213 protein-coding genes and 2 pseudogenes (2 of these 215 only partly in view) are annotated in these 224,905 nt (G+C 67.0%); 137 read left to right on the forward strand and 78 right to left on the reverse strand.

Features of this window, described 5'->3' with window-relative positions:
- Window positions 1-581 carry the final stretch of a D-2-hydroxyglutarate dehydrogenase YdiJ gene (gene ydiJ / locus ACWMMN_RS32435; RefSeq protein ID WP_174994568.1) on the forward strand. The gene continues 2,479 nt to the left of window position 1, outside the view, so 581 of the gene's 3,060 nt are visible here — the last part of the coding sequence; the start codon falls outside the window, past its left edge; the stop codon is at window positions 579-581.
- 93 nt (window positions 582-674) lie between these two features.
- Here ydiJ and ACWMMN_RS32440 read toward each other — a convergent pair whose 3' ends face one another.
- The 3 genes from ACWMMN_RS32440 to ACWMMN_RS32450 all read right to left on the reverse strand — a co-directional run bounded on the left by ACWMMN_RS32440 (window position 675) and on the right by ACWMMN_RS32450 (window position 3,761).
- Window positions 675-977: an XRE family transcriptional regulator gene (locus ACWMMN_RS32440; protein ID WP_124456688.1), complete on the reverse strand. Its 303-nt coding sequence runs from the start codon at window positions 975-977 to the stop codon at window positions 675-677.
- 87 nt (window positions 978-1,064) lie between these two features.
- A complete protein-coding gene (locus tag ACWMMN_RS32445) occupies window positions 1,065-2,219 on the reverse strand; it encodes a branched-chain amino acid ABC transporter substrate-binding protein (RefSeq protein ID WP_059241128.1) in 1,155 nt (384 codons plus the stop codon).
- 642 nt (window positions 2,220-2,861) lie between these two features.
- Window positions 2,862-3,761 carry a DMT family transporter gene (locus tag ACWMMN_RS32450; protein ID WP_059241129.1) on the reverse strand — a complete coding sequence of 300 codons (900 nt, stop codon included), beginning with the start codon at window positions 3,759-3,761 and terminating at the stop codon, window positions 2,862-2,864.
- Between the two features lie 57 nt (window positions 3,762-3,818).
- On the opposite strand from ACWMMN_RS32450, the gene ACWMMN_RS32455 reads away from it, so the two are divergent.
- The 5 genes from ACWMMN_RS32455 to ACWMMN_RS32475 all read left to right on the forward strand — a co-directional run bounded on the left by ACWMMN_RS32455 (window position 3,819) and on the right by ACWMMN_RS32475 (window position 6,904).
- Window positions 3,819-4,796 carry a LysR substrate-binding domain-containing protein gene (locus ACWMMN_RS32455; RefSeq protein ID WP_486424312.1) on the forward strand — a complete coding sequence of 326 codons (978 nt, stop codon included), beginning with the start codon at window positions 3,819-3,821 and terminating at the stop codon, window positions 4,794-4,796.
- A gap of 14 nt (window positions 4,797-4,810) precedes the next feature.
- Window positions 4,811-4,999, forward strand: a complete 189-nt coding sequence (locus ACWMMN_RS32460) for a hypothetical protein (RefSeq protein ID WP_155627318.1) — start codon at window positions 4,811-4,813, stop codon at window positions 4,997-4,999.
- The gene (locus ACWMMN_RS32465; protein ID WP_059241131.1) at window positions 4,992-5,663 is read left to right on the forward strand and encodes a hypothetical protein; all 672 of its coding nucleotides are present in this window, start codon (window positions 4,992-4,994) and stop codon (window positions 5,661-5,663) included. The genes ACWMMN_RS32460 and ACWMMN_RS32465 overlap by 8 nt, the downstream gene beginning before the upstream one ends.
- A gap of 52 nt (window positions 5,664-5,715) precedes the next feature.
- Window positions 5,716-6,183 (forward strand): sodium:proline symporter, encoded by a 468-nt coding sequence (locus ACWMMN_RS32470; protein WP_486424313.1) that lies wholly within the window; start codon window positions 5,716-5,718, stop codon window positions 6,181-6,183.
- Window positions 6,184-6,403: 220 nt separating this feature from the next.
- Window positions 6,404-6,904, forward strand: a complete 501-nt coding sequence (locus tag ACWMMN_RS32475; RefSeq protein WP_059242386.1) for a hypothetical protein — start codon at window positions 6,404-6,406, stop codon at window positions 6,902-6,904.
- Window positions 6,905-7,111: 207 nt separating this feature from the next.
- Here ACWMMN_RS32475 and ACWMMN_RS32480 read toward each other — a convergent pair whose 3' ends face one another.
- From ACWMMN_RS32480 to ACWMMN_RS32490, 3 genes are all read right to left on the reverse strand, one after another.
- On the reverse strand, window positions 7,112-7,756 hold the full coding sequence (locus tag ACWMMN_RS32480; RefSeq protein WP_256087641.1) for a glutathione S-transferase family protein: 645 nt from the start codon (window positions 7,754-7,756) through the stop codon (window positions 7,112-7,114).
- Window positions 7,757-7,860: 104 nt separating this feature from the next.
- Window positions 7,861-9,033 carry a porin gene (locus ACWMMN_RS32485; RefSeq protein ID WP_059241134.1) on the reverse strand — a complete coding sequence of 391 codons (1,173 nt, stop codon included), beginning with the start codon at window positions 9,031-9,033 and terminating at the stop codon, window positions 7,861-7,863.
- 149 nt (window positions 9,034-9,182) lie between these two features.
- The gene (locus ACWMMN_RS32490) at window positions 9,183-10,013 is read right to left on the reverse strand and encodes a helix-turn-helix transcriptional regulator (RefSeq protein ID WP_059241135.1); all 831 of its coding nucleotides are present in this window, start codon (window positions 10,011-10,013) and stop codon (window positions 9,183-9,185) included.
- A gap of 245 nt (window positions 10,014-10,258) precedes the next feature.
- Between ACWMMN_RS32490 and ACWMMN_RS32495 the strand changes: the two genes are divergently transcribed.
- The 9 genes from ACWMMN_RS32495 (at window position 10,259) to ACWMMN_RS32535 (ending at window position 20,801) form a co-directional block, all read left to right on the forward strand.
- Window positions 10,259-11,380 carry a polyamine ABC transporter substrate-binding protein gene (locus tag ACWMMN_RS32495; protein ID WP_486424314.1) on the forward strand — a complete coding sequence of 374 codons (1,122 nt, stop codon included), beginning with the start codon at window positions 10,259-10,261 and terminating at the stop codon, window positions 11,378-11,380.
- 11 nt (window positions 11,381-11,391) lie between these two features.
- Window positions 11,392-12,531: an ABC transporter ATP-binding protein gene (locus ACWMMN_RS32500; protein ID WP_226196089.1), complete on the forward strand. Its 1,140-nt coding sequence runs from the start codon at window positions 11,392-11,394 to the stop codon at window positions 12,529-12,531.
- A 10-nt stretch (window positions 12,532-12,541) separates the two neighbouring features.
- Window positions 12,542-13,525 (forward strand): ABC transporter permease subunit, encoded by a 984-nt coding sequence (locus ACWMMN_RS32505; protein WP_340625802.1) that lies wholly within the window; start codon window positions 12,542-12,544, stop codon window positions 13,523-13,525.
- Entirely contained in the window at window positions 13,522-14,466 is a 945-nt protein-coding gene (locus tag ACWMMN_RS32510) for an ABC transporter permease subunit (RefSeq protein WP_340625803.1), read from the forward strand. The genes ACWMMN_RS32505 and ACWMMN_RS32510 overlap by 4 nt, the downstream gene beginning before the upstream one ends.
- Window positions 14,467-14,487: 21 nt before the next feature.
- Window positions 14,488-16,053, forward strand: a complete 1,566-nt coding sequence (locus ACWMMN_RS32515) for a DUF3138 family protein (RefSeq protein WP_342706186.1) — start codon at window positions 14,488-14,490, stop codon at window positions 16,051-16,053.
- Window positions 16,054-16,079: 26 nt separating this feature from the next.
- Window positions 16,080-17,372 carry an NAD(P)/FAD-dependent oxidoreductase gene (locus ACWMMN_RS32520; protein WP_486424315.1) on the forward strand — a complete coding sequence of 431 codons (1,293 nt, stop codon included), beginning with the start codon at window positions 16,080-16,082 and terminating at the stop codon, window positions 17,370-17,372.
- Window positions 17,373-17,443: 71 nt separating this feature from the next.
- Window positions 17,444-17,824: a cupin domain-containing protein gene (locus ACWMMN_RS32525; protein ID WP_342706188.1), complete on the forward strand. Its 381-nt coding sequence runs from the start codon at window positions 17,444-17,446 to the stop codon at window positions 17,822-17,824.
- A 45-nt stretch (window positions 17,825-17,869) separates the two neighbouring features.
- Window positions 17,870-19,285 carry an amidase family protein gene (locus ACWMMN_RS32530; RefSeq protein ID WP_342706189.1) on the forward strand — a complete coding sequence of 472 codons (1,416 nt, stop codon included), beginning with the start codon at window positions 17,870-17,872 and terminating at the stop codon, window positions 19,283-19,285.
- A 25-nt stretch (window positions 19,286-19,310) separates the two neighbouring features.
- The gene (locus ACWMMN_RS32535) at window positions 19,311-20,801 is read left to right on the forward strand and encodes an aldehyde dehydrogenase (protein WP_340625807.1); all 1,491 of its coding nucleotides are present in this window, start codon (window positions 19,311-19,313) and stop codon (window positions 20,799-20,801) included.
- A gap of 23 nt (window positions 20,802-20,824) precedes the next feature.
- Here ACWMMN_RS32535 and ACWMMN_RS32540 read toward each other — a convergent pair whose 3' ends face one another.
- From ACWMMN_RS32540 to ACWMMN_RS32550, 3 genes are all read right to left on the reverse strand, one after another.
- Window positions 20,825-21,337, reverse strand: a complete 513-nt coding sequence (locus ACWMMN_RS32540) for a DUF4262 domain-containing protein (protein WP_486424316.1) — start codon at window positions 21,335-21,337, stop codon at window positions 20,825-20,827.
- 124 nt (window positions 21,338-21,461) lie between these two features.
- Window positions 21,462-23,315: an ABC transporter ATP-binding protein gene (locus ACWMMN_RS32545; protein WP_486424317.1), complete on the reverse strand. Its 1,854-nt coding sequence runs from the start codon at window positions 23,313-23,315 to the stop codon at window positions 21,462-21,464.
- Window positions 23,316-23,420: 105 nt separating this feature from the next.
- A complete protein-coding gene (locus ACWMMN_RS32550) occupies window positions 23,421-24,440 on the reverse strand; it encodes an alpha/beta hydrolase family protein (RefSeq protein WP_174993601.1) in 1,020 nt (339 codons plus the stop codon).
- A 147-nt stretch (window positions 24,441-24,587) separates the two neighbouring features.
- Between ACWMMN_RS32550 and ACWMMN_RS32555 the strand changes: the two genes are divergently transcribed.
- Window positions 24,588-25,184 carry a TetR/AcrR family transcriptional regulator gene (locus tag ACWMMN_RS32555; protein ID WP_486424318.1) on the forward strand — a complete coding sequence of 199 codons (597 nt, stop codon included), beginning with the start codon at window positions 24,588-24,590 and terminating at the stop codon, window positions 25,182-25,184.
- Between the two features lie 33 nt (window positions 25,185-25,217).
- Here the strand turns inward: ACWMMN_RS32555 and ACWMMN_RS32560 are convergent, their stop codons facing one another.
- Window positions 25,218-26,030 carry a DNA-binding transcriptional regulator gene (locus tag ACWMMN_RS32560; RefSeq protein WP_486424480.1) on the reverse strand — a complete coding sequence of 271 codons (813 nt, stop codon included), beginning with the start codon at window positions 26,028-26,030 and terminating at the stop codon, window positions 25,218-25,220.
- A gap of 164 nt (window positions 26,031-26,194) precedes the next feature.
- Between ACWMMN_RS32560 and ACWMMN_RS32565 the strand changes: the two genes are divergently transcribed.
- The 8 genes from ACWMMN_RS32565 (at window position 26,195) to ACWMMN_RS32600 (ending at window position 35,618) form a co-directional block, all read left to right on the forward strand.
- The gene (locus ACWMMN_RS32565) at window positions 26,195-28,042 is read left to right on the forward strand and encodes a bifunctional 3-(3-hydroxy-phenyl)propionate/3-hydroxycinnamic acid hydroxylase (RefSeq protein ID WP_486424319.1); all 1,848 of its coding nucleotides are present in this window, start codon (window positions 26,195-26,197) and stop codon (window positions 28,040-28,042) included.
- Window position 28,043: 1 nt separating this feature from the next.
- Window positions 28,044-28,997, forward strand: a complete 954-nt coding sequence (locus ACWMMN_RS32570; RefSeq protein ID WP_059241151.1) for a 3-carboxyethylcatechol 2,3-dioxygenase — start codon at window positions 28,044-28,046, stop codon at window positions 28,995-28,997.
- 4 nt (window positions 28,998-29,001) lie between these two features.
- Complete coding sequence (mhpD, locus tag ACWMMN_RS32575) at window positions 29,002-29,790, forward strand: 2-keto-4-pentenoate hydratase (RefSeq protein WP_486424320.1); 789 nt, start codon at window positions 29,002-29,004, stop codon at window positions 29,788-29,790.
- A gap of 17 nt (window positions 29,791-29,807) precedes the next feature.
- Window positions 29,808-30,755 carry an acetaldehyde dehydrogenase (acetylating) gene (locus ACWMMN_RS32580; RefSeq protein ID WP_486424481.1) on the forward strand — a complete coding sequence of 316 codons (948 nt, stop codon included), beginning with the start codon at window positions 29,808-29,810 and terminating at the stop codon, window positions 30,753-30,755.
- 15 nt (window positions 30,756-30,770) lie between these two features.
- Window positions 30,771-31,793, forward strand: a complete 1,023-nt coding sequence (gene dmpG, locus ACWMMN_RS32585) for a 4-hydroxy-2-oxovalerate aldolase (RefSeq protein ID WP_320205743.1) — start codon at window positions 30,771-30,773, stop codon at window positions 31,791-31,793.
- A gap of 58 nt (window positions 31,794-31,851) precedes the next feature.
- Entirely contained in the window at window positions 31,852-33,105 is a 1,254-nt protein-coding gene (gene mhpT, locus ACWMMN_RS32590) for a 3-(3-hydroxy-phenyl)propionate transporter MhpT (protein ID WP_486424321.1), read from the forward strand.
- A gap of 14 nt (window positions 33,106-33,119) precedes the next feature.
- Window positions 33,120-33,986, forward strand: a complete 867-nt coding sequence (locus ACWMMN_RS32595; RefSeq protein ID WP_486424322.1) for an alpha/beta fold hydrolase — start codon at window positions 33,120-33,122, stop codon at window positions 33,984-33,986.
- A 216-nt stretch (window positions 33,987-34,202) separates the two neighbouring features.
- The gene (locus ACWMMN_RS32600; protein ID WP_486424323.1) at window positions 34,203-35,618 is read left to right on the forward strand and encodes an MFS transporter; all 1,416 of its coding nucleotides are present in this window, start codon (window positions 34,203-34,205) and stop codon (window positions 35,616-35,618) included.
- A gap of 99 nt (window positions 35,619-35,717) precedes the next feature.
- Here ACWMMN_RS32600 and ACWMMN_RS32605 read toward each other — a convergent pair whose 3' ends face one another.
- Both ACWMMN_RS32605 and ACWMMN_RS32610 read right to left on the reverse strand, forming a co-directional pair.
- Complete coding sequence (locus ACWMMN_RS32605) at window positions 35,718-36,644, reverse strand: amidohydrolase family protein (protein ID WP_059241157.1); 927 nt, start codon at window positions 36,642-36,644, stop codon at window positions 35,718-35,720.
- Window positions 36,645-37,269: 625 nt separating this feature from the next.
- A complete protein-coding gene (locus ACWMMN_RS32610) occupies window positions 37,270-37,974 on the reverse strand; it encodes a TetR/AcrR family transcriptional regulator (RefSeq protein ID WP_059241158.1) in 705 nt (234 codons plus the stop codon).
- Window positions 37,975-38,101: 127 nt separating this feature from the next.
- On the opposite strand from ACWMMN_RS32610, the gene ACWMMN_RS32615 reads away from it, so the two are divergent.
- The 9 genes and pseudogenes from ACWMMN_RS32615 to ACWMMN_RS32655 all read left to right on the forward strand — a co-directional run.
- Entirely contained in the window at window positions 38,102-38,992 is an 891-nt protein-coding gene (locus ACWMMN_RS32615; protein ID WP_059241159.1) for an alpha/beta fold hydrolase, read from the forward strand.
- A gap of 71 nt (window positions 38,993-39,063) precedes the next feature.
- On the forward strand, window positions 39,064-40,017 hold the full coding sequence (locus ACWMMN_RS32620; RefSeq protein WP_486424324.1) for a VOC family protein: 954 nt from the start codon (window positions 39,064-39,066) through the stop codon (window positions 40,015-40,017).
- The gene (gene mhpA, locus ACWMMN_RS32625) at window positions 40,014-41,777 is read left to right on the forward strand and encodes a bifunctional 3-(3-hydroxy-phenyl)propionate/3-hydroxycinnamic acid hydroxylase MhpA (protein WP_486424482.1); all 1,764 of its coding nucleotides are present in this window, start codon (window positions 40,014-40,016) and stop codon (window positions 41,775-41,777) included. The genes ACWMMN_RS32620 and mhpA overlap by 4 nt, the downstream gene beginning before the upstream one ends.
- Before the next feature lie 24 nt (window positions 41,778-41,801).
- A complete protein-coding gene (locus ACWMMN_RS32630; RefSeq protein ID WP_059241162.1) occupies window positions 41,802-42,596 on the forward strand; it encodes a 2-keto-4-pentenoate hydratase in 795 nt (264 codons plus the stop codon).
- Window positions 42,597-42,607: 11 nt separating this feature from the next.
- Window positions 42,608-43,555 carry an acetaldehyde dehydrogenase (acetylating) gene (locus tag ACWMMN_RS32635; RefSeq protein WP_340625813.1) on the forward strand — a complete coding sequence of 316 codons (948 nt, stop codon included), beginning with the start codon at window positions 42,608-42,610 and terminating at the stop codon, window positions 43,553-43,555.
- Between the two features lie 11 nt (window positions 43,556-43,566).
- Window positions 43,567-44,610 carry a 4-hydroxy-2-oxovalerate aldolase gene (gene dmpG / locus ACWMMN_RS32640; protein WP_059241164.1) on the forward strand — a complete coding sequence of 348 codons (1,044 nt, stop codon included), beginning with the start codon at window positions 43,567-43,569 and terminating at the stop codon, window positions 44,608-44,610.
- Window positions 44,611-44,702: 92 nt separating this feature from the next.
- On the forward strand, window positions 44,703-45,749 hold the full coding sequence (locus ACWMMN_RS32645; protein WP_059241165.1) for an amidohydrolase family protein: 1,047 nt from the start codon (window positions 44,703-44,705) through the stop codon (window positions 45,747-45,749).
- A 118-nt stretch (window positions 45,750-45,867) separates the two neighbouring features.
- Window positions 45,868-46,593: an OmpW/AlkL family protein gene (locus tag ACWMMN_RS32650; RefSeq protein WP_059241166.1), complete on the forward strand. Its 726-nt coding sequence runs from the start codon at window positions 45,868-45,870 to the stop codon at window positions 46,591-46,593.
- A 21-nt stretch (window positions 46,594-46,614) separates the two neighbouring features.
- Window positions 46,615-47,232: pseudogene (locus ACWMMN_RS32655) on the forward strand (alpha/beta hydrolase); the annotation flags it as partial.
- Between the two features lie 145 nt (window positions 47,233-47,377).
- Here ACWMMN_RS32655 and ACWMMN_RS32660 read toward each other — a convergent pair.
- The 6 genes from ACWMMN_RS32660 to ACWMMN_RS32685 form a co-directional block, all read right to left on the reverse strand.
- On the reverse strand, window positions 47,378-47,704 hold the full coding sequence (locus ACWMMN_RS32660) for a c-type cytochrome (protein ID WP_256087659.1): 327 nt from the start codon (window positions 47,702-47,704) through the stop codon (window positions 47,378-47,380).
- A 149-nt stretch (window positions 47,705-47,853) separates the two neighbouring features.
- Window positions 47,854-49,662, reverse strand: a complete 1,809-nt coding sequence (locus ACWMMN_RS32665; RefSeq protein WP_340625815.1) for an LVIVD repeat-containing protein — start codon at window positions 49,660-49,662, stop codon at window positions 47,854-47,856.
- A 77-nt stretch (window positions 49,663-49,739) separates the two neighbouring features.
- Window positions 49,740-50,780 (reverse strand): porin, encoded by a 1,041-nt coding sequence (locus ACWMMN_RS32670; RefSeq protein ID WP_059241169.1) that lies wholly within the window; start codon window positions 50,778-50,780, stop codon window positions 49,740-49,742.
- 264 nt (window positions 50,781-51,044) lie between these two features.
- Window positions 51,045-52,067 carry a porin gene (locus ACWMMN_RS32675; RefSeq protein WP_174993593.1) on the reverse strand — a complete coding sequence of 341 codons (1,023 nt, stop codon included), beginning with the start codon at window positions 52,065-52,067 and terminating at the stop codon, window positions 51,045-51,047.
- Window positions 52,068-52,137: 70 nt separating this feature from the next.
- A complete protein-coding gene (locus tag ACWMMN_RS32680; protein WP_486424325.1) occupies window positions 52,138-53,076 on the reverse strand; it encodes a 2-hydroxyacid dehydrogenase in 939 nt (312 codons plus the stop codon).
- Complete coding sequence (locus ACWMMN_RS32685; protein WP_174993591.1) at window positions 53,073-53,498, reverse strand: VOC family protein; 426 nt, start codon at window positions 53,496-53,498, stop codon at window positions 53,073-53,075. Before ACWMMN_RS32685 ends, ACWMMN_RS32680 begins: the two co-directional genes overlap by 4 nt.
- 207 nt (window positions 53,499-53,705) lie before the next feature.
- Here ACWMMN_RS32685 and ACWMMN_RS32690 point away from each other — a divergent pair, with 207 nt between their 5' ends.
- Both ACWMMN_RS32690 and ACWMMN_RS32695 read left to right on the forward strand, forming a co-directional pair.
- On the forward strand, window positions 53,706-54,656 hold the full coding sequence (locus tag ACWMMN_RS32690) for an alpha/beta hydrolase (RefSeq protein ID WP_059241173.1): 951 nt from the start codon (window positions 53,706-53,708) through the stop codon (window positions 54,654-54,656).
- 38 nt (window positions 54,657-54,694) lie between these two features.
- On the forward strand, window positions 54,695-55,618 hold the full coding sequence (locus ACWMMN_RS32695; protein ID WP_486424326.1) for a dihydrodipicolinate synthase family protein: 924 nt from the start codon (window positions 54,695-54,697) through the stop codon (window positions 55,616-55,618).
- Window positions 55,619-55,656: 38 nt separating this feature from the next.
- Here ACWMMN_RS32695 and ACWMMN_RS32700 read toward each other — a convergent pair whose 3' ends face one another.
- Window positions 55,657-56,316 carry a GntR family transcriptional regulator gene (locus ACWMMN_RS32700; RefSeq protein WP_059242390.1) on the reverse strand — a complete coding sequence of 220 codons (660 nt, stop codon included), beginning with the start codon at window positions 56,314-56,316 and terminating at the stop codon, window positions 55,657-55,659.
- Between the two features lie 272 nt (window positions 56,317-56,588).
- Here ACWMMN_RS32700 and ACWMMN_RS32705 point away from each other — a divergent pair, with 272 nt between their 5' ends.
- The 16 genes from ACWMMN_RS32705 to ACWMMN_RS32780 all read left to right on the forward strand — a co-directional run bounded on the left by ACWMMN_RS32705 (window position 56,589) and on the right by ACWMMN_RS32780 (window position 72,268).
- On the forward strand, window positions 56,589-57,509 hold the full coding sequence (locus ACWMMN_RS32705) for a fumarylacetoacetate hydrolase family protein (RefSeq protein ID WP_174993589.1): 921 nt from the start codon (window positions 56,589-56,591) through the stop codon (window positions 57,507-57,509).
- A 53-nt stretch (window positions 57,510-57,562) separates the two neighbouring features.
- Window positions 57,563-58,561, forward strand: a complete 999-nt coding sequence (locus tag ACWMMN_RS32710) for an ABC transporter substrate-binding protein (RefSeq protein ID WP_174993588.1) — start codon at window positions 57,563-57,565, stop codon at window positions 58,559-58,561.
- A gap of 87 nt (window positions 58,562-58,648) precedes the next feature.
- Window positions 58,649-59,266, forward strand: a complete 618-nt coding sequence (locus tag ACWMMN_RS32715; protein ID WP_059241177.1) for a VOC family protein — start codon at window positions 58,649-58,651, stop codon at window positions 59,264-59,266.
- Window positions 59,263-60,006, forward strand: coding sequence for an ABC transporter permease (locus tag ACWMMN_RS32720; protein WP_256087664.1), 744 nt, complete (start codon window positions 59,263-59,265; stop codon window positions 60,004-60,006). The genes ACWMMN_RS32715 and ACWMMN_RS32720 overlap by 4 nt, the downstream gene beginning before the upstream one ends.
- Entirely contained in the window at window positions 60,006-60,860 is an 855-nt protein-coding gene (locus tag ACWMMN_RS32725) for an ABC transporter ATP-binding protein (RefSeq protein ID WP_059241179.1), read from the forward strand. Before ACWMMN_RS32720 ends, ACWMMN_RS32725 begins: the two co-directional genes overlap by 1 nt.
- A 406-nt stretch (window positions 60,861-61,266) precedes the next feature.
- Window positions 61,267-62,232, forward strand: a complete 966-nt coding sequence (locus ACWMMN_RS32730) for a LysR substrate-binding domain-containing protein (protein ID WP_059241180.1) — start codon at window positions 61,267-61,269, stop codon at window positions 62,230-62,232.
- A gap of 138 nt (window positions 62,233-62,370) precedes the next feature.
- Entirely contained in the window at window positions 62,371-63,861 is a 1,491-nt protein-coding gene (locus ACWMMN_RS32735; protein WP_340625820.1) for a 2-hydroxymuconic semialdehyde dehydrogenase, read from the forward strand.
- Window positions 63,858-64,676 (forward strand): 2-keto-4-pentenoate hydratase, encoded by an 819-nt coding sequence (locus tag ACWMMN_RS32740; protein ID WP_059241182.1) that lies wholly within the window; start codon window positions 63,858-63,860, stop codon window positions 64,674-64,676. Before ACWMMN_RS32735 ends, ACWMMN_RS32740 begins: the two co-directional genes overlap by 4 nt.
- Complete coding sequence (locus ACWMMN_RS32745; protein ID WP_059241183.1) at window positions 64,673-65,617, forward strand: acetaldehyde dehydrogenase (acetylating); 945 nt, start codon at window positions 64,673-64,675, stop codon at window positions 65,615-65,617. The genes ACWMMN_RS32740 and ACWMMN_RS32745 overlap by 4 nt, the downstream gene beginning before the upstream one ends.
- Window positions 65,618-65,630: 13 nt before the next feature.
- Complete coding sequence (dmpG, locus tag ACWMMN_RS32750; protein WP_486424327.1) at window positions 65,631-66,659, forward strand: 4-hydroxy-2-oxovalerate aldolase; 1,029 nt, start codon at window positions 65,631-65,633, stop codon at window positions 66,657-66,659.
- Window positions 66,656-67,429, forward strand: coding sequence for a 2-keto-4-pentenoate hydratase (locus ACWMMN_RS32755; RefSeq protein WP_174993582.1), 774 nt, complete (start codon window positions 66,656-66,658; stop codon window positions 67,427-67,429). Before dmpG (ACWMMN_RS32750) ends, ACWMMN_RS32755 begins: the two co-directional genes overlap by 4 nt.
- A complete protein-coding gene (locus ACWMMN_RS32760) occupies window positions 67,426-67,857 on the forward strand; it encodes a RidA family protein (protein ID WP_486424328.1) in 432 nt (143 codons plus the stop codon). The genes ACWMMN_RS32755 and ACWMMN_RS32760 overlap by 4 nt, the downstream gene beginning before the upstream one ends.
- A 49-nt stretch (window positions 67,858-67,906) precedes the next feature.
- Entirely contained in the window at window positions 67,907-68,431 is a 525-nt protein-coding gene (locus ACWMMN_RS32765) for a 3-hydroxyanthranilate 3,4-dioxygenase (protein ID WP_059241187.1), read from the forward strand.
- A gap of 32 nt (window positions 68,432-68,463) precedes the next feature.
- Window positions 68,464-69,489, forward strand: a complete 1,026-nt coding sequence (locus ACWMMN_RS32770) for an amidohydrolase family protein (protein WP_059241188.1) — start codon at window positions 68,464-68,466, stop codon at window positions 69,487-69,489.
- Window positions 69,490-69,532: 43 nt separating this feature from the next.
- Window positions 69,533-70,762, forward strand: a complete 1,230-nt coding sequence (gene kynU / locus ACWMMN_RS32775) for a kynureninase (protein WP_486424329.1) — start codon at window positions 69,533-69,535, stop codon at window positions 70,760-70,762.
- Window positions 70,763-70,852: 90 nt separating this feature from the next.
- Window positions 70,853-72,268, forward strand: a complete 1,416-nt coding sequence (locus tag ACWMMN_RS32780; protein WP_059241189.1) for an amino acid permease — start codon at window positions 70,853-70,855, stop codon at window positions 72,266-72,268.
- Between the two features lie 9 nt (window positions 72,269-72,277).
- On the opposite strand, the gene ACWMMN_RS32785 is transcribed toward ACWMMN_RS32780, so the two are convergent.
- Entirely contained in the window at window positions 72,278-72,664 is a 387-nt protein-coding gene (locus ACWMMN_RS32785; protein ID WP_486424330.1) for a cupin domain-containing protein, read from the reverse strand.
- 209 nt (window positions 72,665-72,873) lie between these two features.
- On the opposite strand from ACWMMN_RS32785, the gene ACWMMN_RS32790 reads away from it, so the two are divergent.
- From ACWMMN_RS32790 to ACWMMN_RS32800, 3 genes are all read left to right on the forward strand, one after another.
- Window positions 72,874-73,245 carry a CidA/LrgA family protein gene (locus tag ACWMMN_RS32790; RefSeq protein ID WP_059241191.1) on the forward strand — a complete coding sequence of 124 codons (372 nt, stop codon included), beginning with the start codon at window positions 72,874-72,876 and terminating at the stop codon, window positions 73,243-73,245.
- Window positions 73,242-73,976, forward strand: a complete 735-nt coding sequence (locus ACWMMN_RS32795) for an LrgB family protein (RefSeq protein WP_059241192.1) — start codon at window positions 73,242-73,244, stop codon at window positions 73,974-73,976. Before ACWMMN_RS32790 ends, ACWMMN_RS32795 begins: the two co-directional genes overlap by 4 nt.
- A gap of 230 nt (window positions 73,977-74,206) precedes the next feature.
- Window positions 74,207-74,512 carry a hypothetical protein gene (locus ACWMMN_RS32800; protein WP_059241193.1) on the forward strand — a complete coding sequence of 102 codons (306 nt, stop codon included), beginning with the start codon at window positions 74,207-74,209 and terminating at the stop codon, window positions 74,510-74,512.
- Between the two features lie 89 nt (window positions 74,513-74,601).
- On the opposite strand, the gene wrbA is transcribed toward ACWMMN_RS32800, so the two are convergent.
- Entirely contained in the window at window positions 74,602-75,204 is a 603-nt protein-coding gene (gene wrbA, locus ACWMMN_RS32805) for an NAD(P)H:quinone oxidoreductase (RefSeq protein WP_059241194.1), read from the reverse strand.
- A gap of 61 nt (window positions 75,205-75,265) precedes the next feature.
- Window positions 75,266-75,991, reverse strand: coding sequence for a pirin family protein (locus ACWMMN_RS32810; RefSeq protein ID WP_059241195.1), 726 nt, complete (start codon window positions 75,989-75,991; stop codon window positions 75,266-75,268).
- Between the two features lie 128 nt (window positions 75,992-76,119).
- Between ACWMMN_RS32810 and ACWMMN_RS32815 the strand changes: the two genes are divergently transcribed.
- The 7 genes from ACWMMN_RS32815 (at window position 76,120) to ACWMMN_RS32845 (ending at window position 84,094) form a co-directional block, all read left to right on the forward strand.
- Window positions 76,120-77,037 (forward strand): LysR family transcriptional regulator, encoded by a 918-nt coding sequence (locus ACWMMN_RS32815; protein ID WP_059241196.1) that lies wholly within the window; start codon window positions 76,120-76,122, stop codon window positions 77,035-77,037.
- 94 nt (window positions 77,038-77,131) lie between these two features.
- Window positions 77,132-78,253: a Fic family protein gene (locus ACWMMN_RS32820; RefSeq protein WP_340625826.1), complete on the forward strand. Its 1,122-nt coding sequence runs from the start codon at window positions 77,132-77,134 to the stop codon at window positions 78,251-78,253.
- Window positions 78,254-78,494: 241 nt separating this feature from the next.
- Window positions 78,495-78,692, forward strand: a complete 198-nt coding sequence (locus tag ACWMMN_RS32825) for a DUF3311 domain-containing protein (protein WP_059241197.1) — start codon at window positions 78,495-78,497, stop codon at window positions 78,690-78,692.
- Window positions 78,693-78,775: 83 nt separating this feature from the next.
- On the forward strand, window positions 78,776-80,170 hold the full coding sequence (locus tag ACWMMN_RS32830; RefSeq protein WP_059241198.1) for a sodium:solute symporter family protein: 1,395 nt from the start codon (window positions 78,776-78,778) through the stop codon (window positions 80,168-80,170).
- Between the two features lie 21 nt (window positions 80,171-80,191).
- A complete protein-coding gene (locus ACWMMN_RS32835) occupies window positions 80,192-81,859 on the forward strand; it encodes an amidohydrolase (protein WP_486424331.1) in 1,668 nt (555 codons plus the stop codon).
- Window positions 81,856-82,884: a CobW family GTP-binding protein gene (locus ACWMMN_RS32840; RefSeq protein ID WP_404823524.1), complete on the forward strand. Its 1,029-nt coding sequence runs from the start codon at window positions 81,856-81,858 to the stop codon at window positions 82,882-82,884. Before ACWMMN_RS32835 ends, ACWMMN_RS32840 begins: the two co-directional genes overlap by 4 nt.
- 130 nt (window positions 82,885-83,014) lie before the next feature.
- Window positions 83,015-84,094, forward strand: a complete 1,080-nt coding sequence (locus ACWMMN_RS32845) for a lysozyme inhibitor LprI family protein (RefSeq protein WP_256087671.1) — start codon at window positions 83,015-83,017, stop codon at window positions 84,092-84,094.
- 25 nt (window positions 84,095-84,119) lie between these two features.
- Here the strand turns inward: ACWMMN_RS32845 and ACWMMN_RS32850 are convergent, their stop codons facing one another.
- Window positions 84,120-85,205: a LacI family DNA-binding transcriptional regulator gene (locus ACWMMN_RS32850; RefSeq protein ID WP_486424332.1), complete on the reverse strand. Its 1,086-nt coding sequence runs from the start codon at window positions 85,203-85,205 to the stop codon at window positions 84,120-84,122.
- Between the two features lie 241 nt (window positions 85,206-85,446).
- Between ACWMMN_RS32850 and rbsK the strand changes: the two genes are divergently transcribed.
- From rbsK to ACWMMN_RS32870, 4 genes are all read left to right on the forward strand, one after another.
- Window positions 85,447-86,373 (forward strand): ribokinase, encoded by a 927-nt coding sequence (gene rbsK, locus ACWMMN_RS32855; protein ID WP_256087672.1) that lies wholly within the window; start codon window positions 85,447-85,449, stop codon window positions 86,371-86,373.
- 60 nt (window positions 86,374-86,433) lie between these two features.
- Entirely contained in the window at window positions 86,434-87,753 is a 1,320-nt protein-coding gene (locus ACWMMN_RS32860; RefSeq protein WP_174993577.1) for an MFS transporter, read from the forward strand.
- 43 nt (window positions 87,754-87,796) lie between these two features.
- Entirely contained in the window at window positions 87,797-88,744 is a 948-nt protein-coding gene (locus tag ACWMMN_RS32865; protein WP_059241203.1) for a dihydrodipicolinate synthase family protein, read from the forward strand.
- Window positions 88,745-89,145: 401 nt separating this feature from the next.
- Window positions 89,146-89,790, forward strand: coding sequence for a hypothetical protein (locus ACWMMN_RS32870; protein ID WP_256087673.1), 645 nt, complete (start codon window positions 89,146-89,148; stop codon window positions 89,788-89,790).
- Between the two features lie 158 nt (window positions 89,791-89,948).
- Here the strand turns inward: ACWMMN_RS32870 and fliD are convergent, their stop codons facing one another.
- Window positions 89,949-91,463: a flagellar filament capping protein FliD gene (gene fliD / locus ACWMMN_RS32875; protein ID WP_256087674.1), complete on the reverse strand. Its 1,515-nt coding sequence runs from the start codon at window positions 91,461-91,463 to the stop codon at window positions 89,949-89,951.
- A 1,054-nt stretch (window positions 91,464-92,517) separates the two neighbouring features.
- Between fliD and ACWMMN_RS32880 the strand changes: the two genes are divergently transcribed.
- From ACWMMN_RS32880 to ACWMMN_RS32925, 10 genes are all read left to right on the forward strand, one after another.
- Window positions 92,518-92,931, forward strand: a complete 414-nt coding sequence (locus ACWMMN_RS32880; RefSeq protein WP_059241206.1) for a DoxX family protein — start codon at window positions 92,518-92,520, stop codon at window positions 92,929-92,931.
- Between the two features lie 521 nt (window positions 92,932-93,452).
- Window positions 93,453-94,418, forward strand: coding sequence for a dTDP-4-dehydrorhamnose reductase family protein (locus ACWMMN_RS32885; protein ID WP_486424333.1), 966 nt, complete (start codon window positions 93,453-93,455; stop codon window positions 94,416-94,418).
- Between the two features lie 113 nt (window positions 94,419-94,531).
- A complete protein-coding gene (locus ACWMMN_RS32890) occupies window positions 94,532-95,449 on the forward strand; it encodes a LysR family transcriptional regulator (protein ID WP_059241207.1) in 918 nt (305 codons plus the stop codon).
- 184 nt (window positions 95,450-95,633) lie between these two features.
- Window positions 95,634-96,962, forward strand: a complete 1,329-nt coding sequence (locus ACWMMN_RS32895; protein WP_256087676.1) for an MFS transporter — start codon at window positions 95,634-95,636, stop codon at window positions 96,960-96,962.
- Between the two features lie 81 nt (window positions 96,963-97,043).
- Window positions 97,044-98,027 (forward strand): M14 family metallopeptidase, encoded by a 984-nt coding sequence (locus ACWMMN_RS32900; protein WP_059241209.1) that lies wholly within the window; start codon window positions 97,044-97,046, stop codon window positions 98,025-98,027.
- A 238-nt stretch (window positions 98,028-98,265) separates the two neighbouring features.
- Window positions 98,266-98,838, forward strand: a complete 573-nt coding sequence (locus ACWMMN_RS32905) for a plasmid fertility inhibition factor family protein (protein WP_486424334.1) — start codon at window positions 98,266-98,268, stop codon at window positions 98,836-98,838.
- A 232-nt stretch (window positions 98,839-99,070) separates the two neighbouring features.
- Entirely contained in the window at window positions 99,071-100,420 is a 1,350-nt protein-coding gene (locus ACWMMN_RS32910) for a reverse transcriptase family protein (RefSeq protein ID WP_174993572.1), read from the forward strand.
- A gap of 326 nt (window positions 100,421-100,746) precedes the next feature.
- A complete protein-coding gene (locus ACWMMN_RS32915; RefSeq protein ID WP_059241212.1) occupies window positions 100,747-101,076 on the forward strand; it encodes an H-NS histone family protein in 330 nt (109 codons plus the stop codon).
- Window positions 101,077-101,350: 274 nt separating this feature from the next.
- On the forward strand, window positions 101,351-102,598 hold the full coding sequence (locus tag ACWMMN_RS32920; RefSeq protein ID WP_486424335.1) for an MFS transporter: 1,248 nt from the start codon (window positions 101,351-101,353) through the stop codon (window positions 102,596-102,598).
- Window positions 102,599-102,642: 44 nt separating this feature from the next.
- The gene (locus ACWMMN_RS32925) at window positions 102,643-103,200 is read left to right on the forward strand and encodes an SLOG cluster 4 domain-containing protein (RefSeq protein WP_420874429.1); all 558 of its coding nucleotides are present in this window, start codon (window positions 102,643-102,645) and stop codon (window positions 103,198-103,200) included.
- A gap of 87 nt (window positions 103,201-103,287) precedes the next feature.
- On the opposite strand, the gene ACWMMN_RS32930 is transcribed toward ACWMMN_RS32925, so the two are convergent.
- From ACWMMN_RS32930 to ACWMMN_RS32945, 4 genes are all read right to left on the reverse strand, one after another.
- Window positions 103,288-104,394 carry a polyamine ABC transporter substrate-binding protein gene (locus ACWMMN_RS32930; protein ID WP_059242401.1) on the reverse strand — a complete coding sequence of 369 codons (1,107 nt, stop codon included), beginning with the start codon at window positions 104,392-104,394 and terminating at the stop codon, window positions 103,288-103,290.
- Window positions 104,395-104,636: 242 nt separating this feature from the next.
- Entirely contained in the window at window positions 104,637-104,858 is a 222-nt protein-coding gene (locus ACWMMN_RS32935) for a hypothetical protein (protein ID WP_486424336.1), read from the reverse strand.
- Window positions 104,859-105,216: 358 nt separating this feature from the next.
- Window positions 105,217-105,906, reverse strand: a complete 690-nt coding sequence (locus ACWMMN_RS32940; RefSeq protein ID WP_059242403.1) for a pentapeptide repeat-containing protein — start codon at window positions 105,904-105,906, stop codon at window positions 105,217-105,219.
- A gap of 76 nt (window positions 105,907-105,982) precedes the next feature.
- Window positions 105,983-106,621 (reverse strand): TetR/AcrR family transcriptional regulator, encoded by a 639-nt coding sequence (locus ACWMMN_RS32945; RefSeq protein ID WP_081052083.1) that lies wholly within the window; start codon window positions 106,619-106,621, stop codon window positions 105,983-105,985.
- 233 nt (window positions 106,622-106,854) lie between these two features.
- On the opposite strand from ACWMMN_RS32945, the gene ACWMMN_RS32950 reads away from it, so the two are divergent.
- The 3 genes from ACWMMN_RS32950 to ACWMMN_RS32960 all read left to right on the forward strand — a co-directional run bounded on the left by ACWMMN_RS32950 (window position 106,855) and on the right by ACWMMN_RS32960 (window position 110,818).
- A complete protein-coding gene (locus tag ACWMMN_RS32950) occupies window positions 106,855-107,979 on the forward strand; it encodes a 3-ketosteroid-9-alpha-monooxygenase, oxygenase component (protein WP_059241217.1) in 1,125 nt (374 codons plus the stop codon).
- 16 nt (window positions 107,980-107,995) lie between these two features.
- A complete protein-coding gene (locus tag ACWMMN_RS32955; RefSeq protein WP_174993568.1) occupies window positions 107,996-109,735 on the forward strand; it encodes an FAD-dependent oxidoreductase in 1,740 nt (579 codons plus the stop codon).
- A 204-nt stretch (window positions 109,736-109,939) separates the two neighbouring features.
- Window positions 109,940-110,818 (forward strand): hypothetical protein, encoded by an 879-nt coding sequence (locus ACWMMN_RS32960; RefSeq protein ID WP_059241219.1) that lies wholly within the window; start codon window positions 109,940-109,942, stop codon window positions 110,816-110,818.
- Window positions 110,819-110,867: 49 nt separating this feature from the next.
- Here ACWMMN_RS32960 and ACWMMN_RS32965 read toward each other — a convergent pair whose 3' ends face one another.
- Window positions 110,868-111,713 (reverse strand): lysozyme inhibitor LprI family protein, encoded by an 846-nt coding sequence (locus ACWMMN_RS32965; RefSeq protein WP_059241220.1) that lies wholly within the window; start codon window positions 111,711-111,713, stop codon window positions 110,868-110,870.
- 72 nt (window positions 111,714-111,785) lie between these two features.
- Window positions 111,786-112,766 (reverse strand): bifunctional helix-turn-helix transcriptional regulator/GNAT family N-acetyltransferase, encoded by a 981-nt coding sequence (locus tag ACWMMN_RS32970; RefSeq protein ID WP_342706208.1) that lies wholly within the window; start codon window positions 112,764-112,766, stop codon window positions 111,786-111,788.
- 258 nt (window positions 112,767-113,024) lie between these two features.
- On the opposite strand from ACWMMN_RS32970, the gene ACWMMN_RS32975 reads away from it, so the two are divergent.
- Window positions 113,025-113,402 (forward strand): S26 family signal peptidase, encoded by a 378-nt coding sequence (locus ACWMMN_RS32975; protein ID WP_059241222.1) that lies wholly within the window; start codon window positions 113,025-113,027, stop codon window positions 113,400-113,402.
- An 87-nt stretch (window positions 113,403-113,489) separates the two neighbouring features.
- Here ACWMMN_RS32975 and ACWMMN_RS32980 read toward each other — a convergent pair whose 3' ends face one another.
- On the reverse strand, window positions 113,490-115,925 hold the full coding sequence (locus ACWMMN_RS32980; protein WP_342706209.1) for a PEP-utilizing enzyme: 2,436 nt from the start codon (window positions 115,923-115,925) through the stop codon (window positions 113,490-113,492).
- Between ACWMMN_RS32980 and ACWMMN_RS32985 the strand changes: the two genes are divergently transcribed.
- A complete protein-coding gene (locus tag ACWMMN_RS32985; protein ID WP_256087687.1) occupies window positions 115,924-116,058 on the forward strand; it encodes a hypothetical protein in 135 nt (44 codons plus the stop codon). The genes ACWMMN_RS32980 and ACWMMN_RS32985 overlap by 2 nt on opposite strands.
- A gap of 215 nt (window positions 116,059-116,273) precedes the next feature.
- Window positions 116,274-116,666, forward strand: a complete 393-nt coding sequence (locus ACWMMN_RS32990) for a surface-adhesin E family protein (protein ID WP_486424337.1) — start codon at window positions 116,274-116,276, stop codon at window positions 116,664-116,666.
- Window positions 116,667-116,829: 163 nt separating this feature from the next.
- Here the strand turns inward: ACWMMN_RS32990 and ACWMMN_RS32995 are convergent, their stop codons facing one another.
- Genes ACWMMN_RS32995 through ACWMMN_RS33010 form a run of 4 tightly spaced genes read right to left on the reverse strand, consistent with a single transcriptional unit; the run spans window position 116,830 to window position 120,290 of the window.
- Entirely contained in the window at window positions 116,830-118,005 is a 1,176-nt protein-coding gene (locus ACWMMN_RS32995) for an osmoprotectant ABC transporter ATP-binding protein OsmV (protein ID WP_059241225.1), read from the reverse strand.
- Complete coding sequence (locus ACWMMN_RS33000) at window positions 118,002-118,655, reverse strand: ABC transporter permease (protein ID WP_059241226.1); 654 nt, start codon at window positions 118,653-118,655, stop codon at window positions 118,002-118,004. The genes ACWMMN_RS32995 and ACWMMN_RS33000 overlap by 4 nt, the downstream gene beginning before the upstream one ends.
- Before the next feature lie 10 nt (window positions 118,656-118,665).
- Entirely contained in the window at window positions 118,666-119,577 is a 912-nt protein-coding gene (locus ACWMMN_RS33005) for a glycine betaine ABC transporter substrate-binding protein (protein WP_059241227.1), read from the reverse strand.
- On the reverse strand, window positions 119,574-120,290 hold the full coding sequence (locus ACWMMN_RS33010; protein ID WP_256087690.1) for an ABC transporter permease: 717 nt from the start codon (window positions 120,288-120,290) through the stop codon (window positions 119,574-119,576). Before ACWMMN_RS33010 ends, ACWMMN_RS33005 begins: the two co-directional genes overlap by 4 nt.
- Before the next feature lie 51 nt (window positions 120,291-120,341).
- On the opposite strand from ACWMMN_RS33010, the gene ACWMMN_RS33015 reads away from it, so the two are divergent.
- Complete coding sequence (locus ACWMMN_RS33015) at window positions 120,342-120,473, forward strand: hypothetical protein (RefSeq protein WP_256087691.1); 132 nt, start codon at window positions 120,342-120,344, stop codon at window positions 120,471-120,473.
- Between the two features lie 436 nt (window positions 120,474-120,909).
- Here the strand turns inward: ACWMMN_RS33015 and ACWMMN_RS33020 are convergent, their stop codons facing one another.
- The gene (locus tag ACWMMN_RS33020) at window positions 120,910-121,839 is read right to left on the reverse strand and encodes an agmatinase (protein ID WP_340625839.1); all 930 of its coding nucleotides are present in this window, start codon (window positions 121,837-121,839) and stop codon (window positions 120,910-120,912) included.
- 52 nt (window positions 121,840-121,891) lie between these two features.
- Window positions 121,892-123,193 (reverse strand): MFS transporter, encoded by a 1,302-nt coding sequence (locus tag ACWMMN_RS33025; protein ID WP_486424338.1) that lies wholly within the window; start codon window positions 123,191-123,193, stop codon window positions 121,892-121,894.
- Window positions 123,194-123,356: 163 nt separating this feature from the next.
- On the opposite strand from ACWMMN_RS33025, the gene ACWMMN_RS33030 reads away from it, so the two are divergent.
- Window positions 123,357-124,307: a LysR family transcriptional regulator gene (locus tag ACWMMN_RS33030; protein ID WP_174993561.1), complete on the forward strand. Its 951-nt coding sequence runs from the start codon at window positions 123,357-123,359 to the stop codon at window positions 124,305-124,307.
- A gap of 10 nt (window positions 124,308-124,317) precedes the next feature.
- On the opposite strand, the gene ACWMMN_RS33035 is transcribed toward ACWMMN_RS33030, so the two are convergent.
- Entirely contained in the window at window positions 124,318-125,412 is a 1,095-nt protein-coding gene (locus ACWMMN_RS33035; RefSeq protein WP_486424339.1) for an AraC family transcriptional regulator, read from the reverse strand.
- A gap of 252 nt (window positions 125,413-125,664) precedes the next feature.
- On the opposite strand from ACWMMN_RS33035, the gene ACWMMN_RS33040 reads away from it, so the two are divergent.
- The 9 genes from ACWMMN_RS33040 to ACWMMN_RS33080 all read left to right on the forward strand — a co-directional run bounded on the left by ACWMMN_RS33040 (window position 125,665) and on the right by ACWMMN_RS33080 (window position 141,684).
- Window positions 125,665-127,056: an APC family permease gene (locus tag ACWMMN_RS33040; protein ID WP_059241233.1), complete on the forward strand. Its 1,392-nt coding sequence runs from the start codon at window positions 125,665-125,667 to the stop codon at window positions 127,054-127,056.
- Window positions 127,057-127,103: 47 nt separating this feature from the next.
- Window positions 127,104-128,501 (forward strand): aspartate aminotransferase family protein, encoded by a 1,398-nt coding sequence (locus ACWMMN_RS33045; protein WP_486424340.1) that lies wholly within the window; start codon window positions 127,104-127,106, stop codon window positions 128,499-128,501.
- 30 nt (window positions 128,502-128,531) lie between these two features.
- Entirely contained in the window at window positions 128,532-129,956 is a 1,425-nt protein-coding gene (locus ACWMMN_RS33050) for an aldehyde dehydrogenase family protein (RefSeq protein WP_174993559.1), read from the forward strand.
- A gap of 127 nt (window positions 129,957-130,083) precedes the next feature.
- On the forward strand, window positions 130,084-131,586 hold the full coding sequence (locus ACWMMN_RS33055; protein ID WP_486424341.1) for a M81 family metallopeptidase: 1,503 nt from the start codon (window positions 130,084-130,086) through the stop codon (window positions 131,584-131,586).
- A gap of 122 nt (window positions 131,587-131,708) precedes the next feature.
- Window positions 131,709-132,896 carry a beta-propeller fold lactonase family protein gene (locus tag ACWMMN_RS33060; protein WP_174993557.1) on the forward strand — a complete coding sequence of 396 codons (1,188 nt, stop codon included), beginning with the start codon at window positions 131,709-131,711 and terminating at the stop codon, window positions 132,894-132,896.
- A 261-nt stretch (window positions 132,897-133,157) separates the two neighbouring features.
- Window positions 133,158-135,527, forward strand: a complete 2,370-nt coding sequence (locus ACWMMN_RS33065; RefSeq protein WP_486424342.1) for a GH92 family glycosyl hydrolase — start codon at window positions 133,158-133,160, stop codon at window positions 135,525-135,527.
- A 195-nt stretch (window positions 135,528-135,722) separates the two neighbouring features.
- A complete protein-coding gene (locus ACWMMN_RS33070) occupies window positions 135,723-138,416 on the forward strand; it encodes a GH92 family glycosyl hydrolase (protein ID WP_486424343.1) in 2,694 nt (897 codons plus the stop codon).
- A 73-nt stretch (window positions 138,417-138,489) separates the two neighbouring features.
- Window positions 138,490-141,369 carry a glycoside hydrolase family 2 protein gene (locus ACWMMN_RS33075; protein ID WP_486424344.1) on the forward strand — a complete coding sequence of 960 codons (2,880 nt, stop codon included), beginning with the start codon at window positions 138,490-138,492 and terminating at the stop codon, window positions 141,367-141,369.
- Window positions 141,370-141,483: 114 nt separating this feature from the next.
- On the forward strand, window positions 141,484-141,684 hold the full coding sequence (locus ACWMMN_RS33080) for a hypothetical protein (protein ID WP_059241241.1): 201 nt from the start codon (window positions 141,484-141,486) through the stop codon (window positions 141,682-141,684).
- 46 nt (window positions 141,685-141,730) lie between these two features.
- Here the strand turns inward: ACWMMN_RS33080 and ACWMMN_RS33085 are convergent, their stop codons facing one another.
- A complete protein-coding gene (locus ACWMMN_RS33085) occupies window positions 141,731-141,865 on the reverse strand; it encodes a hypothetical protein (protein WP_006767081.1) in 135 nt (44 codons plus the stop codon).
- 403 nt (window positions 141,866-142,268) lie between these two features.
- Here ACWMMN_RS33085 and ACWMMN_RS33090 point away from each other — a divergent pair, with 403 nt between their 5' ends.
- Both ACWMMN_RS33090 and ACWMMN_RS33095 read left to right on the forward strand, forming a co-directional pair.
- Window positions 142,269-142,757 carry a hypothetical protein gene (locus ACWMMN_RS33090; RefSeq protein ID WP_059241242.1) on the forward strand — a complete coding sequence of 163 codons (489 nt, stop codon included), beginning with the start codon at window positions 142,269-142,271 and terminating at the stop codon, window positions 142,755-142,757.
- 70 nt (window positions 142,758-142,827) lie between these two features.
- On the forward strand, window positions 142,828-143,637 hold the full coding sequence (locus ACWMMN_RS33095) for an alpha/beta fold hydrolase (protein ID WP_486424345.1): 810 nt from the start codon (window positions 142,828-142,830) through the stop codon (window positions 143,635-143,637).
- A 42-nt stretch (window positions 143,638-143,679) separates the two neighbouring features.
- Here the strand turns inward: ACWMMN_RS33095 and ACWMMN_RS33100 are convergent, their stop codons facing one another.
- From ACWMMN_RS33100 to ACWMMN_RS33110, 3 genes are read right to left on the reverse strand one after another with little or no spacing between them, the layout of a single operon-like run.
- Window positions 143,680-145,668, reverse strand: coding sequence for a DUF4034 domain-containing protein (locus ACWMMN_RS33100; protein WP_486424346.1), 1,989 nt, complete (start codon window positions 145,666-145,668; stop codon window positions 143,680-143,682).
- Window positions 145,669-145,682: 14 nt separating this feature from the next.
- On the reverse strand, window positions 145,683-146,465 hold the full coding sequence (locus tag ACWMMN_RS33105) for a DUF1266 domain-containing protein (RefSeq protein ID WP_486424347.1): 783 nt from the start codon (window positions 146,463-146,465) through the stop codon (window positions 145,683-145,685).
- The gene (locus tag ACWMMN_RS33110; protein WP_256087703.1) at window positions 146,459-147,748 is read right to left on the reverse strand and encodes a hypothetical protein; all 1,290 of its coding nucleotides are present in this window, start codon (window positions 147,746-147,748) and stop codon (window positions 146,459-146,461) included. Before ACWMMN_RS33110 ends, ACWMMN_RS33105 begins: the two co-directional genes overlap by 7 nt.
- Before the next feature lie 612 nt (window positions 147,749-148,360).
- Here ACWMMN_RS33110 and ampC point away from each other — a divergent pair.
- The 5 genes from ampC to ACWMMN_RS33135 all read left to right on the forward strand — a co-directional run bounded on the left by ampC (window position 148,361) and on the right by ACWMMN_RS33135 (window position 155,082).
- A complete protein-coding gene (gene ampC, locus ACWMMN_RS33115; protein WP_340625850.1) occupies window positions 148,361-149,530 on the forward strand; it encodes a class C beta-lactamase in 1,170 nt (389 codons plus the stop codon).
- Window positions 149,531-149,694: 164 nt separating this feature from the next.
- On the forward strand, window positions 149,695-151,806 hold the full coding sequence (locus ACWMMN_RS33120) for a hypothetical protein (RefSeq protein ID WP_486424348.1): 2,112 nt from the start codon (window positions 149,695-149,697) through the stop codon (window positions 151,804-151,806).
- 12 nt (window positions 151,807-151,818) lie between these two features.
- Complete coding sequence (locus ACWMMN_RS33125; protein WP_059241249.1) at window positions 151,819-152,079, forward strand: hypothetical protein; 261 nt, start codon at window positions 151,819-151,821, stop codon at window positions 152,077-152,079.
- Window positions 152,080-152,116: 37 nt separating this feature from the next.
- Window positions 152,117-154,255, forward strand: coding sequence for a phosphocholine-specific phospholipase C (locus tag ACWMMN_RS33130; RefSeq protein ID WP_486424349.1), 2,139 nt, complete (start codon window positions 152,117-152,119; stop codon window positions 154,253-154,255).
- Window positions 154,256-154,395: 140 nt separating this feature from the next.
- Window positions 154,396-155,082, forward strand: a complete 687-nt coding sequence (locus ACWMMN_RS33135; protein WP_486424350.1) for a histidinol-phosphatase — start codon at window positions 154,396-154,398, stop codon at window positions 155,080-155,082.
- A 15-nt stretch (window positions 155,083-155,097) separates the two neighbouring features.
- Here the strand turns inward: ACWMMN_RS33135 and ACWMMN_RS33140 are convergent, their stop codons facing one another.
- The 3 genes from ACWMMN_RS33140 to ACWMMN_RS33150 all read right to left on the reverse strand — a co-directional run bounded on the left by ACWMMN_RS33140 (window position 155,098) and on the right by ACWMMN_RS33150 (window position 157,674).
- Window positions 155,098-155,985, reverse strand: a complete 888-nt coding sequence (locus ACWMMN_RS33140) for a LysR substrate-binding domain-containing protein (RefSeq protein ID WP_486424351.1) — start codon at window positions 155,983-155,985, stop codon at window positions 155,098-155,100.
- A gap of 121 nt (window positions 155,986-156,106) precedes the next feature.
- Complete coding sequence (locus ACWMMN_RS33145; protein ID WP_081052149.1) at window positions 156,107-156,478, reverse strand: cupin domain-containing protein; 372 nt, start codon at window positions 156,476-156,478, stop codon at window positions 156,107-156,109.
- Between the two features lie 77 nt (window positions 156,479-156,555).
- Window positions 156,556-157,674 carry a polyamine ABC transporter substrate-binding protein gene (locus ACWMMN_RS33150; RefSeq protein ID WP_059241253.1) on the reverse strand — a complete coding sequence of 373 codons (1,119 nt, stop codon included), beginning with the start codon at window positions 157,672-157,674 and terminating at the stop codon, window positions 156,556-156,558.
- A gap of 271 nt (window positions 157,675-157,945) precedes the next feature.
- On the opposite strand from ACWMMN_RS33150, the gene ACWMMN_RS33155 reads away from it, so the two are divergent.
- From ACWMMN_RS33155 to ACWMMN_RS33175, 5 genes are all read left to right on the forward strand, one after another.
- Entirely contained in the window at window positions 157,946-158,803 is an 858-nt protein-coding gene (locus tag ACWMMN_RS33155) for a helix-turn-helix transcriptional regulator (protein ID WP_486424352.1), read from the forward strand.
- Window positions 158,804-158,845: 42 nt separating this feature from the next.
- Entirely contained in the window at window positions 158,846-159,031 is a 186-nt protein-coding gene (locus ACWMMN_RS33160; RefSeq protein WP_486424353.1) for a hypothetical protein, read from the forward strand.
- Between the two features lie 7 nt (window positions 159,032-159,038).
- Window positions 159,039-159,419 (forward strand): hypothetical protein, encoded by a 381-nt coding sequence (locus ACWMMN_RS33165; RefSeq protein ID WP_256087710.1) that lies wholly within the window; start codon window positions 159,039-159,041, stop codon window positions 159,417-159,419.
- 220 nt (window positions 159,420-159,639) lie between these two features.
- On the forward strand, window positions 159,640-160,551 hold the full coding sequence (locus ACWMMN_RS33170; protein WP_081052085.1) for an NAD-dependent epimerase/dehydratase family protein: 912 nt from the start codon (window positions 159,640-159,642) through the stop codon (window positions 160,549-160,551).
- A 186-nt stretch (window positions 160,552-160,737) separates the two neighbouring features.
- A complete protein-coding gene (locus ACWMMN_RS33175; protein ID WP_059241255.1) occupies window positions 160,738-161,640 on the forward strand; it encodes a LysR substrate-binding domain-containing protein in 903 nt (300 codons plus the stop codon).
- 287 nt (window positions 161,641-161,927) lie between these two features.
- Here ACWMMN_RS33175 and ACWMMN_RS33180 read toward each other — a convergent pair whose 3' ends face one another.
- Window positions 161,928-162,188 carry a hypothetical protein gene (locus ACWMMN_RS33180; RefSeq protein ID WP_486424354.1) on the reverse strand — a complete coding sequence of 87 codons (261 nt, stop codon included), beginning with the start codon at window positions 162,186-162,188 and terminating at the stop codon, window positions 161,928-161,930.
- A gap of 370 nt (window positions 162,189-162,558) precedes the next feature.
- The gene (locus tag ACWMMN_RS33185; RefSeq protein ID WP_342706228.1) at window positions 162,559-162,900 is read right to left on the reverse strand and encodes a DUF4148 domain-containing protein; all 342 of its coding nucleotides are present in this window, start codon (window positions 162,898-162,900) and stop codon (window positions 162,559-162,561) included.
- A 323-nt stretch (window positions 162,901-163,223) separates the two neighbouring features.
- Here ACWMMN_RS33185 and ACWMMN_RS33190 point away from each other — a divergent pair, with 323 nt between their 5' ends.
- Together ACWMMN_RS33190 and ACWMMN_RS33195 are read left to right on the forward strand one after the other, a co-directional pair.
- Window positions 163,224-164,243 carry an aldo/keto reductase gene (locus ACWMMN_RS33190; protein WP_486424355.1) on the forward strand — a complete coding sequence of 340 codons (1,020 nt, stop codon included), beginning with the start codon at window positions 163,224-163,226 and terminating at the stop codon, window positions 164,241-164,243.
- Between the two features lie 17 nt (window positions 164,244-164,260).
- A complete protein-coding gene (locus ACWMMN_RS33195) occupies window positions 164,261-164,677 on the forward strand; it encodes an SRPBCC family protein (RefSeq protein WP_486424356.1) in 417 nt (138 codons plus the stop codon).
- A 153-nt stretch (window positions 164,678-164,830) separates the two neighbouring features.
- On the opposite strand, the gene ACWMMN_RS33200 is transcribed toward ACWMMN_RS33195, so the two are convergent.
- Window positions 164,831-165,742, reverse strand: coding sequence for a LysR family transcriptional regulator (locus tag ACWMMN_RS33200; RefSeq protein WP_059241259.1), 912 nt, complete (start codon window positions 165,740-165,742; stop codon window positions 164,831-164,833).
- A 101-nt stretch (window positions 165,743-165,843) separates the two neighbouring features.
- Between ACWMMN_RS33200 and ACWMMN_RS33205 the strand changes: the two genes are divergently transcribed.
- Entirely contained in the window at window positions 165,844-166,863 is a 1,020-nt protein-coding gene (locus ACWMMN_RS33205; RefSeq protein ID WP_059241260.1) for an aldo/keto reductase, read from the forward strand.
- Between the two features lie 132 nt (window positions 166,864-166,995).
- Here ACWMMN_RS33205 and ACWMMN_RS33210 read toward each other — a convergent pair whose 3' ends face one another.
- Genes ACWMMN_RS33210 through ACWMMN_RS33225 form a run of 4 tightly spaced genes read right to left on the reverse strand, consistent with a single transcriptional unit; the run spans window position 166,996 to window position 170,671 of the window.
- Complete coding sequence (locus ACWMMN_RS33210; RefSeq protein WP_340625860.1) at window positions 166,996-167,778, reverse strand: ABC transporter substrate-binding protein; 783 nt, start codon at window positions 167,776-167,778, stop codon at window positions 166,996-166,998.
- A 43-nt stretch (window positions 167,779-167,821) separates the two neighbouring features.
- Window positions 167,822-169,258, reverse strand: coding sequence for an FAD/NAD(P)-dependent oxidoreductase (locus ACWMMN_RS33215; protein WP_486424357.1), 1,437 nt, complete (start codon window positions 169,256-169,258; stop codon window positions 167,822-167,824).
- A complete protein-coding gene (locus ACWMMN_RS33220; protein ID WP_486424358.1) occupies window positions 169,255-169,554 on the reverse strand; it encodes a (2Fe-2S)-binding protein in 300 nt (99 codons plus the stop codon). Before ACWMMN_RS33220 ends, ACWMMN_RS33215 begins: the two co-directional genes overlap by 4 nt.
- Window positions 169,547-170,671, reverse strand: coding sequence for an NAD(P)/FAD-dependent oxidoreductase (locus ACWMMN_RS33225; RefSeq protein ID WP_486424359.1), 1,125 nt, complete (start codon window positions 170,669-170,671; stop codon window positions 169,547-169,549). Before ACWMMN_RS33225 ends, ACWMMN_RS33220 begins: the two co-directional genes overlap by 8 nt.
- 149 nt (window positions 170,672-170,820) lie before the next feature.
- Here ACWMMN_RS33225 and ACWMMN_RS33230 point away from each other — a divergent pair, with 149 nt between their 5' ends.
- Window positions 170,821-171,735, forward strand: coding sequence for a LysR substrate-binding domain-containing protein (locus tag ACWMMN_RS33230; protein WP_486424360.1), 915 nt, complete (start codon window positions 170,821-170,823; stop codon window positions 171,733-171,735).
- 69 nt (window positions 171,736-171,804) lie between these two features.
- Here ACWMMN_RS33230 and shc read toward each other — a convergent pair whose 3' ends face one another.
- A complete protein-coding gene (shc, locus tag ACWMMN_RS33235) occupies window positions 171,805-173,844 on the reverse strand; it encodes a squalene--hopene cyclase (RefSeq protein WP_340625862.1) in 2,040 nt (679 codons plus the stop codon).
- A 52-nt stretch (window positions 173,845-173,896) separates the two neighbouring features.
- On the opposite strand from shc, the gene ACWMMN_RS33240 reads away from it, so the two are divergent.
- The 5 genes from ACWMMN_RS33240 (at window position 173,897) to ACWMMN_RS33260 (ending at window position 178,165) form a co-directional block, all read left to right on the forward strand.
- On the forward strand, window positions 173,897-174,580 hold the full coding sequence (locus ACWMMN_RS33240) for a TetR/AcrR family transcriptional regulator (protein ID WP_059241267.1): 684 nt from the start codon (window positions 173,897-173,899) through the stop codon (window positions 174,578-174,580).
- A 122-nt stretch (window positions 174,581-174,702) separates the two neighbouring features.
- On the forward strand, window positions 174,703-175,731 hold the full coding sequence (locus tag ACWMMN_RS33245; protein WP_486424361.1) for a leucine-rich repeat domain-containing protein: 1,029 nt from the start codon (window positions 174,703-174,705) through the stop codon (window positions 175,729-175,731).
- A 248-nt stretch (window positions 175,732-175,979) separates the two neighbouring features.
- Window positions 175,980-176,519 (forward strand): P-loop nucleotide/nucleoside kinase family protein, encoded by a 540-nt coding sequence (locus ACWMMN_RS33250; protein WP_174992282.1) that lies wholly within the window; start codon window positions 175,980-175,982, stop codon window positions 176,517-176,519.
- 349 nt (window positions 176,520-176,868) lie between these two features.
- Window positions 176,869-177,102 (forward strand): hypothetical protein, encoded by a 234-nt coding sequence (locus ACWMMN_RS33255; protein WP_011549124.1) that lies wholly within the window; start codon window positions 176,869-176,871, stop codon window positions 177,100-177,102.
- 244 nt (window positions 177,103-177,346) lie between these two features.
- The gene (locus ACWMMN_RS33260; RefSeq protein WP_342706236.1) at window positions 177,347-178,165 is read left to right on the forward strand and encodes an alpha/beta fold hydrolase; all 819 of its coding nucleotides are present in this window, start codon (window positions 177,347-177,349) and stop codon (window positions 178,163-178,165) included.
- Window positions 178,166-178,391: 226 nt separating this feature from the next.
- Here ACWMMN_RS33260 and ACWMMN_RS33265 read toward each other — a convergent pair whose 3' ends face one another.
- The 6 genes from ACWMMN_RS33265 to ACWMMN_RS33290 form a co-directional block, all read right to left on the reverse strand.
- On the reverse strand, window positions 178,392-178,793 hold the full coding sequence (locus tag ACWMMN_RS33265) for a hypothetical protein (protein ID WP_059241272.1): 402 nt from the start codon (window positions 178,791-178,793) through the stop codon (window positions 178,392-178,394).
- A 468-nt stretch (window positions 178,794-179,261) separates the two neighbouring features.
- Window positions 179,262-179,594 carry a hypothetical protein gene (locus ACWMMN_RS33270; RefSeq protein WP_486424362.1) on the reverse strand — a complete coding sequence of 111 codons (333 nt, stop codon included), beginning with the start codon at window positions 179,592-179,594 and terminating at the stop codon, window positions 179,262-179,264.
- Window positions 179,595-179,670: 76 nt separating this feature from the next.
- Window positions 179,671-180,468: an IS21-like element helper ATPase IstB gene (gene istB, locus ACWMMN_RS33275; protein ID WP_175223704.1), complete on the reverse strand. Its 798-nt coding sequence runs from the start codon at window positions 180,466-180,468 to the stop codon at window positions 179,671-179,673.
- Complete coding sequence (gene istA / locus ACWMMN_RS33280) at window positions 180,461-181,939, reverse strand: IS21 family transposase (protein ID WP_233621336.1); 1,479 nt, start codon at window positions 181,937-181,939, stop codon at window positions 180,461-180,463. Before istA ends, istB begins: the two co-directional genes overlap by 8 nt.
- A 173-nt stretch (window positions 181,940-182,112) precedes the next feature.
- Window positions 182,113-183,060 carry an alpha/beta hydrolase gene (locus ACWMMN_RS33285; RefSeq protein ID WP_486424483.1) on the reverse strand — a complete coding sequence of 316 codons (948 nt, stop codon included), beginning with the start codon at window positions 183,058-183,060 and terminating at the stop codon, window positions 182,113-182,115.
- Between the two features lie 111 nt (window positions 183,061-183,171).
- A complete protein-coding gene (locus ACWMMN_RS33290) occupies window positions 183,172-184,065 on the reverse strand; it encodes a LysR substrate-binding domain-containing protein (protein ID WP_486424363.1) in 894 nt (297 codons plus the stop codon).
- 168 nt (window positions 184,066-184,233) lie between these two features.
- Here ACWMMN_RS33290 and ACWMMN_RS33295 point away from each other — a divergent pair, with 168 nt between their 5' ends.
- The 5 genes from ACWMMN_RS33295 (at window position 184,234) to ACWMMN_RS33315 (ending at window position 188,188) form a co-directional block, all read left to right on the forward strand.
- Window positions 184,234-184,782: a hypothetical protein gene (locus tag ACWMMN_RS33295; protein ID WP_059241274.1), complete on the forward strand. Its 549-nt coding sequence runs from the start codon at window positions 184,234-184,236 to the stop codon at window positions 184,780-184,782.
- Complete coding sequence (locus ACWMMN_RS33300) at window positions 184,757-185,083, forward strand: hypothetical protein (protein ID WP_340625869.1); 327 nt, start codon at window positions 184,757-184,759, stop codon at window positions 185,081-185,083. Before ACWMMN_RS33295 ends, ACWMMN_RS33300 begins: the two co-directional genes overlap by 26 nt.
- An 18-nt stretch (window positions 185,084-185,101) precedes the next feature.
- Window positions 185,102-185,947: an MBL fold metallo-hydrolase gene (locus ACWMMN_RS33305; protein ID WP_059241276.1), complete on the forward strand. Its 846-nt coding sequence runs from the start codon at window positions 185,102-185,104 to the stop codon at window positions 185,945-185,947.
- Window positions 185,944-186,432, forward strand: a complete 489-nt coding sequence (locus ACWMMN_RS33310) for a VOC family protein (protein WP_226196065.1) — start codon at window positions 185,944-185,946, stop codon at window positions 186,430-186,432. The genes ACWMMN_RS33305 and ACWMMN_RS33310 overlap by 4 nt, the downstream gene beginning before the upstream one ends.
- A gap of 190 nt (window positions 186,433-186,622) precedes the next feature.
- Window positions 186,623-188,188 carry a methyl-accepting chemotaxis protein gene (locus tag ACWMMN_RS33315; RefSeq protein ID WP_486424364.1) on the forward strand — a complete coding sequence of 522 codons (1,566 nt, stop codon included), beginning with the start codon at window positions 186,623-186,625 and terminating at the stop codon, window positions 188,186-188,188.
- A 49-nt stretch (window positions 188,189-188,237) separates the two neighbouring features.
- Here ACWMMN_RS33315 and ACWMMN_RS33320 read toward each other — a convergent pair whose 3' ends face one another.
- Window positions 188,238-188,645, reverse strand: coding sequence for a DUF3224 domain-containing protein (locus tag ACWMMN_RS33320; RefSeq protein WP_486424365.1), 408 nt, complete (start codon window positions 188,643-188,645; stop codon window positions 188,238-188,240).
- Window positions 188,646-188,790: 145 nt separating this feature from the next.
- On the opposite strand from ACWMMN_RS33320, the gene ACWMMN_RS33325 reads away from it, so the two are divergent.
- Window positions 188,791-189,435: an HD domain-containing protein gene (locus ACWMMN_RS33325; protein ID WP_059241280.1), complete on the forward strand. Its 645-nt coding sequence runs from the start codon at window positions 188,791-188,793 to the stop codon at window positions 189,433-189,435.
- 565 nt (window positions 189,436-190,000) lie between these two features.
- Window positions 190,001-191,854 (forward strand): Kelch repeat-containing protein, encoded by a 1,854-nt coding sequence (locus tag ACWMMN_RS33330; RefSeq protein WP_486424366.1) that lies wholly within the window; start codon window positions 190,001-190,003, stop codon window positions 191,852-191,854.
- Window positions 191,855-192,093: 239 nt separating this feature from the next.
- On the opposite strand, the gene ACWMMN_RS33335 is transcribed toward ACWMMN_RS33330, so the two are convergent.
- Window positions 192,094-193,020, reverse strand: a complete 927-nt coding sequence (locus ACWMMN_RS33335; protein ID WP_233464179.1) for a helix-turn-helix transcriptional regulator — start codon at window positions 193,018-193,020, stop codon at window positions 192,094-192,096.
- 154 nt (window positions 193,021-193,174) lie between these two features.
- On the opposite strand from ACWMMN_RS33335, the gene ACWMMN_RS33340 reads away from it, so the two are divergent.
- Complete coding sequence (locus tag ACWMMN_RS33340) at window positions 193,175-193,837, forward strand: glutathione S-transferase family protein (RefSeq protein ID WP_486424484.1); 663 nt, start codon at window positions 193,175-193,177, stop codon at window positions 193,835-193,837.
- Between the two features lie 74 nt (window positions 193,838-193,911).
- Here the strand turns inward: ACWMMN_RS33340 and ACWMMN_RS33345 are convergent.
- Window positions 193,912-194,234, reverse strand: a pseudogene (locus ACWMMN_RS33345) (alpha/beta fold hydrolase); the annotation flags it as partial.
- A gap of 216 nt (window positions 194,235-194,450) precedes the next feature.
- Between ACWMMN_RS33345 and ACWMMN_RS33350 the strand changes: the two are divergent.
- The 3 genes from ACWMMN_RS33350 (at window position 194,451) to ACWMMN_RS33360 (ending at window position 197,260) form a co-directional block, all read left to right on the forward strand.
- Window positions 194,451-195,368, forward strand: a complete 918-nt coding sequence (locus ACWMMN_RS33350) for an acetoacetate decarboxylase family protein (RefSeq protein WP_486424367.1) — start codon at window positions 194,451-194,453, stop codon at window positions 195,366-195,368.
- Between the two features lie 43 nt (window positions 195,369-195,411).
- Window positions 195,412-196,656, forward strand: a complete 1,245-nt coding sequence (locus ACWMMN_RS33355; protein WP_174992294.1) for a saccharopine dehydrogenase family protein — start codon at window positions 195,412-195,414, stop codon at window positions 196,654-196,656.
- A 124-nt stretch (window positions 196,657-196,780) separates the two neighbouring features.
- Window positions 196,781-197,260 carry a MerR family transcriptional regulator gene (locus ACWMMN_RS33360; protein ID WP_486424368.1) on the forward strand — a complete coding sequence of 160 codons (480 nt, stop codon included), beginning with the start codon at window positions 196,781-196,783 and terminating at the stop codon, window positions 197,258-197,260.
- Here ACWMMN_RS33360 and ACWMMN_RS33365 read toward each other — a convergent pair.
- Both ACWMMN_RS33365 and ACWMMN_RS33370 read right to left on the reverse strand, forming a co-directional pair.
- Window positions 197,257-197,964, reverse strand: a complete 708-nt coding sequence (locus tag ACWMMN_RS33365; protein WP_486424369.1) for a type 1 glutamine amidotransferase domain-containing protein — start codon at window positions 197,962-197,964, stop codon at window positions 197,257-197,259. The two genes, ACWMMN_RS33360 and ACWMMN_RS33365, sit on opposite strands and share 4 nt — an antisense overlap.
- A 132-nt stretch (window positions 197,965-198,096) precedes the next feature.
- Window positions 198,097-198,750: a TetR/AcrR family transcriptional regulator gene (locus tag ACWMMN_RS33370; protein ID WP_486424370.1), complete on the reverse strand. Its 654-nt coding sequence runs from the start codon at window positions 198,748-198,750 to the stop codon at window positions 198,097-198,099.
- 99 nt (window positions 198,751-198,849) lie between these two features.
- On the opposite strand from ACWMMN_RS33370, the gene ACWMMN_RS33375 reads away from it, so the two are divergent.
- On the forward strand, window positions 198,850-200,325 hold the full coding sequence (locus ACWMMN_RS33375; protein ID WP_486424371.1) for a coniferyl aldehyde dehydrogenase: 1,476 nt from the start codon (window positions 198,850-198,852) through the stop codon (window positions 200,323-200,325).
- A gap of 46 nt (window positions 200,326-200,371) precedes the next feature.
- Here the strand turns inward: ACWMMN_RS33375 and ACWMMN_RS33380 are convergent, their stop codons facing one another.
- Window positions 200,372-201,061 carry a hypothetical protein gene (locus ACWMMN_RS33380; protein WP_486424372.1) on the reverse strand — a complete coding sequence of 230 codons (690 nt, stop codon included), beginning with the start codon at window positions 201,059-201,061 and terminating at the stop codon, window positions 200,372-200,374.
- Window positions 201,062-201,212: 151 nt separating this feature from the next.
- Complete coding sequence (locus ACWMMN_RS33385) at window positions 201,213-202,091, reverse strand: LysR substrate-binding domain-containing protein (protein ID WP_486424373.1); 879 nt, start codon at window positions 202,089-202,091, stop codon at window positions 201,213-201,215.
- A 132-nt stretch (window positions 202,092-202,223) separates the two neighbouring features.
- Here ACWMMN_RS33385 and ACWMMN_RS33390 point away from each other — a divergent pair, with 132 nt between their 5' ends.
- The gene (locus ACWMMN_RS33390; RefSeq protein WP_340625878.1) at window positions 202,224-202,856 is read left to right on the forward strand and encodes an FMN-dependent NADH-azoreductase; all 633 of its coding nucleotides are present in this window, start codon (window positions 202,224-202,226) and stop codon (window positions 202,854-202,856) included.
- A gap of 49 nt (window positions 202,857-202,905) precedes the next feature.
- On the opposite strand, the gene ACWMMN_RS33395 is transcribed toward ACWMMN_RS33390, so the two are convergent.
- On the reverse strand, window positions 202,906-203,523 hold the full coding sequence (locus tag ACWMMN_RS33395; RefSeq protein WP_256087728.1) for a LysE family translocator: 618 nt from the start codon (window positions 203,521-203,523) through the stop codon (window positions 202,906-202,908).
- A gap of 67 nt (window positions 203,524-203,590) precedes the next feature.
- Here ACWMMN_RS33395 and ACWMMN_RS33400 point away from each other — a divergent pair, with 67 nt between their 5' ends.
- On the forward strand, window positions 203,591-204,514 hold the full coding sequence (locus tag ACWMMN_RS33400; RefSeq protein ID WP_486424374.1) for a LysR family transcriptional regulator: 924 nt from the start codon (window positions 203,591-203,593) through the stop codon (window positions 204,512-204,514).
- A 22-nt stretch (window positions 204,515-204,536) separates the two neighbouring features.
- On the opposite strand, the gene ACWMMN_RS33405 is transcribed toward ACWMMN_RS33400, so the two are convergent.
- Entirely contained in the window at window positions 204,537-204,767 is a 231-nt protein-coding gene (locus ACWMMN_RS33405) for a hypothetical protein (protein WP_486424375.1), read from the reverse strand.
- 155 nt (window positions 204,768-204,922) lie between these two features.
- Here ACWMMN_RS33405 and ACWMMN_RS33410 point away from each other — a divergent pair, with 155 nt between their 5' ends.
- Window positions 204,923-206,137, forward strand: coding sequence for an MFS transporter (locus ACWMMN_RS33410; protein ID WP_486424376.1), 1,215 nt, complete (start codon window positions 204,923-204,925; stop codon window positions 206,135-206,137).
- Window positions 206,138-206,166: 29 nt separating this feature from the next.
- On the opposite strand, the gene ACWMMN_RS33415 is transcribed toward ACWMMN_RS33410, so the two are convergent.
- Window positions 206,167-206,976, reverse strand: a complete 810-nt coding sequence (locus tag ACWMMN_RS33415; protein ID WP_486424377.1) for a glutathione S-transferase family protein — start codon at window positions 206,974-206,976, stop codon at window positions 206,167-206,169.
- A 206-nt stretch (window positions 206,977-207,182) separates the two neighbouring features.
- Here ACWMMN_RS33415 and ACWMMN_RS33420 point away from each other — a divergent pair, with 206 nt between their 5' ends.
- Both ACWMMN_RS33420 and ACWMMN_RS33425 read left to right on the forward strand, forming a co-directional pair.
- Window positions 207,183-207,560, forward strand: a complete 378-nt coding sequence (locus ACWMMN_RS33420; RefSeq protein WP_486424378.1) for a RidA family protein — start codon at window positions 207,183-207,185, stop codon at window positions 207,558-207,560.
- Window positions 207,561-207,877: 317 nt separating this feature from the next.
- Entirely contained in the window at window positions 207,878-208,210 is a 333-nt protein-coding gene (locus ACWMMN_RS33425; protein WP_486424379.1) for a cupin domain-containing protein, read from the forward strand.
- Window positions 208,211-208,373: 163 nt separating this feature from the next.
- Here ACWMMN_RS33425 and ACWMMN_RS33430 read toward each other — a convergent pair whose 3' ends face one another.
- A complete protein-coding gene (locus tag ACWMMN_RS33430; RefSeq protein WP_059241298.1) occupies window positions 208,374-208,673 on the reverse strand; it encodes an H-NS histone family protein in 300 nt (99 codons plus the stop codon).
- Between the two features lie 227 nt (window positions 208,674-208,900).
- Between ACWMMN_RS33430 and ACWMMN_RS33435 the strand changes: the two genes are divergently transcribed.
- Window positions 208,901-209,389: a RidA family protein gene (locus ACWMMN_RS33435; RefSeq protein ID WP_340626297.1), complete on the forward strand. Its 489-nt coding sequence runs from the start codon at window positions 208,901-208,903 to the stop codon at window positions 209,387-209,389.
- A 41-nt stretch (window positions 209,390-209,430) separates the two neighbouring features.
- On the opposite strand, the gene ACWMMN_RS33440 is transcribed toward ACWMMN_RS33435, so the two are convergent.
- Window positions 209,431-210,420 (reverse strand): AraC family transcriptional regulator, encoded by a 990-nt coding sequence (locus ACWMMN_RS33440; protein ID WP_486424380.1) that lies wholly within the window; start codon window positions 210,418-210,420, stop codon window positions 209,431-209,433.
- The gene (locus tag ACWMMN_RS33445) at window positions 210,417-211,475 is read right to left on the reverse strand and encodes an NAD-dependent epimerase/dehydratase family protein (RefSeq protein WP_196486679.1); all 1,059 of its coding nucleotides are present in this window, start codon (window positions 211,473-211,475) and stop codon (window positions 210,417-210,419) included. The genes ACWMMN_RS33440 and ACWMMN_RS33445 overlap by 4 nt, the downstream gene beginning before the upstream one ends.
- Window positions 211,476-211,918: 443 nt before the next feature.
- On the opposite strand from ACWMMN_RS33445, the gene ACWMMN_RS33450 reads away from it, so the two are divergent.
- A complete protein-coding gene (locus tag ACWMMN_RS33450) occupies window positions 211,919-212,170 on the forward strand; it encodes a hypothetical protein (RefSeq protein ID WP_059241301.1) in 252 nt (83 codons plus the stop codon).
- A gap of 69 nt (window positions 212,171-212,239) precedes the next feature.
- Here the strand turns inward: ACWMMN_RS33450 and ACWMMN_RS33455 are convergent, their stop codons facing one another.
- Window positions 212,240-213,775, reverse strand: a complete 1,536-nt coding sequence (locus ACWMMN_RS33455; protein WP_486424381.1) for a histidinol-phosphate transaminase — start codon at window positions 213,773-213,775, stop codon at window positions 212,240-212,242.
- Between ACWMMN_RS33455 and ACWMMN_RS33460 the strand changes: the two genes are divergently transcribed.
- Window positions 213,776-214,861: a helix-turn-helix transcriptional regulator gene (locus tag ACWMMN_RS33460; protein ID WP_340625885.1), complete on the forward strand. Its 1,086-nt coding sequence runs from the start codon at window positions 213,776-213,778 to the stop codon at window positions 214,859-214,861.
- Between the two features lie 70 nt (window positions 214,862-214,931).
- Here ACWMMN_RS33460 and ACWMMN_RS33465 read toward each other — a convergent pair whose 3' ends face one another.
- A complete protein-coding gene (locus ACWMMN_RS33465) occupies window positions 214,932-217,082 on the reverse strand; it encodes a glycoside hydrolase family 28 protein (protein ID WP_486424382.1) in 2,151 nt (716 codons plus the stop codon).
- Between the two features lie 575 nt (window positions 217,083-217,657).
- Between ACWMMN_RS33465 and ACWMMN_RS33470 the strand changes: the two genes are divergently transcribed.
- From ACWMMN_RS33470 to ACWMMN_RS33485, 4 genes are all read left to right on the forward strand, one after another.
- Window positions 217,658-218,644 carry a TRAP transporter substrate-binding protein gene (locus ACWMMN_RS33470; RefSeq protein ID WP_059241304.1) on the forward strand — a complete coding sequence of 329 codons (987 nt, stop codon included), beginning with the start codon at window positions 217,658-217,660 and terminating at the stop codon, window positions 218,642-218,644.
- Window positions 218,641-219,213, forward strand: coding sequence for a TRAP transporter small permease (locus ACWMMN_RS33475; protein ID WP_059241305.1), 573 nt, complete (start codon window positions 218,641-218,643; stop codon window positions 219,211-219,213). Before ACWMMN_RS33470 ends, ACWMMN_RS33475 begins: the two co-directional genes overlap by 4 nt.
- A gap of 4 nt (window positions 219,214-219,217) precedes the next feature.
- Complete coding sequence (locus ACWMMN_RS33480; RefSeq protein WP_059241306.1) at window positions 219,218-220,570, forward strand: TRAP transporter large permease; 1,353 nt, start codon at window positions 219,218-219,220, stop codon at window positions 220,568-220,570.
- A 92-nt stretch (window positions 220,571-220,662) separates the two neighbouring features.
- Window positions 220,663-221,754, forward strand: coding sequence for a lactonase family protein (locus ACWMMN_RS33485; RefSeq protein ID WP_256087735.1), 1,092 nt, complete (start codon window positions 220,663-220,665; stop codon window positions 221,752-221,754).
- A 22-nt stretch (window positions 221,755-221,776) separates the two neighbouring features.
- Here ACWMMN_RS33485 and ACWMMN_RS33490 read toward each other — a convergent pair whose 3' ends face one another.
- The 4 genes in view from ACWMMN_RS33490 to ACWMMN_RS33505 are tightly spaced (at most 37 nt apart) and all read right to left on the reverse strand, a layout consistent with a single transcriptional unit that may run on beyond the window.
- Window positions 221,777-222,019 carry a hypothetical protein gene (locus ACWMMN_RS33490; protein WP_486424383.1) on the reverse strand — a complete coding sequence of 81 codons (243 nt, stop codon included), beginning with the start codon at window positions 222,017-222,019 and terminating at the stop codon, window positions 221,777-221,779.
- A gap of 33 nt (window positions 222,020-222,052) precedes the next feature.
- Window positions 222,053-223,462 (reverse strand): FAD-binding oxidoreductase, encoded by a 1,410-nt coding sequence (locus ACWMMN_RS33495; protein WP_486424384.1) that lies wholly within the window; start codon window positions 223,460-223,462, stop codon window positions 222,053-222,055.
- A gap of 2 nt (window positions 223,463-223,464) precedes the next feature.
- Complete coding sequence (locus ACWMMN_RS33500; RefSeq protein WP_059241310.1) at window positions 223,465-224,007, reverse strand: hypothetical protein; 543 nt, start codon at window positions 224,005-224,007, stop codon at window positions 223,465-223,467.
- A gap of 37 nt (window positions 224,008-224,044) precedes the next feature.
- Window positions 224,045-224,905, reverse strand: the 3' portion of a protein-coding gene (locus ACWMMN_RS33505; RefSeq protein ID WP_486424385.1) for an ABC transporter permease. The gene runs 219 nt beyond the window's last position; 861 of the gene's 1,080 nt are visible here — the last part of the coding sequence; its start codon lies beyond the right edge, outside the window; it ends in the stop codon at window positions 224,045-224,047.

Below are 224,905 nucleotides of genomic sequence, written 5' to 3' on the forward strand. Positions count from 1 at the left end.
ACGTTCAGGGTTTTCTGCGGGCGTTCGAGAGAGCCGCGATCCGCAACGCGACGCAACTGGCCGCGCTTGCGCGCTCAGGCGTCGCGCTGGTCGGCCTCGATCCGGCGATGACGCTCACGTACCGGCAGGAATACCTGAAGGTGACGGGGCTTGCCGACGTACCGAAGGTTGCGTTGCCGCAGGAGTGGCTGCTGCAGGCGCTGCCGGAAGCCGGCACGAGCACGGGCACGGGCGGGCCGGCCGGTGCGTACCGGCTGCTGCCGCACTGTACCGAAAAGACCAATGCGCCGGACAGCGGCAAGCAGTGGGCGCAGGTATTCGCGCGCCGCGGGCTGCGTTTGCAGGTTCAGGCGGCCGGGTGCTGCGGGATGTCGGGCACTTACGGGCACGAGGCGCGCAATCTCGCGACGTCGAAGACGATCTATGCGCAGTCGTGGGCGGCGCACGTCGACGGGCCTGAGGCGGAAGGCGAGGCGCTGGCGACCGGGTATTCATGTCGCAGCCAGGTCAAGCGGATGTCGTCGAAGCAGCTGCGCCATCCGTTGCAGGCGCTGCTCGATCACGTCCGTACGGCGGGGTGACGATCGGGCGGTGCGTGCCGCGTGGCCCGTGACGGCGATTTCGATCGCGCGTCGCGCGGCCATCGCCGTGCCGCCGTCGACGCATGCCGGGGCTCAGGCGTCGGCTTTCGCCGCTTTCCGCGTGCGCGGTTTTTCCGCCGCGGGAAACACGCCGACGCCGCGCGGCCGTTTCGGCTCGATCCGCATTTGCCGGATCACGCGCCGGAAGTCGATCTCGTGCGCGGCCAGCGTGCCGATCAGTTTCGCGATGACCGCGAGGTGGGACGGGACGGTGCCCTTGCTCGAATAGTTCGTGATCGAGCTTTCGTTCATCCGGATCAGGCGGGCGAACTCGCGCGCCGTCAACTGCGCTTTCTTCAGCTCCTGTTGGAATTCCGCATACGCCATTGCGCACATGATGCTTCGTCTCCGTGAATCAGAAATCGGCCCGCGCGGCGCCGGCGCGGACGGGTGGCGTTCCCGTCGTGCCGGCGCCGCGGCGGGTTACATCTTCACCTGGTCGAGGAACGTCTTCTTGCCGCTCTTGTAGCCGTAGATCGAGATGATCCCGTGCGTCAGGTCGCCCTTCGCGTCGAACGTCGTCGTGCCGATCACGCCGTCGTACTTCGTCGCCGGCATCGCCGCGAGGATCTTCGCCGGGTCGGTCGAGTTCGCGCGCTTCATCGCGTCGACCGCGATGTAGACCGCGTCGTACGCGAACGGCGCATCGAACTTGATGCCCTGGTTGAAGCGCTTCTCGTACTTCGCGACGAACGCCGCGCCGCCCGGCATCTTCTCGAGCGCCGCGCCGGCCTGCGAGCACAGCACGTTGTCGGCCGCCGGGCCGGCCAGCTCGGCCAGCGAATCGGTACACACGCCGTCGCCGGACAGGATCTTCGCGCGCAGGCCGAGCTGCTTCGCCTGCTTCGCGAGCGGGCCGCCGGTGGCGTCCATGCCGCCGTACATGATCGCGTCGGGGTTCTCGCCCTTGACCTTCGTCAGAATCGCGCGGAAGTCGACGGCCTTGTCGTTGGTCGCGTCGTGCGACAGCACCTTCAGGCCGAGCGCCTTCGCCTTCTTCTCGAACTCGTTCGCGAGGCCCTGGCCGTACGCCGTCGAATCGTCGATCACCGCGACGCTCTTCACGCCCTTCGACTGCGCGTAGCTCGCGAGCGCCGGGCCTTGCTGCGCGTCGGTCGCGACGACGCGGTAGGTCGTCTTGAAGCCTTGCTGCGTGTAGGTCGGGTTCGTGGCCGACGGCGAGATCTGCACGATGCCCGCGTCGCTGTAGATCTTCGAGGCCGGGATCGACGTGCCCGAGTTCAGGTGGCCGATGACGGCGACGACCTTGTCGTCGACGAGCTTCTGCGCAACCTGCGTGGCCTGGCGCGGGTCGGCCGCGTCATCCTGCGCGTCGAGTTGCAGCGTGATCTTCTTGCCGCCGATCGTCAGGCCCTTGGCGTTGATTTCCTCGACCGCGAGGCGCGCGCCGTTCTCGTTGTCCTTGCCGAGGTGCGAGATGCCGCCCGTCGTCGGTTCGACGCTGCCGATCTTCACGACCTGGTCGGCCATCGCGCTCGACGCGGCCGCGAACGCGGCGGCAGCCAGTGCAACGGTGATCAGGGGTTTGCAGCGCATGCCGACAGTGCTTCGTTCCATCTGCCATCTCCGAATTGAATGTCTTTCTATTGACGTCGCGACCGGCCGGCTGGGGCGCCGGGGCGATCGGACGAGTCTCCATACCCATCACGGGCGTCACTTGCATGGCGTCCGGCCTTACGACCTGCCGCCCGGGCGAGCGGGCGGACCGGCGCCCGACACCGTGCAATTCATATGAATATATATGAACCCGATTTTGCGCGCTGCGGCGAATCGCGTAGCAGGCCGGTGCGACGCGGGCCGGCGCCCGGATATCGACGGTTCCGGAGGCCGGAAATCGTGCGCTGCGGCGGGCCAGAAGGCTGCGATTCGCTGTCGCCGGCCTTACGGCCGCATCCATTATTCGGCCGGTCGCCGGGGCGAAGCCATGGACACTGACGCACGGTCAATCGGGAACTGTTCGGTCGATTTGTCTGCACAGTTTGGACACCTGCGATCGCTGCTCCGGGTTCGTCGTCATGCTTCATCAACGACGGCGTTCGTCTTAATGCAACTAACGGTCAAGCTCGACAACATCGCCGGATGGGTGCCGGTTGCACGGCCCCGATCATCCATGCGGTTTTGCAGATACCGGGGTGCTGTTCGTCCCGGCCGCGTCCCGATCGTCGCGCCGGCACGGCGATTCCCGCGGCCGTCGCGAGCTTACGAACGCCCGCGCAGGGCGACGAAGATCACGCCGGCAATGGCCAGCAGGCCGCCGCAAGCCGTTGCGATGCCGGGCCGCTCGCCTGTCAGCACCATCGACAGCAGCGTCGCGACCGCCGGCGTCAGGTAGAGGAAATTGGCCGCGCGCGCCGCGCCGAAATAGCCGAGTGCGAAGGTCCAGGTCGCGTAGCCCAGCGCGGCGGGAAAGACGCCGAGCACCACGACGGCGAGCGCCGTGTCGCGCGACCCGCTGCCGAGCGACACGAGTGCGCCGGGCAGCCAGGGCGCGAGCAGCACGGCGCCGGCCAGCAGGGTGTACGCTGTGCAGGGTAGTGCGCCGTACACGGGAATCAGTCGCCGCTGCAACACGAAATAGCTGGCGGAGCACCACGCGGCGCCGAGGATCAGCGTGCTTCCCGAGCCGAGCACGAGGCCGCCCGGTTGTCCGTGCGCGATTACCGCGATGCCCGCGAGGCTGACCAGCGAACCGAGCCATCCCCAGCGATTGAAGCGCTCGCGCAGGAACACGGCGGCCAGCAGTGCGGTGAAGATCGGCAGCGTATTCACGATGAAACTCGCCGCGCCGGCCGACACGGTCTGCTCGCCGGTATTGAGCAGCGCGTTGTACAGCGCGATGCCGAGAAAACCGCACGCGACGAAGCGCAACGCGTCGCCCTTCGCCGGCAGCGGCGGCCTTCGCCATGCGAGCCACGCGATCACGAGCAGCGCCGCGGTTGCAAAGCGCGCCGCCGCGAGCTGCAGCGGTGCGAGGCCGTGCAGGCCGATCCGGATGAACGGGAAGGCGGACGCCCACGAGACGATCGTGAACGCGATCGCGCCTGCGGCGACGAGCGGTTGTCGCGCGTTGCGCGACGCCGGTGACGAAAGGGTATTCATGCGGGCATGGTGCGGTGTGGCGAGATGCTAAGCTAGCGCACAGATCAACACCCGGATATGAATATGGCTCACAGCTCGGGTTCGCGGCGGGCCGGCGGTCCGGCGCGTGCGCGCCAGCTGGCGGACGCGCTGTCGGCCGCCGCGCCGGCGCCCGGCCCGCGGCCGCCGCTCGCGAGCCTGGAGACTGTCTGCGCGGTGGCGCGCGAGGGTTCGTTTCTCGCGGCCGCAGAAGTTTCCGGCGTCACGCATGGCGCGATCAGCCGGCGGGTGGCCGCGGTGGAAAACTGGCTGGGGATGGCGCTGTTCGAACGGCATGCGCGCGGCGTGCGCCTGACGCCGGACGGGCAGCGTTTCGTCGGCCGGATCGAGCAGGCGTTCGCGATCATCGACAGCGCGGCCGATCAGTGGCGCTCGCCGCGTACGCCGCGGCTGGTCCGGATGAGCGTGGTGCCCGCGTTCGCGCAGCTCTGGCTGTTCGAGCGGCAGCATGTGCTCGAGGGCGAAGCGCCTGCGCTGCGCATCGAGCTCGGCATCGAATTGCTCAACGTGGATATCGCCGGCGGCGAAGCCGATCTGTCGATCCGGTACGGGCGCGGCAACTGGCGTCAGCTCGAAACCCGTGCGTTCATGCCGGAGCGGCTGTATCCGGTTGCGCATCCGCGGCTGGCCGAGCCACTGGCAAAGGCGCGCCGCCGGGCGGGCGATGCCGCGCTGCTCGACCTGCCGTTGCTGCACGATTCCGACGTGACGGGCTGGCGCACCTGGTTCGACGGGCTCGGCATTCCGTTCAAGCCGCGTGCGCAGGATCGCCGGTTCGAGGATTACAACCTCGTCCTCGCGGCGGCCGAAGCAGGGCTGGGCGTGGCGCTCGCGCGGACGCCGCTCGCCGATGCGTACCTGAAGCGCAGCGCGCTCGTGCGCGTCAGCCGTCATGAGGTCGATTCGCTGCTCAGGTATCACTTCGTGCATGCGAAGGGCGAGAATCGGCCGGAGGTGCTCGCGCTGATGGAGCGGATGGTGAAGGCGTTGGGGTAGGCGCGCAGCCCGCCGTGGATGCGACCGACCGTGCCGCGCCCATGCTGTTTGCTCGACCGGCGGCGCCAGATCGCTACAATGCAGCCGCGGAATATGGCGAGATCGCCGCAATGAGGCAAAATCGCGCCTTTGGCCGGCGGCGAGCCAATCACCAACAATGGCAGTACGGGTTCAAATTTGCAGAAAAGGGAACCGATGAATAGACCAGACAAGTCGTCGAAAGCGCGTGCCGCGCTGGATCAACTGTTTTCGGGCATGGCGCCTGCGGACGCGACGCGCTCATCGCCGCGTGCCGGCAATCCGTTCGAAGCGGCGGACGACGAGGTGTCCAGTGCATCCGGCGGCCGCGGCCGTGTCGAAGTCACGCTGTCGACCCGCATCCAGCTGCGCGGCTATCCGAGCGCCGATGCGTTCATGAAGCGCATGGCCGAAGCGTGGGGGCTGGAATGGGGGACGTACGACAGCATCCGGGCCGTGGCGACGCTGCCGGCCGGCTGGCGCTCGCGCCGGCTTCCGGAAGTCACGCAGATCGTCGACGAACACGACGTGCTGCGCGCCGAGAGCAGCCTGCAGGGCGGCGAGATGTCGTATCTGAAGGTGCACCCGCGCTACTTCATCGATGCACGCAAGCGCTTCGGCTGGAGCAAGTCGTCGAAGGCATCCGACGATCCGGATCTCGACGGTCCCGACTGGAACTGCTTCGTGATCGATCGCGAAAAGTCCATCGAAGTGCACGAACTCACGACGTCGTCGCTGAAAGCCGACATGGACAATGCCCGTGCGACGCTGCTGAAATGGCTCGACGAGCGCTATCCGAAACACCGCGATCCGTTTGCGTACTGGACGGACTGCGAAGGGGCGTCGTAAGTCGGTTGGTGCGGCGGGCCGATGCGTCGGCCGGTTGCCTTGAGGACGACACTTGAAGCCAGCAAGTCCGGTCCCGATTCTCTGGGCCGCGTTCGGCGCGGCGGTCGGATCGACCGTCATCGAGCTGCTGCTCTGGCCGCTCGTCGGCGACGACGCGGTCCGGAACCTGCTGCGCGACGCGCGCCTCACGGCGGCCATCGTGATGGGGCGCCGCGTGCTCGCTTCGGCCGGCGGCTTCGATCCGCTGGTCATGGGCGTGGCGACGCTCGTGCATGCCGCGCTTTCGCTGGTCTATGCGGCCGCGCTGGCGCGGCTGGTTCACGGATTGTCGCTCCGCGCCGCGCTGCTCGCCGGCGGCGCGTTCGGCCTCGTCCTCTACGGCGTCAACCTGTACGCCTTCACGGCACGCTTCCCGTGGTTCATCCCGGTTCGCGGCGCGATCACGCTGGTGGCCCATCTGGTATTCGGGATCACGGCAGCGGCTGTCTACTGCGTCGCCCGGCGCCCGCTCGAACGCTGACCCCGGCAACGCGTGCCGGACGCTCCGGCTGCGGTCATTCGTATCCAGACCCCTGGAATAACCCGCCGCGCCGCACCGTTTAGCCGTCAGGAGACCCTGTACGAAGCGGCGGCGCGTCGCGACCGCCGTGCGATGAATCGTGCGCAAGCAATCCGGTGTGCCCGGTGTCGTCAGCGACGCCGGGGATCGAATGGTCGGGGGCAACACGCGGGAGCCGATCATGAGCAACCTGTTTCGAGCCGCGGCAGGCATCGTCTGTCTCGGTCTTTCCACGTCCGTCGTCGCGCAAATGGCGGACGATCCGTCGGGCGACGGCACGAACTGCCGTGCTGTCGTCGCGCAGGCGGACATCGACGGCACGGCGCAGCAGATCGTCGGGCGCGCGTGCCTGCAAAGCGACGGCACCTGGCAGATCGTGCAAAGTGCCGACGGTAGCGTGGTGTGGTATCCGGTGGCAGCCTATCCGTATGACGACCCGTGGTACTGGGGGCCGCCGCTGTTCATCGGCGCGGGCGTGAGCTTCATCTTCGTCGATCGATTCCATCGCTTCCATCACTTCGATCACGTCGACCATTTCAACCCGATCGATCATCGCCGCTTCGGCGTCCCGGTGGGTGCGGGCTTTCGCCATGGCACGTTCCCGGTCGGTGCGAGTCACGAATTCGGCGGCATGCACCGGTTCGGCGGCATGGGCGGGGCCGGTGGCATGCGGCGACACTAGGTCGAGGCGTCCAGCCTGAACGTACGCGCTCGCACGCATGTATCGGGAATGCCACGTCCGCGGGAACGACGAGCGGCCTGGCGCGCGAAGCGGGAGGCGGCGTCGCGACGGCGGCTCCCCGACACGCGTCGACCCTCTCGAGCACACGGCCGCGCCGTTCGGGCGTGTGTGGTGCGAAAGCCGTTCCGCTGCCGGGGCGGCAACCGGTCAGTCGAGCTTGCCGCGCAGGTCGTCGAACGGAATCATCACGTGCGTGCGATACGCGGGCCGCGCCTTCAGCCGTTCGTACCACGCCTCCACGTTCGGCACGTCGGGCCGTGCGATATCGAGTTCGAAATACCGGTAGAGATGCGTGCCGGCCGCGATGTCGGCGAGCGTGATCGCGTCGCCTGCGAGAAACGGGTGTCCGGCGAGCGCCGCATCGAGCAGCCGGAAATACTGCGCGCATTGCGCGATGCTCTGCTCGACGCGCGCGGTGTCGCGCTGCCCGGGCGGCGTCCGGTAGTAGCCGCGGAACACGCCGTTGAGGAACGCCGGTTGCAGTGTCGTCTGCGCCCAGTCCATCCAGCGGTCGGCGCGCGACTGCTCGGCGGGGTCGTCGTGCCAGAAGCCGGGCCGCCCGTAGCGCGCGGCGAGGTAGCGCAGGATGCTGTGCGACTCCCATACGACGGTACCGTTGTCGTCGATCACGGGCACGCGACCGTGCGGGTTCATCGCGAGAAAGTCGGGCGTATCGAGCACGCCGAACCGGCCGCCGGCCGGCACGTGCCGATGCGCGAGCGCGAGTTCGTCGACGAGCCACATCACCTTCTGGACATTGAACGCGTTGCGTCGTCCCCATACCGTCAGCATGCCGGTCTCCTTGCGTTGTACGGAACCTGAAGCCGGACAGTGTAAACGCCGCAGGCGCGCACCGCGGTGCGCGCCTGCCCGGCAGTCGTCGTGCGACGACGCGATCAGAACTTGTGGCGAATGCCGACGATCGCGAGTTCCTGCGTATCGGTGCCGGAGTTCACGCCGTACGAGCCGACCGACGCGGCCGCTTTCACGGTCGCACCGCTCGCATTGAGCGTGTTGCCGCTCGCCTTCTGGTAGCCGAACAGCGCATACAGGTCGGTACGCTTCGACAGCGCGTAGTCCGCGCCGAGGTTGACCTGGTTGTAGTGCGCGGAAGCCGGGCCCGTCAGCGACGTGTAGTTGTAGCCGACGCCCGCGCGCAGCGCCGGCGAGAACTGCCAGTTGAAGAACGCCGAGCCGTTGTTGAACTTCGCGTTCTGGCTGAACGCCGACAGCGTGTCCGCGCCGTACTGCGTATTCGAATACGCGAGGCCGAAGGTTGCCGGCCCGGCCACGTACTGGCCGGCCACGCGCACGATCTGGATCGACTTCGCGCTCGAAAAGCCCTGGTTGATCACGGTGTTGAACAGCGTGTCCGAGCTGCTCGACCACGTGCGCACGCCATTCGCGACCGTCGTGCCGCCGTTCGCATAGAAGAAGCCGGCGCCGAGCGACAGCGGGCCGTTCGCGTAGCTCGCGCCGAAGCTGTACGTGCGGCCGTTGCCGGTCGAGCCTGCGACGCCGCCGAAGCCGTACAGGGCCGCGAACTGGAAGCCCGAGATCAGCGGGCTCGTGTACTTCACCGAGTTGCTGACGCGCAGGCTGTTGTCGTAGTTGTCGAGGTCGCCCGGCGTCGCGAACACGCCGCCGAAATAGTTGTCCTGCGTGAGGCCCTGCACGAGATCGACGACCGGATCGTACTGGCGGCCGAGCGTGACGGTGCCGTACGTGCTGCTCGCGAGGCCGACGACGGCCTTGCGGCCGAATTCGCGCTGACCCTGGCCGAGCGCGCCGGTGCCGATGTTGAAGCCGTTCTCGAGCTGGAACAGCGCGGACAGGCCGCTGCCGAGATCCTCGATGCCGCGCAGCCCCCAGCGGCTGCCCGACAGGTTGCCGCTGCTGAACTTGACGAGGCTCGATGCGTTGCCGCCGCTCGCATTCTGCGCGTTGTGCACGTAGGCGATGCCCGCGTCGGCGATGCCGTACAGCGTGACGCTGCTTTGCGCGTGCGCGCCGGCGGCGTAGAGCGCTGCCGGCAGCGCGAGCAGTGCGAATGACCGGATCTGTTTCATTGTTGGATTCCCCCGTTGGTCGATTGGTCTGACGAGTCGGTGAACGATACGGACGGCGCATCGTCAAGGGAACCAATAAATTGTCGGATCGTTATGAGGCGGCGCGGCGATGGATGCGCGCGCAACGGCAGGGGCGCGGCACGCGGGGCCTATGCGTCGTGCCGCCGCGACGCGTTCCGCAGCACGAGCGTCATCAGTTGCCGGCGCGATTCGACGCCGAGCTTCGCGAATGCGCGCTTCGCGTACGTGTCGATGGTCGACGTCTTGAGCCCCATCGACTGCGCGATCGCGGCCGACGTCATGCCCTGGATGAACGACGCGCACACGTGCATCTCGCGTGCGGTCAGCCGTTCCTGCCATTCCGGCAGCCATTGCGCGACGAGGTCGAGATCGAGTTCGTCGCGCGGCGTGTCGTCGGCACACGCGCCGAGCAGGCGCTTGTGCGCGGACGCCATCGGCAGCACGACCTGCGACAGCTGTTTCAGCAGGCTCAGCTCCTTCAGCGAGAACGGCGGCAGCCGCCGCGAGCGCGCGATCGAGATCGAGTAGCGCGTGCCCCCCGTCACGCCGGTGATCACGCATTCGTCGTGAATGTCGCCGGCGTCGAAGAACAGGTGCCGGAGCTCGCTCGCGACGCGCTGCGCGGACACCTGCACCAGCTGCACGTCGCTTTCGGATTCGATCGCCGCATAGGTCGCGTCGTCGCTCGCATAGCTGCGGTAGTAGTGACGCATCACCTGCGCGATCAGCTCGGGCTCGCGGCCGAAGCTGCCGATCCAGCCGACGTTGCGCCTGCCCGGCTCCGCGGCGCGTTCGTAGTCGAGATGCACGGCGTCGAAGTCGACGTAGCGCACGAGCGTGTCGTAGACGGCGCGCATGAACTGCGGCGTCCCGACAGCTTGTGCGATGTCGCCCAGCGTTTCGGTCACGAACGCGACGTGGCTCAGCGGGAGATCGGGGGCGGGCAGCGCAGCGCTCATGACGTCGGGTGTCGAAGGATTTTTCAGGTGGCGCTACAGGTATCACGAATATTTTCGACTGCCTACGCGGGAATCTACCCAAACGGCCCGAAACGACGGCGCCGTTTGTCCCGGTTTTCGGGACTGACGCTGCGGGCCGCGATCTCTACATTGCCCCTTGTGCTGAACACCGCCCGACGGCGTTGACGCGAGTCCGGATCCGGACCCGGGCGCAACGGCCGATCCCCATCACAAGGAGAATCCCCATGCGTATCCGTATCCGTCGTCAACCGGCCCTGCGTGCCACGCTCGTCGCGTCCGCGGCGCTGGCCTTTGCGGCGAGCCTGTCCGCCCGCGCCGGCGACACCAACCTGAACGTGTACAACTGGTCGGAGTACGTCGCGAAGGACACGGTGCCCAATTTCGAGAAGCAGTCGGGCATCAAGGTGCGCTACGACAGCTACGACAGCGACGATACGCTGCAGACCAAGCTGCTCGCGGGCAGCTCGGGCTACGACATCGTCGTGCCGACGTCCAACTATCTCGCACAGCAGATCCAGGCCGGCGTGTACCAGAAGCTCGACAAATCGAAGCTGCCGAACCTTGCGAATCTCGATCCGGTGCTGATGAAGATGATCGCGAAGGCCGACCCGGGCAACCAGTACGGCGTGCCGTGGGCGTGGGGCACGACGGGGATCGGCTACAACGTCGAGGCCGTGCGTAAGCGGCTCGGCGACAGCGCGCCGACCGACAGCTGGGCGCTGCTGTTCGACCCGGCGAACGCGGCGAAGCTGAAAGGCTGCGGGATCTCGCTGCTCGACGCGCCGGACGCCGCGTTCGCGGCGGCGCTGCAATACATGGGCAAGGATCCGGAGAGCAAGAACCCGGCCGACTACCAGGCCGCCTACGAGGTGCTGAAGAAGATCCGTCCGTACGTGACGCAGTTCAGCTCGGCCGGCTATGCGGACGATCTCGCGAACAACGACGTGTGCGTCGTGCTCGGCTGGTCGGGCGACGTCAGCATCGCGCGGCGGCGCACGCTGGACGCGAAGCGCTCGTACGAGATCCGCTACATGAATCCGAAGGAAGGCGGCCTGCTGTGGTTCGACGTGATGGCGATTCCGAAGGACGCGCCGCATCCGGAAGCCGCGTTGAAGTGGATCAACTACATCGAAGACCCGAAGACCAACGCGGCGATCACGAACGAGATCTTCTATCCGAGCGCGAACAAGGCTGCGCGCGCGTTCGTGACGCCGGCGATCGTGCAGGACCCGAGCGTCTACCTGTCCGACGCGACGATCGCGAAGACGTCGCTCGCGATGCCGAGAAGCGCCGACATCGCACGGATGCAGAACCGTCTGTGGCTGCAGTTGAAGTCCGGCGGTTGAGGGCGACCGCGATGATCCATACGCTCCCTGCCGCACCGGCCACGGCCGGTGCACGCCACGACGCGGGCGCCTTCGTGCGCATCGAAAACGTCGTGAAGAAGTTCGGCGACAGCACGGCCGTCGACAACGTGAACCTGACGATCGCGAAGAACGAACTGTTCGCGCTGCTCGGCAGCTCCGGCTGCGGCAAGTCCACGCTGCTGCGCATGCTCGCCGGGCTCGAAACGGCCACCTCCGGCAAGATCTTCGTCGACGGCGAGGACCTCGCGTCGCTGCCGCCGTACCGCCGCCCGGTGAACATGATGTTCCAGTCGTACGCGCTGTTCCCGCACATGACGGTCGAATCGAACGTCGCGTTCGGCCTGAAGCAGGAAGGCACGCCGAAGCATGAGATCAAGGAGCGCGTGGCCGATGCGCTCGCGCTCGTGCAGATGAGCAAGTACGCGCAGCGCAAGCCGCATCAGCTGTCCGGCGGCCAGCAGCAGCGCGTCGCGCTGGCCCGCTCGCTGGTCAAGCGCCCGAAGCTGCTGCTGCTCGACGAGCCGATGTCCGCGCTCGACAAGAAGATCCGCCAGAAGACCCAGCTCGAACTCGTGAACATCATCGAGAAAGTCGACGTGACCTGCGTGATGGTCACGCACGACCAGGAAGAGGCGATGACGATGGCCAGCCGCCTCGCGGTGATGAGCGAAGGCAAGATCGTGCAGATCGGCGCGCCGGGCGAGGTGTACGAGTTTCCGAACAGCCGCTTCTCGGCCGAATTCATCGGCTCGACCAACCTGTTCGAAGGCCGCGTCGTCGAGGACGAGCCCGACCACATCTTCGTCGAGAGCGACGACCTCGAAGCGCGCATGGTCGTGAGCCACGGCGTCACCGGCCCGCTCGGGATGCCGGTCGGCATCTCGGTGCGCCCGGAGCGCGTGCACGTGTCGCGCGAGAAGCCGGGTTCGAAGCACAACTGGGCGCGCGGCGTCGTGACCGACATCGCGTACATGGGCAGCTACTCGCTGTACCACGTGCGGCTGCCGAGCGGCAAGACGGTCGTGTCGAACCTGTCGAGCTCGCACCTGATGAGCGACAACGCGCCGGCGTGGAACGACGACGTGTTCGTGTCGTGGTCGCCGGCCAGCGGCGTCGTGCTGACGCAGTGAGGACGACACGATGAGAACCTCTGCTTCCACGCCTTCCGCGCCGGTGTCGACCGGCGCCGCGAGTACGGGCGCCGGCCGCGCCCGCCCGGGCCGCTTCGCCGCGCTGTCGCGCTTCCTGCCGTCGGGCCGCAGCGTCGCGATCGGCGTGCCGTTCCTGTGGCTTGCCGTGTTCTTCGCGCTGCCGTTCGTGCTGGTGCTGAAGATCAGCTTCGCCGACCCGATGCTCGGCATCCCGCCGTACACCGCGCTCGCCAGGCTGGAGGCCGGCACGGTGCAGTTGGTGCTGTCGCTGAAGCATTACGCGCTGCTGCTGCAGGACGACCTGTACCTGAACACGTACGTCAGCTCGCTGAAGATGGCCGCCGCATCGACGCTGATGTGCCTGCTGGCCGGCTACCCGATCGCGTACTGCATCGCGCGTGCGGCACCGGCGCGCCGCAACCTGCTGATGATGGCCGTGATGCTGCCGTTCTGGACGTCGTTCCTGATCCGCGTCTATGCGTGGGTCGGGATCATGAAGGACGACGGGTTGCTGAATCACGCACTGGCGGCGCTCGGCGTGATCGCGATGCCGCTGCGCCTGTACCACACCGACGCGGGCGTCTACATCGGGATGGTCTATTCGTACCTGCCGTTCATGGTGATGCCGCTGTACGCGCACCTCGTGAAGATGGACGTCACGCTGCTCGAGGCCGCGCACGATCTCGGCGCGACACCGTGGTCCGCGTTCTGGCGCATCACGTTGCCGCTGTCGAAGAACGGCATCGTCGCGGGCAGCCTGCTCGTGTTCATCCCGGCCGTCGGCGAATACGTGATCCCCGAGCTGCTCGGCGGTGCGAACACGCTGATGCTCGGCCGCGTGATGTGGGACGAGTTCTTCAACAACATGGACTGGCCGATGGCGTCCGCCGTCACGGTGACGATGGTGCTGGTGCTGCTCGTGCCGATGGCGCTGCTCCATTACAGCCAGACCGAAGCGGAGGCACAACCATGACGCGCACGAATCGCATCCTGTCGGCGTGCGTGCTGGGCGCGGGCCTCCTGTTCCTGTACGTGCCGATCGCCAGTCTCGTCGTCTATTCGTTCAACGCGTCGAAGCTCGTGACGGTGTGGACGGGATTTTCGCTGAAATGGTACGGCGCGCTGTTGCACGACGACGAGCTGCTGACGGCTGCGTGGCTGTCGCTGAAGATCGCGCTGCTGACGGCCACCGCGTCGGTCGCGATCGGCACGTGGGCCGGCTTCGTGCTGGCCCGCATGGGGCGCTTTCGCGGCTTCACGCTGTATGCCGCGATGATCAACGCGCCGCTGGTGATTCCCGAAGTGATCCAGGGCATCTCGCTGCTGCTGCTGTTCGTCGCGATGCAGCAGACCTTCGGCTGGCCGGCCGGGCGCGGCTGGCTGACGATCTGGATCGGTCACGTGATGCTGTGCCTGTCGTTCGTCGCAGTGATCGTGCAGTCGCGCGTGAAGGAACTCGACCGCTCGATCGAGGAAGCCGCGCTCGATCTCGGCGCGCGTCCGGTGAAGGTGTTCTTCGTGATCACGCTGCCGCTGATCGCACAGGCGCTGGTGTCCGGCTGGTTGCTCGCGTTCACGGTGTCGATCGACGACGTGATCCTGTCCGCGTTCCTGTCGGGCCCCGGCTCGACGACCTTGCCGCTCGTCGTGTTCTCGCGCGTGCGGATGGGGCTGAATCCCGAGATGAATGCGCTCGCGACGGTGTTCATCACGGCCGTGACGATCGGCGTCGTCGTCGTGAACCGCGCGATGCAGGCCCGCGAACGGAAGCAGGCACGCGACGCGCGTGCGTGGCATGCGGTGTCCACGCTCGAAGCCATGCTCGATGCACCGGCGCCGTCTCCCGCGATGCCGCCCGCGCGCCCGCCGGCTGCGCAGCTTCGGCCCGCGCCCGCACCGCATCCCGTGAAGTGAACAACGACAAGGAGACTTTCCGTGAAAAAGAAACTGCTTTGCGCGCTGATCGCCGGCGCGCTGCCGGGGCTCGCCGCCGCGAATTCGAGCGCCGACCAGATCAGGGCGCTGCAACAGCAGCTCGCCGTGTTGCAGCGGCAGATGAGCGCGCTGCAGTCGCAACTCGCCGCGAAGCCGGTGGCGGTACCGGCCGCGTCGAATGCGACATCCGCCGCAGCGGCAGCCGACCCGTCGGCGCCCGGCTACGGGCAGGCGCCGGCCGCGCTGACCCGCGACGACGTGGCGGAAATCCGCCAGCAGGTCGCGAACCAGCAGCTGAAGGTCGATTCGCTGACCGATGCCGCGCGCACGGGCCCGATCGCGGGGCTGTCGGTGACCGGCTATCTCGACCCGACCTACGTGTACAACCGGGGCGGCGGCACGTCGTCGTTCCAGTTCGCCAATCATGAGAACGCGTACGCCTATTACAACAGTACGTTCGGCGACGTGTTCCTCGACATCAAGAAGACCTTCGGGGTCGGCCCGACCGCACCATCCGCTGAAATCACGCTGATGCCGAACCGCGGCGCAGGCCTGTCGATGATGACGGGCAGCGGTGCGAGCGGGCTCGACATCGTGAACACGGCGGTCGTCACGGTGCCGCTGTCGGGCACGACGTCGTTCGTCGGCGGGCTCGTGCTCGGCTTCGGCGGCTACGAGTACCAGCAGTCGAGCCAGATGCTCACGCTCACGCACAACCTGCTGTACGACTTCTCCGATCCGGGCTCGTCGATCGGCGCCGGCATCAACTACCAGAGCGCGGACGGCCACTGGGCGTGGAAATTCTTCGTCGGCAACGAGCAGTTCCGCAGCGCGGGCGCGGTCACGCAGACGGGCGTCAACGCGCTCGGCGACCCGATTACGACGAGCAACAAGGTGCCGACCTTCACCGCGCGGGTCGACTACATGCACGGCAGCGCACTCGATCTCGGCGGTTCGATCAACATCGGCCGGCAGACGCTGGTGAGCGCGGTCGATCCGGCGACCGGCAACGTGCGCTACGGCGTGGGCGGCAACGCGCCGAGCGCGTACGGCGCGTTCTTCTTCGGGGAGGCCGACGCGACCTATACGGTGGCCGATGCGCAGTACAACGCGGAACTCGACTACGGCCAGCAGCAGCACGGTGCGTTCAACGGCGGGCTCGCGCAGTGGTTCGGATTGTCGCTGCTCGCGCACCGCAAGTTCAACATGCCGGTGGTCGGGCGCATGGGCGCGACGCTGCGCTACGACCTGCTCGTGAACCGGAAGAACGGCGGGGGCGGCTCGTCGATCGGCCTGAACGGCAACGGGATGGACCCGAACAACGGCTTCGGCATCGACGCGGATTGCCTCGCGCAGTCGAAGGCGAACGGCGGCGTCGGCTTCGAGTGCAAGGGCGCGACGCGGCAGGCTGCCGCGTTCGACCTGCTGTTCTATCCGACCCAGCAGGTGACGGTGAAGGTCGAATACCGGCACGACTGGGCGAGCAACCGGGTCTTCCTGCGTCACGACGGGTCGTATGCGAAGTCGAACGACCTGCTCGCAACCCAACTCATCTACGCGTTCTGACGCGACGCCGTTCGCGAGTCTTACCTATGCTCAAGTTCGAAAAGCAGCAGCATGTTCAGTCCTACTACGCAGCGACGGCCAACAACCGTATCCGCCATCCGTCGCTCGATGGCGCCGTGACCGCCGACGTGTGCGTGATCGGCGGCGGGCTCACGGGCCTGTCCACGGCGCTCGATCTCGCGGAGCGCGGCCATTCGGTCGTGGTCGTCGAGGCGTCGAGGATCGGCTGGGGCGCGAGCGGCCGCAACGGCGGCCAGCTGATCGCCGGGTACTCGTGCGACATCGATACGTTTTCCGCCTTTCTGCCGGAAGACGACGTGCGGCGCGTATGGGCGATGGGGCTGGAATCGGTCGACATCGTCAGGCAGCGGGTCGAGCGGCACGGCATCGATTGCGACCTGAGCGGCGGCTACCTGACCGCCGCGAACAAGCCGCGCCATCTCGATGCGCTGCGCCGATGGCGCGATGCCGCGGCGGCCCGGTTCGGTTATCGCGGCTATGACATCGTCGAACGTGCCGACATGCCGCGCTTCGTCGCATCTGGCCGTTATGTCGGCGGCCTGCGTGACGAAGGCAGCGGCCACCTGCATCCGCTGAACTACACGCTCGGTCTCGCGCGAGCGGCGCGCGCGGCCGGCGTGACGATCCACGAGGACTCGCCCGCGCTCGCGCTCGATCGTGCGGCGCCGTACCACCGTGTCCGGTGCGAGCGCGGACACGTGGATGCCCGTTACGTGGTGCTGGCCTGCAATGCGTATCTCGGGCAGCTGGCGCCGTCGCTTGCACGCAAGATCATTCCGGTGGCGACCTACCTGATCGCGACGGAGCCGCTCGGCGACTCACGCGCAGCGCAGACGCTGCCGGCGAATGCCGCGATCAGCGACTGCAATGCGGCGCTCGACTATTTCCGGCTCACGCGCGACGGCCGGCTGTTGTGGGGCGGCAAGGCGAGCAGCTCGACGAAGGCGCCGCGCGACCTGGCAGCCGCAATGCGGCGCGACATGCTGAAGACGTTCCCGCAGCTGGCCGACGTGCGGATCGATTACGCGTGGGGCGGCCTGATCGACGCGACGATGAATCGTGCGCCGCATTTCGGCCGGCTGGAGCCGACCGTGTATTTCGCGCAGGGCTTTTCCGGGCACGGCGTCAACGTGACGGGCCTCGCGGGGCGGCTGATCGCGGAAGCGATCGATGCGCAGGCCGCGCGCTTCGACCTGTTCGGCCGGATTCGCCATCGCGACTTTCCGGGCGGGCGGCTGTTGCGCACGCCGATGCTGGCGCTCGCGATGGCGTGGCACCGGACGATGGACCTGCTTTGACCCGCGCCGGCCGACCTCCCCCGGCCGGGCGGCACCGCAACGTTTCGAAACACTCAGCCCAGGAGGCACACATGACCAACATCACGAATCTCGTCGACCTGATGCGGGCGCCCGCGAAGCTCACGCAAAGCCGCGTGCCGAGCGGTCTGCTGCTCGACGGCAACCCGATGCAGACGCTGTCGCATCACTACATCAGCCCGTGTGGCCAGTTCAGTTGCGGGATCTGGGCATGCACGCCCGGCCGCTGGACGATCGAGTACGACGAGTCGGAGTATTGCGAGATGCTGAGCGGCGTCGCGATCGTACGCGATGCGGAAGGCCGCGAACGCGTGCTGCACGCGGGCGACCGCTTCGTGATTCCGCCGGGTTTTCGCGGCACGTGGGAAGTCGTCGAGGCATGCCGCAAGATCTATGCGTCGCACGCGCCGCAAGCCGGGCAGCCGGGCGCTTGACGCGGCCGGGTCCATCCAATCATCGAGATCAACGAGGAGCAACTCATGACCCAGGAATTGTGGCGTCTCAGCGCGGCGGAGATGGCTGCGCATGTCGCACGGCGCGACGTGTCGGCAACCGAACTCACGCGCAGCTGCCTGCAGCGGCTCGAGCAGGTGAACCCCGTCATCAACGCGATCGTCGACGTGATGGCCGACAGCGCAATGCAGGCCGCGTCCGATGCCGACGCCGCAATCGCGCGCGGCGCGCCGGTCGGCCCGCTGCACGGCGTGCCGGTGACCGTGAAGATCAACGTCGACACGGCCGGACACGCGACGACCAACGGCGTGCGCGCGTTCTCCGACCTGATCGCGCACGAAGACAGCCCGGTGACCGCGAACCTGCGCAAGGCCGGCGCGATCGTGATCGGGCGCAGCAATGCGCCGGCGTTTTCGTACCGCTGGTTCACCGACAACGAACTGCACGGCCGCACGTCGAATCCGTGGGATGCGTCGCTGACGCCGGGCGGCTCCAGCGGCGGTGCGGCCGCGGCGGTGGCCGCCGGCATCGGTGCGATCGCGCACGGCAACGACCTCGGCGGGTCGATCCGCTATCCGGCCTACGCATGCGGTGTCGCGGGGCTGCGGCCGAGTACCGGGCGTGTGCCTGCCTACAACCCGACGCAGCCGAAGGATCGCACGCTCGCGGTGCAGCTCGCGTCCGTGCAGGGGCCGCTCGCGCGCACGGTCGGCGACTTGCGTCTTGCGCTCGACGCGATGTCGGCCGGCGACGCGCGCGACGCATGGTGGATGCCGGTGGCACCGGGCGCGCGCGAGGCCGCGTTCCCGGCGCGCGTCGCCGTGTGCGCCGAATTGCCTGGCGTGCCGACCGATCCTGCCGTGGCCGACGCGATCCGGCAGGCGGCGCGCTGGCTCGAAGAGGCCGGCTGCATCGTCGAGGAAGCGGCGCCGCCGCGGTTCGCCGAAGCGTGCGAACTGTGGCTCGACCTTGTGACCAACGAGGCGCGCAGCGGGCTCGGCGACGTGATCATGCAGCACGGCGACGCGGCGATCCGCACCGCGTTCGCGAGCCAGCGCAACCTGGCCGCGCCGCTGGATCTCGCCGGTTACATGAACGGCCTCGCGCGGCGCACCGCGCTGCTGCGCGACTGGCAGCAGTTCTTCGCACGCCATCCGCTGCTGCTGATGCCCGTGTCGTGCGCGCGGCCGTTCGCGATCGACGCCGACCTGCAGGGCGACGCCGCGATGCGCGAGATCGTCGACCGTCAGGGGCCGCTGCTTGCGACCGCGCTGCTCGGGCTGCCGGGGCTGTCGGTGCCGACCGGTATCCGCGACGGCGTGCCGACCGGCGTGCAGCTCGTCGCCGGACGCTTCCAGGAAGCGCTGTGTCTCGCCGCGGGCGAAGCGATCGAGGCGCGCGCGGGGATCTTTACGCCGATCGATCCGGTTCGCGGATCGTGATACGCGACACGTCACGAGGAAACCCATGAATCAAACGACATTCGAAGACTGGCAGGCCCGTGCGGCCGTGCTGCGGATCGACGGACGCGCGTTCATCGACGGCGAAGCGCGCCACGCGCAGGCCGGTGCGACCTTCGCGTGCGCGAGCCCGATCGACGGTTGCGTGCTCGCGCACGTGGCCGATTGCGCGGCCGACGACGTCGACCACGCGGTCGCGGCGGCGCGCCGCGCATTCGATGCGCAAACCTGGGCCGGCACGAATCCGCGCGGCCGCAAGGCCGTGCTGCAACGCTGGGCCGCGCTGATGCGCGTGCACGCGGACGAACTCGCGCTGCTCGAGACGCTCGACACCGGCAAGCCGATCGCCGATACCACGGCGATCGACATCCCGGCCGCCGCGCATTGCGTCGACTGGTATGCGGAAGCGATCGACAAGGTCGGCGGCGAAGTCGCGCCGGCCGACCACCACCTGATCGGGCTCGTCACGCGCGAGCCGATTGGCGTCGTCGCAGCGGTCGTGCCGTGGAATTTCCCGCTGCTGATGGCCGCGTGGAAGTTCGCACCGGCGCTCGCGGCCGGCAACAGCGTGGTGCTCAAACCGTCGGAGAAATCGCCGCTGACCGCGATCCGCGTCGCGCAGCTCGCATTCGACGCCGGTATCCCGGCCGGCGTATTCAACGTCGTGCCGGGCGGCGCGGAGCCGGGCAGGGCGCTGGCGCTGCATCGCGATGTCGACTGCATCGCGTTTACGGGGTCGACCCGCACCGGGCAGCAGATCATGGCGTGCGCCGCGCAATCGAACCTGAAGCGCGTCTGGCTCGAACTCGGCGGCAAGTCGCCGAACCTCGTGCTGCCCGACTGCCCCGATCTCGACCGCGCCGCGCAGGCGGCCGCCGATGCGATCTTCTTCAACATGGGGGAAGTGTGCACGGCCGGCTCGCGCCTGCTCGTGCATCGCGACATCAAGGACGCATTCGTCGCGAAGCTGGTCGACGCATCGCGCCGCTTCGCGCCCGGGCATCCGCTCGATCCGGCGGTGACGATGGGTGCGATCGTCGATCGTGCGCAACTCGATCGCGTGATGGGGTATATCGGTCTCGGGCGTGACGAAGGCCGTCTGGTGACGGGCGGCAGGCGGGTGCGCGAAGAGACGGGCGGGTTCTATGTCGAACCGACGGTATTCGAGGTGAAGCCCGATGCGGCGATTGCGCGGGAGGAGATCTTCGGGCCGGTGCTGTCGGTGATCGTGTTCGACGACGTGGACGAAGCCGTACGCATCGCCAACGACACCGAGTACGGGCTCGCGGCGGCGGTATGGTCGGCGAACCTCTCGACCGCGCATGCGGTTGCGCGGCGCTTGCGGGCGGGCACCGTGTGGGTCAACTGCTACGGCGACGGCAGCGACGACCTGAACTTCCCGTTCGGCGGTTACAAGCTGTCGGGCAACGGCCGCGACAAGTCGCTGCATGCGCTCGACAAGTACACCGAGCTGAAATCGACGATCGTGCGGTTGTAGGCCGCGCGACGCCGCTGCGCCGGTCAGCGGCGATCGTCGGCCGGGACGAACAGGCGCGGCTGCGCGGCATTCAACGCGCCGTCCGCTTCCGGCCGCCACGGGAAAACCCCGTTGCGGTCGGGCCACAGCAGCTGGACGCACGGAAAGTCGTCGTTGCCGTAGAACCAGCGGTTCCAGCCGAGATGGGCTTCGTAGTGGGCTTGCTCGACCGGCATCAGCAGCGCGTTCGCGTTGCCGAAGACCGCGCCCGTGACTTCGCCGACCGGAGGCGGCGTGCCGGCCGCGACCATCCGGTAGACGTCCCACAGCACGTCATGGACGATGCGCGCCGGCATCGAGAACACGATGATTTCCGGAAAGCCGTGGTTGACCCACAGCCCGGTCGTGAACGAAAAGCCCGGGGCGTCTCCTTCCGAGAACACCTCCGTGCGGAACCACCCGTGCTGGCGAATCTGATGCACGAATCGCTGCTCGTCTTCCTCGAGCACCGAATCGGGCGCGTCGAGCGCAGTGGCGATATCCGGTCGTGTGGTCATGGGGGCTCCTGGATCGGCGTCGGACAACGGTGAGCCGGACGATCGCGCCCGGCCGGCGGGCCGGCGATCGCGGTCGAATCCGCCGGGCGAGCGCCGTGCCGCCATGGTGCCACAGCAGTCGCGCTTACTGTTCCGCGCCTTCCGCGTCCGCCGTTTCGCCGAGGAACCCGCCGCTCTGGTGCGCCCACAGCGCCGCATAAATGCCGCCCGCCTGCAGCAACTGCTGGTGCGTGCCTTCCTCGACGATGCGCCCTTCGTCGAGCACGATCAGCCGGTCCATCGCGGCGATCGTCGACAGCCGGTGTGCGATCGCGATCACCGTCTTGCCGCTCATCAGCGTGTCGAGGCTGCGCTGGATCGCGACTTCGACTTCGGAATCGAGTGCGCTGGTCGCTTCGTCGAGCACGAGGATCGGCGCGTCCTTGAGCATCACGCGTGCGATCGCGACGCGCTGCCGCTGGCCGCCCGACAGCTTCACGCCGCGCTCGCCGACCTCGACGTCGTAGCCGCTGCGCCCGTGACGGTCGCGCAGCCGGTCGATGAACTCGGACGCTTCGGCGCGCACGGCCGCGTCCTGCATCTCGTGCTCGGTCGCATCGGGCCGCCCGTACAGCAGGTTCTCGCGCATCGTGCGGTGCAGCAGCGACGTGTCCTGCGTGACCATCCCGATCGCGCTGCGCAGGCTGTCCTGCGTCACGTGCGCGATGTCCTGCCCGTCGATCCGGATCGTGCCGCCGCCGACGTCGTAAAAACGCAGCAGCAGGTTCACGAGCGTCGACTTGCCGGCGCCCGAGCGGCCGATCAGGCCGATCCGCTCGCCCGGCCGGATCGTCAGGTTCAGCCCGTCGAACACCGCGCGGTCGTTGTCCTCGTGTGCGAACTGCACGTTGTCGAACACGATCCCGCCGCGCTGCACCGCGAGCGCCTTCGCGTCGGGCGCGTCGACCACGCTGCGCACCTTCGTCAGCGTGTTGATGCCGTCCTGGATCGTGCCGACGTTCTCGAACAGCTCGGTCATCTCCCACATGATCCAGTGCGAGTAGCTCGACAGGCGCAGCGCCATGGCGATCACGGCCGCGACGACGCCCGCGCTCGCCTCGCCGTGCATCCACAAATACAGCGCGAGCCCGGCCGAGCCGATCAGCAGCAGCGTCGACAGCAGGTGATTGACGATCTCGAACGCGCTGACGAGGCGCATCTGCGCGTCGCCGGTGGCCTTGAACGCTTCCATCGCGCTCCGTGCATGGTCGGCTTCCCGCCGCGTGTGCGAGAACAGCTTCACGGTCGTGATGTTCGAATACGCATCGGTGATGCGGCCCGTCATCATCGCGCGTGCGTCGGCCTGCCGGCTGCCGACTGCGCCCAGGCGCGGCACGAAGTACGCGCACGCCGCGCCGTAGCCGAGCGCCCACAGCACGAGCGGAATCATCAGCCGCCAGTCGAAGCTGGCCGCCAGCACGAGAATGCCGATCAGGTAGGCGGTGACGCCGATCACGACGTCGACCGACATGAACAGCGCGTCGCGGACCGCGAGCGCGGTCTGCATGATCTTGGTCGTCACGCGGCCCGCGAACTCGTTCGCATAGAACGACAGGCTCTGGTCGAGCATCAGCCGGTGAAACAGCCAGCGCAGCCGCATCGGGAAGTTGATCGCGAGCACCTGGTGCTTGACCATCGTGTGCAGCGCGATCAGCAGTGCGCTGCCCGCGAGAATCGCCGCGAAGCCGGCGAGCGTGCCGAAGTGGCGGCCGCCGAATTCCGCCGGTGTCGACGTCGACAGCCAGTCGACCACGTGCCCCATCATCGCAAACAGCGCGGCTTCGTAGGCGGCCAGTGCGGCCAACGTCAGCGCGATCAGCAGGATCCAGCTGCGCGCGCCTCTCGTGCACGCCCAGACGAACGAGAAGAATCCCTTCGGCGGCGTGACGGGATCTTCGAGCGGGAAAGTCGGCAGGCGCCGTTCAAACCACGAATACATTGAGACCTCTCCTTGATGCGGCCACGCGGGTTGGCGCGACCGGTATTGCCTGATGCCTGTTTCATGCGCGGCGCCAGCCGAGGCGGCGCCGGGTTGCGCACGTGTTCACTGCGACCGGATCCACGCTTCGATCGGGCCGAGCGTACCCGGTGCATACGCGTGGCGCCCGAGCGCCATGTACAGCCAGGTCTTCCACTTCGGCCAGTCGGACTCGAGCTGGTAGTCGAACCAGCCGGCGCGCAGCAACGCATGCGTCGCCGCAGGCACCACGACGACGCGCCGGTCGGGCCGGTTCGCGAATGCGTGCGCATAGGTGTGCGCTTCGTCGACCGGGTCGACGTTGCGGTCCAGCGCACCCCACACGGCCAGCACGGGCCCCTGCATGGTTGCAAGCGCCTGTGACGCGTCTTCCGGGTAGTTGCGCGCGATGAAGCCGAAGCGGCGCGGCTCGATGTCCGGGCGCCGGGCCGGATCGGCCGGCACGTCCGCCCGGTCGAAGATTGCGTCGTTCTCGCGCCGCTCGGCGGCCAGTGTCGCATCGATTCGATCCGGCTGCAGGCCGGTTGCCAGGAGTCGCTGCCGGGTCAGGTAGGTGCCTTGCCGGCGCCAGCTGGCGGCGCCGCCGACGATCACCGAGAACGCCGGCCGGACTGCGTTCGCCACGCGCGGGACGACCCAGCCGCCCTGCGAGAAGCCGAGCAGGCCGATCTTGTGTGCGGGGCCGGCGACGGCGCGCACGCGCGCCATCGCGGCGATCGTTTCGTTCGCGCGGTCCTGCATCGATTGCGCAAGCCAGTCGCCGCCGCTGCGGCCGGTGCCCTGCTTGTCCCACGCGAATACACCGATGCCGGCGTCGAGCAGGCTGTTGACGAGCGGCAGCATCGCGTCGTCCGAGAAGCGCGTGCGCGGCCCGTCGCCATGCACGAGCAGCACGATCGGCGCATCGGGCGCGTGCGCCGGCAGCGCGAGCGTGCCGACGAGGTCGGCGCCGCCCGCGTGGAATGCGAGCGTCGACACGTTCGCACCCCTCAGTTCGAAATCGGACAGGCCGCGCAGCACGAGCGCGCCGGCCGCGACGCATGCGAACAGGACGAGTGCGATGCCGGCAACGGCGATGCGTTTCATTGGCCCTCTCTCTGGTGGTGTAAGCGCATGCCGCAGGCGGCCCATGCATGAGCACGATGCCTTGACGCCTGTGGTGCATCGCAATGATAATAGATCGACTAATCAGTCTAATAAATATTTGAGCCTTCGTCGAGCCCGGAGTTCCCGTTGAGAAAGATCGATCCTGAAAGAGTGGAAGCGAAGCGGCGCCAGATCCTGGACGCCGTGATCGACTGTTTTGCGCGCGACGGCTTCCATGCGACGTCCACGGCCGCGATCTGCAAGGCGGCCGGCATGAGCCCCGGCAACCTGTTTCACTACTTCCCGACCAAGGCGGCGATCATCGAGGCGATCGCGCAGGACGACCAGCGCGAGATGGCCGAGTTGTTCGCGCGGCATGCGGACGCCGACGATGCGCTGGCGGCAATCGAGGAGATTGCGCTGGCGTTGATGGAACTGTCGAGCGATCCCGTCTATGCGCGCATCAGCATCGAGACTGCGGCCGAGGCGACGCGCAATCCGGACGTTGCCGCGCTGTTCGCGGTCAACGAGGCGCAGGTGAAGGGGCGGATGGCCGCGCTGATCAAGCGCGGCGTGGCGCAGGGGAAGATCGACGGAAGCCTGAAGCCGGATCTCGTCGCGACGTGGGTGCTCGCGCTGGCGGAAGGAGCGGTCTGTCGCGTCGTGTTCGAGCCGGGATTCAAGCCGCGCACGCATCGCGCGATGCTGCGGACGATCATTCAGCGGATGTTGCGGCCCCAGTGAGGGTGGCTGCCGGGGATTCGCTTACGGATTCGCCTACGCCGATTGATGAGGGGGAGTCCCTGGTTCCTGCTTCAACGCCGCAGCAATTTCCATCGCCGTTTTCTGTAACTCGGGCACGTAGCGGCGCGTGGCGTCCGCGAGACTGACCGCGCGCGACAGGAAGACGATATTGAGACTCGCGATCACGCGTTCGTCTGCACTGATCGCGACAGCCACCGCACCGATTTTCGCCTGGGCGGCCCAGTCGCCGTGATTCGATCCGAAACCATCCTCGTGCACACGCCGGATCAGCTTGCGCACGAGCGCATCGTTTCTCGCGAACGCCTGTTGCTCTTCGCCGCCCGCGCCGGAGCGCAACAGTTCCAGAATGTCCTCGCGCTCCTCGTCGGGGCACATCGCGAAGTAGGCGCGGCCCGCCGCCGTCAGCAAGATCGGCAAACGCCGCCCGACCATCGCGCGATGAAACGACAGCCGGCTGAAGCGATGCGTCGTCTCGCGGATGATCATCGCGTCGCCATCGGGCGTGGTCAGATCGGATGGCCACGCAACGCGCTGCAGTAGCTGCCCCATGATCGGCGGCGCCACGGTCGCGATGCGCTCGGTATCGGTGAATCCCTCGCTCAACGAACGCACGGCGAGCGTCAGGCGGAAGCTGTCGTCCGATGTGCTGCGGCGCACGAACCCTTCCTCCATCAACGTTTCGAGCAGACGGCGCACCGTGGTGCGATGCAGGCCGGTCAGATCGGCGATCTGTTGACTCGTTGCGCGTCCGTCTTCCATCGCGTTCAGCGCGCGCAGCACCTGAAGGCCGCGCGCCAGTCCGCGCACGTTGGTGTAGGTTGTCACGTCAAAAATCCCATTGAAATCAATCATGTGCATTCTATGCACATTCTGGAGATTTTGTTGAGGGTGTTTTCGGCGGTCCATAAACTGCATTCATAAGCTGAACGACCGGGAGCCAGGCGCTTCGCCGGTTCAGCACATCGGACAAGCCCAGTCAGGAGACAAGCATGCGCCCCGCCTTTGAACCGGCGGCCGGCAACGGCCGCGCTCATCCTCGCGAAACGACACACCGTTCGATCGACGCCGATGTCGCCATCATTGGCGCAGGCCCGGTCGGCCTGATGATCGCGAACATTCTCGGCCTGCAGGGCGTGCGCGTCGCCGTGATCGAGAAGCTCGCGCAGATCATCGACTATCCGCGCGCCATCGGCCTCGACGACGAAGCACTGCGTGTATTCCAGTCGGTCGGCCTTGTCGACGCGCTGCTTCCGCACACCACGCCGAATCACTGGATGCGCTTCACGCTGAAAGGAAAGTGCTTCGCGTCGATCGAGCCGCGCACCGACGAGTTCGGCTGGCCGCGCCGCAATGCCTTCATCCAGCCGCTCGCCGATCGGATTCTGTATCGCGGTCTCGAGCGTTTCGATAATGTGTCGACGCTGCTTGGCCACGGCGTCGACAGCTTCGCGCAGGACGCGTGCGGGGTGACCATCGACGCGACCGACGCGCACGGCGTGAAGACGACGATCCGCGCCGCGTACATGGTCGGCGCGGACGGTGGCAACAGCCTGGTGCGCCGCACGCTCGACGTGCCGTTCGAAGGCCGCACGAAGCCGAATCAATGGATCGTGATCGACGTGCGCAACGATCCGATCGGCTCTCCGCATGTCTATCTGCATTGCGACGCGCGGCGTCCCTACGTGTCGGCGGCGCTGCCGCACGGCATCCGGCGCTTCGAATTCATGGTGATGCCCGGGGAGACGGAGGCGGAGCTGTCGAAGCCGGAGAACATGGCGGCGTTGGTGCGCGGGGTTGTCGACGATCCTGACAAGGTCGACTACATTCGTCAGCGGGTCTATACGCACAACGCGCGGCTCGCGAGCACGTTCCGCGTGAAGCGCATCCTGCTCGCGGGGGACGCCGCGCACATCATGCCGGTGTGGCAGGGGCAGGGTTACAACAGCGGCATTCGCGACGCGAGCAATCTCGGCTGGAAGCTCGCGATGGTCGTGAAAGGCACGGCGCACGACGCGCTGCTCGATACCTACACGATGGAGCGGCGCGCCCACGCGCGCTCGATGATCCACCTCTCGGAAGTCGCGGGCGACATCTTCGCGCCGACGAGCTTCTTCGGATCGAAAGTGCGCGACGCGTTCGTGCGCTGTTTCGACATGCTGCCTTCCCTGAAACGCTACTTCGTCGAAATGCGCTTCAAGCCGATGCCGCGCTATGAAGAGGGCGTCGTGCTTCTGGCGCGACGCGAGCGGTCCGAAGGCCTGCTCGCGCGCCTGATCGCGAAGCGGGGGCACGGCGCGTTCGGGCGGCTGGTCGGCCTGATGAGCGAGAAGCGCGAATCGCTGATCGGGCGGATGGTGCATGGCCGTGATGCGCAGGCGGGCACCCCCGTAGGCCGCATGTTCATCCAGCCGCGCGTGCGTCTCGCTGATGGCAGCATCGTCCGGCTCGACGATGCGATCGGCAATCGCTTCGCGATCGTGGGCTGGGGCACGGACCCGACCTTCGGCCTGACGCCCGAGGCGCGCCGCATCTGGAGCGCGCTTGGGGGATGCTTCGTGCTCGCGAAGCCCGACCCGCAGCTCGCCTTCCACGATGACGTGCCCGAAGACGTGATCGCCATAGGCGATGTCGACTCGCGCCTGCGCGACTGGTTCGCGCGCGTGCCGGAATCGGTCGTGCTGTTGCGGCCGGACCGCTTCGTGGCGGGCATGTGCTCGCCGCAATGCGTATCGGATTGCGTGTCGCAGCTCGCACAAAGGCTGTCGCTTCCGACGACAACGGGCGCGACGGCCAGCGACGCGACGTTCGCGCAAGCCGCCGACCTGGCAGGAGCCTGAGATGCCGATCCATCTCGAATGCATGTCGCACACGCCGCTGCACGGTTATTTCGATCCCGCGCCGGCAGTTGTCGCGGAAGTCGAGCGGGTGCAGCGCGCGGCGCGCGAGCGGGTCGACGCGTTCGATCCGGAGTTGGTGATCGTGTTCGCGCCGGATCACTACAACGGATTTTTCTACGACGTGATGCCGCAGTTCTGCATCGGCGTAGGGGCGACGGCTGTCGGCGATTTCGGCAGCGCGGCCGGCCCGTTGCCCGTCGCGCGCGATGTGGCGCTCGCGCTCGCCGATGCCACGCTCGCCAGCGATATCGACGTCGCCGTGTCGTATCGCATGCAGGTCGATCACGGCTGCGCGCAGGCGCTCGAGGTGCTCACGGGCGGCATCGACCGCTATCCGGTGGTACCCGTCTTCATCAACTCGGTTGCGCCGCCGATGGCGTCGTGCCGCCGCGCACGACTGCTCGGCGATGCGATTGGCCGTGCCGTCGCGCGCACGAACCGGCGCGTGTTGCTGATCGGCTCGGGCGGTATCTCGCATGAGCCGCCGGTGCCGGAAATCGCGGGCGCGGACGATGTCGTCGCGGAGCGGTTGATTGCGGGCCGCAACCCGTCGCCGGAATCGCGCGATGCGCGGCAATCCCGCACCGTCGCGGCGGCCAAGGCATTCGCGGCGGGTGACAGCCGCCTGCATCCGCTCAATCCCGCATGGGACCGCATGTTTCTCGGGCTGCTCGAACGCGGTGACATCACCGCCGCCGATGGCCTCACGAACGAAGCGATCACGCGTGATGCGGGCAAGTCCGCGCACGAGATCCGCACGTGGGTCGCCGCATTCGGTGCGCTTGCGGCGAGCGGCCCATACGCGGCATCGATCGATTACTACCGCGCGATTCCAGAATGGATCGCGGGCTTTGGCGCGATGCATGCGCGAGAACGGGCCCTTTCCAGGAGATAGAGCCATGTCGGATGACAACAGCATTGTTTCGATGGCCGCGCGCCTGCGTGAAGCGCAGGCCTCGCGCCGGCCGATCGCGCCGTTGCGCGATACGTGTCCAGAAGGCGACGCGACGCGCGCCTACGCGATCCAGCAGATCAACAACGACTTGCGCATGGCGAACGGCGAGCGGATCGTCGGCAGGAAGATCGGCCTGACTTCGCCCGCGGTGCAGAAGCAACTCGGCGTCGATCAGCCGGACTTCGGCGCGTTGTTCGCGTCGATGGCTTACGGCGACAGCCAGCCGATGCCGCTTGCCTCGTTGATCCAGCCGAAGGTCGAAGCGGAGATCGCGCTCGTGCTCGAACGCGACCTGACCGCCGAAAAACACACGTTCCCGGATCTGATCTCCGCGACCGCGTATGCGGTGGCCGCGATCGAGGTCGTCGACAGTCGCATCCGCGACTGGGACATCCGGTTTTTCGACACCGTGGCGGACAACGCGTCGAGCGCGCTGTTCGTGCTCGGTAGCCGGCCGGTCCTGCTGCGCGATATCGAGCTGACCGCGTGCGCGATGACGCTCACGCAGGACGGCGAAGTGCTTTCACGTGGCAATGGCGGCGCGTGCCTCGGCAATCCACTGAATGCGGCTGCGTGGCTCGCGGACCGGATGGTTCGCCTCGGCACGCCGCTGCGCGCGGGCGACATCGTGCTGACGGGCGCGCTTGGCCCGATGGTCGCGGTGAAGGCGGCCGGCACTTATACGGCGCATATCGAAGGGCTCGGCAGTGTGCGCGCCAGTTTCAGCGAATGACGGACGGAGACATTCCCATGGCAACAGACAACACCCGGTGCAAAGCGGCGATCATCGGATCCGGCAACATCGGCACCGACCTGATGATCAAGATCATGCGTCGCAGCAAGCATCTCGACGTCGCGGCGATGGTCGGCATCGATCCGGCCTCGGACGGCCTCGCGCGCGCCGCGAGGCTCGGCGTGGCGACGACGCATGAAGGCGTGGAAGGACTGACGCGCCTGCCCGTATTCGACGAGCTCGACTTCGTGTTCGATGCGACGTCCGCCGGTGCGCATGTGAAGAACGACGCGTTCCTGCGCACGCTCAAGCCCGGCATTCGCGTGATCGACCTGACGCCTGCTGCCATCGGCCCGTATTGTGTGCCGGTGGTGAACCTCGACGCGCATCTCGATGCGCCGAACGTGAACATGGTCACGTGCGGCGGACAGGCGACGATCCCGATGGTCGCCGCCGTGTCGCGGGTCGCAAAGGTGCATTACGCGGAGATCGTTGCATCGATCAGCAGCAAGTCGGCAGGGCCCGGCACGCGCGCCAACATCGACGAGTTCACGGAGACGACGTCGAAGGCGATTGAAGCGGTCGGCGGCGCCGGCAAGGGCAAGGCGATCATCGTGCTCAATCCGGCCGAGCCGCCGCTCATGATGCGCGACACGGTCTATGTGCTGTCCGAAGCGGCAGACCGGGCGCTGATCGAAACGTCGGTCAGCCAGATGGCCGCGGCGGTCCAGGCCTATGTGCCCGGCTATCGCCTGAAGCAATCCGTGCAGTTCGACGACATCCCCGCCGCTGCGCCGTTGCATATCCCCGGACTCGGCCATTTCAGCGGACTCAAGACCTCGATCTTCATCGAGGTGGAGGGCGCGGCCCATTATCTGCCGGCCTACGCGGGCAATCTCGACATCATGACTTCCGCCGCGCTGGCAACGGCCGAGCGCATGGCCGCGTCGCTTGTGAACGCCTGAAGCAAGGAGCACTCGATCATGGACAAGAAACTCTATATTTCCGACGTGACGCTGCGCGACGGCATGCACGCGATCCGTCATCAGTATTCGATTCAGAACGTGCAGGACATCGCCCGTGCGCTGGACGACGCGAAGGTCGACAGCATCGAGGTCGCGCATGGCGATGGCCTGCAGGGTTCGAGCTTCAACTATGGCTTCGGCGCGCACAGCGACCTGGAGTGGATCGAGGCAGTCGCCGACGTGGTGAAGCACGCGACGATCGCGACGCTGCTGCTGCCCGGCATCGGCACGATTCACGATCTGAAGGCCGCGTACGACGCGGGCGCGCGTGTCGTCCGTGTCGCGACCCATTGCACGGAAGCGGACATTTCGAAGCAGCACATCGAGTATGCGCGCAGCCTCGGCATGGACACCGTCGGCTTTCTGATGATGAGCCACATGACCACGCCCGACAACCTCGCGGCCGAAGCGAAGAAGATGGAAAGCTACGGCGCGACCTGCGTATACGTGGTCGATTCCGGCGGCGCGATGAACATGAACGACATCCGGGCGCGCTTCAGGGCGCTCAAGGCGGTGCTTCGTCCGGAGACCCGGACGGGCATGCATGCCCATCACAACCTGAGCCTCGGCGTCGCCAACTCGATCGTTGCGGTCGAGGAGGGGTGCGACCGCATCGATGCGAGTCTGGCGGGCATGGGGGCGGGAGCGGGCAATGCCCCTCTCGAAGTGTTCGTCGCGGCGGCCGAGCGCCTTGGCTGGCATCACGGCACCGATCTCCATCGCCTGCTCGATGCGGCCGACGATATCGTGCGCCCGTTGCAGGACCGGCCGGTGCGCGTGGACCGCGAAACGCTCGCGCTGGGCTATGCGGGCGTGTATTCGAGCTTCCTGCGGCATTCCGAAGTCGCGGCGAAGAAGTACGGCCTGAAAGCCGTCGACATTCTCGTCGAACTGGGCAAGCGACGCATGGTGGGCGGTCAGGAAGACATGATCGTCGACGTTGCGCTCGATCTGAAGAAGCGCGAAGCACGCGCCTGAACCATCCGTCATGCCACGCGCCATGAAGAGCGCTGCATCGTTCAACCTGGAGACATCATTGAAAACGTCAACGGCTTTCCCGCCGCGCGCCGGCGGCGCCATCACCATCGGCCTGTGCCTCGCGGTCGCGCTCCTCGAGGGGCTCGACCTGCAATCCACCGGCATCGCCGCGCCGCGCATGGCACGCGAGTTTCATCTCGCGGTCGCGCAGCTCGGCTGGGCATTCGGCATCGGCGCGCTCGGCCTGCTGCCGGGCGCGGCGATTGGCGGCAGGCTCGCGGATCGCATCGGCCGCAAGCGCGTGCTGATGATGTCGGTCGCGCTGTTCGGGATATTTTCGATTGCAACGACCCAGGTGTGGGATCTGCAGAGCCTGCTCGTCGCGCGCTTTCTCACGGGCCTCGGTCTCGGTGCTGCGATGCCGAACCTGATCGCGCTGTGCGCGGAAGCGGCGGCGCCCGGACAACGCAGCACGGCAGCCGGCGCGATGTACTGCGGCATGCCGTTCGGCGCGGCGCTCGCGGCCGTGATCGGCATCGTCAGCCCGGGCGCCGAGGGCTGGCGGCACATTTTCTATGTCGGCGGGATCGGGCCGCTGCTGACCTTGCCGCTGCTGGCGCTCTTCCTGAAGGAGTCGACGCACTTCGTCGCGGCGAGCCAGGCTGCGACCCGCGAGTCGAAGGACGGCATCGTGCGCGCGCTCTTCAGCGACGGGCGCGCGGTGACGACCATCGCGCTGTGGATCAGCTACCTGGGAACGCTGATCGTGCTGTATTTCCTGATGAACTGGTTGCCGTCGATGGTGCTCTCGCGCGGCCTCACACCGGTACAGGCAAGCATCGTGCAGATGATGTTCAACATCGGCGGCGGCGTCGGCGCGATCGTGATCGCAGGGCTGATGGATCGCATGGGCAAGCGGCCGGTCGTGGTCGGCATGTATGCGGGCATCGCGATTGCGTTGCTGGCGCTCGCCAGCGCGACGGGCAGCGTGTCGATGGCATGGGGCGGCCTGCTGGCGGGGCTGTTTCTCGTTGGCACGCAATCGGTGCTGTATGCGCTTGCCGGTGCAACGTATCCGACGCGGGTGCGCGGCACGGGCGTCGGCGCAGCGGTGGCCGTCGGCCGTGTGGGTTCGATGGTCGGCCCGCTGATCGCCGGGCAACTGCTGGCGTTGGGCCAGAGCGCGTCGATGCTGGTGATCTCGAGCATTCCGCTCATCGTGATCGCGGCGCTCGGTGCGCTCGCCGTGGTCGCGAAATCTCCGCGCGAGCCGGCCAACGGCTCGCACACACTTGGAACCGAATCGATCTGACGAAGGACATCGACATGACTGACACCGTGATACATACAGAGGCCGCGACCAGCAGGTTCGTGAACGTGATGGAAGGCGGCACGGAACTGCGCGTGCATTACAACGACACCGGCGCAGGGGCGGAAACGCTGGTGCTGCTGCACGGTTCCGGCCCGGGTGCGAGCGGCTGGGCCAACTTTTATCGCAACGTCGACGTATTCGCTCGCGCGGGCTACCGTGTGATCCTCGTCGACTGTCCCGGTTGGGGCAAGAGCGATTCGATCGTCTGCACCGGCTCGCGCTCCGACCTCAACGCGCGTGTGCTGAAGGGCGTACTGGATACGCTCGGCATCGAACGCGCACATCTCGTCGGCAACTCGATGGGCGGGCATAGCGCGGTGGCATTCGCGCTGTCGTATCCGGAGCGCGTCGGCAAGCTGGTGCTGATGGGCGGCGGCACGGGCGGCCCGAGCCAGTTCGTGCCGATGCCGACCGAAGGGATCAAGCTGCTGCAGGGACTGTATCGCGAGCCGACGCTCGAGAATCTGGAGAAGATGCTCAACGTCTTCGTCTACGACGCGAGCACGATGACGGAAGAGCTGATGCAGACGCGGCTCGAGAACATGCTTGCGCGGCGCGATCATCTCGAGAACTTCGTGAAAAGTCTGGCGGCCAATCCGAAGCAGTTTCCGGACTATGGTTACCGGTTGAACGAGATCAAGTCGCCCGCGCTCGTGATCTGGGGGCGCGACGATCGTTTCGTGCCGATGGATGTGGGCCTGCGGCTCGTGTGGGGCATGCCGAATGCTCGACTGCATGTATTCGGGCGATGCGGGCACTGGGCGCAGTGGGAGCATGCGGACGCATTCAATCGCATGGTGCTCGACTTTCTGCAAAACTAGGCGGGCCGGCACTCGCGATTGTCGCGGGTGCCGCGCCTCTTTCTTGCGGGCCGGTGATGGCCGCGGCACGTTCCGGGAAGCCGGGTTCATCGAGTTGCCCGGGTCGCGGAGTGCGTGCGTTCCGTTCGGTCTCTGACGGCTTGCGCTCAATGGAACCGGCAGGGCACGGACGTCCAGTCCGGTGCGTATGAGCACACGTCGAGAGATCGCGCGGTCTTGTGGCTGACGATTGCTCATGGTGTTGCCGCGATCGTTTGCGCAATCGAACGCCCGCTGTTTGTCTTCGCATTCGCCTGTTATCCGGCGCATCCGGCCAAATGGCCGCGCGCCGGCAACCCCATCGAGCGTCACAAGGAGTCGGACATGAGCGCAGCACCCAGAGAGGGCACAGGTGCCAGTGGGCCCAGCAAGCTGCAACTCGCCACCATCGTCGCAGGGGCAGCAATCGGCATGGCTTTGGGTTATGCCCCGGTATTCAATGCGACAGCCGGCGTATTCGCGCCCGTCGTGCTGCGTGAATTTCATTGGACGCGGGAACAGGCGGCCATGTCCTACGCGGCGTCAATGGGCGGGCTCGCTGCGGCGAGTCCGTTCATCGGCATGCTGATGGATCGTTTTGGCGTGCGCCGCGTGATTCTCGTCTCGGCAATCGCGTTCAGTCTTGCGGTGGCATGCATGGGGCTGCAGAGCGGCGCCATCGGCGCCTGGATTGCGCTGTCGCTGGTGATCGGTGTGTCGGGCGCCGCAACGTCGGTGCTCGGCTACCTTGCGATCCTGCCGCAGTGGTTCGACCGGCGCCTCGGGCTCGCGACGGGTTGCGCGATGGTCGGACTCGGTGTGGGCACGGCAGCCGCGCCAACGGTCACCCAGCACCTCATCGCGGCGTTCCACTGGCGCCACGCCTACCAGATCAGCGCGTGCGTGTCGCTCGCGGGCTCGCTCCTTGCCTATGCGCTGATCCGGGAACGAAAGGTGGCGCCGCGGCCACGAAGGGACGATCGCCCTGCCGACCTCGCCGGCGCGGAGCCGCCATTCTCGGCGGTCAAGCTCGGCACGATCGTCGTGGTCGCTTTTCTCGCTTCGAGTGCGACGCTGTCGCTCAATCCGCATTTGCCGGTGCTGTTGGCGGATCGCGGGTTGTCGCCCGGGGCGGCGGCGAACTGCGCGTCGCTGATCGGCGTCGGAATACTCATCGGGCGCCTGATTTCCGGTGCGCTGATCGATTACCTTCATGCGCCGCTGGTCGGCGCGGGTTTCCTGCTCGCCGGCGCGTTGGGGTACCTGCTGCTCATGAACGCAGCGTCCCTGCCATCCGTGCTGCTCGCGTGCGCCTGCATCGGCCTCGCGATAGGGGCAGAGGGGGACTTGCTGTCCTATCTGGTCCGCGCCTATCTGGGGCTGAGACGTTTCGGCCTTCACTATGGCATCGCGTTCGCGGGCTACGGTTTCGGCGCAGTCGTCGGCCCGCTCGTGGCTGGCCGCTACTTCGACCTGTATCGCAACTACGCGTTACCGCTCCGGCTCGCCCCGATCGTGCTGGTGATCGCAAGCGCGCTGCTCATCTCGCTCGGCAAATATCGCACGTTGCGATCAGGTCAACCGAAGGGCAGGCTCGCGAGCGCCGACACCTGAATGGAAGCGGCGGCAGCGGATAAGAATCCGTTGCCGACCGAGAGTCGACGCACACGAGAAAGCGGGGGGCCCCGGCATCCGGCGCCCCCAGCATTTTTCTTACGCCACCGCCAGTCGCGGGAACAGATGTTCCGCGTTACCGCGATAAATCGCGTGTCGCTGCGCTTCCGTCAGCGGAAACGCTTCGAGCATCCGGGTGAAATCGACCGACCGGTCCTTGTTGGCATACGGCCAGTCGCTCCCGAACGTAATCCGGGATGGATCGGCGAATGCAAGCAACGCCGGTAGCGCGTAGGGGCTGCTCGAGAGCGCCGTGTCGAAGTAGTAGCGCCTGAGTCGCGCCAGGCCGCCCTCGGTGCTGTTGTCGGGCGACACAACACGCGCAATTCGCTGTGCTGCGTAGGGGACAAACCCGCCTGCGTGCGACAGGATGAATTTCACGTCAGGAAAGCGTTCGAGCCAACCGGCTTTCGCAATGTTGATCGCCGCCCGAGTCGTGTCGAGAAGAAAGTCTGCCGCATACGGGGGAATCCCGGGCACCGGCTCGCAGGGTAGATCGCCAGGGTGGATGAAGACAACTGCCTGACGCCGGTTCAGCTCTTCGAACAGCGGCGCCCAGGATTCATCACCGAGGTACGTGCCTCGTACGCTGCTGATCAGCACCACGCCGTCCGCACGGAGCGTATCCATCGCATAGGCTGCCTCCGCGATCGCGCCTTCGACATCCGGTAGCGTCAGGGTCGCGAAGAACCCGAAGCGGCCGGGGTGTCGCGAGACAACGGAGGCGGTGAATTCGTTGACCTCACGTGCTTTCTCGCGCGCCTCGATGTCATCGCCAAGATGAACCCCCGGCGTCGATACCGAGAAAATGCCCGTCGCCGTACCTTCCGCTTCCATCAGATCGAGCGCCCCTTCTTCGCTCCAGTGCGGGATCGGAAGACCTCCCGCCGTGATGCCGCGACTTTCCAGCCATGCTGCGTAGGCGGGCGGCACGATGTGATGGTGTGTATCGATTTTCGTGAGCATGTCGCATCTCCTGCTTGTGTGGCGCGACGCGAGGTTGTCGCGCGCTCTGTGGATCCTCCGCACCAGTCTAAGGACGCCATCGGGACCGTCAAATTATTCTCCGGCGTGTGCAAGGAATGCACCGACAAACCGCTTTCGGTGTCGGTCGGCGACCGCGACGGAGGGGGACGATGGGGGGGCGATGCGGGGAAAATCGACGTGACGACGGCATGAGAGCGGTGGAGCGATGCCGATCGCTTGCCCGTTCTTGCTGTCCGATGTTTTGCCGGTGTACGCGATGGCAGGCCGTTCCGGTTCGCGGGCCCACGCTGCGATCGATGATTGCGGCAGTTCATCGGGGTGGCCTGCCGTCGTTTGCGTCAGGTCCAGCCGCTCTCGGTTCGATTCAGGCTGCGTACGACGGGCTGGTGGATCCGTCAGGACGAACGGGGAATGCCACGGATGCGCGAAGCAATGGGCGCCCGCGAATGGTGGCGCATGGATGGCAGGGTTGGTGACGCTGTCTGGTGCGAACAATCCATCTGCACGAAACGTTCGCGTCGAATTCGGGCAACGCGTTCTTTCTCACCGGCCTGTGTCGCCCCGATCGGCTGCTCCGCCCGATGGCGTGCCGTGAGGCGGTCGATCACGGCCGGGCGTCGGGCTGCTTCGCCGCACGCACACGCCCTCGCTCCAGCAGGGACGTTTCAGGCGGCATGACCAGCGTCAGTTCGTCAAGCACGAGCCGCCGCGCTTCCTCTCCATCGACACCCAGGCCGCGCAGAATCGCGGCAACGATCTGTTCGGGCGATTCGGCCACCTCACCGTTTTCGGTGAATCGATGAATCGTCGTGAGCGCAGTTCCGGCAATCATGTCGAGCGCCAGCTCGACCGTCACGCCCTGAAATCGGCCGGTCGCCAGGCCTTGCTGGATGTGGACCGGCAGGTACACGTAGATCAGGCTGCTCGGGCCGACGGCATGGACGCCAGCTGCCGAAATGAAGCGTGCAAGCAGCGGATAGGCACGTGCGGCATACAGAAACATCCGGACGCCGCACGCAATTCTCCGGGCCGGATCTTCGTAGGCGCCCACGACCGTTTCGATCAGGCGGAGCAACTCATCGTTGAGCTCCTGCGTCACCGCTTCGAGCAGTTCCTCATTGGTACGGAAGTAGTTGTAGAAGGTGCCTTGCGACACATCGGCGGCCGCAATGACGTCCTGGATGACACTGGCGCCAATCCCTTTCTCGGCAAAAACGAGCATCGCGCTTTCGATCAGCCGCGCGCGCATCCGTTCGCGGCGCTGCGCAGCAACACGGGTCCGATGATCAATGGTCGTGGATTCACTCATGTGCCGATTATACGGTGCGGCTTACGGACGCCCGACCGGGAGCTAGGTAAAAACGAGAGTATTGTCATAATGACATTAATCTCATTACAATGAATCACACCTAGCGAAATCAGGAGCAGTCGACGCCATGGACACCCCCTCCATCACGCACGCAATGCGCCAACGCACCGTCAAGGTCGGCGCACGGCACGTTTTTCTATCGGAAGCTGGCGAAGGGCCCGCCGTACTGATGCTGCATGGCGGTGGCCCGGGCGCATCGGGCCTCTCGAACTACGCGCGGAACATCGACGCGCTCGCGCGCCATTTTCGGGTGCTGGTGCCCGACATGCCCGGGTTCGGCCAGTCCACGAAAGGCGTCGACCGCAACGATCCATTCGGAGATCTCGCGGAAGGCATGCTCGGCATGCTGGACGCGCTCGGGATCCCGAATGCGCACGCCATCGGGAATTCGCTCGGCGGAGCCTGTGCGCTTCGCATGGCGCTGGAGCGCCCTCAAGCGGTGGGCCGGCTCGTGTTGATGGGCCCCGGCGGCGTCAATACGACGCGTCAGGTTCCCACGCCCGGCCTCAAACGGTTGCTGAACTATTACAAGGACGATGGCCCGAGCCTCGAGAAGCTCACGACGTTCATTCGCGGCGATCTCGTGTTCGACGGCAGTCTCGTGCCGCAGTCGATGATCGAGGAACGCTTTCGGGCCAGCATCGACCCGGCCGTCGTCGCGAGCCCGCCTTTGCTGGGCCCCAAGGGCATCCCGAAGTTCAGCAATCTCGACTTCACGCGGGATGCGCGACTGGCGTCCGTGCGCAACCCGACGCTCGTTTTGTGGGGCGTGGATGACAAGGTCAACCGGGCCAGCGGCGCGTACGCGCTCCAGAAGCGCATGCCGAATTGCGATGTCTACCTGTTCAGCAATACCGGACACTGGGTGCAATGGGAGCGGTCGAACGAATTCAACGCCGCCGTGCTGGCATTCCTTGCGCAGGGCGATGCGACCGCACGCGTCGTCGCTGCCCGCTGATCGAGGGTGATGTCATGCCGACAATCGTTAGTGCGCGGTCACCCACGAGCAGCTTGTTCGGTCGTGTTCGGATGGGCTATCTGCTGGCCGAATCGGCCCGGCTTCGCGAATGGACGAAATTCGCGTCGGAAGGCCTGGGGCTGCACGTCGATACGCCCGATCCACGCGTGGTCGCATGCCGCATCGACTCGCACGACCGGCGTTTGATCATCCGTGCCGGCACGGCCGAAGATGTCATTGCCATCGGATGGCAGCTCGACGACCGCGAGGCGCTTGAGGTTGCCGTCGCACGAATCTCCGCTCGCGGGGTGCGTGTAGAGGAAGGGAGCAAGGAAGAAGCGGCCTTGCGCGGCGTGAAGCGATTCTGGTTCTTCGCCGGGCCGAAGAAACTGCGCACGGAACTGTTCACGGAACCGGTCATCAGCGAACTTCCGCTGCGCATGAGTGCGACGGGCTTTGTGACGGGCGCGTCGGGGATGGGGCATGTCGCCGTCACGACCCGACAACCGGAGGTGATGCAGCAGTTCTGGAAAGACGTGTTCGATGCGCGCCTTTCCGACGAAATCGAAGACAGGATGCAAGGCCTGAATCTTGACTTCGCGTTTCTCCGATTCAACGAACGACATCATTCGTTCGCGACTGCATCGACACGTGGGATCCGCCTGAATCCGCTGCGCACGCAGATTCACCACATGAATCTTCAATGCGCATCCCTCGACGATGTGACGCAAGCCTACCTCAGGTGTCGTGCGATGGGCTATCCGATCGCGAATGCAATCGGCCAGCATCCCAATGACCGTGAACTCTCGTTCTACGTTCAGACGCCATCGGGCTTCGAGATCGAGCTCGGCTGGAACCCGATCGTGGTCGATGAGCAAACGTGGCGTCCGGCGATTTATCAAGGCATCAGTCTATGGGGCCATCGTCCGGAAAACCTGAGCCTTGGCGTGCGGTTGGGGCGCGTGCGTCGCGCGCTTGCATCGCTGACGCGTCCGGAATTTTCTGTACAAGGAGAACGTTCATGAACGGAGCGCATCCGAATGATGCGTGCGATGTCGCGATCGTCGGATTGGGGCCGACCGGCCTCGTTCTCGCGCACATGCTCGGCCAGGCCGGCCACCACGTCGTCGTGCTGGAGCGCGAACCCGTGTTCTACGGTAACGCGCGAGCGGTATACACCGACGACGAGTGCATGCGGATTTTCCAGCATCTCGACGTGGCCGACGAGATCCAGTCGCGGATGATGATGGAGACGCCCGTCCAGCTCGTGCGGCGCGACGGCACGCCGATCACACAATACATGCCGCGCAAGCGTCCGTTCGGCTGGCCCGTGATCAACTTCTTTTACCAGCCGTACCTGGAAACGACGCTGGCCGAGACGCTCGCACGTTATCCGAACGTCGACGTGCGACGGGGCCGCGAAGTCGTTGACTTCGCTCAGGATGCCGACGGCGTGAGCGTCACGCATCAGGCGACGCGCGAAGCGCGGTTCAGCGACAGTCACGATGCGCGCGCGCGCGTGGCAGGCGATCCCGATATCGGAACCCTGCGGGCGCGCTATCTGGTCGGCGCCGACGGCGGCCGGAGCGTCGTTCGCACGAAGCTCGGGATCGAGATGTCGGGCAAGAGCTTCCCCGAGCCGTGGCTCGTCGTGGACCTCGAACGCAAGCCCGGAACGGACGCGTTGCGACATCTGCCGTACTTCAACTTCGTCGTCGACCCGAAGCTGCCGGTCGTGAGCTGCGTTCAACCCGGAAAATTCCACCGGTTCGAATTCATGTTGATGCCGGGCGAAACGAAGGAAAACATGGAGCGGCCGGAGACGGTCCGGAAGTATCTGTCGCTGTTCGTCGACCCCGATCAGTTCGTGATCAAGCGCAAGCTCGTCTATACGTTCAACGCGCTGATTGCGTCGAAGTGGCGGGTCGGACGCGTGCTGCTCGGCGGCGATGCCGCTCACATGACGCCGCAGTTCATGGGGCAGGGTGCGAGTTCCGGCGTGCGCGACGCGTACAACCTCGGCTGGAAGCTCGATCTCGTCTTGCGCGGCCTCGCGGCCGACACGCTGCTGGACACGTACCAGTCGGAACGGCATGCGCACGCGAAGGCGATGATCGACACGTCCGTCCTGCTCAAGAACGTCGTATCGGCACGCAGTCTGTCCGCCACGCTGGTGCGGGACACGTCCCTCGGCATCATCCGGGCCATACCGCCGCTCAGGCGCTGGCTCGAGGGGGGCGGCTTCAAGCCGATGCCCGTCTATCGAAAGAACGCATACCTGGGTTTGCCGCGCCGTCGCCGACGTGGCCCGGAGGGCGCGTTGATTCCGCAACCCGAGGTGCGTCTTTTCAACGGTGACCGGAAGAAACTGGACGACCTGCTCGGACACGGCTTTTCGCTGATCGGATTGAACGTCGATCCCTCCCGCTGCGTGGACGATGTGTCGCGGGCAACGCTCGGCGCACTGTCGGTACGCAGCGTGACGATGTACGCGTATGGCGGCCGCCCGCAAGGGCTCGAAGGCGTCAATCGGGACAACGTGATCGAGGTCGCAGAAGTCGAGGATATCGGTGGCGAGATGATCGCGTGGTTCAACAAGGCGGGATTCAAGACGCAGGCGGTTGCGGTACTGAGACCCGACCGCTTCGCCTTCGCCGTCGTTCCCGTCGGCGAGCTCGACAGGACCATTCGCCAACTGCGGGAGCGGCTCGGATTCGGAGCCGGCGCAGGCGATGGATTCACCCGCATGTCAAAGACGGCACCGGCCGTCGCGCAAGCGGCCTGACCCACGATTTCACATTCTTCCGCCATGTCTCATTCATTCGACCCGGCAGCCGTTCAGGCGGCTGCGAAAGCATTACGCGATGCACGTGAATCACGCACGCCGATCGACCCGATTGCCACGCGGTTCGGCATTGCAGGTCTCGACGCGGCATATGCCGTCTCGGAACTCAACACCGCGGCCCGGATCGCGGACGGCCGACGCATCGTCGGCAAGAAGATCGGCCTGACGTCGGTTGCCGTCCAGCAGCAGCTGCGCGTCGACCAGCCCGATTTCGGCGTGCTGTTCGACGACATGGAATATCTCGATGGCGACGAGGTGCCCCTGAGCCGCCTGATGCAGCCGAAGATCGAGGCGGAAGTGGCGTTCGTCGTCGGACGCGACATGGCCGATGAAGCGCCGAGCTATGGACAGGTCCTGTCGGCGCTGGCCTGTGCGCTGCCGGCGCTCGAGATCGTCGACAGCGCGATTTCGGACTGGCGCATCGCGCTCGAGGATACGGTGGCCGACAACGCATCCTGCGGCCTCTACGTTCTCGGCAATCAACCGGTGTCGCTCGGTGGCATTTCCATCGGGGAACTGGGTATGTCGATGACGCGCGACGGCAAGACCGTATCGACCGGAACGGGTACCGCGTGCCTCGGCCATCCGTTGCGGGCCGTGTACTGGCTGGCCCGCATGATGGCGCGGCGCGGACAGATGTTGCGTGAGGGCGACGTGATCCTGTCGGGTGCGCTGGGTCCGATGGTGCCGGTTGGCGCCGGAGACACGATTCACGCGCAGATCGGTGCGCTCGGCAGCGTCAGTTGCCGTATCGGATGAGGGCGAGCCCGATGAGCACCAAACGGAAAGTCGCCATTATCGGCAGCGGGAATATCGGTACCGACCTGATGATCAAGATCCTGCGCCACGGCGAACATCTCGAGATGGGCGCCATGGTGGGAATCGATGCGGCGTCGGACGGGTTGCAGCGCGCGGCGCGCCTGGGCGTCGCGACGACCCATGAAGGCGTCGAGGGGCTGGCCCGCATGCCCGTGTTCGACGAGATCGACATCGTGTTCGATGCGACGTCTGCCGCGGCGCATACGCAGAACGATGCGTTCCTGCGCACCGTCAAGCCCGGTATTCGCGTCGTGGACCTGACGCCGGCCGCGATCGGACCGTATTGCATTCCGGTGGTGAACGGGGAGCGTCATCTCGACGCGTTGAATGTCAACATGGTGACGTGCGGCGGCCAGGCAACGATTCCGATGATCGCGGCGGTATCGCGGGTCGCGAAAGTGCACTACGGGGAGATCGTCGCGTCCATCGCGAGCAGGAGTGCCGGACCCGGCACCCGCGCCAGCATCGACGAATTCACCGAGACGACATCACGGGCGATCGAAGCGGTCGGCGGTGCAGCGAAGGGGAAGGCGATCATTGTGCTCAATCCCGCCGAGCCACCGCTGATGATGCGCGATACGGTGTACACGCTGAGCGACTTCGCCGATGAACGCGAGATCGAGGCATCGGTCGCCGGGATGGTCGAAGCCGTCCAGTCGTATGTGCCCGGGTATCGACTGAAACAACGTGTCCAGTTCGATCGTATCGAGGCCGAGCGACCGATCCGGATCCCCGGCGTCGGCGAGCGGATGGCCGGCCTCAAGACCTCGATCCTGCTCGTAGTCGAAGGCGCCGCGCACTACCTGCCGTCTTATGCGGGCAATCTCGACATCATGACGAGTGCTGCCAAGGCCGCGGCAGAACGGATCGCGGCCCGTCTCGGGGCCAATCAACAATGAGTGCCTGCCCGATGGACAAGAAGCTCTATATCTCCGACGTGACGTTGCGCGACGGCAGTCATGCCATCCGTCACCAGTACAGCCTCGCGCACGTGACAGAGATCGCCGCCGCACTCGACGCAGCCGGGGTCGATTCGATCGAGGTCGCGCATGGCGACGGACTGCAAGGCAGCAGCTTCAACTACGGATTCGGCGCGCATACGGACGTCGAGTGGATCGAGGCCGTGGCGAGTGTCGTCACGCGCGCGAAGGTCGCGACGCTGCTGCTGCCCGGGATCGGCACCATCCATGATCTGAGGGCCGCATACGACGCGGGTGCGCGGATCGTACGCGTCGCGACCCACTGTAGCGAAGCCGATATTGCCCGCCAGCACATCGAGTACGCACGGGAACTGGGGATGGACGCAGTGGGCTTCCTGATGATGAGCCACATGCAGACGCCTCGAGGATTGGCGGAGCAGGCAAGGTTGATGGAGGGTTACGGTGCCACCTGCTGCTACGTGGTGGATTCGGGCGGCGCGATGAACATGAACGACGTCCGCGACCGGATGCGGGCATTCAAGGACACGCTGAAGCCCGAAACACAGACGGGGATCCATGCGCATCACAACCTGAGCCTGGGTGTTGCGAATTCGATCGTCGCGGTTGAAGAGGGCTGCGACCGGATCGACGCCAGTCTTGCCGGCATGGGAGCAGGCGCCGGCAACGCGCCGCTCGAAGTGTTCGTCGCGGCGGCCGATCGCCTCGGCTGGCGGCATGGTACCGATCTCTACCGCCTGATGGACGCCGCCGACGACATCGTGCGCCCGCTCCAGGATCGCCCGGTGCGGGTCGACCGCGAGACACTCGCGTTGGGTTACGCCGGCGTGTATTCGAGCTTCCTGCGTCACGCGGAACAGGCCGCAGCGAAGTATGGGCTCAAGACCATGGACATTCTCGTGGAGCTGGGACGGCGCGGCATGGTTGGCGGACAGGAGGACATGATCGTCGACGTCGCCCTCGACCTCCTGAGCGCACCTGGAACGGTACACCGCGCGTCAGCGGCCTCGATCTAGGGACGCGGTGTTCATTCGGCCTGACGAAACGATCTGGATACTCAAATTTAGTTCGGACTATATATTATTTTCAATTCAAACTGGAGAATAGGGTGAGCCGTATCGACGTTCATCATCACTTTGTTCCACCCGTATATCGAGCCGCCATGTCCCGGCGCGGCCTGACAAAGGTTGCGGGTGCCGATCTTCCCGTCTGGACCGAAAATGAATCGCTCGCGGTGATGGATGCTCATGCCATTCGAGTCGCGTTGCTGTCAATCTCGGCGCCAGGCGTGTATTTCGGCAATCTCGATGAAGCGTGTGCGCTGGCGCGAGGATGCAACGAGTACGCCGCTGAACTGCGTCAGCGATACCCCGATCGTTTCGGATCGTTCGCGGTATTGCCCATGCCGTTTACCGATCACGCGTGCAAGGAGGCGATTCATGCACTGGATGTGCTTGGCGCAGACGGTATCGTCCTGTTAGGAAGTACCGAGGGGCGCTTTCTGGGCTCGCCGGAATTCGACGAACTGATGGCCGAGCTGAACAGGCGCCAGGCGGTTGTATTCGTGCATCCGAACCTGCATCGGTCAAGCGAGGAGCTCGGGTTGATCGCGCCGGGCTTTCTGATCGAGTTCCTGTGCGACACGACGCGTGCCGCGCTGAACCTCGTCCTGACCGGCACGATGGAGCGCTACCCCAATATCCGCTGGATTCTGGCGCATGCGGGCGGCTTCGTTCCGTATGTCGCGTGGCGCCTGTCGCTCGCCAATCTTCTTCCCGAGTTCGTATCCAGCATGCCGGCCGGCATGCTGACCTATATCCGGAGATTCCACTTTGACACTGCGCTCTCTCCGGCCGACTTTCCTCAAGCGGCGCTGCGCGAATTGGTCGATCCGTCCCAGGTGCTGTTCGGCAGCGATTTCCCGTTCGCGCCTGCACCGGTGACGGCGATGCAATGCAACACGCTGGAGCATTCGAATGTTTGGGATGCCAACGCGCGCGCGGCGATCGAATCCGGTAATGCTCAGCGGCTGTTTCCCCGCCTGGGGGGCTTACCCGTGGGCGCGCCCTCGAATCGTGCCGATCCGCTGACGTCCCTGAAGCGGGCTGCCGCTGTCACGAGCGTGCGCTTGATCAACAAACTCAGAAATCGTTGACCGACGTTCCGATTTGTTGCGCGGTGGAATGTTCGGGAACGGGCGGGCTCCCCGCCGGTTCCCGAATGACGAATCCTGCACCGCTGGAAAACCCTTTATAACAACCTCTGGAGGCCATATGAAGCATACGAGCGCGGCAATTCTGTTGTCGATATCCGTCATTTCTTCCGTGCACGCGCAATCTGCAGGACAACTCATGATCAATGCGGGCTGGTTGCACATGGCGCCTCAGGATTCCAGCGAGCCGCTGACGGTCAATGCCCTCGGCCGATCGAACACGATGGCCGGAAGCGGAGCGACCATCTCGGATGCCGATACGGTTGCGCTCACGGCGACCTACTTCGTGACCGACCATATTGCCGTGGAGACGATCGCGGGCGTGCCACCGAAACTCCATCTCACCGGCACGGGGACGCTTGCGGGACTCGGGGAGTTGGGAACGGCGCGAGCCTGGAGCCCCGCGATAATCGCGCAGTACCATTTCGGCGCGCCGTCGGCACGTTTGCGGCCGTATGTCGGTGCGGGGATCTCGTATGTCTGGTTCAACAGCATTGACCTGAGCAATCCGGTTGCGTCCGGCAAGTTCCTCTACTCGCCATCCGTTGGCGCGCGCCTCGAAGGGCCTACTTCGGTCTCGCTGAGCAAGTCCTTTGCCCCGATTCTCAACGCAGGCCTCACCTACAATATGGATACTCACTGGTCCATCGGCGCTTCGTTTGCGTACGCGTGGTTGTCCACGAAGGCGACCCTCACGACGCGCGCGCCGGTCGGGACCGTCACGAGCACGACACGGCTGAAGATCAATCCGATCATGACCTTTGTGTCGCTGGGCTATCGCTTCTGATCGGACGCGGCACAAGCGCCGGGTATCCGCGTCCCGTTCACGCCGTCGCCGGAAGCGCATTACCCGGTCGCGATCAACCAGGCCTATGCGGCGACGAAATGGGTGGCTGCGCACGGCGCCGAGATCGGTGTCGACGGCAGCCGCCTCGCGGTGGTCGGCAACAGTGTCGGCGGGAACATGACGGCCGTGGTCGCGCTGATGGCGAAGGACAAGGGCGGCCCCGCGATCCGCTTCCAGGGCCTGATGTGGCCGGTCACGGACCACAACTTCAACACGGGCTCGTACAACGCGTACCCGCAGGGCCACTTCCTGACGCGGCCGATGATGAAGTGGTTCTGGGACGCCTATACGAAGAACGAAGCGCAACGCAACGAGATCTACGCGTCGCCGCTGCGCGCGAGCATCGCGCAGTTGAAGGGCCTGCCGCCCGCGCTGATCCAGGTCGCGCAGTTCGATGTGTTGCGTGACGAAGGCGAAGCGTACGGCCGCAAGCTCGACGCGGCCGGCGTGGACGCGACGACCACGCGCTACGACGGCACGATCCACGATTTCGGCTTGCTGAACGACCTGGCCGACGATGCGCCGACGAAGGCCGCGACGAAGGCGATGGCGAATGAAATCGCGACGCGGCTGAAGTAACGCGACGGGTTCGCATGCGTGCCGCAAGTGTGGCGGTGCGCGCGCGAACGATGCGGAGGCGGGCGTGCGCCCGCCTTTTTTCACATGCAGCCGGCACGCGGGATCGAACGTTTCGACCCGCGCGTCGCATGCTTGCGGTCGTCCGCTACTTCCCGTCCCGGTTCAGCGACATGATCCACGTCGCGAACCGCGCCGCATCGTCGGCCGAGATCGCGTTGGGTGGCATCGTCGCGCTGCCCCATTTGCCGGTACTGCCTTCGAGCATGCTTTTGCGAAGTTTCGCGAGCGCATCGGAGTCGTTGCGGTAGTGCGCGGCGATCGCGCGGAACGGCGGCCCGACTTTCGTCGTATCGAGCGTGTGGCATGCGCGGCAGGTCTGCTCGCTGGCCGATGTCGCGGCGCGGCCGGGCGGTGCCGCCGTGGCGAGCAGGAGCGCACACGACAGCGGCGCGGCGAGGGATCTGAACATCATCGGGAAAGCGTCCTTGAACTTGATGAACCCGCCGGTCGCCGGCGGGGATCGAAACGAAGCGATGCAACGCGCGCCGCACCGCATATGGCCGCGGCCGTGGCACACGAAGCGGCCGGACGGTCACCCGCCCGGCGGCGTCACGGCGCAACTCAACGCGGCGGCCACGGCTTCGCCGGCTTGCCGAGCACGGGCTCGCCGAGCAGCGGCGTCGACAGCGCATACGCACCGTTCTCCGTGAAGGCCCAGATGATGTTGCGGTCGTATTCGGTGTAGATCGCGAACACCCCCTTGCCGAGCGTATAGGACGGCAGTTCCTTCTCGTCCGCGAGCGCCGGGACAAAGTAGCCGGCAATCGTCGGCTTCGCCGGGTTCTTCACGTCGTAGATCTGCACGCCCGCGTTGTAGAACGAATACGGGACGATGCCTTGCCGCCAGGTGCCGGGCTGGCCGATCGCGTTGGCACGCTTCGGCCCGAAGTTGCCGCCGCGCTGGCAGAAGCTCGTGAACGGCGCGCCGGCCGGCACTTCCGGCACCGGCAGCTTGGCCGCCACCTTCAGGTGCGACGGGTCGCGCGCATCGACGACGAAGATGTCCTTGTACGGCTCGTAGCAGTCGCGGTTCATCGGATAGCCGTTCGTGAGCACGTAGCCGGTACGTGCGTACTGGCTCACGTCCGCGTTGTCGAATTCGGTGCCCGCGAAGCTCGGCGGCGTGTTCACGTTGCCGAGGATCGTCGGCTTCGCCGGGTTGCTCAGGTCGAACGCGTAGAAACCGAGGCCGCCCATCGCGCCGAAGCCGATCTTGCCGCCGTTCTCCAGCGGCTTCGGCAGGAAGATCGGGTTGCGCGAGCCCATCCACGACGTCCGGTTGCCGGCGCGCGGATTCATCAGGTACGCCTGCTCGTGTTCGTCGTTGCCGAGGATCTGGCCGGGCACCGCGATCTGCGACACGAACACGGGGTTCGCCGGATCCGACATGTCCCATACCTGGTAACCCGGCGAGTACAGATAGTTCGGATACTCGGTCAGCGCATAGCTGTCGTCCGGCGCGGCCGCCACGATCATGTACTTGCCGCCGTAGTACTCGGGTGCGTCGAGCGAGCCGGAACCCTGTTGCTGGCCGATCGGCGCGTCGGGGTGGCGGTAGTCGGTCGTGCGCGTCGCGATCAGCTTCCACTGGCTCGGCAGCGGGCCGTCCATCTCGTACACGCGGAAGCCCTTCAGCGAGTTGTAGCGGCGCTGCGCGGCGACCTTGTCGGGCTGGTCGATCTTCTCGGTCATCAGCCCGTAGCGGCCGATCTCGAACGACGCGACGAGCACCGGCTTGCCGAGCTTGCGGCTCCACGCGACCGTCGCGCCGCCGAGGTAGTCGTGCACGTTGTTCGGATCGAAATGCTCGCTCGAGCCCTTCGGCCCCCACACGCCGCCCTTCGAGAACACGACCTTGCCGTGCGCGGGATCGGTCACGTCCATGATGCGCAGGTAGTCGCGGTCGTGGATGTACAGGTAGCGTTTGCCGTCGAAGTCGACGATGTTGTTCCATGCGTGGAAGGGCGAATCGACGCCCGGGTAGAACGCGAGCACCTTCACGTTCTTCGCATAGTGCTTGTTGTCCCACGTCGAAAGCTCGCCGGGGAAGCGCTGCCCCTGGTGGACTTCGGGCGCCGCCTTCGGCCACACGAACTGGCCGGTGGCCGGGTCCATCCCGTAGTCGACGCCGGGCTTCAGCGGCACCGGCCGGCGCTCGGGCGTGAGGCGCAGCCAGCCGGCGAGATACGGATCGGCGACGGCCGGCGTGCCGGGCGTACCGGGCGCAGCAACGCTCGCGCTCGCGGTGGCCGGTGCGTCCGCCGCGGGCTGCGCGGCGCTGGCGAGTGCCGATGCCGCGATCAGGATCGATGCGGCCGCCGGGCCGATGAGCCGGGCCTGAGGAATACGTCTGTTGCGTGGTCGAAGCATGAATGTCTCCTGGTCATGATTGTTGCGTGGCGTCGCGAACAGCAGGCAGGCCGGTCGCGACGCGCGGATCCGGAAAATCAGAACGCGTGACGGATCCCGATCTGGAACCCGGACGGGTTCTGGCCGCCGTCCGGATATACCTGGAACGTGACCGGATACGCGACGGGCACGCGATGCTGGCTCTTCACGTGCGCGGCGGTCACGTACAGGTCGGTGCGCTTCGACAGCCCGTAGATGTAGCCGATCACGCCGCCGGTCGCGCTCGAGATGCTCGTGTTGTTGTCGTCGTGGCGATGGACGACGCTCAGGTACACGCGGTTGATGCCGTCGATGTTCCAGCGCGCGCCGATCTGCGCGTCCCAGCCCTGCGAGTTGAATGCGACATACGGCGGATACGCGTAATAGCCGTTGTACGTGTGGTAGATCACGGTCGGCTCGAAGCCGCCGAAGCGGTACACGGCCGAGAAGTAGTTGTCGCGCGACGAATGGATCTGCGAAGAACGGAAGATGTCGCGCGTGTATTGCAGCTCGCTGACCGCACCGAGGAACAGCGGCCCGTTGCGATACTCGATGCCGGTACTGAAGAAGCGCCCGGCGCGCGTGCCGTCGCCGAGCCCGGTCGTGATCATCACGCGCCCGGTGAAGCCGTGGAAGGCCGGCGTCTTGTACTGCAGAGAATTGTCGACGCGATAGGTCGCGTAGAAGAACTGCATGTCGTTGACCATGCTGAAGTCGGCCGCCCACGTCGGGTCCGCATAGCCGGCCAGCCAGTACGACGGCGTGAACTGGCGACCCATCGTCAGCTCGCCCCAGTTGCCCTTGAGGCCGACGAACGACTGCCGGAACTGCGTCGACTGCACGCCCGTGTTCGCTGAAAACATCGGCTCGATCGTGAAGACGGCCTTGTTGCCGCCGCCGAGCTCCTCGACGCCGCTCAGGTTGAAGCGCGAATTGTTCAGACCGCCGCTCGACATCCGCGTGATGTTGCCGCCCGGGCCCGACGAAATCAGGTGCTCGATGTTCAGGTCCATGTAACCCGACAGCCAAATGCGCGACTGCGCATGCGCACCGGCGCAGGCGAGCAGCATGACACTGGACGCGATCAGCTTCTTTTTCATTCGGTCTCCAAATAGTCGTCGTTGTTTTCCGGGGCGAAGCGGCTTGCGCCGGACGGGCATCGTGCGAGGCGATCCCGCGGGCGGCGGCCGGTTCGCATGACGCGAGCGGGACGCGGGCCGTGCCGGTTCATGAATCGCGTTTGTGTATACATGAACTGAGAAAAATTATACGCACGGACGTTGTTGAATCCGAAGCACTTCTTTTTTATACAAAACAGCGGTTTGGTTATAGCGGGTAGACCCGGATACGCGATGCGCGCGGCATCAGAACAGGTGCCGGATGCCGAGCGCCCAGGTCGCGGCGGCGCCGCTGCCGCCGAGGCGGTCGTACACGGCGAGCGCATAGACGTCGGTGCGCCGCGACAGCGTGTAGTCGAGCCCGGCCGCGCCGGTGTTGCGCGATACGGCCGTCCGTAACGCGGTGCGGCGCGTGTATGCCCATTCGGCGAGTGCGGCCAGCCGCGACGTGACGGGCACCGACAGGCCGGCCTCGAACGTGTGCGAACCCGTGTCGGTTGCAGACGTCCGCGTGCCCTGTAGCGCGCCGTACAGCGTGATGCGCGGGAACGCGTACGCGAAACCGGCGAGGTACGCGTTCTGCGTCGGCGCGGCCGCGCCCGCGACGATCCGCGTGCGCTGTGCGGTCGCGACGGCCGTGAGCGGGCCGCTCGCATAGCGCAGCGACAGGCCCGCGTTGGCCGCGCCGCTGGCACCCGCGAGCCCGCCGGGCGCGTAGACGGCGCTCGCGGTCAGGCCGCCGGCGGTCGGGCTCGTGTACTGGATCGCGTTGTTCCAGACCGTGTCGCCTGCGATCGCGCCGCCGTATGACGCGACGAAGGTCTGCATCACCAGCGGCGAAAACAGGATCGAAGCGCGAAACGGATTGACGGCCTGTTCGGCGAGATAGAGCAGGTTGGTCTGCCGCCCCATCGTCACGGTGCCGAACGGGCCCTCGATGCCCGCATACGCGTTGCGCCCCCAGTACGGGTCGGCCGACGTGCGGCCGATGCCGCCGTTGACGGGCTGGAAGAAGCTTTCGAGCACGGCGAGCGCGCGGTAGCCGCCGCCGAGATCTTCGGCCACGCGCAGCCCCCAGTAGGGTGCGGTGAGCCCGGGGCTCTGCATCGCGATCGCGGCGGGCGGGCCGCCGCTGCGCTTTGCGCTGGCGACGTCGAGTCCGATCAGGCCGTACAGCGTCGCGGACGATTGCGCGTGGGAGGAACGGCCGGCCAGCAGGCCGGCGGCCGCGCAGTACAGCGCGGCGAGGCACAACGATCGGACCTTCATGGTGGCGATCTCCGGGGCGGCGCGCGGGGCGTGCGGCGAGCGAAGCGGCGCGGGTACGCGCCGCTCGCGCCTACGCGGCGCGTACCGCGAATTCGACGGGCAGGCGGGAGAAGTGCTGCGCGAGACTCGCGAGCAGCGCGTCGCGCTGGGCGAGCCACGCGGCGGGCGAGCGGCCCGCGACATGCGGCGTGACGAGTACGTCGGGATGGTCGAACAGCGCGGCCGGCACGTCGGGTTCGTGCTCGAGGACGTCGAGCCCGGCGCCCGCGAGCTCGCCCGCGTCGAGTGCGTCGAGCAGCGCGGCCGTGTCGAGCACCGAGCCGCGCGCGACGTTGACGACGTAGCCGTGCGGCCCGAGCGCGAGCAGCACCGCGCGATCCACCAGGTGCCGGGTGGCCGGGCCGCCGTGGCACGCGATCACGAGAAAGTCGCTGTCGGCCGCGAGCTGCACGAGGTCGGCGTAGTAACGGCCGGGCGCGTCGTCGTGCGGGCCGCGCGCGTGATAGCCGAGCGTCATGTCGAAGCCCTGCGCGCGCGCGGCGATCAGCCGGCCGATGCGGCCCATCCCGATCACGCCGAGCGTGGCGCCGGTGAGCGTGGGCCGGGCGGCGCGCGACGCGTGCCAGCGGCCGGCCCGCACCGCGCAGGTGAGCGGCGCGTAGCCGCGCGCGAGCGCGAGCAGCATGCCGAGCGCGTGGTCGGCGACGGTCGCCGCATTGGCGCCGGGTGCATGCGTGACGACGATGCCGCGCCGCGCGGCGGCCGCGACGTCGACGTTCTCGTAGCCGGCGCCGAATGCGCAGACGATTTCGAGCGCGGGCAGGCGCGCCATGCGCGCGTCGTCGAGCCCGCAGGTGCCGTTGGTCACGACCGCGCGGATCGCGCCGGCGTCGGCCAGGTCGGCCGGCATCCCGTCCGGGTGGTAATGCACCACGTAGTCGCGCCGCAGCGCATCGAGCGTCGTGTCCGGCAACGGCACCAGCGCGAGCACCGCCAGCCGCGCGGTCACGGTTGCGTGCCCGCTGCACCGGCCGGCACGACTTCCTTCACCGCGCCTTTCCAGCCGTTCGACGTGATGTCGAACACGGTGCCGTCGGGCATCCGGTATTTCACTTCATAGAACACGTTCGGGTCCTGCTCGTGCCGGCCGGTCAGGTAGGTGCCGCCGGCCGCGACGACGCGCTCGGCCGTCGCGTCGACGTCGTCCACCCACATCCCGAAGTGGATCACGCCGCGCACGTCCTTCAGCCCCGCATAACCGGGCACCGTCTCGTCCTTGAAATTCAGCAGCGCGACGTTGATCGTGCCGTCCGTCATGTAGATCCCGCGCATCGCGTTGCCCGCGCGGCGCATGCCGAATGCGCGCTCGAAGAATTGCGCGGCCCCTTCCGGGTCGTCGACCGAAAGCGCGATGTGGCGAAGCTTGTCCATGGGTGTCCTTGAAGAATGTCGGCGTGCGACGGATGAATGCATGGGCGTGACTGTCGCGCAAAAATGCCTCGATTCTCATTGGGTATACTACGTAGTGATTGTGTATACACAAAACGAGATTTATATACCAGAATGGTCCCCGTCGCCGTTCGAACGGCGGAACACCGGCACGCGCCGGCCGCTAGCCGTCATGCAGGGAGGCAGGGGATGCACGCTTGGCAGGAACCGCTGGGTAATCTGTCGGAAGCGCTGAGGGCGCGCTTCGCGGAGATCGGCGCCGTCTGGGCGCAGGACATCGATGCGCACCGCGACTGGGTGATCGACACGTACACGCCGCTCGTCGCCGCGCGCGCGGCGACGGATCTCGGCTGCGAGATCGAGCGCGACATTCCGTACGGGCCCGATGCGCGCCAGCGTCTCGACGTGTTCGTGCAGCACGCGACCCTCCAGGGTGCGCCGGCCGACGTCGTGCTGTTCGTGCACGGCGGCGCGTTCGTGCGCGGCCGCAAGAGCATCAACGGGTTGATCTACGACAACGTGCCGCGCTGGTTCGCGCGTCACGGCCATGTCGCGGTCAACGTCGAATACCGGCTGGCGCCCGACGCGCCGTATCCGGCCGGCGCGCAGGACATCGCGGCGGCGCTCGACTGGACCCGCGCGCATATCGCGTCCTACGGCGGCCACCCGGGGCGGATTTTCATCGTCGGGCATTCGGCGGGCGGCGCGCATGTCGCGACGTATCTCGGCGATCCGCTGCTCGATGCGCGGCGCGGCGAACGCGTCGCGGGCGCGGTGCTGATCAGCGCGCGGCTCGCGGCCGACACGCTGCCCGACAACCCGAACGCGGCCGGCGTGCGTGCGTATTTCGGCGACGATCCGTCGCGCCATGCCGCGCGATCGCCGCTTGCCCATGCGGCGCGCATCGACGCGCCGCTGATGATCGTCGTCGCCGAATACGAGAACCCTTACCTCGACGCGTACGGCGCGGCGTTCTTCGAGCGCGTCGCGAGCGCGCGGCAGCGCGAACGCCGTCCGGGGCGCGCGCCGCGTTTCATGCAGATGCCGCGCCACAACCACACGTCGGTGGTCGCCCATTTCGATTCGGGCGAAACGCTGCTGGGCGACGCGATGCTGGATTTCTTCAGCGCATGCGCATGACTGCTCGCCGATCGGCTCATCCAACCGGAGACTCCCGCATGTCCGCCTTTGCCGCGCCGCGCGTGTTCGCGCCCGTCCTCACGCCGTTTCGCGCCGACCTGTCGATCGACGCGCCGCGCTTCGTCGCGTTCTGCCGCTGGCTCGTCGGGCAGGGCGCGGGCCTCGCACCGTTCGGCACGAACAGCGAGGCGAACTCGTTGAGCGTTGCGGAGCGCTGCACGCTGCTCGACAAGATCGCGGCCGCCGACATCGATCCCGCGCAAGTGCTGCCCGGCACGGGCGCGTGCGCGCTGCCGGACGCGATCGCGCTGACGCGCCATGCGGTGGCGACCGGCTGCGCGGGCGTGCTGATGCTGCCGCCGTTCTTCTACCAGGGCGTGAGCGATGAAGGCTTGTTCGCCTACTACGCGGGCGTGATCGACGCGGTCGGCTCGGAGCGGCTGCGCGTGCTGCTGTATCACATCCCGCAGCTGACGGGCGTGCCGATCACGCACACGCTGATCGAGCGGCTGGTCGCCGCGTATCCGCGCACGGTGGTCGGCATCAAGGACAGTTCGGGCGACTGGGCGAACACGGTGACGATGCTCGAACGCTTTCCGGGTTTCGCGGTGTTCCCGGCGTCGGAGGCGCTGCTCGGCCGCGCGCTGCCGCTCGGCGCGGCCGGCTGCATCTCGGCGACTGCGAACCTGCAGCCGCACGCGATCGCGCAACTGCTTGCGGCGCCGACGGCCGTCGCACGCGCGACGTGGGAAGGGCGCGTGTCGACCGTGCGCACCGCGCTGCAATCGCCGTCGATGATTCCCGCGTTGAAGGCCGTGGTCGCGCATTTCACGCGGCACGGCGACTGGGCGCGCGTGCGCGCGCCGCTTGTGTCGCATGCAGCGGCCGATACGCGCGCGCTGCTCGCGCAGCTCGACGCGCTCGGCTTCACGATGCCGTCGATCGACGAGGCGCGCGCATGACGCGGCTCAACGCGCCGCGCGGCCGCGCCGGCTTGCCGTCAGATCGATTCGCGCTCGTTGCGCTGGCGCTTGAGCCGGCCGAGCACGACGATCGACAGGCGCGCGGTGTGGTCGCGCATCGCGTTGTACGCGCGTTCGGGCTCGGCGGCGAGGATCGCGTCGACGATCTCGCGGTGCTCGTCGGTGGCCGCCTCGAAGCGCTTCGGCGACGCGGGCTGGGCCGCGCGAAAGCCCGCGAGACGCTGCCGCTGCACCGCGATGATCGACGCGAGCGACTTGCTTTGCGCACCCTTGCAGATCAGTTCGTGGAATTCGCGGTTGAGCTGGAAGTAGTCGGCCTCGTCGCCGCGCGCGATCGCCTCGTTCATCTCGATCTGCAGCTCCTCGAGCTGCTTCTTCTCGACGACGCTCATCCGCTGCGCGCTGAGCCGGCAGCACAGCGCCTCGAGTTCGCACATCGCTTCGAGCATGTCGGCGAGTTCGTCGAGGCTGAATTGCGCGACGACCACGCCCTTGCGCGGCGTCAGCTCGACCATCCCGCGCGCGGCCAGCTCGCGCAGCGCTTCGCGAATCGGCGTGCGCGACGCGTTGAACCGCTCGGCAAGCGCGATTTCCTCGAGCTTCTGGCCCGGTTCGAGCGTGCCGTCGATGATCTCGTCGAACAGCAGGCGATAGATCTTGGAAGAGAGCGTGGTCATCGTGTCGTGTGTGGTGTGGACATCGCCGTCGGCAGCCCCTGCCGGCCGGAACCCGCGCGGGACGCCTCGGCCGTCGGGCCGGCCCATTATGCGCCCGCCGCCGGAGCCGCTCAATTTGCGGCGCGCGGCGCCGGACCGGACCCGCCGCGCAGTGTACGCGGAATTCGTTTCCGACCCGATAGGAGTATACGAGAAATATCAAATGAATACACGAGTGATCTATTGTATACGCGTCACTCGTCCCCTCCTGACGACGACAAAAGAGGACAACCGTGATCTGGTTCGGTATCGCAACGTATGAACTGAATGGCCGCGTCGCGGCGGGGCTCGCGATGGAAGGCGCGCTGTACGACGCGCAGGCCGTGCTGCAGCGGGCGGGCGGAGGCGACGCGCCGCTCGACGTCGACACGCTGGTCGCGAACTGGCCGCTGCGCGGCGCGCAGACCGTCGCGCGCCTCGAGGCGGCCGCGCGCGAGATCGCCGCCGGCCGGCTCGACGCGCAGCCGCTGGCAGGCTACCGGCTGCACGTGCCGTATGCGCCGCGGCGGATTTTCGCGGCTGCGTCGAACTACTACGAGCATGCGCGCGAGATGGGCACCGAGCTTGCCCCGCGCGAGGAAAGCTCGCCGTACATGTTCATGAAGGCCGAGACGAGCGTGGTGCCGACGCTCGCCGACGTCGTGATGCCGCCGCAGGCCGAGCGCGTCGACTGGGAGGTCGAACTGGCCGTCGTGATCGGCCGGCCGGGGCGCCACATCGCGGTGGAAGACGCGTTCGACTACGTCGCGGGCTACACGATCCTGAACGACGTGAGCGCACGCGACCTGAATCGCCGCACCGACTATCCGTTCAAGCACGACTGGTTTCGCGGCAAGAGTTTCGATACCTTCGGTCCGCTCGGGCCCTGGCTCGTGCCGCGCGCGTGCATCGCCGAACCGCAGAACCTGCGGATGCGGCTGGCCGTGAACGGCGAAACGATGCAGGACGGCAATACCGGCGAGATGATCTTCAGTATTGCGGAGCAGATCCATTACCTGTCGTCGATCCTGACGCTGCAGCCCGGCGACCTGATCGCGACCGGCACGCCGACGGGCGTCGGCATGGGGCGTGGCATCTATCTGCAGCCGGGCGACGTGATGGTCGCATCGATCGACGGCATCGGCTCGATCGAAAACCCGCTGGTGCGCGGGTAAGCCGCGCGTGCCGCGCCGGCCCGGCCCCGAACTCGACAAGACAGGAGGAGGACATGTTTGAGCGCATCCAAGCGCTGGCGCGCGGCGCGGTGCTGGCCGCGGGCCTGTGGGCCGCGGCCCCGGCCGCGCAGGCGGCCGACGCGGTACGCGTCAATCTCGCGTGGCTGCCGCAGGGCAGCACCGGCGGGATCCTGGTCGCGCAGGCGAAGGGCTTCTACCAGGACGCCGGCCTCGCCGTGACGGTGCAGCGCGGCTACGGCGGCCAGCGGACCGTCAATGAAGTCGACGAAGGGCTGTTCGAGTTCGGCTACGGCGACCCGGTCAGCGTGATCCTGAATCGCGCGCACGGCGGCCATGCGGTGCTGGTCGGCGCGATCAACACGCGCTGGCCGGGCGCGATGTGCTATCTCGAGCGGCCCGGCTTCAAGCCTTCGTCGCTGAAGGATCTCGCGGGGCTGTCGCTCGGCGGCGGCAATGCGTCGGCGGTGCAGAACATCGTCCCGGCGTGGCTGAAGCAGAACGGGATGGCGCCCGACGCGATCCGCCTCGTGCGGCTCGATCCGGCCGTGATCAATACCGCGCTGCTGCAGAAGCGCATCGACCTGTCGGAATGCTGGGAAGGCGCGAGCCTGCCGGTGCAGGCCGCGTTCGCGCGGCGCGCGGGGCAGACGCTTGGCAAGGTCACGTATCGCGACCTCGGCCTCGACATGACCGGCAGCGGGATCGTGACGACCGATGCGTACGTCGCGCAGCATCCGGACATCGTGAAGCGCTTCGTCGATGCGACGTATCGCGGCTACGCGCTGATGCGCGACCGGCCGCAGGACGCGGTCGACGCGATCGTGTCGCGCAATCCGCTGCTCGACCGCACGATCCTGCGCGAGCAGATCGACGAGACCAATGCGTTGATCGCCGACGACGCGGCCGGCCACCGGCTCGGCTGGCTGCGGCCCGAGCGCATCGACACGACGCTCGGTTTCGTGTCGCGTGCGTTCGCGCTCGGCGCGAAGGTCAAGGCCGGCAGTCTCTATACCAATCGTTTCGTCGAGTAACGCGATCGGGATCGCGGTGGCGGCAGCGCGCCGCTGCCGGCGGTCCAACCCGGCCTGCGCGGCGCGCGGGCACACAGGAGAACGGTAATGAACAGCTTGCGTCCCAGGCGGCTCGGACACATGGTGCTGATGGTGCGGGATATCCATCGGTCTGCGAAGTTCTATACGGAAGTGATGGGCCTGAAGGTGTCCGACTGGATCGGCGACCAGATGGTGTTCCTGCGCGCGGGCACCGATCACCACGATCTCGCGCTCGCGCAGCTGCCGAAGGATTCGCCCGATTTCGACGACCTGCCGCGCTATTCGCGCCCGGGCCTCGAACATTTCTCGTACCTGGTCGACAGCGTCGAGGAGATGGAGCGCTCGGTGAAGGTGCTGCAGTCGCATGGCGTCGAGATCGTGCGCGGGATCGGGCGGCACGGGCCCGGCAACAACCTGTTCCTGGTGTTCAAGGATCCGGACGGCAACAACGTCGAGGTCTACTGCGAGATGGAGCAGATCGGCGAACGCGATCCGCGCGAGCCGCAGGTGTGGGAGCGCACGATCGAATCGTTCGACCAGTACCGCTTCGCGCGCTTCGTCGTGCCGCCGCCGCCGCATCTCGTCGCCGAGAAGTCGCGCGGCAACGCGCCGGCCGCATCGGCCGCGCCTGCCGGCGACGATGCGGATGCCTCGCGCGATGCGCCGAAAGGAGGCCCGGCATGAAGCGGCTGATCGAAACGGTCGCGTTCTGGGCGATCGTCGGCCTCGCATGGGAATTCGGCGTGCGCTGGACCGGCACGCGCGAATACGTGCTGCCGTCGCTGTCGTCGGTGTTCGCGGCCGGCTGGGAGATGCGCGCACAACTGCTGGCCGACACGCTGACGACTGCCTGGGAAGTGTTCGCGGGCTTTGCGCTGGCGGTGGCCGGCGGCCTCGCGATCGGGCTGCTCGCCAGCGCGTCGAACCTCGTGCGGCGTACGCTGCTGCCGTTCGTGACCGCGCTGCAGAGCATGCCGAAGATCGCGCTCGCGCCGTTGCTGATCGTCTGGTTCGGCTACGGTTTCGCGTCGAAGCTCGCGGCGGCCGTGCTGTTCGCGTTCTTCCCGATCGTCGTCGCGACGATGGGCGGCCTCGCGGGCGTGCCGCGCCATCTCGACGAGCATTTCCGCGCGCTCGGCGCGTCGGCCGCGCACACGTTTTGGCACCTGCGCCTGCCCGCCGCGCTGCCGGCGCTGATGGATGGCCTGAAGATCGCGATGCCGCTCGCGGTGATCGGCGCGATCGTCGGCGAGTTCATCGGCGCGGAAGCGGGGCTCGGGCATCTGATCGTGTTCGCGACGTCGAATGCGCAAACGCCGCTGTGCTTCGCGGCGATCCTGATGGTGACCGCGCTCGCGATGCTGTTCTACGGCGCGGTCGAGCTGGTTTCGCGTGCAGTCTGGTGGAGAGGAGTCACGGCCTGATGACGATCGTCAATCTCGCGCGCCCGGTGCGGCGCGCTTCCGTTTCCGAAGGCGCGACAGCGGCGCCCGCGCAGGATGGCGCCCGCGCGGATGCGCTGATCGCCGTCGAGCAGGCCGGCAAGCGCTTCGCCGCGCGCGGCGGCGCCGATGCGTTCAGCGCGCTGGAACAGGTATCGATGCGCGTGCAACCGCGCGAGTTCGTGTCGATTCTCGGGCCGAGCGGCTGCGGCAAGAGCACGCTGCTGCGGATGGTCGCGGGGCTCGTGCCGTGCGATGCCGGGTCGATTCGCGTCGGCGGCACGCCGGTGGCCGGCCCGCATCCCGATATCGGCGTCGTGTTCCAGACCAGCAACATGCTGCCGTGGCTGAGCGTCGGCGCGAACATCCGGCTCGGCGCGAAGCTGCGCAACCTGCCGCGTGCGCACGTCGACGCACGGCTGCCGGCGCTGCTCGACACGCTCGGCCTCGCGCAGTTCGTCGACCGCTATCCGCACGAGCTGTCGGGCGGGATGCGGCAGCGCGCGGCGATCGGCCAGATCCTGCTGCTGGAGCCGCGCGTGATGCTGATGGACGAGCCGTTCGGCGCGCTCGACGCACTCACGCGCGACCGGCTCAACGTCGAGCTGCTGCGCATCTGGCAGCAGAGCACGCTGACGGTGCTGCTCGTCACGCACAGCATTCACGAGGCCGTGTTCCTGTCGGATCGTGTACTGGTGATGTCCGCGCGCCCGGGCCGCGTGCTGCATGACGTGAAGATCGACCTGCCGCGGCCGCGCCAGCCGGACGAGATCAAGCGCGACCCGCGTTATGGCGAGTATGTGGCGGAGTTGTCCGCGATGATGGGCGTCTACTGATACAAGGGGGAGGCGCGTGCCGTGCATCTCCCGATGCGCGCCGGACGTAAAGTTGTTAGGGTCTGTTTACCTGTGGAACGCGTGTGCGAAGGCCCGAAATCGCTCGTCCCCCAAAGGAGACTGCCTCCGGGGCGTAGGGCAAGGAGCGAGGCGCGCCGTTTGGCGAGCCGAACAAGCGACGAGTGAAGCCGCCATGCGGGCGATTCCGTGCCTTCCCGTGACCTGGCGTTTTCAATTTCGGGTTGCCGCGAGAGCGGCCGCTCGCCGCGTTGCGCGCCTTGCGAATACGTGAGTATTCGCGGCGTCGCGCGCCTCGCGAGCGGCCGTTCTCGCGGCAACGCATGCGCGTTTCACAGGTAAACAGACCCTAAGTCCGGCCACCCCCTTTTTCGACGACAAAGCAGACATGGACGCGAATCCGCTCAGCGAGATCTCCCTGATCCGCCGGCTCAAGCTGAACCAGTTGATGATTTTCGAGCGTGTGCTGGAAACGCGCTCGGTGGTACGCGCGGCCAACGAGATGCGCCTCACGCAGCCGGCCGTGACGAAAGTGATCCACGAACTCGAATCGTGCTTCGACGGCGCGCTGTTCTCGCGCTCGAACCGCGGCGTGGTGCCGACCGACCTCGGCCTGCTGCTCGGGCGGCGCGTGAAGTCGCTGATGGCCGAGCTGCGCTACATGACCGACGAGCTGAACGATTTCCGGCTCGGCACGAGCGGCCACGTGATCGTCGGCACGCTGATCTCGGCGTCCGCGCGGCTGCTGCCGCGCGCGATCGCGATGCTGAAGGCGCGCACGCCGCACGTGCTGGTGACCGTGCGCGAAGGCACGACCGCGCACCTGTTCCCGGCGCTCGCGACCGGTGACCTCGACATCGTCGTCGGCCGGCTGCCGGAGCGCGAGCTGCCGATCGCGAGCGCGTTCCCGCTCACGCACGAAGCGCTGTTCGACGAATCGATGTGCGCGGTGGTCGGCAACGGCTACGGCCCCGTGCCCGATCCGGCGCCGTCGCTGCGCGAACTGGTCGATGCGCCGTGGATCCTGCCGACGCCCGACTCGCCGTCGCGGCTCGCGGCCGAGCACCTGTTCCGTGCGGCCGGGCTGCCGCTGCCGACCGACATCGTCGAATCGCTGTCGTTGCTCACCAATATCGGGCTGTTGCTCGATACGCCGCGCATCGCGTTGATGCCGCGTGTTGCCGCGCGGCAGTTCGCGCAGGCCGGGCTGTTGCGCGTGCTCGATCTGCCAGAAACGGGCGCGTTCGGCACGGTCGGATTCTCGGTGCGCTCGAACAAGGAGCAGAGCGCCGCGTGCCGCGCGTTCATCGAATGCCTGAAGGAAGCGGTGCAGGAGTGCCCGGAGGGAACCTGAGCGTCGGGCTGGAACCGTTGCGGCGCAAGGCTCGCACGGGTATTCCCGTTTAGCATAGCCAGCGCCGAATGTTTGATTGTCGCTTCTCGCGCGGCTTCCCTAGACTCCTGCTGACAGTCCATACGAGCAGGAGACGTTGTGAATCGAGAAACGACTGACGCCGCGCGCCCGCCGCGGCTGTTGCGACACTACATCGACGGCGCATTCGTCGAGACCGCACGGACCTTCGCGGATACGAGCCCGGTCGACGGCCGCGAAATCGCCCGCGTATGCGAGGCCGACGCCGCGCAGGTCGACGCCGCCGTGCGCGCGGCCCGCGCCGCGCAGGCGGCCGGCTGGCGCGACACGACATCCGTGCAGCGGGCCGACTGGCTGCACCGGATTGCCGACGGCATCCAGGCGCGCTTCGACGATTTCGTCGCGGCCGAAGTGGCCGACACCGGCCGCCCGCTCGCGCAGGCCCGCTCGCTCGACATCGCCCGCGGCATCGCGAACTTCCGCACGTTCGCCGACCTGGTCCGCACGGCCGGCGACGACTGCTTCGAATCGCAGACGGCGGACGGCGCGCAATACCTCAACTACGTGACGCGCAAGCCGCTCGGCGTGGTCGGCATCATCTCGCCGTGGAACCTGCCGCTGCTGCTGTTCACGTGGAAAGTCGCGCCGGCGCTCGCAATGGGTAACTGCGTCGTGGCCAAGCCGTCGGAAGAGACACCGGGCTCCGCGACGTTGCTGGCCGAAGTGATCGACGCGGCCGGCCTGCCGCGCGGCGTGTTCAACCTCGTGCACGGGCACGGGCCGGCTGCCGCTGGCGAATTCCTCACGCGCCACCCCGGCATCGACGCGATCACGTTCACCGGCGAATCGCGCACGGGCAGCGCGATCATGAAGGCCGTTGCCGACGGCGTGAAGGACATCTCGTTCGAACTCGGCGGCAAGAACGCGGCCGTCGTGTTCGCCGATGCCGACTTCGACGCGGCGGTGGACGGCATCGTCAAGTCGAGCTTCACCAACGCCGGGCAGGTGTGCCTGTGCAGCGAGCGCGTGTACGTCGAGCGGCCGATCTTCGAGCGCTTCGTCGCCGCGCTGAAATCGCGCACCGAAGCGCTGCGCGTCGGCGCGCCCGACGATCCTGCGACGACGATGGGGCCGCTGATCTCGCGCGGCCATCGCGACAAGGTGCTGTCGTATTTCCGGCTGGCCGTCGACGAAGGCGCGACGGTCGTCACGGGCGGCGGCGTGCCGGCGTTCGGCGACGCACGCGACGACGGCGCGTTCGTGCAGCCGACGATCTGGACCGGGCTGCCCGACACCGCGCGTTGCGTGACGGAGGAGATTTTCGGGCCGGTGTGTCACGTCGCGCCGTTCGACAGCGAGGACGAAGTGATCGGCCGCGTGAACGACAGCGCGTACGGTCTGGCCGCGAGCGTGTGGACGACGCACCTGGCACGCGGCCACCGCGTCGCGAAGCAGATCGAGACCGGCATCGTGTGGCTGAATGCCTGGTTCGTGCGCGACCTGCGCACGCCGTTCGGCGGCACCAAGCTGTCGGGCATCGGCCGCGAGGGCGGTCGCCACTCGCTCGATTTCTACTCCGAAACCACCAACGTCTGCGTGAGGGTTGCATGAGCGAATTCGACCGGAATGCGGTGCAGGCGATTGCCGACACGTTGCGGGCGGCCGAGCGCGACGGCGTGCCGTGCGCGCCGGTACGCGACGCGATCGCGGCGCTCGGCGGCGATGCGCTCGACGCCGCGTATGCGGTGCAACGCGCGAACACCGCACGCAAGTGCGCAGCGGGGCGCCGGCTCGTCGGCCGAAAGATCGGCCTGACGTCGGCGGCCGTGCAGAAGCAGCTCGGCGTCGGTCAGCCCGACTTCGGGATGCTGTTCGATGACATGGCGGTGGCCGACGGCGAGGAGATTGCGCTGGCGCGCACGCAGCAGCCGAAGGTCGAGGCCGAGATCGCGCTGGTGCTCGAACGCGACCTGCCGCACGAACGGCACACGATGGCCGACCTGATCGGCGCGACCGCGTATGCGCTGCCAGCGATCGAGATCGTCGGCAGCCGGATCGCGAACTGGGACATCCGCCTGACCGACACGGTCGCGGACAACGCGTCGAGCGGCCTGTTCGTGCTCGGCAGCCGGCCGGTGACGCTCGGCGCGTTCGATGCGATCCAGTGCGGGATGGCGATGGAGCGGCGCGGCGAGCCGGTGAGCGTCGGCGCGGGCGCCGCGTGCCTCGGCAATCCGCTGCATGCGGCGCTGTGGCTCGCGAACACGATGGCGCGTGCCGGTGCGCCGCTGCAGGCCGGCGACATCGTGCTGACGGGCGCGCTCGGGCCGATGGTCGGCGTGCAGCCGGGCGACGTGTTCACCGCGCGGATCGAAGGACTCGGCAGCGTGAGCGCGTATTTCTCCACCCAACCGGAGCGTGAATGATGAAAGACCTCGACAAGCTCGCCGTGGCCATCATCGGCTCCGGCAATATCGGCACCGACCTGATGATCAAGGTGCTGCGTAATTCGAAGCATCTGGAAATGGCCGCGATGGTCGGCATCGATGCGGCCTCCGACGGCCTCGCGCGTGCCGCGCGGCTCGGTGTGGCGACCACCGCCGGCGGAATCGACGGCCTCGTCGCGATGCCCGGATTCGCGAACGTGCGGATCGCGTTCGACGCGACGTCGGCCGGCGCGCATGCGCGCCACGCCGACGTGCTCGGCCGTCACGGCGTACAGGTGATCGACCTGACGCCGGCCGCGATCGGCCCGTTCGTCGTGCCCGTCGTCAACCTGTTCGAACATCTCGACGCGCCGAACCTGAACATGGTGACCTGCGGCGGCCAGGCGACGATCCCGATCGTGCATGCGGTGTCGCGCGTCGCGCCCGTGCATTACGCGGAGATCGTCGCGTCGATCTCGAGCCGCTCGGCCGGCCCCGGCACGCGCGCGAACATCGACGAGTTCACCGAAACGACGTCGAAGGCGATCGAGACGGTCGGCGGCGCCGCGCGCGGCAAGGCGATCATCGTGCTGAACCCGGCCGAGCCGCCGCTGATGATGCGCGACACCGTGTACTGCCTGACCGACGAACACGCCGATACGGCCGCGATCGAGCGTTCGATCCGCACGATGGTCGATGCGGTCGCGAGCTACGTGCCGGGCTACCGGCTCAAGCAGGCCGTCCAGTTCGACCGCTACACGGTCGCGCAGCCGCTCGCGTTCGACGCGGGCGAGCGCCGCGCGGGGCTGAAGGTCAGCGTGTTCCTCGAAGTCGAAGGCGCCGCGCATTACCTGCCGTCGTATGCGGGGAACCTGGACATCATGACGTCGGCCGCGCTTGCCGCCGCCGAACAGATCGCGGCCAGCCGCGTCGCAGCCTGACGGGAGATCGGCGATGACCGACCACACGAAAAAAATCTATCTGTCCGACGTGACGCTGCGTGACGGCATGCATGCGATCCGTCATCAGTATTCGCTCGACAGCGCTGTCACGATCGCACGCGCGCTCGACGACGCGGGCGTCGACAGCATCGAGGTCGCGCACGGCGACGGCCTGTCCGGATCGAGCTTCAACTACGGGTTCGGCGCGCATACCGACCTGCAGTGGATCGAGGCGGTGGCCGGCACGGTCAAGCGTGCCCGAGTCGCGACGCTGCTGCTGCCGGGCATCGGCACCGTACACGACCTGCGTGCCGCGTACGACGCCGGCGCGCGCATCGTGCGGATCGCGACGCACTGCACGGAAGCCGACATCTCGAAGCAGCACATCGCGTATGCACGCGAACTCGGGATGGACACCGTCGGCTTCCTGATGATGTCGCACATGACGTCGCCCGACGCGCTCGCGCAACAGGCGAAGCAGATGGAACGCTACGGCGCGCAGTGCGTGTACGTGGTCGATTCCGGCGGCGCGCTCGGCATGCGCGACGTGGCGGCGCGCTTCGATGCGCTCAAGGCCGTGCTCGACCCGGCCACGCAGACGGGCATGCACGCGCACCACAACCTGTCGCTCGGCGTCGCGAATTCGATCGTCGCGCTCGAACACGGTTGCGACCGTATCGATGCGTCGTTGACCGGGATGGGCGCGGGCGCCGGCAACGCACCGCTCGAAGTGTTCGTCGCGGCGGTCGACCGGCTCGGGCTGAATCACGGTTGCGACGTGAAGCAACTGATCGACGCGGCGGAAGACATCGTGCGGCCGCTGCAGGAGCGCCCGGTGCGGGTCGACCGCGAGACGCTCGCGCTCGGCTATGCGGGCGTGTATTCGAGCTTCCTGCGCCACACGGAAGCGGCGGCCGCGAAATACGGGCTGTCGGCGTTCGACATCATGGTCGAACTCGGCCGGCGGCGCATGGTCGGCGGGCAGGAGGACATGATCGTCGACGTCGCGCTCGACATGCTGAAGGCACGGGAGGCCGCATGACCGATCTCGACAGGCTGGCGGCCCGTGTCGACGACGCCGCGCGCCACGCGGAGGCGATCGCGCAACTGACGGCCGGCGCCGCGTTCTCGCTCGACGAGGCATACGTGATCCAGCGCGCGTCGATCGAACGCCGCATCGATCGCGGCGAGACGATGGTCGGCGTGAAGCTCGGCTTCACGAGCCGCGCGAAGATGATCCAGATGGGCGTCGACAGCCTGATCTGGGGCTGGCTCACCGACACGATGCTGGAAGAAGACGGCGGGCACGTCGCGCTCGATCGCTTCATCCATCCGCGCGTGGAGCCGGAAGTGTGCTTCCTCACGCGCCGCGACATCGACCGCCCGCTGACGCTGCTGGAAACGGCCGGCTACCTGGAAGCCGTCGCGCCCGCGATGGAGATCATCGATTCGCGCTACCGCGACTTCCGCTTCACGCTGGAGGACGTGGTGGCCGACAACTGCTCGTCGGCGGGCCTGACGCTCGGCCCGTGGAGTACGCGTTTCGACGGGCTGCGCAACGCAGGCGTCGTGATGCGGATCGACGGCCGCGTGGTCCAGACCGGCTCGACCGCCGCGATCCTCGGCGATCCGCTGCGCTCGGTCGTGCAGGCGTCGCGGCTGATCGCGGCGAGCGGGCTCGTGCTGCCGGCCGGCTCGCTGATCATGGCCGGCGCCGCGACGGCCGCCGACGCATTACCTGCCGGCGCGCACGTGCACTGCACGGTGCACGGGCTCGGCAGCACCGAATTCACCACCACTCGACCATCATGAGCCAAGACCATTCGATCCAGGGCCGCGTCGTGCCCGGCAAGGCCACGCCGCGCGGCCGCTTCCCGCACATCACGCGCGCCGGCGACTTCCTGTTCGTGTCGGGCACGAGTTCGCGGCGGCGCGACAACACGATCGCCGGCGCGTCGGCCGATGCGCTCGGCACCGTGCAGCTCGACATCCGCGAGCAGACCCGCACGGTGATCGAGAACATCCGCGACATCCTGCGCAGCGAAGGCGCCGACCTGTCGTCGCTCGTCGAGATCTCGTCGTTTCTCGTGAACATGAACGATTTCGGCGGCTATAACGCAGTGTACGGCGAGTATTTCGACGAGACCGGCCCGACGCGCACGACGGTCGCGGTGCACCAGCTGCCGCATCCGCATCTGCTGATCGAGATGAAGGCGATCGCGTACGCGCCGAAGCGATGACACGCATGGCGGGTTGGCGTGTTGCGTCACCCGCCCGGAGGAGACAACCATGCTGAAGTACGGCACCCCGTTCAATTTTTCGCGCTGGATCGACGAGCATGCGCACCTGCTGAAGCCGCCGGTCGGCAACCAGCAGGTGTGGCAGGACAGCGATTTCATCGTGACCGTCGTCGGCGGCCCGAATCGGCGCACCGACTATCACGACGATCCGTTCGAGGAATTCTTTTACCAGCTGCGCGGCAACGCGTATCTGCACCTGTGGATCGACGGCAAGCGCGAACGCGTCGACCTGAAGGAAGGCGACATGTTCCTGTTGCCGCCGCACGTGCGGCATTCGCCGCAGCGCCCCGAAGCCGGCAGCGCGTGCCTCGTGATCGAGCGCCAGCGCCCGGCGGGCATCGTCGACGGCTTCGAGTGGTACTGCGACGCATGCGGGCATCTCGTCCATCGCGTCGAGGTGCAGCTCAAGAGCATCGTCGCCGACCTGCCGCCGCTGTTCGACGCGTTCTATGCGTCGGACACGCTGCGCCGCTGCGCGCATTGCGGCCACGTGCATTCCGGCAAGGCGGCCTGAGCCCGCCACGCCTTTTCACCGACAGAACGACGATGACACTTCGAATCGACATGCATTCGCACTTCTTCCCGCCGATTTCGCGGGAAGCGGCCGCGCGCCTCGACGCGCAGCGCGCGCCGTGGCTGCGCATCGACGCGGACGGCCAGAACGGGATGATCATGACGGGCGAGCGCGCGTTCCGCCCGGTCTACCGTGCGCTGTGGGACCCTGCCGCGCGCATCGCGGAGATGGACGCGCTCGGCATCGACATCCAGCTGATGTGCGCGACGCCCGTGATGTTCGGCTACGACAGCGCGCCGCACGACGCGCACGACTGGGCGATGCGGATGAACGACCGCGCGCTCGAGCTATGCGCGCATGCCCCCGGCCGGATGTTCGCGCTCGCGCAGGTGCCGCTGCAGGACGTCGAGCTCGCGTGCCGCGAAGCGACGCGCGCGCACCGCGCCGGCCATCGCGGCGTGCAGATCGGCAACCATCTCGGGCCGCTCGATCTCGACGACGCGCACCTCGTCGCGTTCCTTGCTCATTGCGCGAACGACGGCATTCCGGTGCTCGTGCATCCGTGGGACATGATGACCGACGGCCGGATGAAGAAATGGATGCTGCCGTGGCTGGTTGCGATGCCGGCCGAGACGCAGCTCAGCATGGTGTCGCTGATCCTGTCCGGCGCGTTCGAGCGGATTCCGCGGTCGCTGAAGCTGTGTTTCGCGCACGGCGGCGGCAGCTTCGCGTTCCTGCTCGGCCGTGTGCAGAACGCGTGGGAGCAGCGCGACATCGTGCGCGAGGACTGCCCGCATCCGCCCGTCAGCTATCTCGACCGCTTCCACGTGGACAGCGCGGTGTTCGATCGCGGCGCGCTGCGCCTCCTGGTCGACACGATGGGCGAGGACCGCGTGATGCTCGGCTCCGACTATCCATTCCCGCTCGGCGAGCAGCAGATCGGCTCGCTCGTCGAGCAGCATCCCGGTCTGTCCGACACCGCGAAAGCCAAGATCCTCGGCGGCAATGCGTTGCGCTTCTTCGACCTGCCGCCCGCGGCGGCGTCGCGCGCGGCCTGACGCCTTTCACGACCACCGTCATTCCATAAGGAACACGCATTTCATGACCACCCGCGAACACTGCGCCGCGCTCGATGCGGCCGACCCGCTCGCCCACTGCCGCGCGCGCTTCGACCTGCCCGCCGACACGATCTATCTCGACGGCAACTCGCTCGGCGCGATGCCCGCGAACGTGCCGGCGCGCATGCAGCGCGCGCTCGAACAGGAATGGGCGCACGGCCTGATCCGCTCGTGGAACGACGCCGACTGGTACCCGGCGCCGCAGCGCACCGGCAACAAGATCGCCCGGCTGATCGGCGCGGGCGACGGCGAGGTGATCGTCGCCGATTCGACGTCGGTGAACCTGTTCAAGGTGCTCGTCGCGGCCACGCGCATGCGCCCCGGGCGCCGCGTGATCGTCGCCGAGCGCACCAATTTCCCGACCGACGTCTATATCGCGGCGAGCGTCGCCGAGATGACCGGCTGCGAACTGCGCTGCGTCGATCCGGACGACATCGCCGCGGCGATCGACGATACCGTCGCGGTCGTGTCGCTGACGCACGTGAACTACAAGAGCGGCAAGCGCTACGACATGGCGGCCGTCACGCGCCACGCGCACGAGGCCGGCGCGCTGAGCGTGTGGGACCTGTGCCACTCGGCCGGCGCGATGCCGATCGGGCTGAATGCGTGCGAAGCGGACTTCGCGGTCGGCTGCGGCTACAAGTACCTGAACGGCGGGCCCGGCGCGCCGGCCTACGTGTTCGTCGCGTCGCGGCATCTTGCCGACGTGCGGCAGCCGCTGACGGGCTGGCACGGCCATGCGAAGCCGTTCGACTTCACGCACGACTACGCGCCGCACCCGGCGATCGACCGGATGCTGACGGGCACCGCGCCGCAGCTCGGCGTGATCGCGCTCGAAGCGGCGCTCGAAGCGTTCGACGGCGTCGATCTCCATGTGCTGCGCGACAAGAGCGTCGCGCTCGGCGATCTGTTCATCGCGCTCGTCGACCAGGAGCTCGCGGGTCTCGGCTTCACGCTCGCGTCGCCGCGCGCCGCCGCGCAACGCGGCAGCCAAGTGTCGCTCGCGCACGCGGAAGGCTATGCGATCGTGCAGGCGCTGATCGCGCGCAACATGATCGGCGACTTCCGCGCGCCCGATATCCTGCGCTTCGGCTTCGCGCCGCTGTACGTGCGCTACGTCGACGTGTGGGACACGATCGCCGCATTGAAGGACGTCGTGACGACCGGTGCATGGAACACCGATGCATTCCTCGCGCGCAAGTCGGTGACCTGACGGCCGGCGCGCTACGCACTACGACGCAACAGAACGAGACCGGACGACGTCCCGCACGACGCGGGGCGCGTTCGACGAAGGAGACACGGCATGAACCAGCGGCAAGGATTCGACACGATCGTCGAACGTGAGAAGGGGTTGCATCGCGGGCTGTCGACCGCGCAGTTGTCGATGATCGCGATCGGCGGCGCGATCGGCACGGGGCTGTTCCTCGGCAGCGGTTTCGCGATCGGCTTTGCGGGGCCGAGCGTGCTCGTCAGCTATGCGATCGGCGCGCTGATCGCGCTGCTGCTGATGGGCTGCCTCGCCGAGATGACGGTCGCACACCCGACGTCGGGTTCGTTCGGCGCGTATGCCGAGCACTATGTGAGCCCGTGGGCCGGCTTCCTCGTGCGCTATGCGTACTGGGCGTCGATCGTGTTCGCGGTCGGCACCGAGGTGACGGCGATCGCCGTGTACATGAAGTACTGGTTTCCGGCCGTGCCGGGCTGGTACTGGATCGTCGGCTTCTCGGCCGCGCTGATCGGCGTCAACCTGGTCAGCGTGAAGGTGTTCGGCGCGGTCGAGTACGTGTTCTCGATGCTGAAGATTGCCGCGATCGTCGCGTTCATCGCGCTCGGCGCGGTGGTCGTGTTCGGTGCGCCGGCAGGTTCGGGCATCGGCTTCTCGAACTACACGGCGCACGGCGGCTTCTTCCCGAAAGGCGTGGGGGGGATGTGGGTCGCGGTGATCGTGTCGATCTTCAGCTACCTGAGCATCGAGATGATCGCGGTCGCGGCCGGCGAGGCGCGCGATCCGCACAAGGCGATCACCCGCGCATTCCGCGCGACGATGCTGCGCCTCGTGTTCTTCTACCTGCTGACGCTCGCGCTGATGCTCGCGATCGTGCCGTGGACGGCCGCGGGTTCCGACGAAAGCCCGTTCGTGAAGGTGATGGCCGCGACGCACGTGCCGGGCGCGGCCGGCGTGATCAACTTCGTGATCCTGGTGGCCGCGCTGTCCGCGATGAACAGCCAGCTCTACATCACGACGCGGATGATGTTCAGCCTGTCGCGCGCGGGCTACGCGCCGAAGGCGCTCGGCCGGCTGACGGGGCACGGCGTGCCGGCGGCCGCGCTCGGGTTGTCGGCGATCGGGATCGCGCTCGCGACCGTGCTGAACGTGCTGTATCCGGACACGTCGTTCGTGATGATGATGTCGGTGTCGATGTTCGGCGCGATGTTCACGTGGCTGATGATCTTCGTCACGCACCTGTTCTTCCGCCGGCACCATCGCGGCCAGGCGCTCGCGTTCCGGATGTGGGGCTTTCCGGTTACGTCGCTGCTCGGCGCGGCGCTGATGCTCGCGGCGCTGGTCACGACGTACTTCACGCGCGAATTCCGGATGACGCTGTTCTGCGGCGTGCCGTTCGTGATCGTGCTGTCGGTCGTCTATGCGGTGTGGTATCGCGGCAAGGGCGATGCGCCGGCGGGCGGACGCGAGGGCGTTCACGCGCCGGGGCAGTGACGGCGTGCGTCAGTCGATCGCATAGGCCTCGCGCACCGGCTCGATGATGTCCCGGCGGCCGGTCCGGCCCGGCGGCAGGGTCACGAGGCCGCCTGCGCCGATCTCGACGACTTCGCCGCTCGCGTCGTCGGGCAGGTTCGCGCGGCCCGCGGCGCGACGACCAGCGCGCACGCATGCGTCTGCGCGATGCGTTCGGGCCACGCCGCCGGCTCCCGGGGCGTACGCGGCAGGCCGACGCCCGTCGTCATCACCGGGTTGCTCGCGCTGACCCGGCGCCACGGCTCGGGAAGATCGAGCGCGTGCGCCCACGTGCTCGGCCGGTGCGTACCGGCCGAGGCCGGCCACGCGCTGCAATCCGGGCGACGGGGCATCCGGCAGCTCCTGCACGGTCATCATCGGCAAACCCCGGGGTGCGCGGGCCGGCCAGCCGGTACCCGAAAGTGCATGACGATAGTGGCTGTGGGCGGGCAGGGCCGATTGCGCAGGCGCGCGTCGCGGGCATTGTTGGTACGATCGCGCGTATCGTTTACGCCGGCGCCGCAGGCCGCCGGCCCACCGGCCGCGCGGCTCCACGGTCGCGCCGCCACGTTCGGGAGAAGCCGTTCATGTTGCAGGCGTTCGCGGTCTTGCTGACCTTCCAGTGTCTCGGGGAAGGCGTGTCCTATCTGTTCGGCCTGCCGGTGCCGGGCCCCGTGATCGGCATGCTGCTGCTGTTCGGCTTCGTGATGCTGCGCCCGCAGGTGGCCGATGCGATCGAGCCGACCGCGCTCGAACTGCTGCGTCACCTGTCGCTGCTGTTCGTGCCGGCCGGCGTCGGCATCATGGTGTCGGCCGACCGCGTGCGCGGCGATGCGGTCGCGGTCGTCGTCGCGCTGGCCGTCAGCACCACGCTGGCGATCGCGGTGACGGCGCTCGTCACGCGCGCGCTGCTGCGGCGCCAGCGCCGCGCGGGCGGCACCGCGGAGGGCGCGCAATGACGGCCTTTCCGAAACTCGGCGCGATCTGGGTCTATCTCGCCGCGAGCCCGTTGCTCGGCCTGACCATCACGCTGGTCGCGTATCTGTTCGCGCAGGCCGTCTATGCGCGGGCGCGCTTCAACCCGCTCGCGAATCCGGTGCTGATCGCGGTCGCGCTGATTGTCGTACTGCTGACGATCACGCATACGCCGTATCCGACCTATTTCGAAGGCGCGCAGTTCGTCCACTTCCTGCTCGGCCCCGCGACCGTCGCGCTCGCGCTGCCGCTGTATCGCCAGTGGTCGAAACTGCGGCGCACCGCGCTGCCGCTGCTCGTCGGCCTGCTCGCGGGTTCGCTGACCGCGATCGTGTCGGCGGTCGGCATCGCCGCGCTGTTTGGTGCGTCGCACCAGACGATCGCGTCGCTCGCGCCGAAATCGGCGACGACGCCGATCGCGATGGCGGTGGCCGCCGAGATCGGCGGCATTCCGTCGCTCACGGCCGTGCTCGTGATCTCGACCGGGATCTTCGGCGCGGTGTGCGCGCGCGGGATCCTGAATCTGCTGCGGGTCGACGAGCCGGCCGTGCGCGGCTTCGCGCTCGGCGTCGCGTCGCACGGGATCGGCACGGCGCGCGCGTTCCAGGTCAGCGAGGAGACCGGCGCGTTCGCGGGGCTCGGGATGGGGCTGAACGGCGTGCTGACCGCATTCGTCGTGCCGATCCTGCTGCCGATGCTGTCGCGCTGGATCTGAGCGGGCCCCGTCGGGCGCCGGGGTATCGGTTTCCCTGATGGCGCGGACGATTTGCCGAAAACACGGCGCACACGGCGCGCATGTATCGCGGCTGTTATCAGGAGAATTCAGGAACGCACACGGACATTTGTGCAGTGATCGGCTAACGTTGCATCGGCGCCGTTGTCGCAAGCCGTCGCGTGCGCGCAGGTGTTCGATCCACAATCAACAATCGACAAGGAGATCCGGCCATGAAGCAGTCTCGCGTGGTTTCGGTGGCAGTAGCAGTAACGGCGTCGTTCGGTCTGTTGTTGACCGCCGTGCCGGCGGCATACGCGCAGGATCCGGCGTCCGCGCCGACGCAGAAGCAGCTCGACAAGGCGCAGAAGAAGGCGGCGCGCAAGGCGGCGCGTGCGCGGCACGCGTCGGACCTGAAGGCGATCGGCACTGGCAGCGGCTACCGGCTGACCAACGACCAGAGCAACTATCCGCAGAACGCCGCGCAGAAGGCGCCCGCGACGAAGGCGGCGCCGGCTGCACCGGCTTCGGGCCAGTAACGGCTGAAAGCCTTGCACAGGACGAACGGCGCCGGTTGATCCGGCGCCGTTCGTCCTGTGCGGGACAGCGGGGGCGCGAGGCCGCCGCGTTACGACGCGAGCTTGCTCGCGATTTCCGCGACGTGCTTGCCCTGGTAGCGCGCGATGTCGAGCTCGTTCGCGCTCGGCTGGCGGCTGCCGTCCGCGCCCGCGAGCGTCGTCGCGCCGTACGGCGTGCCGCCGGTGATTTCGCTCATGTTGACGAGCCCGCTGCATGCATACGGCACGCCCACGATCACCATGCCGTGGTGCAGCAGCGTCGTGTGGAACGACGTGATCGTCGTTTCCTGGCCGCCGTGCTGCGTGCCGGTCGACGCGAACACGCTGCCGATCTTGCCGACGAGCGAACCCTTCATCCACAGGCCGCCGGTCTGGTCGAGGAACGTGCGCATCTGGCCGGCCATGTTGCCGAAGCGGGTCGGCGTGCCGAAGATGATCGCATCGTAATCGGCGAGTTCGTCCACCGTGGCGACCGGCGCGGCCTGGTCGACCTTCACGCCGATCGCGCGGGCCTGATCGACGGGGATCGTTTCCGGCACGCGCTTGAGCGTGACCTCGACGCCCGCCACCGATTTCGCGCCTTCCGCGATGTGTTGCGCCATCGTTTCGACGTGCCCGTAGGACGAGTAGTACAGAACGAGAACCTTGGCCATGTTGCGAATCTCCGATTAAAAGGGCCCCGCGTTCAGCGGGGCCCGGTTTCCCGAACGGGCGTTATGCCCACTCGGCCGTCACTTCGACCGGACGCAGGTCGAACACCAGCACTTCGGCATCCTTGCCGTCGGCGATCGTCAGGGCGTGTTCGCTGCGGATGCGTGCGCCGTCGCCTTCGCCGAGCGTCACGCCGTTGACCGTCACGCTGCCGCGCGCCACGTGCACGTAAGCAAAGCGGCTCGGGTCAAGTTCCAGCGTAGTGCTTTCGTCGCCGTCGAACAGGCCCGCGTAAATCCGGGTGTCCTGCCGGATCTTCAGCGAACCGGCATCGCCGTTCGGCGACACGACGAGTGCGAGCTTGCCGCGCTTGTCGTCGGCCGTGACATTCGTCTGCTGATAACGCGGCTCGGCACCCTTTTCGGCCGGCCCGACCCAGATCTGCAGGAAGTGGACCGGCGTTTCCGGCGAGTGGTTGAACTCGCTGTGGCGCACGCCCGTGCCCGCGCTCATCAGCTGCACGTCGCCCGGCACGATCACCGAACCGGTGCCCATCGAGTCCTTGTGTTCCAGTGCGCCGTCGAGCACGTACGACAGGATTTCCATGTCGCGGTGCGGGTGCGTACCGAAGCCGCGGCCCGGGGCGACGCGGTCGTCGTTGATCACGAGCAGGTCGGAGAAGCCGACTTGCTTCGGATCGTAGTAATTCGCGAACGAAAACGTATGACGGGAGCTGAGCCAGCCATGCTCCGCACGGCCACGTTGGTTTGCTGCACGGATTTCGATCATGATTTTTTTCCTTGAAGTCGCCGAACCTCGGAAGTGGGCCCGGCCGTTCGTTGAGATGCATCTTAGGTCAATCGATTTGACAAATAAATGGCTGTAGAGATAATGACTGTCGCTATGGAGTGGACAATATGGAACTCAACGATCTGAGGATCTTCGTCGCGACCGTCGACGCGGGCAGCTTCACGGCGGCGGCCGACCAGCTGATGCTGTCCAAGCAGTTCGTCAGCCGGCGCACGATGGCGCTGGAGGCGTCGCTCGGCGTGCGGCTTCTGCACCGCAATACGCGCAATCTCGCGGTGACCGAATCCGGGCAGGAGTTTTATGCGCGCGCGCAGCGCATCCTTGCCGAGATCGCGGACGCCGAGCAGGCGATGTCGGTGCGCAGCACCGAGCTGCACGGCTCGCTGAAGATCAGCGCACCGCTGTCGTTCGGGATCACGCACGTGTCGCCGCTGATCGCCGAATTCCTGTCCGCGCACCCGGCCGTGCGGCTGAACCTCGACCTGACCGACCGTCGGGTCGACCTGATCGGCGAAGGTTTCGACCTCGTGCTGCGGATCGGCTCGCTCGAGGATTCGACGCTGATCGCGCGCGCGCTCGGCGCGTGGCCGATGATCGCGTGCGCGAGCCCCGCGTACCTGAAGCGGCAGGGCACGCCGCAGACGCCGGCCGAGCTCGCCGGCCATACGTGCCTGCTGTACGGGCGCGAGCGGCGCGTCGGCTGGGAATTCCGCGTCGACGGCGCGGCGCGCACGTTCGACGTGCAGGGGCCGCTCGTCGCGAACAACGGCGAAGTGGTGCGCGACGCGGCGATCGCGGGGCTCGGCATCGCGCTGCTGCCGCGCTTCATCGTCGGCGCGGCGCTCGACAGCGGCGCGCTCGTGCCGGTGCTCGACGCGTACGCGCCGTCGCCGATCACGCTCAATGCGGTGTTTCCGCAGCACCGGGAAGGGTTCGTCACGCTGCGCACGTTCATCGGGTTTCTCGCGGAGCGGCTCGGCGAGCCGGCGCCGGCGCGGGCGAGCGGTGCAGGCCGGAACCGGTAACGGGCGGGTTTGCGGTGAATGAGGTGGTTAATTTCCGCATTTTTTGCGGAGATTATGGGTCCTTGCGGTGAATCGGTGCGATAATCTCCGCATCATGAGCGGAGATTACACCTTCATCTGGGAGTCGGGCGACTGGCCTGCGTGGCGCTTCGACCTGCCGGCCCTCGCCACGTCGCTGGCCGACGTCAGCCGTGCGCAAGGCATGCTCGCGGGGCGGCTGGCGGACATCGGCCTGGCGCTGCGCGACGAGGCCAGCCTCGCCGCGCTGACGGAGGACGTCGTCAAGACCAGCGCCATCGAGGGCGAAAACCTGAACGTCGCATCGGTCCGCTCGTCGATTGCACGCCGGCTCGGGGTCGATATCGGCGCGCTGGCGCCGGTCGACCGCCACGTCGAGGGCGTCGTCGACATGGTGCTCGACGCGACGACCCATGCGGCGGCGCCGGTCACTGAAGCCCGCCTGTTCGGATGGCACGCCGCGCTGTTTCCGACCGGCTATTCGGGTCTGTCGCGGATCACGGTCGGCGGCTGGCGCACGGATGCCAGCGGGCCGATGCAGGTGGTGTCCGGGCCGATCGGCCGGCAGCGCGTGCATTTCGAGGCGCCGCCGGCCGCGCGCCTGGCGCACGAGATCGCGCGCTTTCTCGCGTGGCTCAATGCCGCGCCGGCCGAGCCGTTGCTGATCCGGGCCGGCCTGGCCCACCTGTGGTTCGTCACGCTGCACCCGTTCGACGACGGCAACGGCCGGATCGCGCGCGCGCTCGGCGATCTGGTCCTGGCGCGCGCCGACCGGAGTCCGCAGCGTTTCTACAGCCTGTCGGCGCAGATCCAGCGCGAGCGCAACGCGTATTACGACGTGCTGGAGCGCACGCAGCGCGGCTCGCCCGACGTCACGGAATGGCTTGCGTGGTTTCTGAATACGCTCGGCAGGGCGATCGACCATGCGCACACGACGCTCGACGCGGTGTTGATCAAGGCGCGCTTCTGGCAGCGTTGCGCGGGTTTCGCGATGAACGCACGCCAGGTCAAGGTGATGAATCGCCTGCTCGACGGCTTCGAAGGCAAGCTGACGACGACCAAGTGGGCGGCCCTCGCGAAGTGCTCGCAGGACACGGCGCTGCGCGATATCACCGAGCTCGTCGAGCATCGCGTGCTGCGCCGTTCGTCGTCCGGCGGCCGGAGCACGAGTTACGAGCTGGCGCCGTTCGACGGCTGACATCCGTTCGCGCGATCGCCGGCACCGGCCGCCCGCGACGGATTGCCGTCGCGGCTTCCGCGCAAATCTTCCCGTCTCGTCCGGGCCGCCCGCCGCTGGCCCAAGCGATTGCCGGCGTCTGGCACTATCCCGCGTCTTTTTGTCTTCGAATACTGGACTCACCGCCGGATGCCGCACAGGCGCTGCCTGCCGCACCCGTGCCGGGTCATTCCCGTACACACCCGCTTTCGAGGAGACGCGCATGCTCAGGTACCTGATCGGCATCGGTATTCCGTATCTCGGCGTGCTGGGCGTGCTGCCCTGGGTCGCCGCGCAGGACCGCTACGTGCTGGGCGTGCCGTTCATCTTCATGTGGATCTTTGCGTGGTTCGTGCTGACGTCCGGCTGCCTGTTCGCGTGCTGGATGCTGTTCGACCGCCGCGCGGGCGACGCCGCGTAGCGCGCCGTCGCTTCCTGGCGGGCCGCCGGCCGCCCGCGCTTTCCGGCGAACCCTACGCTTTCCGTCCCTTCGCAGAGGTGTGCATGTCAACGGTCGTCTTCGCCGCGCTGATCGCGCTGTCGCTCTATCTCGCCGTTCGATCCGGCCGCGGCCGCGGCAAGCAGAGCGTGCATGACTTCTTCGTCGCGTCGCGCCAGTTCGGCACGGCGCTCGTGTTCTTCCTGACCGCCGGCGAGATCTACAGCATCGGCACGATGGTCGGCTTTCCCGGCGGCATCTACGCGAAAGGGCCGACCTACGGCGTGTGGTTCCTCGGCTACATCCTGCTGGCCTACCCGATCGGCTATTTCATCGGCCCGAAGATCTGGGAGGCCGGCAAGCGCCACAACGCGATCACGCTGCCCGACCTGTTCAAGGGGCACTACCGCAGCCGCGGGCTCGAGCTCGTGGTTGCGTGCGCATCGATCCTGTTCCTGATCCCGTGGGGGCAACTGCAGTTCACGGGGCTCGTCGCGGCGCTCAAGGGGCTCGGCTGGCACGTCGAGCCGCTGTACCTGATCCTCGTGTGTGCGGCGCTCGCGTTCACCTACATCGCGATCTCCGGCGTGCGCGCATCGGCCTATATCGCCATCCTGAAGGACATCCTGATGCTGCTCGCGATCGTCGTGACGGGCATCGCCGTCGCGTGGCAGGCCGGCGGCGTGCATCCGGTGTTCGATGCCGCGAGCCGGCAGGTCAGCAACACGATGAGCGGATCGCAATTGCGCTTTTCGATGAGCACGATGCTGTTCCAGTCGCTCGGCTTCTTCCTGATGCCGTTCGCCGCGCAGAATTTCTTCACCGCGCGCGGGCCGAACGCGATCCGGCGCACGCAGGTCGCGATGCCGCTGTACATGCTGATGTATCCGTTCCTCGTGATTGCGTCGTATTACGCGATTACCGCGAACCTGACACTCGCATCGCCGAACGACGCGTTCTTCGCGGCCGTCACGCACCTGCTGCCCGGCTGGCTGATCGGCCTCGTCGCGGCCGGCGCCGCGCTGTCGGGGCTGCTCGTGCTGGCCGGCATCTGCCTCGCGATCGGGCCGATCGTCACGCGCAACCTGATGCCGAACCTGCCCGAGTCGCGCCAGAAGCGCGCGGCGAAATACGTGATCGTCGGCTACCTGCTGCTGTCGATCGTGACCACGCTGCTCACGCCGAACCTGATGCTCACGCTGATCAACACCACCTACTACGGCGTCACGCAGTTCCTGCCGGGCGTGCTGATCCTGCTCGCACGGCGCCAGGTGCGGCCGGTCGCGGTGGGCGCCGGGATGATCTGCGGCCAGGTGCTCGCGATGATCTTCTACGTGCTCCATGTCGACTTCGGCGGCATCAACCTCGGCCTCGTGTGCCTCGTCGTCAACGTACTCGTCGTCGCGGCCGTGCATGCGATGCTGCACGGCCGTCCCGTCAAGCAATACGCCGTATCCTGACGCAAAGGAGAACCGCCCCCCATGCAAGCATCCGCCACTCCGGCCGCACCCGTGACGGTCTTCACCGCGCGCCGCATCCTGACGATGAACCCGGCGCAGCCGTCGGCCACTCACGTCGCCGTGCGCGACGGTCGCATCCTCGCGGTCGGCGACGCCACCGACGCGGCTGCGTGGCCCGCGCGGTTCGGGGCGTGCGGGGCCGACGACACGCTGCGCGACAAGGTGTTGATGCCGGGGCTCGTCGAAGGGCATTGCCACCTGATGGAAGGTGCGATGTGGGATGCCGTGTACGTCGGCTACTACGACCGGCGCGGCCCCGACGGCACGCTGTGGCCGGGCCTGCGCTCGCTCGACGCGGTGCTCGACCGGCTCGCCGACGCCGAGCGCGCGATGACCGACGACGGGCCGCTGCTCGCGTGGGGCTTCGATCCGATCTTCTTCGGCACCGCGCGGCTGATGGTGCGCGAACTCGATCGCGTGTCGGCGCGGCGGCCGATCGCGATCCTGCATGCGAGCGTGCACCTGATGAACGTGAACGGCGCGATGCTGGCGCGTGCGGGCATCGACGAGGACACCGACATCGACGGCGTGTCGCGCGACGCCGACGGCCGCCCGACCGGCGAGCTGCAGGAGTTCGCGGCGATGCTGCCGGTGTATCAGACGATCGGTGGCAAGCTGGCGATTTCCGCGAGCGAGAAGCCGCACGCGGTCTGGAATTTCGGGCGCGTCGCGCAGCTCGCGGGCGTGACGACGGCCACCGATCTCGTCAACGACCTGTCGGCCGACGGCAACCGCACGCTGCACGAGGTGACCGCCGATCCGGATTACCCGGTGCGGATCGTGCCGGCATTCGCGCCGCAGCGCAATCCGGCGCGGTCGGCCGACAGCGTGCTTGGCGAAATCGAACGCAACACCGACAAGCTGCATTTCGGGCCGGTGAAATTCATCGTCGACGGCTCGATCCAGGGCTTCACCGCACGCGTGCGCTGGCCCGGCTATGCGGGCGGGCAGCCGAACGGGCTGTGGCTGATTCCACCCGCGCAACTTGTCGACGTGTTCGAGCCGTTCCATCGCGCGGGGCTGCAACTGCACGTGCATACCAACGGCGACGAAGCGACCGATGTCGTGCTCGATGCGATGACGACGCTGCTCGCGCGCCATCCGCGTCCCGATCATCGCCATACGCTGCAGCATTGCCAGATGGCGGACGCCGCGCAGCTCCAGCGCGTTCGCGCGCTCGGGATGTGCGTGAACTTCTTCGCGAATCATCTGTACTACTGGGGCGATGCGCATTACAGCCAGACGATCGGCCCCGATCGCGCGAACCGGATGGACGCGGCCGGCTCCGCGCGGCGGCTCGGTATTCCGTTCGCACTGCATTCGGATGCGCCGATCACGCCGCTGAATCCGCTGTTTACCGCATGGTGCGCGGTGCAGCGCGAGACGGCGTCCGGGCGTGTGCTCGGCGAGGGCGAGCAGTTGACGGTGGACGATGCGCTGCATGCAATCACGCTGGGTGCGGCCTACACGTTGCGGATGGACCATCTCGTCGGCAGCATCGAAGTCGGCAAGTATGCGGATTTCGCGGTGCTCGACGACGATCCGTCGGTGTGCGCGCCCGCGCGTTTGAAGGCATTCGCCGTGTGGGGCACCGTGCTCGGCGGGCGCGTGTTCCGGTCGCCGCGATGAGCGCGCGCGCTGCAATGGCCGCGCCCGCGCCTGCACCGATCGACCTCGCGGTGATCGGCGGCTATCTCGGCGCGGGCAAGACGACGCTCGTCAACGCGATCCTGCAGGCGCCGCATGGCCGGCGCATCGCGGTGCTCGTCAACGACTTCGGTGCGGTGAACATCGACGCGCGGCTCGTACGCGCGCGCGGCGATGACGTGATCGAACTCGACAACGGCTGCATCTGCTGCACGATCGGCGGCGCACTTGTCGATGCGCTGACGCGCGTCGCGACGCGCGACGTGCGGCCCGAACTGCTGCTCGTCGAGGCGAGCGGCGTGGCCGATCCCGCGAAGATCGCGCAGATCGGACTGCTGAACGGGGCGTTCCGGCTGACATCGGTGCTCGTCGTCGCCGACGCACTCGCGTGGCGCGACACGCTGGCCGATCCGCTCGTCGGTGCGATGGCGCAGCGCCAGCTCGACGGCGCCGGCGCGATCGTCGTGACCAAGCTCGACCTGGTCGCACCGGAACGGCGCGATGCGGTGCTCGACGACGTGCGCGCGTGCGCGCCGACCGATGTCGTCGTTGCGGCACGGGCGGGCGAGATTCCGCTCGCGCTGCTGTTCGACACGGCCGTGCCTGATCGCTGCGCGTTGCCGGGCGGTATCGCGCGCTTGCACCGGCCGATCGGTCATGACGCGATGCCGGCGTTCGCAAGCCTCGCCGTCGCCGTGCCGGACGTACTCGACAAGGCGCGGTTGCGTGCATGGCTGAAAGCATTGCCGCGCACGATCCTGCGCGCGAAAGGCATCGTGCGCGTGGCCGACGCGGCCGGTGCGGTCGCCACGCGCGTGTGCCAGGTCGCCGCGCGGCGCATCCGGTTCTCGTCGATGGAAGACGAAGGGCTGGCGCCGCACGAAGGGGATGGCGCGATGGTGTTCATCGGGATCTTCGATCATGCGACGGAAGCCGAGTTACGCGACGGTATCGTGCAATGCAGCGTGGCTGCGGAAGCGGTTGCAATGACATCGAACGTCGATTGATCGGCGTCGCGCATTCGGGTTACGCTTCGGCGGGCAGTGGCATGCGCTGCATGCCGGGCCGGGCGTTTTTACCTCGACTGTCGCGCGCAGGTAGCTTCTACAGGTGCGCGACCCTGCGACGATCAAGCCGATGACCATCCAGAACCGATCGAATACGCGCGAACACGCCGCGATTTCCGCATCCGACAAGCGACGCACGCGCCTGCCATCTGTCGCGGCGGCTGCGCTGCTGGCGCTGCTGGCGCTGCTGCCGGTTGCCGCGCACGCGGCCGGTTTCGACTGCGCGAAGGCCGCTTCGCCGACCGAGAAGACGATCTGCGCGGATGCCGCGCTGTCGAAGCTCGACGGCGACCTGTCGGCCGCGTGGAAGAGGGCGCTCGCAAAGGGCGGCGATACGGCCGCGCTGAAGGCCGCGCAGTTGAAGTGGCTCAAGCAGCGCGACCAGTGCGGCAGCGACGCGTCGTGTCTCGGCGATCGCTACCGCGAACGGCTCGCCAGCCTGAACGGTACGCCGCTGGCCGCCGACCGCTGGCAGCAGACGTGGTACATGACGAGCGACAACCCGTCGTTCGGCGGCGTGCTGACGTTGACCGGCACGGCGCCGCGCCTGCATTTCGAGCTGGGGGCCAATAACGGCGCGAATACCGGCGGGCTTGACGGCGACATCGTGCTGCACGGCGACAGCGGTACCTACCGCAAGGACAAGTGCCGGCTCGATTTCGAACGGAAGGGCGGGCGTATCCGCGTCACGCAACAAGGCGCCGATTTCGACTGCGGCGCCGGCGCGGGCGTCATGTACGCAGGCGACTACGTGAGCGCCGCACAGTCCCGGGCCAGGCCGCCTGCCGACCTGCTGAGCCTCAAGGTCGTCGCCGATGCGCAGCAGAACGCGACCGCGCACAAGCTGCTCGGCGCCGATTATCAGACGCTCGTCGACATGGTGAACGACAGCGCCGACGAGAAGGATCTCGATGGGCTCAACGCACACGTGACGTCGTACTGGGTGCGCGGCATTGCGACGACGAACGCGGCGATCGTGATGCGCCGCGGCGCCGATCTGTGGATCGGGCTGCTCGTGTTCGATGCAAGGAACAACGTCCGGATGCGCTACTACTCGAACGTGCCGGCGTGGAAGAAAACCGTGCCGAAGACGATCAACGCGTGGCGCGACACGCTCGACAAGACGCTGCCGGTCGACGTGATGCAGTAAGCAGGCGCCGCCGCCCGGCACTTCTTCACGTCTTGCGCGTTGCACGCACCTGCGCCGGCGGCGCGGCCGATTCCCGCATGCGCAACTCGGGCAGGACCGCACAGCCGGGCCCCGTGGCGCCGTTCTCGAGCGCGTCGAGCAACGCACGCGCGGCCTGGCGCCCGATCGCGTCGGTGTCGACCCACATCGTCGTCAGCGGCGGCTGGATCTCGCGTGCGAGCGCGATGTCGTCGAACCCGGTGATCGACAATTGCGCGGGCACGTCGATGCCGAGCGCCTGCGCTTCGAGCAACGCACCGAGAGCGAGTGCGTCATTGCCGCAGATCACGGCGGTCGGCCGCGTCGCCGCATCGCGCGCCGCGATCGCGCGCAGGCTCGCCCGCCCGAACGCGATCGTGGCCGCCCCTTCGTGCTGATGCACGGGGCGCACCGCGAGCCCGTGCGCGGCCAGCGTGTCGTGAATGCCGCGCAGGCGGGCCTGCACGCGGTCGTTGTCCGCCGACGGCTGCATGATGATCGCGAAATCGCGGTGACCGAGGTCGAGCAGGTGCGCGGTGAGCCGTGCGAACGCCGCGCGGTTGTCGAAGCCGATGCAGCAGTGCGGGCTGTCGTCGCGATACGCATAGGTGACGACGTACGGCACGCGATGCAACGCCAGGAGTTCGAACAGTTCCGGCGGATACGCTTCGCCGACCAGCGACACGGCCTCCACGCCGCGCGACAGCATCGCGCGCACCTGCGCGAGTGCCTGCGCGGGATCGTAGTTCGAGCAGCCGAGGAACAGCGTGATGCCGTGCTCGGCCATGACCGTCTGCATGCCCGCGACCTGCGATGCGAACACCTGGTCGTCGAGCGTCGGAATGATCGCGCCGGTGATGTGCGTGCGCGTGGACGCGAGCGCGCGGCCGGCTGCATTCGGAATCCAGTTCAGTGCGCGCGCCGCGTCGCGTACGCGCTGTTGCACGTCGGCCGATACCTTGCCGGGATCGTTGTACACGCGCGAGACGGTCGCGGTCGACACGCCGGCCAGTTTCGCGACATCGCCGAGCACCGAGCGGCCGCTGCCGCGGCGTGCCCGCGACGCGCCACCGCGGGACGGAGGCGTGCTCATCGGCTGTCTCCCGGCGGGGTGGGCCTGCCGGCGGCGTGCGTGGCCAGTCGCGTCATTGTTTACCCTCGATTCATGGTGGTCCCGCTTGCATCCGCATTCGATCCTGTGAGAATGTAAGCGCTATCTTCTTGCTGCTTCGTATTATGTCAGACATGGATTCCACCCGCATCGCGAAATTTTCAGAGACGACGGCCTCTTCGGCCATTTTGTCGGTCTCGAATGTAAGCGATTACATTCAAGCATGAACGACACCACTTCACCGCGTATCGCTGTCGTCGGCAGCGTCAACATCGACCTCGTCACGCGCGCGCCGCGCCTGCCGGTGCCGGGCGAGACGCTGCTCGGCACGGCATTCCAGACCGTTCACGGCGGCAAGGGGGCGAACCAGGCCGTCGCGGCCGCGCGCCTGGGCGCATCGGTCGCGATGATCGGCTGCGTCGGCGACGACGCGTTCGGGGCACGCCTGCACGGCGCGCTCGCGGCGGAGCGCATCGACGTGACGCACCTGCACCGGATCGACGGTACGGCGACCGGCGTGGCGACGATCACGGTCGACGAAGGCGGTGCGAACAGCATCGTCGTCGTGCCTGGTGCGAATGCGCGTCTCGATGCCGGCCGGATCGACGCGGCGCGCGACGCGATCGCCGCGGCCGCGCTGCTCGTGTGCCAGCTCGAAGTGCCGGTCGCGACAGTCGCGCGCGCGATTGCCTGTGCCAGTGCGCACCGCACGCCGGTGCTGCTCAACCCAGCACCCGCGCAGCCGCTGTTCGACGCGTTGCTGGCGCGGGTCGACTACCTCGTCGTCAACGAAACCGAAGCCGAATCGCTGACCGGCATCGCCGTCGGCGACGATGCGTCGGCCGTGCGCGCCGCCGATGCACTGTGCGCGAAGGGCGTCGGCAACGTGCTGGTCACGCTCGGCGCGCGCGGCGTCTGCTGGCGCGGCAGCGCGGGGAACGGCCGCCATCGGGCGATGGCGGTGGTGGCCGTCGATACGACCGCGGCCGGCGACACGTTCGTCGGCGGGTTCGCGGCCGCGCGCGCCGGCGGCGCATCGATGGACGACGCGATCGGCTTCGGCCAGCGTGCGGCCGCGATCAGCGTCACGCGCCACGGCGCGCAAAGCTCGATCCCGACGCGCGACGAAGCGATCCGTCTGGATACCTGAATTCCGCAGACGACGGAACGGCCGGAACCGGCCGATGCCAGTGACATGGAGACAACCGACATGAACGAAAACCAACCTGTTCCGCCCGCGCCGCCACGCATCCGGCGCGGACAACGCATCGCGCTCGCGCTGTTGATGGCGAGCGGGATCGTCAACTATCTCGATCGCGGCACGCTGGCCGTCGCGAGTTCGGCGATTCGCGGCGATCTCGGCCTGTCGCTCGCGCAGATGGGGCTGCTGCTGTCCGCGTTCTCATGGAGCTATGCGCTGTGCCAGTTTCCGGTCGGCGGGCTCGTCGATCGCATCGGCCCGCGCCGGCTGCTCGGCATCGGGCTGATCGTCTGGTCGTTCGCGCAGGCGGCGGGCGGCATCGTGTCGACGTTCGGCTGGTTCATCGTCGCGCGCATCGTGCTCGGCATCGGCGAGGCGCCGCAGTTCCCGTCGGCCGCGCGCGTGGTGAGCAACTGGTTTCCGCTGCGCGCGCGCGGCACGCCGACCGGCATTTTCAACGCGGCGTCGCCGCTCGGCACCGCGCTTGCGCCGCTGCTGCTGTCGATTCTCGTCGCATCGTTCGACTGGCGCTGGGCGTTCGTCGCGACCGGCGCACTCGGCCTCGTCGTCGCCGTCGTGTGGTTCGCGCTGTATCGCGATCCGGTGCGCGCGCAACTGTCCGCCGCCGAACGCAGCTATCTCGATGCCGATGCGCAAAGCGTCGTCGCGGCGCCGAAACTGACCTTCGCCGAATGGCGCAGCCTGTTCTCGCACGGCACGACCTGGGGGATGCTGATCGGCTTCTTCGGCTCCGTGTACCTGAACTGGGTCTACCTGACCTGGCTGCCCGGTTACCTGACGATGGAGCGGCACATGAGCCTGATCCGCACCGGATTCGCCGCGTCGGTGCCGTTCCTGTGCGGGTTCGTCGGCTCGCTGGTCGCCGGCTGGCTGTCGGATCTGGTGACCCGCCGCAGCCGGTCGCCGGTCGTGAGCCGGCGCAACGCGGTGGTGGTCGCGATGCTCGGGATGGTCGCCTTCACGATCCCGGCCGCGCTCGTGCAGAGCAACACGGTCGCGCTCGCCTGCATTTCGGTCGTGATCTTTCTCGCGAACGCGGCGTCGGCCTGCTCGTGGGCGCTCGCGACGGCGGCCGCGCCGCCGAGCCGTGTCGCGTCGCTCGGCGCGATCCAGAATTTCGGCGGCTTCATCGGCGGCGCGCTTGCGCCGATCCTGACAGGCATCATTGCGCAGAAATGGTCGTTCGTGCCCGCGCTGCTGACGGCCGCGGCGATCGCGTTCGCCGGCGCGATGGCCTACCTGCTGCTGGTGCGCAAGCCGATTCCCGAACACGCCGCGAACGCCGCGCCCGGACCGTTGCCGGCTTGAGCGCGCAGCCCGCATCCGCATTCACTGAAGGAAGGAGAAACAGATGCAACACCCGCAGCAATCGAACGTGACCATCGAGGGGATCGTGCCGGTGATGCTGACGCCGTTCGACGACGCCGGCGCGATCGACTACGCCGGGCTCGAGCGGCTCATCGAATGGTATCTGGCGCATGGCTCGGATGCGTTGTTCGCGGTCGCGCAATCGAGCGAGATGCAGTTCCTGAGTCTGGCCGAACGCGCGGAACTCGCACGCTTCGTGGTCGAGCGGGTGGCCGGCCGCGTGCCGGTCGTCGCGTCCGGGCACATCAGCGACGATCTCGACGCGCAAGCCGCCGAGCTGTGCGCGGCGGCCGAATCGGGTGCGCAGGGTGTCGTGCTCGTGACCAACCGGCTCGATCCGCAATGCAAGGGCAGCGCCGCGTTGCTCGACCATCTGCACCGGCTGCTCGCGCGACTGCCGTCGGATCTCCCGCTCGGCCTGTACGAGTGTCCGGCGCCTTACCGGCGGCTGCTGTCGGACGACGAACTGCGCGCGTGCATCGACACGGGCCGGTTCGTGATGCTCAAGGACGTGAGCTGCGATCTGGCGACGGTGAAGCGGCGGGTTGCGCTTGCCGCGGGGTCGCCGCTGAAGATCCTGAACGCGAACGCCGCGATTGCATGGGACGCGATGAAAGCCGGTTCCGCCGGTTTCAACGGCGTGTTCACCAACTTCCACCCGGATCTCTACCGGTGGCTGCGCACGCAGGGCGAATCGAATCCGGCGCTGGCCGACGAGCTGTCCACGTTCCTGGTGGTGTCGGCCGTGTCGGAAGCGCTGGGCTACCCGGCGCTCGCGAAGCTTTACCATCAGCGGATCGGCACCTTCGCGTCGATCAAGTGCCGAGCGATCGACTACGACGTGCGTGAGCGATTCTGGGCGCTCGATGCGGTGCTCGACAAGATCGTGGCCGGAACCGAACATTTCCGCCGGCGGATCGCCGGGGCATAATGCGCGCCGCGCGGGTGCCGCGGCGCGTGATCGCAGGGTGTGCATGCGGCCGCCCGTTGGCCGCGAGAAAAACCGGCGTCGCGCATGCGACCCGACCGCCGCGATGCCCGATTGAGGCGATGGCGGCGCCACCCGCCGGCGCCGCGTCGTCGTGCCGCCCGGCTTTCATCTTCCGCATCCCGACTCGAGCCGCCCGCGAGCGTGGCGCCGATGCCCGGTTGTTCGATTCGCCGCGCCGCGCGTTTCGCCGCGTCCGCCGGCCGCCCCGCGCAAGTTTCTGCGTCGCACGACAAAAGCGCACAAATCTGTGCAATCGCTTCTTCGCTTCCCGTAACGATTCGTAATATTATGCCGCGGAGTGTTTTTTACCGATGAACCGCTGAATCCGCATTCGCCCCCTCATGCAACACGTGACGACGACAAGCCAGCCACCGATCCTGGCGGCACCGGTTGATGCCATGCTGCACGCCGTGATCGACGAGGCCGTCCACCGGAGCGTGTCGGAGGCGACGACGCGCAGCGGCTACATGCGCTGTGCCGACTATGCGATCGTCGGCGCGCAGGTGCTGACGCTGTTGACCGGCAAATCTTACCGGCCGTTCGCGGGCGGCGAAGTGATGGATTTTGGCGCCGGCAACCTGTATGCGCTGTGCACGACGCGCGAGCGGCGCCGCACCGCACGGCATCTGTCGCAGCTTGCGCGATATCACTGCTGGATCGAAGCGCGCCACGACGCCGACGGTCACACGCGCAAGGAGATCGTCGACTTCACGCTGCGCCACGACGAGACCGTCGCGGACCAACTGGGCATGCCGTTCGCCCGGACCTACCAGGCCTATTTCTGGGGCTGGGAGGACGAGCACGCGGTCCCGGCCGAGCTGCAGGATCATCCGGTATTCGCGAAGCAGGGCCCCGTGTGGCGCTGGGCCGAGCGCGAATGTACGTCGCTGCTGCGCGCCTACGAGCGCGAGCGGCCAGGCTATTTCGGGCGTCAGGTGTCGCGCGCCATCGATCTGTTCGCCGACCGCGTCGAAGGTCTGGGCTGACGCCTGCCTGTTTCAGGCAAACCGCACACGGCCAGGCGGCCGCGACGACGCGAACCCGGCAAGCGCTTGCGCACGGCCGGGCATGAACCACTTCCTTTCCATGCAGGACGCCGCCCGCGACGGCTCGAACCGTCGCGCGCAACGTGCTGCCCGGCCGCTTACTTGTTCGACAGCGCGCCGCTGCTGTTCGCGCCGCCGAACAGCCGGGTCAGGTACTGCGTGTTGGAGTTCATCTTGGCCATCAGCGTGTTGAGCGACGTGAACTGCGCCTGATACTGCTTGGTCAGTTGCGTGGCGTAGTCGGACAGATCCGACTGCTGCTGCGTCACGCGCTTCAGATCGGCGGTCAGCGCGTTCGTGCGCACGTCGATCATCCCGTTCTTCTTCGTGAACTGCGTGATCTGGTCGGCCAGCCGCGTGCCGATCCCGTTCTCCGGATTGAACAGGCGCGCGACGCCCGCCGGGTTCGCGGACAGCGCGCCGTCGAGCTTCGCGGCGTCGACGCTCAGCGTGCCGTCCTTCTCGAGCTTGATGCCGATCGACAGCAGGTTCACGTGCCCGTTGCCCTTCTCGGTGGCGGCGCCGGTCTCGACGCCGCGCGCAACGATCGACGCGAGCGAGTTGCGGATCGTGTTCAGCGTCGAATCGCCGATCAGCGCGCCCTGCGTGCTCGCGCCTGCCGTGTAGCTCGACAGTGCGCCCATCGTCTTGACGGCCGTGTTGTACAGGTTCACGAAATTCGTGATCGTGGCTGCCTGCGACTTCGTGTCGGTACTGACCGTCAGCGTCTGCGTATCGGTCGCGCTGACCGCGGCCGACGACAGGTTCAGCGTGATGCCCGTCAACACGCCCGACACCGCGTTGCTCGCGCTGGTCGATGCGATCCCGTTGATCGTGAATTTCGCGTCCTGTGCGACGGCGCTCTGCCGCCATGCGGCCGCGCTGTTCGCCGAGTCGATCTTCGATGCGCCGCCGGCCGTGTCGGGCGTCGACGTAACGCCGAGGCTCGACAGGCCGCTGTCGTTGGCCACGTTGCCGACCGCAACGCTGATCGCGTTCGCGGAGCCCGTCTTCGACGACGCGAGCACGAGGTGTGCGCCGTCCGTGCCGTTGATGACCGTCGCGCTGATCCCCGGGTTGCCCGACGCGGAGTTGATCGCCGCCGCGATGCCCGACAGCGTGTTGTTCGTGCTGCCGACCTCGACCTTGAACGACTGGCTGCCGAGCGACAGCGTCAGCGTGCCGGTGCCGAGCGCCTTGCTGCCGTTGAAGCCCGCCGAGGACAGCGCCTGGGCGGTCGCGATCTGCGTGACGCCCACCGTGTAGGTGCCGGCGACCGCGCCGGCACCCGCCGTCGCGGTCAGGCCCTTGCCGCTCGCGACGGCGTTGAACGTCGACTGCAGCGCGCCGTTCTTCAGCGACGTCAGGCCTGCGTCGAGCGCGCTCAGCGCCGCCGACAGCGCGCCGAATGCGGAAATCCGCGTATTGCCGGTCGTTTGTGCGGCGGCAAGCGTCGCGACCCGGCCGGCCGTCTTCGCGTTCACCAGCGTCTTGACGAGCGAGCCGACATCCATCGCCGGGTTGCCGGTGGAACCGTTGATGATCGATTGCGCGGCCTGCTGCAACAGGCCGTTCGCGTTCGCGCTGCTGTTGACGGGCGAGTTCGTTGCCATGGGTGACTCCGGTTGAAAGGCGATCCTGTGACGAACGGCTGCCGAGCCTGCCTGCGGCGATCCGCGCGGGCTCGTGGCGATTCGCCTGCATGCCGCTTCCCGCACAACGCACACCGCGGTTCGCGGGGGCTGTCGGGAAAACGTAAGAAGGAATCGGTGCGCTATCGTATATTTAAATCGGTATTAATTGGTAATTTTTTGTAATTATTCTTGTGAAAACTGTGACGAGGGGAAGGTAAGTGCGGGGTGCGGCGAAGGCATGCGAAGTTTCAGCACAAGACCATGATTTTAATTGCATTTATTGAGGGATTTTCGACGGCATTGAAAACATTCTGAAAGCATGGATGTTTGATGACATGTTTTTCGTTCATCGCACTAAACATCAAGCGGATGAACGGTGTGGCGAGCGTGTCCGTGCTCGCGGATATCGGGCGGTGAGCCTTGTCTGGTGGGCGTTGCACTGCCACGTGCGACACCAGGCCGCATGCATGCGAGATGTTTTTCTTCGACGCAGCGCATTTCCGGGCCATGTGCGGTCGCTCGAAACAGGATGCGGCGTCGATTGCAAATCCGGCCTGGTAGCCGGGACGAAGCGAGCGCCGGTGAATCACACATCGAGCGCATGACTGAATAACGGATGGGATGCACGGCACTGGACGGTGCATGTCAATTCGAGAGCGCAATATCGATTGAATCCCGTCACGACAAAGATGTGGCGACGTTTCACATTCCTGAAACAGGAGGGAAGGGGGCTGAACGGCGGTCAGGACGCCGCGTGACGAGCCGGTTTCCTCCGATTGTCCACTGATTCGAGACAGCGAATCATGTTTCGGCGGATTGATGATTTTCAGTGAGACAGTAGACTGCATCCGTGCTTCGCCAGAACCGATCCGGAGCGCGCCGGCAAGCGCGGCGCACCGGACGGATTCTTCGGCGGCGGGCCCGGTGGCTTGCCGTCCGATTGCGCGAGGAATGGTCCGTTGCCGGCCTGGCGCACCGATGCGGCGCGCATCGGCACCGGATGCATCAAACCGTCAATTCAAGGGTGATTGCTATGCGTTACGTTTCGCTGGAGTCGAAGAAGGACGAGCTGCTGCTGGCGGCTCGCGTACTGATGATGATCCTGTTCGTGCTGTTCGGCTGGCAGAAGCTGAACGGCTTTTCGGGCACGGTCGCCTACATGGCGTCGACGGGTAACCCGGCGCCCGAGCTGGCGGCCGCGATCGCGGTGGCGGTCGAACTGGTGGGCGGCGTGCTGATCGCGATCGGCTTCTATACGCGTCCGCTCGCACTGGCGTTTGCCGCCTATACGCTTGCGACCGCGCTGATCGGCCATCGCTACTGGGCGCTGCAGGGGATGGAGCAGTACATGGCGATGATCAACTTCTACAAGAACGTGAGCATCATCGGCGGGCTGCTGTTGCTCGCGCTGAGCGGGCCGGGACGGTATTCGGTCGACCGGAAGTAACGCGACGGACGGTCCTGTCCGGGGAAGCGGGCCCGGTGCGCGAAAGCGTGCCGGGCCTGGTTCTTTGGGGATGGAAAGACGGTGGCCGGTCGCGAAGTTGTCGCTGGCGGGCTCGGCGTCGTGCCCGATGCGTCGGCCGCCAGCAGTCGCAACCGGGCCCGCCGCGTGTCGACGCCGGCCGGGTTCGGCGCAAGGCCGTGCGGCGAAGACCGGCGCCGCGCCGCCAGTGTGCGCGTGGCCGGGCGGGCAGGGAACGGCAGCGCGATGCGGCGCGCAGCAGCGTCACGCGGCCGGCAAGACGGTCGTTCCCGGACGACGCAGTCTGGCCGGTTGGCGCGAGGTGGGCGCGTCGGCGTCGAGACGAACCCGTCCCTGAGTCCCGGCGCCCGCAATCCCGATGACGTGGTCGCGCCATTGCCGGGACCGCCGGCCGTGCCGCTTTTTCCGCTATCCTCGGCACGACTGCCGCAGGAACGCCTGACGCGATCCCGCGCCCCTCCATTCAACTCGCCTTGCCGCCCGTGCCCAATCCAGCCTCGTCGACCGATGTCCCCACCATCCTCCTCATCGGCGCGTCCGGCCTCCTCGGCCGCGCGGTTGCCGCAACCCTGGCTCGCGAATCGTCGCTGACGCTGCTGGCGACCCTCCGGAACCCGCAAAGCGCCGGCGCAAGACGGCTCGCGCTGCCACCGGAAAACATCGCGGAACTCGACGTCCTCGACCAGCCGTCCCTCGAACACCTGTTCGAAACCCGCAAGCCGGCGGCCGTCATTCTCTGCGCAGCCGAGCGCCGTCCCGACGTCTGCGAACGCGATCCCGCTGCCGCACGCGCGATCAACGTCACGGCCCCGGCCCGCATCGGCGCGCTCGCCGCGCGACACGGCGCATGGACGCTCGGCATTTCGACCGACTATGTCTTCGACGGCAAAGCGGCACCGTACAGCGAAGACGCCACCCCGAACCCGCTGAACATCTACGGCCGCACCAAACTGGAAGGCGAGGCGGCACTTCTCGCCGCGTCGCCGCTGTCCTGCGTGCTGCGCCTGCCGTTGCTGTTCGGCCCGATTGCCGACTGGAGCGAATCGGCCGTCACGAGCCTGGTCCCGGCGATCGTCGCGTCCGCGCGGCCGGGCGCCGGCGCGGTCGGCATGGACGCATGGGCGATCCGCTACCCGACCTATACGCCCGACGTCGCGGAAGTCATCCGGGCCCTGACGCTGCGTCACCTCGCAGGTGAAACCGTGACGGGCATCCGCCATTGGTCGGGCGAGGAGCCGATGACGAAGCACGACATCGCGCAACGAATCGCGGCCGCGCTCGGCATCGACGCATCGCTCACGCCGATCGAACAGCCGACCGACGCGACACCGCGCCCGTACGATTGCCATCTGGACGCATCGCGCGTGCGTGCACTCGGGATCGATTGCGCGACGCCGTTCGACACCGCGTTGCGCACCGTGCTGCGCGATGCGCCGCAGGCGCTGTAGGATCAGTCGGCACGCGCGGTTCGCGCCACACCGCCGATACCGGCCGGCCCGTTCGCCCCGCATGCGGGCGTGCGCACCGTGCAGCCCCTCACCGCCCACCCAGGAGCCAGGCCATGCAACTGAAATGGCTCGAAGACTTCGTCGAACTCGCCCGCACGCGCAGCTTCACGCGTGCGGCCGAAAACCGCTTCGTCACGCATCCGGCGTTCGGCCGGCGTATCCGCTCGCTGGAGGAATGGGTTGGCGCCCGGCTGATCGCGCGCACGAAGCCGCTTGAACTGACGGCGGCCGGCACCGTCTTCCTCGACGCCGCGTCGAACGCGCTCGACATCCTGCACGGCGCGCGCACGCAACTGCAGGAAGCGTCGCCGGTGCTGGAGAACAACCTGCGGATCGCGACCGGCCGCACGCTGTCGGCCACCTTTTTCCCCGACTGGTACGACGAGACGGTTGCGCGCGCAGGCTTTTTCACGGCGACCGTGTCGACCGGCAGCGCCGAGGAAGCGATCCTGCAGCTCACGGCCGGCGAAGCCGACATGCTGATCGTCTATTCGAGCCCGCACACGCGGCTGCTGATCGATCGCGACCGCTTCGACTGGCTGTCCGTCGCGCGCGAGGTGCTGGTGCCCGTCAGCGCGCTGGATGCGCGCGGCAGCGCGCGCTACCGGCTGCCGGCCGGGCAGGCGCCGGTGCCGTGGCTCGCGTTCGCCCGCACGCTGACGTTGCGCGCGGTGCTCGCCCGCCATCTCGCCGAAATGCCGAACCGTCCGACGCTGCGGCCCGTCTACCAGGCCGACTCCTACGAAGCGATCCTCGCGATGGCGCGGCGCGGGCTGGGCCTCGCGTGGCTGCCGCAACGGCTCGTCGCGGACGATGTGCGGCGCGGCGAGCTTGCGATCGTCGGCGGCGCCGACTGGCAGATCGGCTTCGACATCGCGCTGTACCGGCGCCGGAACGAATCGCATCCGGTACTCGACGCGATCTGGCGCACCGCGCCGTCCCGCGACGACGGCGAGGCGCCGGGCGGCTGAACCCGCCGCCCGCGCCGCCCGGCGCGGGCGATGCGCCGATCAGCACGATTGCGTGCCGAAACGGCACGAACGCTCGCCCCGCGGTGCCTACACTCCGCGCTTGACTGGCCCGAACGGCCGCCGGCAACCGCCGCGCGCCGTCTTTCAAAATCCTGACGGCCAGCATGAATGGAGGAGCACAGGCATGACCCGCAACCCACACGCCGCGCAGCCGGCCCCGCACAATCCGTGGCGCGAGATCTGCGCCGCCAGCATCGGCAACGCGCTGGAGTTCTATGATCTGCTGATCTACGGTTACTTCGCGATTCAGATCGGCCAGCTGTTTTTCCCGACGCACGACGCGGCGACTTCGCTGCTGCTGTCGGTCGGCACGTTCGGCATCTCGTTCGTCACGCGTCCGCTCGGCTCGATCGTGCTCGGCAGCTACGCCGACCGTGCGGGCCGCAAGGCGTCGCTCACGGTGTCGATCGGGCTGATGATGGTCGGCACCGCGATGATCGCGTTCGCGCCGACGTATGCGCAGATCGGCATCGCGTCGCCGCTCGTGATCGTCGTCGCGCGGATGCTGCAGGGCTTCTCGACGGGTGGCGAATTCGGCGCGGCGACCGCGTTCATGGTCGAGCAGGCCGACGCGAAGCGCCGCGGCTTCTTCGCGAGCTGGCAGATGTCGACGCAGGGGCTCGCGACGGTGCTCGCGGCCGGCGTGTCCGCGCTGCTGAGCCTGCTGCTGACCGCCGACCAGCTGCATGCGTGGGGCTGGCGCGTCGCGTTCTCGGTCGGGCTGCTGATCGGCCCGGTCGGCCTGTACATCCGCCGCAACATCGACGAACCGGCCGATTTCCGCCGGCTCGGCGAGCAGGGGCGCGCGAAGTCGCCGCTGCGCGACGTGTTCGTCCGCGATCGCGCGAACATGCTGCTCGGCGCGGGCGTCGTCGCGACGGCCACGGCGTTCAACTACGTGCACAAGCTGTACATGCCGACGTATGCGGTGAAACAGCTGCACATCCCGGCCACGTCGTCGTATCTCGGCGCGGTCGTCACGGGGGCGATGCTGATGGTCGCGGCGCCGGTCGTCGGACACCTGTCGGATCGCTTCGGCCGCATCCGCGTGATGCTGATCGCGCTGATCCTGGTCGGCGTCACGACGTGGCCGCTGTTCGTGATGTTGAACCGCTATCCGACCGTCCAGACGCTGCTCGCGGTGCAGGCGCTCGTCGGGCTGCTGATCGCGGTGAGCCTTGCGCCGCTGCCGGCGCTGCTCGCCGACATCTTCCCGACCAGCACGCGCGGCACGGGCCTCGCGCTGTCGTACAACTTCTCGGTGACGCTGTTCGGCGGCTTCGCGCCGCTGATCGTGACCTGGCTGATCGACGCAACGCACAACAAGCTGGCGCCGAGTTTCTACGTGATGGCGACGGCCGTACTCGGCATCACGTCGGTGATCTCGCTCGGCCGCCGGATGCGCGGTGCGGCGGCAAGCTCCGCGCCGTCGCACCGCGCGACCGAGGCGTGACCGGCCTCACGCGAACCCGATTCGGGCGTAACCGGCACGCGCCGGCTGCGCCTTTCCCGAACCCTGACGAATCCTTCCGACATGACTACGCTTGAAGCCATCCGCGCCGCGCTGCCGGCCTATCCGATCGAAGTGGCCTTTCCCGACATCTCGCGCTGGCGCGCAGGCAATACGGGCATCGACTATCTGCATACGTTCGACAGCGGCAAGCCCGGCAAGCACGTGATGATCCTGGCGCTCACGCACGGCAACGAAGTCAGCGGCGCGATCGCGGTGGACGCGCTGCTGGCCGCCGGCCTGCGCCCGGTCGCGGGCCGCCTGTCGCTCGGGTTCGGCAACGTCGGCGCGTACGAGCGCTTCAGCACGGAGAACGCCGATGCGACGCGCTATCTCGACGAGGACATGAACCGCGTGTGGACGCCGGCCGCGCTCGACGGCACGCGCGACAGCCGCGAGCTTGTGCGTGCGCGCGCGATGCGGCCGCTGCTCGATACGGTCGACCTGCTGCTCGACATTCATTCGATGCACGAAGCATCCGCGCCGCTGATGATGACGGGGCCGCTCGACAAGGCGATCGCGCTGGCGGCCGCGATCGGCACGCCCGAACACGTGATCGTCGATCGCGGTCATGCGAACGGCACGCGGCTGCGCGACTACGGCGGCTTCGGCGATCCGGCGAGCGCGAAGAATGCGCTGCTGATCGAGACGGGCCAGCACTTCGCCGCGAGCGCGCGCGACGTCGCGCTCGACAGCGCCGCGCGCTTCCTGCTGCATGCGGGCGTTGTCGCGCGCGACGACGTCGCGGCGTTCCTCACGCAAACCGCGCCGGTGCGGCAGACGTTCATCGAGATCACGGAGCCGGTGGTCGCCCGCTCGATGGCTTTCCGGTTCTCGCAGCCGTTCACGGGGCTCGAGGTGATCGACAAGGCCGGTACCGAGATCGCGCGCGACGGCGACGACGTGATCGTCACACCGTATGACAATTGCGTGATCGTGCAGCCGTCGATGCGCCATCTCGGCCTGAACGTCACGATGATGCGGCTGGGGCGGCTGCTCGAGCGCTGAGCCGGACTGCCCGGCGCCCGGCCCGTGCCGGCATGCTGCATTGCAACCGTCGCGTTCATCGGACCGGCACGGAAAGGCGATACACTGCGCCGGTTCCCGATTCAGTCGGGAGCGTCAGGGCGCCGGGTGTCTGTATCGCGGTGCCGGCACGCCGTGCATTGCCGGCCGCTGCCACGGCGGCGCGGCTCGCTCCACGGGCCCTGACTCATTCCAAAAGACCGAGAGAAAGAGAGGGCCCATGCTGACACGTCTTCATAACGGAATTCTGCGCGCGCGCGACTTGCGCGAATCCGAATCCGCGTCATCGATCCAGCTCCGGCCGATGGCCTGCGAACTGGTCGACCTGAGCGCGAAGCGCGCAACCTGGCGCGTGCCCGTGCCCAACCAGGCAGACTGCTATCTGATGGCGCAGCCGGGCGGGCCGGAGCATTTCATCGTCCATGTCGACGCCGACAAGTTCTATCGCCGCTGGCTCGAGACGAGCCCCGCGTTCCCGAAGCGGAATTCGCAGGATTGCGTACCGCGCCAGGCCATGCCGCTCGACAGAAAGTTCGCGACGGCCGCCGCCGGGTTCAAGGGAGGTCGCGATGCACCCGTGCCGATGCCGTCGGTTGGCTACTGGACGGTGGCAAGCGGTTACGAGGTCGCGATGAGCGACGGCATGACGCGTACCTTCTGGCTGCTCGCCAATCGCGTGCGGTCGTTTCCCGTCGGCGTGAGCGACGCGAGCTGGGCGACGGTACTGAACAGCATGGTGGGCATCGGCGTAGCGCCGATCGCGTCCAGCGATCTGTTTTCCCGGCGCGCATGAGCGCGGCGCCCGGCCCGATTTGACACCTGGCGTCACCGCCGATTACAGTCGCGACGCGGGCGGTGGGTCAAGCACACCCCCGGAACAGGCAGCCGATGTTCCAGGACTACGGGGCTACCCCGTGGATCGGATCGATACGCCGATGCGTCGCAAGTGCCCGAGTTGCGCGTTGCGCAACGACTGCGCTCGCAGCACCAGCCACGTTGACTCATCGTCCCGCCCCTCTCTGTCCATGCACTCATCCCTGCGCGACACCACCCGTACGATTGCCGAGGCGATGCTCGCCGGTTCGCCCGAGCGCGGCAGCGTCATCGCGCGGATGACGGCCGTCCTCGGCGACGCGCAGCCGTGGGTCCAGGAGTGCGCGGATGCCGCGCTCGCGCGCTTCGGTGCGAGCTGGGCCGGCGTCGAGATCGACGCGCTTGCGGCGGTCCTGGCCGATGCGCCAGCGTTCGTGCGCGCCTGGCATGGCGATCGTCGGCCGACGGTGATCCGTATCGTGCGGCGGCCGCTCGCCCAGCAGCCGCTGCCGGCGCCGCTCGCCGGCTGCGACGTGCCGCAATGGGCGACGCCCGGCGATCTCGCCGGCTGGCTCGGCGTGAGCGCGCCGGCGCTCGACTGGCTGTCCGATCACTGGCGCGTCGACGCGCGCAGCAGCGCCACGCCGCTGCATCACTACACGTATGTCGCGGTCGACAAGCGCAGCGGCGGGTGCCGCCTCGTCGAAATCCCGAAGGGCCGGTTGCGCGAAGCACAGCGCTGCATCCTGCACGGGCTGCTCGATCGCATTGCGCCGCACGGTGCGGTACACGGTTTTCGCAAGGGGCACGGGATCGTGTCGTTCGCGGCGCCGCATGCGGATCGCGATGTCGTCGTGCGCTTCGATCTCGCGGATTTTTTCGTGTCGGTGCGCGCCGCGCGCGTGCATGCGCTGTTCGTGACGCTCGGGTATCCGGCCGAAGTCGCGCGTACGCTCACCGGGCTGTGCACCAATCGCGTGCCGTCGGCGCGGCTGCTCGCGCCGGACCTGCGCGACCGGTTCGACTGGATCGGCCGCCAGCGCTATCGGGAACGGCATCTGCCGCAGGGTGCGCCGACGTCGCCGGCGCTCGCGAACCTGTGCGCGTTCCGGCTCGACCTGCGGCTCGCCGCGCTCGCGCGAGCGCTCGACGCAACCTACACGCGCTATGCGGACGATCTCGCGTTTTCCGGCGGCAATGCGCTCGCGCGCAACCTCGAGCGGCTGCAGGTGAGGGTTGCCGCGATTGCGCTCGAAGAAGGCTTCGCGCTGCAACTGCGCAAGACGCGCGTGATGCGGCGCGGGTCGCGGCAGCAACTGGCCGGCGTGGTCGTCAATCGTCATCCGAACCTGGCGCGCGACGAGTTCGATCTCCTGAAGGCCATCCTGACCAATTGCATCCGGCACGGCCCGGCGTCGCAGAATCGTGACGCGCATCCGGATTTCCGCGCGCATCTGGCCGGACGCGTCGCGCATGCCACTGCGCTGAATGCGGCGCGTGGCGCGAAGCTGCGCGCGCGGTTCGACCGGATCGTGTGGGATGCCCACGGCGCGGACCGCTGAACGATCGCATCCGCACCGGCTGCGTTCTGCGACTTCTGCAACGCGCCGCCCCGCACTGCTATCATTCGCGCCATGCCGCGCCAGTGCCATGGTGCGGCGAATCACTTGCCGCTGCCGTTCGCTCCGTGCATTCGTACGCGGCGTGCCGGGCGTTGCCGGCCTGGTCCTGCCTGTCAATGACGCACGACGTCGTTTAGTGCGCATCGCGCAAACCATGCCGGCTCAGGCAAACGATTCACTTATTTGACAGCCCCGATCGGCGGAACTTCGTGGTAGGTTCGGCCGTCGGAGCTTTTTGCAAAAACATGCCCAAAGAGGATGAATACATGACCCAGGCCCTGCAGGAACTCGAAGCACAACTTCGGGACCTGAACATCAAGCTGTCGGATGCGAAGCAGAAGGAGAAGCAGGCCGCGCTTGCGGCATTCAAGGAACAGGTCGAGCTTTTGGGAATTTCACAGCAGGAAGTGCTGAGCGCGCTCGGCTACATCGTCCAGCGAAAACGCAAGGCGCCTGCGAAGTACTACGATCCGACGACCGGCCGCTCATGGTCGGGGCGCGGCCCGCGGCCGAAATGGCTCGAAGGCAAGGATCTCGACACGCTCGCCGTCGACCGCGAGGCCAAGGCCTGGTGGCCCGGCGACGATCAGGGCTGAAGCCCGCCGCGCCGCCAGGCCGCGCGGCGCCGTACGGTTCGCGCAGGCGGGCCGGCCGGCAACTCCCCGCCAGCATGCTGTTTTTCATCCGGTGTCCGGCCTGACCGCGACATCGCCGGCCTCGCCGCCGACACCGGATCGACGTTTTCCCCCGACCGTTCATCGCCCGCCGTTTCCCGGTTGCCGCCGGCCAAGCGGGGGCCGACGCGCGCCCGCGCCCGTCGTTCGTGGGCACAGGCCTTAGAATGTCGCCGGACATTCGTGGCAGGACACCATGGCAGCAAACATGAAATCTTCGACGCTCGGCGGCCCGTCGGCCCCGCGCGCGGAGCAGGTCGGGTCGTACGCGTGGAAAGCGCTGGCCGGATCGGCGATCGGCTATGCGATGGACGGCTTCGACCTGCTGATCCTCGGCTTCATGTTGCCGGCGATCACGGCGGCGCTGCAGCTGACGCCCGGGCAGGGCGGCGCGCTGGTGACGTGGACACTGATCGGCGCGGTCGCGGGCGGCATCGTGTTCGGTGCGCTGAGCGACCGCTACGGGCGTGTGCGCGTGCTGACCTGGACGATCCTGCTGTTCGCGATCTTCACCGGCCTGTGTGCATTCGCGCGCGGCTTCTGGGATCTGCTCGTCTACCGCACCATCGCGGGCATCGGCCTCGGCGGCGAGTTCGGAATCGGCATGGCGCTCGCGGCGGAAGCGTGGCCGGCCAGCAAGCGCGCCCGCGTGTCGTGCTACGTCGCGCTCGGCTGGCAGGTCGGCGTGCTGCTGGCCGCGCTGCTGACGCCGTGGCTGCTGCTTCACATCGGCTGGCGCGGCATGTTCGTGGTCGGCGTGCTGCCCGCGCTGCTCGCATGGGCGATGCGCAACAAGCTCCACGAGCCGGAAGCGTTCGTGCAGCGTGCGACGCAGCCGCCATCCAACGCGTTCCGCATGCTCGTCGCCGATAGCCGCACCGCGCGCACGAGTCTCGGCATCGTGATCCTGTGTTCGGTCCAGAACTTCGGCTACTACGGGATCATGATCCGGCTGCCGACCTTCCTGTCGAAGCAGATGGGCTTTTCGCTGACGAAGTCCGGGCTGTGGACGGCGGCGACCGTCGTCGGGATGATGGTCGGCGTCTGGGTATTCGGACAACTGGCCGACCGTATCGGGCGCAAGCCGACGTTCCTGCTGTACCAGCTCGGATCGGTCGTGACGGTCATCGCGTATGCGCGGCTGTCGGACCCGGCGGCGATGCTGTGGGCCGGCGCGCTGATGGGCATGTTCGTCAACGGGATGGTCGGCGGTTACGGGACGCTGATGTCGGAAGGCTATCCGACGGCCGCACGCGCCACCGCGCAGAACGTGCTGTGGAATATCGGCCGCGCGGTCGGCGGCTTCGGCCCGGTCGCGGTCGGTGCGCTCGCCGCGCACTACTCGTTCCAGACGGCCATCGCGCTGCTCGCCGGCCTCTACGTGCTCGACATGATCGCGACGGTGTTCCTGATTCCCGAACTCAAGGGCGTCGAGCTCGAATGAGCGCGGTGCGTCCGCGCGCCGCCACGATTTCACCGGAAACCACGATGCAACAGCAAAACAAGACGATCGGCGTGATGGGCTCGGGCAAGGAACCGTGGCTCGCGTTTGCGGAGCCGCTCGGCGCGTGGCTCGCGCAGGCCGGGTTCAACCTGCTGACGGGCGGCGGGCAGGGGGTGATGCTGGCGGTCGCGCGCGCGTTCGCCAGTGTGCCCGGCCGGGCCGGCCGATCGATCGGCATCGTGCCGACGCAGGCCGATCCGCTCGCGGGCTTCGTGCCGCTCGACGGTTATCCGCATCCGTTCGTCGACATTCCGATCCTCACGCCGCTGCCGCGCCGCGAACCGGGTGCCGATCCGCACACGATCAACCGCAACTACGTGAACGTGCTGAGCAGCGATCTGATCGTCGCGTTGCCGGGCGGGCACGGTACGGCCCAGGAAATTTCTCTGGCGCAACGCTGGCGCAAGCCGCTCGTCTGCTTCGGGCCGGACGGTGCGTTCGAGTCGCTGGCGCCGGATGCCGCGTGCACGTCGTCGCTCGACGACGTGATCCGGTTCGTCGACGATGCGCTGGCGATGGCGCATGCACCGGGCGCGCGATAGTTCGAGCGATCGCTTCGACGGCTGCCGATGCGGGCGCGCCTGCGGCGCGAGCCGCCGCAGGCACGGTTCAGTCGCGCGGCGCCCCGCTCAACGCCCCGTCTTCAGCTGCGCCCACAGCCGGTTCTGCAGCCGGCGGATCTCGGGCGGCATCGGCTTGAGCAGCGTCATCTTGCTCAAGATCTCGTCGGCCGGATACACCGACGGATCGCGCGCGATGGCCGGCTTCACGTACTGGCGCGCGGCCTTGTTCGCGGTTGGATAGAACACCGCGTTGGTGATGCCCGCGTTGACCTTCGGGTCCTGCAGGTAGTTGATCCACTTCAGCGCGGCGTCGCGGTTCGGCGCGTCCTTCGGGATCACCATCATGTCGAACCACAGCAGGCCGCCTTCCTTCGGGTTCGCGAAGCGGATCTCGTACGGCCGTTTCGCCTCGGCCGCGCGGCGATGCGCGATGCCGACGTCGCCGGAATAGCCAAACGACACGCACAGGTCGTTGTTCGCGAGATCGTTGATATAGCCCGACGAATTGAACTGCGTGATGTACGGGCGCACCTTCTTCAGCACCTCGTACGCGGCACGGTAGTCGGCCGGGTTCGTGCTGTTCGGGTCCTTGCCCATGTATTGCAGCGTGGCGGCGAACACGTCGACGGCCTGGTCGAGGAACGACACGCCGCAGCTCTTCAGCTTCGCCATGTTGGCCGGATCGAACACCAGCGCCCAGCTGTCGACCGGCGCCTTGTCGCCGAGCGCCTTCTTCACGGCCTGCACGTTGTAGCCGATGCCGTCGGTGCCGTAGGCCCACGGCACGCCGTACTGGTTACCCGGATCGGCGTCGGCGACCATCTTCATCAGCAGCGGATCGAGGTTCGACAGGTTCGGCAGCTTCGACTTGTCGAGCGGCTGGTAGACGCTCGCCTGAATCTGCTTGGCCATGTAGTTCGACGTCGGCACGACGATGTCGTAGCCTGAATTCCCGGACAGCAGCTTCGCCTGCAGCGTGTCGTCGCTGTCGTAGTTGTCGTAGCGGACGTGCAGGCCCGTCTGCTTCTGGAAGTTCGGGATCGTGTCCGGCGCGATGTAGTCGGACCAGTTGTAGATGTTCAGCTCGCCGGCTGCGTGGGCGGTCGTGCCGGCGACGGCGATCGACAGGAGGGCGGCGGCTGAAATGGCGCGGCGAAGCGTGCGGATTCGCATGACGAAGTTTTCCCTGGCGGTGCGCGCGCCGAGCCGCAATGGGCGGGGTGGCGCGCGACGGTTCATCGGATGGAACAGGCGTGCGTGACCGGTGCTCTCGACGAGCACGGGCGACGCAATGAAATCAGGAGTCCGTGCGATATTGCGCATGGCTCGCGTGCAAACGCAGCGTGAGCCGGTCCCGTCGCCGGTCAGGCGACACGGTACGCAGGTCGAACGGATACGGGGAAAGGGGCGGAGCGCTAAGGCAGCAGCGACGCCACGTCGTCGGTATGGATCGCGACGGACGCGCGGGCGGCGACGGCGTTGTGACGGCGAACGGAACGGCGGGACAGGATGGTGTAGATCGACAGCGGCAGGCGAGGACTTCGCCAGCCGTCACGGTCGTCGGGGGACGCGATCGCGGCGCGCCAACTGCGCGCATCGCCTCGTCTCCACCGCACCAGCGGGCCACGGATTCTCACGATTACTCTCGACCGGGTTGTTGAAAGTATTGAACACCCGGCGATTCGCCCACGGCTGCCGTTTCAAGTTTCGATCGTCGCGTTTGCCGCATGGCGGCATCTGCTGCACGACACGAACTGAAAGCCTGGCATTCAGCGAAATCGCCGAAATACGACGCTCTCGTGAATCATCGGGCAAATCGCTGTAAGGATGTCTCCGGATTTTCCCCTAGGGATTCGCGGGCCGGCGACGTGGTTGGGCCGGTCGCGTATTGCGCTCGCAAGCGCATGGAGGCGGCCGAAATGTGGTCGAAGTGATGAGAATATTAGACGGCGCGGGGGCCCGCGCCGCGAAATCGCGGTCAGGCGGGGCGACCCCTTACGCGACCCGGATCCCGAAATTCTCGATCATCATGGCCGCCTGATCGTAGGAGACGGTCGCGCCGCGCAGCACGCCTGACGAGAGCAGCTTGGGCATGGCGCCCAGATCCACGTCGCGCAGGTCGGCGCCCTCGAATCGGGCATCGTTCAGATGTGCGTTGCGCAGGCTGCCGCCTTCGAACACGGCGTCGCGGAAGTCCGCGCCGGCGAGGTCGGCGTCCGAGAAATCGAGTGCCACGAGCCGGGTCTTCCGGAACGAAAAGCGCCGCAGGCTCGCGCCAACCAGCAGCGTGCTGGCGAATTCGAGGCCAAGCGATCTGGATTCCTCAAAATCGGCGCCGGTCAGCCTGCATTCGGTGTACCGGACCGAGCCGAGCTTGCTGCGCCGCCAGCTCGTATTGTTGAGGTCGCATGACTGGAACGCGGCGTCCTCGAGGTCGCACGACGCAAAATCGGCCTGACGGGCCCGGCAGCGGATCCACGACGTGTGTGCGAGCGTCGCGCCGACGAACGACGCTTCCGCGAGCGCGCATCGCTCGAAGCGCGCGCCGCGCAAATCCAGGCGCGACAGGTCCGCTCCTTCGAGGTCGCAGTCCTCCAGGCGAAGGGGCGCCGGCGAGCCTTCGACGAGTTGCATCAATTCGGCGCGATCCAGCGTGCGGCCGGTCACGGAGACACCGTGGGTCATGAGGTGATCCATCGTCATGTGAATGGGCGGGGCAAACATTATCCGGATTTCGGACGCATCGAGCGCCCGGTATCGCTTACTGCACGGCCTTCCTTTTGGCCGCAACCGGCTTGCCGGCCGGTTCGGCGCGCGCCGGCCACAGAATCCGCATCTGCGCGCGCATCGCGGGCTCGTCCGCCGGAACCAGGCAGTACGCGAGACCGATGCGGCTGACCAGCGCGATGATGTCGTCGAGCGCGGGCGCCGACGCGCCGCGCACCGCGACGTACGCGCGGTAAGGCTTGTCCAGCACGCGCTGCCACATCGGCGCGATGTTCTCGACGATGAAGCCGAACACGTCGGTCGACAGGCTCGTGGCCAGGTAGTTGTGGTGAAAGCCGCCGTGATGACGATCGCGGTAGCGCACCGCAAAGCACACGCTCTCCTCGCAGTAGGCATCGAAATCGTGCTCGAAGCCGGTGAGCGCGCGCTGCATCTCGTCGAAGAATTCGGCGTTCTGGACGCTGATCACACCCTGGATCAGCGCCTTCTTCGTGCCGAAATACCGGTACAGCGTACGCCGCGAAATATTGGCGCGCCGCGCGACGTCGTCGATCGACAGGCTGTCGATCCCGTGTTCGATCATCGCGTCGAGCGCCGCGCGCAGGATCGCGTTTCGCCCGTCATTGACGCTGTCCATCCTGCTGGCGTCGCCCCAGCGCAGTTGCCGATCCATGCCTTTCCTCGATGCCGCATGCCGCGCGGCGTGTGTCGATCCACCGACCGAATCCGTCGGAACGGCATTTTCGCACACGTTGTCACAGAAATGAATTTTGTGCCATTATGCGGCACAAATAATAGTGTTTGTGACATAGCGTTCCGGCTGGAATCCCGGCCGGCGCGTTCGCGGGCAAGGGCCGGTCATGCAGATGCCGGGCGGCGCCCATCTTTGACTGGAGGAGACGATCCATGGCCGATACCACCGTGCTGGCGACCCAGCGCCCCATTCACCGGATTCACGCCGCCCCCATCGACGCACGCTACGCACGCGGCTGGCATTGCCTGGGGCTGGCCGACGACTACCGCGACGGCCGCGCACACGGCCTGTCGATCTTCGGCACGCGCGTCGCGGTGTTCCAGGGCGAGGGCGGGCAGCTGCACATCCTCGACGGCTATTGCCCGCACATGGGCGCCGACCTCGGGCGCGGGCAGGTCGACGGCGACACGCTCGTGTGCCCGTTTCACGGCTGGTCGTGGGCCGGCGACGGCACCTGCGCGGCGATTCCGTATTCGGCACGCATTCCGCCGAAGGCGCGCATCAAGTCGTGGCCGGCGACGGAGCAGAACCATCTGCTGTTCGTGTGGAACGATCCGGAAGGCAATGCACCCGATCCGTCGGTTGCGATTCCGCGAATCGACGCGTGTTTTTCCGATGCATGGAGCGACTGGGCCATCGTCAAGTGGGTGATCGACACGAACTGCCGCGAACTGATCGACAACCAGTCGGACATGGTGCACTTCGGCCCCGTGCATGGCGCGCCGATCGACTACTTCTGCAATACGTTCGCGGGCCCGGTGGCCTATCAGAAGCTGCGCGGCACCAGCTCGCGGCTGGCCGGAAGCGGACGGCTGACGGCCGATTCCGCGTACTTCGGCCCCGCGTACCACGTGACGCTGATGACGGGCGAGGCGCAGGGCACGCCGGTCAGCTCGATCCTGCTCAACAGCCACGTGCCGATCGACACGAACCGCTTCGAGCTGCGCTTCGGCGTGATGGTCCGGAAGGATCCCGCGCTGTCGGACGAACAGAGCCGCGCGATGGTCGACGGTTACGTGCAGGCCGCGCAGTCGGCATTCCGCGAGGATGTCGCGATCTGGGAGCACAAGACGCGCGTCGACAATCCGCTGCTGTGCGAAGGCGACGGGCCCATCTACCGGTTGCGCGAGTGGTACCGGCAGTTTTACACCGACGTCGACGCGTTGTCCGCGCAGCACGCGCGTGTCGAGGTGCACGAGTACCGTGGCGAGGACGCGTGCTGGCGCCAGCTCGCCGACGTGCCGGCCGAGGCGGCGAGCCGCCTGTCCACGATCTGACCGGAGGGCGGCCATCATGCAAGGCGATCGACACGATTGCGCCGGCGACGCCACGTACGACGTGGTGGTGGTCGGCTCGGGCGCGGGCGCGATGACGGCGGCGCTGCGCGCGCACGATCAGGGCCTGTCGGTCCTGATCGTCGAGAAAAGCCCCGTGTACGGCGGGACGACGGCCGTTTCGGGCGGCGGCATCTGGATTCCCTGCAACGACCAGATCGCGGCGCTCGGCGGAAACGATTCGTATGACGAAGCGATTGCGTATCTGCGCGAGGTCGTGGGCGAGGACTTCGACCGGCCGCGTATCGATGCGTATCTCGAGCATGGCCCGAAGATGGTCGCGTATCTCGCGCAGCACGCGCAGACGCGCTTTCACGCGGTGCCGCGCTATCCCGACTACTATCCCGATCGCGTCGGCGGCAAGCCCGGCTACCGGACGATGGAGCCGGCGGCGTTCGACGCCGCGCGCCTCGGTACGCATTTCGACACGCTGCGCGCACCGTCGCCGGCCACGCTGATCGCCGGCCGCATCGCGATGACGCAGATCGAAGCGCACACGATCGTCACGAAGGAGCGCGGCTGGTTGCGGCTCACCGCGCGCCTGATGCTGCGCTATGCGACCGATTTCCGCTGGCGCCGCCGCACGGCGCGCGACCGGCGCCTCACGCTCGGCAATGCACTGGTGGCAAGCCTGCGCGCGGCGCTCGCGCAGCGCGGCATCGCGCTGTGGCTCGACACGCCGATGCGCGCGTTGCAGTCCGACGGCGCACGCGTGAACGGCGTGGTCGTCGAACGGAACGGTCGCACGGTCGGCATCCACGCGACGCACGGCGTGGTGCTCGCATGCGGCGGGTTCGAGGCGAACCAGGCGATGCGCGAGCAGTACCTGCCGAAGCCGACGCGCGCCGAGTGGAGCGCGGCGCCGCCGATCAATACCGGCGACGGCATTCGCGCGGGGCTCGCGCTGGGCGCCGGCGTTGCGCTGATGGATTTCGTCTGGGGGGTGCCGACGGTGCGCGTGCCGGGCGAGGAGAAGCAGCGCGGGCTGTTCGTCGAGCGCTCGGCGCCGCGCTGCGTGATGGTCAACGGGCTCGGGCGGCGCTTCGTCAACGAATCCGCGCCGTACCCGGACGTGATCCACGCGATGATCGCGGATCATGCGCAAACGCAGGCCTGCGTGCCCGCGTGGCTGGTCTTCGATGCCGAATACCGCCAGCGCTATCCGTGCGGCGTGCTGCTGCCTGGCAGCGTGCAACCGGACAGCCGGATCCCGGCCGGCTGGCTCGACTCGGTCATCTATCGTGCGGACACGCTGGCCGAACTGGCCGCGAAGATCGGCGTGGACGCCGGCGGTCTCGCGCAGACCGTCGAACGGATGAACGGTTATGCGGCAACCGGCATCGATGCGGAATTCGGCAAGGGCGGCAACCGGTTCGACCGCTACTACGGCGATCCGTCGTCGAAGCCGAACCCGTGCCTCGGGCCGATCGAGCGCGCGCCGTTCTACGCGCTGCGGATCGACCCGGGCGAGATCGGCACGAAGGGCGGGCTGCGTACCGATGCGCATGCACGCGTGCTGCGGCCCGACGGCACGGCGATCGACGGCCTGTACGCGCTCGGCAACACGTCGGCGGCCGTGATGGGCAAGACCTATCCGGGCCCCGGCTCGACGATCGGCCCGGCGATGACGTTCGGCTACGTGGCGGCCAACCACATTGCAGCGGTGCGGCAGCCCGCGGGCGAGGCCTTCAGCGGCTAGCGTCTGCCCGGGCGAACGCGCGCCGGGTGGTCCGACGTTGATCGCCCGGCCCGACTTCGCCTCCCGAACGCTGCCCGGAATGGCACCCGAAAGATCCGGATGACAGCGTTTGTAAAGTCGGACAGAATGCCCCGGCCTGTCGTGCATTGGTGAAAGTTGCATCGAACAACAACCATCCGATCATTCCGACTGGGGGCCCGCGATATGTCCCATCCCGTGTTTCTGGAGAGTCCGCCGTGGCCGCGCATGCCCGAAGGCCGCAAGGGGGAATTGAAGTCCTACTTCGCGGCGGGCGGCCCGTCGCTCGAATCGAACGCGTTCATCCCGCTGTTCTGGCGCGTGCTGTTCGGGCCCGACGATATCCGCTTCGCATACTGCATCGACGATTTCGATCCGGATGACGAGGCGGCCGAGCTCGACGAGTATCTGGAGAGCGCAACGCCGGAGGAGCGCGATGCGCGCTATCCGTATCTGGTGACGACGAAGGCGAGTGCGCTGGCGCGCGCGGCGGCCCGCCGCGAGTCGCTCGTTGCGCTGCTCGGCGATCGCTACCGCACGATCTACGACGCGTTCGTCGACTACGTGGCCGCCGCGTTCGGGGAATTCGTGCTGGTGCGCACGAGCGGCTTGCCGGACGTGAGCGACAGCAACGACGCGTTCGCGACCGAGCTTGCGCAGGTCGCGCGTCTGGAGCAACAGCGGGCGCCCGAGGCGGGCCTCGCCCAGGAGATTCGGGCGTTGCGTCGCGCGGCGGATGCCGACGCCGTATGGCGCACGACGGGGGTAGGCGACGCGCATGCGGACGTCGATCCGTGGCCGAGCCGGGCGCTGGCCGATGCGTTTCCCGCCTGCGCGCCGCGCGCGCGACAGGAGGTAGAAGCCGCCCGCGACACCCCGGACAAGCCGCGCTACCGGGAGGGCCGGCTCGACAAGGCGCTCGAATGGGTTGCGGTCGGCGTGTTCGCCGCGGCGTTTCTCGGGACGTGGATCAAGACGAATTCGATCTGGCTTTCGATCCTGGTGACCCTCGTCGTCACCGGCCTGTTCATCTGGGGGATCGTGCGGATGCAGCGCATCAAATGAGCGGCGGCTGCGCGCCGCGATCCGCACGCGCGGGCGTTGCGCAACGGCGTCAATCGGCGCCGATCCTGTCCTCGGCAGACACGAGTTGCCGCAGGCGGGCGGCAGCCTCGTCGCGCGTCTCGATCGCGACGGACGGCGGCACGCCGGAAGCGCTGGCCTTCGGGTAAAGCGCGTCGATCAACGGCGGTTGCGCGGCGACGAACGCACGCCATTTCTGCGACGACGTCCGCATGGTGTCGCGCGATCCGCGCGGCAGGCGGCGTTCGATCGCGTTCGTCACGTCGTCGATATCCTGCATGTACAGCGGCGTGGCCTGCGCTGCGCAACGGCCTTTCGCGTCGAGCCCGGTGAGCGCCGCGCAGTGCTCGCGTTCGAAGCGCGCACCGCGTTGCGGAACGGCGGTGACGCGCCCGGTCGATTCGGCGGTCGAAGGCGGCAGGCGCCCGGCCAGGCTGAAGCCGCGCGCCGCGCGATCCGCTTCGAAGCGCTGCAGCGTCAGCGCGCGTTGCTGCGTCAACGCCATCACGTCGTTCGCATTCATCGGCGCGTAGACCGTCCCGTGCGTCGTCGCATAGACGGCGCCGATCAGCTTCAGGTCGGCGTCGCGGCGGGCGAGCCACGCGCGCTGCGCGTGCAGCAACGCCGGCCGGTCCGCCGCCGGCAGCCCTGCCTGCAGCGCGCGATAGCTGGCGTTGAGTTGCGCGTCCCACGCACGGCCCGCATCGTCGACGCATTCGGTCTGGCCGCCTGTCGACGCGTGTTCGGGATCGTTCAGGCACTGCGTGAGCTTCCGGTCTATCCGGTGGGTGCCGGTTGCGGCATCGGGTTGCGCGGCAACGGCGGCCGGCGCGGCGGCCGCCGCGCAGAGCATGAGGGCCGCGACACGTTCGAGCATGGGTGAGTCCTTTTTTGTTCGAGGCGAGCACGATGGCGACATTCGACACGACGCGAAGGCTGTCCGCCGACATCAGCCGCCGGATGGCCCGGGCCGGCTGAAACGCTGCTCGACCACCTCGGTTCCCCAATGCGTGCCCGCGGATTCGCTGGTCAGCGTAAAGCCGAACGATTCGTACAGGTGCCGCGCCGCATCGAGCCCCTTGAACGTCCACAGATAGGTTTCGCGAAACCGCCGTTCATCGACGAAACGCATCGCCAGCGCCATCATCTGGCGGCCGACGCCGGACCCGCGCAACGCATCGTTCACGATGAACCAGCGCAGGTGCGCGACGCCGGTCGCGGGATCGCCGTCGATCGCGAGCGACGCGAGCGTCCGGCCGTCTTCCTGGCAGAGCCACAGTGCCTTGCCGTCGGCCGGCAAGGTGCCCGCAAATTCGGCCAGCTCGGTTGCCACCCGCTTCTCGAAAAAGGCGCCGAAGCCCCAGTGCTCCGCGTAGAAGCGGGCGTGCAGGCTCGCGACATCGCCGATACAGCCCGGCTGGTAGCCTTCGCGAATCGCCGGCGCGTCGACGGTTGCCGCGGGCGCCCTGGCTGCGTTGTCCTGTGCGAGGGCATCGGCATACAGCGCGAGCGAGCGCAGCAGCGCCTGCTGGTCGGCCGGAATCATGCGGCGCAGCGCATTCGACACCTGATCGGTCGCGAACGTGTCGATTCTTTTCTGGAGCTTTTTCCCTTCGGCGGTCAGGTACAGCTCGATCGCACGCGCATCCTCGCTCGACACGCGCCGCTCCACGACACCGGCCGCCTCGAGCCGCGCGAGCTGGCGGCTCGTGTTCGATTTGTCGAGCCGCAGGATGGCGCCCAGATCCTTCGCGTTGATGCCGGGCGCCATCCCGATCTCGAGGATGGCGTGAACGGCCGACGGCGCCCAGTCGCTGTCGGCCAGCGTCGCCCGCATGAAGCCGAGCTCGCGCACCAGCTTGCGCGAGAAGTCGCGCAGCTCGAGGATGGTTGCGTCGCGCGGCTTGGCGGGCGCGTCGATGAGGTCCATGGTCAGCCCCAGAAGGTTGCGTATCGCAATCAATAATAGTTGCGAGTCGCAACTTGATCAAGGGGGTTTTCAGGTGAGCCGGTTGACCCGGCTCCCGCGCGGATCGACGCACCCGGAACTGCCGCAACGGGCCGAGACGGGTACTGAAGCGGATGGCCGCGCGCGGCGAATTGGACGCATACTGGGCATCGCTGGCCGACCGGCGGGCAGGGGCGTCGACCGGGCGCCGACCGGCAACCGCGGACCACGGAGATCACCATGAACAAGCTGTTGCCGATGACGATTGCGTTGCTTGCCGGAGGCGGCATCGGTGCGGAGTCGCTCCACGCCGCCGGCAGCATGGATGCGCTGCCCTGCAGTGCGGCGCATGCGGCGGATCAGGGCGGCGGGAACGCCGCGATGCCGGGCACGTCGGTCCGCAGTTTCTCGACCGCCGGCTGTTCGGGCGCGGTGCTGCAGGGCGAGCGGGCCACCGCGACGGTCAACGGCGACCGGGTCGAATTGCGCGACGGCATCGTCTACGTGAACGGCCGCTCCTATGGCGCGGTCACGCCCGCGCAGACGGTCGAATACGAGGCCGCGCACGACCGGCGCACGTTGAAGGTCGACGGAAAAATCCGCACGCCGCTGCGTTGACGCGTACCGGCTCCCGCGCGGGACAACCGCCGCGCGTCATGCGCGTCCGGATCGCCGCGCCGGCCCCTTCGATCCCCAGGCGGGCATCTATTCGACCAGCGTCAGCTGGCCGTCGCTGAGCCGCACCTCGCGCCCGACCCACGCGGCATCGACACGCGGCAGCACGGCCGACGGCTTGCGCAGTTCGCGCAGCAGCGTCGCGCCATGCGACAGCCGGCCGCCCATGCGCGCGATCACCGCGCGCGCGGCCTGGTATTGCGCGTGCCGGCCCGGGTCGAGCGAGTCTTCCAGCAGGATGTCGTGGCCGAGCACACCTTGCATGTGGCCCGGATAGATCATGAAGCCGGCGGCTTCGTCGGTGCCCTCGCCGCCGTCCTGCCAGAAGCTGCCGTTGCGCTCGCGGCGCTGGGGATGGGGCGCGAACCAGGTGTCGCGATCGGCGGCCGGCATCGCGTGATGCAGGCGGAAGAACACACGCATCAGGTTGTCGCGATACCACTCGCGCACCTGCAGATACCAGCCGCGCATGCCGGGCGCGCCGAGCGCGTGCAGCACGCGGATGGGCAGCGGCCAGTCGGGAAACGCCTGCAGCGGCAGGTCGGTGGCCGCGGCGCGCGCGGTGCCCGGATCGGTTTCCCACGGCAAGCGGTGCGGGCTGTCGTCGAGCTGGTCGTATGCGGTCGGCGGACGCCCCCACAGTGCGCCGCCGCTGCTGGCCAGCGATGACGCGATGCACAGGTTGCCCTGCACGACGAACACGTAGAAGCGCGTGAACCAGTCGGCCAGTTGCTGGCCGTCGGTGCGCTGTTCGACGAGTGCCGCGAGCTCCTGGTCGAAGCGCTGCAGGCCGTGCGCGAGTGTCGGCAGATGCCCGCGCGCGACGCGCAGCATGCGCCAGAACACCGGCAGCGAACGCAGCAGGCGCAGCGGCCGCCAGCGCAGCGGCGGCGTCGCGCCGCCGATTTCGCCGCTGTAGTTCGCGGCCGATACCCCCCAGTCCGCGAGACGGGCGAGGAACAGGTCGTTGTTGATGTATGACGCGTCACCATAGAGTGCGGTGAACGGCTCGTTGTCGCGCAGCACGCGCGCATCCCAGCGCGCCATGATGGCCGGGATGCTGCCGGCCGCGCGACGTTGCGCGTACTCGACCAGCCGGCTCGGCTGCGGCGGCAGGATCTCGGCGATGTTCGCGGCGGTCAGGTGCCGGTGCCAGCCGTAGCTGCTGATCGGGCGGTACTGCAGCAGCCACAGCCGGGTGCCGTCCCACGCCCATTCGACATCGCCCGGCACGTAGTGGAACGCGCGCAGCACGCGTTGCAGGAACGCCCACAGCTGCTGTGCGGTCAGGCCGTGCGTGTCCGGAAACGTGCCGCGCTGCCAGGGTTCGCCGAGCCGCGACAGGATGGCGCGCTGCGGGCTCGCCTGCCCGTCGGCGAGCGTTTCGAGGTGGCCTTCCACCCATTCGACTTCGGCGGCGAGATGGCGCACGAACGCGATCCCGGACAGCACGGGCGTGACGAAGCGCTGCACGACGGCTTCCTCGAGGCCGCCGTCGAGCAGCTCGGCCACGCGCGCCGCTGCCTGCGACGCCGGTACGCGCAGGAACGTCGTGTGCAGGCCCGCGTTGGCCGCATCGGCCTGGTCTTCGCCATGACTCGACGAGCGGACCGCCCATTCGGCGTCGGGCTGGTTCGCGAGAAAGCCGGGCAGGCGCGGATCGTCGGCGCGGGTCAGCGACAGCGCGGGCGGCACGGGCAGCCCGGCCATCGCGGCCAGCGCGAGGCGCCCGCCTTTCGTATGCGCGACGAAGCCCGTGTCGCCGGCTTCGAGCCACTGCGCGAATGCCGCCGGCGCATCGATCCACGGATAGTGGCCCCAGCCGGGCTGCAGCGTGACGGTGAGATCGGCACGCGCGAGGATCGCGGACCACGCGGCAGCCTGGCGCACGCCGAGCACGGCGTCCTGATCGCCCCACACGAGTTCGATGCGATCGTTGATCCACTCGAGCAGCGGCAATGCGGTATCGGCGCGCACGAGATCCCAGTGCGGCAGGAACGCGCGGCAGCGCGCATAGCCGGCGCCCATGCGGCGATATTGCGCGGGTGTCCAGGTCTGGTTCGAGAACTTGCGGGCGAACAGCGCCGGGTGGTGCGCGAGCAGCCAGTGGATGGTCTTGCGTAGCGGCTTCGGCGCCATCAGCTTCGGCAGGCGCCGTTCCCACAGGAATGCGCCGACCGGTGCGAGCAGCACGCTGCGGCCGAAGTGGCCGGGGCGCCGCTGCAACGCGTGCAGCACCAGCAGCGCGTTCACGCCGACCGCCATGATCGCGTGGCCCGGTTCGGTCGCGTCGAGCAGGGCTTGCGCGTAGGCGGCGAGGTCCTCGCACGGCGGCGCGGGATGATCGCCGAAGCCCGGCAGTTCCAGCGGCACGGGCCGGTAGTGACGGAAATGCGGCAGCGCATCGTCCCACCAGTCGGCCGCGCTGCCGTTGCCGGCGAGGAGATACAGGATCGGTTTGCTCATGAAGGCTTCGCCGGTCGACGATCGTCGCGGTCGTGCGCGCCTGATCGAGGCGGCGGCGACGGCGGAGGTCACGGCGCTCGTTGGTGTTGTTGTGCCGATGCGAGTGGAATGGAAGGGCGGCCCGCTCGGATGAATGGTTGCGGGCATTCTACGCGAGTCGATTTCATGCGATTCGCGATGCATTCCGGATGTTGAATGTCTTCGATGCGCGATCGAGATGTGCGACTGGTTTTCGGTCAGTCGAAAGGCTTCAGGCGCCGGTGAAAAAAACGACACGCGAATGTCGCATCGGCGCAGAACGTAGAATCAGGCTGCTGGAATTCACCGAACGGGATTCAAGGGAAGACAATGAAAAGAAGCTGGATCGCAGGGGGATGGATTGCGCTCGTCGCCCACGGCGCATGGGCCGGGAACTGGGTCACGCTAGGCCCCGGGCCGGCCGTCGAGCTTTATGCCGATCCCGCTTCCGTCGAACGTGGCCCGCTCAATACGTGGGTGACGGTCAGGCTCGTCTATGCCGAACCGCGCCGGTACTCGGCGCCGTTTCCGGTGAAAAGCATCGTTTCCGACTGGTCGTTCGACTGCGCGAACAAGACATGGGCGTTGGGCAAAACGAGCATGACCGGACCACAGCCGGGCCAGGTTCATGTTTCCCGCGAAGATCCGGATGATTACCGCTATGTCGAGCGCGACTCCATCCAGACGCTGGTCATGGATTACGTGTGCAAGCAATCCGGATGACGGAAATGGCGTCCGCGTGCCGGTTTTCGTATGGCAGGTTTTGATGGAAGGTTGTTCAAGCGGCGAGTGATCGCCAGACTTGGCCGCACGTATGCGTGCATCGCGCATGCCATCGATTCGCTTCCCGGAGCCGGTGCGGCGGCGCACCGGCTTCGGAGACGAATCAGTGCGTGGCGGCCGCGGCGACCGCATCGGCGGGACTGCCCGGCGGCTGGCCCGTCTGCCGGCGCGAGCGGCCCGAGCTGAGGTACGCGGCGATCGAGTCCTGCGTGATCTCGCCGAGCCACACGCCGTCGGGGTCGAGCACCGGCATCCACGATGCGCTGTACTGGTACATCTTCGACAGCACGATCCGGAGGTTGTCGTCCGCCGAGACGCCGGCGGGGAACGGCGTCACGTGTTCGCCGCACACGCCGCCGCCGGTGCGTGCCGCGCGGCGCGTCACGTAGCCGAGCGTGCGGCCGGCGTCGTCGAGCACGGTCAGGTAGCGGCAGTCGGTTTCGTCCATCACCGCCAGCGCATGCGCGAGCGGCGTATCGACGCGCGCCGTCGGGGGCTGTGTCGCGGCGTCGCCGGCCTTCACGAGCAGCAGGCGCTTGAGCGTGCTGTCCTGGCCCACGAACTGCGCGACGAATTCGTCGCGCGGGCGCGCGAGCAGCGTGTCGGGGTGGTCGTACTGAACGAGCTGGCCGCGCCGGAACACGGCGATGCGATCACCGAGCTTGATCGCTTCGTCAATGTCGTGGCTGACCATGATCACGGTCTTGTTCAGTTGCCGCTGCATCTGGAAGAACTCGTTCTGGATCGATTCGCGATTGATCGGATCGACCGCGCCGAACGGCTCGTCCATCAGCAGGACGGGCGGATCGGCGGCCAGCGCGCGAATCACGCCGATGCGCTGCTGCTGCCCGCCCGACAGCTCGCGCGGATAGCGTTTCAGGTACAGCTTCGGATCGAGTGCGACCATCGACATCAGGTCGCGCGCGCGGTCGGCGCAGCGCTTCCTGTCCCAGCCGAGCAGGCGCGGCACGACGGTGATGTTCTCCTCGATCGTCATGTTCGGGAACAGCCCGATCTGCTGGATCACGTAGCCGATGTGGCGCCGCAGGTCGACTTCGTCGAGCTGCGCCGTATCCTCGCCGTTGATGAGCACGCGGCCCGACGTGGCGGCGATGAGCCGGTTGATCATCTTGAGCGTGGTGGTCTTGCCGCAGCCCGACGGACCGAGGAACACGCAGATTTCCCCTGCGGGCACCGACAGGCTCACGGCGTCGACCGCGCGCACGGCCTGGCCGTCCTTGCGCGTGAAGGTCTTGGTCAGTTGGTCGAGTTCGATCATGTCTTCTGCACTCCCTTCGGTGTCAATGCCCGCTGCAGCATCTGCAGCAGCCGGTCGGCGACGATCGCGAGCAGGCTCACGAGCACCGCGCCCACCAGCAGTTTCATCATGCTGCTCTGCCCGATGGCGCGCAGGATCAGCGTGCCGAGGCCACCTGCGCCCACCACGGCGGCGATCGTCATCACGCCGATGTTCATCACGACCGCGGTGCGCACGCCCGCAAGAATCACGGGCACCGCCAGCGGCAGGTCGACGAGCCGCAGGCGCTGCCACGCGGTCATGCCGATGCCGGTGCCGGCTTCCTTGATCCCCGCATCGACGTTGTGCAAGGCCAGGTAGGTGTTGCGCATGATCGGCAGCAGCGAGTAGAGGAACACGGCCGTGATCGCGGGTGCGGCGCCGATGCCCTGGCCGAAGCGCGAGAAGAACGGGATCATCAGGCCGAACAGTGCGATGGACGGCAGCGTGAGCACGATCGTGGCGATGCCGAGCAGCGGCCCGGCGAGCCAGTCGTGGCGATTGATGAGGATGCCGAGCGGCACGCCCGCGACGATCGCGCAGCCCACGGCGATCGCGACGAGCCACACGTGCTGCAGCGTCAACTGCAGCAGCTCGGGCCAGCTCGAGGCGAGATAGTCGAGTACGCTCATCGGGTCTCCTTCACGGTAGCGGATGGGTGCGCAGGAACGCGTCGGCGACGTCGCGCGGCGATTTGCCGTCGAGGTCGACCGCCTTGGCCATCGCCTGCATCACGTCGTTGTCGAGTGCGGCCGACAGCGCGTTGAGCTGCGCTGCGAGCTTCGGGTTGCGCTCGAGCGTGTCCTTGCGCACCACGGGCGTCGCGTTGTACGGCGGGAAGAAGTGCTTGTCGTCCTCGAGCGGCACGATGCCGAAACCCTTCACGCGTCCGTCGGTCGTGTACACGAGGCCGATCTTCAGCTGGTTGTTGTGCAGCGCCGTGTAGACGAGCCCCGGGTCCATCTGCTTCAACTGCGCGCGGCTGAACTGCATGCCGTAGGCGGCAAGCAGCGGCTTCAGGCCGTCGGGACGGTTCGCGAATTCCGCGTCCATGCCGAACACGTAGTGTTTCGCGGCCGGATCGGTCTTCAGGTGCTCGGCGAGCTGCGATACGGTCCGGATGCCGGTCGCCTGCGCGAGCCGGCTCGGCAGGCCGATCGCATAGGTGTCGTTGAGCGGCGACGCGTCGAGCCACACGAGCCCGCGCGGCACGTCGAGCGCCTTGACGCGCCGGTACATTTCTTCGGGCGAGAGCTTGTCCTGGATCTTGTTGTAGACCAGCGCGGCCGTGCCCGTGTAATCCCACATCAGGTCGAACTGGCCGTTTTCCAGCGCGCTGCGCGCAAGCGTGCTGCCGAGGCCCGAGCGGACTTCCACGTCGTAGCCGCGCGAGCGCAGATATTGCGACGTGACTTCCGCCAGCACATATTGCTCGGTGAAGTTCTTCGCGCCCAGCACGAGCTTTGCGGCGAAGGCCGGCGCGCCGGCCGCGAAGCACAACGCGCCGGCGGCGCACAGGCGTGCAAGCGATCGAAGGGTGCGGTGAAGCGTCATGCCGTACCTCCGTGGCGTGCGAGCCAGTGGCGGCTGCCGGCCGCGACGATACCGTCCAGCACGAGCGCGAGGATCGCGGTGAGCGACGCGCCGAGCAGCAGCAGCGGCTGGTTGTCGAGGTAGATGCCGGGGAAGATCAGCGAGCCGAGGCTGTCCGCGCCGATCAGGTATGCGAGCGGCGCCGTCCCGACGTTGATCGCGAGCGCGGTGCGTACGCCGCCGACGATGATCGGCAGCGCATCGGGCAATTCCACGCGAACCAGCGACTGCCAGCCCGTCATGCCGATGCCTTTGGCGGCCTCGCGCAGCGCGGCCGGTACGTTCTTCATGCCTTCGTAGGCGTTGCGCGTAATGGGCAACAGCGACGCGAGGAACAGCGCGACGATCGCGGGCACGCTGCCGATGCCGAAGATGCCGAGTGCGATGGCCAGCACGGCGAGCGACGGGATCGTGTTGCCGATGTTGAAGACCTGCATGAAGCGCTCGGCCTGATGCTGAAAGCGCGGGCGGCTCAGCAGCACGCCGGCCGGCACGCCCACGACGACGGCGAGTGTCATCGAATAGACGACCAGCAGCATGTGCTGGCCCGCGTAGTAGGCGAGATCGTCCGCGCGCTGGTGGAAGGTGTCGGCGCCGATGCCGCGCGCCAATGCCCATCCGACTGCGATGATTGCCACCAGGCTGCCCACCAGCTGGACAGTGCGTCGAGTCATGAAGATACGCCTCCTCAATCCGGTGCGGCACGCGCGCAGGCACGCGCCACGATGACGCCGAATGGCGTCGCGATGGAAGTTCGTGATCCCGGCATGGCCGCGATTGAACTGACGGAAACAGTGCTGCCGGCTGCACCGATGTGCGGCTGGCGGTCGGGTGAACGCGATGCTGCGTTCGTCTGATTGTCAGGTTCGGCCCGGCGGCGCCGTAACGACGAGGCGCGTTCGAGCAGGGCACCGTCCTGCGAAGACGGCATGGATGCGGGCGGCTTGAAACCGACCGCTGGGGCCGGTGGCCCCTTTGACGTGGCGAAACGGATGCATACGCAACGAAGTGCGAAATGACATCACGTTGCGCACGAGATCATGCGTTTTGTGATGAAGTTGGGGCGAGTATAGAGCAATCGATGAATCGCGTCTACCGTGGGGAACGATCGCGGCGATGGGTGGCCGGTCATGCGGCGGCGGCGAAGAGGGTCGCACCGGAGTGCTGAGGGAAATAATTCGAATTCCGAATTATGTGGCGAGATCGTTGCCTGGATGAAGCTGCGCCAGGCCGTCTCCCGGCATGTTTCGCCGAAGCGTCCGCGCTCGTCGGACGCCTCGACGCCTGCAGCCGTTACCGCGCCATGCGACGCGCGCTCGTGCCGATCACGTTGGTCAGCAGCCGCACGATCGTCAGTGCGGTCATCTCGCGCACGTCGAGCGCCGGGTGATATTCGACGACGTCGATCCCCGCGAGGCGCGTCTGCGCGCACAGATGGCGGAGGATGCCGCGCGCCTGGTGGAACGTCAGGCCGCCCGGCATCGGTGCGACCACGCCCGGCGCGATGCCCGGGTCGAGGCCGTCGATGTCGACGGTCACGAACCACGGCGCGTCGTCCACCAGGTGCCGCGTGACGGCTTCGATCCCTTCATCGTGCACGACGTCGGCCGGCACGAGCACGTTGCCCGAGCACAATGCGTCTTCCACGTCGCTCGTGCGTGCGCTGCCGCTGCCGCGCAGGCCGACCTGGACGATCCGCTTGACGAACGGCATCTCGCGAATGCGCCGGATCGGGCTCGAATAGCCGTGCCGCTCGCCGTCGACTTCGTCGCGAAAGTCGAGGTGCGCGTCGAACTGCAGCACGTTCAGCGGCCCGTACGCGTCGAACGCGCGCACGCAGAGCGCCGGAATCGAGTCGTCGCCGCCGAGCACCACCGGAATCGCGCCGCGCGCCAGCAGCGACGCGACGGCGGACGTGACGGCCGCCGCGTTGCGCGCGACGTCCAGCGTGCCGGGCAGGTTGCCGCAATCGACGCACGTCGCGCCCGTGTCGCCGAACAGCGTGCCTTGCAGGTCGAAGTCATAGTGTCCGACCTGCCGCCCGTAGCGGAAGCTGCGCTCGCGCACCTTGTCGGGCGCGTTGGACGCGTCGCAGTGCAGCAGTGCCGGGCCGTACGGCACGCCGTAGGGCGCGCCGAGCACGGCGAACGTGGCGGAAACCTTCTCCGTGTCCTGCTCGGAACCCTGGGCAAGAAACGGCACCTTCGGTGAATCGCAAAGCATGTTTTCCTCGTTGAATAAGCGGGCGGATTGCGCGTGAACGGCTGCGTGCCCGTCAGTCGGCGACGACGTGCTCGAGCATGTCCGAACGGATCGGCCCGAGCATGAAGATGTAGATCAGGCAGCCCATGATCGCCATGACCGACGCCGAGATCAGGCCCGGCGTGAACGAACCGGTCGCATCCTTCAGCAGGCCGATCACGGCCGGGCTCGCGATGCCCGCGAGATTGGAGATGCAGTTCTGGAAGCCGGCCACCGTGCCGGCCACCGAGCGTTCGCCGCGCGCGGACACGTCGGCTGGCAGCGCGAGAATGCTCGACGTGGCGACCGATACGCCGAAGAACGCGATCGACAGCAGCAGCAGCGCGAGCCAGGCCTGCGACGCGAGCCCCGCGAGGCCGATCGTTGCGCTCAGCGCCATCCCGACGACGATGCAGAACTTGCGCGCGAAGTTCAGGCCGTAATGGCTCGCGGCGATCCGGTCCGAGATCCAGCCGCCGACCCACGAGCCGACCAGCCCCGCGAGGCCCGGCAGAATGCCGTAGAAGCCGAGCTGCAGCAGGCTGAAGCCGCGCTCCTTCACGAGGTAGGTCGGGTACCACGTGATGAAGAAGTAGACGACGTAGCCCTGGCACGCGAAGCCCAGCGACATCGCCCATACCACGCGCGACGTGAACAGCTCGCGCCACTTGATGCGGACCGGCGCACGCTTTTCGGTGGGCGCATCCTGGCCGACGTGTTTCGCTTCGGCTTCGTTGACGAAGCGGCTCTGCGACGGAAACTCGCTCGCGACCAGCAGCCAGACGACGACCCACAGGAGACCGATCACGCCGGTGAAGATGAACGACGCGCGCCAGCCAAACGCGGTGATGATGGCCGTGCAGATCGGCAGGGCGATCAGCGTGCCGCCGCGTGCGCCGCAATCGTAGATGCCGGACGCGAGGCCGCGTTCGGTCGGCGGAAACCACCGCTCGACGAACTTCGTCGCCGACGGGAACGCGCCGGCTTCGCCGACGCCGAGCAGGAAGCGCAGGCCGAGCAGCGATGCGCCGCCGCGCGCGAGGCTCGTCGCCATCGTGAACGCCGACCACCACACGACGGCGCCCGCGAACACGAGTTTCGCGCCGAACCGGTCGACGAGCATGCCGGCCGGGATCTGGCACGCCGCATAGGTCCAGAAGAACGCGCCGAGGATCAGACCCGATTCGGCGGACGACAGATGCAGCTCCGTATTCATGTACGGCAGCGCGACCGCCAGGTTGGCGCGGTCCATGTAGTTGGTGACGATCGCGAGAAACGCGAGGAACACCATGAACCACCGGAATTTCGTGGGCTTCTGCGCCCGTGAGCTCGACATAGTCTGCATCGTTGTGTCTCCCGACCTGCCCGTTGCGGCCGCTTTTGTGTTCAAAGCCGTGATTTCATCGAATTCCGGCCTGTTCCGCCAATACATTGTCGGACCGCGCCCTATAACCGTGGGTTATGCTCTTGCGCGTATCCAGCGTCGAAGAGAGGGGCACATGGCAAGGCGAACGCTCAACTATCACCAGGTCGAACTGCTGTACGAGGTCGTGCGATGCCGGACGCTGACGGCGGCGGCACGCAACCTGCACATCTCGCAGCCGGCGGTGACGAAACAGTTGAAGGTGCTGGAAGAAAGCCTCGGCGTCGAGCTGTTCAAGCGCGAGAAGGGCCGGCTGCTGCCGACGGCCGAAGCGATCCTGCTGTTCGAGCAGACCGAGCGGACCAACGCGAGCCTGCATGCGCTGAACGAACTCGCGGACGGGTTGCGCGCCGGCACGCTCGGCCGCCTCGGCATCTGCGCGTATCCGGCGGTGACGGAGCGGCTGCTGCCCGAAGCGATCACCGTGTTCCAGGAGACGTATCCGAAGGTGTTCGTCGAAGTCGCGATCGAGAACGCGGAACGGATGCTCGATCTCGTCGAGAGCCAGCAGATGGATCTCGGTATCTGCGCGCCGTTTCGCGCGATGCGCAACGTCACCGAGCAGCACCTGCTCGATTCGACGATCGTCTGCGCGATGCGTGCCGACGATCCGCTGGCGACGCGGCAGACGGTGACGCTCGCCGATCTCGAAGCCGGCGGGCTGACGAGCGTCGATGCGCTGGAAGGCATTCCCGAACTCGAGGCGCTGCTGTCGGCGTCCGAGAACCGGCACGCGATCCACGCGCGCGTGTCGAGCTCGGCGCTCGCGTGCCGGATGGTGCAGCTCGCCGGGCGCCGCGCGATCGTCGACAGCCTGACGGCTGCATCGATCGATGCGACCGGGCTCGCGTTCGTGCCGATCGAGACGATTCCGCCGCGCCGTATCGCGATGCTGCGCCCGTCGCTGCGGCCGGGCAGTGCCTTCACGGAAGCGTTCTGCCGGATTCTCGAAAGCCAGGCGAAGCGGCTTCAGGCCGACATGACGCGGCGGTGCGCGCGCCCGCGGCGCGTCAGGGCGAAGCGGTAGCGCATCCGGTTCACGCGTCGACGTCCGGGTCTGCGCGCGGCGTCCTGCCGGTCCAGCGCCGGTACGCATGACGGAAGCTGCGCGGCTCGCTGTAGCCGAGCCGTTCGGCGATCGCGGCCACCGTCAGCGTGTGATCGTCGAGCAGCCGTACGGCTTCGTCGCGACGCACGTCGTCGAGCAGTGACTGAAACGTGATGTCGTCCTTGTCGAGCCGCCTGCGCAGCGTGCGTTCCGTCAGGTGCAGTGCGCCGGCGAGCGACGTCATCGACTTGAAGCGCGCGAGGTCGCGCGCCATCAATTCCTTCGCGCGATCGGCGAAGCGCGTGCCGACCGACGCGGCCCACTGCCGTTCGAGCACCTCGCACTGGCCGTGCAGCGCATTGAAGCTGACTGCGTTCGCGAGGCGCGGCGCTTCCGTGCCGTTCACGGACGTGAACACGAGACGGTTGTCGCCCGCATTGAACGCGACCGGGCAGCCGAAGTGGCGCGCGTAGTCGGTCGCGTTGCGCGGCGTGCGGCGCGCGAGCTGCAGCTGTTCGGGCCACACCGGCTTGCCGACGAGATCGGACACGATCAGGCGCAGGCTGGACAGGCACATGTCGACCTGGAACACCTCGAGATCGGGCTCGCCGTTGTAGCGGCCGATGGTCACGCTCATGCCGCTCGCGTGCGCGTCGATGCGCACGTCGAAATAGAGCCCCATGAACAGCGGAAACTGGCCCATGCACCGGAACGCCTGCATCACCGAGCCGCTGATCAGCATCGCGTAGCCGGCGAGGCCGAGCGTCGACACATGCAGCCGCGCGCCGATCGACAGCCCGATCGACGGCACGCCGCTGCAGCGCAGCAGGTTGCGGAAGCAACGTTGTTCCTGGCCGCGATTCACGTGCAGGTTCGGCGATGCGACTTCGTCCGCGCCGAGCCCCGTGCCTTCGAGCAGCGCGGCGCCGTCGATGTGCCGCACGCGGCACTCGTCCAGCGCGACCGCGATCGCGTGGACGGTGGCCGGAATGTCTTCCTGGCGCCCTGCCGGGCGCGCGAGGCCGAGCGCCGAACGCAGGCTGCGCTCGGCCCGGCTCTGGTTTCGAAGGGAACGGCTGTCCATGGTGCCGATGCGGTGACGGGGTCGCGTAGAACATAGCCGGAATGTCCGAAAAATGCCAGTGCCGCACAGCAGCATGCACGGCTCAATGGCGCGATGCCTGGCATCGTGTCCGAAAATATCCCCCGATTACGTCCGCTTTTCTCATTCGTCCTCGAGTTTTTGGCGAACCACACTTTCTTCCAGTCGTGCTCTGCCGGCCGCGCCGGACGCACGCGTGTTTGAGGTCATGGACGCCACCCACGTGAGGACAGCATGGACAACGACAGGCCCGGTCGAACCGCATCGGTCGCCGCGACGCATGACTTCGGCGCGCAGGCGTATCGGAGCGACCCGGACGAACGCCGCAAGCCGCATGTGCTCGGGCTCTCGACGCTGGTGATCTTCGGCCTCGCGTACATGCTGCCGATGACGGTGTTCACGACCTACGGCCTCGTCACGAGCGAGACGAACGGGCACCTGACGGCCGCGTACGCGGTCACGCTGGTCGCGATGCTGTTCACCGCGCGCAGCTACGGCCACATGGCGCGGCTGATGCCGAGCGCCGGGTCGGCCTATACGTTCGCGAGCCGCAACTTCGGCACGTCGGCCGGCTTCATGGTCGGCTGGGCGTTGCTGATGGACTACCTGTTCATTCCGATGATCAGCTACCTCGCGATCGGCATCTACATGAAACAGATTTGCCCCGGCGTGCCGGCCAGCGTGTGGATCGTCGGCAGCATCGCGCTGGTCACCGGGCTGAACATCGTCGGCATCCGGCTCGTCAATCGCGTGAACCTGATCCTGATCGCGAGCCAGCTCGTGTTCATCGCGATCTTCGTCATCGCATCGACGCATGTCGCGACCGGCGAAGGGCTGTCGATGGCCATCGCGCTGCCGTCGTCGGGCGATGCGCGCGCGATCTTCGCCGGCTCCGCGATCTTGTGCCTGTCGTTTCTCGGCTTCGATGCGGTCACCACGCTGTCCGAGGAAACGCGCGAGCCGCGGCGCACGGTGCCGCGCGCGATCCTGCTCTGCACCCTCGCGAGCGGCCTGCTGTTCATGCTGATCGCGTATGCCGGTCAACGGGTGTTTCCCGACTGGCACGCGTTCAAGGATCTCGATTCGGCCAGCCTCGAGCTGATGGGGCGCGTCGGCGGCCGCACGCTGTCGGCGTTCTTCGTCGCGGTGTACGTGGCCGGCTGCTTCGCGAGCGCGATGGCCGGGCAGGCAAGCGTGACGCGCGTGCTGTTCGCGATGGGCCGCGACCGCGTGCTGCCGGAACGCGTGTTCGGGCACCTGCATGCACGGCTGCGCACGCCGGTGCGCGCGACGCTCGCAGTGGGCTTCGTCTCGCTGTCCGCGCTGTTCATCACGCTCGATCTCGCGTCGACGATGATCAGTTTCGGCGCGCTCGTTGCGTTCGCGGTCGTGAACCTGTGTGTGATGCGCAGCTATCTGAGCCGGCCCGAGCACCGTCAAGCGGCGGGCTGGATCACGTTCGGCCTGATGCCGGCGGTCGGCTTCGCGATGAACGTGTGGCTTTGGGCGGGGCTGTCGCGCCAGACGTTCTACGTCGGCATCGGCTGGCTCGTGCTCGGGCTCTGCCAGCTCGCGTGGCTGACGCGCGGCTTCACGCGCCCGGCGCCGACGCTGTCGATGAATTGAATGACCGGCCGCGCGCCGGTTCTGAAACCCTGAAGGAGGAGTGACCCATGAAGGCTGTTGACGTCAATCTCGATGCGGACCTGCAGGCGCTCGGCAAGCGCCATCTGCTGATGCACTTCACGCATGCCGATGCTTACCGCGAGAACGCGCTGACCGTGTTCGACCGCGGCGAAGGCTGCTGGCTCGTCGACCGCAACGGCAAGCGCTATTTCGACGGGCTGGCCGGGCTGTACTGCGTGCAGGTCGGTTACAGCCACGGCGCGGAGATCGGCGATGCGATCCGCGAGCAGATGGTGCGGCTGCCGTTCGCGACCAACTGGGGCTACGGCCACGAGCCGGCGATCCGGCTCGCGCACCAGCTCGCGGCGCTGGCGCCGGAGGGGCTGAACCGCGTGTTCTTCACGTCGAGCGGCTCGGAGTCGAACGAATCGGCGATCAAGCTGGTGCGCCAGTATCACCAGTCGCGCGGCGAACCGCAGCGGCGCAAGTTCATCGCGCGGCGCGTCGCGTATCACGGCACGTCGTTCGGTGCGCTCGCGCTGAACGGGATGACGAACTTCCGCAAGCATTTCGAGCCGCTGATGTCGGGCGTGCGGCATGTGGGCAATACGAAGCGCTACGGGCGCCCGGCGGGCGAGACGGAAGCGCAGTTCACGCGCCATCTGCTCGACGAGATCGAGTCGCTGATCGTGCAGGAAGGGCCGGATACGGTGGCCGCGATCGTCGTCGAGCCGCTGCAGAACGCGGGCGGCAGCCTGACGCCACCGGCCGGCTACGCGGCCGGGCTGCGCGACATCTGCGACCGGCATGGCGTGTTGCTGGTCGCGGACGAGGTGATCTGCGGGTTCGGCCGGCTCGGCGAGTATTTCGGCTCGGCGCGCTACGGGCTGAAGCCGGACATCATCACGTTCGCGAAGGGCATCGCGTCGGGTTATGTGCCGCTCGGCGGGGTGATCGCGAGCGACGCCGTAGTCGACACGGTGCTCGACGGGCCGCAGCAGATGTTCCTGCACGGCGCGACGTACGGCGGCCATCCGGTCGCCTGCACGGCCGCGCTCGCGAACCTCGCGATCATGGAACGCGAAGGCGTGCTCGCGAACGTCCGCAACAACGAAGCCGTCTTCCGCCAGACGCTCGACGGGCTGCTCGAACTGCCGTGCGTCGGTGACGTGCGCGGCGACGGTTACCACTACTCGCTCGAACTCGTGACCGACAAGGCCGCGCGCCGCTGGGCGGCCGGCATCAGCGCGCAGGCGTTCGTGTCGACGATGCTCGCACCCGCGATCTTCGACGCGGGGCTGTTGTGCCGCGCGGGCGTCGATCACGAAGGCACGCCGATCGTGCAGTTCTCGCCGCCGCTCGTGATGTCGCGCGACGAAATCGTCTGGTTCGTCGCGCAGATCCGCGACATCCTCGTCGACACCTATGCGCGGGCGACGCGCTGAGCGCGGCATCTTTCCTGTCAGGAGCATTCGATGCGAACAGCACAACAATCCTATGTCGATGGCCAGTGGCTCGATCCCGCCGATGCGAGGTCGATCGACGTGATCGATCCGGCCAGCGCGCGGCCGTATGCGCAGCTCAGGATCGGCGGCGCGGCCGACGTCGACCGTGCGGTCGGTGCGGCGAAGCGGGCTTTCGACACGTACTCGCACGGGTCCGTGGACGAGCGCGTCGCGCTGCTGCAGCGCATCCTCGAGATCTACCGGCGCCGCTACGAAGAAGTCGCGCAGACGATCAGCCAGGAGATGGGCGCGCCGATCGCATTCGCGCGCGCGATGCAGGCCGCGGTCGGTACCGCGCACCTCGAACAGACGATCCGGGCGCTGCAGTCGTTCCGCTTCAGCACGCAGACCGATTCGCTGCTGGTGTCGCACGAACCGATCGGCGTGTGCGCGCTGATCACGCCGTGGAACTGGCCGATCAACCAGATCGTATGCAAGGTCGCGCCGGCGCTGGCGGCCGGCTGCACGATGGTGCTCAAGCCGAGCGAGATCGCGCCGTTCAGCGCAATCCTGTTCGCCGAGATCCTGCACGAGGCCGGCGTGCCGCCCGGCGTGTTCAACCTCGTGCACGGCTACGGGCACGAGGTGGGCGACGCGCTGTCGCGGCATCCGGATGTCGCCATGGTGTCGTTCACGGGTTCGACGCGTGCGGGCGTCGAGGTCGCGAAGGCGGCCGCCGATACCGTGAAGCGCGTGCATCAGGAACTCGGCAGCAAGAGCCCGAACCTGATTCTGCCCGATGCCGATATCGAGGACGCGGTCGCGCGTGGCGCGCGCAGCTGCTTCAGCAACAGCGGCCAGTCGTGCAATGCGCCGACGCGGATGCTCGTGCATGTCGATCATCTGGCGCGGGCCGAGCAGGCGGCGCGGCGCGAGGCGGAGCGCACCGTCGTCGGCGATCCGCGTTCGGCCGAAACCGGTATCGGGCCGGTTGTCAGCCGCACGCAGTTCGACCGGATCCAGCATTTCATCCGGCTCGGGATCGAAGAGGGCGCGACGCTCGTCGCGGGTGGCCCCGGTCGGCCGGAAGGGCTCGGCGACGGCTTCTACGTTCGGCCGACGGTATTCTCGAACGTCACGCCGGCGATGACGATTGCGGCCGAGGAAATCTTCGGGCCGGTGCTGTCGATCATGACCTACCGGACCGAGGAAGAAGCCGTCGCGCTCGCGAACGATTCGGTGTACGGGCTCGCGGCCTACGTGCAGTCGAAGGATCTCGAGCGCGCACGCCGGGTCGCGGCGCGGTTGCGCGCCGGCAACGTCCACATCAACTACCCGGCGTGGAACCCGGCCGCGCCGTTCGGCGGCTACAAGCGCTCGGGCAACGGACGCGAGTACGCGGAGTTCGGCCTCGTCGAGTATCTGGAAACGAAGGGGACGACGGGGTACGCTTGAGCGACGTGCGGCGGCGTCCTGCGGGGCGCCGCGCGCCGATATCGATTGCGGGGAGCTGGACGATGCGGGTTATGCAGATGAACGAACGCATGCGCGGTGTGGCCGCGCTCGCGGAGGGGGGCGCGCGATGAAGATCCTGATCGCCCGGATGAATCACGAGACCAACACGTTCTCGCCGGTGCCGACGCCGCTCGCCGCGTTCGGCCGCAACGGCCCCGACTGGGGCGACGATGCGTATCGCGCGAATCGCGGGATGCGCACCGCGATGGCCGCGTTCATCGACGCGGCCGAGCGCGAAGGTGCCGACATCGTGACGCCCGTGTCGGCAGCCGCGAACCCGAGCGGGCCCGTCGCGGCCGACGCGTATGCGGCGATCTGCGATGCGATCGTCGCGGCCGCGCCCGGTTGCGACGCGGTGATGCTCGATCTGCATGGCGCGATGGTCGCCGAGCAGAGCGCGGACGGCGAGGGCGACCTGCTCGCGCGCGTGCGCGCGGCGCTCCCCGATGCGCCGATCGCGGTTGCGCTCGACCTGCACGCGAACGTCACGCAGAAGATGATCGATCACGCGGACGTGATCGTGAGTTTCAAGACCTATCCGCACGTCGACATGTTCGAGACCGGCGAGCATGCGGCGCGCGTGCTGCTCGACCGGCTGCAAGGCCGCGCACGGCCGGTGCTCGCGTGGCGGCAGCCGCCGCTGATGACGTCGACGCTGCGCAGCGCGAGCGCGGAAGGCGCGATGCGGCGCGCGGTGGAGGCCGCGCGCGCGGCGGAAGCCGACGGGATGCTGGCGGTATCGGTGCTGCCCGGCTTCTCGCTCGCGGATATTCCCGCGCCATGCATCAGCGTGATCGTGGTGGCCGACGGCGACCGCGCCGCGGCCGACACGGTGGCCGAGCGCATCGCACGGCAGATCTGGGAGGCGCGCGACGATTTCGTCTATCGCAGCGCGCCGCTGGCCGAATCGGTTGCGCAGGCTGCGGCGCTTGCGCACGGCGCGGATCGCCCGGTGCTGATGCTCGATCACGGCGACAACTGCATGTCGGGCGGCCCGTGCGACACGATGGACCTGCTCGAGGCGGCACTCGCACACGGGCTCGACGGCATCGTCAGCGGGCCGTTGTGCGACCCCGATGCCGTCGCCGCGCTGATCGACGCGGGCGTCGGCGCGACCGTCACGGTGCCGGTCGGCAACCGGCTGCCGTCGCACGGCGGCGTGCGACGCGAGCCGTTCCGTGCGACGGGCGTCGTGCGTGCGATCACCGACGGCGAATACGTGATCACGGGGCCGACTTACACCGGGCAACGCGCGTACATGGGCCGCGCGGCCGTGCTCGATATCGGCACGGCCACGCTCGTCGTCACCGAGCGGACGCAGGAGCCGTGGGACCTCGGCGTGTTCGAGAGCGTCGGCGTCGATCCGCGCCGCGCGCGCTTCCTGCTGTTGAAGTCGCGGATGTACTGCCGGCCGGTGTTCGTGCCGATCGCGGCCGCGCTGGTCGAATGCGACAGCCGCGGCGTGACGGGCTCGGACTACGGACTGTTCCGCTACGCGCGGCTCGAGCGGCCCGTGTATCCGCTCGACGAAGCCGCCCAGTGGTCGCCGGGCGCGCGGCCGGCGGCCTGACGGAGCGGGGCGCGAGACGCCGGAGTCGCGCGCTTTCGGGCATCATGCGGTGGCACCGGCCCGTCGAGCAGCAGGGCCGGGCAATCCATTGCGTCCGCAACCGATCCGGAGAACCGACCGCCATGCAATCGAATCCTTTCCGCCTGCGCAGCGCGCGCCTGCTCGCCGCGCTGACCCTCGCCACGACGGCCGTCGCCGTGCACGCCGCCGACTGGATCGTGTCCGGCAACGACGGCAAGTACCAGCGCGTCGAGGGCCGCGACACCTATCTGCCGTCCCCGCCCGCCGACACGCTGACGCTGCTCGACGCCAGCACGTTCCCGCCGAAGGTCGCGCTGCAGGTCGACGTCGAGAACGGCATCCAGGGGCCGCCGCAGGCCGTCGCGATCACGCCCGACGCGAAGCTCGCGCTCGTCGGTGCGCCGACGCGCTACGACACGGCTGCGAAGCAGCTCGTGTTCGACACGTTCCTGCAGGTGGTGAACCTCGATACCACGCCGCCCGCGATCACGCGCATCGAGCTCGGCACGCATCCGCAAGGGATCGCGATCGACCGCTCGGGCCGGCTCGCGCTCGTCGCCAATGTCGACGGCAGCGTGTCGATCCTGCGCATCGACGGCCCGCACGTGACGCTCGACGGCAACCTGAAGATCGGCAAGAAGCGGCTGGCCGGGATCAGCTTCACGCACGACGGCAAGCATGCGCTCGTGTCGCTGCGCGACGAGCAGGGCGTCGCGGTACTGAACGTCGACGACGGCAAGGTGACCGACAGCGGCACGCGCCTGAGCACGGGCGTCGCGCCTTACACGATCGACGTGTCGAGCGACAACCGCTGGGCCGTCGTCAGCAACGTGGGGCTCGCCGGGCTGCCGGGCTATACGGGCACGCTTGCGGGCGACGCCGATTCGGTCGCGCTGATCGACGTGTCGCGCGTGCCGTTCCGCACGGTCCAGTACCTGACGGTGCCGTCGCTGCCGGAAGGCGTTGCGATCTCGCCGGACGGGAAGTGGATCGCCGTGCAGGCGATGGACGGCTCGAACCTGACGGCCGACAACCCGGGCCGCCACAAGCTCGGCAAGGTGTTGCTGTTCGCGATCCGCGACGGACAGGCCGTGAAGGTGAGCGAGTTGCCCGGTGGCGAAGCCGCGCAGGGCATCGTGTTTACCGCCGACAGCCGGCACGTGATCGTGCAGTTCAACGTCGAACGACAGCTTGCGCTGTATGCGGTCGAAGGCGGCAAGCTGCGCGATACGGGCAAGCGGATCGCGCTGACGGGCGGGCCGTCGTCGTTGAGGACGTTGCCGCGCTGACGCCGGCCTCGTCGATTCGTTCGCATCCCTGAGTGCCGATGGCGCCCGGATTCGCCGGGCGCCGGTCGATGCACGTCCGTCGCCCGTCCCGCTGCAACGCAACAAGCGCCGGCAATGTGTACCCAAAGCCACTTAACTCCCGATTGTTTAGTTAAACAAACTGAAAATTCGGGAAACTTCTTGTAGTGAATAAACAGTTGTTACGGCACTGTAAGCCCCTGGGAACGCAGCACAAAACAGTCCCGGCACAGGAGGCCTACGTTGACGAACAGTGCACGCTGGATAGTGGCGGCCATCGCGGTCGCGATAGGAGGCGCCGGATGCGGCGGCGATTCGGTGGACAGCACGCCGGCGCCGATGGCCGCAGGCGTGGTGCCCGCGAACACGACTGTCGCGCCATCGGGCGCGCCTGCCGCGTCTCCCGGTACGCCCGCCGCGCCTGCGGTGCCTGCCGTGGCGCAGGATCTGAAGCTGACGCAGTACGTCGATCCGATGATCGGCACCGATCAGGTTCCGCCGCTCGTTCCCGACATCGCGAATACGGCTCCGGAAGACCTGCTCGGGGGTTTCACGACGCCTGCCGCGACGATGCCCTCCGGGATGGTTCAGTGGGGGCCGGACACGCCGTCCGTGCCGAACACGTGGAGCCCGCCCGGTTATCACTACAGCCAGACGAGCATCACCGGCTTCAGCCTCGCGCACCTGAGCGGCGTGGGCTGCAGCGCGGGCGGCGCACTGCCGGTGTTCCCGACCGTCGCGGGGCAATCCGGCCCGGCTGCGTTCAAGCATGCGAACGAAACGGCGCGGCCCGGCTACTACGGCGTGACGTTCGACAACGGCATTCGCACCGAGCTGAGCGCCACGCTGCGCTCGGGCATCGCGCGCTTCGTATGGCCGGCCGGCCAGCGCGGGCAGCTCAATCTCGCGGCGAAGACCAACGCGGCGTCGTGGGGCGGCTCGATCGCGCAGGACCCGAACGATCCGCAGGCGCTGTCGGGGTCGATGACGGGCGGCAGCTTCTGCAGCAGCGGGCAGACCTACAAGATCTACTTCTATGCGCGTGTCGACCAGCCGTTTACCGCGAAGCTCGGCAGCGGTAGCGCGCAACTGACGTTCGCGTCGTCGTCCGGTGCGCCGTCGACGGTGAACCTGAAGGTCGGGATCTCGTACGTCAGCGTGAAGAACGCGAAGGACAACCTCGACGGCGAGAGCGGCACGCAGACCTTCGACCAGATCGCCGCGCAGGCCGACGCGACCTGGAACCAGGCGCTCAACGCGATCCAGGTCACGGGCGGCAGCGCCGGCAACCTGAAGAAGTTCTATACCGCGCTGTATCACGTGCTGCTTGCGCCGAGCGTGTTCAGCGACGCGAACGGCGACTACCTGACGATGGGCGGCAAGACCGCCAATGCAGGCAAGGACCGCATCCACTACACGACGTTCTCGAGCTGGGACACCTACCGTTCGCTGATGCCGCTGGTGGCATGGCTGAAGCCGGCGGCCGCGGGCGACATGATGCAGTCGCTCGTCGACGATGCCGGGACGTGCGGCGGCGCGTTCCCGAAGTGGGTCGAAGGCAATACGAGCAGCGACGTGATGCCGGGCGACAACGTGCCGATCCTCATTGCGCAGAGCTACCTGTACGGTGCGACGGGCTTCGATGCAAAGAAGGCGCTGTCGATCATGCTCGACACGGCGTCGGGCGCCGTCGCCGCATGCAAGGGGGTCACGGCGCTGCCGGGGCTCGCGCAGTACCGGAAGTACGGCTACCTGCCTGCCGATGCGTCGATCCAGGTCGACAGCAGCCACAGCGGCGGCACGGCGTCGACGACGCTCGAATATGCGACGACCGACTACGCGATCTCGCGCTTCGCGCAAGCGCTCGGCGACACGGGCAACGCCGCGAAGCTGCTCGCACGGTCGGCGAACTGGAAGAACGTGATCAATCCGGCCGCGCCCGGCAGCCAGGGCGCGACACTGCCGCGCCTGTCCGATCGCAACAGCGACGGCAGCTGGGTCGCGAATTCGTTCGATGAAATCGAAGGGAACGTCGAGCAGTACACGTGGATGGTGCCGTTCGACATCCCGGGGCTGATGGGCGTGCTGGGCGGCGACGCGGCGGTCGTGCCGCGACTCGACACGTTCAACACGTACCTGAATGCAGGTTCGAAGAGCCCGCATCTGTGGATCGGCAACGAGCCGGCCTTCGCGACGCCGTGGCTCTACAACTGGACGAGCCGCCCCGACAAGACGCAGGCACTCGTGCGCCGGATTCTCGACGAGCAGTTCACGACCGCGGCGTCCGGCTTGCCGGGCAACGACGACGAAGGTGCGACGTCGGGCTGGTTCGTCTGGGCCGCGCTCGGCCTCTACCCGGAAATTCCGGCCGTGCCGGGTTTCACGCTGACGAGCCCGCTGTTCCCGCACGCGACGATCCGGCTCGGCAACGGCAAGACGCTGACGATCGATACCGACCATCCCGGTTCGATCTACGTGAAGAACGCCGCGTTGAACGGTGCGCCGTTGACGGGCACGTGGATCGATTTCGCGCAGGTAAGCAACGGCGGCGCGCTCACGTTCGGGCTGGACGACACGCCGTCGGCATGGGGCAAATCGCCGGCCGCGCGATAGCGCGCCGGATGACGGAGGAGGCCGGCGACGGTCGCCGCGGCAGCGGCCGGCGCCGGGCATTCGCAAGCGGAAGTCTGCGCGACGCAGATCGGGTGGGGCAGACGGCGTCGCGCCGCGCAAGGCCGCAAGCCTGGCGGCGCGGCGGAACAGCATCGCCGCCGGATGGTTCGTTTAATCAAAGGTACTAAACGAAAAATGAAAAATTCAAGACTCTTGATCGTCTCTGCGCTGACCTGTGCAGCGCTTGCCGCGTGTGGCGGCGACGACGTGAACGGTACCGTGACCGCCAGCAATGGCGGCGCAGACGTGCCGTCGACTTCGGGACCATCGCAACCGGGGCAGCCGGGCCAGCCGTCGCAACCGGGGCAACCGTCCACGCCCACGCGTACCAACATGCAGCTGACGCAGTTCGTCAACCCGCTCATCGGCACGCAGGTCAACGCGGACTCGGGTTACGCGGGCAACGTGAGCCCGGGTGCGATGGTGCCGTTCGGCATGGTGAACTTCGGGCCGAACACGCCGCGCTACAACTTCAACGGCTCGGGCGGTTACCTGTCGTCGGGCGGCTCGGGCGGCACGATCGACTTCTTCAGCGTCACGCACCTGAGCGGCGTCGGCTGCCCGGGACAGGGCACGGTCGCGATGCTGCCGACCGATGCGGCGACGGCGATTGCATCGGGCGGGCGGCCGGTCGGCATCGGGTACAGCTATGGGGACGAAACGGCCCAGCCGGGGTACTACAAGGTGCGCCTCGCGAACGGCATCGTGACGGAGCTGAGCGCGACCGCGCGCTCCGGGCTCGCACGCTTCACGTATCCGAACAAGGACAAGGGTTTCTTCTCGATCGATGCGAAGCTGAACGGCAACAGCGATTCGGGCAGCACGAAGGTCACCGCGAACAACGTCGCGCTGGCGCTCGCGAGCGACGGCAAGTCGATGAGCGGGCAGGCCGTGGCGCCGGCATTCTGCACGCCGTACGGCACGGTGTGGAATGCGCCCGTGTATTTCTACGCGACCTTCGACAAGCCGCTGCGCAAGCAGGCCGGCACGTCGTCGGTGAACACCGCCAGCAACGGCGCGGCGACATTGCAGTTCGACCTGACCGATGCGGACCGGACCGTTACCGTGAAGGTCGGGATCTCGTCGGTGAGCATCCGGAACGCGCAGGCCAACCTGAAAGCCGAGGGCGAAAAACTCGCGTTCGACGATGCCCGCACGAACGCATCCGGCCTGTGGAACGACCGGCTCAACACGATCCAGATCGACCAGGCCGCGAATCCCGCCGTGCTGGACGCGACGCAAAAGTCGAACCTCACGAAGTTCTACACCGCGCTCTATCGCGTGTTCGGCACGCCGACGCTCTATAGCGACTCGAACGGCGAATTCCGCAGCATGCGCCAGCCGAGGAACGCGGACGGCAGCTATCCGAAGTCGGTCGACCAGACCGGCACCATTCCGGCGCGCGCGACGGCGAAGGTCGGCGACTATGCGTTCCGGCGCGCCGATGGTTCGCAGGGCGGCGCAGGCAATCACTACACGGGCTTCTCGCTGTGGGACACGTACCGGTCGCAGGCGCAGTTGCTGGCGATGCTCGCGCCGAAGGAATCGAGCGACATGATGCAGTCGCTGGTCGTGGACGCGTTGCAGTGCGGCGCGTTCCCGCACTGGGTCGACGGCAGCGACGACTCGACGCCGATGGCGGGCGACAATGCATTGAACGTGATTGCCGGCGCGTACAAGTTCGGCGCAACCGATTTCGATCTGGTGTCGGCCGCGCGGCTGACGAAGCAGTCCGTATTCGATCCGTCGAGCGCGTGCAACGACCGCACGAGTGCGGCGGGACTCGCCAATTTCCTGACGGCTCACTACCTGTCGCAAAGCGATGACGGCCACTCGTCGTCCGCGACCATCGAGCGCGTGCTGAGCGACCGCTCGGCCGCCGCGTTCCTGCAGGCGCTGCCGGCCAGCGTGCTGAACGCGCCGTCGGTCGGCGTGACGCCGGACAACATCGGCACGCTGTACACGCGGGCAGGATGGTGGCGCAACATCTTCGACTACACGAACAAGGTGATCGCCGCGCGCAACGCACCGCCGTCCGGTTCGGCGCCCGGCACACTGGGTACGCTCGTGCAGGGTTCGTTCCATGAATCGACGGAACCGAACTACTTCTGGACCTTCGCGCAGGACTGGACCGCGCTGATCGACGCGATCGGCGGCAAGCAGGCGGCCGTCACGCGGCTGAACAACCTGTTTGCGGTCACGACGCCGTTCTCGACCGTGCCGGGCTCCGCCGACCTGAACGGCGGCGAATCGTCCACGAACCTCTATATCGGCAACGAACCGTCGTTCCAGTCGCCGTGGGGATACAACTGGGCCGGGCAACCGAGCGGTGCGCAGTACATCCTGCCGATCATCATGTCGAAGGCGTTCACGACCGGCCGCGACGGGCTGCCGGGCAACGACGACATGGGCGCGACGTCGAGCTGGTACGTGTGGGCGGCGCTCGGCATGTTCCCGGTCATTCCGTCGGAAGCAGGGCTCGCGTTGTCCACGCCGCAGTTCGGCGGGATCACCGTCTGGCTCGGCAACGGCAAGACGCTGCGGCTCGACAGCGACAAGCAGGTTGCGATGGATGCGTCGGGCCGTCCGTCGTTCGCGTACATCCAGTCGCTGAAGGTGAACGGCGCCGATTACGCGGGTTCCTGGCTGCCGCTCGGCACGATCGCCAATGGCGGAACGATGCGCTATGCGTTGTCCGCGACGCCGACGCAATGGGCGGCCGCCGACAACCTGACACCGCCGTCCGGGCCGAACGCGGACTACACGCGCATGACGGCCGGCGGCCCGTCGGCCGCGATGCGCATGCAGCAGCAGGCGAGCACGCGATAAACCAACCGGGGCGCGCTCGGGATAGCGTCCCGGGTGCGTCGGTCGAGACGACGCAATCAGGGAGGATAACCAAGTGAAATCGAAAGAACGCCGGAAATTCCTGTCCTACAGCGCCGCGCTGGTCGGCACGAGCTGGCTCGCAGGCTGTAACGGCGATATCGATTCCCCGGCGGGCACGCCGGGCACCGATGGCCCGGCGACGATCACGCCCACGGTGCCCGCCGTGCCGGCCGACCCGGAACACAGCCTGCTGGCCACGCAGGAGCTCGCGCAGAACTGGACGTTCGCGTCCGCGAGCAGCCTGCCGGGTGCGACCGGTGCGCAACTGTCGGGCGCGGGCGGCGTGACGGGCATGGCGCCCGCGACGGTGCCCGGCACCGTGCTGAACAGCATGATCGTCAACGGCAAGTATCCCGATCCGTTCTACGGCCGCATCGTCACGAACACCCTTCCCGATACGCTGAAGGACACCGACTACTGGTACCGGACGACGTTCGCGGCGCCGGCCCGGCAGCCGGGGCAGCGATTGTGGCTGACCTTCGGTGGCGTCAATTACTGCGCCGAGATCTGGCTGAACGGCGCGCTCGTCGGGCGGCTCGAAGGCGCGTTCAAGCACGGCACGTTCGACATCTCGCGGCTGGTGCCGCAGGCGGGGGGCGCAGCCCATCTCGCGGTGCGCGTCGTCAAGCTGGATTTCTCCGAAGGGCCGCTGCTGCCGAACTACAAGAGCGGCGTGACGCGCGGCGGCCGCAACGGCGGCCCGACCGGCGTCACGCTGAAGAACGGCCCGACGTTTTTCTGTTCGGCCGGCTGGGACTGGCTGCCGACGATCCCCGACCGCAATCTCGGCATCTGGCAGCCGGTCTCGTGGTTCACGACCGGCCCGGTGCGCATCGCGGCACTGAATGTCGCGCATACACTGTCTGCCGATCTTTCACGTGCGGAGCTGAGGCTCGACCTCGAACTGGACAACGGCTCGGGTCAGGATCTCGTCGCGACGCTCGTCGGCAGCATCGGCACCGGCGTGACGTTCAGCCACGACATTGCGATTCCCGCATCGACTACCACGACGAAGGTGTCGCTCACGTCGTCGGATATCGCGGCGCTGTCGATCGGGCAGCCGCGCCTGTGGTGGCCGAACGGGTATGGCGAGCCGAACCTCTACGCGGTGACGGTGGGCATCAAGGCGGGACGCGTGCTGTCGGATGCGCGCACGCTGAACGTCGGCCTGCGCCGCATCGAGTATTCGCGCGACATCGGCATGGGCACGCAGCTGAGCATCACCGTCAACGGCCTGCCGATTCTCGTGATGGGCGGCAACTGGGGGCTCGACGAAGCATTGAAGCGCATTCCGCGCGAACGGCTGTTCAACCAGGTGCGACTGCATCGCGATGCGAATCTCAACCTGATCCGCAACTGGAACGGACAGAGTACGAGCGACGATTTCTTCGATGCGTGCGACCGCTACGGGATCCTCGTCTGGCAGGACTTCTTCTTCTCGACCGAAGGAGACGGCTCGGGCGCCGCCAACGTGCCGCGCGATCTCGACAACATCCGCGACGTGATCGCGCGCCACCGTCATCGTCCGTCGATCCTGCTCTGGTGCGGCGGCAACGAAGGCGCGCCGCCGCCGGCGCTCGTCAAGGGGCTCGACGCGCTCGTCACCGAGCTGGATCCGCAACGCCTGTGCCTCACCAGTTCGGCGGGCGATACGGGCGCCGGTGCGGTGAACGGCTACTCGTCCGGCGGGCCGTACAACTGGGCGTCGCCGCAGGCCGCGTTCAGCCGCGGCTACGGCACGACGTCGGTCGCGTTTCACAACGAAGTCGGCTCGCACTCGATCCCGACACTCGAATGCGTCGAGTCGATGCTGCCGCCCGGTTCGTACGAGTGTCCGGACGACTTCTGGGCCGATCGCGACATGAACGGCAACGGTGCGTACTACTATCAGGTCGGCAAGCAGGGCGGCGCCGGCTACATCGCGATGACGGCGCTGCGCTACGGCGCGATCCGCAATCTCGCCGACTTCGTGCGCAAGGCGCAGATGATGAACTACGAGTGCATCCGCTCGATCTACGAGGCGAATGCGGCCGTGATGATCGGCCCGGTGGCCGGGAAGATCACGTCGCCGGCCACCGGCGTGATCATGTGGATGACGAACCCGTCGCAACCGAGCTTCGTGTGGCAGATGTACAGCCACGATCTCGAGGAACATGCGTCGTTTTTCGCGGTGCAGCACGGGTGCCGTCGCGTCAACGCGATCCTCGACGCGAATACCGCCGACGTGACGATCGCGAACCATACGGGCGCGGCCGTGGCCGGCAGCGTCGAGATGCGCGTGTACAACCTGGACGGTACGCTGAGCAGCCGCGCCACGGCCGATGCCGGCGGCGTCGCGAAGGCGTCGTATCGCGTGGTGGCGAACCTGAAGGCGGCAATGGCCGCCGCGAAATCCGACGTGTGCATGGTGTCGCTCGCGTTGACCGATCCGGGCGGCAATCCGCTCGCGGAGAACGTCTACTGGCGGCAGCGCGACGGCGGAGACACGTCGTATACGTCGCTCGACTCGATGCCGGGCGCGGCCGTTTCCGTCAGTGCGACGTCGGCCGAGGCCGATGACGTGACGACGCGCATCACGGTCAACGTCGCGAACGTCGGTGCGGGCGTCGCGTTGATGACTCACCTGCAGGCGTTCGACCCGTCGATCGGCGCGCGCATCCTGCCCGCGTTCTACAGTGACAACTACCTGAACCTGGTGCCGGGCGCGAAGCGGCAGATCACGATCGACCTGCCGCATGCGGGCGGCGCACCGGTGTCGCGCGTCGCGCTGCGGATCGACGGGTGGCGGCTCGATCGTCCGAACTGCAGGCTGGGGCTCGGCGGCGTGCCGGTCGTCTTCAACGAGCGTGCGCTGGCGATCGACCCGGCGGTGCCGACGTTCGCGGCATGCTGAGCCGGGCGTGCGCACGATGCGGTGGGACGGTGAACGCCGGGGCGGGTCGCCCGTCGTTCATCCGCTGCGCGTTTCCGGATACCGGGCCCAATCGGGGAATAAAGCGTGGAGACATTGCAGGAGCTGCGCATCCGCGCGCTGAAGCAGGCGCTGGATGACGAAGTGCACGGCTTGTGGATCAGCCATGAGATGGCGACGAACATCATCGCGCGGCTCGACGACGCGATGTCGATCGCGCATGCGTGCGTCGCGGATCGCAACGGCGCCGGTGCGGGCGGCGCGATACCGGCTGACCGGCCCCCCTTCCGGGGTTGAGCGATCGGGCGAGCCTGCCAGGTGTCATGGGGCCGCGTGACCGCGCCTACGGACGCAGTAAATCGAACCCGCCGAATACGACGACGCCGCTGAGCACGATCATCGCGACGGAGTGCTGACCGAAGTAGAGAATTGCCGCGGCAAGCCACGTCGTGATGCAGAAGGCGCCGATGCGGGCCATCGTGTGTTCCTCGAATGCGTGATGCAATGGGTGCGTGCCGCACGGCGTTCGCCGCTCGAACGGGCGAGCGGGGGCGCAGACGGACGGAAAAAGGCGACCCGCGCAGCCGAGACGGCGGCGTCGGCACGCGCGGCATGCCGCGCCCGAAAGGGCGGGAGTCGAAGCCGGCGGCGTTGCGCGTTCGGGCCCGGAGGCGGCCGATGTGCGCATCCAGCCGGCGAAGCCGCAATTTTACCAGCGCCGCCGTGTCGCGAATCTGGCCCTTTCGCGATGAAAATGCGGCAATCGCGCCGATATCCGTTCGACCCCGATACTCAAGTTTCGTGTGACGAATGCCGTAAACGAGTTGGAAGGCGATTCCCGCCTTCTGTCACGATTCGCTAACGACACACGGACCGACACGATGCAGATCGATTTCTCCACCACCACGCGATCCCCGCTGGCGGACAGCGGCATGAGCGCAAACGCGAACGCAAACGCGCCCGCCGCGACGTCATCCACCGGCGCCGCAACGGATGCCACGAGCGCGACGGGGCCCACCGGCACGACCGGCGCCAACGGGGCGACCGGTACCACCGACGCGAAGGATTCGACCGGCGCCACCGGCGAAACGCTCGGCGCGGCGGGCGCATCGTCGGAAGACCCCGCGGTCGCGCAGTTGAAGGCGCTGATCGAGCGGCTGCAGAAACAGCTTGCGACGCTGGAACGCCAGATGGCCGCCGCCGCCCAGCGCGCGAAGGACGATCCGTCCGCGGCCGTCGAACAACAGTCGCTGAGCGCGGAAGCGAGCGCGATCTCGGCGGCACTCGCGACGGCGATTTCGCAACTCGCGTCGGCGCTCGAGAAATCGGGCGGCTCGTCGTCGGGCGGGCTGGTGTCGACGCACGCCTGAGCGACCACGGCCGAGTCGGCCTCACGCATTACAATCGCAAGCTCGTCTCCCTCGAAAGGACGGCTGAACGATGAATGCGGAACCCGACGACGATCTCGTCCGCTTCGACGCACAAGGCGGCACGCCGCTGCCGGCGGCCGATGCGCAAGGATGGCTCGAACACGACGGCGCGCGCATCTGGCACGCGTCGTTCGGCCACGGGCCGCCGGTCGTGCTGCTGCACGGCGGCCTCGGTCACGGCGGCAACTGGGGCAACCAGGTGCCGGCGCTGCTCGCGGACGGCTACCGCGCGATCGTGATCGACAGCCGCGGCCACGGCCGCAGCACGCGCGACGACCAACCCTATTCGTACGAACGCATGGCGTCGGACGTGCTCGCGGTCCTCGACGCGCTGCACGTCGACCGCGCACGCTTCGTCGGCTGGAGCGACGGCGCGTGCATCGCGCTCGTGCTGGCCGCCCGTGCGCCGCAACGCGCGGCCGGCGTGTTCTTCTTCGCGTGCAACATGGATCCGGGCGGCACGAAGGAGATGGTGCCGAGCCCGCTGATCGACCGCTGCTTCGCGCGGCACCGCAAGGATTATGCGCAACTGTCGGCGACGCCGGACCGGTTCGACGCGTTCGTCGCGGCCGTCAGCGAAATGATGCGCACGCAACCGGATTACACCGCGCAGGATCTCGCGGCAATTGCCGTGCCGGTTGCGATCGTGCAGGGCGAACACGACGAATTCATCCGGCCCGAGCATGCGGCGTACCTCGCGCATGCGATTCCGGGCGCGACGTTGACGATCCTGCCCGGCGTGAGCCATTTCGCGCCGCTGCAGCGGCCGGCGCGATTCAACGCGGCGATGCTGGCGTTTCTCGGCCGGCTGCCGGCGTGACGCACGCGCCCGCCGGCGAGCGGGCGCATGCGCCGGTCGTGGTCAGACCATCGCGTTGTCGGCGCCGGGGATCTCGTGCGCCTTGATCTGCTTGCGCTGCAGCTTGTAGCGCAGCTTGCCGAGCATGCCGTCCTCGTGGGCGATGCGCGTGATGTTGAGCACGTATTCGTCGTCCGGCGCGACGGCCTGCGCACCCATGATCCAGCGCACGCTGTCGCGATAGTCGTACAGCGCCTTGTCGTTGATGTCGGCGAGGAAGAACGACAGCGCGGCCATCGCGGCCGGGTGGCCGCCTTCGGCATGCCTGCGCAGTTCATCGATATAGCGGTGACGCGACGCATGATCCTCGATGTCGCCGATGAACATCAGCATGCACTCGAGGCCGTCCGTGTGCCCCATTTCGTGCGCCTTGCGCGCGGCCTCGACGGCTTCGACCTGCATGCGCGCGCGTTCGGCCAGGTCCGTGCTGTTGAGTCCGATGTGGTGATACGTGTACCCGAGCCGGTACGCGGCCATGTTGCCGCCGGCGTCCATCGACTCGCGGAAGTAGTGGGCGGCGCGATATGGGTCGGCCGCGACGTGCATGCCTTCCTTGTAGAAGCAGCCGAGCAGGTAGTCGCACGAATCGCCGCCTGCCTCGTAGCCGAGCTGGCAGAGTGCGACGGCATCGGCGGGGCGCCGGTTTTCGTATTCCATGGCGGTGGCGAGCTGGTTCCAGGCGAGCGAACCGGGCTCGTTCAAGCGTGCGGCTTCGAGCCACGCGTCGCCGCGCACGTCGTCCTGGGCGAAGCCGAACATGCCGGTGCGATGGGCATAACCGCGCAGGATCATCGCCGACGTGCACGCGCGCGCGTCGGAGGCCCGTTCGATCGCACCGGTCAGCCAGCTGCCTTGCGGGTCGAGGCCGAGCGTCAGCCGCAAGCCTATCGCCATCGCACGGTTGTCGTCGATCGGCTCGTTGCGTTCGGCTTCCTGCAGCCGCGCGTAGGCCTGTTCGTACTCGTTGCGCTTGAAATGGCTGTAGGCGAGCCAGTGCAGCGTCTCCCAGCGGTGATACGGATGCAGCGCGGCCTGCGCGCGTGCGAGCGTCGCGGCCATCGCGCGGCGCACGTCGTCTTCGTCGTCATCCGAATCGAGCGTATTGCCGGCGTAATCGTCGCGCCAGATCTCGTGGCGCAGCCGGTCCTTCTCGACCGCATCGAGGTGTGCGCATGCATCGGAATCGACGAACGCGCGGACGTGGTCGTGCGAGCCGCCCCAGCGCGGCTGCATGTACCAGATGAACGTGCGCATCGGAAAGAACAGCTTCGGGTGGACGTGCAGCGTCGCTTCCATCCAGTACCACTTCTCCTTGCGCAGTTTCTTGCCCTGGACCGGGCCGGGCAGCGCTTCGGGAAATTCCGCCGGGCATGCGACCGGCACGTCGGGATTCAATCCCGAACGCGCGAGCATGCGCTGCAGTTCGGCGCGCGTGGCTTCGTCTTCGGCGCCGACGTTCAGGTGCAGTTCGGTGACGGGCCAGCGGCGCTCGCGCACGAGCTGCGTGAGCCATTCGGGCTCGCCGAACGACGACACGCTCGTGAAGATCACCTTCGGCGCGGCCCACATCGTCGGCGCGAGCACCAGCGCGCGCAGCGCGGCGACGGTCGTCATCGCGGCGCACGCATGCGCGCAGATCCAGCCGGCTTCGGTCACCGTCTCGGCCCAGCCGGAACCGCGGTATTCGTAGGCCCAGTGGTGCCAGTAATGCGCTTCGCACAGCCACGCGTGCGCGGAGCGCGGGCTCGCGGCCTGCCATGCGCGCAGGCGCGCGAGGCCCTCGGCGCCGGCGTCGATGCACGGCTGCACGTCGGCAGGCAGCGCGTCGACATACAGCGCTTCGGCCGTGCGGTCGGCGAAGCTGGCGGCGAGTGCGGCGTCGAGCTGTGCGTCGAGCGCGGCAAACTCGCCCGCGCGCAGCAGCGCGTCGACGTCGCAGATGAACCAGCGGGACTTCGCGGGCGGAATCAGGGCGGCGGGAGCGGAGGACATGTCGGTGTCGGTGGTCATGACGAAACGGGTTGGGGATCGAAGATGCGGTAGCGCTTCCACGGCAGCGAAAGCCAGTTTCCGGACGGATTGCGCAGGTGCTCGCGCACTTCCTGCGTGGCGCGCGACGACGCGGGGCCGTCCTGGCCGCTGCCGCGCAGCCAGTGCTGGCGGGCCCGCGCATACGCGAGCCCGAAGTCTTCCCAACTGTCGAAGCTGTCCTGCGCGCGCTGCGCATTGAGCAGCAACACGACCCACGCGTGCTGTTCGGACGTCCAGCCGAGCAGTGCGATGCAGCGCACGAGAAACGCGGTGCGTGCGCAGTCGAAAGCGAGTGCGTCGCGCACGCGCCCGTCGGCAGCGAGCTGTTCGTAGAAGCCTTCGTGCGAGCGGCCGACGCCACGGATCCAGCCCGCGAGGATCGGCGGCACGCGCTGTACGATCTGCCACTCGGGCAGGTCGGCCGGCAGGTCGAGTTCGCGCCGCAACTGGCGCGCGAGCTGTTCGCGTTGCGGGTCGGGCAGCGCGTAGACGAGGTCGTCGCAATCGCAGCGCAGCCCGTTGCGGATCAGCAGGATGTCGGCAAGCGCGAGCGACCAGCGGCGGCGGTTCGGCGGCGCCTGCTCGGCCAGCGTGTGGGCGAGCTTGACCGCCGCGGTCTGCCGGACCGCTACCGCGGCGTCGGCCCCCGCGGCCTGGTCGGCGTCGACTTCGCGCACCATCCGGGCGGCGGCCCGGAACGATCGCCACACGTACCACACGAGCCACAGCACGGCGACGCCGATCAGCAGTTTCAGCATGACGGGCCCCCGTCTGCCGGCGCACGCAGCGCGAATGCGGCGCACAGCGCGGGATCGATCGCGATGCCTTCGATCTCGAAAGCGGTCGTGGCCGGCGGTGTATCGGGTTCGCGCGTGGCCGGCAGCGCATCGGCCGGCAGCGCATGGCGCGCGGCTGCTGCGACGGCCGGATCGATCTGTCGCAGCTGGCCGAGCGCATAGGGCGCGTTGCGCAGCAGCAGCCACTGCAGCGCGGCCGGCGGCTGTGCGAAATGCTCGATCAGGTGGAAGTTCTCACTCATCACGCTCAGCAGATGATCGGGCGAGCGCACGTCGGTGACGAAGGTCCATGCGCCGGCGGCCGCGCCCGGCGCGTCCGGTTCGAACACGAGGCCCATGCCCTCGCAATCGGGATGACGCTCGCCGCGCGGCCCGAGCGCGCGCAGGAACTGGCGGACGTCGTCCGCATAGCGGCGCACCGGGTGGCGGTTCTGCTTGCCCTTGATCTGGTCGATGCGCAGGCCGTTGCCGCCCACCTGCAGGCTGATCGTCACGTGCGGCTGGTTGCCCGCGCCGCGCAGCGTGAACAGGCGCAGCCGGCCCTCCTGCGCGGCCTGCGCGTACTGCTCGCCGTAGCCGCCGCGCAGCCGGCGGCGATCCGCGAACTGGCCAAGGCAGTGCTGCATGTAGTACGACTCGTAAGCGAGTTCCTCGCGCAGCGCCGCATGATCGCCGGCGAATTCGAAGACGATCCCGTTCGGCGTGCGCAGCACCTCGCGCAGCGCGAGGCCGCTGCTCGGCACCCAGCCCTTGTCGCGGCGCGCCTGCATCCGCTGGTGCTCGCGCTCCCACATCTCGAGCGCCATCGTGCACGTGATGCGCTGCAGTTTCTGTGCGAGCCGCGTGCCGGCGCGCGAGCGCAGGAATTCGACCAGCGTGCGCTCGCGGTCGATCAGCAGCATGTGCTCGGGATCGATGAAGTAGAGCGGTGCCGGTTCGGTGGCCGGCGGCGGTGCTGCATCGACCGTCGCGCCGGATGCCGGTTGCGCGCGGAACCGGCGCACGAGCCAGTCGGGCGCCGGCCGGTCGGCGCCGGCGTGTAAGCGGTAATCGGCGAGCGAATCGAGCGGCTGCGCCTGCTCGAACGCACCGACGACCCAGCGGAAAAAATGGTTGCCGAGCCACGCGAGGATGTCGGCCGGATCGCCGCGCTCGGCGCTGCGGCGGGCGATGGCCGCCTTGATGTCGGGCGCATTGACGACATCGCGCGGCCGGTAGGCGGACGCGCCCACGGTTTCGGTCACGGGGTCACTCTCCGGTCAGGCAGGGCGTGCGCGGGCAACGCGCGCGGGACCCTGGCGGTTCTTTCGGCTCAAGGGCGAAACGGCGAACGGGCGCGCAAGACAAGCGCGGCGGCGTTGCGGGTTCCGGTTCGGGGCGGTCGATGCGTGAAAATCACGCGGCCGCGCGGTAGCCAATGACGCGGGAGCGGGCGATCAGCGAATGGCGATTCATTGTTTCTCTCAGGATGGATTCTATTTTTTTGCTTCCGCGAGTCTACTTCGATCCATGCGGGTGAATCAATCGCGCGGTGCGCCGACATGGGCGGATCTGACCAGGCTTGTCTCTTTTTCTTCGATTTTCGATGGAGCGCCATTCGGCGGCCGGATTCGATGCGGTTAAAAGCGCCCGATTTTCCCGGCAAACGGGCGGACGGCCTTGCGCGTGCAGCGATGCAATCCCGCGCCCGGCATATCTCATAAGTTTTTCTTTAGGCTCGCGCAACTTATCGTCGATTGTTGGCGGCCGGCCGGTAGCGGATAGTCCTGCTTCGACAGGCCGGCCGCCGCATCTTCCGCGCGGCGCGGCCGGATCTGTTGTCCATGCAACCATCAGAAATCAAAGGAACCGCAACCATGCGATTCAACGCGACACGCTTCGCCGCGACCCTGTTCGTCGCCGCATGCGCCACCGCGACGGCCGGCCGCGCGGCCGCCGTCACGCAGGACGACCTCCACGACACCGTGACCCGCCATATCGCGCCGTTGATGAAACAGTACGCCGTTCCCGGCATGGCGGTCGGCATCGTCGCCGACGGCAAGCCCTACGTGTTCGATTACGGCGTGATGTCGAAGCAGACCGGCAAGCCCGTCACCGGCGACACGCTGTTCGAGATCGGCTCGGTCAGCAAGACGATGACGGCGACGCTGGCGGCCGACGCGCAGGAGGGCGGCGAACTGTCGCTCGCGGACCCGGCGGGCAAATACCTGCCCGCGTTGCAGGGCAAGCCGTTCGGCGTCGTCACGCTGCTCAATCTCGGCACGCATACGCCTGGCGGTATGCCGCTGCAGGTGCCGGACAGCATCCGCAACGACGCGGACCTGATGCGTTATCTCGACGCGTGGCGGCCCGCGTATGCGCCGGGCACGCGCCGCACCTATTCGAACGTCGCGATCGGGATGCTCGGCTATCTCACCGCGAAGGCGATGCACAAGGATTTCGCGGTGCTGATGGAGCAACGGCTCTTCCCCGCGCTCGGGATGATGCATACGTACATCAACGTGCCGGCCGCGCGTCAGGCCGACTATGCACAGGGCTATGCGAAGGACGGCAAACCGACCCGGATGACGCCCGGCATGCTGTGGCAGCCGGCGTATGGCGTGCGGACCACGGCGGCCGACCTGCTGCGTTTCGTGCAGGCGAACATGGGCCTGATCCAGACGTCGCCGCGGCTGCAGCGCGCGATCGAGCGCACGCATACCGGCTATTTCAGCGCGGGGCCGCTGACGCAGGACCTGATCTGGGAACAGTATCCGTATCCGGTTGCGTTGCCGACGCTGATCGAAGGCAATGCGCCGCCGATGCTGTTCAACGCGACGCCGGCCAGCGCGATCAAGCCGCCGCTTGCGCCGAATCCGAACACATGGATCAACAAGACGGGCTCGACCAACGGCTTCAGCACGTATGTCGCGTTCGTCCCCGCGAAGCGGATCGCGATCGTGATGCTCGCGAACGGCAACGTGCCGATCGAGGATCGCGTGAAGGCCGCGTACCGGATTCTCGGCTCGCTCGGCGACGGGCGGTAACGTTTCCACGGCCGGGCCGGATACGCCGCCCGGCCCGGTACGCCCCAAAAAAACTGATACCTGTATCGGCGCGCTTCTGCAAAACGAAATACGCGCATCGCATCCCCTGAGCAGAATCCGGGCAGATCTCCGGGCGTGTCCGGACATTCCAGTCAGGGGGAAACATGCAGAAGACCACTCTCGCACGGCTGCTGTGCGGGCTGACCTTGGTCGGCGCGCTCGGCGCGTGCGGCGGCAACATGGATGGCACGGGCGGCGCGGCCGGCACATCGACGAACGCGGCCGGCGGCACCGACAACGGCAAGGACAACGGCGGTACGCCGCCGGGCCAGCAAGTCGCGAACCGCGCGCTCGTGATCGAGCTCGACGGCGTCACATACGCGGCGCTCGCGGCCGGCATCGCCGGCGGCACGCTGCCGAACCTCGCGAAGCTGCATATTGCGCCAGCCTACAGCGGCGGCGTGAACGGCCTGCTGTCGCAGCAGCCGAACCTCGATACGCCGAGCTGGGCCACGCTGCTCACGGGTGCCTGGGGCAATCGTCATCAGGTGCTGTCCGACGCACCGAACCAGGCGCTGCAGGCGCCGACCGCATTCGACACGCTGAAGACCGCGAACGCGGGCCTGCTCGGCGCGGCCGTCGGGTCGCCGGCGCTCGCCGCACTGCTCACGGCCGGCCGCAACGCGGGCAATCTCGACACACTCGCGAATTGTGCGGCGGTCGACAGCTGCGTGACGCAGCAAAGCACCACGATGATCCAGCAGGGGTACTCGCTCGTCGTCGCGCAATACCACTCGGCGCAGGATGCGGCGCTGAACTACGGTCTCGGCGCGGCCGCGTACGCGAACACGCTGAAGCAGCTCGACGCGTCCGTCGGCGTGCTCGTCGCCGAAACGGCGAAGCGCAACAAGGAGAACTGGCTGGTCGTGGTCACCGGCGGCCATGGCCTGAACGCGGCCGGCGGCAGCGACGGGCTGCCGTTGCTGTCCGAATCGACGACCTTCATCGCGATGAACCAGGCCGACAACGGCCGCCTCGGCAGCGCCGCGCAGCCGGCGTCGCTGGCCGACCTGCACGCGCGCGCCAGCATCGCGGACATTGCGCCGACCGTGCTCGCGCAGTTCGGCGCGCTGCCCGCGTCGTCCGCGTATGAAATGGATGGCGGCGAACTGATCGGCGCGCAACCGGTGTCGCAGCTCGCCGGTACGGCCAGCACCGACGGCCACAGCGTCGTGCTGACGTGGGCCGCGCCCGCGAGCGGCGCGATCGCGGTGTACCGCGCGGGCCAGCAGATCGCGACGCTGCCGGCCGGCACGACGACCTATACCGACAGCAATCTCGGCCTGACCGCAGCCGGCACCTACAGCTTCGACTACGTGGTGACGGCAGGCGGCGCGCCGCTCGGCAGCATCGTGCGGATCGCGTACGTGCCGCCGCCCCCGCCGCCGCCGCCGCTCGCGGCGACGCTGAAGAACGGCCTCGCGTCGTATTACCCGTTCGGCGCGCTGCCGGCCGTCGATGCGCTGAACGCGAGCACGATGGGCCCGTTCCCGGCCGCCGCGAACGGCGGCTCGCTGGTCGCCGATCCGTTCGGCGGCCAGGCGCTGCAGGTAACGACGCAGACCGTCGACACCAACGGCTACGACGGCTACAAACTCGTGCAGAACGCCGACATCGCGACGCAGGCGCAGTTCACGATCGGCATGTGGCTGAAGACGCCGTGCACCGACGTGGTCGGCTTCGGCACGCCGGTGTTCGCGAACAAGAACTGGCAGAGCGGCAAGAACGCGGGGATCGCGATCGGGCTGTTCCCGCAGGCGTCGGGCGCGCCGTCGGGTACCTGCAACCTCCAGTACAACGCAGGCGACGGCACCAACCGCAACGACCTGAAGACGATGAGCGTGACCGCGAACCAGTGGGTGTACGCGGCGTTCGTGATCGACACGGTTGGCAAGACGATGACGGCCTACACGTTCGACCCGGTGCTCGGCGAGCAGAAGCAGAGCACGCCGCTCACGGTGTCGGTGGCCGCGCTGCCGGGCCTCGGCACGAAGACCTTCGGCGTGAACGAGGACGGCACCGGCCAGTACCACATGCTCGCGTGCGGCTACCCGGCCAGCCATTACAGCGGCGGCTACACGGTCAACGCGTGCACGACGGTCAAGCCGAACGTCGAGAGCTTCTCCGACGTCGCGATGTGGAGCCGCGTCGTGACCGAAGCCGAACTGCAGTCGGTCGCGGGCTCGGGCAAGCCGCTGTCGACGATCCTTCACTGACGGAGTGCCGACATGACCATCGCAAATCTGCGCCGCGTGCGCGTCGCGCTCGCGGCCTGCATGCTGAGCGCGCTGGTCGCCGGGTGCGGCGGCGACGATTCGGGCAGCACGGCCGCCGGCGCCGCGAAGGCGAATGCGGCGCCGGCCGGTGCGGGCGGCGCGAGCGCGCCGGTGCCGATCGTCGCGCTGCCGGGCGCCGGCCCGTGCGCGGCGTCGGGCACGGCCGCGCTGCCGTCGCCGTTGCTGAACTCGCAGCTGCGCTGCGCGCCGTGACGCGCGCGCCTTTCCGGGACGACATTCCTTCTCGATCATGACCTCCATCGACCGCCGTTCGTTTCTCCGTGCCGCTGCTGCCGGCACGGCCTTCTCGATGTTCCCGCCGGCGATCCGGCGCGCGCTCGCGATTCCCGCCAACAACCAGACGGGGACGATCAACGACGTCCAGCACGTCGTGATCTTCATGCAGGAAAACCGCTCGTTCGATCATTATTTCGGCACGATGCCCGGCGTGCGCGGCTTCGGCGACCGCCTGACGATCCCGCAACCGGGCGCCGCCTCGGTCTGGCAGCAGAACGACGGCAAGCGCCCGGTGCTGCCGTTCTATCTCGACAGCACGAAGGGCAATGCGCTGCTCGTCGGCGGCGCGCACTCGTGGACCGATTCGCATTCGGCGTGGGACAACGGCCGGATGACCGCATGGCCCGCGTCGAAGGGCGATGCGTCGATGGGCTACCTGCGCCAGTCCGACTTGCCGTTCCACTTTGCTCTCGCCAATGCGTTCACCGTGTGCGACGCGTACCACTGCTCGCTGCACGGCGGCACGAACTCGAACCGGATCTTCCTGTGGACCGGCACCAACGGCCCGACGGGCTCGAACACGGCCGTCGTGAACAATGACGGATGGGACGGCCTCGGTTCGTCGAAGACCGGCCTCACGTGGACGACCTACCCGGAGCGCCTGCAGGCGTCGGGCGTGAGCTGGAAGGTCTACCAGAACATGCCGGACAACTACACCGACAACCCGCTCGCGGGCTTCGCGACGTTCCGCAAGGTCAACGAGACCGTGCCCGGTTCGCCGAACGCGCCGTACACGCCTGCGATGGAGGCGCTGTCGCCGCTGTACAAGGGAATCGGCAACACGATGCCCGACGGCGGTTTCCTGCAGTCGCTCGCCGACGACATCGCGGCGAACCGGATGCCTCAGGTGAGCTGGATCGTGTCGCCGACCGCGTACTGCGAGCACCCGGGCGCCTCGACGCCGGGGCAGGGTGCGTACTACCTGCAGCGCCTGCTCGACACGCTGACCGCGAATCCGGATGTGTGGAGCAAGACCGTGCTGTTCGTGAACTACGACGAGAACGACGGCTTCTTCGATCACATGCCGCCGCCGAATCCGCCGTCGCGCAACCCGGACGGCACGTATGCGGGCAAGTCGACCGTGACCACGCAGTACGAGTACTTCACGTTGCCGAACCCGCCCGGCGATTCGTCGCCGCTCGCGCCGGACGGCCGTTCGTACGGGCCCGGCCCGCGCGTGCCGATGTTCGTCGTGTCGCCGTGGAGCACGGGCGGCTGGGTCAACTCGGAAGTGTTCGACCATACGTCGGTATTGCGCTTTCTCGAGCAGCGCTTCGGCGTGCAGGAGCCGAACATCAGCCCGTGGCGCCGCGCGGTGTGCGGCGACATGACGTCGGCGTTCAACTTCAAGAATCCCAACGGCAACCCGACGACGTCGCTGCCGGCGCCGACCAAGGCCGCGGCCGACGCGCAGCACGTGCAGCAGGCGCTGATGGGCGCGGTGCCCGTGCCGTCGGTCGCGTTGCAGCAGATGCCGGTGCAGCCGCAGGGCACGCGGCCGTCGCGTGCGTTGCCGTACGAGCTGCATACGAGCGCGAGCGCCGACGTGTCGGGCGGCCTGCTGTGGCTCACGTTCAGCAACACGGGCGCGGTCGGCGCGGTGTTCCATGTGTACGACAAGCTGCATCTCGATCGTGCGCCGCGCCGCTTTACGGTCGAAGCGGGCAAGCAGTTGTCGGATGCGTGGCGCGTCGTGGCCGACGACGCGGGCAGCTACGACCTGTGGGTGCTCGGGCCGAACGGCTTCCTGCGCGAATTCCAGGGCAACGTCGCGAAGGCCGCGAGCGGGCCCGTGCCGGAGATCCGCGTGTGCTACGACCCGGCGAACGACGCGGTGTACCTGACGATCATGAACGTCGGCAACGCGGCGAGCCAGGTCACGGTCACGTCGAACGCATACCGCACCGACGGCCCGTGGCGCTATGCAGTGCCGGCCGGGATGCAGGTCGAGCCGTACTGGACGCTCGCCGCGTCGAGCGGCTGGTACGACTTCACGCTGGCGGCCGAGAACGGCCTCGTGCGCCGCTTCGCGGGCCGCGTCGAGACCGGCCGGGACAGCATCAGCGATCCGGCGATGGGCGTGTCCAGCTGACGGGCGCCGGCCGCACGGCCGGTGCCGCATCACCGGGTGCCGCCGGCGCGCCGACCCGCGCCGGCGGCTTTTGTGCGCGGCCCCGCGTTGGCGAGGCCGCGCGTTTTTCATTCCTCCCTGCTCACACGACGCTTCATTCGATGACGCAACTCGCGCTTTTCGATCTCGACCTTACCCTCATTCCGTTCGACAGCGACCAGGCCTGGGGCCGTTTCATGGTCGAGCACGGCCTCGTCGACGCGGCCGAATTCGACCGCATCGACGCTGCATTCGCGGCCGGCTATGCAGCCGGCACGCTCGACATCCACGCGCACCTGTGCAACATGCTCGCGCCGCTCGCCCGCTATTCGCGCGAACGGCTCGCGCACTGGCACGCGTGCTTCATGGCCGACGTCGTGCGGCCGGCGATCTCGCCGGCGGCGCTCGATCTCGTACGCCATCATCGCGCGCGCGGGGACCTGTGCTGCGTCGTCACCGCGACGAACGCGTTCATCACGCGGCCGATCGCGCAGGCGTTCGGCATCGACGCGCTGATCGCGTGCGAGCCCGAGACCGTCGACGGGCAGCCCGGTTCGCGCTATACGGGGCGGCCGGCCGGCGTGCCGAGCTATCGGGAAGGGAAGATCGTGCGCACCGATGCGTGGCTCGCGTCTCTTGGCCTCGCGTGGCCGGATTTCGAACGCAGCTGGTTCTACAGCGATTCGCACAACGACGTGCCGCTGCTCGAGAAAGTCACCGACGCGGTTGCCACCAATCCGGACGAACGGCTGCGTGCGCTCGCGACGGCGCGCGGCTGGCGGATCGTCGAGCTGTTCGAAACCGTGTGAGCGTGCGCCACGTCGCTATGCGCGTGCGAGCGGACGTTCGTCGCGGCATTCGACGTTCGCCATGAACGCGGTGATCAGCCGCGTATCGGCGCGCGCGCCGAGGTAGTACAGATACTCGTGCATCGGCGGCAGGTCGTCGGCGATCGCGATCGCGCGCAGCTCCGGATGCGCGCCGACCTCGCCGCGCGGCATCAGCGTGCAGCCCATGTCGTGCCGCACGGCTTCGCGGATTGCTTCCCGGCTGCCGAGTTCGATCGCGTTCGCGGGCACGCCGATGCCCGCGTGCTTCAGCACGTGCTCCATCAGCGCACGCGTGCGCGAGCCCGCCTCGCGCAGCAGCAACGTCTGCCCGGCCAGCGCCGCGAGCGCGACCGACTCGCGCACGGCGAGCGAATGCGAACGGTGCACGACCAGCACGAGCGGATCGTTCGCGATCGTGTGCCGCACGAAGCGCGGATCGTCGTCGCGCTGCGACGACACCGCGACGTCGACGCGAAAATCGACGAGCGCATCGAGCACCTGCTGCGAGTTGCCGATCTCGATGCTGATCTTCACGGCCGGATACTGGCGGCGGAACGCGGCGATCGCGGGCAGGATGTAGAACGGGCCGGTCGTGCCGACGCGCAGGTTGCCCGTGTGCAGTTCGCGCTCGTTGCGCAGCGCGAAATCGATGTCGTTCTCCATCTGCAGCATCTGGCCGATCATCGGCATCAGCGACGCACCGGCATCGCTGAGATCGAGGCGGTTGCCGCGGCGATGGAACAGCTCGACTCCGTAGTGGCGTTCGAGCTGCTGGATCCGCGACGTGATCGTCGGCTGGCTTACGTCGAGGCGCTTCGCGGCCGCGGTCACGCTTCCCTGGCGGGCGGTTTCGTAGAAGGCGGCGAGAAGCAGGGCAAGCATGGCGGCACACGGGACGGGACGACCGGAACTTACCGGCCGCGCGTGTCAATTCCGTGTCATTGCCGTGCAGGTGCGTGGCAAATTGGGGTGCAATGTTGCGTGTGCCGGGCGCTGCCGCTGCTTATTCCGCCGGCTGCTCGTCGTACGCGACGAAGATCTTGCGCGTGCGTTCGACCACTTCCCACGTGCCGCGAAAGCCTGGCGGAATCACGAAGCGGTGGCCGGTGCGAACGGTCTTCCGGTTGCCCTCGGCGTCGGTGATCACGGAGGTGCCTTCCAGGATCTCGCAGTACTCCGCTTCCGTATAGGCGACACGCCAGCATCCGGGCGTGCTTTCCCAGATGCCGGTCGAGAAACGCCCGCACGGACTCGCGAAACCCGGGGTGAGCGTCTGAAGCGGATCTCCCGAGATCAGCTTCTCGGGCGACACGCGGTACTGCGTCGGCGCGCCGCTCGGGCGGAGCGCATCGGTAATCAATGAAACGTCGATCATGATGGTCAGGTTGCGTCGAATTGAAATGAACGCGCCGACGGCGCGTTCGCATGATTGCATGGTTGAGGGCGGCGTGGTCAGTTGCCGGTTTTCAGTTGCTGCCACAGGCGGTTCTCGAGTCGCGCGATGTCCGCCGAGCGCGGCTTCGACAGCGTCATCCGGTCGAGCACGTCGGCGGTCAGATACACGTTCGGATCATGCGCGACGGCCGGCGTCACGTACTGATGGGCCGCCTTGTTGGCGCTCGGATAGTAGATCTCGTTGGTGATGTCCGCGTTGACCTTCGGATCCTGGATGTAGTTGATCCACTGCAGCGCGGCTTCCGGATGCGGCGCATCCTTCGGAATCGCCATCACGTCGAACCACAGGATGCCGCCTTCCTTCGGGTTCGCGTAGCGGATCTCGTAGCCGCGCTTCGCTGCCACCGCTTCGCGTCGCGCGACGCTGACGTCGCCCGACCAGCCGAGCACGACACACACGTCGTTGTTCGCGAGATCGTTGTTGTAGCCCGACGAGTTGAACTGCGTAATGTACGGGCGCACCTTCTTCAGCATGTCGAATGCCGCGTGATAGTCGGCCGGGTTCTTGCTGTTCGGGTCCTTGCCGATGTACTGGAGCGCGGCTGCAAACACGTCGTCCGGCGCATCGAGAAACGATACGCCGCAGCTTTTCAGCTTCGACACGTTGGCCGGATCGAACACCAGCGCCCAGCTGTCGAGCGGCGCGCCGTCGCCGAGCGCTTTCTTGACCGCCTGCACGTTGTAGCCGACACCGTCCGTGCCGTAGGCCCACGGCACGCCGTACTGGTTGCCCGGATCCGATTCGGCGATCTTCTTCATCAACGCGGGATCGAGGTTCGCGAGATTCGGCAGCTTCGTCTTGTCGAGCTTCTGGTACACGCCGGCCTGGATCTGCCTGGCCATGTAGTTCGACGTCGGCACGACGATGTCGTAGCCGGAACTGCCGGCCAGCAGTTTGGACTGCAGCGTGTCGTCGCTGTCGTAGACGTCGTAGCGTACGTGCACGCCGGTTTGCTTCTGGAAGTCCGGAATCGTCGTTTTCGCAATGTACTCGGACCAGTTGTAGACGTTCAGTTCGGCGTCAGCCGCGCGGGCCGGCGACACCGACAGCGGCGCGAAGGCCGCAACGGTCGCGATGGCAACGGGGAAGGCGAGACGAAATACGCGGACGATCATGGTCACTCCCTTTCGGAACGAAGGCGGCGCACTGCGTGGCGCAGGCGCGCCGCGGGTCGGTCGACGAGGCGCGCGGCGGCGCGCTTCGACCTGCGGACGCGCCGACGGGCCTCGCCGGATATCGGGAATGACTCTATTCGGCGGCCATCGGGATGTCTGTCCATGAAATCCGTACAGCGAGGCCGCGTGACGCACCGGAACGCGGCGCGAGGGAATTGGCAACGTACTTTTGGCGTGGTAACGGTAGGCGTCCCAATCCCCCGTGCATCGTATGACCGACCATGACGCCGCCGCGACGATCGATATCCAGCTGGGCCAGCTCGTGTTCATGTCCGACGCGCTGTCGGCCGTGGCCGGCGCGATCGGATCGCCGGATTTCGTCGCGGTCGTGTTCGAGAACCTGACGCGCATCGTCGATTGCGATTCCATTCATCTGGATTACGAAGACGAGTCGCTGCTCGACCGCCGGGTCGGCTGGATCGGCAGCTACGGCACCTATCCCGACCAGATCGAGCGCACGATGACGCGCTATTACCGCGATTTCGCACAGGTCGACACGACGTTCGACTGCATCCGCGGCGAACGCGATACGCAGTTGCTGCAGTTGTCGACGCTGCGGTTGAACCCCGAGATCCGGCGCGCGTTTTACGACACCGAGGACATTCACGACGAATGCGTGGTCACGTATCGCGTGGACGAGCTGACCTATGCGTTGTCGGTGTGCCGCGCGCGCCGGCTGCCGCCGTTTTCGCTGAAGGAGCTGAGTGTCGTCCGGCACGTCGCGCTGATCGTGTTGCCGCTCGCGGTCGCGCATCGGCGCATTGCCGGCGACCGTCCGGCCGGTGCGGATGTGCACGTGCCGCGCCCACCGGGAAGCGGGACCGCGCAGCGATTGAACGACGTGTTCGAAAAGCTGACGTCCCGCGAATCGGAGGTGTGCGCACGGCTCATTCGCGGCCGGAAAACGCAGGATATCGCGCACGAACTCGGCATCCGGCCGTCGTCGATCGATACCTACGCGCGGCGTGCGTTCGCGAAGCTCGGTATCGAGTCGCGCCGACAGCTGCTGAATCTGCTCGTCGATCATGACGCGCTCGACGCGTCATCGGCACGGAGAGGCGATGCGTGATCGCCATGTGCGCACACGCCACGCAATCGGCGGGAGAGCTGTTTGAGCGTCGCATGGGACGGCATCACGGGCGCCGGCGTGCTCGGCGGCGCGCAGGTCGCGAGCCGGCACGCGTTGGCCGACGCGGCACGCGACGGCGACTGGTCGACGATGCTCGACCGCGTGACGCAACAGCCTGGCCTCATCAACGCGACGCGACGCGACACGGCCGGGCGGGACGTCGCTTGATGCGCCGTTGCATCGGGCTGCTTGCGGCGGGGCGCCGGAAGGGGGCGTCACCGAACTGCTGCGGCTCGGCGCGTGGCGCGTGCTGCGCGACGCACGACGCGAGCGCGCGGTCGATATCGCGGCGCAGCGCGGGCATCGGCATCTGGCCGGGTTGCTGACGCCGCAGCCGCGACGCTTCATGCCCGGCGATACGCTGCGCGCCACCCAGCGCCATTTCCACGACACGATCGTCGGCCGCATTTCGCGCCGGTATATCGATGCACTGCGTCTGCCCGAACTCGATGCGCAGGCCGGACAAACAGGATTCGCGGTGCCCGGCATGTACGGCGGCTTCGGCTATGCGCTGCGCACGGACGGCGAGGCGTCCGTGCTCGTGTCGGAGCGCTGAGGCCGCGTGGTCGGTGGCTCGGGCCAGCGGCACGAGATCGCCGCGAACGGCTGCGCGCGGGTCGGCGCGGGGTTCGTCCGATGCCGCCGATCATCCCGTTGCGCTCAAAACTGTTTTGGCGATTCGCGCCTTCCACGGGCGGCACCGGCCGCCGATACTGCGACGCAAGACATTTCGCGAGACCTGTCCCGCATTGACCGTCTCGCCTTCGGAGCAGTGGATGAAAGGCATGAAAATATTCGTGACGGGCGCAAGCGGCTATATCGGCGGTTCGGTGGCCGCGCGGCTCGTCTCGGCCGGACACGTCGTCACCGGCTTGACGCGCGACGGCGACAACGCCGCGAAACTCGCGGCGGCCGGCATCATGCCGGTCGTCGGCACGCTCGACGACACGGCGCTGCTGCATGCGTTCGCGCGCGACGCGGATTGCGTCGTCAACGCGGCGAGCAGCGATCACCGCGAGGCCGTCGAGGCGATCGTCGCGGCGCTGAGCGGCTCGGGCAAGACGTTCCTGCATACGAGCGGCACCAGCGTGATTGCGGACGATGCGCGGGGCGCGCATGCCAATGCCGCCGTGTTCGACGAAACGACGCCGATCGTCACCCCGGCGAAGGCCGAACGCCACGCGATCGACCGGCTCGTGATGTCGGCCGCGAGCCTGGGCATCCGCTCGGCGGTAATCTGCAACAGCATGATCTACGGCGACGGCCTCGGCATCCGCCGCGACAGCGCGCAGCTGCCGCTGCTCGCGGCCGTCGCGCGCGATGCCGGCGCGGTGCGCGTGATCGGCAAGGGGTTGAACCGCTGGTCGAACGTGCACGTCGACGATGTCGCCGACCTGTATCTGCGCGCGATCCATGCTGCATCGCCCGGTGCGTTCTACTTCGCGGAAAACGGCGAAGCATCGTTCGCGGAAATCGGCCATGCGCTGGCCGAGCGGCTCGGCTTGCCGTCCGTCGTCGAATGGGATGTGGCCGATGCGGCGCAGGCGCTCGGTCATTCGCGTGCGCATTTCTCGCTCGCATCGAACAGCCGCGTGAAGGCGCTGCGTGCGCGGCAGGAACTCGGGTGGGCACCGCAGCACGGCGCGATGCTCGACTGGATCCGCGACGAGATGCCCGTCGCGGCCTGACGCCGCCGCCTCGCCTGGTCTGATGAAAACACGCGTTCGCCCTCCGGCTTCATTCCGGATTGTTCGGACAATATTCGCCGCGCATTATTGAATCGAAATCAACTGTGATTCGCGCCCGCGCCCGCTTATCAAACCGGCGCGGCGGCACTATCGTGACGGTTCCTGAAACTGCCGATACTGCCGACCATGAAGACGACCCTCGACGAGATGCTCGCGTTCGTGACCATCGCCGACGCCGGTTCGTTGACGGGTGCGGCGGACAAACTGCACCAGCCGACCTCGGTGATGAGCCGGATCCTGCGACGCCTCGAGGAAAAGCTCGACACGACGCTGATCCGCCGCACGACCCGCCGTCTCGAAGTGACCGAGGAGGGCAAGCTCTTCCTCGAATATGCGCGCGACATCATCGCGTCGGTCGAATTTGCCGAGGAGCAGATCGTCAGCCAGCGTGAGACGCCGGCCGGGCGCCTGCGGATCAACGCCGCGATGCCGTTCATGCAGCACGTGATCGCACCGATGATGCCCGGCTTCCGCGAAGCGTATCCCGCGATCGCGGCCGAGCTCCACACGAGCGACGAGATCATCGACCTGCTCGAACAGCGCACCGACGTGGCGATCCGGATCGGCGAGCTGCGCGATTCGACGCTGCATGCGCGCCGGCTCGGCAGCAGCCGGCTGCGCATCCTCGCGAGCCCCGCTTACCTGGAGAAAGCCGGCGTGCCGACGAGCGTCGCCGACCTCGCGAACCATTCGCTGCTCGGCTTCGTGCAGCCGGAGACGCTGAACCACTGGCCGCTGCGCACCGCAGACGGCAGCGTGTACCGCATTCATCCGGCGCTGCAGGCATCGAGCGGCGAGACGCTGCTGACGCTCGCGCTCAATGGCGCCGGCATCGTGTGTCTCGCCGACTACATGACGGGCACGCATCGCCGCGACGGCAGCCTCGTCGAACTGCTCGTCGACGACACCACCGAATTCCGCCAGCCGATTCACGCGGTGTTCTATCGCAATGCAACGTTGTCGTCGCGCATCGTCAGCTTTCTCGACTATGTGAGCGCGCAGTTGAAGGAGGGCGGCGACATCGATTGAGTCAACGCCGCACGCGCCGGATCGCGCAACACAAAAAAGGGCGGCGGGTTCGAATGACATCGCACCCGTCGCCCTTTGCGTATCGGTCGAACCTGAACCGCGCGTTCGCTGCCCCGGCGCACTCATCAGCCTGACCTGACTCAGCATTTCCCCGGTGCGCGCCTGCGCGAGCGAGTCCTCGGCCTGCGCGCTTTGCACGGCTTGCCTGCGCTGGTCGTGGAGGCTCTGCGCGATCGTGTCGGTCTTGATCGGGAGGCACGCGCGCTCGAAGTCCTGCCGGCTCCGTTTCAGTTGCGACTGCGCGCGTTCGAGCGCGCCTTGCGCGCCCGGTACGGGCGCGGGTCGATGACGAACAGCAGGTCGCCCTTGCGGACGGTCGCGCCGTCATGGAACGCGACCTTGTCGAGACAGCCGCTCACGCGCGGGCGCACGTCGACCGTGTCGACGGCTTCGAAGCGGCCCGTGTAGACGTCGACGTCGTCGACATTGCTGACGATCACGCTCGGCGTCGCGACCGGCGCCTTGTCGTCCGACTGGCAGCCGGACAATGCCGAGCAGCGCGGCGAGCGGAACGGCGCCCAGCACGGCCGGTCGCGCGATGCGCTTCGATCCTGGATATCGGTTCATGCGCGTGCGAAATGTCGAGTGAGGCGCCTGGCGCCGGATGGTGCGCAGTATCGTGCGCGGCGCGCGGCGGATAAACGGACGAAGCGGCCTAAGAACTTGTACTGCGCAGTCACGAATCGCCGTGTGCGGCGACGGCGCGCGAGCCGGTTTCGCGGGGCAGGTCGAGGGGAGAAATGCAGCGGCGACGCGCGGCCCGAATGCCTGTTCAGGCGATCCGGGCCGGCAATGCGGAGCGGCGGGACGAGCGATCGCGCGTGTCGAGAGGCGTGCTCTCTTGCGCGTCGACGCGAATCAATGACCGCGATAGATCGAGTCGCGGCCGTTGGTCATCGTCGCGCGGCCGGATTCGCTGGTGGTGCGGGCTTCGCTGCCGAAGCCGGTTTTGTCGGCGGCCGGCGCGGCGTTCGGTGCTGCCTGCGCGACGGCATTGTCACGCACGCGCTTTTCGGCGGCGAGGATCGCAGCCGGATACTGGTTGTGATCCATCGCCGGGGTGTAGCCGACGGCCGCGAGGCGGGCCATTTCGGCCTTCACTTCGGCGCGGGTCAGTGGATGGTCGGCCGGTTGCGCGAACGACAGCGCCGGTGCGGAAAGGATCAGTGCGGCGAGCGTGGAAGAAATCAGCGTTTTCATCAGGGGTGCCTATCAGGTTGAGTGAACCGCAACCACGGTGATGTCGTTGCGAGTGCAGCCAATATAGGCATCGCGGGACCGGGGAAATACGGTCGCCGGCCCAAATGATTTTTGATCTGGAATCACGAATCGGGTGTCGATTCGGTCGGCACCTTGCCGGGCGGGCGTCCTGCCGGAAGAGCGGGCCGGCGCCGGTCATCGAAACAGGCATCGAACCGGCCGATTAGACCTCTTGGGACTCAAGTGTGTCGAATTCTGTCTTGGACAGACTTAACCCATCTCCCTAGACTGAACTCGCTTTCCCTCACTCCCTGGAGAAAATCATGAGTCTCAAAGACAAGCTGCCCGGTAACAAGATCCTTGGTTTCGGTACTGCCCCGCTCGGCAACATGTTCCGCAACATCCCTGACGCGGAAGCCGCGGCCACCGTCGAAGCGGCATGGCAACACGGCATCCGTTATTTCGATTCGGCCCCGTTCTATGGCGCCGGCCTCGCGGAAATCCGCCTCGGCGACGCGCTGGCGAACCACCCGCGTGACGAATATGTCCTGAGCACGAAGGTCGGCCGCGTGATCCTCGACGAAGTCGAAGACGTGTCGGCGCGCGATCTCGGTGAAAAGGGCGGCCTGTTCGAACACGGCCGGCCGAACCGCATCGTCAACGACTACACGGCCGACGCGACGCTGCGTTCGATCGAGGACAGCCTGAAGCGGCTGCGCACCGACCGCCTCGACATCGTCTGGGTGCACGACATCGCGCAGGACTTCTACGGCGACGAATGGCTCGCGCAATTCGAAGTGGCGCGCAAGGGCGCATTCCGCGTGCTGAGCAAGCTGCGCGAAGAAGGCGTGATCAAGGCATGGGGCCTCGGCGTGAACCGCGTCGAACCGGTCGAACTGGTGCTCGACCTTGCCGAACCGCAACCGGACGGCATGCTGCTGGCCGGCCGCTACACGCTGCTCGATCACGAGCGCGCGCTGCAACGCGTGATGCCGGCGGCTGCCGCGCAGAACGTCGGCATCGTCGTCGGCGGCCCGTACAGCTCGGGCGTGCTCGCAGGCGGGTCGCACTTCGAATACCAGAAGGCTTCGCCGGAAATCCTCGCGAAGGTCGAGCGGATCAAGGCGATCGCCACGCGCTACAACGTGCCGATCAAGGCCGCCGCGCTGCAGTTCTCGATGTCGCATCCGACCACCGTCGCGGTGATCCCGGGCGCGAGCCGTCCGGAGCGGATCGCGGAAGACCAGGCTGCGCTGAACGTGGCGATTCCGGCCGACTTCTGGCGCGACATGCGTGAACAAGGTCTGATTGCGGCCAATGCGCCGCTGCCGACCGATCGTTGATCCTGAAAGGTGATGGCATGGCACAGGCAAATGCAAGCATCGAACTCCCGGCTTCGGCCGAGACCGTCTGGCAACTGATTGGCGGCTTCGGGTCGCTGCCCGACTGGCTGTCGTACATTCCGGCCAGCGAGCTGAGCGAAGGCGGGCGCGTGCGGCGTCTCGCGAACCCGGCCGGCGAGGCGATCGTCGAGCGGCTGGTCGCGTTCGACGAAGCGGCGCGCAGCTACACGTACGCGATCCTCGAAGCGCCGTTCCCGGTCGTGAACTATCGCTCCACGCTGCGCGTGCGCGAGAACGGCCCGAACGCGTCGGCCGTCGAGTGGTCGGGCACGTTCACGCCGCACGGCGCGACCGACGACGATACCGTCAAGCTGTTCCGCGGGATCTACGAAGACGGTCTCGCGGAACTGGCGAAGCGGTTTGCGGTGGCCTGACGGCAGCGCATCGCATCGTGCGAGCAGGAGCCTGGCGATATCGGGCTCCGTCAGCGCCTTCGTCGCGGGTTCAGGCTCGCAGCGAAGGCGTTGGCACGTTTGCATCGCATGCGTGCCGGCACCGATGTGCCGGCGCCCCGACCATCCAGGGTGTCATTGTCCGACCGCCGCGACGACGTCCTCGCCGGTCAGGATCTCGCGGAAGGTGCCGACCAGCGGCCGCAGGTTGACCTTGTGCCACGCGGCCCAAAGCGGCGTACGGTAGCTGAACCACGGCAGCTCGCGTAGTACGACGCCCTCCGGCACCTGATGACGCAGGCTCTGCTGGATCATCGTCACGCCGAGCCCGGCGGCGACGAGCCCGAGCGCCGCGAGCGGCTCGGTCGCTTCCACCGAAATCTCCGGCGAGAAACCCGCCTTCGCACAGGCCGCGACGAACGCGCCGTGACGCGGCGCGCTTTCCTGCTGCGTCACGCCGATCCACGCTTGCGTGGCGAGATCGTCGGCGACCAGCGTCTTCTTCTTCGCGAGCGGGTGCCCGTCGGGCATCGCGAGCAGCATCGGGTCGTTCAGTACCATCGTCGCATCGAGTTCGGGATCGTCGGGCGCGGGTGGCTCGGTGACGAGCGCGATGTCGAGACTGCGCTCGCGCAGGCCTTCGAGCTGCGCGGCGGACGTGTAGTTGTACAGCGCGATATGGACGGCGGGGCGCTCGGCGCGCAGCGTCTTCAACGCGCGCGGCAGCACGCCCGAGTGCGTGGCCGTTTCCAGGTAGCCGATGCACAGGCCGCCTTCGTCGCCGCGGCCGAGCCGTCGCGCCAGCGACTCGAGCCGGTTCGCGTGGCGCAGGAACGCGTGCGCTTCGCTGAGGAACGTGCGCCCGTCGCGCGTCAGACGAATGCGTTGCTGGCTGCGTTCGAACAGCGTCAGGCCGAGCTTTTCCTCGAGCTGCGCAATCTGGCGGCTGAGCGGCGATTGCGAAATGTGCAGGCGTTCGGCCGCACGACCGACGTGTTCTTCTTCCGCGACCGCGATGAAATATTGAAGCTGGCGGATGTCGAGCATATAAGACCTTATGGGACTCAAGTTTGATGAATTATGTCTTGGACGGACTTGTTTGTGCAACCTAGACTGGGTGCACTTTCCTGTCAAACCTGGAGCAACACATGAGTCTCAAAGACACGCTGCCGGCCGGCAACCGGCTCGGTTTCGGTGCAGCGCCGCTCGGCAACATGTTCCGCGACATTCCCGACGAAGAAGCGATCGCAACCGTCGAAGCCGCGTGGGCGCGCGGCATACGCTACTTCGACACCGCGCCGTCGTATGGCGCGGGCCTCGCGGAATCGCGCCTCGGCGACGCGCTCGTTGGCCATCGCCGCGACGACTACTTCATCAGCACGAAGGTCGGCCGTATCGTGCTCGACGAAATGGAAGACGCGAAGACGCGCGACTACGGCGACAAGAGCGGGATCTTCGCGCACGGCCGCGCGAACCGGCTGGTGAGCGATTACTCGGCCGACGCGACGCTGCGCTCGATCGAGGGCAGCCTCAAGCGCCTGCGTACCGATCGCCTCGATATCGTATGGGTGCACGACATCGCTCAGGACATCTATGGAGACGAATGGCTCGCGCAATTCGAAGCGGCGCGCAAGGGTGCATTCCGTGCACTGGGCAAGCTGCGCGAAGAAGGCGTGATCGGCGCGTGGGGCCTCGGCGTGAACCGTGTCGAACCGATCGAACTGGTGCTTGACCTCGCCGAGCCGCACCCGGACGCGATGCTGCTCGCCGGTCGCTACACGCTGCTCGACCACGAGCGCGCGCTGCAACGCGTGATGCCGGCGGCCGCGGCCCGTAACGTCGGAATCGTCGTTGGCGGCCCGTACAGCTCGGGCGTGCTCGTCGGCGGCGCGCACTACGAATACCGGAAGGCGCCGCCGGAAATCGTCGCGAAGGTCGAACGGATCAACGCGATCGCCGCGCGCTACGACGTGCCGGTCAAGGCGGCCGCACTGCAGTTCGTGCTCGCGCATCCGGCGACGGTTTCGGTGATTCCGGGTGCGAGCCGTGCGGAGCGTATCGCGGAAGATGTCGCGGCACTGACGTTCGATATCCCCGCCGATTTCTGGCGCGAGATGCGCGAGCAGCAGCTCGTCGCTCCCGACGCGCCGTTGCCGCTCGCTCGCTGAGCGGCAAGCGATGCGGCCGCACAGGCCGGCGCGGATCCCGTCGCTTCGGTGAACGTCAATCGTCGCAATACCGGCTGCACGCGTACGGCCGGCAGTCGGTGCAGCGGCCCTTCGATCGCCCCGCGTTCGCCGTCAATGCCCGTACATGTCGAAGTCGAAATACTTCGACTGGATCGTGTTGTAGGTACCGTCGCTGCGGATCTGCGCGATGGCGCGATTGAGCGCGTCGCGCAGGTCGCCGTCGGCCTTGCGCACGCCGGCCGCATCGCCGTTGCCCATGATCTTCGGGTCGTACACCACACCGCCCGCGAACGAGAAGCCCTTGCCGCGCGGCGTCGACAGGAACCCGAGCTGGCCTTGCACGGCATCCATCAGTACGCCGTCGACGCGTCCGCTGACGAGATCCGCATACGCCTGGTCGTAGCTCGGATACGGGACAACCTCGACCTTCGCCGCGGCCCACTTTTCACGCGCATAGGTTTCCTGGATCGTGCCTTGCTCGACCGCGACGCGCTTGCCGGCGAGCTTCGCCGCGTCCGGGAGCAGTCCCGAGCCGGTGCGCGCGATCAGCCGCGTCTGGTTGCGATAGAGGCGGTCGGTGAAGTCGATCTGCTGGCGCCGTTGTTCGGTCGCGGCCATCGACGACAGGATCACGTCGAACTTGCGCGCCTGCAGACCCGGAATCAGCCCGTCGAAACTGCTCGACACCCACACGCATTTCGCATTCAGCTTCGCGCACAGCGCGTTGCCGAGATCGACGTCGAAGCCCTTCACGCTGCCGTCGGTCGCGGTCGATTCGAACGGCGGGTAGGTCGGGTCGACCCCGATGCGGATGGTCGTCCACTCCTTTGCCGACGCTTGCGACGCAAAGGCCATCGCGGCGGCGGAAAGGAGAATCGTGAGGCGCGTCTTCATGGTCTGGCTCCGTTCGTGTGTGGGGGAAGCGTGCGTGTGCGCGTCAACTCGGGAATTCGCCGCGCTGGAAATCGTTCGACAGTTCGAGGGCGTCGGCCATCTCGCCGACGGTGACGGGCTTGATCGGCGCGCGGATCCGGTAATGACCGACGTCGCCGACGCTGCGCTGCTGCACGTCGGCGATCAGTTCGCCGACCGTCGTGCCGCACCAGCGCCCCTGGCACGGACCCATCCCGCAGCGCGTGAATGCCTTCATCTGGTTCGGCCCCTGGCAGCCGAGTGCGGCGAGCTGGCGGATCTCGCCTGCCGTGACTTCTTCGCAGCGGCACACGATCGTGTCGTCGTCGGGGCGGCGCAGCGCGGCCGGTGGCGTGTACAGCGCGTCGAGCAGCGGACGCACCGCGAGGTGACGGCGCAAGGCGCGCAGCACCGGGCGTTCGCGTGTGGCCTGCCGGTCTGCGTCGAGCGCGCCGAGTTGCGCGGCGATGTCGAGCGCCGACACTTCGCCGGCGAGCGCTGCTGCCTGGGCGCCGCCGATTCCCGCACCGTCGCCTGCGATCCAGACACGCGACACGCTGCTGCGGCCGCGCGCGTCGCATTGCGGGCGCCAGCACGCCGACGGCGCGTCCCAGTCGTGCGCGCAGCCGAGCGCGCGCGCGAGCTGCGTCGACGGAATCACGCCCTGATGGAGCAGCACGAGCGACGTGTCGAGCGTCTGCACGACACCATCGTCGTCACGAAAGCGGATACGTTCGGCGTGCGTGTCGCCGTCGATGCGGATGTCGGTCGCGCCGCGATACACGGGGATGCCGGCATTGCGCACCGCGCGCAGCATGCGCCAGCCCTTGAGCAGATAGTCGGCGCCGCGCAGCGCCGGCAGCGCATGCGGGAGCGCACGGCGCCACGCATCGCGCGGTGTCGTGTCGACGAGTGCGCGCACGCGCCGGCCCGCATTCAGCAATTGCGCAGCGAACAGCCACAGCAGCGGGCCGCTGCCCGCGAGCACGGTATCGGCCGACGGCGCGAGGCCCGACGATTTCAGCAGCGTCTGCGCGGCGCCGACGCCCATCACGCCGGGCAGCGTCCAGCCGGGTACCGGCCACGGCCGCTCCTGCGCGCCGGTCGCAATCAGCACCGCGCGCGCGCCGACTTCGAGCGTGCCGCCGGACGGGCCGCTTTGCGTGAGCATCGCGACGGGTTCCGGCTCGAACGCGACCTGCCACACGACGCTGCGCGGCAGGTGGTGCGCGCCGCTCGCGAGCAAACCGTAGACGAGCGGCCGGCCGGCCGTGTAGTCGGCGCCGAGCCATTGCGCGAGCGCGGCCGGTGCATCGGTCACGTTGCGGTAGATCTGGCCGCCGGGCGCACGGCTTTCATCCGCGACGACGACCGACAGCCCGGCCGCGCGCGCGGCGGCGGCTGCCGCCATCCCGGCCGGCCCTGCGCCGACGATCAGCAGATCGCACTGGCGGCGTGTCATGCGAGCCTCGCCTTGCCGTGCATCCGGCGCACCTGCATGCCGTCCGAGACGGGCGTCATGCAGCCCTGCACGTTGGGCAAGCCGTCGACTTCGACGAGGCAGTCGAAGCACACGCCCATCATGCAGAACGGGCCGCGCGGCGCACCGCTCACGGCGCTCGCACGGCACGCGGCCGACCCGGCGGCGAGCATCGCGGCCGCGACGCTGTAGTGCGCGGGCACGTCGTGCGCCGTGCCGTCGATATGGATGCGCACGCGTTCGACTATCGCGGCGGCGGGAATGAGGGAGTCAAACATGCCGGGCTTCCGTGGGCGCGGCGAAGCGCGCGGTGGTAAAGGCGGACAGGTCGGCGGGCGCAGCACCGCCCGCGATCCACGGCGCGACGAGATCGGCATGGGTCGCCGCGAGCGTCACGCCGCTGTGGCAGATCGCGATGAACGCGCCGGGATGCGTGGCCGACGCTTCGTAGACGGGCAGGCCGTCGGGCGTCATGATGCGCAGCGCGCCCCACGCGCGCACGATCCGTGCGTGCGCGAGCGCCGGGAACGCGGTGCGGGCGCGGCGTGCGATGTCGACCATCGCGGGGCGCGTCTGGCCGTCGTCGAGGCCGACGTCTTCGGCCGAATCGCCGAGCAGCACCGAGCCCTCCGGCGTTTGCCTGACGACCAGCGTCGGATAGTCGAGAAACCGCGCGAGGCGTTCGGTGACCATGATCTGGCCGCGCAACGGCGAGATCGGCGCGCGCAGGTCGACCATCGGCGCGAGCCGTGCGTTGTCGAGGCCAGCCGCGAGCACGACACGCCCGGCTTCGAGCCGCGTGTCGCGCGTGTCGATCTCGAAGCGCCCGGCGCACGGGCGGATCTCGGTGACTTCGCTGCGCGGCAGATAGACGCCGCCGCACTGCTGGAACGCCTGCAGCATCGCGCGCAGCGTGTAGAGCGGATTCGCGTGGCCGTCGTTCGGCGACCACAACGCGCCGGCCAGCGACGGCGATGCCGACGGGATGCGCTCGCGCAGCGCCGCCGGATCGAGCACTTCATACGACAGCGCCGCGTCCTGCCGGTGCAGCGATTCGAGCAGGTCCGCTGCGCTGTCGAGTTCCGCGCGATGCTCGAACAGTTCGATGCCGCCCGGACGTTCGAATGCGCAGTCCACCCCCGTTTCGCGCTGCAACTGTGCGGCGAATGCAGGCCAGCGCTCGGACGATTCGCGCGACCAGCGCGCATACGGCAGGCAGCGGCCGCCTTTGCCCTGCACCCACACGAGCCCGAAATTGCCGCGCGCCGCGCGAAACGCGATGTCGTCGCCGTCGCAGACCGCGACGCTTTTGCCGAGCCGCGCGATGCCCCACGCGATGGCCATGCCGACGAGACCGCCGCCGGCCACGACGACGTCGAAGCGGCGCACGGTCATGCGCGACTCCGTCGTCGCGGGTGAAACGGTTGCGTGTTATATCCCATGGCGGCGCGGTTCCTTGCTTTCGTTACGTTGCGGAACCGATGTTCGGACAGGCAAAATGTGCTGTCCAATACAGCTTGATCAACGACCCATAATCCAGTGTTATGACCACGCCCTCGCTCAGGATTCGTCAGATCGAAGCGTTTCGCGCGGTGATGCAGCGCCACACCGTCACACGCGCCGCGCGCGATCTCCATATCTCGCAGCCGGCCGTGAGCCGGCTGATCGCCGATCTCGAGGACCGGATCGGCTTCGTGCTGTTCGAGCGGCAACAGGGGCGCTTCACGCCGACCGCGCAGGCGCGCGTGTTGTACGAGGAGGTCGAACGCGCGTTCGTCGGGCTCGATCGCGTAGCGCAGGCGGCCGAGCAGATCCGCGCGATGCGGCGCGGCACGCTGCGCGTGGCCGGCTCGCCGGCCGTCGCGCTCGATCTGCTGCCGGAACTCGTCACGCGTTTCTCGCACGCGCATCCGGGCGTCGACATCACGCTGCTCGCGCACAGTGCGTCCACTGTCGTCGACAAGGTCGCGTCAGGGCAGTGCGACGTCGGGCTGATCGCCGAACCTGTCCCGCATCCGGCCGTGCGCGGCGAGCGGCTCGCGGAAGCGGCGATGTGCTGCATCGTGCCGCGCGGGCATCGGCTCGTGCGCAAGCGCGTCGTGCAGCCGGCCGACCTGCGCGACGAATCGTTCATTTCGTTTCCGCCGAGCTTCGAGGCGCGCAGCGCGATCGACCGCGTGTTCGTCGAGGCCGGCGTGTCGCGGGTGCTGTCGATCGAGGCGCAGCTGTCGCAGACGATCGTCGCGTTCGTCGCGAACGGTGCGGGCGTCGCGCTGATCGATCCGGTGACGGCTGCATATGCGGGCCAGCGCGTGGCCGTCAAGCCGTTCGAGCCGGCCGTGCCCGATCACTTCTATCTGGTGACGTCCGCGTCGCAGCCGCTGTCGATGATCGGCGACGCGTTCTGCGCGGATCTGCGCGATGCGTTCGCGAGGATGCGGGGGAAGGGGGCCGGCTGATCCGGCGGGGAGGGGGATCCGTCACGACCGCGCCGGGCGCCCTTCCCGGGCACCGCGGCGCGGGGTCGTTCAAGCGACTGCCGTGTCGGTGGCTTCCACTGCTGCGGGCGCCGTAGCAGCCGCGCCCGCCAGCCGCCGGTAACGCGCGAGCGCCCACAGCGGGAAGTACGCGGTATAGCCGTGATACTTCAGGTAGAAGATGCGCGGGAAACCCGGCGCATTGTGCGAGCGGTGCCACCAGAAGCCGTCTTCCTGCTGCACCGACTGCAGATACGCGATGCCGCGCTTCACCGAATCGGATTCGCAATCGCCGAACGCCATCTGCGCGAGCAGTGCCCACGCGGTGAAGTTCGACGTGCTTTCGCCGCCGTTCGTGCCGCCCAGCTTCGGGTCGATATAGCTGTCGTTCGTTTCGCCCCAGCCGCCGTCCGCGTGCTGCCGCGCGCGCAGCCATTCGATCGCGCGCGCAATGTACGGCTGCGACTTGTCCTCGCCGGCGAGCGCGAGGCCGGCCAGCACGCTCCACGTGCCGTAGATGTAGTTCGTCCCCCAGCGGCCCCACCAGCTGCCGTCGGGCTGCTGCGTGCGCTTCACGTACTCGATGCAGCGCGCGAGCGATGCGCGGTCTTCCGCGCGTTTCGTCACGCCGAAGCACAGCAGCACGCGGCCCGATACGTCTTCGGTCGGCGGATCGAGCAGCGCGCCGTGATCGGCGAACGGGATCGCGTTCAAGTACAGGCGGTCGCAATCGGCATCGAATGCCGCGAAGCCGCCGTTGCGCGATTGCAGCCCGCGCATCCAGTCGAGCGCGCGCGCGACACGCCGCGCATGCGGGTTCGTACCGTCCGTGTTGCGATGCGTGCGGCCGCGGCGATCGAGCATCGCGGTGACGACCGCCGTGTCGTCGATGTCGGGGTAGTACGGGTTCGCATACTGGAACGCCCAGCCGCCCGGCTCGACGTCGGCCGGTGCGTTCTCGATCCAGTCGCCGCGCAGGTCGTTGACCTGGCGCACGGCCAGCCAGTCGTACGCGCGTGCGATGCGTTCATCGAGTTCGCGCAGCGCGCCCGACGCTGCGTCGTCGCCTTCCGGCGCCGCGACGCCGCGTGCCTGTTCGAGCGCCATCGTGCTCCACGCGGTGTCCCACACCGGCGACAGGCACGGCTGGCAATACATGCTGCCGTCCGGCCGCGTGACCAGCAGCTTCTCCAGCGCGTTTTCGCAATCGCGCCGCAGCGGATGGTCGTCCGGGTAGCCGAGCACCTGCATCATCTGGTAGCTGTAGACGATCGGCGGGAAGATGCCGCCGAGCCCGTCCTCGCCGTTCATGCGTTCCGCGCACCACGCTTCCGCATGCCGGATCGCGCGCTGTCGCAGGCCTTTCGGCATCAGCGGCTCGATATGGCGCACCGTGCGGTCGAGCGCGAGGAATACCTTGCGCATGCCGCTCGCGGGGGGGAAGTACTGGCGTTCCTCGTCCGGCGGCGTGACGAACAGCTCGCGGATCGAGATGTTGCGCGGATTGCGCGCACGCGCCTTCAGTGAGCACAGCACCAGCAGCGGCACCATCGTCGTGCGTGCCCAGTACGCGACCTTGTACATCGAGATCGGCACCCACTTCGGGAACAGCACGAATTCGATCGGCATGAACGGCGCCGCGCGCCACGGCACCTGACCGAACGTCGCGAGCAGGATGCGCGTGAACACGTTCGCGCGCGCCGCGCCGCCGAGCTTCAGGATGGCGTCGCGCGCGCGAACCATGTGCGGCGCGTGTTCGCTGTCGCCGGCCGCCTTCAGCGCGAAGTACGCCTTCACGCTGCACGACACGTCCGGCGCACCGTCGACGTACAGATCCCAGGCGCCATGCGTGCCGAGCCGCTGGGTCGCGCGCAGGTAACGCGCCATCTTCTCCTGGCGCACGTCGTCGATCTTGTCCATGAAATGCATCATCAGGATGTATTCCGCGGTGATCGTCGCGTCGGATTCGAGTTCGAAACACCAGCTGCCGTCGGGCTGCTGAAGACGCACGAGCGCGTCGCGTCCACGGGCGATTGCGGTGTCGAGCGCGGACCAGGGAGAGGGGGCGGGTTTAGTCATGCGGCGGATCATACCATCCAGCCGGAATGTTTATACCGAGACGCCGGGTGCTACCATCCGCACCATGAAAAAACGCCTCGAACCCGCGCCGCACGACGTGTCCGCGCCTGTCGAACCGGCTGGAACGGCCGGTGCACGGGCGTCCGAAGGATCACCGGCGCCGGCCGCCGCCGTCGCCGGTGTGCGTCGGAAAAAAGCGCCGGATCAGGTGCGGGCGCAGTTGCTGGCGGCTGCGTCGGAAATCGCGACACATCACGGCGTGGCCGCGCTGACGCTCGATGCGGTGGCCGAGCGCGCCGGCGTGACGAAAGGCGCGCTGCAGTATCACTTCGCGAACAAGCAGGGGTTGCTGGATGCGCTGTTCGGGCAGGCGACCGAGCGCTTCGGCGCGCAGATGGCCGCGCGAATGTCGGCGGATTCAGGCGGCGACGGCGCGGCGGCGCGTGCTTATCTGCATGCGGTGCTCGATGCGGCCAATCCGGCCGCGAGTACCGACGTGCTGCGCGTGCTGGTCGCATCGATGATTACCGAGCAGGACACGCGCGAGCGATGGTCGGTGCCGATGCGCGAATGGACGCGGCCCGATCCCGTGCCGCTCGCGCAGGCCGCGACGCTGATGATCTGCCGGCTCGCCGCCGACGGGCTGTGGATTTCGGAATTGCTCGACAGCATCGAGGTATCGGCCGAATTGCGCGCGGAGATCGTTCGGCAGCTCGACTCGATGAGCAAGGGTGTGTTTCCGAAGTAACGCGCGGCAGGGGTTTTGTATCATCGGAAGCCGGAATTCAAGTAAGGCAGGCGTCGGACCGTGCGCGGATGCGGGCCGCGACCGCCTGACGACAAGACCGTGAACCCATTGCCGGAGAGAGCATGGTGCAGGTATTCGATGGCCGGATGACCAATCCGGAAACCATTTCGCCGACGGAGATCGCGCATGCCTGCGAGCAGCACGGGCGGGTGGTTGTCCAGTTCAGCAAGCCCGACGCCTACGGCCCGGACATCCTGCAATCGCTGAACGAGGCTTGCCGGCTGGCCGGGGATCGGCTCCAGGTCCGTTTCTACGGTCACTACCAGACGTCGTTCGATGCGGCCGTGCTGCGCCAATTGCCTGAAACACGCGACCTGTCGGTCGATTGCCTGACCGAGATCGTCCATGAAGAGGAAATCGGCAGGCTGCCGGGGTTGAAACGGCTGGGCTTCGGTGTGTTCAATCTGAACCGGCCGGATTTCCTCGACACGATCGAACTGGGCCGGCTCGAGCGGCTGATGCTGTCGGAAAACGAAAAGCGAAACATCGACCTGTCGCCGCTGGCGAAATGCGGATCGTTGACCGAACTCTTCGTCCAGGGCCATGCCAAGGGCATCGACGCGATTGCGAGCCTGCCCGGGTTGCGCAAGCTGACGCTCAGTTGCTATGCGAAAAAGTATCCGCTCGGCTTCATCCAGGCGAGCCCGGGCCTGAAGGAAATGACGTTGCTCCTGGGCGGTCGCGACAATCTCGACGATCTGTCGAGCCCCACCATCGAACTGCTGCAGGTCCTTCGTGTGCGCGGGCTGTCCACGATGGGTGACCTGTCGCGCTTGCCGTCGCTTTCCGCGCTGCGCATCGAGGATCAGCTGCAGCTGTCGACGCTGGATCTGTCCGGCGCAAGGCTGGAACGGCTGTCGCTGTTCAATTGCAAGAAGCTGGCCACACTGGTCGGGCTGGATGAGCAGGACAGGCTGCGGGAGTTTCGCGCGCTGGAGGTGGCGCTCGACCTCAATGCGTTGCGCGATCGCGATTGGTCGCCGGTTGCGCGTTCTGTCAGGCTGTTTTCGGGCAGCAGGAAGTGGAACGAAGATGCCACGGTTCGGCTGGCTGCGCGCGGGTTGGGGGAGGAGGGTAGCCTTTGGCCGTGATCGGTGCGGGGCGATGATTGTGTGAGTGCCGGCTTTGCGTGCGCAGCGCGTTGAAGCCTGTTGCGTCGAACTTGCTTGCGCCGGATTGGGCAGTTGATTATTCTGAGGCACATGAACCGACCGTCTACCCATTCGATTATTTGCGCCGCACTTTTGCCGGCGGGGTAGCCATCGACTGAACGTTTGTCATCACAACCCGCCCGGAAGGCGGGTTTTTGCTTTCTGGGCTATCCACGGAGCGCCTGGATATGCAGACCGAGAGTTCACTTCACGCAGTGCCATCGAGCGACGCGGCGTTGCTCCACATGGTATGCGGCAAGATCGCGTCGGGGAAGTCGACGCTCACCGCGAGGCTCGCGAGCGAACAGCGGACCGTACTGCTCAGTGAGGACGTGTGGCTCGCCCGGCTCTATCCGGGGGAGATTCTGTCGGTCGATGATTATGTTCGATGTGCTAAGCGCGTCAAGGATGTGATCGGGGATCACGTTTGCGCCTTACTGCGGGCGGGGGTTTCGGTGGTGCTCGATTTTCCGTTCAATACCGTGGCGGCGCGTGCTTGGGGGCTTGGGGTTTCGAAGGCCGCCGGTCGTGATCATCGGCTTCATTTCCTCGATGTTGGCGATGCGGTTTGCAAAGCACGGCTGCACGCGCGCAATGCGCGAGGGGAGCATCCGTTTCAGGCGTCGGAGGCGGAGTTCGAGTTGATTACCCGGTACTTCGTTGCGCCGGGTGGGGAGGAGGGGTTGAATGTCGTGGTTCATGACGAAGCGGGGATCGTCGATGCGTAGGGCTCGAGCGGACCTTCCGGGGGAGCGTCGAGTATGCTGTCGCTCGTTGCTTCGGCCGGTTTCGGACCGCCTGTCGTCTGTTGTTGGCGCAAGTGAGTGACTGCTGCCGACCCTGAACGGCCCTTCAGATTCATCCAAAGCGGCCAATCGTTGTGACCTGCAGCGGGATTTTGTAGCCACTTTCGATGAGTATCTTGGCCTCGGCGCGACTGCGGAATCATTCCCGATTAAATCGCTTCTCGCGCAGCGTACCGTTGGAACCTTCAACGGAGTCGTTCTGCCAAGGGCGGCAAGAACGGACACGGCGTGTACGATCCGGTCTTCAAGAAAACCATCCAAGGAGAGAGGAATGAATCCGGAACAGGCCCGAGCCGAAGAAACCCAGGCGATGGAGCGCATGGTGGCCGCCACGCTGCGCGTGCAGAGTACGTTCGCCTCGATGCAGAAGCAATTTCCGCCGCAAGGCAGCGGCGAGCCTTCGCCGTTCGCGCTGCAAACCTTCGATGCCGCCCTGCAGGAACTTGAAGACGCACAGGCCGCGTTCGATGCGCTGCTGAACGATCTGATCGACGGTAACCGCTAAAGGCTAAGCCCTTACCTTATCTGCACCGATTGTCGACGATCTAAAAAGCTGTGTCGAACGGCCGTTTGTGGCCGGCTGCCGCCCGATGTAGCCGGCCGTGGTTGACCGGCGGCCGACGTCTGCGAGCGGCGACCTCTGATCCCTTTTAGTCTCCCGGTTTCCCGTAAAGCGACCATTCGGCAGCGCGGGCTTCAAGTCCGCGCAGCGTGTACCATGCACGTTCTCACACATACGGCGGTTCGCGATGAAAAGCATCCTGGTCGCTTCAGGTCGTGCCAAGCTCGCAACGGAAGTGTTCGGAAGCGGGGAACCGATTGTATTTCTGCACGCCCGGGTCGCGGATCGCAGGATGTGGAGCCAGCAGATGCACGCAATCGGCGAAAGCAACCAAGCTATCGCCTATGACCGACGCGGATTTGGCGAAACGGTTGCCGCGGCAGAGGACCACTCTGCCGTTGAAGATTTGATCGCCGTTCTCCAATTGGTGGCAGGTGGATCTCCTGCGATAGTCGTTGCCTGCTCTCAGGGTGGAGGCATCGCTCTCGACGCAGCTCTTCGGTATCCGTCGTATGTTCGCGGACTCGTTCTTGTCGCGCCGAGTGTGACAGGTGCGCCAAAAATGACTCATGCAGCGCGGGTTGAAGATCTGATCACCCGTTTGGCGGCGGCAGAAGCGAGGAGAGATATTGACGAGGCCGTCACAATTCGAACCAGGCTCTGGCTTGATGGTCCGTTTCAACCTGAGGGGCGTGTGACGGGTGAAGCTCGCAAACTGTTTGACGAGATGAACGTTGCCGCTCTCGGTTTGCCGCCGACGGGCACGAACACTGATGCACCGATCGCTTACGCACGGTTGAGGGAGCTATTTGTACCGACGCTGGTAATGTGTGGGGATCTGGACCTCCCCGGAATTCAGGAGCGAAGTCGTTACGTCGCGGCAAACGTATCCCGCGGGACGTTCCATCAGGTATCAGGAACCGCACATTTGCCGTCCCTCGAACGGCCTCAGGAGCTTACGGGCGTGATCGCGGGGTTCATCAATCAATGTAAAGCTCTGCAGTAGCGGGGGACGCGAAGCGGTCGTGAGGATTTTCCGGTGGCGCATGAAGTGATCGTCGACGATCCAAATGGTGTCATCGAGTGTCCGCTCCTGGCCGCGCCCTGACGCAGGGGCATGTAACTGTCGCGAGCTCTTGTTGTCCATGCACTGTCTCCCGGTCATGCAGCATCGCCACATTGGGGAGCCTCTTTCCGTTTGAGCCGGCGGATTCGGAAAGTCTGCGGGCAAGCTATCCGAAAACCCGAGCCCATACGGCCCGAAGGCGTCGCGCGCGATCTTCGAGGAGATAGGAGGCCACCAGCGTCAGGAGACCTGAAATTGCACCGGTCACGATGTGCTCGACATAGGGGAGACGATAGTGACTCGCGTGCGAGTAGGCGTCGCCCAACGTTGTCAGGACGCCCACGACCAGCGCATTGCCGTATCGATGCGCGTAGAGTTTCGCCGCAGGCGTGAAAGTCAAAAGCACAGCCAGGAGTCCAGTAAGCAGACCTGTATGAAGTGCAATAGTCCAGTGGGCAAGGCTCATGATATTGCCCCAGCTCCCCGGCATGCAGGTCATGCACGCACTGGTCGGCTGCCAGAAACGCTGGATGAACAGTCTGACGCGGTGTTTCCACTCGGTTGACATGATGCATTCCCATCGATGCCGTCGTCACGGCCGACGCCGCCACACCTATCGTCGAAGCAGTTCGCCAACCCTTTGACGAGCTTGCCGCCCTGGTCAAAGGGTTGGCTGTGCGCCGTACAGTCCGAGCAATAGCCTGGATATGGGGGAATACTACTCCACGATAAGACGGCCGCTGTTTCGGACGAGGCCTGAATTCAATGCTTGCGCCTGTCGATGCAGTTCCGTCCGTGACGGGCATCGAACGATACGCTTCGGCGCGAAGGCGACGTTCGGCATCGACGGGTTGAATCCGCAACCCAACGCTGCCGTCCATACCCTCGGCGAACTCGATCAACCCGAGTGTCGACTGACGGCTCATGACCTCTTGCCGCCGGATCCAGGCAGCTCAGTCGACCCGAAGCACGCGTCGCAGACTACCGAGAGCCGTCACGCCCCGTTGTGATTCAATCTTCTTCGAATCCTTCGGCGTCACGCGAACTTCCCGAAGTCGACTTCCTCCTTCACGAACTTCCCCGTCAACAGAAGCGCCCGCTCGATGTCCGCGACGATGGGCGAGTTGTTGACGGAAGCCGTGACGAATAATCCCCAGATATCGTCGTCGATTTCATAGTCGCCGCGAGCATACGTCCAATAGCTGAAATAGCGGTCCTGAGACCACGCGACCCGCGGGTTATCGAGGCCGTCAGGATGAGGGACCTGAACGGAATGCAGCGCGCTTTTCAGGATCGCAGCGACGTTGGGAAAGCCGGCGGCACGATGGTCTTCGAGTATCTCGACCAGCAGCTCGCTCCCGTGATACACCGGCTGTTGATTTCCACCGAATCTTGACCCACCGTTTTCATCTAAATCTGACCCACCCCGAGACAGCGTAGTACATCTATTCCGGTGTGGATAACTCCTCACTGCCTGCTGCTTTTGCTGCTCTTTTTCTGGTTGCCTTCGCCTTGGCAGAACTGGACTTGAAGCGCCAGGATTCATTGCCCGTTTCGACGATGTGGCAGTGATGGGTGACGCGGTCCAGCAGCGCCGTCGTCATCTTTGCGTCCCCGAACACGGTCGCCCACTCACCGAAGCTGAGGTTGGTGGTGATCGCGACACTCGTGTGTTCATACAGCTTCGAGAGCAAGTGGAACAGCAATGCGCCACCGGTCTGGCTGAACGGCAGGTAGCCCAGTTCGTCGAGGATCACCAGGTCGACGTACATTAGCTTATGGGCGATCTGGCCTTGTTTGCCGATGGACTTCTCCTGCTCCAGTGCGTTGGTCAGCTCGACGGTCGAGAAGTAGCGCACGCGCTTGCCATGGCGCTGCACGGCCTCAATTCCGATCGCTGAGGCGAGGTGCGTTTTGCCAGTGCCGGGGCCACCGATGAACACGACGTTGTGTGCGCTTGCGAGGAACGACAGGTCACTGAGTTCTCGAACCAGCGCTTCGTCGACGTGCGCCTGCGCGAAGTCGAAGCCCTTCAGGTCGCGGTGAGCTGGGAAGCGAGCGGCGGTCATCTGATAGGCGATCGAGCGCACCTGTCGCTCCGCCGTCTCAGCCATCAGCAACTGCTTCATGAAGCGCTCCGGGTCGAACTCCGTGTGACGCGACTGCGCCAGCAACTCTGGCCAGGTGCTCGCCATGCCATGCAGTTTGAGCCCCTTGAGCTGGGCGGCGATGTCGTTAGACATGACGGTCCTCCGGTGGGTTGGCACGCAGGGTTTCGTAGCGGCTCACGTCGGCGGCCGGCTCTTCGGTAAGCTGGAGTTTCGTCGTCGCGAGGTTGGTGCTCGTGGTGGGTGCCTTCAACCGGCTCAGCACGTTCAGAACGTGCTCCCCACTAGGGCGTCCCGAGTCCAGCGCTGCCTGCACAGCAAGCAGCACGGCATCGAGTCCGTGTTCGCGCACCGCGGCGAGCACCTGCGTCATGATGCGATCACCTCCCGGGTGCTTCAGTAGGTGCCGCTGCAACTGCTGCAGCGGCTGTGGCATCGTGACGAACGGAGCACCGTTGCGCAACGCGCCGGGTTTGCGTTCGACCAGCGTGATGTAATGGCGCCAGTCGTAGAAGGTCATGTGCCGCTCGAAGCTGCGTTCGTGGCGTGCGATCTCCTGGGCGTCGGCGACGACGCTGAGATATGCCGGATAGCAGCGCACGCTCACCAGCTGGTTCGTGTACTCGGTGGGCACGCTGTAGCGGTTGCGCTGGAAGTGGATGAGGCTGGTCGACGACACCCGCAGCGTCTGCTCGACATAGCCGTCGAACGGGCGTGGATTGGGCATCAGCCTGGTGCGCTCGTCCTGCAGCACGTCCTCGACCGTCAGCTCGGGCCACTGCGGGTGCCGCATCTGCCAGGCCTGACGACACTGGCCCGCGACCCATTCGTTCAGAAGCTCCAGCGTTTCCCAGCGTCGTAGCGCGGCCTCGTGCCAGATCTGGCGGCGCCGGTCCTGCACGTTCTTCTCAACGATGCCCTTCTCCCAGCCGGCGGCACGGTTGCAGAATTCCGGCTCGAACAGGTAATGGCCGCACATTGCCTCGAAGCGGGCGTTGACCGCGCGCTCCTTGCCGCGGCCGACCTTGTCCACGGCGGTCTTCATGTTGTCGTAGATGCCGCGGCGCGGAACGCCGCCAAACGCGGCGAATGCGCGGGCGTGCGCATCGAACAGCATCTCGTGACTCTGGGTCGGATAGGCGACCAGCCAGAACGCCCGGCTGGCATTGAGCTTGACGTGGGCGACCTCCAGGCGTCGCCGCAACCCGCCGATGAAGGCGTATTCGCAGCTCCAGTCAAACTGGAATGCTTCGCCGGGTTCGAAGGCCAACGGTACATAGGCCTTCCTGCGCGGGGCTTCAGCCTGCTCCTCGTGCCAGCGTCTCACGAAGGCGCTGACGCGGCCGTAGCTGCCGGCGTAGCCCTCGCCGCGGATGGCCTCGAACATGAACCGCGCCGTGCGCCGGTCACGCTTCGGGCGATGGCTGTCCGCCCGCAGCCAGCCCGTCAGCTGCGCGGCCCACTCGTCGACGACGCTCGGGCTGACGCGCTTCGGGTACTTCGGCTCAACGGCATCCGTTTGCCGAAGCCAGCTGCGCACCGTGTTCCGGGACAGGCCCGTGCGCCTAGCAATCTCGCGCAGCGGGACCTTCTCGCGGAAATACATCCGCCTGATCTTGGCCAATATGCCCACCGTGATCACCTCTGTATCCCCTGCTCAAAGATTGAGCAGGGCATTCAATCACGTGGGTCAAAATTCGATGAAAATTACTGCCTCAGGTGGGTCAGTTCTGCGTGGACATCAACACACCGGCCGAACCTGGAATCGAATCAGGTCGGTCATCGCTCGTTTTCCCGTTCCGAAGGCGCGTGGCAAGCATCCCGACCCGCAGCCGATTCCCGAACGAACACCGAAATAGCCTCCACCACACCGTCTGCCAGAGGAAGGCTCGGGTCCGAATACGCGGCAAGGTTTTCGTCCCGAGCCTCCGTATGCACGGTCTTGAGCACATGATTGGCATGAGCGATAACCGCCAGCCGCGCGCGTGGATTTGCGTCCTTTAAAAGTTGCGCATCCTGCAGCCCGACCTGAATATCCCGCGCGCCCTGAACGATCAGCACCGGCTTCGTACAACCCGCCAGGAGCGCCACCGGATCGACGGCCAATTCGCTCATCAGAAACCGCTGAACCTGCGGCCTGAACAACGGCATCAGCGCCGGGTCGATCCGGGCCGCATCCACCGTCTTTCCGGCTTCGAGCGATTCGAGTATCGACATGGCGTTGCCGAGAACAGGGGCATTCGCGGGGTTCGACTGCAGTTGCTGCGTCAATACTTGCCCGAGCGGCCGTCCTGCCGAAGACACCAGGATCAAACCGCAGATGTCGACGGCTTGCCGTGCCGCCGACAACGCGACCCAGCCACCCTCGCTATGCCCCAGCACCCAGACGCAGGACGCACCGGTCTGCGTCCGGATGGCCGTCACCCACGAGCGGACGTCCGCCGCATAGTCGTCGATCGTGACGTCATTCGCATCCGCTATCGCCGACGCGCTACCGTACATGCCGCGCTTGTCGATTCGAACCGACGCGATACCGTTGGCGAGCAATCCTTCGGCAAGCATCCGGTAGGTCGATGCCTGAATGCCGTATGGATTGTTGCCGTTCCGGTCGGTCAGGCCCGATCCCGGCACGATCAGCACCACGGGCACATCGCCCGCGGCCGGAGATAACAGCGTGCCGCTCAGGGGGCCGCCCGGCCCCGGGGCTTCGATGTCTGTCTGCATCATGTGTAAAGGACTTCCCGAATGAAGGGCTGCCGCAGTGGCGACATGGGCGAGAATCGCCATCGCCATGCTTCCGGACGCCCGGTTGTCCTGCAACGACCACCCGGCGAGGCATCAAGGCGCCGACCCGCGCGCCTCGCCAAGCACCCATTCCGCAAACGCCTGTGCAGGCCCCGCGCTCAATTCGATCGGCTCGGGGAGCACGAGGCAGAAGTTCTTGGTCACCGCTTTGCCGTCGGGCCAGGGCGCGACCAGACGACCTTGTTCCAGCTCCGTCCCGATGTAAAGGCGCGGCACCAGCGCCACCCCCAGGCCGGCCAGCGCCGCCTCGATCAGCATCGAATGGAGATCGTAACGCGGGCCGACGGCCGAATTGGTGAGCACGATGCCGGTCTCCTGCGCATAGCTCTGCCACGCGTCCGGATTCTGCCGCCGGTGAAGGCGCGGCAATTCATCCAGCGACGGGTTCGCGCCAACGCCCTCGAGGAGCACCGGGCTGCAGACGGGCACCAGCACTTCCTCCAGCAGGCGGTGGAGATGCATGCCGGTCCATGCCGGATGCTCGAAATGAATGGCCGCGTCGAAACCGCTGCCGGCCAGGAGGAAGGGTTCCATCCGCTCGGCGATATGCACGGTGATGTTCGGATGCCGATCCTGAAAGCGCTTCAGCCGGGGGATCAGCCAGCGGGTGGCGAAGGTCGGAATCGCGGCGATGTCGATACTCGCGCCTTCGACGGGCTGCCCCATGAGATACAGGCTGTCCCGTTCCAGCCGATCCAGAATCTCGCGCACCTGCACCGCGTATCGGGTGCCGTTGGGGGCAAGCCGCACCCGGTTCCCGACGCGCTCGAACAGCGTCACACCCAGAAACGCCTCCAGCCGGCCGATCTGGCGGCTGACGGCGCCTTCGGTGCGTGCCAGCTCGTCGGCGGCACGGGCGAAGCTGCCGTGCCGGGCAGCCGCCTCGAAGGCCAGGAGCGCGGAATTGCTCGGGATCTTGCGTCGCATCGGGGGTCTCGCGGGTTGGGGCGCGTTCGACATCAGCTTGAGAAAATATCACTGAAGGCTGACTTTAAGTCGATATATACGCGGGAAGCAGCAGATTAGCATTACGTCACTGCACTGAACATCCAGGTTCACGGAGCAGGATGCTCATCCGTCACGAAGGACAATCCGATGATCTACACCGTGGAATGCAGCTTCGCCGACCCCGGCAGCGAAGCCGAATGGAACGACTTCTACAGCCTTGAAAAGCTGCCGGCCCTCATCTCGGTGACGGGCTTTCATACGTCGCAGCGTTTCAAATCGATCGGCGACGGCTGCCCCGTTTATCTGGCCGTCCACACGGTCGACGGTCCCGACGTGCTGACCGGGGATGAATATCGCCAGAAAGGCGGCGGCAATTTCGCACGGTGGCAGCAGCACATCACCGACTGGCACCGCAATCTCTACAGCGATATCGGTCTTGCGCCGGCGGTCGCGGCCGACGAACTTCTCGTGCTGAGTGCAAGCGGGCCCGATCCGCTGATCGGGATGGGCCTGAACCCGCTGGCCATGCAGGCCGTTGCGCTGGAGCAGGTTCCGGCGCACCGTTGGCTCGCCGTGCTGCCGCGGCGTGACGCCCGGCTCGTCGAGAACGCGCCGGCAGACCTTTACCTTTATGCACCGATGACGGAGCAACTGACAAAGGAGGGGCGCGATGCCCAACGTGACTTTCCATATTGATGCGGAACGCATGCCGTCCGACGAGCACTTCGCGGGGCTGTCCGGCGACTGCATCGAACTCTGTACGGATGTTCTTCAGGCAGACCTCGGGAACGTCCACATCATTTATGTGAGCGTCCGGCACGGACACGGGCATCCCGTTTTCGCGGAAGTCCAGTATCGTGCGGAGTCGTTTCGCCCGCCTGCGGTCATGAACGCGTTCATGGAAGCGCTGGATCACGCCATCGCCCGCCGCACGGGCCTGACGGCGCGCATCCGTTGCTTCGGCCATGCCGCGCCGAACATTCACGCCCGGAACTAGCCGGCCAGGAGACGCACTGTGTCCACCGTTACCTTTCCCGGTCAGCAAGTCGGGGATTTCACGATCACCGCGATAAGCGACGGCTACCTCACGGCCAGCCTCGACTTCCTGTCGAATATCGACGCATCCGAGGCTTCCAGGATGCAGCACGATGCAGGGCAGAACGAACCCTCTGCAGTGCATATCAACTGCTACGTGGTGCGCGGCAAGGGCCGCACCATGCTCATCGATGCCGGGGCCGGCGGCATCAAGCAATGGGGCGGCCGCCTGCGGGACAATTTACGGCTTGCCGGCATCGAACCTGCGGCGATCGACACCATCCTGCTGACACACGCCCATCCCGACCATGTCGGCGGGCTGGTGGATGCCGCCGGGCACGTGGCGTTTCCGAATGCGGAGCTGGTTGCGCATCGACGGGAGGTCGAATTCTGGCGGGACGACGGAAATCTGAGCCGTGCCAGCGAGCGGGCACGCGGCAACTTCCTGATCGCGCGTCAGGCATTCGACGGCTACCGCGACGTGCTCCGGACGTTCGATGAAGGGGACGTGCTGCCGGGGATCCGCGCGATGCCGTTACCGGGACACACCGACGGGCACACCGGGTATGTCATCGAATCCGGCGATCAGGGCCTGCTGGTGTGGGGCGATATCGTGCATTTTCCGCACGTCCAGATCAAACGGCCGGACGTATCGATTGCATTCGATCAGGATGCGTCCCGGGCAGCGGCCACGCGATCGCGGTTGCTGGACTGGATCAGCACGGATGGGCTGATGATTGCCGGCATGCATCTGGGAGAGGCCGGTTTCGCGCGAATCCGGCGGACGAAGGGTGAATACGGTCTGTTTTACGAAACCGGGGCGTGAGGCCGCACGCCCCTTTCCAGGCTGTCTTCCACGGAGGAGAATCCATTCGGAAATCTCGTCGGAGGTCGCACACCATGGCCCCATTCCAGCCCGATGGATGGCATACCGTCACGCCCCGCATCGTCGTGCCGGATCCGGAAAACCTGATCGCCTTCATCCGCACGGTGTTTCACGCACAGGGCGAATTCCGGGCCGGCTTGCCTGCCGAGATCCGGATCGGCGATTCCGTCGTGATGATCAGCGGCGGCGCCGGCCTGCGCGATCCGATGCCGGCGTTTTTATACGTGTATGTCGAGGATACCGATTCGACCTATCGGCGCGCGATTGCGGCGCAAGCGCTTTCACTGGAAGCGCCCGCCGACATGCCGTACGGCGACAGGCGGGCGATGGTCAAGGATGCGTGGGGAAACGTTTGGCAGATCGCCACGCACCAGCGCGACCTGTCGGCCGACGAGATTCGCGCCAGGCTCGGCGACGGCGGGTAGCCGCGCTGCTTCTCCCCCCATCTGTCGCAATCGTCAAGATTCGCGTCGCGTGCAGGTAAAACCTGCCCGTTCCCGCTGCCGTTAACCCGTTCGCAGCCCCCGCGCCGCGTGTTGCGACACGGCGCGCATCGTTCGTGATCCGGCATCCAAATCCGCCGCTGGCCGTGCGTGGCCAGCCCAAGGGAACGTCATGCGAAAACAACTCACAATCCGTGGTGGACTCGTTGCGACCATCGCCGGCTATACCGTGCTGCTCGTGCTGGTGGTCGGCGCATGCATCGCCGCCCTCTATCTGGGCAACGGTTCGCTCGAGGCGATGTACCGCGACGACACCGCGTCGCTGCTGCACCTGAAAACCAGCTCCGAGCGGATGCTCGTGCTGCGCGAACGCATGAGCGACGTCGCGCAGGTCATCAGTGCGGGCCAGTCCGCGAAGGACGAAGTCGCGCAGCTCCACACACTCATCAAGCAGAGCAACGACGAACTGGACGCCTACGCGCGCCTGCATGCGCGCGACGCGGACGAACAGGCGCTGTTCGACACGCTGCAGAGCCGTCGTCGCGCGCTGCTTGACCGCGTGTTCCTGAAGGCGCTGTCGCAACTGGACGGCGACGATGGATTCAACTTCCTCGACACGCAACGCACCGCGCCGCCTGCGTTGTTCGCCGCCTACCAGGCGGCGATCGACGCGCTCGAATCGTTCCAGGTCACGCGTCAGAAGGCCCGCTACGATACGGCCGGCGTGCATTTCCACCGGATCGTATGGGGGATGGGGGCGGTCGCGGCGCTGGCGCTTGTCGTCGGCTTCGTCGCGCAGCGCGTGCTCGCGAAGGCGATCATCGAGCCGATCAATCTCGCGGTCGGCCAGTTCGAAAAAATCTCGAAAGGCGACCTGACCGGAACCGTCGTCATCCCGGGTGAAAACGAAATGGCCTATCTGCTGAATGCGTTGAGGCGGATGCAGGACGGCCTCGTCGATACCGTGAGCCAGGTGCGGGCGAGCACCGAGACGATCGTCGGCGACGTACGCACGATCGCGAGCGGCAACGTCGACCTGTCCGCGCGGACCGAGCAGCAGGCCGTGTCGCTGCAGCAGGCGGCCGCGAGCGTCGAGCAACTGACGGCGGCCGTGCGCCAGAATGCGGACAACGCGCGCGATGCGCGTACGTACGTCGAAGGCGCGGCCGGCATTGCGGCGCGCGGCGGCGACGCGATGCAGCGCGTGGTCGAGACGATGTCCGAGATTTCGACCAGCTCCGCCCGCATCTCCGGCATCGTCGGCGTGATCGAAAGCATTGCGTTCCAGACGAACATCCTCGCGTTGAACGCGGCAGTCGAAGCCGCACGCGCGGGCGAGCAGGGGCGCGGTTTCGCGGTCGTCGCGACGGAGGTTCGCGGCCTCGCGCAGCGCTGTGCCTCGGCGGCGAAGGAAATCCGCGACCTGATCGGCAATTCCGCGCGGCGCGTCGAAGACGGCAGCGGTCTCGTCGCGCTGGCCGGCTCGGCGATGGCCGAGCTCGTCGCCGCGGTCGAGCGTGTCAACGCGATCATGAGCGAAACCAGCCAGGCCTTCGAGGAGCAATCGTCGGGCATCGAGCAGGTGAACGCCGCAGTGATCCAGATGGAGCAGACGATGCAACGCAATGCCGCGCTGGTCGAGGAGGCGGCCGCCGCGGCGCTGTCGCTCGACGAACAGGGCGCGCGACTGAGCGCGGCGGTCGCGCAGTTCCGTCTGCGTGACGGGGCCGTCGTGTAACGCCGGGCCGTGTCACCGTCCCGGGTTGGGCGCCGCCGCCGTGAGCGGCTTACTGCGCCGCGTCAGGCAATTCATAGTCGAAGCTGTACGAATGCCGGCCGTTGTCGATGTGGATGATCATCGAACCGGAAAGCCCCAGCAATTCGCCCGTCCCGGAATCGGGCACGACGGTGATCGACTGCTGCGGCTGCCCGCGCGTCATGGTGGAGCTGTGCTGCAGGACGAAGCTGCCGTTGCGCCCGCCGAGCGCACCCTGGACGGTTTCCATCGCCACGTAGCCGGCAGAGCCCTGGACACTGCTTCGAAACGCGAGCATCTCGCCGTGGCTGACGGCTTCCAGGTCGCCGTGCAATTGCTTGTCGAGCGACATGCGGCCGAGCCCGCTGCTTTCCGCGACGGCGCTCAGGGATTCCGGATTCAGCTTCACTTCGAACGGACCGCTGGCCTGCAGTTTCATGAGCGCTCTCCTCGTCGAATGGGCACTCCGCACTATAAGCCAACGGGGTTCAACTGGCGGTAACGGTTTGTCCGGTGCGCCGGCAGCGAGGTGCCGGATTCGACCTGAGGGATAATCGCCTTCCCGTCTTTGACCTCCCGCACCCGTGACGCCCCCTGCATTCGCCCCCTTTCAGGAACTGGCTACCACCTTGCTGGCTCACTGGCACGACGCCCATGGCGACGGTGCCCACGACACGTCGCATCTGCAGCGCGTGTGGAAGAACGCCGCCGCGATCCAGGCCGCGGAAGGCGGCGATGCCGAAGTACTGTGTGCGGCGACGGTGCTGCACGACTGTGTGGCCGTCGAGAAAAATTCCCCGCTGCGCGCGCAGGCATCGCGGCTGTCGGCGGGCAAGGCGCGCGAGGTGCTGAAGGCGCTCGACTGGCCGGACGCGAAGATCGATGCCGTCGCGCATGCGGTCGAGGCGCACAGTTTTTCGGCCTGCATCGTGCCGAGGACGCTCGAAGCCAGGGTGTTGCAGGATGCCGACCGGCTCGATGCGATCGGCATGGTGGGTGTCGCACGCTGCTTTTATGTCGCGGGACGGATGGGCAGCGCGCTGTACGACCCGGCCGATCCGCACGCATCGGAACGGGCGCTCGACGACGCGCGATTCGCGATCGACCACTTCCGCACGAAGTTGCTGACGCTGGCGACCGGGTTCCAGACCGTCACCGGGACGCGCATGGCGATCATGCGTCGCGACCGGTTGCAGCGCTTTCTCGACGAGTTTTCCGACGAGATCTGAATGGGCGGGGGCGATGGGTGCTGCAGCTTTCATTGGGTGCGCTGGTCACGGACTGGCGGCTGTCCGGAGAAGCAAGCCGTTAAATTGCTTGCGCGGCCGCTTGACGGTGAGATTCGTTGCGGCCACGTATTGCGGTTCCCCGAGTCGCAACGGGAAAGCGCGCCGGACATCGGAGATTCCTTCCGGGCTCATCCAGCAGACGATGGCACCTGGTAAGCCGCACATCATGTTATTTAACATTTAACATCGTAATATTTTTGAAAATTTCTGGTAATCTTCGCCGGCATAGTGCCAGGGCAGCGCTGGCGGCGAGGTTTGAAGCCGACCACTTCGTTTTGCGATCCTTGTCGACACGCTTGCACTTGCATTGATCGGGTTTTGAAGAAAAATGAAATCCTGATTAATCTGTAAAACTAATTAAATGAGAGCGTGTGTCCACTTTCGGGGGAAGGGAATCGTGATTTCGTTCAGACAGGGATTCTGGTTGGGGTGCTGCCTGGTGTTTGCCACGTCCGTGGCCGGTTGTGGCGGTGACGGCGGGCCGGGCAATCAGGATGTATCGCACATGAGTGGCAGTGCCGTTGCGTCTCCCGCCGGTCTTTCCTATCCCGTGCCGTCGGCCGTATATTCGCCGGGCGAAAAGATCACGCCGAACATCCCGTCCAGCAGTGGCGGTCCGATCTCAACATACAGCGTATCGCCGGCGCTTCCAGACGGACTCGTCCTGGATCAACAGACCGGCGTGGTGAACGGCGCGCCCGTCGCGGCCACGCCGAGCGCAATTTACACGGTGACAGGCAGCAACGCTCAGGGAAGCGTCACTGCGCGGCTGCAGATCGAGGTCAAGGCGATAACGGCCGCTCCTGCGACGCTTGCCTACCAGAATCCATCCATGATCTTCACTGCCGGACAAGCTGTCACGGGCATCGTACCTGCCACGTCTGGCGGCAGGATCGCGCAGTTCACGATATCGCCGGCATTGCCTGGCGGGCTCGTGCTCGATCCCGTGACGGGGGAGATCGGCGGAACGCCGGCAACCGTCTCGGGCCCCGTGTCTTACAGGGTAACCGGCAGCAACAGTGCGGGTAACGTGACGGCGCAAGTCACACTTGAGGTGCGTGCGGCAATTGCACCACCGGTGCATCTGGAGTACTCGAGTCGAACCGTCTCTTATACGGTCGGTCAGGTGATCACGCCGAATTTGCCGCAATCGACCGGCGGCAACATTGCGCGGTACGCGGTATCCCCGGCATTGCCGACAGGGCTCAGTCTGAATGCGCAGACGGGCGCGATCAGCGGGACGCCGGCGAACGCCCAGGTTCCGACGGCCTATGTTGTTTCGGGAAGCAATAGTGCAGGCACGGTGCAGGCGCCACTCGAAATTTCCGTGATCCCTGCGGCGAGCGGTGAATGGTTGCCGGGCGGTAATCTTTTTGAGGGGCGAGCGTCGCATACTGCAACGTTGCTGTCCAATGGCGAAGTTCTGGTAACGGGTGGGTCCGGACTGAGCGGCATACTCAGCTCTGCAGAACGATTCAACCCGGCCAACGGCGTATGGGCGCGTGCGGGGAAAATGCAGACTGCTCGTACGGAGCACACCGCAACCAGGCTGGACAATGGAAGCGTGCTGGTTGCCGGCGGCAGGTATGTGACAGGTGGTGAAACGACTCGCACGGCGGAGCTGTACGATCCGGCAACCGGAGGGTGGACGCCGGTCGGCAACATGAAGCGCGGACGGCGCCTGGCGACATCGACGCTGATGCCGGACGGCAGGGTGCTGGTCGTCGGCGGTATCGAGGAAGGCGATTTCGGCACCTTCGTTGCCGAGGCAGAGTTGTTCGACCCGGTCAGCCGGACATGGACGACGGCCGGTAGCCTGAACATCGCACGTGCGCATCACATCGCAACGCTCCTGCCTGGAGGAAAAGTGCTGGTGGCCGGCGGAAGCAGTACGGCGGGTGTCACGGCCACGGCCGAGATTTATGACGCGCCCAGCGGTAAATGGACATTGGTTCGCGACATGCACGTGCAGCGATCCACGCCGACCGCAACGATGCTGTCAACCGGCAAGGTGCTGGTGGTTGGAGGAAACAGTTCGTCGCTCACGGCCGAACAGTACGACCCGGTCACCGGAGTCTGGACGCTGACGGGACCGATGGTCATGCCACGCCGCGATTCCCAGACCACACGTCTTCCGGACGGGCGCGTCGTCGTCACGGGCAACTATGACGCCAGCTACGAAGGGAACGGAACGTCGGCGGAAGTGTTCGATCCTGCAACAGGCAACTGGGCTGCAATTGCCAATATGAGCGATCCACGATCCATGCATACGGCTACGCTGTTGAACGATGGCTCCGTGCTGGTTGCCGGCAGTTACCATCACACCAGAACTTACTCGTCGTCTGAACGATTCCGTTGATTCGGGAGGCACGCCGCGCGCTGATCGCGCGGCTGCTTCGGATATTCGCGATGCGTCGGGCGCCGGCAATCTGCTGCGTTGCGATCCGCCGTCGTCAGCCAATCACGTTGCGTACCGGAAGATTGCGACTGCGCTGCGTGCGGCAGGTGCCCGAAACGATCCAGGCCTGACAGACGCCGCGCTCTCAAGAGCGGGCAGCCGTGTCGTCGCTGCGCCGGCAAAGGCCTCGACGCATTACGTCAATCGCCGCCCGATCGATAAAGCGCCTTCATCTGCGACAACTCGTCGATGAATTGATCCTTCAGCGCCTGCGGCCCGAGGATCTTCACGTGCGCGCCGTACCCCAGCAGCTTGCGCGCGCCGTGCTCGATCGATTCGATCGGCATCAGGAACGCTTTCCATCCTGGCGGCACCGCTGCGTTGCCTGCATCCGGCGAAACCGGCGCGGCGTTGACCCGCTCGTTGGCCAGCCAGGTTTCGCCGCGCGGCGATACTGCGATATGGGCGGTCAGCCGGTGGAGGTCGGCTTCGTACCGGCTCATCGCGTCACGCCAGTGCGTGGCCAGATCGAACCGGGCGGGGCGCTTGAAACGGCGGCGCGTTGCGTCGAGTTCGAGAATGTTCGCCAGCCGGAAGGTGAGCGCGCCGGGCTTGCCGGCCACCCGGGCAATCAGGTACCACGCGCCGCCCTTGAGCACGAGGCCGAGCGGCTCGAGCGCACGGCGGGATACGCCGCGCCAGCTCTGGTATGTCACGTCGATTCGATACGCACCCCACACCGCATCGGCGACTTCGCGCAGAAATTCGGGCGTCTCCTGCGCGCGGTACCAGTCGACGGTATCGATATGCAGCCGGCTGGCGACGCGGTCGGCCTGCTCGCGCGAGCCCGGCGGCAGGCTCGCCATCATTTTCAACCGCGCGGAGGCCGCCATGCCGTCGAGGCCGAGTTCGCCCGCCGGACCGGGCAGGCCCGCGAGAATCAGCGCATGCGCTTCGTGCTCGGTGAGCCCCGTGAGATCGGTGCTCCAGCCGTCGCGTAGCTGAAATCCGCCGTTGCGGCCGCGATCGCCCCAGATCGGCACGCCGGCCGTGGAGAGCTGGTCGATATCGCGCAGGATCGTGCGCTCGGACACTTCCAGCGCTTCGGCCAGCGCAGGCGCGGTCATCCGGCCGCGCGCTTGCAGCATCATCAGGATCGACAACAGGCGGCTCGCTTTCATTCACAGCACGTTACTCCAAATACATGACATCAGGTGTCATGTTTTCAGGCTTATGCTTTGCCGCATCCCCGATCCGTTCCATCGAAGCGAAGGACAAACCATGAAGATCCTGTCAGGACCGCTGAGCATGTTCGGCGCCAAGGTCGAGATTGCGGCGCACGAGAAGGGCATCGATTTCGAGCGGGTGATGGTGTCGTTCAGTCAGCAGCGCGGCTACGAACCCAGGCATCCGGACGTATTGCGCATCAACCCGAAGCGCCAGGTGCCGGTGCTGATCGACGGCGAGCTGGAGATTTTCGATTCCACGCAAATCTTCGAGTATTTCGAGGATCTGAAACCGGCGCCGGCATTGTGGCCGGCGCGTCCGGCGGCGCGCGCCGTTGCGCGTCAGCTCGAACACGGCAGCGACGAAGTGTATTTTCCGCACATCGTCCGGCTGATGGGGCTGGAAGACGCGCCGGACGATCCGGCGGCACAGGCCGCGCGTGCCGCAGCGGCGCAATACTACCGGCGCATGGAGCACGTGCTCGCGGATCGCGAATTTCTCGCCGAAGCCTACTCCTTTGCCGATATCGCGTTCTACATGGCGCAGTTGTTCGGCGCGCGCAAAGGCGCGCCGATGACCGGTGAGACCCCCAACCTGCTCGCGTGGCGTGAGCGGATGACGGCGCGTCCCGCCGTGCGCAAGGTGGCCGGTGCGATGGCGGCGTACCTGGCGTCGATCGGGGAAGCGGTTCCCGATTTTCTTCGTGAAACCTGCTAGCCGTGTTCGTCGGCCATGCAGGGCGGCCTTCAACCTGCGTCCCGGGCTGAAGGCCGCGCCGGCATGCGCAGCGTTCAGCTGCGGATGAACGCGGGCAAATTGGCGTTGATCGTGTTGGCGCGGGACGTGGGCATGCCGTGCGGGAAGCCCGCATGGACCTTCGGCGTGCTGTTCCTCGCCAGCTTCGCCGGCAGGAAACCGGATCGGCATACGGAAAGATCGGGCCGTCGTCGCCATGCATCGCGAGAACGCGAATCGTGGTGCTTTTCAGGTCGTCGGTGAAGGCGGACTGCGAGAACGCGACGATGCCGTCACAGTGCGCCCTGGCGATGCCCATCATGCCTTGCCGCCACCCGTACCGGATGACACCCTGCGACGATGTCGCGCCTGCGCGATCGGGCATGGTGTCGATCCGTGGCAAGGGGCGCCGCGCGGCGGCCACATGATCCGGCGCCGGCCGCCGGAACGCCGCGCAGGCGAAGTCCGACATGTTCCTCTATTCGTCGTCTTGACCTTAAAGTTGACTTAAAGCTTAGAGTGCTGCTGACGACAGTGAATCAGCAGGCTTCGGGTGTTGCCTGCCACGATCGATCATCGACGGGAGGCAACGAACATGGACAGGCGCTTTACACAGGTCGAATTCGGGCCGCATACGGTCGACGTGCTCGAGGGCGGGTACTACGACCGGTTCCGGATGAATCCGGACCTGAACGAGGTGGCGCGCGACCCCGCAGCCGGGAACATCGATTTTTTCCGCCGGATTCCGAAGCGTCAGGTGGCTTCGCGGGTGGGGCCGACCTGGGCGCCGAACTTCTATTACCGTTCCAGCAGCATCCAGCTGTTGTTCCTCGCGCCGCTCGAACGCCTGCGGACCACGCTGCCCGCGCCGCTCGAACCGCTGCGGGCGCTCCCCGGGTACGGGCTCGTCGCACTGACGTTCTTTTCGTATTCGGTCTGCGACAACGATCCGTATGACGAAGTATCCGTCGCGGTGGTGATCCGCCGGCCGGGTGCGAAAGGGTCGCATGCGCTCGAGCTGATCGACTCGATGCGGCGCCGCAGTTTCGTCGCACACGTGCTGGCGCTGCCGGTCACGACGGACATCGCGCGGGTGCGCGGCGTACACGGGTATCAGTTGCCGAAATGGCTCGCCGATATCGACGTGACCATCGGTGCCACCGCCCGTGCGCGCATTGCCGGCCCGGACGGCCGGACGGACCTGAGCCTGAGCGTGCCGTCGCCGGCGCTGACCAGCGTGCCGTCGCAATCGCACATGGGCACGACGACGATGGTCAACCGTATCGACGGCGAATGGCACCAGTCGTCGGTGCAGACCAACATGCTGTCGTTCGCGCAGCGCCTGTTGCCGCGCAACGTCGAACTGGTTCGGCACGGCGGGCCGCTGAGCCAGTTGCTCGACGGGCTGGGCGCGTCCACCATCATGCGTCTGGATGTGGTCAAGGACGCGCAGCTGGTCCTGAACCTGCCGACGCCTTTGAAGACGTTCGATGAACCCGGAAAGCCCCGCTAACGATACGAATGCGCGCGACCCGCGCGCGCCGAAGGAGTCGTCCATGCCCCAACCGACCTACGATCTCGTCGTATTCGGCGCCACCAGTTTTGTCGGTCAGATCCTGACCCGCTACCTGTCCGACTACCTGTCGGATCATGGCGAGACGCTGCGCTGGGCCATTGCGGGCCGGTCCCAGGCGAAGCTCGGCCAGGTGAGGGACGCGCTCGGGGCGGCCGGGCAGTCGGTGCCGATCATCGTCGCCGACGCGGCCGACGAAGCGCAGCTTCGGGCGCTGTGTGCGCAAACGCGGGTGGTCGTGTCGACCGTCGGGCCGTACGCGCTTTACGGCGAGCCGCTGGTCAGGGTCTGCGCGCAAACCGGCACCGATTACTGCGACCTGACCGGCGAGACGCAGTGGATCAAACGGATGATCGACAAGTACGAGCCCGCGGCCCGGCAATCGGGCGCGCGCATCGTGCATTGCTGCGGCTTCGATTCGGTGCCGTCGGACATGGGCGTTTTCTTCCTGCAGCAACAGGCGCGGCAGCAGTGGGACGCGCCGGCCACCCATGTGAAGATGCGGGTCCGCACGCTGAAGGGTGGGGCGTCGGGCGGCACCGTGGCAAGCGTGATCAACGTCGTGCGGGAAGCGGCGGCCGATCCGGCGTTGCGCAGGGAACTGCTCGATCCGTATTCGCTGTGCCCGCAGGGGCATGGCTTCACGGTGCGGCAGCATGCGGTTCGATCCGCAGAATTCGATCGCGACAGCGACACATGGATCGCGCCGTTCGTGATGGCGGCGATCAACGAGCGTGTCGTGCACCGCTCCAATGCGCTGGCGGGCAATGCGTACGGCAGCCGCTTCACCTACGACGAGGCCGTGATGACGGGTACCGGCCTCAAGGGCCGGCTGACCGCGCTGACGATGGTGGCCGGACTCGGCGCGTTCATGGTGGGGGTTCTCGTCAAGCCGGTGCGCAGCCTGATGGAGCGCTTCCTGCTGCCGAAGCCCGGCGAAGGGCCGAGCGCCGAGGCCCAGCAGGCCGGCCGCTACGACATACGTTTCTTCGGCCGCGCCGACGACGGGCGGACCTTGCGCGTGAAAGTCACGGGCGACCGCGATCCGGGCTATGGCTCCACCGGCAAGATGCTCGGGCAGGCTGCGATCAGTCTCGCGCTCGATTGCGGCAGCGACGGCGTCAAGACCGGGCGCGGTGGCGGTTTCTGGACGCCCGCGACGATGTTCGACGAACGCTATATCGCGCGTCTGGTTCGTCATGCGGGGTTGCGTTTCGAGGTGATCTGAGCGAACCCCGTCGGCTTTTTCAAGGGAAAGGATAAAGATCGGATGACGAATCAACGTGAGGAGACAACCTGACGTCAGGGCAAGGCAGATGGTCGGCTGCAGGCCGGCCGGGGAGTATCGGAACATGAAGATCGGGGAACTGGCGGAACGCACCGGCCTGACCCCTTCGCGCATCCGCTTCTACGAGCGTATCGGTCTGTTGACGCTCGTTGAGCGCGAAGCGAACGGCTATCGCACCTATCCGCCGGAAGCGGTGACGGCGCTCGATATGATCACGACGGCGCAGAAAGCGGATTTCAGCCTGGACGAGATTCGCACGCTGATTCCGTCCGACTTCGCCCAGTGGCAATGCGGTGCGTTGCTCGACGCGCTCTGCCGCAAGGTGCAGGACATCGAGGCGCTGGAGGCGCGGCTCGCGCACAGCAAGGCGCACGTCATCGCGCTGATCGCCGGGATCGGCGCGAAACCGGATACCGTCGATTGCGCAACCAATGCGAAAACGCTGCTGTCGCGCCTCCCGTCCGCGCGTGCGGCGGACGCTGGCGATGCTGGAGCCGCCGACGCTCGCGACGACCCGGCTTTGCGCCGGACCACCGGCCGTTAGGCGGCCGCCGGTGCGTCGCACGACAGCAGCGCGACGACCTGGTCGGCCGTTGCCTTCGCCGATTGCGGGTTCTGGCCGGTCACGAGGCGGCCGTCGACGACGACGTTCGACGTGAACGGCAGCAGTGCCTTCTCGTAGCGCGCACCACGCTGCTGCATCTGCTGCTCGACGTTGTAGGGCACCTTCTTCGCGACGCCTGCCAGGATTTCCTCCAACCACGAATAGTCGGTGATCCGGCGTCCGGCGACCAGCAACGAGCCGTCCGACAGCATCGTGTTCAGCAGCCCGCAATAGCCATGACAGACCGACGACACGACGCCGCCGCGCTCGTAGATCTCGCGCGTGAGCCGCTGCAGCCCCGCATCGTCCGGATAGTCCCACATGACCGCATGGCCGCCGGTGAAGTAGATCGCATCGAAGCCGGCCGGATCGATCTCGTCCGGGCGGGCCGTGTTCGCGAGCAGCGCCTCGTTGGCCTTGTCGGCGCGCCATGCCTTCGACGCGGCGTCGGCATGCGGCCATTTGAGCGAGCGCGGCTCCAGCGGCGACACGCCGCCTTTCGGGCTCACGAGCTGCTGCGCATAGCCTTTCGCCGCGAAGATCTCATGGGCGTGGGTCAGTTCGGACAGCCACAGGCCGGTCGGCTGCGACGGATCGGCGTAGTGCGCGACATTGCTGACGACGTGAAGGATTCGCTTGGTCATGATGCGGGCTCCGTTTGATCGGCCACGGGCGGACGTCTGCGACGCACCGCCGGATTGTCGGTTGGCAGGACACATACCCCTGGCCTCGATACGCTGCCGAGGCAAACCATAACCTTTAAGCGAAGTTCAAGGTCAAGGCCTTTTCGCCTTGGCCGCCCGGGCGGGCTTCTCGGGCATCACGAGCCCGTCCAGCAACGTGGTCAGCGCATCCTCGATCGCGTGATCGCCGACTTTCTCGCGCACCAGCCGCCCGTCGATCGCGAGCATCGTCAGGCCGTGGAGATGCGCCCAGCACGCGGTCGCCTGGCCGAGCGCCGGGCGCGGGCGGATCGTGCCGGCGCGACGCCCGTGCTCCAGGATGTCGACGACCAGCAGGAACGGCGCCTGCACGCGCGGATCGAGATGGATATCCGACGGCTCCCCGGCATCCGCGGCAAACATCAGCCGATACAGATCCGGGTTGCGTTTCCCGAACGCGAGATGGGCATAGGCGAGCGCCAGCAGCACGTCCGGTGCATTCGCCGCGGGATCGACGGAGGCGGCGAGATCGTCGCGCAGGCGATCGAAGCCGATCAGCGCGAGCTCGTGCAGCAACGCGGCCTTGTCCGGGAAATGCCGGTACGGCGCGGAGTGGCTGACGTTCGCGCGCCGCGCGATTTCGCGCAGCGTGAACTGCCAGCCTTGCTGCTCCTGCAGTGTGTCGAGTGCCGTTTCGATGATCGCGCGACGCAGATCCCCGTGGTGATAAGCCTTTTGCCCGGCGTCCGCATCCCCATCCGACGACATCGTATTGCTCCTATGTTGACAGGGAACACATTGTGGTCCTATGATCGGCCGCATGCAAGTTGACAGTGTCTACATCGACGCAACCTCGTGAGGTGCACCATGGCCGTTTCTGCAGAATCCAGCTCGAGCATCGATCCGGCGGCGTTGCTGGCCCGCCAGCGCAGCGCATTCGTGGCCGAGGGGCCGCCGAGCCTGCAGCAGCGCAAGGCGCGGCTCGCGCGGTTGCGGGCCGTGGTGCTGGCGCATCGCCGCGATGTGGAGGAGGCGGTCAACGCCGATTTCGGACATCGCTCGCGCCACGAGACTGCGATCATGGAACTGGTCGGCGTGATCCAGGCGATCGACTACCTGACACGCAACCTGCGCCGCTTCATGAAGCCGCAGCGCCGGCACGTCGGCCTTTTCTACCGCGCCGGGCAAGCGCATGTGGCATACCAGCCGCTGGGCGTGATCGGTGTGATGGCGCCGTGGAATTACCCGTTCGCGCTGACGTTCATTCCGCTGGCCACCGCGCTGGCCGCCGGCAACCGCGCGATGCTCAAGCCTTCGGAGCTGACGCCGCGTACCAGCGAAGTGATGCGTCGGATGCTCGCCGACACGTTCCCGAGCGAAGAGGTCGCGGTCGTGCTCGGCGGCCCGGAAGCCGGCGCGGCGTTCAGCGGGTTGCCGTTCGATCATCTGCTGTTTACGGGCAGCACGCAGGTGGGCCGCAAGGTGATGAAGGCCGCGAGCGACAATCTCGTGCCGGTGACGCTCGAACTGGGCGGCAAGAGCCCCGCGATCGTCGCGAGAGGGCATGTCGATGGCCGGACGATGTCCAGCATCGTGTTCGGCAAGCTGTCGAACGGCGGACAGACCTGCGTGGCGCCCGACTACGCGCTCGTGCACGAAGACGATCTGGACGCGTTCGTCACGCAATACGATGCGGCCGTCGCGCGTTTCTATCCGAACGGGCCGACCAGCCCGGACTACACGTCGATCGTCAGCGACCGGCACTACGACCGTCTGAAAGGCCTCGTCGACGAAGCGCGCAGCAAAGGCGCGCGCGTGATCGAGGCGGGCATCCATCCGCAAAGCGCGGCGACCCGCAAGCGCACGCTCGCGCCGACGCTGATCGTCGGCGCAGGCGACGAGACGGCGGTCATGCAGGAAGAGATCTTCGGGCCGATCCTGCCGGTGCGCACGTATCGCACGATCGACGAGGTCGTCGATTACGTGAACGCGCGCCCGCGGCCGCTGGCGCTGTATTACTTCGGTCGACGGGACGGCGATTGCGAGACGTTGCTGAGGCGGACCACGTCGGGCAACGTCGGCATCAACAACACGGTCCTGCACGTCGCGCAGGAAGACTTGCCGTTCGGCGGCGTCGGGCCGAGCGGGATGGGCGCGTATCACGGCATCGAGGGATTCCGTGCGATGAGCCACGCCAAGGGCGTGTTCGTGCAAGGACGCTGGAGCCTGCCGAGCCTGTTGCGCGCACCGTTCGGCAAGCTTGCGGATGTCTCGCTGGCGGCGCTGCTCGGACGGCGCCGGGAACCGGCCGGTGGGCGTATCGAATGGAGTGCGAAGCGTTGAGCCGGGCCGTGCGCCGTGTGCGCGGCCGTGACGGGCCGCGCAAGTTTTACAGGTGCCTGTACTGATCGTAGTCGAACAGGTGAATGACGAAATTCTTCCCGTTCTTTTCGTACAAGACGAAGACGATCTGGTCGCCCGTATTCAGAATGCCCGCGCCATTGGCTTCGTCCAGGATGTGCTGTATCGCGCTCGTCGCCGGGGATATGCTGGACGACCCGATGTTGGCCAGATAAATTCTGCGAGGAGACGTCGTCAAGAGAAGTTTGCTCAAATCGTGGAATTTGAGATCTTCCTTGCTCTCGCTTTCGGCCGTCAGAATGGGGCAGTGCTTCTTGTCTTCGGGGCTGATGAAAAAGTCGACGAGAAGCTCGGATGGAATGAGTTTTATCTTCGCGCTTTTTGCGTAAGATTCGATATTGCTTTTGAAACTGCTCTTGAGAACGCTTTTCTTGTGCAGCTCGGTCCGAAGTTCGAATCCGGATCCCAGTTTCGTACTGACCTTCATGATGAACCATGCCGTGAAAAGCGAGAAGCCAATCATGTCGTTGTTCGAGCTGGTAGACGCAGGCTTCGGCGGCTTGCCGAGGCTCAGGATACGAATCAGCTTCGGGATGAGGTCATCTGCTTCGAACGTCAACGTGCCTGCCTTCTGATTGACATTCAAAAAAGTCAGCGAGGATAGTGCCTCGCGACACAAATTGAATAATTGCGATTCAAGAATCGTTTCATTACTCATGAATTCATGTCCCCGAGTGGTCTGCGGGAATTATAGCTTGCGGCAGATGTTGCGCATCAACGCAACTTTTTCGTCGATATTCGATTCCGCTGGTTAGGATCATTAATCCGGACACGGTGTGTGCGGCTTCGCGCATGCGGGTTATGTTCCGCTACGCCCGGTTGCGTTTGCCCGCCCCCGTGCGGACGGCCGTCTCGTCCAGCATCGTCGCGGCGAATTCGACGGCTGCCGGCATCCGGGCGTCGTGCATCATCACGAATTCCATGTCCGGCAATTCGGGCAGCCCTTCGGACGGGCCGAGTTCGCGAAGCGTGTCGTCGATCGCGCTGCGCGGCACCGGGGCGATCGCGATGCCGGCCCGCGCGAAGGTCCGGATGCCGGTCACGCTCGGGCTTTCGCACGCGATCCGGTAGGGCATGCCGGCCAGCGCGAGCGCCTTGATGGCGGCGCCGCGGTACGGGCACGGATCGGGGAAGCAGGCGAGCGGCACGTCGCCTTCCGGAAGCGGCTCGTGGCGCGCAAACGCCCAGGCGAGCGGCTCCTGCCACAACGTTGCACCCTGGCCCGAATGCGAGCATCGGCTGCCGATCACGAGATCGAATTCGCCGTTTGCATGCCGCTGAAACAGGTTGTCGCCGATGTCGACAACCAGATCCATCCGCAGGCCGCGCCGCGCGGCGCCATGACGGCGCATCAGGTCAGGCAGCCAGCCATCCGCAAAATCCTCCGACACGCCGATTCGCAGTTTGAGGTCGACGACAGTACCCGCTCCGAGTCTCGCCCGCGCTTCCTCGCTCAGATTGAGCATCGCGCGTGCATAGCCGAGCAGCGTCTCGCCATGCGCGGTGAGCATGACGCTGCGCGTATTGCGCACGAGCAGCGCCTGGCCGACCTGTTCTTCCAGGCGAACGATTTGCGCGCTGACCGCGGACTGGCTCAGGTTCAGCCGGTGGCCGGCACCGGTGAAGCTTCGTACGTCGGCGACCGCAACGAACGTATGCAGCAGCGCCGTGTCGAGGGGGAGGCTCATTGACCACCAATCCGGGTTAATTCAATCAATTAATATCGTTTCCGGATTATAGGCCGACCCGATAGGCTGCGAATCGCAGTGGGCGAGCGCGCATCCGGCGCGCCGCCGTCACTGCTGACCGGGACCGGCTCCATGACATGCGTGCTCTATATCGAAGGCTCACCCAACAAGGCCTACTCGGCCTCCATCGACGTGTGCAGTGCGTTTCTCGATGCATATCGGCATGCGCATCCCGATCATGAGATCCGGACGCTCGACATCTGGGATCTGGCGATGCCCGAATTCGACGCCGCCGCGCTGGCCGCGAAATATGCCGGACTGAGCGGCACGGCGTTGACGCCGGAGCAGGCGGCGGCATGGCAGCAGATCGAACGGCTCGCGGCGCCGTTCCACAACGCGGACAAGTTTCTGTTCGGCGTACCGCTGTGGAATTTCAGCATCCCGTACAAGCTCAAGCACCTGATCGATGCGATCTCGCAGAAGGACGTGCTGTTCACGTTCGACGCATCGGGTTTTGCCGGCAAGCTGGCCGGGAAGAAGGCGGCGGTCGTCTATGCGCGCGGGCTCGCCTATCAGGCGCCGGGGTCGTTTACGCCGGCGGCCGAGTTCGACCTGCAGCGTCCGTATATGGAAACGTGGCTCAGGTTCGTGGGCGTGACGGACGTCGCGGGAATCGTCGTCGAGCGCACGCTGTTCGGACCCGACGGCAAGGTCGATCGTAGTCGTGCGATCGACGAAGCCCGGACGCTCGCGCGCACGTTCTGACGCTGCGCGCCGCGCATCCGGTGCGCGGGCGGAGCGCACACTGCGGTGGTCAGCGCCCGCCGCGCGCAATGGCGAGCGCGACGCCGAAGCCCACGAGCAGGCATCCGAACGTGCGATCGATCCAGTGGCGCAGCGACAGCAGCCGATCCCGGACCGCCGTGGCCGAGAAGCAGACGGCCACGAGGCTGAACCAGCCGGCATGCGTTGCCGCGATGAAGGCGCCGTAGCCGATCTGCACGATCAGCGGCGTGTCGGGCCGGACTGCCTGCATGAACAGGCTGACGATGAACACGGTGGTCTTGGGATTCAGCGCATTGGTCAGGAAGCCCGTACGCAGTGCGGCGAAGTCGGACAGCGGCGCCACCTTTGCGTCGGGTTGCCCGCCGCCCGCCTTCGTCATGAGCATCTTCGCGCCGAGGTAGACCAGGTAGAGCGCGCCGACCATCTTGACGGCATTGAAGAGCCACAGCGACTGGCGGATCAGCAGGCCCACGCCCAGCAGCGTATAGCTCACGTGGACCGTCACGCCGAGCCCGATGCCCAAAGCGGTGAGCACGCCGGCGCGGCGTGACAGCATCAGGCTGTTGCGCGTAACCATCGCGAAGTCCGGGCCCGGGCTGATGACGGCCAGTAGCGTAATGGTGACTACAACTATCAGTTCAGTCATGGCATTGTCCTTCCGATCGAAGTGTTGATGTCACAATAATAAGAACCAAACTTCATCGGGAAAAGCGATGATTTCTGACCGGAATGGTGAGCCTGACTCACAACTGATTCGAACGAGCCTGCCGTCGCTGATGGCGTTGCGGTGTTTCGAGGCGGCGGCGCGTCACGAGAATTTCAGCCGCGCCGCCGACGAGCTGTGCCTGACTCATGGCGCGGTCAGTCGTGCGGTGCGTCTGCTCGAAGACGATCTGGGCGTGACGCTGTTCGAACGGCGCAGCCGCCGTGTCTTCCTGACCGAAGCGGGCCGCAAGCTGGCTCAAGCCGTCCACGACGGCCTGGGCCTGATGCGTCACGCCGCACACGCACTGCGCGCCGAGGCTGCTCGTGCACGGCGTTGGGTGCTGTCGTGCGAGCCGACGCTCCTGATGCGCTGGCTGATCCCGCGCTGGCCGGATTTCCAGGCGCGACACGCAGGCGTCGATATCCACCTGGCCGCTGCGGGCGGGCCGTTCTCGTTCGATCGCGGCATCGACATGGCGATTCGTCGCAACGATTTCGCGTGGCCGGCGGGATGTCACGCCGAGCCGCTGTTTGCGGAGCGGGTCGGACCGGTTTGCCGGCCGGACAAGGTTGGCGCGTGGTTTGCGGCGCGTCGCGGCGGCCGCGTGTTGAAACACGACGCGGCGCTATTGCAGACGCGGACCCGGCCGGACGCGTGGAGCGCGTGGGCGGCGGCGGCGAACCAGCCGGGCGCGAGCGGACGCGTGCAGATGTTCGATCATTTCTACTTCAGCCTGCAGGCGGCCGTCGCGGGGCTGGGGGTAGCGATCGGGCCGTGGCATCTCGTGCGCGACGACATCGAGAGCGGTGTGCTGGTCGCCCCGATGGGGTTCGTCGAGGATGGTTCGCATTACTGCCTGTTGACGCCGGCGCCGATGGCGGAGGGGAGTGCGCAGGCGGCGTTGCTGGGGTGGTTGAAGGCGGTGGCGTGATCTCGTCCGAGCGCGGCGAGATTCATTTTGTTTTGCTCCGGATTGTATCGATGCATTTTCCGCCGGCATGCAGTGACATCCATACCTTGAATGCAATCTGCACATCGAGGGTGTCGAATGGCCGAATCAGGCTGTAGCGCACCGAGAAAACGGACACGATGCCCGGCGCGAACAGAAAGACGACGAGCATCTGCCGCGTGGGCCAGCGGCTCGCTGCATAACTGTGCAGAAACAAATCGGCTGCACTGTACATTTCATTGTCTATCAGCCTGAAACACAATTTCCGCGAGGATGGGGCCGGCATATGTGAAAAGGGCCGTCGTCCTGCCCGATGCAGGTAAAAATCGATAACGGAAGACCGCTCCGCTTACTGCATTGCGGCGGCGATAAAACCCGGACGCCCATTCCATGAATCCACCCGCTGACCCATTGCCGTCATCGCCTGGTGCTGCCACTTTCATTCCATTTCTCGTCGCGAGCATTGCGCTAGCGGCCGCGTACGGCGCCAGCTTTCTCCTTTCCGAGCATTTGCGTCATTGTGGCTTCGATTCCTCGATGACCGGCGCCGTGATTTCGACCGGCATCCTGACCATGATCGTCAGCGCGCTGCTCGCCGGGTGGATTGCGCAGCGTATCGGATTGATGTCGACCATCGTTGCCGCTGCCGTCGTGATGTCCGTGTCCATGCTCGCATTCAGCCTCGCGGCGATCGATGCGAGGCTCGCGTTTGCCGGTGGCCTGTTGCTGGGGATGGGGTGGTCGGCGTTTTACATTCTCGCGCCGCTTCAAATCATTCATCACCTGCGACCCGACGCACGGATCAAATACCTGACGTTGCTGTCGGGCGGTCAAATGGTCGGACTGGGACTCGCGTCGCCGATCGGTCATTTCGTTGCCGGCCGCTTCGGTTCGTATTCGGTCGTGTACGACGGACTGGCGTGCCTCTGCCTGATTGCGGCCGTCGCCTTCTACGCGGCCCGGAAATGGACAATACACACAACGACCCTGCCGATGGCGGCCACCGGCCTGACGCCCGCGCGGATCGCCGAGATCCTGCGCAACGTGACGCGGCTGCCGATCATCATGATCGCGCTCGCCGCCTGCGTCTTTTCCGCGTTGTCGAATTTTCAGGCGGCCTATGCGGAGTCGCGGCACCTGTCGCCGGACCTGTTCTTCGTGACCTTCACGGTGACGACCGTCGCCTGCCGTTTCACGTTGGCGCAAACGATCAGTCGATTGCCCGTTCGAAAGCTCGCCTGCGCGTTGTTCGGTGCGACGCTGCTGGCGCTGGTCCTGTTCGTCGCCAATCCGGGCAGCGGAATCCTGTACGTGACCGGCGCGATCGTCTTCGCCATCGGCTACGGGCTCAGCTACTCCACGTTGAACGGCATGGCGGTCAATCTGGCCGGCGAGCGGGGATTGTCCGCGTCGGCGAGCTCGCAAGTCTTCACGATTGCCTACTTCACGGGCTTGTTCGGGTTTCCGTACGTCGCGGGCATGCTGGTCGCCCAGGGCGGGGTGAACCTGATGATCGACGTGCTCATCGCCGTTGTCGTCATCAACCTGATGATGCTCACTCACGCGAGTCTGCGCCCGGAAAAGGCGCCGGTCGCGGCGCGCTGACGTACTCGAGCGGCGATTGCCGGCAGCCGTTACCCGGGACCGTCGTGCCACGCGTGCAAAGCGTCAGGCACACGGTCGCGTTCTTCCGCATACAAGCGCAGCGCGAATCGCCCGGCGGCGGTATCCCGCAGGCGCAGGGCTTCGTCCCGCATCGCGGCCGGTACGGCGTCGAGCGCCGGGTAGGCCGCGCGATAGCCTGCGGGAAACAGGACTGGCGCGGCGAGTGCCGCAAATGTCAGATCGGCCGCCGTGAACCGTTCGCCGACCAGGAACCGTCGGCCATCGCTCAGTCGGCCGTCGATCTCCGTGAAGACGCCGCGCACGCGTTCGATGGAGCGGGCCGCACTGTCCGGCGTGATCCTGAGCGCCGTTCGAATGAGCCGCACGACGCCCGGCAGGATGACCGGCAGCACCACGGCCTCGAACCGCGGCACCCCGCGCGACATCACGCGCAGCAACAGGCTGCGCTCGGGCAGCAATTGCGCATACGCCCAGCGCCTCGCATGCGGGCCCAGCACTTCATCGAACTGCGTCTCGAGGGCTTCGACTTCCTGCCGCAGCGCGGCATCGCGCGGGTACAGGCAATCGCCGCCGTGGAGCAGGTCGATATGTACGAGGATATCGGTGGAATCGGTGAAGCGTGCACCGCGATGAAGCAGCAAGGGCACGCTGCTACCGCCGTTGGGCAGCGTGGCCAGCCGGTGCAGCAGCGGCGCATGCGGTTGCTCGCGATAAGGCTGCGCGAGCCGGTCGAGCGCCCACCGCGCCTTCTCGCTGTAATGGCTGTGCGGCATCGTGATCAGTACAGCAGGATGAACGCATTCGGTGGTCATCGACATGGGCCTCACGCATCACGCGCTTGGCGTACACGATAAAAGCGCGGGTGTGCCTGATGAATTGTGGCAAGTTCGCGGAAGGGCTTCAAGGCGATTCCGGATGCGGGAAGACGAGCTGCTCCGTACCACGAATTGGCAGCGCTGTTGTTCCGCGATACGCTCGTCAGCGTTGGCCGACGCAGATGCGATGCCGGTCGAAGGAGACGCACATGACGATCGAGTACTTTGCCGAGTGCAATCCGCTCACTCGCAACCTGCCGCGCTCGCTGGCGGTAAAAGCCGGCGATCTGGTGTTCGTGTCCGGTCAGATTGCGAGAAACGAAGACGGAAGCATCGTTGCCGGCGGGATCGACGTGCAGACACGCCGGACGTTGCAGAACGTCGCTCAGGTACTCGCGCTTGCGGGATGCACGCTCGACGATGTAGTGAAAACCACGGTCTGGCTCGAAGACACACGCGACTTCGCTGAATTCAATCGCGTCTATGCGGAGTTCTTTCCCGGGAACAAGCCGTCGCGATCGACATTGCAGGCGACGAACATGGTCGGCACGAAGATAGAAATCGAAGCCATTGCGTGCAAACCCTGAGTGTTGCAAGCGGCGCGCCGAACAACCGGGCGGATGCCCGGGGCGGATTGCGCCGGCGCGACACGCCCGAGCGCGGCAGGATGCCGCCCGGGCTTTACCGAAATGACCCGCGATGGCGCGCGCTTCGCTAAAAGAAAGTCACGGCGTGCCTTATCGCAACGATGAATGAGCGCGGGCGCAGTTGCGACTATTCTTCATCTTTATGACAGGCATTCATCGACGCGTGCAAAGAAAGCCGATCGTCGGACTGCAGCGGACATTTTCCTTCGCCTTTAAACCCGCATTCCTGACCGGACGGTCAACGACGAGGTAAAGCGATGCAACTTCAAACCGGTAATTTATTCAGCGTCGAAGGGCAGCGCGACGGTGACGAGCGAATCGACATACTCGTCACGGGGCAACGCCTGAATGTCGAGCGGATCGTATCGATGGGACACGCGAGCCCGGACGGGTTCTGGTATGACGACTCGCGCGCCGAATGGGTCGTGCTGCTGTCGGGGGCGGCCGTACTCGAATTCGAAGCGGATTCGACTCGGCACGATATGCGCCCCGGAGATTACGTGCTGATCGAACCGCATTGCCGTCATCGTGTCGCATGGACGCATGACGAAGCGCAAACCGTCTGGCTTGCGATCTATTACGAACGCTGAGGAAAGTATTGGCGTGTCGCCCGATCTGTCGATTGGCCAGTACGTCACACGCCGAGCGAGGCAAAGTCTCATCGATCCGGAGCGGTCTTTTAAACCCGCCGGCATCGATGCTCAATGGAAGCCCAAACTACCGGACCGCGCGTTGAATCGCGCGCCGGGAATCTTATTCCTGGATCAGGAATCGATTGCGATTCTTTGCGTCCTTGATCCATGCGGGCGCACGACCGCGGCCGGACCAGGTTGCACCGGTCTTCGGATCGCGATATTTCGCCTGCACGGGGGCTGCCGCTTGTTTGGCCGGCCGACCGCGGCGTGAACCGAAAATGTCTTTTTCGGTAATGCCGAATTCCGCGACTTTGGTGCGGATGTCGTCGACGATCGCCTGGAATTCCGCGACACGCGCTGCTTCGGCTTTCTCCGCCAAAGCGTCCATCTGGGCTTTCAGTTCCTTGTAAGTTGCCATATATCGCTCTTCAGGTTGTGTGTCTATACATGATAGCGGTTTCAGCCGGAAATGATGAAGAAAATCGCTCCGGCTACGAAATTCATCGTCGATATGGCGAACAGGACTGCTTCGAACACCTGAAGGTGTATCGATTTGATCGTTTCCGTCCGATCTTCTCCTCCGGGACAAGCATCGGAGACTCAATTATTCTTGATCTTTTTTCAGAAGGATCGGGGAATTCACTGATGAACAGAGACGACACGCTGAAACAGGTTGCAGCCGAATTCGGATTCGATCCGGACGAAACGATCCGGATCGGCGGAAAGTACACCGCCGTTCTGGTCGACGGCAGTACGGCGTACATTGCCGGCCAGATTCCGCGAATAGGGGAAGTCGTGCATTTCGTCGGCGTCGTGGGCGAATCCGTTTCGCTGGAAGACGGCCGCCGTGCGGCCGGCATATCGGCGCTGCGCGCGCTGTCGCTGATCCGCAAGCACTGCGGCACGCTCGATGCGGTCGCGACGGTGCCGCGCATGACCGTGTACGTGCGAAGCGCGCCCGGCTTCACGCTGCAAAGCGAAGTGGCCGACGGCGCCTCCGACGTGTTGTATGCGGTGCTCGGTGACGCGGGCGTCCATACGCGCTCGTCGGTCGGCGTGCTGCAATTGCCGAAAGGCGCGTCGGTCGAAGCCGATTTCATTTTCGGGCTGAACCGTCGCGCCGCCGCTGGCTGATTCGGCATCGGCGCGGCGACGCTTCGGGCGGATCGCGTCGATCAGCGTACCGGTCGCGAGCGCGCGGCTTCGGGTGTCATCCCGGTCCATTCGTTGAACGCGCGGAAGAACGAGTTCGGATCCTGATAGCCGAGCAGGAACGCGATCTGGCTGCAGGGCAGGTCCGAGCGATCGAGGTAATGCCATGCGAGCTTCTCGCGGACTTCCGCCAGGAGCGTCTTGAAGTTCGCGCCTTCGTCGCCGAGCCGACGTTGCAGCGTGCGCTTGCTGATGGCCAGCGTGTGCGCCACGCCGTCCACGGTGGCGAGGCCGCCCGGGATCAGTTCGAGCAGCGCCGCGCGCACGCGTTCGACGGTGCCGGCCTCGGCCGACAGCACGTCGAGGCGGCGGCGCAGGTCGGGTTCGAAGATCTGCCACATCGCGTGGTTTGCCGTCACGAACGGGCGCCGTGCATCCTGCAGCGCGAAGCTCACGGAGGGCGCGTCGCCGTATCGCGGCGTCACGCCGAAAAACCGCGCATAGCCGGGATGCGGCGCGAGGCCGCGCGGCAGCGTGACGGCGCGGGCCGGCAGGTCGGTCCGGGTTGCGAGCCGCGCCAGCTTCACGAAGAAGCCGAGTTCGGCCGCGAGCAGCATGCCGGGAGGCGGCACCTCGCGTTCCAGGAAGTCGATCCCGAGCACGAGCAGATCGGCCTCGCGCGTCACGCGCAAGCGGATCGGGCCGATCAGCGGCTTGAACTGGCTGATGCGCCGGATGGCGATTTCCAGGTTCGGGCTGCACAACGCGGCGAACAGCGGCGGATCGAAGGTCTCGACCGAGACCCGATCGAGGATGCGCAGCGCGACGGCCGGCGTGTCGGCCATCTCCTCCATCGCGAGCCACATGCGGAAGAACTCGCGGGTCGTCAGCCCGCCTTCCGGCCGCGTGAACAGATCGGCGGGCAACTGCGCGCGCCGCAGCAGTTCGTCGACGCGCAGGCCGAGGTCGACCATCACGACCTGCCAGCCCGGCGATACCGCGAAGCGGTTCATCGCCGCAGTTGCCCGGTTTCGACGAGTTGCTGGAAGAAGTCGTTCATCGATTCGGCGAGCGGGCGATAGCGGATCCCGAGTTCGTTGCGGCTGCGGCTGTTGTCGCCACGCCAGGGCAGCCCGACGTTGAGCGCGATCATGCGGCGCGTCACGCTCTTGTTCGCGAGCGGGCCGACCAGCCACACCAGCCATTTCGGCAGGATGCGCCGCGGAATCGGATAGTCGGCGCCATACCGTTCGAGCAGCGTGGCCGCCATCGCCGGCAGGCTCGTATCGTGCCCCGACACGATGTAGCGGCCGTTCGCGTCGGGCAGGAACGCGGCGCGCAGGTGAGCGTCGGCCACGTCGCGGACATCGACCGCGCCCATGCCGAGATCGGGCACGCCCGTTTTCATCGTGCCGTTGCCCATCTGCCGCACGATCTCGAAGCTTTCCGACGTCGCGTACGGATTGATGCCGGGCCCGATCACGAGCGACGGATTGACGGTCACGAGATCCCAGCGCTGCTGTCCGCCGGCGAATGTCCACGCCTCGCGCTCGGCAACGGTTTTCGAATACGAATAGGGCTGGTGGGTCAGCGACGAGCTGGTATTCCAGATCGCTTCGGTGAACACACCGTTCGGCGTCGCGGCGAGATCGGCGTTGTCGCCGTAGATCGCCGCGCAACTGCTGGTCAGCACGACGCGCCGTACCGACGGCGTGCGGTTGACCGTTTCGAGCACGTTGCGCGTGCCGAGCAGCGCGGGATCGACGAGTTCCTTCTGCGGATCGCGGACGGTGACCGTGAACGGCGATGCCGTGTGGAACACGGTCCCGCAACCCGCCATCGCTTCCGCGTACGACCCGGGTTCGAGCAGGTCGGCACGGAAATAGCGGATCGTGCCGGGCTTGCCGGCCGCGATGCGCTGGAGATGTTTCAGCTTGTCCGGGCTGTCGGGATCGCGGACGGCCGCATGGACCGTCACGCCGGCCTCGAGCAGCCGCTGCACGAGCCAGCCCGCAACGTACCCGGTTGCGCCGGTCACCATGACAGGGAGGTCGGTATCGATATTCATGAGCGGGATTCCGTGGCGGAGGGGATGCGCCATGATGACGCCTTTCGCGCGCCACTTCACTCGCAAAGCGTGCCAATCGACATGCAATGGGCGACAGGCATCGCGATGCCCGACACCCATTTGTCAGACGTGAAGGCGCGCACTTCCTGTCATGTCCGGTAACCACGGCGCGCCCGATATCGTCCGACATCCCCACTTTTGGGGATGCCGTCGCCTGACGGCGCGCCTACGATTGACGACAGGGCATCGGGGACCGGATCCCACCAGAACAAGCGGACAGGCCTGTCGTTGCGTATCGATCGCTGCGAACGTCCGCGCAGTCGGCTGACACAACCGTCGCGTACGCTGATGTGCAACGTGTGCGGTGCGTCGCCGGCATCGCGGCACGGTGGCGCGTTGATGACGGAAGGCCTGATGTCGCATTTCGGGGAATTTCAATCAATATGCTGGCACGAGACTATGTGGAACGAGAGCTCTCTCACATTCAGAGAATGGTCGCTCTCCTGGACAGCGAGACGGTCGCTGACGACGTATCGATGTCGGGCGCGGGGCGCGTCAGACATCCGAGCTACTGGCGCGGGCGTATCGAGGAACTGCTGTCGGCACCCGATATGCCGCGTCACGTGAGAAAGCTCTGCGAAGCGGTGCTCGTGAAGATCGACGCGATGGAGTCGCGATTCGCGACGATGAAGTAAGTGCATCGTCGGATGGCGGGGCGAAATGCGTTTCATCGCGTCGTCGCGGGTGTCAGTCCGAGCCGTTGCTTACTCGAGCGCCATCACGTCAAGCAGGGCCGCGCGAAACGCGGCCATTTCCGCGGCGGTGCCGATGGACGCGCGCAGGTATGCCGGCGGGCCCGACTCGCGAATCAGCACACCGTGGCTCAGGAGTCCGCGCCAGATCCGGTGGCGATCCGCAAACTTGCCGAACATCACGAAGTTGGCGTCGGAATCGGCCACCGCGAGGCCCAGCCCGCGAAGCCAGCCGACCGTGGCGTCGCGCTCGGCCTTGATCGCCTCCACTTGCGACAGCATCTCGTCGCGCGCGACCAGCGCCGCGCAAGCCGCGGCCTGCGTAAAGGCCGACAGGTGATAGGGCAGCCGGACCAGCTTCAGCGCGTCCACGATTGCCGGCGCGCACGCGCAATAGCCGACGCGGCCGCCGGCGAACTTGAACGCCTTGCTCAACGTGCGGGAGACGATCAGCCGCGGGTAGTCGGGCAGCAGCGCGACCGCGCTGCGTACGCCGCGACGCCGGAACTCCGCATAGGCTTCGTCGACGACGACCACGCCCGGCGCGACGTCGAGTATCGCGCGAAGGGTGTCGAGCGGCAGCGCGGTCCCGGTCGGATTGTTCGGCGACGTCAGCAGGATCACGCTCGGCCGATGCGTGCGGATGCTGTCGAGCGCCTGATCCAGGTCCAGCGCGAAATCTTCGGTACGCGGCAGCGCAAGCAGGTGCGTGAAGGTCGTCCGGCAGTATTCGTCATACATCGGATACGCGGGCGTAAAGGCCAGCGCCGATCGCCCCGGGCCGCCGAATGCCTGCAGGATCTGCTGGATCACCTCATTCGAGCCGTTGGCCGCCCACACGTTCGATGCGTCGACGCCCACGCCGCTGTCGTGCGACAGGTAGTCGGCCAGATGCGAGCGCAGCGCGGCAAAGTCGCGATCGGGGTAGCGGTTCGCGTGGCGCGCCGCGTCGGCGACCGCGATCGCGATGCGTTCGACGAGTGCCGGCGACGGCGGATAGGGGTTCTCGTTGACGTTCAGGCAGACCGGCACATCGAGCTGCGGCGCCCCGTACGCGTGCTGCATCCGGAGATCCTCCCGCAGCGGCAGATCCGACAGGGAGACTTCTTTCCAGGGGTGTTGCATTGAAAACGCTCCATACGTTATCGGTTGATCGGCACAGCAGGTTTTGACGGCGCAAAAAAACAAAAAAGGCGCCGGAGGCGCCTTGGTTGTCGTCCTGATCGGGAACGTGCCCGATGCAATGTCTAGATGCGAAACGAACCACGGCGCAATGGAGGGCGGCCGTGATGATGGTGCTGCGAGGTCGTGATGTTCCGGATCGTCATGCGCTGCATCATGGCATACCCCGGCGGCGATGAAAAGCCGGCTCTCGTCCGCACCAACAGCGCCGGTGTATCGAAAGCGGCCATTACGTCTGACAAAAGACGGTAACAAACGTGGTATTTCGTTCAAACCTGCATCGGCCATTTGAACAACGAGACCGATTGAGTAAGATGCCCGAACGACGTTCGACAAAAACGCACGGCGCGGGGTGGCCAGATGCATATGAACGGGTTGATTCCATCGGCATGGATCGATGACATCTACGCTGCGGCACTGGGCGATCAACGATGGGAAACGGTGCTGGACGGGTTGCGTTCGTCGGTCGGCGTGCGCATGGCCACGCTGCTGTCGTTCGACGAGGCGGCGAGGGTGCCGGCGATCGAGCAGGCAGCCGGCGACGATGCGTCGTGGGTCGCCGCGTGTCACCACAGCTACAACACCGAGTTCTACCTGTACGACCCGGTCGTGCCGATTGCTGGCGACTGGCCGGTGGGGCGCTGGTTCGAGGACGTCAAGCACCTGCCCGCGCAGCAGCGCGCGCACAGCGTGTTCTATCGGGAATTCCTGCATCCCTTCGGGCTCGGCAGCATCTCGGGCCTGTACATTCATCGCGGCGAGGGCGCCAGCGCGTTCCTCAGCGTCCAGAGCGGCCCCGAATCGGAAGGGCTTTCCGACGATCAGCGCCGCACCATCGAGATCATGGGCGCGCACATCCGCCGTGCGCTGCAGATCCAGGCGCGCATCGGCGAACTCGAGGCGCGTGTGGCCGCCGCGGAATCGGCGCTCGATGCGATTCCGGTGCCGGTGTTCCTGCTCGGCGCGCAGCGCGAACTGCGCTACACGAACCGGGCGGCCGCTCAGCTGATCGCCGCCGAACCGGCGCTGCGGGTCGTGAACGGGCGTTTTGCGCCGGAAGGCTGCATCGACGACGCGCAATGGCGGCACGCGTTCGCGCGCGGCGGGCTATTGCTGCGGCGGGCGACGGGCGAACCGTTGCCGCTTGCGCTGATCCCCGTTCCCGAACAGTCGCGCCTCGCGCGCGAACGGCCCGGTGTGGCTGCGCTGATGACGGCCGCCGACCTGCGTTCGCCGGCGGCGCGCGCGCAGCGCTTGCGCGTGTTCTACGGGCTGTCGTCGGCGGAAGCCGATCTCGCCGTGCTGCTCTGCTGCGACGGGCGGTCGCCGCAGGAATGCGCGGCGTTGCGCGGCGTGTCGATCGGCACCGTCCGCGCGCAGATCAAGTCGATCTATGCGAAGACGGACGTGGCGCGCGCGGCGCAACTGACGTCGCTGGTCATGCAGACCTGAGCGTGCCGCACGCGCGGGCGCGGCGGGTTCCCCGCGCCGGCGCGGGAAACCCGATCGCGCTGGCCGGGTGTTACAGCGCCGGCGCCCACGTCGACCCGAACGGGTTCGACTGGTCGATGCCCGGGAAGTCGACGAACGCCTTGCTGCAGTCGAGCACGCTGGCCGGGTCGATCGTGTGGGCCGCCGTGCCGTTGACGACGACCCGGTTCGCGGTCGACGCGAACACCGGCAGGTTCACGTTGCGCAGCGTGAGGTTCGCGTCGGACGCGATCGTCGAGATGCCGTCGGGCGTGTCGGCCACCACGTCGCTCAGCGACATCACGAGCGGGAAGGCCGGCTCGCCGTAGCCGCCGGTGTTCGCTTCGAACCCCTGCAACTTCACGCCGGCCGTGCCCTCGATCACGACGTTCGCGAGCGAGATGTCGTGGAAATTCGGGTACAGCGGCCCGCTCGCGGGTACGGCCTTCGTGCTGTAGTACGGCGTGAACAGCAGCGCGTTCTTCGCATCGCGGATGCAGATGTTCGAATAGCGGATGTTGCTTACTTCGCCGCCGCGCGCATAGTCGGACTTGATGCGCAGCCCTTCTTCCGAATCCTGGAACGCATTGTCGTACACCTGAACGTTCGTCACGCCGCCGTTGGTCTCGCTGCCGATCGAGATGCCGTGCCCCCAGTAGATGTGGTTGTGCGCGATCACGACACCCCATTTGCGATCGGCGCGCACGTCGCGATTGCCGTCGATACCGAACAGCCCCGAACCGGCGGGCGCCGGGTTGTTGCTGCCCTTGAGCGCGATGTCGTCGTCGCCGGTGCTCACGTAGTTGTACGCGAACACGAAGTTCTTCAGGTAGCCGTCGAACGAGATCGCGGCGGCGGACGTCGTCGTGCTGCCGGTCGACAGCGCCGCCGACGCCGGCTTCGACGCGGAGCCCGGGTCGAACGCATCGGTGTTCTTCACGTTGTCCGCGTTGAACGTCTGCCCGTTGTACAGCGGGTTGCCGTTGCCGGCCGGGTTCGCGAACGCCGCGAGCGTCGGCGTCTGCACCTTCACGTTCCAGATCGTCAGCCCGTCGACGCCGCTCGGCACCACGTGGAAATTCGGGCTGTTGTTCAGCGTGATGCGATACAGCGTGAGGTTCTTCGCGTAGTTGAACACCATCAACCGGAAATTCGACTGCGAGCCGAAGCCGGTCGTGCCGTTCTGCACCATGTTGCCGAGATACGCGAGATCCCACCACGTCATGTTGCGCACCGTCGACTTCGAATCGACGACGGTGCCGCCGTCGTCGCATGCGGTGCCGTCGGGCGCCACAGTGCCGCCCTTGTATGCCGCGTAGGTGTTCGAGCAGGTCAGGTCGACCTTCATCAGCGGGTATTTCGCATCGGACGTGACAAGCTCCGCGTAGCCGCGCCCGTCGATGCGGCCATCGCCGACCACTGCCGCGTTCACGAGATTGGTGCCGGTGATCAGCGCGGCGCAGTTCGACGAACTGCCGGCCTTCGTCGCGCTGACGGCGGTATTGCCGCAGTACGGGCCGGCGGCGTTCGGCGAATACGCCTTCACGTCGCGCGACGCATACAGCGTCACGCCCTTGTCGATCCACAACGTGACGCCGGACGGCAGCGTCAGCGGCCCGCTGATGAAGCCGTTGCCGGGCCCCGCGTGGTTGACGACGAGGCGCACCGCGAACTTGCTGGCGCGGTACTTCGGCTTCGCGAGTTCCTCGCCGGACGCGCCGGCGATGTTTGCGTTCGGGACGGCCGCCGCCTTCTGCGCGGCGGTGGCCGCGACGTCCGCCGCCGCGATCGTCGCGCCGACCTCGGCGTCCACCGCCGCGCCGCATGCGTCGAGCGCAGCCTGGATGCGCGCCTGGTCGGGGTTGGCCGTCGCGGCCGCCACGGCCTTGCCGACGCCGGCCGTCGACGGGTCGGCTTCCGGCGGCAGCGAGCCGTCGGGACGGCTCACGAGCGTATTGGCGGCCTCGAGCGTGCCGCAGACCTGCGTGTCGGCCGGCAGCGCGGGCTCGGCCGGCAGGTTCGCGTCGACGGTCGTCGTGCCGACCTGGAACACGCTGGTGGCGGGCGGCGCGGTGGAGGCGCCGCCGCCGGTGCTTGAATCGTCGCCGCCGCACGCGGTGAGCGCTGCGGCTGTCGCGAGCAACGCCGCGAGCAGGCCGAGCGCGCGCGGGCGCCGGTCTGGCCGGCAAAGGGGGGATGTCATGACGAAGATCTCCTGATGAGGCATCGGTTGTGCGCGATGCCGGGTGGGTATCGGGTCGTTCGGCCCGCGCGCGCCGGCTGGCGCGCGCGCAGCCTGAACGTGCCGCGGGCAAGACTGGAGCGGGCGGCGCGGGCCTCGGCGCGGGTCGCCGGGGCCGGTGCCACGAGTGCGATCGCGGGCGCGCGATGCGGGGCCGGCGCGTGCTCGTGGCAACGCGCGGGGGTATCCGTGTTGTGGTCAGTCATCCTATAACGACGGCAAGCGAAGCGAAAGATTGCTTTTCGGCGTCGGGAAACAGCGACACGGGCGCCCGATTCAAATGCGGACCCATTTCCGGAAAACGTTTCGCAATAATTCCCCGAAACGGAGAAGGCGATTCCCCGAAAATCGCCGTCAACCCGTTATGGCAGCGGCCGTAGGGGTATGCACCAAGTGAGTTAAACGATTAACCGACGTACATTCGCTCAACACGTCATACGACGTATGACTCTGCGATTCAGGAAAGCGCCTCGCCGACGCACGCGCCAGCCGACGGATCGCCGCACAACAACGATCGACCATCAAGGAGACTCACCATGAAGCACCGATTCACCGGCTCCCGTACCGTCCTGGCCGTCGCGCTGATGGCCGGCTTTGCGATGTCCGCGCAGGCGCGCGTGTTCCGCTCGGCGGACGTGCACGGCGACAATTTCCCGACCAACATGGCCGTGAAGTTCATGGGCGACGAACTGTCGAAGCAGACGGGCGGCAAGGATTCGATCAAGGTGTTCGGCAACAGCGCACTCGGCTCCGAGAAGGACACCGTCGATCAGGTACGGATCGGCGCGATCGACATGGCGCGCGTGAACGGCGCGTCGTTCAACGAGATCGTGCCGGAATCGCTGATCCCGTCGTTCCCGTTCCTGTTCCGCGACGTCGACCATTTCCGCAAGGCGATGTACGGCCCGGCCGGCCAGAAGATTCTCGATGCGTTCACCGCGAAGGGAATGATCGCGCTGACGTTCTACGAGAGCGGCGCGCGCTCGATCTACGCGAAGCGCCCGGTGCGTTCGCCGGCCGACATGAAGGGGCTGAAGGTGCGCGTGCAACCGTCCGACCTGATGGTCGACGAGATCAAGGCGATGGGCGGCACGCCGACGCCGATGCCGTTCGCCGAGGTGTACACGGGCCTGAAGACGGGCCTCGTCGACGCGGCGGAAAACAACATGCCGTCGTACGAGGAAACCAAGCATTACGAAGTGGCGCCCGACTACTCGGAGACGCAGCACGCGATGACGCCGGAAGTGCTGGTGTTCTCGAAGAAGATCTGGGACACGCTGTCACCGCAGGAGCAGGCGGCCATCAAGAAGGCGGCGGCCGATTCGGTGCCGTACTACCAGAAGCTGTGGACCGCGCGCGAGGCGTCCGCGCAGCAGACGGTGACGAAGGGCGGCGCGAAGGTCCTGCCGGCCGCGCAGATCGACCGCGCAGCGTTCGTGAAGGCGATGCAGCCGCTGTGGACGAAGTATGAAAAGACGCCGCAGATGAAGCAGATCGTCGACGAGATCGAGGCCACCAAGTGACGCGTCGCACTTCCCTGAACGGCGCGGCGGCCGCGGGCTCGCCGTCCGCCGCCCCGGACAGTGCGGTGCCGGCGCGGCCGCACGGCGCGCCGCTCCTGCGCTGCGTGAACGACGTGGTGTTTCGCGTGCTCGCCGTGATCGCGTCGGCGTGTCTCGCGGTGCTCACGGTGCTGGTGTTCTACGCGGTCGTGATGCGCTACGTATTCGAGAACGCGCCGGATTTCGTCGAACCGATCGCGCTGTTGCTCGTGATCGTGATCGCGATGTTCGGCGCGGCGATGAAGGTGCGCGACGGCGGCCACATCGGCCTCGATTCGCTCGTGCGCCGGCTGCCGCCGAACGGTCGCGCCGTGGTCGTCGCGATTCAGCACCTGAGCCTGATCGTGTTCGCGATCATGATCATGGTCGGTTGCGGCAGCATGGCCGCCGAGACGATGGGCGACCGCATCCCGATCATCGGGCTGCCCGAAGGCGTGCGCTACCTGATCGCGATGCCCGCGGCGATCGCCATCATCCTCTTCTCGCTCGAGCACCTGCTCGCGCTTCGTCGTTCTTCGTCGGGACAATAACGCCATGGAACTCGCGATCCTGTCCGTCAGTTTTCTGATTTTTCTGGTACTCGGCGTGCCCGTGTCGTTCGCGCTCGGGATAGCCTGCGTGTTGACCTACATGGTCGAAGGCCTGCCGATCGCGACCGCGATGCAGGCGATGATCTCGGGGATGAACGCGTTCTCGTTCCTCGCGGTGCCGTTCTTCATCTTCTCCGGCGAACTGATGCTGCACGGCGGCATCGCGGACCGGATCCTGCGCTTCGCGCAGGCGACCGTCGGCCACTTCCGCGGCGGCCTCGGGATGGCGAACGTCGTCGCGTGCACGCTGTTCGGCGGCGTATCGGGCTCGCCGACCGCCGATACGTCGGCGATGGGCGGCGTGGTGATTCCGCTGATGAAGCGCGAAGGCTACAGCGCCGCGTACGCGGTCAACGTGACGACGCATGCGTCGCTCGCCGGCGCGCTGATGCCGACGTCGACCAACATGATCATCTACGCGTTCGCCGCGCAGGGCATCACCGGGATGCTGCACGGCCAGCCGGTGAGCGGCGTGTCGATCGGCGACCTGCTGTTCTCGGGGCTGCTGCCGGTGTTGTGGGTGATGGGCTTCGTGCTCGCCGCCGCGTACTGGCAGGCCGTGCGTCACGGTTATCCGCGCCGGGAAGACGGTTCGTCCGCGCTGCCCGCGTTCCCCGGCTGGTATGCGGTGCTGCGCAGCTTCGTCGGCGCAGTGCCCGGGCTGATGGTGATCGCGATCATCCTCGTGTGCGTCGCGAAGGGGATTGCCACGGCGACCGAAGCGGCCGCGATCGCCGTCGTGTACTCGCTCGTGCTGACCGCGGTGGTCTACCGGACGCTGACGGCCGAGAAGCTGCGCCGCGCGCTGTCGCATGCGGCGCGCACGACGGGTGTCGTGCTGCTGCTGATCGCGGTGTCCAACATGCTGCGCTTCCAGATGTCGTACCTGGAGATTCCGGATGCGATCGAAGGGCTGCTGAAGCAGTCGACCGCCGCGCCGTGGCTGATGCTGCTGTACATCAACATCATCCAGGTGTTCCTCGGCACGTTCGTCGACATGGCCGCACACATCCTGATCACGACGCCGCTGTTCCTGCCGATCGCGATGGCGTGCGGCGTCGGACCGGTGCAGTTCGGGATCATGCTGCTGCTGAACTGCTCGCTCGGCCTCGTGCACCCGCCGATCGGGTCGGTGCAGTTCGTCGGCTGCGCGATCGGCAACGTGTCGATCGGCGAGACGACGAAGATGGCGTGGCCGTACTACCTCGCGATCTTCAGCGCGATCAACATCGTCACGTACCTGCCGTTCTTCTCGACCTGGCTGCCGAGCCTGATCAGCGGGCACGCGGTGTTCTGAGCGTACGTGTCGCCCGTCGCGGCGCCGGACGACCGAGGTTGTCCGGCGCCGCTGTCGCTTCTGCGGTTCCCTTTCACGTTTCCGGAAGACCCATGAACACGAAGACACTCTGGCGCGCCGTCGCGGCGGCCGCGGTCGGGATGGCCGTCACGCTCTCGCACGCGGCGACGTATGCGTATGTGTCGAACAGCGACAGCCGCGACATCTCGGTGTTCGGCGTCGACATGTCGAACGGCGCGCTGACCGCGATCGAGACCGTGCCGGTCGGCGGCACCGTGATGCCGATGGCGCTGTCGCCCGATCACCATCGCCTCTATGCGGCGCTGCGCTCGACGCCGTATCGTGTCGTGAGCTTCGCGATCAATCCGCTCGACGGGCGGCTGATCGAACTGGGCCGCGCGCCACTCGCGGAGAGCATGGCGTATGTGTCGACCGATGCGTCGGGCCGCTACCTGTTCTCGGCGTCGTATGGCGGCAACCTGCTCGCGGTGAACCGGATCGGGGAGAGCGGTATCGCGGGCGACGTGCAGCAGACGGTGAAGACCGGCCCGATGGCGCACGCGATCCGGCAGTCGCCGGACGGCCGTTATGCGTTCGCGTCGGTGCTCGGCGCCGATGCGTGGCTGCGCTTGCCGTTCGATGCGTCGACCGGGAGGCTGACCGGCGAGGCGACGCCGGCCTACCGGCTACCGGATCAATCGGGGCCGCGCCACTTCGTGTTTTCGTCGAACGGGCGCGTCGCGTACCTGATCGACGAGCTTGACGGCAAGCTGCATGTGCTCGCGCTGTCGCGCGGCGGCGCCGACGCACGGCCGATCCAGACCGTGTCGATCCTGCCGCCGGATTTCCACGGCGACAAGCCCTGGGGCGCCGACCTGCACCTGACGCCGGACGGACGCTTCCTGTACGCGTCGGAGCGCACGTCGAGCACGCTCGCCGCGTATCGGGTCGACGCGAAATCGGGCCAGCTCGCGCGAATCGGCACGTTCGCGACCGAGCAGCAGCCGCGCGGCTTCGCGATCGATCCGTCGGGCCGGTATCTCCTCGCGGCGGGCCAGTTGTCGCCGACGCTTGCCGTGTACCGGATCGAGCGGAACACCGGGCACCTCGCCGCGATCGGCAAGTATCCGGTCGGCAAGGGGGCGAACTGGGTCGAGATCGTCACCTACGACGGGACGAACTGAAAGCCGGCCGCCGAGCGGGCGGTCAGTCCTGTCGCGCGGCCGGCTCGATGTCGCCGTCGACCGACCGCTCGTCGCGCCAGTGCGCCAGCTCGCGCCACAGCGCCGGACGTGCGTGATCGCGCGGCGGCAGCTTGATCACGTACGCTACACCGCGCACGTTCACGACGACACCCGAGTCGGGTAGCGTGGCCGGGATGCCGGACAACGCCGGATCGGCGTCCGGTTCGGAAGCGGGGCCCGGGCCGGGCGGATGTCGAAACATCATGCGAAATTCTCCGTGGCACCGCAAAACGGCGCATCAGTAGCGGACTCGCCCGATCAGACCCAGCGGGTCGACGGCATGCTGAATTGCGGCGGCGAGTTCCCGTTGCGCGGCCGGCACGTGCTTGCGGTAGTAGGCGATATTGACCGGCCCGACGCCGTGTTCCGCGCTGAAGCAGCCGCCGGCGCGCACGACACGGTCGTACAGCGCGCCGCGCAGCGCCACCTGCTGCAGCGGCCCGTAGCGCTCCGCGCTGGCCTGCGGGATCGACACGACGAGATGGCAGCCGCCGTCGCCGAAATGGCCGAACGCATGACAGCGCAGCGACGGGTGGGCGGCGGCGATCCATTGCTCGGCGTCCGCGACGAATCCGGCCACCGCACCGCGCGGAAACGACACGTCGAACGACAGCGGGATACCGTCCTGCGCCACCGCGGCCGGCAGTGCGTCGCGGATGCGCCAGAATCGTTCGGCCGGCGCGCACGCCGCGTCGAGCACCCTCCGTTCGCCCGCGAGTGCGTCGAGTGCCGCGACGGTCCGTTCCTCGAGCAGTGCATCGATCCCCGGCATGCCGGTCGCGATTTCGACGAGTGCGTAGCACGCGGCATCGTTCGCCCCGAACGGAATCCGCCACGCCGGAAACGCGGCGGCGACACAGCGGACCGCCGCCGCCGACATGAATTCGAACGCCGACAGCATCTCGCCGAACGCATGCTCGAACGCGAGCAGTCCGGCGAGCGCCGCATCGTACGACGCGAACGCGACGAACGCCGCGCACGACGACCGTTCGAGCGGCGCGAGCGCAAACGACACGGCCGTGACGAGCCCGTTCGCGCCGTTCGCGCCGATGAAGCACTGCGTGACGTCGAAGCCCGCGTTGCGCTTGCGCAGCGGCGCGAGCGTGTCGATCACGGTGCCGGCTTCATCGGCCAGCACGGCTTCGACGCCGAGCACGTGGCGGCGCACGTCGCCGTACTTGATCAGGCGGCTGCCGCCGGCGTTCGCGCCGACGAGGCCGCCGGCTGCCGGATCGCTGCCGAGATCGATCGGCACGCAGAGCCCGGCTTCGCCCGCCATGCGGTTGATGTCGGACAGCCGCACGCCGGCTTCGACCGTGATGCTGCGATTCGCGGGATCGAACGCGCGAACGACGCGCATCCGGTCGAACGACACCACGCATTGCGTGCCGCTGCGATCGGGCACGGCGGCGCCGACGAGCCCGGTGCGCGCGCCCTGGGCGATGAGCGCGATCCGGTGCGCGACGGCGACGCGTGCGAGCGCGCGCGTGTCGGCGGTCGATGCGGGGCGTGCGACGCCGAGCGGCACGCCGCCGTACCGCGCCACGTCGCTCGCATACGGCTCGCACGACGCGCCTTCGAGCCAGCCGTGGCCGAGTGCCGCGGCGAGCGCGTGCCGCTGCGCGTCGCGTTCGGGCAGCGCGTTCATCGTCAGTTCGCCCGCACCAGCTGTTTGCGCAGCCGGCCACGCACGACGACCAGCGCGATCAGCGGGACGACGCCGCCCCACAGCGGGCTGTGCCGCATCGTGATCGACACCGCGAGCGCGACGACGGTGACGGCGATCAGCACGAGCGACAGCGAACGCGCACGCGCGTGATCGACGAACGTGCCATCGACGAAGCCGCCGTCCGACCACGCGGTGTGCACGATGCCGACCACCAGCACGCAGACGAGCATGGCGGCGGGCCCGAGTTCCTCGCCCCACAGACGGCTACCTGTCGGCGATACCAGCGCAAGCACCGCGCCGATCACGAGGAACAGGTCGACGCCGATCGCGATGCTGTTGCGATCCGCGCGGCGGACCAGCCACGCGCCGTGCACGAGGGCGAGCACGCCGCCGATCAGGAACGCATGCGTCCAGCGCACGTCCGGCTGTCCGGGGCCGAGCCGGCCGTAGAACAGGAACACGATCGCCGGCAGGAAGTTGCTCGCGTGCAGCAGGTAGTCGGTTATGGGATTGCTCGATTTCATCGGTGTCTCTCCTTCGTCGAAACAGCGTGGCGACGCGTCATGCGTCGTGCCAGCGGAACAGCCGCGCGGCGGCGAACAGGAACAGCGCCGTGCACGCGGTCATGCCGAGCAGTTGCGGCGCGAGCTGCGCGTACGGCGCGCCGTCGACCAGCGCGCCGCGCAGCGCGACGGCGAACTGGTTGGTGGGCAGGAACGCGAGCGCGGCTTTCAGCCACGCGGGCGCGTCGTGCATCGGGATCGTCAGGTCGCTGAAGAACAGCAACGGGTAGTAGGTGACGTTGCACGCGAGTTCGGCGGCCGCGAGCGAGCGGGTGCGGCTGGCGAGCAGCACGCCGATGCTCAGCACCATCGCCGCGCCGAGCAGCACGATCGGCAACGCGCGCAGCCCGTCCGGCGTCGCGATCGGCAGCGCGATGCCGAACGCGACGCGCGCGACCGTCAGCAGCACGAGCGCCGACAGCGCCATCATCGCCATCCGCGCGACGATCAGCGCGGCAAGGAACACGCCGCGCGAGACGGGGAAGCACACGTACAGCTTGAACGTGTTGCGCTCGCGCAGCGACGCGATCGCGGTGGTCGTCGAGTTGAGGCCGATCGCCATGAACGCCATCACCAGGATGCCGGTCGCGAAGAACGCGCCATAGTCGAACGGGCGGCGCGCCGGCGCCGCATTCTCGAAGCGCGCCTGTGCGGCCGGCACCCCGAGCTGCTGCGCGGCGCAGCGCGCGAGCGCGATCTCGACGACCCGCGATGCCGCCTTGACCGCGAGCGAGCCGTTGAAGTCGTAGCGGATCGTCGCGGGCGTGCGCTCGTCGGCGCCGAGCACGACAGTCACGCGATCGGCCGGCGCACCGCGGCCGCCGAAGGTCGCCTTCACCGTGTCGCTGTGCGACAGGCT

Source organism: Burkholderia cepacia complex sp. TUM26381 (assembly GCF_057439935.1).

Excerpts from the sequence above, each read along its gene's own strand:
- ACWMMN_RS32440 (WP_124456688.1), bottom strand. The coding sequence starts at position 977 with ATGTGCGCAATGGCGTATGCGGAATTCCAACAGGAGCTGAAGAAAGCG.
- ACWMMN_RS32445 (WP_059241128.1), bottom strand. The coding sequence starts at position 2,219 with ATGGAACGAAGCACTGTCGGCATGCGCTGCAAACCCCTGATCACCGTT.
- ACWMMN_RS32450 (WP_059241129.1), bottom strand. The coding sequence starts at position 3,761 with ATGAATACCCTTTCGTCACCGGCGTCGCGCAACGCGCGACAACCGCTC.
- ACWMMN_RS32455 (WP_486424312.1), top strand. The coding sequence starts at position 3,819 with ATGAATATGGCTCACAGCTCGGGTTCGCGGCGGGCCGGCGGTCCGGCG.
- ACWMMN_RS32465 (WP_059241131.1), top strand. The coding sequence starts at position 4,992 with ATGAATAGACCAGACAAGTCGTCGAAAGCGCGTGCCGCGCTGGATCAA.
- ACWMMN_RS32475 (WP_059242386.1), top strand. The coding sequence starts at position 6,404 with ATGAGCAACCTGTTTCGAGCCGCGGCAGGCATCGTCTGTCTCGGTCTT.
- ACWMMN_RS32480 (WP_256087641.1), bottom strand. The coding sequence starts at position 7,756 with ATGCTGACGGTATGGGGACGACGCAACGCGTTCAATGTCCAGAAGGTG.
- ACWMMN_RS32485 (WP_059241134.1), bottom strand. The coding sequence starts at position 9,033 with ATGAAACAGATCCGGTCATTCGCACTGCTCGCGCTGCCGGCAGCGCTC.
- ACWMMN_RS32490 (WP_059241135.1), bottom strand. The coding sequence starts at position 10,013 with ATGAGCGCTGCGCTGCCCGCCCCCGATCTCCCGCTGAGCCACGTCGCG.
- ACWMMN_RS32495 (WP_486424314.1), top strand. The coding sequence starts at position 10,259 with ATGCGTATCCGTATCCGTCGTCAACCGGCCCTGCGTGCCACGCTCGTC.
- ACWMMN_RS32500 (WP_226196089.1), top strand. The coding sequence starts at position 11,392 with ATGATCCATACGCTCCCTGCCGCACCGGCCACGGCCGGTGCACGCCAC.
- ACWMMN_RS32505 (WP_340625802.1), top strand. The coding sequence starts at position 12,542 with ATGAGAACCTCTGCTTCCACGCCTTCCGCGCCGGTGTCGACCGGCGCC.
- ACWMMN_RS32510 (WP_340625803.1), top strand. The coding sequence starts at position 13,522 with ATGACGCGCACGAATCGCATCCTGTCGGCGTGCGTGCTGGGCGCGGGC.
- ACWMMN_RS32520 (WP_486424315.1), top strand. The coding sequence starts at position 16,080 with ATGCTCAAGTTCGAAAAGCAGCAGCATGTTCAGTCCTACTACGCAGCG.
- ACWMMN_RS32525 (WP_342706188.1), top strand. The coding sequence starts at position 17,444 with ATGACCAACATCACGAATCTCGTCGACCTGATGCGGGCGCCCGCGAAG.
- ACWMMN_RS32530 (WP_342706189.1), top strand. The coding sequence starts at position 17,870 with ATGACCCAGGAATTGTGGCGTCTCAGCGCGGCGGAGATGGCTGCGCAT.
- ACWMMN_RS32535 (WP_340625807.1), top strand. The coding sequence starts at position 19,311 with ATGAATCAAACGACATTCGAAGACTGGCAGGCCCGTGCGGCCGTGCTG.
- ACWMMN_RS32540 (WP_486424316.1), bottom strand. The coding sequence starts at position 21,337 with ATGACCACACGACCGGATATCGCCACTGCGCTCGACGCGCCCGATTCG.
- ACWMMN_RS32545 (WP_486424317.1), bottom strand. The coding sequence starts at position 23,315 with ATGTATTCGTGGTTTGAACGGCGCCTGCCGACTTTCCCGCTCGAAGAT.
- ACWMMN_RS32550 (WP_174993601.1), bottom strand. The coding sequence starts at position 24,440 with ATGAAACGCATCGCCGTTGCCGGCATCGCACTCGTCCTGTTCGCATGC.
- ACWMMN_RS32565 (WP_486424319.1), top strand. The coding sequence starts at position 26,195 with ATGCGCCCCGCCTTTGAACCGGCGGCCGGCAACGGCCGCGCTCATCCT.
- ACWMMN_RS32570 (WP_059241151.1), top strand. The coding sequence starts at position 28,044 with ATGCCGATCCATCTCGAATGCATGTCGCACACGCCGCTGCACGGTTAT.
- mhpD (WP_486424320.1), top strand. The coding sequence starts at position 29,002 with ATGTCGGATGACAACAGCATTGTTTCGATGGCCGCGCGCCTGCGTGAA.
- ACWMMN_RS32580 (WP_486424481.1), top strand. The coding sequence starts at position 29,808 with ATGGCAACAGACAACACCCGGTGCAAAGCGGCGATCATCGGATCCGGC.
- ACWMMN_RS32595 (WP_486424322.1), top strand. The coding sequence starts at position 33,120 with ATGACTGACACCGTGATACATACAGAGGCCGCGACCAGCAGGTTCGTG.
- ACWMMN_RS32605 (WP_059241157.1), bottom strand. The coding sequence starts at position 36,644 with ATGCTCACGAAAATCGATACACACCATCACATCGTGCCGCCCGCCTAC.
- ACWMMN_RS32610 (WP_059241158.1), bottom strand. The coding sequence starts at position 37,974 with ATGAGTGAATCCACGACCATTGATCATCGGACCCGTGTTGCTGCGCAG.
- ACWMMN_RS32615 (WP_059241159.1), top strand. The coding sequence starts at position 38,102 with ATGGACACCCCCTCCATCACGCACGCAATGCGCCAACGCACCGTCAAG.
- ACWMMN_RS32620 (WP_486424324.1), top strand. The coding sequence starts at position 39,064 with ATGGGCTATCTGCTGGCCGAATCGGCCCGGCTTCGCGAATGGACGAAA.
- mhpA (WP_486424482.1), top strand. The coding sequence starts at position 40,014 with ATGAACGGAGCGCATCCGAATGATGCGTGCGATGTCGCGATCGTCGGA.
- ACWMMN_RS32630 (WP_059241162.1), top strand. The coding sequence starts at position 41,802 with ATGTCTCATTCATTCGACCCGGCAGCCGTTCAGGCGGCTGCGAAAGCA.
- ACWMMN_RS32635 (WP_340625813.1), top strand. The coding sequence starts at position 42,608 with ATGAGCACCAAACGGAAAGTCGCCATTATCGGCAGCGGGAATATCGGT.
- dmpG (WP_059241164.1), top strand. The coding sequence starts at position 43,567 with ATGGACAAGAAGCTCTATATCTCCGACGTGACGTTGCGCGACGGCAGT.
- ACWMMN_RS32650 (WP_059241166.1), top strand. The coding sequence starts at position 45,868 with ATGAAGCATACGAGCGCGGCAATTCTGTTGTCGATATCCGTCATTTCT.
- ACWMMN_RS32660 (WP_256087659.1), bottom strand. The coding sequence starts at position 47,704 with ATGATGTTCAGATCCCTCGCCGCGCCGCTGTCGTGTGCGCTCCTGCTC.
- ACWMMN_RS32665 (WP_340625815.1), bottom strand. The coding sequence starts at position 49,662 with ATGCTTCGACCACGCAACAGACGTATTCCTCAGGCCCGGCTCATCGGC.
- ACWMMN_RS32670 (WP_059241169.1), bottom strand. The coding sequence starts at position 50,780 with ATGAAAAAGAAGCTGATCGCGTCCAGTGTCATGCTGCTCGCCTGCGCC.
- ACWMMN_RS32675 (WP_174993593.1), bottom strand. The coding sequence starts at position 52,067 with ATGAAGGTCCGATCGTTGTGCCTCGCCGCGCTGTACTGCGCGGCCGCC.
- ACWMMN_RS32685 (WP_174993591.1), bottom strand. The coding sequence starts at position 53,498 with ATGGACAAGCTTCGCCACATCGCGCTTTCGGTCGACGACCCGGAAGGG.
- ACWMMN_RS32690 (WP_059241173.1), top strand. The coding sequence starts at position 53,706 with ATGCACGCTTGGCAGGAACCGCTGGGTAATCTGTCGGAAGCGCTGAGG.
- ACWMMN_RS32695 (WP_486424326.1), top strand. The coding sequence starts at position 54,695 with ATGTCCGCCTTTGCCGCGCCGCGCGTGTTCGCGCCCGTCCTCACGCCG.
- ACWMMN_RS32700 (WP_059242390.1), bottom strand. The coding sequence starts at position 56,316 with ATGACCACGCTCTCTTCCAAGATCTATCGCCTGCTGTTCGACGAGATC.
- ACWMMN_RS32710 (WP_174993588.1), top strand. The coding sequence starts at position 57,563 with ATGTTTGAGCGCATCCAAGCGCTGGCGCGCGGCGCGGTGCTGGCCGCG.
- ACWMMN_RS32715 (WP_059241177.1), top strand. The coding sequence starts at position 58,649 with ATGAACAGCTTGCGTCCCAGGCGGCTCGGACACATGGTGCTGATGGTG.
- ACWMMN_RS32720 (WP_256087664.1), top strand. The coding sequence starts at position 59,263 with ATGAAGCGGCTGATCGAAACGGTCGCGTTCTGGGCGATCGTCGGCCTC.
- ACWMMN_RS32725 (WP_059241179.1), top strand. The coding sequence starts at position 60,006 with ATGACGATCGTCAATCTCGCGCGCCCGGTGCGGCGCGCTTCCGTTTCC.
- ACWMMN_RS32730 (WP_059241180.1), top strand. The coding sequence starts at position 61,267 with ATGGACGCGAATCCGCTCAGCGAGATCTCCCTGATCCGCCGGCTCAAG.
- ACWMMN_RS32740 (WP_059241182.1), top strand. The coding sequence starts at position 63,858 with ATGAGCGAATTCGACCGGAATGCGGTGCAGGCGATTGCCGACACGTTG.
- ACWMMN_RS32745 (WP_059241183.1), top strand. The coding sequence starts at position 64,673 with ATGATGAAAGACCTCGACAAGCTCGCCGTGGCCATCATCGGCTCCGGC.
- dmpG (WP_486424327.1), top strand. The coding sequence starts at position 65,631 with ATGACCGACCACACGAAAAAAATCTATCTGTCCGACGTGACGCTGCGT.
- ACWMMN_RS32755 (WP_174993582.1), top strand. The coding sequence starts at position 66,656 with ATGACCGATCTCGACAGGCTGGCGGCCCGTGTCGACGACGCCGCGCGC.
- ACWMMN_RS32760 (WP_486424328.1), top strand. The coding sequence starts at position 67,426 with ATGAGCCAAGACCATTCGATCCAGGGCCGCGTCGTGCCCGGCAAGGCC.
- ACWMMN_RS32765 (WP_059241187.1), top strand. The coding sequence starts at position 67,907 with ATGCTGAAGTACGGCACCCCGTTCAATTTTTCGCGCTGGATCGACGAG.
- ACWMMN_RS32770 (WP_059241188.1), top strand. The coding sequence starts at position 68,464 with ATGACACTTCGAATCGACATGCATTCGCACTTCTTCCCGCCGATTTCG.
- kynU (WP_486424329.1), top strand. The coding sequence starts at position 69,533 with ATGACCACCCGCGAACACTGCGCCGCGCTCGATGCGGCCGACCCGCTC.
- ACWMMN_RS32780 (WP_059241189.1), top strand. The coding sequence starts at position 70,853 with ATGAACCAGCGGCAAGGATTCGACACGATCGTCGAACGTGAGAAGGGG.
- ACWMMN_RS32785 (WP_486424330.1), bottom strand. The coding sequence starts at position 72,664 with ATGATGACCGTGCAGGAGCTGCCGGATGCCCCGTCGCCCGGATTGCAG.
- ACWMMN_RS32790 (WP_059241191.1), top strand. The coding sequence starts at position 72,874 with ATGTTGCAGGCGTTCGCGGTCTTGCTGACCTTCCAGTGTCTCGGGGAA.
- ACWMMN_RS32795 (WP_059241192.1), top strand. The coding sequence starts at position 73,242 with ATGACGGCCTTTCCGAAACTCGGCGCGATCTGGGTCTATCTCGCCGCG.
- ACWMMN_RS32800 (WP_059241193.1), top strand. The coding sequence starts at position 74,207 with ATGAAGCAGTCTCGCGTGGTTTCGGTGGCAGTAGCAGTAACGGCGTCG.
- wrbA (WP_059241194.1), bottom strand. The coding sequence starts at position 75,204 with ATGGCCAAGGTTCTCGTTCTGTACTACTCGTCCTACGGGCACGTCGAA.
- ACWMMN_RS32810 (WP_059241195.1), bottom strand. The coding sequence starts at position 75,991 with ATGATCGAAATCCGTGCAGCAAACCAACGTGGCCGTGCGGAGCATGGC.
- ACWMMN_RS32815 (WP_059241196.1), top strand. The coding sequence starts at position 76,120 with ATGGAACTCAACGATCTGAGGATCTTCGTCGCGACCGTCGACGCGGGC.
- ACWMMN_RS32820 (WP_340625826.1), top strand. The coding sequence starts at position 77,132 with ATGAGCGGAGATTACACCTTCATCTGGGAGTCGGGCGACTGGCCTGCG.
- ACWMMN_RS32825 (WP_059241197.1), top strand. The coding sequence starts at position 78,495 with ATGCTCAGGTACCTGATCGGCATCGGTATTCCGTATCTCGGCGTGCTG.
- ACWMMN_RS32830 (WP_059241198.1), top strand. The coding sequence starts at position 78,776 with ATGTCAACGGTCGTCTTCGCCGCGCTGATCGCGCTGTCGCTCTATCTC.
- ACWMMN_RS32835 (WP_486424331.1), top strand. The coding sequence starts at position 80,192 with ATGCAAGCATCCGCCACTCCGGCCGCACCCGTGACGGTCTTCACCGCG.
- ACWMMN_RS32840 (WP_404823524.1), top strand. The coding sequence starts at position 81,856 with ATGAGCGCGCGCGCTGCAATGGCCGCGCCCGCGCCTGCACCGATCGAC.
- ACWMMN_RS32845 (WP_256087671.1), top strand. The coding sequence starts at position 83,015 with ATGACCATCCAGAACCGATCGAATACGCGCGAACACGCCGCGATTTCC.
- ACWMMN_RS32850 (WP_486424332.1), bottom strand. The coding sequence starts at position 85,205 with ATGAGCACGCCTCCGTCCCGCGGTGGCGCGTCGCGGGCACGCCGCGGC.
- rbsK (WP_256087672.1), top strand. The coding sequence starts at position 85,447 with ATGAACGACACCACTTCACCGCGTATCGCTGTCGTCGGCAGCGTCAAC.
- ACWMMN_RS32860 (WP_174993577.1), top strand. The coding sequence starts at position 86,434 with ATGAACGAAAACCAACCTGTTCCGCCCGCGCCGCCACGCATCCGGCGC.
- ACWMMN_RS32865 (WP_059241203.1), top strand. The coding sequence starts at position 87,797 with ATGCAACACCCGCAGCAATCGAACGTGACCATCGAGGGGATCGTGCCG.
- ACWMMN_RS32870 (WP_256087673.1), top strand. The coding sequence starts at position 89,146 with ATGCAACACGTGACGACGACAAGCCAGCCACCGATCCTGGCGGCACCG.
- fliD (WP_256087674.1), bottom strand. The coding sequence starts at position 91,463 with ATGGCAACGAACTCGCCCGTCAACAGCAGCGCGAACGCGAACGGCCTG.
- ACWMMN_RS32880 (WP_059241206.1), top strand. The coding sequence starts at position 92,518 with ATGCGTTACGTTTCGCTGGAGTCGAAGAAGGACGAGCTGCTGCTGGCG.
- ACWMMN_RS32890 (WP_059241207.1), top strand. The coding sequence starts at position 94,532 with ATGCAACTGAAATGGCTCGAAGACTTCGTCGAACTCGCCCGCACGCGC.
- ACWMMN_RS32895 (WP_256087676.1), top strand. The coding sequence starts at position 95,634 with ATGACCCGCAACCCACACGCCGCGCAGCCGGCCCCGCACAATCCGTGG.
- ACWMMN_RS32900 (WP_059241209.1), top strand. The coding sequence starts at position 97,044 with ATGACTACGCTTGAAGCCATCCGCGCCGCGCTGCCGGCCTATCCGATC.
- ACWMMN_RS32905 (WP_486424334.1), top strand. The coding sequence starts at position 98,266 with ATGCTGACACGTCTTCATAACGGAATTCTGCGCGCGCGCGACTTGCGC.
- ACWMMN_RS32910 (WP_174993572.1), top strand. The coding sequence starts at position 99,071 with ATGCACTCATCCCTGCGCGACACCACCCGTACGATTGCCGAGGCGATG.
- ACWMMN_RS32915 (WP_059241212.1), top strand. The coding sequence starts at position 100,747 with ATGACCCAGGCCCTGCAGGAACTCGAAGCACAACTTCGGGACCTGAAC.
- ACWMMN_RS32920 (WP_486424335.1), top strand. The coding sequence starts at position 101,351 with ATGGCAGCAAACATGAAATCTTCGACGCTCGGCGGCCCGTCGGCCCCG.
- ACWMMN_RS32925 (WP_420874429.1), top strand. The coding sequence starts at position 102,643 with ATGCAACAGCAAAACAAGACGATCGGCGTGATGGGCTCGGGCAAGGAA.
- ACWMMN_RS32930 (WP_059242401.1), bottom strand. The coding sequence starts at position 104,394 with ATGCGAATCCGCACGCTTCGCCGCGCCATTTCAGCCGCCGCCCTCCTG.
- ACWMMN_RS32940 (WP_059242403.1), bottom strand. The coding sequence starts at position 105,906 with ATGACCCACGGTGTCTCCGTGACCGGCCGCACGCTGGATCGCGCCGAA.
- ACWMMN_RS32945 (WP_081052083.1), bottom strand. The coding sequence starts at position 106,621 with ATGGATCGGCAACTGCGCTGGGGCGACGCCAGCAGGATGGACAGCGTC.
- ACWMMN_RS32950 (WP_059241217.1), top strand. The coding sequence starts at position 106,855 with ATGGCCGATACCACCGTGCTGGCGACCCAGCGCCCCATTCACCGGATT.
- ACWMMN_RS32955 (WP_174993568.1), top strand. The coding sequence starts at position 107,996 with ATGCAAGGCGATCGACACGATTGCGCCGGCGACGCCACGTACGACGTG.
- ACWMMN_RS32960 (WP_059241219.1), top strand. The coding sequence starts at position 109,940 with ATGTCCCATCCCGTGTTTCTGGAGAGTCCGCCGTGGCCGCGCATGCCC.
- ACWMMN_RS32965 (WP_059241220.1), bottom strand. The coding sequence starts at position 111,713 with ATGCTCGAACGTGTCGCGGCCCTCATGCTCTGCGCGGCGGCCGCCGCG.
- ACWMMN_RS32970 (WP_342706208.1), bottom strand. The coding sequence starts at position 112,766 with ATGGACCTCATCGACGCGCCCGCCAAGCCGCGCGACGCAACCATCCTC.
- ACWMMN_RS32975 (WP_059241222.1), top strand. The coding sequence starts at position 113,025 with ATGAACAAGCTGTTGCCGATGACGATTGCGTTGCTTGCCGGAGGCGGC.
- ACWMMN_RS32985 (WP_256087687.1), top strand. The coding sequence starts at position 115,924 with ATGAAGGCTTCGCCGGTCGACGATCGTCGCGGTCGTGCGCGCCTGATC.
- ACWMMN_RS32980 (WP_342706209.1), bottom strand. The coding sequence starts at position 115,925 with ATGAGCAAACCGATCCTGTATCTCCTCGCCGGCAACGGCAGCGCGGCC.
- ACWMMN_RS32990 (WP_486424337.1), top strand. The coding sequence starts at position 116,274 with ATGAAAAGAAGCTGGATCGCAGGGGGATGGATTGCGCTCGTCGCCCAC.
- ACWMMN_RS32995 (WP_059241225.1), bottom strand. The coding sequence starts at position 118,005 with ATGATCGAACTCGACCAACTGACCAAGACCTTCACGCGCAAGGACGGC.
- ACWMMN_RS33000 (WP_059241226.1), bottom strand. The coding sequence starts at position 118,655 with ATGAGCGTACTCGACTATCTCGCCTCGAGCTGGCCCGAGCTGCTGCAG.
- ACWMMN_RS33005 (WP_059241227.1), bottom strand. The coding sequence starts at position 119,577 with ATGACGCTTCACCGCACCCTTCGATCGCTTGCACGCCTGTGCGCCGCC.
- ACWMMN_RS33010 (WP_256087690.1), bottom strand. The coding sequence starts at position 120,290 with ATGACTCGACGCACTGTCCAGCTGGTGGGCAGCCTGGTGGCAATCATC.
- ACWMMN_RS33015 (WP_256087691.1), top strand. The coding sequence starts at position 120,342 with ATGACGCCGAATGGCGTCGCGATGGAAGTTCGTGATCCCGGCATGGCC.
- ACWMMN_RS33020 (WP_340625839.1), bottom strand. The coding sequence starts at position 121,839 with ATGCTTTGCGATTCACCGAAGGTGCCGTTTCTTGCCCAGGGTTCCGAG.
- ACWMMN_RS33025 (WP_486424338.1), bottom strand. The coding sequence starts at position 123,193 with ATGTCGAGCTCACGGGCGCAGAAGCCCACGAAATTCCGGTGGTTCATG.
- ACWMMN_RS33030 (WP_174993561.1), top strand. The coding sequence starts at position 123,357 with ATGGCAAGGCGAACGCTCAACTATCACCAGGTCGAACTGCTGTACGAG.
- ACWMMN_RS33035 (WP_486424339.1), bottom strand. The coding sequence starts at position 125,412 with ATGGACAGCCGTTCCCTTCGAAACCAGAGCCGGGCCGAGCGCAGCCTG.
- ACWMMN_RS33040 (WP_059241233.1), top strand. The coding sequence starts at position 125,665 with ATGGACAACGACAGGCCCGGTCGAACCGCATCGGTCGCCGCGACGCAT.
- ACWMMN_RS33045 (WP_486424340.1), top strand. The coding sequence starts at position 127,104 with ATGAAGGCTGTTGACGTCAATCTCGATGCGGACCTGCAGGCGCTCGGC.
- ACWMMN_RS33050 (WP_174993559.1), top strand. The coding sequence starts at position 128,532 with ATGCGAACAGCACAACAATCCTATGTCGATGGCCAGTGGCTCGATCCC.
- ACWMMN_RS33055 (WP_486424341.1), top strand. The coding sequence starts at position 130,084 with ATGAAGATCCTGATCGCCCGGATGAATCACGAGACCAACACGTTCTCG.
- ACWMMN_RS33060 (WP_174993557.1), top strand. The coding sequence starts at position 131,709 with ATGCAATCGAATCCTTTCCGCCTGCGCAGCGCGCGCCTGCTCGCCGCG.
- ACWMMN_RS33070 (WP_486424343.1), top strand. The coding sequence starts at position 135,723 with ATGAAAAATTCAAGACTCTTGATCGTCTCTGCGCTGACCTGTGCAGCG.
- ACWMMN_RS33085 (WP_006767081.1), bottom strand. The coding sequence starts at position 141,865 with ATGGCCCGCATCGGCGCCTTCTGCATCACGACGTGGCTTGCCGCGGCA.
- ACWMMN_RS33090 (WP_059241242.1), top strand. The coding sequence starts at position 142,269 with ATGCAGATCGATTTCTCCACCACCACGCGATCCCCGCTGGCGGACAGC.
- ACWMMN_RS33095 (WP_486424345.1), top strand. The coding sequence starts at position 142,828 with ATGAATGCGGAACCCGACGACGATCTCGTCCGCTTCGACGCACAAGGC.
- ACWMMN_RS33100 (WP_486424346.1), bottom strand. The coding sequence starts at position 145,668 with ATGTCCTCCGCTCCCGCCGCCCTGATTCCGCCCGCGAAGTCCCGCTGG.
- ACWMMN_RS33105 (WP_486424347.1), bottom strand. The coding sequence starts at position 146,465 with ATGCTGAAACTGCTGATCGGCGTCGCCGTGCTGTGGCTCGTGTGGTAC.
- ampC (WP_340625850.1), top strand. The coding sequence starts at position 148,361 with ATGCGATTCAACGCGACACGCTTCGCCGCGACCCTGTTCGTCGCCGCA.
- ACWMMN_RS33120 (WP_486424348.1), top strand. The coding sequence starts at position 149,695 with ATGCAGAAGACCACTCTCGCACGGCTGCTGTGCGGGCTGACCTTGGTC.
- ACWMMN_RS33125 (WP_059241249.1), top strand. The coding sequence starts at position 151,819 with ATGACCATCGCAAATCTGCGCCGCGTGCGCGTCGCGCTCGCGGCCTGC.
- ACWMMN_RS33130 (WP_486424349.1), top strand. The coding sequence starts at position 152,117 with ATGACCTCCATCGACCGCCGTTCGTTTCTCCGTGCCGCTGCTGCCGGC.
- ACWMMN_RS33135 (WP_486424350.1), top strand. The coding sequence starts at position 154,396 with ATGACGCAACTCGCGCTTTTCGATCTCGACCTTACCCTCATTCCGTTC.
- ACWMMN_RS33140 (WP_486424351.1), bottom strand. The coding sequence starts at position 155,985 with ATGCTTGCCCTGCTTCTCGCCGCCTTCTACGAAACCGCCCGCCAGGGA.
- ACWMMN_RS33145 (WP_081052149.1), bottom strand. The coding sequence starts at position 156,478 with ATGATCGACGTTTCATTGATTACCGATGCGCTCCGCCCGAGCGGCGCG.
- ACWMMN_RS33150 (WP_059241253.1), bottom strand. The coding sequence starts at position 157,674 with ATGATCGTCCGCGTATTTCGTCTCGCCTTCCCCGTTGCCATCGCGACC.
- ACWMMN_RS33155 (WP_486424352.1), top strand. The coding sequence starts at position 157,946 with ATGACCGACCATGACGCCGCCGCGACGATCGATATCCAGCTGGGCCAG.
- ACWMMN_RS33170 (WP_081052085.1), top strand. The coding sequence starts at position 159,640 with ATGAAAGGCATGAAAATATTCGTGACGGGCGCAAGCGGCTATATCGGC.
- ACWMMN_RS33175 (WP_059241255.1), top strand. The coding sequence starts at position 160,738 with ATGAAGACGACCCTCGACGAGATGCTCGCGTTCGTGACCATCGCCGAC.
- ACWMMN_RS33185 (WP_342706228.1), bottom strand. The coding sequence starts at position 162,900 with ATGAAAACGCTGATTTCTTCCACGCTCGCCGCACTGATCCTTTCCGCA.
- ACWMMN_RS33190 (WP_486424355.1), top strand. The coding sequence starts at position 163,224 with ATGAGTCTCAAAGACAAGCTGCCCGGTAACAAGATCCTTGGTTTCGGT.
- ACWMMN_RS33195 (WP_486424356.1), top strand. The coding sequence starts at position 164,261 with ATGGCACAGGCAAATGCAAGCATCGAACTCCCGGCTTCGGCCGAGACC.
- ACWMMN_RS33200 (WP_059241259.1), bottom strand. The coding sequence starts at position 165,742 with ATGCTCGACATCCGCCAGCTTCAATATTTCATCGCGGTCGCGGAAGAA.
- ACWMMN_RS33205 (WP_059241260.1), top strand. The coding sequence starts at position 165,844 with ATGAGTCTCAAAGACACGCTGCCGGCCGGCAACCGGCTCGGTTTCGGT.
- ACWMMN_RS33210 (WP_340625860.1), bottom strand. The coding sequence starts at position 167,778 with ATGAAGACGCGCCTCACGATTCTCCTTTCCGCCGCCGCGATGGCCTTT.
- ACWMMN_RS33215 (WP_486424357.1), bottom strand. The coding sequence starts at position 169,258 with ATGACACGCCGCCAGTGCGATCTGCTGATCGTCGGCGCAGGGCCGGCC.
- ACWMMN_RS33220 (WP_486424358.1), bottom strand. The coding sequence starts at position 169,554 with ATGTTTGACTCCCTCATTCCCGCCGCCGCGATAGTCGAACGCGTGCGC.
- ACWMMN_RS33225 (WP_486424359.1), bottom strand. The coding sequence starts at position 170,671 with ATGACCGTGCGCCGCTTCGACGTCGTCGTGGCCGGCGGCGGTCTCGTC.
- ACWMMN_RS33230 (WP_486424360.1), top strand. The coding sequence starts at position 170,821 with ATGACCACGCCCTCGCTCAGGATTCGTCAGATCGAAGCGTTTCGCGCG.
- shc (WP_340625862.1), bottom strand. The coding sequence starts at position 173,844 with ATGATCCGCCGCATGACTAAACCCGCCCCCTCTCCCTGGTCCGCGCTC.
- ACWMMN_RS33240 (WP_059241267.1), top strand. The coding sequence starts at position 173,897 with ATGAAAAAACGCCTCGAACCCGCGCCGCACGACGTGTCCGCGCCTGTC.
- ACWMMN_RS33245 (WP_486424361.1), top strand. The coding sequence starts at position 174,703 with ATGGTGCAGGTATTCGATGGCCGGATGACCAATCCGGAAACCATTTCG.
- ACWMMN_RS33250 (WP_174992282.1), top strand. The coding sequence starts at position 175,980 with ATGCAGACCGAGAGTTCACTTCACGCAGTGCCATCGAGCGACGCGGCG.
- ACWMMN_RS33255 (WP_011549124.1), top strand. The coding sequence starts at position 176,869 with ATGAATCCGGAACAGGCCCGAGCCGAAGAAACCCAGGCGATGGAGCGC.
- ACWMMN_RS33260 (WP_342706236.1), top strand. The coding sequence starts at position 177,347 with ATGAAAAGCATCCTGGTCGCTTCAGGTCGTGCCAAGCTCGCAACGGAA.
- ACWMMN_RS33265 (WP_059241272.1), bottom strand. The coding sequence starts at position 178,793 with ATGTCAACCGAGTGGAAACACCGCGTCAGACTGTTCATCCAGCGTTTC.
- istB (WP_175223704.1), bottom strand. The coding sequence starts at position 180,468 with ATGTCTAACGACATCGCCGCCCAGCTCAAGGGGCTCAAACTGCATGGC.
- istA (WP_233621336.1), bottom strand. The coding sequence starts at position 181,939 with ATGTATTTCCGCGAGAAGGTCCCGCTGCGCGAGATTGCTAGGCGCACG.
- ACWMMN_RS33285 (WP_486424483.1), bottom strand. The coding sequence starts at position 183,060 with ATGATGCAGACAGACATCGAAGCCCCGGGGCCGGGCGGCCCCCTGAGC.
- ACWMMN_RS33290 (WP_486424363.1), bottom strand. The coding sequence starts at position 184,065 with ATGCGACGCAAGATCCCGAGCAATTCCGCGCTCCTGGCCTTCGAGGCG.
- ACWMMN_RS33295 (WP_059241274.1), top strand. The coding sequence starts at position 184,234 with ATGATCTACACCGTGGAATGCAGCTTCGCCGACCCCGGCAGCGAAGCC.
- ACWMMN_RS33300 (WP_340625869.1), top strand. The coding sequence starts at position 184,757 with ATGCCCAACGTGACTTTCCATATTGATGCGGAACGCATGCCGTCCGAC.
- ACWMMN_RS33315 (WP_486424364.1), top strand. The coding sequence starts at position 186,623 with ATGCGAAAACAACTCACAATCCGTGGTGGACTCGTTGCGACCATCGCC.
- ACWMMN_RS33320 (WP_486424365.1), bottom strand. The coding sequence starts at position 188,645 with ATGAAACTGCAGGCCAGCGGTCCGTTCGAAGTGAAGCTGAATCCGGAA.
- ACWMMN_RS33330 (WP_486424366.1), top strand. The coding sequence starts at position 190,001 with ATGAGTGGCAGTGCCGTTGCGTCTCCCGCCGGTCTTTCCTATCCCGTG.
- ACWMMN_RS33335 (WP_233464179.1), bottom strand. The coding sequence starts at position 193,020 with ATGACCGCGCCTGCGCTGGCCGAAGCGCTGGAAGTGTCCGAGCGCACG.
- ACWMMN_RS33340 (WP_486424484.1), top strand. The coding sequence starts at position 193,175 with ATGAAGATCCTGTCAGGACCGCTGAGCATGTTCGGCGCCAAGGTCGAG.
- ACWMMN_RS33350 (WP_486424367.1), top strand. The coding sequence starts at position 194,451 with ATGGACAGGCGCTTTACACAGGTCGAATTCGGGCCGCATACGGTCGAC.
- ACWMMN_RS33355 (WP_174992294.1), top strand. The coding sequence starts at position 195,412 with ATGCCCCAACCGACCTACGATCTCGTCGTATTCGGCGCCACCAGTTTT.
- ACWMMN_RS33360 (WP_486424368.1), top strand. The coding sequence starts at position 196,781 with ATGAAGATCGGGGAACTGGCGGAACGCACCGGCCTGACCCCTTCGCGC.
- ACWMMN_RS33365 (WP_486424369.1), bottom strand. The coding sequence starts at position 197,964 with ATGACCAAGCGAATCCTTCACGTCGTCAGCAATGTCGCGCACTACGCC.
- ACWMMN_RS33370 (WP_486424370.1), bottom strand. The coding sequence starts at position 198,750 with ATGTCGTCGGATGGGGATGCGGACGCCGGGCAAAAGGCTTATCACCAC.
- ACWMMN_RS33375 (WP_486424371.1), top strand. The coding sequence starts at position 198,850 with ATGGCCGTTTCTGCAGAATCCAGCTCGAGCATCGATCCGGCGGCGTTG.
- ACWMMN_RS33380 (WP_486424372.1), bottom strand. The coding sequence starts at position 201,061 with ATGAGTAATGAAACGATTCTTGAATCGCAATTATTCAATTTGTGTCGC.
- ACWMMN_RS33385 (WP_486424373.1), bottom strand. The coding sequence starts at position 202,091 with ATGAGCCTCCCCCTCGACACGGCGCTGCTGCATACGTTCGTTGCGGTC.
- ACWMMN_RS33390 (WP_340625878.1), top strand. The coding sequence starts at position 202,224 with ATGACATGCGTGCTCTATATCGAAGGCTCACCCAACAAGGCCTACTCG.
- ACWMMN_RS33395 (WP_256087728.1), bottom strand. The coding sequence starts at position 203,523 with ATGACTGAACTGATAGTTGTAGTCACCATTACGCTACTGGCCGTCATC.
- ACWMMN_RS33400 (WP_486424374.1), top strand. The coding sequence starts at position 203,591 with ATGATTTCTGACCGGAATGGTGAGCCTGACTCACAACTGATTCGAACG.
- ACWMMN_RS33405 (WP_486424375.1), bottom strand. The coding sequence starts at position 204,767 with ATGTACAGTGCAGCCGATTTGTTTCTGCACAGTTATGCAGCGAGCCGC.
- ACWMMN_RS33410 (WP_486424376.1), top strand. The coding sequence starts at position 204,923 with ATGAATCCACCCGCTGACCCATTGCCGTCATCGCCTGGTGCTGCCACT.
- ACWMMN_RS33415 (WP_486424377.1), bottom strand. The coding sequence starts at position 206,976 with ATGTCGATGACCACCGAATGCGTTCATCCTGCTGTACTGATCACGATG.
- ACWMMN_RS33420 (WP_486424378.1), top strand. The coding sequence starts at position 207,183 with ATGACGATCGAGTACTTTGCCGAGTGCAATCCGCTCACTCGCAACCTG.
- ACWMMN_RS33425 (WP_486424379.1), top strand. The coding sequence starts at position 207,878 with ATGCAACTTCAAACCGGTAATTTATTCAGCGTCGAAGGGCAGCGCGAC.
- ACWMMN_RS33430 (WP_059241298.1), bottom strand. The coding sequence starts at position 208,673 with ATGGCAACTTACAAGGAACTGAAAGCCCAGATGGACGCTTTGGCGGAG.
- ACWMMN_RS33435 (WP_340626297.1), top strand. The coding sequence starts at position 208,901 with ATGAACAGAGACGACACGCTGAAACAGGTTGCAGCCGAATTCGGATTC.
- ACWMMN_RS33440 (WP_486424380.1), bottom strand. The coding sequence starts at position 210,420 with ATGAACCGCTTCGCGGTATCGCCGGGCTGGCAGGTCGTGATGGTCGAC.
- ACWMMN_RS33445 (WP_196486679.1), bottom strand. The coding sequence starts at position 211,475 with ATGAATATCGATACCGACCTCCCTGTCATGGTGACCGGCGCAACCGGG.
- ACWMMN_RS33450 (WP_059241301.1), top strand. The coding sequence starts at position 211,919 with ATGCTGGCACGAGACTATGTGGAACGAGAGCTCTCTCACATTCAGAGA.
- ACWMMN_RS33455 (WP_486424381.1), bottom strand. The coding sequence starts at position 213,775 with ATGCATCTGGCCACCCCGCGCCGTGCGTTTTTGTCGAACGTCGTTCGG.
- ACWMMN_RS33460 (WP_340625885.1), top strand. The coding sequence starts at position 213,776 with ATGAACGGGTTGATTCCATCGGCATGGATCGATGACATCTACGCTGCG.
- ACWMMN_RS33465 (WP_486424382.1), bottom strand. The coding sequence starts at position 217,082 with ATGACATCCCCCCTTTGCCGGCCAGACCGGCGCCCGCGCGCGCTCGGC.
- ACWMMN_RS33470 (WP_059241304.1), top strand. The coding sequence starts at position 217,658 with ATGAAGCACCGATTCACCGGCTCCCGTACCGTCCTGGCCGTCGCGCTG.
- ACWMMN_RS33480 (WP_059241306.1), top strand. The coding sequence starts at position 219,218 with ATGGAACTCGCGATCCTGTCCGTCAGTTTTCTGATTTTTCTGGTACTC.
- ACWMMN_RS33485 (WP_256087735.1), top strand. The coding sequence starts at position 220,663 with ATGAACACGAAGACACTCTGGCGCGCCGTCGCGGCGGCCGCGGTCGGG.
- ACWMMN_RS33490 (WP_486424383.1), bottom strand. The coding sequence starts at position 222,019 with ATGATGTTTCGACATCCGCCCGGCCCGGGCCCCGCTTCCGAACCGGAC.
- ACWMMN_RS33495 (WP_486424384.1), bottom strand. The coding sequence starts at position 223,462 with ATGAACGCGCTGCCCGAACGCGACGCGCAGCGGCACGCGCTCGCCGCG.
- ACWMMN_RS33500 (WP_059241310.1), bottom strand. The coding sequence starts at position 224,007 with ATGAAATCGAGCAATCCCATAACCGACTACCTGCTGCACGCGAGCAAC.